Below are 220,590 nucleotides of genomic sequence, written 5' to 3'. Positions count from 1 at the left end.
GCTGCATCTTCTGGGCCTGCTGGAGCAGCTGCTGCATGTTGGGCTGGCCACCACCGGGAATCACAGGGCACTCACTCCATACGTCGTACGTCGAGACCTTCGGAACGCTGGTCAATCCGAGCCTACGTGCTCCCCGGGCGCCGCGCCCTACGCCGTGAGGACCAACTCTTTCGAGTGAGAGACGAGGCGTGCGCGTACCTGATGGAGACCTCCTTGCGGGCGGAAATCCCGGGAATCGTCGCCCATCGCCCGTCATTCGAAGGTAGGAAGAGCATGCGCATCATTGCGCACACGCGCACCACCACACGTCAGCGCAGGCAGAGGGAGTGCCGGGTGAGCCAGCCGGAGATGCAGCCCGAGGGGCCACCCCGGGATCCCCGGGAGGAAGGCGGCGGACCGATGGCGGCGGGCGATCTGACCGGCCGGCCGTTCCCCCTCGGGGACTGGGGCGAGCCCGCCGAGCGGCTCGACGAGCTCTACCGGCGGGTCGAGGCCGATGCGCTGCGCACCGCCGAGTGGTATCTGTCCGACCGGGCGTGGAAGCGGCGCGGTGCGCGCGTGCTGCGCGCCGGGGCGGCCGTGGGCGCCGTCACGGGCGCCTCGATGCCGCTGCTGGAGCTGACGGGCTCGATCCCGGGCGCCTCCACGTACGGCTACCTCGCGCTGCTGCTGGGCGCGGCGGCGCTGGCCTGCGACCGGTTCTTCGGGCTGACGTCCGGGTGGATGCGGGACGTGGCCACGGCCCAGGCCGTGCAGCGCCGGCTCCAGACCCTCCAGTTCGACTGGGCCTCGGAGAACGTGCGCGAGGTGCTCGGCCCCACCGAGGGCACGGCCAGCGAGGCCGCGGAGCGGTGCCTGACCGTGCTGCGCCGCTTCTCGGAGGACATCACCGAGCTGGTGCGCTCGGAGACCGCGGACTGGATGGTGGAGTTCCGGGCCGGGCCCACGCCGCTGGTGATGCAGTCGCTGGGGGCCTCCGGGGGGCGCCCGGACGCCGGCATCCCGCCCGCCCGCTTCCCGCTGCCGCCGGGCACCAGACCGAACATGCCCCGGCAGCGGCCGCCGGAGCAGCCGCGCTGAGGGACGGGCGGGGTTCGCGGGAGACGCGCGGGGCTCGCAGGGATCACGGGAGAGGGGCGGGGCTCGCGGGAGACGGGCGGGGCCGGGGTTCCGCGGAGCGGACCCGTACCCCGCCCACCGGCGCCGCTCAGCTGAAGATGATCATCGATCCCTGGCCGAGGCTGCGCGTCGCGGCCGCGTGCAGCCCCAGCCACACGTGCCGCTCACGCGCGAACAGGCTGTCGTCGTACGGAATCGGCCCCGCCGGCTCCTCCAGCAGCGTCGGCCGCCCCGGCGGCGCCGGTGCGGCGGGCGGGTTCCCCGGGTCTATCCCGATGGCGGGGGCCACGAACAGCAGCTCCCGCAGCAGCCCCTGCACGGACCCCAGCGGCCCGCCCCCGGCCAGCAGCTCCTCGTTCGCCAGCGGAGCCGCGAAGTCCACCGGGACATAGGCCCCGGCGTGGTCGTAGTGCCAGACGAGGTGCGACTGCTGGGCCGTGGGCTCGAACATCTCCAGCAGCTGCTCGTAGTCCCCGCCCAGCTCGTCCACGGGAGTCACGGGCAGCCCGCAGAGCTGGAGCATGTACGCCCGCCGCAGGAAATGCAGGGCGTCGTAGTCGAAGCCGGCGACCGGGGCGACGTCCCCGCTCAGGCCCGGCATGTACGCGAACACGGGCACGGACGGCAGTCCGGCCGCGCCCAGCGCCCTGTCGTACGAGGCGATCTCTTCCGCGAAGGGGTTGTCGGGGCTGTGGCACAGCACGTCGACAAGGGGGACCAGCCACAGGTCACAGGCCACTCGGCCTCCGATCAGTCGTTGTCGCCGATCCGGCCAGCGTAGTGGGCCGGACACCCTCCGCGAAGGGGTGCGCAGAACCTGGGCACCCGCTGAGGCGTCAGAGGCGGGCGGCCCAGGCCAGGGCGTGCTCGTTGTAGCCGCGGACGATGCCGCGCACCGCGTCGGCATCGGCCAGCGTCACCGCGTCCACCAGCTCGCTGTGACCGTCCCAGAGCGCCGCCCGCAGCTGCGGCTCGCGCTGGAGGTGGGGGACGGCGAAGACCCAGCACTGCACTCGGATGCGGTGCAGGAACTCGGAGATGTAGGTGTTGGCGACCAGCCCGCTCAGCTCCCGCCAGAAGCGCAGGTCGTAGCCGATCAGTACTTCGAGCGAACCGCTCTGCGCGGCCCGCCGGGCCTCCTCGCCCCGGCGGCGCACCGAGACCAGCAGCTCGCCGGAGCCGGGGGCGGTGCCGCGCTCGGCGAGGCGGCGGAAGATCCCGTCCACGACGAGCGAGCGGGCCTCGATCATGCCCCGGAAGTCGTCCACGGAGAAGATCCGCACGCGGAAGCCGCGGTGCTGGACCAGTTCGAGCAGCCCCTGGGCCGAGAGGTCCACGAGCGCCTCGCGCACCGGGGTCGCGGAGACCTCGTACTGCTCGGCGATCTGCTTGACGGTGAACTCGGTCCCCGGAGGCAGGCGTCCCGCGAGCACCTCGTCACGCAGCGCGTCCGCGATCTGCTGGCGAAGTGTGTTGCGGGTGACAGCTCCGCTGCCTGGCATAGGGGTCCGTCTCCTGTCGTAGAGCTTCGGACACCATAGGGCCAGACAGAGCGGCTGAAAACCGATCGGTAGCTAACCGATATCCGACATCCGCACCCGGTGTCCGGGTGCGGATGTCGCCGCGGATGCCGACCGGCCCCGTTCCCGCCGCGCGGGCGGGTCTAGCCGGCCGTGGTGTGGGTCAGCCGGCCGTGGTGTGGCGGTCGGCGACCGTCAGCGCCTCGTCCAGCAGGGCCAGGCCCTCCTTGGCCTCCGCCTCCGTAATGTTGCAGGGCGGGACCACGTGGGTGCGGTTCATGTTCACGAAGGGCCACAGACCCGACGCCTTGCAGGCCGCCGCGAACTCGGCCATCGGCGCGTTGTCCGCACCGGCCGCGTTGTACGGCACCAGCGGCTCGCGCGTCTCCTTGTCCCGTACGAGTTCCAGGGCCCAGAAGGCGCCCAGCCCGCGCACCTCGCCGACCGAGGGGTGGCGCTCGGCGATCTCGGCGAGCGCCGGGCCGATCACGTTCTCACCGAGGTGGGCGGCGTGCTCGACGATGCCCTCCTCCTCCATCGTGTTGATCGTCGCGACGGCGGCGGCGCAGGCCAGCGGGTGGCCGGAGTACGTCAGTCCGCCCGGGTAGGGGCGGGTGGCGAAGGTCTCCGCGATGGCGGCCGAGATGGCCACGCCGCCGAGCGGGACGTAGCCGCTGTTCACGCCCTTGGCGAAGGTGATCAGGTCGGGGGTGACGCCCCAGTGGTCGGCGGCGAACCACTTGCCGGTGCGGCCGAAGCCCGACATGACCTCGTCCAGGATGAAGACGATGCCGTGGCGGTCGCAGAGCTCGCGGACGCCCGCGAGGTAGCCGGCGGGCGGGGTCATGATGCCGGCGGTGCCGGGCACGCTCTCCAGGATGATCGCCGCGATGGTCTGCGGCCCCTCGAAGGCGATGGTGTCGGCGAGGTGGGCGAGGGCGCGGGCGCACTCCTCGGCCTCGGTGGTGGCGTGGAAGGCGGAGCGGTAGAGGTAGGGGCCCCAGAAGTGCACGACGCCGGCGGCGGCCGTGTCGGAGGGCCAGCGGCGCGGGTCGCCGGTCAGGTTGATCGCGGCGGCGGTGGCCCCGTGGTAGGAGCGGTAGGTCGAGAGCACCTTGGCGCGGCCCGTGTGCAGACGGGCCATGCGCACGGCGTTCTCGACGGCCTCGGCGCCGCCGTTGGTGAAGAAGATCTTGTCCAGGTCGCCCGGGGTCCGCTCGGCGATGAGGCGTGCGGCCTCGGAGCGGACGTCGACGGCGAAGCCGGGCGCGAGGGTGCAGAGCCGGGCGGCCTGCTCCTGGATCGCGGCGACCACCTTGGGGTGCTGGTGGCCGATGTTGGTGTTGACCAACTGGGAGGAGAAGTCGAGGAACCGCTTGCCTTCGTAGTCCCAGAAGTACGACCCCTCGGCCCCGGCGACGGCGAGGGGGTCGATCAGGGCCTGGGCGGACCAGGAGTGGAAGACGTGCTTCCGATCTGCGTCCTTCACGGTGGCAAGGGTGTGCGAGGCGACATGAGGGGTCATGTCGTCACGCTAGAAGTGCGCAGGTGGGGCGGGATATCGGCGGACTGTATGGGGGTGAGGGGCCGCTCTCGGCAGTCTGTCTGCGAGGGTGCCCGAACCCCTCTCCGAGATTGACAGCATCCTGTCGTTATGACAGCCTATTGTCATAGAGCAGGAACCACGCTGGAGGCGAAAGCACCATGAGCGAGACCCCGCGCAAGCCGGCCCGCAAGCCCGTCCACCTCGCGGTCTACGACACGTACGCGGACTGGGAGACCGGCCACACCACCGCGCACCTCACCCAGCGCGGCCACACCGTGCGCACGGTCGGCATGAGCGCCGCGCAGCCGGTCACCACCATGGGCGGCATCCGCATCCAGCCTGATCTGGCCCTGGCCGACCTGCGACCGGAGGACTCCTCGCTGCTGATCCTCACGGGCGCTTCCCTGTGGGACACGAGCGAGGACCTGACGCCGTTCGCGGCCAAGGCGCGGGAGTTCCTGGCCGCCGGAGTGCCGGTCGCGGCGATCTGCGGAGCCACCGCCGGCCTCGCCCGCGAGGGCCTGCTGGACGGCCGGACCCACACCAGTGCCGCCTCCTTCTACCTGGCCGAGCAGCCCGGCTACGGGGGCGCCGGGAGCTACGTCGAGGCCGACGCGGTGACCGACGGCGACCTGATCACGGCGGGGCCGACGGAGCCGGTGGCCTTCGCCCGCGAGGTCTTCGCCCGCCTGGACGTCTACAAGCCGGAGGTCCTGGACGCCTGGTACGGGCTCTTCCACGACTCGGACGTCAGCGCGTACCCGGTCCTGATGGCTGCATCGGCGGCCGGCGATGCGTGAGGCGACGCACGAGCCGCTGCCAGGCGGAAACGTCGGAGAGGTCGGGGAGGTCGGGGACCTCGTCGAGCTCGGGGACGTCAGGGACGTCGGGGACCTCAAGGACGCCCGCACCCAGCAGGACCTGCTGAGCCGCACCGCGCTCGGGGTGTTCCGGCTGAACGGCCAGTTCCTCGCCATCTCGGAAGAGCTGGCCAAGCCGGCCGGGATGACCGCGGCCTGGTGGCAGGTCCTGGGCGCGGTACTGCGGGAGCCACTGCCCGTCGCGGGCATCGCCCGGAACATGGGCATCACCCGGCAGAGCGTGCAGCGCATCGCGGACCTGCTGGTCGCCAAGGGCCTCGCGGAATACGCCCCGAACCCCGCGCACCGGCGGGCGAAGCTGCTGAGGCCCACCGAGGAGGGGCTCGACGCGGTGGACCGGATCGGCCCGGGCCACGCGGCCCTGGCGGCCCGCCTCACGGCGGAGCTGGGCGGCGCCGCCTTCGCGGAGACGGTCCGCGCCCTGGAACGGCTGGCCACGGCACTGGACGCGCTGGAGTCCGCCGCGCCGTCCGCCGCCATTCCCGCACCCGCGCCGGAGTGAGCCTGGGACGACGGCACCGCCCGCGGCGCCCTGCCCGCGCTCTGCCCCGCGCCCCGAAGGCCCGCCGTAAACGATTGTGTCGAAGTCAATAAGCCTGCAAGCAAAGCTTGTTACGTATAACGGGCTGCCGGACACTGCGGCACATGGAGCCGTTGAAGGTAGTGGCACAACTGTGGGAGCGAATCGAGGCACGCGACTGGGACGGCGTGGCCGGGCTCATCGCCGAGGACGCGAATGGCCCGTGAGCGGTGAGCGCATCGTGGGGCGCGCCAACTTCATCGCCGTGAACAGCGACGACGGCTACGCGGACGAGAGATCCGTGGAACTGCTGCGGATCCTGGCCGACGGAAACCTCGTGGTCACCGAGGTGGAGATACCTCAGGACCACGTCGTCTACCGGGCCGTCTCCCTCTGGACCGTGAGCGACGGGGAGATCGTGGGGGCGAGGGAGTACTGGACCAGCCCCGGCCAGGACCCGGCACCCCGCTGGCGGGCGGGCTACGTCGAACCCCTGGTGGCAGACTGAGCCGCGTGCTCACCGCTCTTCTCGGCGCGACCGGGGTCCTGGCGCTCCTCACCCTCGTCCCCGGCCCGGACATGGCGATCGTCACGAAACGGGCCGTCACCCGGGGGCGCGGCGACGGACTGCGCACGGTCGCCGGGATCGCCGTCGGGCTGCTGATCTGGGGCGCCCTCACTGTGGCGGGGCTCGCGGCGCTGGTCGCCGCCTCGGCCGAGGTGTACCTGGTGGTGAAGCTGGCGGGGGCCGCCTATCTGTGCCGGCTCGGCCTCCAGGCCCTGCTGCGGCCGGGCGCGGAGCCCGCGGAGCCCGCGGAGCCCGCGGAGCCCGCGGAGGGGCGGCTTGAGCCGGGCGTCGGCGGGGCCTGGCGGACCGGCCTGGTCGCCAACGTCCTCAATCCAAAGATCGCCGTCTTCTACACAGGGCTGCTGCCCGCCCTCGTCCCGCCGGGCCCGCGGCCGGCGGTCGGCATGGCGCTGCTGGTCCTGGTCCATGTGCTGCTGACGGTGGTCTGGCTGGGCACGTACGTGTACGTGCTGTCGCGCGCCGGGCGGTTCTTCACGCGGCCGCGGGTCCGGCGGGCACTGGACCGGACGACGGGTGTCGTCCTGATCGGCTTCGGTGTGCGGGTGGCGACGACGTGACGTCGTGACGGTCGTGACGTCGTGACAGTCGTGGGCCTGCCTCGCAGGTATCCCCCGTCATACCTGAGAGCTACGCGCGAACACGGCTCCATGGCGTGACGCCGACCACGGGTCCGGATTTCTAACTTCGGTAGCAGAGAAGAGCGTTCACGGCTCTTCCGGCGACCGGAGGAAGAGGACCATGGCAACGGGGACGGGGACGCAGACCGGGACCACGGAAGAGACCCGCGGGGCGGGCACGGCGCTCGCCACGGGGAGGGCGGGGTCCGGCGGTGGCCGGCTGCGCCGCGGCCTGCTGGCCGCTCTGGTCGCCGCGGCCGTGGTGGTCCCCGTGTCCGCCGCGGCCTCCCCGAACGTCCCGGCCCCCGCGCCCGCCACGTTCTCCGAGGACGCCACGCCCCGTAGCCGGTACGCCGCCAACAGCGCCAACCTCGCCGAGGCGGCCCGTACCGCCGAGGACGCCGACCGCCCGGGCCGCGCAGCCAGGCTGCGCGCCATGGCGGCGGCCGGCGCAGCCCAGTTCCTCACCTTCGACGGCCGCGGCAGGGGCCGCGCCGTCGAGGTGTTCGGCGAGCTGGAGAGCGCCGACCGGGTCGCCGTCCTGGTGCCCGGGTCCGACACCACGCTGGACACCTATGAGCGGTTCCGTGCCGGGGCCGTCTCCCTCCAGCAGCGCCTGCAGACCGAGCATCCGCGCTCCGCCGTGGTCGCCTGGCTCGGGTACGACACCCCCGGCACGGTGAGCACCACCGTGCTGAGCGCCGACCGGGCCGACGCGGCCGCCGGCGAGCTGGCTCCCTTCCTGGAGCAGTTGCACGGCATAGCGGGGCCCGGTGCCAGGATCTCCCTCCTGTGCCACTCCTACGGCTCCGTGGTCTGCGCCCGGACCGCCACCGGGTCCGCGGTCAGCGACGTGGCGCTGTTCGGCAGCCCGGGCACCGGGGCCGGATCCGCCCGTGAGCTGCCGACCGGGGCCCGGGTCTGGGCCGGCCGGGGCAGCGGGGACTGGATAGGCAACGTCCCGCATGTCCGGCTCGGCGGGATCGGTTTCGGCACCGACCCGGTCGATCCCGCCTTCGGAGCCCGGGCCTTCGCCGCCGGCGCCGTCGGGCACAGCGACTACCTCAAGCCGGGCACCGAGTCCCTCGACAGCCTGGCCGCCATCACCCTCGGTACCACCCCCGCATCGGAGGCCGACCATGGTTGAGTTCCGCCACCGCTGGTCCACCCTGGCCGCGGGCATCGACGCCGCCACCCCGGCCGGCCGCGACCGGGCCGTGGACGCGCTGCGGGCTTTCGCGATCCTCGGCGTGGTCCTCGGCCACTGGCTGGTCACCGCGCTGACCGCGCGCGACGGCGGTCTGAGCACCACCAGCCCGCTGGCCCATATGCCGTGGCTGGCGCCGGTGTCCTGGGTGTTCCAGACGCTGTCCGTCTTCTTCCTGGTAGGCGGCCATGTCGCCGCCCGCGGGTACGCGTCGGCGCGCGAGCGCGGCCTCTCGTACGGCTCTTGGGCCGGGCAGCGTCTGGGGCGGCTGTTCCGTCCGGTCGCCGCGGTGCTGGTGCTCTGGGCGGTCGTCGCGGGCGGGATGCTGATCGGCGGGGCGGAGTTCGACACCGTCCGGTCGCTGGTCAAGCTGGTGCTGTCGCCGCTGTGGTTCCTGCTGGTGTTCGCCGCGCTCACCGCCGCGACCCCCCTCGTGGCCCGGCTCAGCCCGCTGTGGCCGCTGGCCGTGGTCGCTGCCGTCGACGTGTGGCGCTTCGGACTTCAGGGCCCCGAGTGGATCGGCTGGGTCAATGTGGCCGCGGGCTGGCTCGTCCCCTTCACCCTGGGCGCCGCCTGGTCCCGCGGGGCGTTCTCCCGGCGCGGCCGGGCGCTGCTCCTGCTCGGCGCGGGCGTCCTGGCCACGGCCGCGCTGATCCTCTGGGGCGGGTACCCGGCCTCGATGGTGGGTGTCCCCGGGGCCGCCGTATCGAACCTGAACCCGCCGACGCTGGCCGCTGCCGCCTTCGGGCTGGCCCAGTGCGGACTGGCCCTCCTGGTGCACGAGCCGCTGGCCCGGGCCATGCGGCGGCCGACGGCCTGGGCGAAGGTGGCCCTGGTGAACCTCTCCGCCATGACCGTCTTCCTGTGGCACCAGACCGCCATGATGGCCGTCACCGCCCTCGGGCTGCTGGTCTCGGCCGACCTGCCCGGGCTGCACACGGTGCCCGACTCGGTGGGCTGGATAGCGGCCCGGCTGCTGTGGCTGCCCGTGTTCGCCGCCGCGCTGTCGCTCTGCTGGGCCGCGTTCCGTATCCACGAGCAGACCGCCCGCCGTCCGAAGCCGTCCCGCACCACCCGTACCGTCGCCGTCCCCCGCCCCAGGACGCACCCCGCCAAGGAGATCACCCATGTCTAGTGCTGTGGCCGGGAAGGTCTGCCGGGTTGCGGCGTCCGGTGCATGGGGTCTCCCCAGGCCCGCAGGGCCTGGGGGAAGCATCGCAAGGCGGAGGGCCGCGGCTCGTACTGGACGTACGTGCGCGGTCCGGCAACGCGGCGAGGTGCCGGGCGTCGTGACCCGGTGAACCTTTCCGGCCACAGCACCAGGGCCCGCCTTAGCCTGGACGGCGTGAACCAGCAGACCGAGCCACCCGCCGCCGAAGTCCGCATCCGCCTGCCGCGCGGCCTGGCCCGGGAGTTGTTCACACTGCGGCGGGACCCCCTGCCGAAGATGTCGCGGCCGCGCTGGCTGGCCTGGCTGCCGCATGTGGTCCTCTGCTACGTCGCCATTCCCTGCGGCGTCCTCACGGGGATGCAGCTGAACGACCATTACGGGGTGTTCGGTTCGGCCGTGCTGGGGCTGTCGCTGCTGACCTCCGCGTCCGTCGTGCTCAGCATGTTCCGGCCGGTCGCGGCCTGGTGGCTCGGGCTCGTCACCTCCGGCCTGGTCGCCTGGACCATCCACGACCACGTCGGCCACGGGCAGTCCTGGCCCTGGACGCCCGCCGGGCCGTTCACGCTCGCGCCCGTGCTCCTGATGGTCGCCCTGCGGGTGCCGCCCCGGGTGACCGCCTCGGTCATCGGCATCACGCTCGCCCTCAACGGACTGGCCGACATCGCCCTCAGGCCGCCGAAGAGCCAGACGATCATCGGCGGCGCGGCCCTCCTCTTCGCGTTCGTGGGGATCCTCGGCTACGCCCTGCGGGCCACCCGCCTCGCCCGCGGCAAACTCGTCGAGCAGGAGACCCTCACCGAGGAGGAGCGGGCCCGGCGCACCCTGCTGGAGGAGCGCAGCCGGATCGCCCGCGAACTGCACGACGTCGTCGCCCACCACATGTCGGTGATCTCCATCCAGGCGCAGGTCGCCCCGCACCTGGTGGAGAACCCGTCCGAGGAGCTCAAGGAGAACCTGGCCGGCATCCGGGAGAACGCCCTGGAGGCGCTGACGGAGCTGCGGCGGGTGCTGGGCGTGCTGCGGTCCGAGCGGCCCGACGATCCCGCGAACCCCCATCATCCGCAGCCCACCCTCGGCGAGCTGGACGGCCTCGTGGACAACGTGCGGGGTGCCGGGCTCGACGTCACGACCGAGATCGCGGGGACACGGCGGCCGCTGACCCCGGGCGTGGAGCTCACCGCGTACCGGATCGTGCAGGAGGCGCTGAGCAACGCTCTGCGCCATGCGCCCGGTTCGCGGGTGGAGGTGGGCATCGCGTACGGGCCGCGTGATCTGCACCTGTGCGTCGCGAACAGCGCGCCGACCCGGCCGGCCCCGCCCTCGCCCGGTGCCGGGCACGGGCTGCTGGGGATGCGGGAGCGGGCAGGCATGCTGGGGGGCGAACTGGCCGCCGGCCCGCGCCCCGACGGGGGGTACGAGGTGAGCGCCGTACTCCCGATGGATCCGCAGGATCTGCCCGCGGTCCCCGACCCCGAGACGAAGAGGGCCTCATGAGCACCCCGATCAAGGTGATGATCGCCGACGACCAGATGATGGTCCGGCAGGGCTTCACCGTGCTTCTCAACGCGCAGCCCGACATAGAGGTCGTGGGGCAGGCGGTGGACGGGGCGGACGCGGTGGCGAAGGTCGCCGAGCTGGCTCCGGACGTGGTGCTGATGGACATCCGGATGCCGGGGATGGGCGGGATCGAGGCCACGTCCGTCATCACCGCGGTTCCGGACGCCGCTGTGAAGGTGCTGGTGCTGACCACCTTCGATCTCGACGAGTACGTGTACGAGGCGCTGCGGGCCGGGGCCTCCGGGTTCCTGCTCAAGGACGCGTCCGCCGACCAGCTCGCCGAGGCGGTGCGGGTGGTGGCGGCCGGCGAGGCGCTGCTCTCGCCGAACATCACGAAGCGGCTGATCACGGAGTTCTCCCGGCTGGGAGCACCGCGCGCGCCGTCGCGGGCCCGGATCGAGGCACTGACCGAGCGGGAGACGGAGGTGCTGTCGCTGATCGCCCAGGGCCTGTCGAACGCCGAGATCTCGGAGCACCTGGTGCTGGCCGAGCAGACGGTGAAGACGCATGTGAGCCGGATCCTGGTGAAGCTGGGTCTGCGGGACCGCACGCAGGCCGCGGTGTTCGCGTACGAGACGGGTCTGATCCGCCCGACGGGCTACTGAGCGGACCCGGGTAGTACTTGAGAGGGACCCCGGGAAATCCCCATCAGCGGCGACGCGGACGAGGGCGGTACAGACCTACGGTGTGTGCATGACCGAGACGACCACCGGGGGGACATCCCGGGCACCTGAGTTCCGACTGGCATCTGAGGTGATCGCGACCCTTCGCCGGGACCTCGTCACCGATGCCTTCGCCTACCGGCCGCTGCCCCTGGCGGAGACCTCCGGGCGCTTCGTGCGCCGGCTTCCCGGGGTGCTGCGCCGGTACGCGCCGTGGCGGCGGTATGCGGCGGTGGGAATGCTGTCCTTCCTCGTCGGGCTGACCGCGCTCAACACGCAGTCGGCCGCCTGGGGCGACCTGGGGCCGATCGCCATGGCGATGCTGTCCGCGGCCCCGGTCCTGATGACGCTGGTGCGGCCGGTCGGCGCGTGGTGGGCGGCCATCGCGATGACGGTGGTGACGGCCGGCATCGGCGGGGGCCACAACTGGCCCTGGACCGAAAGCAGTTTCTTCGCGTACATCGTGGTCATGTTCCTCGTCACGCTGCGGACCGGACCCCGGGTGGCGGCCTGGATGTGGACGCTCACCCTCGTGCTGGGATCGGCGATCTCCATCCTGTTCAACGGCCACTGGGGGTCGAACCTGCCCGAGATGGCGGTGACCTCGGCCTTCGCCCTGGTGATCGCCGGCAGTATCCGGATACGCCGTGATGCCCGGGCCGAGGTGAGCGCCCAGCAGGAGGTCACGGCCGTCGAGCGGGACAAGCGGACGCTGCTGGAGGAGCGGACCACGATCGCGCGGGAGCTGCACGACGTGGTGGCCCACCACATGTCGGTGGTGGCGATCCAGGCGGAGGCCGCGCCGTACCGGGTGAAGAACCCGCCGCCGGAGCTGGAGGCGGCGTTCGTCACCATCCGGGAGAACGCGGTGGCGGCTCTGACGGAGCTGCGGCGGGTGCTGGGTGTGGTGCGCTCCGCGGACTACGAGGCCCCGGACGCCCCGCAGCCGACGCTGGCCTCGCTGGAGGGGCTGCTGGCCAATGTGCGGGATGCCGGCCTGAGCGTGCAGAAGACGATCACGGGCTCGGTGCGGGAAATGCCGCAGGGCGTGGAGCTGTCGGCCTACCGGATCATCCAGGAGGCCCTCAGCAATACGCTCCGGCACGCGCCGGGAGCCTCGGCCGAGGTGGAGGTCTCGTACGTACTGGGCGGCCTGGGCATACGGGTCGTCAACGACCGGGCGACCGGGGACGCGCGGCCCTCGCCGGGGGCCGGGCACGGGATCACCGGCATGCGGGAGCGGGTGGCCATGCTGGAGGGCGAGATGACGGCCGGACGGACGGCGGCGGGCGGGTACGAGGTGGCGGTGTTCATACCGGTGCCCCACCGTGCGGAGCCGGCGCCGGAGCCGCGGGAGGGGACGGTATGACGATCAGGGTCCTGATCGTCGACGACCAGGTGATGGTGCGCGAGGGGTTCTCCGTTCTGCTGAACGCGATGGACGGCATCGAGGTGGTCGGCGAGGCGGTCGACGGCCGGGAGGCCATCGAGCAGGTGGCGGTGCTGCGGCCGGATGTGGTGCTGATGGACATCCGGATGCCGCGGATGAACGGGCTGGAGGCCACGCGGGAGATCGTGGCCGCCGACACGGACGCGAAGGTTCTGGTCCTGACGACCTTCGACCTCGACGAGTACGTGTACCAGGCGCTGCGGGCCGGGGCCTCCGGGTTCCTGCTCAAGGACGCGTCGGCCCGTCAGCTGGCGGACGGGGTAAGGGTGGTGGCGGCCGGGGAGGCCCTGCTGGCGCCCTCGGTGACCAAGCGGCTGATCGTGGAGTTCTCGAAGATCTCCGAGGCCCGCAGGCTGGCCGACCCGGCAGGCGTGGGGGAGCTGACGGAGCGGGAGACGGAGGTGCTGGTACTGATCGCGCAGGGGCTGTCCAATGCGGAGATAGCCGACCGGCTGGTCGTCGCCGAGTCCACCATCAAGACCCATGTGAGCCGGATCCTGGTGAAGCTGGGCCTGCGGGACCGGACCCAGGCGGCCGTGTACGCGTACGAGACCCGCTTGGTGACACCCGCCTGATCGGGCCCGGCTGCCTTTAGGGTGCGGGGATGGGTTTTGATCCGTGGGATGCCGCGTTCGTCGCCGATCCGTACCCGGCGTACCGGGAGTTGCGGGAGCAGGGGCGGGCCGTGTGGTGGGAGGCCACCGGGCAGTGGCTGGTGCCGCACTACGCCGATGTGAGTGCGCTGCTGCGGGACCGGCGGCTGGGACGGACCTATCTCCACCGGTTCTCGCACGAGGAGTTCGGCCGCGAGGCGCCGCCGCCGGAGCACGAGCCCTTCCACGTGCTCAACGGCAACGGCCTGCTGGACCTGGAGGATCCCGCGCACGCGCGGGTGCGCAGGCTGGTGGCGAAGGCCTTCACCCCGCGGACGGTGGAACGGCTCGTGCCCGCGGTGCAGCGGCTGGCCGGGGAGCTGGTGGGGCGGTTGCGGGCGGACGGGGGCGGGGATCTGCTCACCGTCGTCGCCGAACCGCTGCCGGTGGCGGTGATCGCGGAGCTGCTGGGCGTGCCCGAGGCGGACCGGGGGCTGCTGCGGCCCTGGTCGGCGGACATCTGCGGGATGTTCGAGCTCCGGCCGGACGAGGAGACGGCGCGGCGCGCGGTGCGGGCGAGCGTGGAGTTCAGCGCCTACCTCCGGGGGCTGATCGCCGAGCGGCGGAGCCGCCCCGGGGAGGATTTGATCTCCGGGCTGATCGCCGCCCACGATGAGGAGGGGCGGCTCAGCGAGCAGGAGATGATCTCCACCTGTGTGCTGCTGCTGAACGCCGGGCACGAGGCCACCGTCAACACGACCGTCAACGGGTGGTGGGCGCTGTTCCGCAATCCCGCGCAGCTCGCCGCGCTCCGTGCGAGCCACGATCCCGAAAAGTTGTCCACAGCTGTGGATGAACTCATGCGGTACGACACTCCCCTCCAGATGTTCGAACGCTGGGTGCTCGACGACATCCGGATCGGTGACACCGTCGTCCCCCGCGGGGCCGAGGTCGCGCTGCTCTTCGGGTCCGCGAACCGGGATCCCGAGCGCTTCGACAATCCCGACGCGCTGGACCTCGTACGAGCCGACAACCCGCACCTGACCTTCGGGGCCGGGATCCACTACTGCCTCGGGGCGCCGCTGGCCCGGCGGGAGTTGGAGGCCTCGTTCGGGGCGCTGCTGGCGGACGGGGTCCCGCCGCTGCGGCTCGTCGAGGAGCCGCGGTGGCGGGACGGGTACGTCATCCGGGGGCTGGAGCAACTGCTGGTGGAGTTCTAGCGCAGTCTCCGCCGGCCGGCATCTAGGTGATCATGTCGCGGCGGCGCAGGGCGCCGAGGCCCGCCGCCGTCAGGGCCACCGCCAGGGCGGTCAGGGCCAGCAGCGGGGCCGGGTCCAGGGCCTGCGCTCCCGGGAGCCGGGGCAGATGGGCGAAGGGCGAGAGGTTCAGGACGGCCTGCGGGAGGTTCAGCGCCGGGCCGACCCAGCCCAGGGCCAGCGCGCCCCCGGCCACCGCCCAGGCGGCCGCCGCGTACTGCGGGACCGCGCCGTAGAGCAGCGCCGCCAGCGCCCCGATCAGCCACACCGCCGGGAGCTGGGCGAGTGTGGCGCCGATCGCCGCGCCCGGCTCCCGGCCGTGCCCGAGGCCGAGACCGAGGCCCGCCAGCAGCAGGATCAGCGCCGAGCCGCCGAAGGCCACGGCCAGGTGGCCGCCGGCCCAGCGCAGCCGGCCGACCGCGTTCGCGAGCAGGGGCTCCGCGCGGCCGCCCGACTCCTCACCGCCCAGGCGCAGTACCGCCGAGACGGCGTACAGGGCGGCGACCATGCCGAACATGCCGGCCATCGTGGCGAGGAAGGCGTCGGTGAGCGCACCCTGCGCACCCGACCCGCTCTGCCCGCCGCCCATCCGCTCGATGATCTCGCGGGTCCGGTCGTTGTCACCGACCAGGTCCGCGGCGCCGTCCGCCATCCCGCCGAAGACGACACCGGCGATCAGGAAGCCCGCGCTCCAGCCCAGTACGCTGCCGCGCTGCAGCCGCCAGGCCAGCGCACCCGCCGTGCCCAGCCGCCCCTCGGCCGGCCCGGGCCGCGACGGCAGGAAGCTCATGCCCAGGTCACGGCGCCCGGCCAGGGCGTACGCGGCGCCCGCCTGCACCGTGACGGCGGCGGCGGCGAACAAGAGGAGCACCCACCAGCGTTCGGCGGCGAAGGCCCGTACGTTCTCCACCCAGCCGAGCGGCGAGGCCCAGGTCAGGGCCGACCGCCCGCCCTCCGTACCCGCGTCGCCCGCGGCCTTCAGGACGAAGGCGGCGCCGAGCACGGCGCCGGTGATCCCCTTGGCGGCGCGGGCACTCCCGGTCAGCTGGGCGGCGATGGCGGCGGTGCAGGCGAAGAGCATGCCGGTGGCCGCGACGGTCAGGCCGAGAGCGACCGCGCCGGGCGCGCCCTACCCCGCGAGACCGCCTGCCACGAGCAGGGCGACGCAGGCGTCGGCCACGAGGGCGGCGAGCAGGGCGGCGGTCAGCGGGGCCCGCCGCCCCACCATCGCGGCGGAGAGCAGTTCCTGACGGCCCGTCTCCTCCTCTTCACGGGTGTGCCGGACGACGATGATCAGGCTCATGGCGGCCGCGAGGATTGCGGCGTAGACGCCGCCCCGCCAGGCGGTCAGGGCGCCGAGCGAATCACCGAAGACCGGTCCGTACAGGGCGCGCATCGAGCCGTTGGCGTTCATCGAGGCGGCGGCCCGGGCTCGTTCGGCGGCGGTGGCGTACACGCTGCCCAGCGAGCCGGGCATGCTCACCACCATGAGGGTGGTGACCAGGGTCCACACCGGCATCATCACGCGGTCGCGGCGCAGCGCGAGCCGCAGCAGCGCCCCGGTGCCGGCCAGTTGGTTCTTCATCGGGACGCCTCTTCGCCGTAGTGGCGCAGGAAGAGCTCTTCGAGGGTGGGCGGGGTCGAGGTCAGCGACCGCACCCCCGACGCGGTGAGGGAGCGGAGTACCGCGTCCAGCTTGTCGGTGTCGGCCTGGAGGCGGACCTTCAGCCCCTGCACCTGGACGTCGTACACGCCCGGCAGGTGTGCGAGGCCGTTCGGCGGGCCGGCCAGCTCGGCGCTGATCGACGTACGGGTGAGGTGGCGGAGTTCGGCGAGGGTGCCGGTCTCCACGGTGCGGCCCTTGCGGATGATGCTGACCCGGTCGCAGAGGGCCTCGACCTCGCTGAGGATGTGCGAGCTGAGCAGGATGGTGCGTCCGGCGGCACGCGCCTCGGCGACGCAGTCCTGGAAGACCTCCTCCATCAGCGGGTCGAGGCCGGAGGTGGGTTCGTCGAGGACGAGCAGTTCGACGTCGGAGGCGAAGGCGGCGACGAGGGCGACCTTCTGCCGGTTGCCCTTGGAGTACGTGCGCCCCTTCTTGGCGGGGTCCAGCTCGAACCGCTCGACGAGCTCGGCGCGCCGGGTCCGGTCGAGGCCGCCGCGGAGGCGTCCGTAGAGGTCTATGACCTCGCCGCCGGAGAGGTTGCGCCACAGGGTGACGTCTCCGGGGACGTAGGCGACGCGGCGGTGGAGGGCGACCGCGTCGGCCCAGGGGTCGCCGCCGAGGAGCTCGGCGGTGCCGGAGTCGGCGCGCAGCAGGCCCAGCAGGACCCGGATGGTGGTGGACTTGCCGGCGCCGTTGGGGCCGAGGAATCCGTGGACCTCGCCGGTGGTGACCGCGAGATCGAGTCCGTCCAGGGCGCGGGTGCGGCCGAATGCCTTGTGGAGGCCGGCAACGCTGATTGCCTTCGTCATACTTCCGAACGTACGTTACTTTCACAAATTTGTGAAGCTTGAGAATCTCAGGAATCGCGTAAAGTCGGGAAGGTGGCAGATGACATGGTGAATGTGGACGCGGGGACCGAGGCCGGCACCGATACCGGCACCGCGGCCGGTGCCCGGGACGGCGACGCCGTCTCCCGCTTCGTCGAGCGGTTCGCCGCGCAGCTGACCGAGGCCGGGATGCAGCGGATGGCCGCGCGCGTCTTCGCCCAGCTGCTCGCCAGCGACGGCGGCGCGATGACCTCGGCGGAGCTGGGCGAGGCCCTGCAGATCAGCCCGGCCGCGGTGTCGGGCGCCGTGTCCTACCTGACCCAGGTCAACATGGTCAGCCGCGAACGCGAACCGGGCTCACGCCGCGACCGGTACGTCCTGCACAACGAGCTCTGGTACGAGACCTTCACACGCCGCGACCAGGTCCTGACCCTGTGGGAGAAGACCCTGCGCGAGGGCGCGGCCACCCTCGGCACGGACTCTCCCGCCGGGGCGCGCGTCGCGGAGACGGCGGCCTTCTTCGAGTTCATGCAGGGCGAGATGCTGGGCCTGATGGACCGCTGGCGGGTCCACAAGGCGGCGATCGGCCTCGGCTGAGCGGGCCGAAACCGGCCTGATCGGGCCCGAACCGGCCTGAACCGGCCCGAGCGGGTGCGGGCCGGCCGATCACAGGGTGATCGGATCCGGAAGCACCGATACCCGCAGACGGGACACCTCATGCGTGCCATGCTGGAACGCATGAACCTGGAGGACCTGGTACGGCTGCGCCGCGCCCGGGACATGATGGACCGCGAGTACGCGGAGCCGCTGGACGTTCAGGCACTCGCCAACGTCGCCCTCATGTCGCCGGGACACTTCTCCCGCAGCTTCCGCACCGCCTTCGGGGAGACCCCGTACAGCTACCTCATGACCCGCCGCGTGGAACGCGCGAAGGCGCTGCTGCGACGCGGCGACATGAGCGTCACGGACGTCTGCTTCGCCGTCGGATGCACCTCGCTGGGGTCCTTCAGCTCGCGCTTCACCGAGCTCGTCGGCGAGACCCCCAGCGCCTACCGGGCCCGCAGCCACGACGACGGCGCGGCGATCCCGGCGTGCGTCGCCAAGATCCTCACGCGACCGGTCAGGATCGGAGAAGCGAAATCCGCACCCTCCTCGTAGCGTCGACGGCATGGACATCAACCTCTCGCAGTGCTTCATCGCAGTCGACGACCACGACAAGGCGCTCGCCTTCTACCGCGACATCCTCGGCCTGGAGGTCCGCAACGACGTCGGGTTCGAGGGGATGCGCTGGGTGACCGTCGCCTCCCCCACGCAGCCGGACGTGGAGATCGTCCTCGAACCGCCGCTCGCCGACCCGGGCGCCTCGGCGGCCGACAAGCAGGCCATGGCGGAGCTGCTGGCCAAGGGCCTGCTGCGCGGCGTGATCTTCTCCACCGACGACGTCGACGCCACCTTCGAACACATCCGGGCCGCCGGCGGGGAGGTGCTGCAGGAGCCCGTCGACCAGCCGTACGGCGTCCGCGACTGCGCCTTCCGGGACCCGGCGGGCAACATGCTCCGCTTCAACCAGCCCCGCAAGCCCTAGCCGCCGACTGCCCCAGGAGTCCGCGCAGGCGGCCCGCCCGAGAGATGGAGACACGATGAGCAGGGCCACCCAGCCGGACCCCAAGTCGCCCGCACCCCAGACGCCCCAGACACCGCAGACACCCCAGACTCCGCAGACTCCGCACGCCGCCGACAGCCACGGTCTGATCCGCGTGCACGGTGCGCGCGTGAACAACCTCAAGGACGTCAGCATCGAGATCCCCAAGCGCCGGCTGACGGTGTTCACCGGGGTCTCCGGTTCGGGCAAGAGCTCGCTGGTGTTCGACACGATCGCCGCCGAGTCCCAGCGGATGATCAACGAGACCTACAGCACCTTCGTACAGGGCTTCATGCCCACGCTGGCCCGCCCCGAGGTCGACGTACTCGACGGACTCACCACCGCGATCACCGTCGACCAGCAGCGCATGGGCGGCGACCCCCGTTCCACGGTCGGCACCGCCACCGACGCCAACGCGATGCTGCGCATCCTCTTCAGCCGGCTCGGGAAGCCGCACATCGGCCCGCCCAGCGCCTACTCCTTCAACGTCGCCTCCGTCCGGGCGAGCGGCGGCATCACGGTCGAGCGCGGCGCCGCCAAGACCAGGACCGTGAAGGCGACCTTCTCCCGCACCGGCGGCATGTGCGTGCGCTGCGAGGGCCGCGGCTCGGTCTCCGACATCGACCTCACCCAGCTCTACGACGACTCCAAGTCGCTCGCCGAGGGCGCGTTCACCATCCCCGGCTGGAAGTCCGACAGCTTCTGGACCGTGCGGGTCTACGCCGAGTCGGGCTTCCTCGACCCGGACAAGCCGATCCGCAAGTACACCAAGAAGGAGATGCAGGACTTCCTCTACCGGGAGCCCACCAAGGTCAAGGTCGAGGGTGTCAACCTCACCTACGAGGGCCTCATCCCCAAGATCCAGAAGTCCTTCCTGTCCAAGGACAAGGAAGCGATGCAGCCGCACATCCGGGCCTTCGTGGAACGGGCGGTCACCTTCACCGTCTGCCCCGAGTGCGAGGGCACCCGGCTCAGCGAGGGCGCCCGTTCCTCGAAGATCAAGAAGATCAGCATCGCCGACGCCTGCACCATGCAGATCAGCGACCTGGCCGAGTGGGTACGCGGCCTCGCCGAGCCCTCGGTGGCCCCGCTGCTCGCCGCACTGCAGCTCACCCTCGACTCGTTCGTGGAGATCGGCCTCGGCTACCTCTCGCTCGACCGGGCCTCCGGGACCCTGTCCGGCGGCGAGGCGCAGCGCGTCAAGATGATCCGCCACCTCGGCTCCTCGCTCACCGACGTCACCTACGTCTTCGACGAGCCCACCATCGGCCTGCACCCGCACGACATCCAGCGCATGAACGACCTGCTCCTGCGGCTGCGCGACAAGGGCAACACCGTGCTCGTCGTGGAGCACAAGCCGGAGACCATCGCGATCGCCGACCACGTCGTCGACATCGGCCCCGGCGCGGGCACCGCGGGTGGCACCATCTGCTACGAGGGCACCGTCGAGGGGCTGCGCTCCGGCGGCACCATCACCGGCCGCCACCTCGACGACCGGGCCAAGCTCAAGCCGTCGGTACGCACGCCCACCGGCGCGCTGGAGATCCGCGGGGCCACGGCGAACAACCTGCGCGACGTCGACGTGGACATCCCCCTCGGGGTGCTCACGGTCGTCACCGGCGTCGCCGGTTCCGGCAAGAGCTCGCTGCTGCACAAGTCGCTCTCCCCCGACGCGGACGTGGTCTCCATCGACCAGGGCGCGATCCGCGGCTCGCGCCGGAGCAACCCGGCGACCTACACCGGGCTGCTCGACCCGATCCGCAAGGCGTTCGCCAAGGTCAACGGGGTGAAGCCGGCTCTGTTCAGCGCCAACTCCGAGGGTGCCTGCCCCAACTGCAACGGCGCCGGCGTCATCTACACCGACCTGGCGATGATGGCCGGGGTCACGACCACCTGTGAGGAGTGCGAGGGGAAGCGGTTCGAGGCGTCGGTGCTGGAGTACCACCTCGGCGGCCGCGACATCAGCGAGGTGCTCGCGATGTCGGTGACCGAGGCCGAGGAGTTCTTCGGCGCGGGCGAGGCGCACACACCCGCCGCGCACCGCATCCTCACCCGGCTCGCCGATGTCGGGCTCGGCTACCTCAGCCTCGGCCAGCCGCTCACCACACTGTCCGGCGGCGAGCGGCAACGGCTCAAGCTGGCCACCCACATGGCGGAGAAGGGCGGGATCTACGTGCTCGACGAGCCGACCACCGGCCTGCACCTCGCCGACGTGGAGCAACTGCTCGGCCTGCTCGACCGGCTGGTCGACTCCGGGAAGTCGGTCGTCGTCATCGAGCACCACCAGGCGGTCATGGCGCACGCCGACTGGATCATCGACCTCGGTCCCGGCGCCGGTCACGACGGCGGCCGGATCGTCTTCGAGGGCACCCCCACCGACCTCGTGGAAGACCGCTCCACCCTCACCGGCGAGCACCTCGCGGCGTACGTCGGCGCCTGATCCGTCGTCGCCGGACCCCGACCCGGACCCGGACCCGGACCCCGACCCGGACCCCTGGCCGCTGCCGTGGCAGGGGAGCGTCCCGCGCATCCGGTGCGTCCGGCGTACCCCGTGCACCCGGTGTGGTCACCGGGGCACGGTGAGCGTCCATGCCCCGGGACGCAGGGTCCACGTACGGCGGCGGACCGGGCCGGTCAGCGCCGCGTCGGCGCGATAGCGGAAGTCCGCGCCCGACACCGTCACCGTCTTCGCCCGGGCCGTGACCGTCGATTCGGCGGAGCCGCCGCCGCCCGTCCGGACCACGACCTCCGCCGGACCGCCGTCGTCCCGGGTGCGAACCGAGACGTCCTCCACGGGCCGGTCCACGTCCGCCAGCAGCACCCCGTCGGCCTCGACCCGCAGCCGGTGCCGGCCGGTGGCCGCGCCGCCGGCCGCCGCCACCGGCCGGACCAGCGTCCGGACCAGCGAGCGGTACGCGCTCCACACCGACGGCCCGGCGGACCGCGGGACCCCGTGCACCGGCGGGATCCGCAGCGCACCGAGCACCACCCCGTCGCTGTCGTCGACCAGCAGGTCGCAGTTCCGCACCGTCCCGTCGAGGACCGCCCGGGCCGCGGCGACGGCCGAAAGCGGCACGCCGAGGGACCTCGCCAGCCCCAGCGACCCCACCGGGCCCACCGGAACCAGCGCCAGGGGTCCCTCCCCCAGCCCGCGCTCCCGGTGCAGCAGCCCCACGGCGCGCACCAGGGCCCGGTCGTCGCCGACGATCACCAGCCGCCGATGACCACGGCGGGCAAGAGCCCGCGCAAATTCCTCCTGCGAATCCGGGAGGCAGATTTTCGCTGCCGCGCCCGCTGACAACACATCCTTCGCGATCCGCACGGACTCGCCGTCAAGACGGCGGGCGACCGGGTCGACGAGCACGAGCAGGCCGCCTACCGGCGCGCCCGCTTGGCTCATGGTGGGCTCTGGAGCCGACACCTCGGTCCTTCCTCGGGTAGCATCTTTGTGCAAGAGGCCCTTGCGCTATTGCGCCAGGGCCTTCGTCTATTCCGGGGTACCGGTCCGACGGCTCAGCCTGCGGTGTACATCGTCGTACGCCCCCTGACCTTGGACATGCCCCATCCGGAAGAGGTGTACGCCTGTGCCCGCTCTTGTGCTGCTCGGAGCTCAGTGGGGTGACGAGGGCAAGGGAAAGGCCACCGACCTGCTCGGTGGATCCGTTGACTATGTGGTGCGCTATCAGGGCGGCAACAATGCCGGCCACACGGTCGTCGTAGGCGACCAGAAGTACGCACTGCACCTTCTCCCTTCCGGCATCCTCTCCCCCGGATGCACCCCGGTCATCGGTAACGGTGTCGTCGTCGACCCGGCCGTCCTGCTCTCCGAGCTGCGCGGCCTGAACGAGCGCGGCATCGACACCTCCAAGCTGCTCATCAGCGGCAACGCGCACCTGATCACGCCGTACAACGTCACCCTCGACAAGGTCGGCGAGCGTTTCCTCGGCAAGCGCAAGATTGGTACCACCGGTCGCGGCATCGGCCCGACGTACGCGGACAAGATCAACCGCATCGGCATCCGCGTCCAGGACCTCTACGACGAGTCGATCCTCATCCAGAAGGTCGAAGCGGCGCTGGAGGGCAAGAACCAGCTCCTCGCGAAGCTGTACAACCGCCGCGCGATCGACGCCGCCCAGATCGTCGAGGAGATGCTCCAGTACGCGGAGCAGATCAAGCCGTACGTCGCCGACACCACCCTGATCCTCAACAACGCGCTGGACGAGGACAAGGTCGTGCTGTTCGAGGGCGGCCAGGGCACCCTGCTCGACGTCGACCACGGCACCTATCCCTTCGTCACCTCGTCCAACCCGACCGCCGGCGGCGCCTGCACCGGCACCGGCGTGGGCCCGACGAAGATCAGCCGCGTCATCGGCATCCTCAAGGCCTACACGACCCGAGTCGGCGCGGGCCCGTTCCCGACCGAGCTGTTCGACCAGGACGGCGAGGACCTGCGCCGCATCGGCGGCGAGCGCGGCGTGACCACCGGACGTGACCGCCGCTGCGGTTGGTTCGACGCGCCGATCGCACGTTACGCCACCCGCGTGAACGGCCTCACCGACTTCTTCCTCACCAAGCTGGACGTACTGACCGGCTGGGAGCAGATCCCGGTCTGCGTCGCGTACGAGATCGACGGCAAGCGCGTCGAGGAGCTGCCGTACTCGCAGACGGACTTCCACCACGCGAAGCCGATCTACGAATACCTCCCCGGCTGGTCCGAGGACATCACCAAGGCCAAGACCTTCGAGGACCTCCCGGCGAACGCCCAGGCGTACGTCAAGGCCCTGGAGGAGATGTCGGGCGCCCCGATCTCCGCGATCGGCGTCGGCCCCGGCCGTACCGAGACGATCGAGATCAACTCGTTCCTCTAGGAGACCCGGACACCCGGTCCCCCCGGAGGGGCGGCAGGCGCACCCGCGCCCGCCGCCCCTCCGGCGCTTCCGGGAAAAGAATGTCCCGGCCCCTGTCACATCCGTGCGCTCCCTCCGTCAGTGCTGTGCAGACACCGGCCGGATCAGCTTCTTCATCGCCCTGGCCGTCATCGGCAAGCCGCAGCCAGCCGGTCACCTCGCCGGCCGACGAGCAGTGGGGCTGAAGCCCCGGTAAGCCACCGCAGGGCGCCGCAAAGCCCCCGTAGGCCCCCGCAGGGCCACCGCACGCCCCCCGCAGGGCGGGCCCGGTCTCGGGGGGCGGGTTCCGGGTGGGCGGAAATATGATGTCCACGGGCTTTTCGCGCAGCGGAAGCAGGGACGAATGGATGCACCTCGGAGCGTTCCGTGACTCCTCGCCGTGCCCCTCGGGCGGCCAGCGCCGACCTGCTCAGCACGCTCGGGCGGCTCGCCGACCAGGCCCGCCGCGGGGTGGAGCTGCAGCAGGCCCGGGTGGACCTGGCCGAGGCGCTGCAGAGCGAGATGCTGCCCGCCTCGCTGCCCGCGCTGCCGGGCCTGCGGACCGCCGCCCGGTACGCGCCCGCCCGGCACGGCCTGGACATCGGCGGCGACTGGTACGACGGCTTCCGGCTGCCCGAGGGAGCCCTCGCCTTCTGCATCGGTGACGTCCAGGGGCACGATGTGGAGGCGGCGGCCTTCATGGGGCAGGTACGGATCTGCCTGCGCGCCGTGGCGGCCGTCGTCGTCGATCCGGGCGAGGTGCTGAGCCGGGCCAACGAGGTGCTCCTCTCCATGGACCGCGACCTCTTCGCGACCTGCAGTCTGCTCCGCTTCGATCCGGAGACACGGGAGCTGGAGACCGCCCGGGCCGGCCATGTTCCGTCGGTCTGGGCCACCGTCGACGGCGAGTACGGCATAGCCGAAGAGGACGGTGGCCTGCCCCTGAACCTGATGCCCGGGGCGGGGTACGCGGTGACCCGCCGCCGGCTCACGAAGGCGGGGTCGATCGTGCTGCTCACCGACGGTGTGGTCGAGGGTCCGAAGTTCCCGATCGAGGTGGGACTGGAGCGGGTGGCCAAGGTGGTGCGGGAGGCCGCGGGCGCCGATCCGGGTGAGCTGGCCGCCGAGGTGATGAAGGTGGCCGACTCCACCGGCCACGCGGATGACGCCGCCGTGCTCGTGCTCAGCCATGACGCCCGGCCCGATCCGCAAGACACTGCGTAGCGCGTGTCACGGCCCGCGGGGACGCCGGGCTGTTGTCTGATGCTGTGGTGCGCACCGAGGGATGGCGACGTCTGCCCGCAGCTCTGCTGCCGATCCTCGCCGTCGCCGTCGCCTACTACCTGGGCGGACTGATCGGCCTGTACCAGCGTGTGGTCGTCAACGACGCCGAGGTCACACCCCTGTGGCTGCCGACGGGCATCGCGGTGACCTCCCTGCTCTGGCTGGGCCTGCGGGCGTGGCCGGGGATCGCGCTCGGTACGTACCTCACCATCGAGCAGATCGCCGATTTCGATCCGCCCGGCCTGATCATCGTCGCGGGGAACGTCCTCGCCCCCGTGTGCGCGTACCTCATGCTCCGCCGGGCGGGTTTCCGTACCGAGATGGACCGGCTGCGGGACGCCCTGGCGCTGGTCTTCCTGGGCGGCCTGCTGCCCATGCTGATCAGCGCGACGATCGGAACCTGCACGCTGGTGCTGACCGGCGACCTGCCGGCGTCGCAGTTCTGGCCGGTCTGGGCGGCCTGGTGGGCCGGGGACGCGATGGGCGTGCTGGTGCTGACCCCCGTGCTGCTCGTCCTGCGCAGGCTCGTGATGGTCCGGCGGCCCCGGGAGGGCTACCGTGCGGCCGAGGTGACGGCCCTGGCGGTCGCCTCCGTCGCCGTCACGCTCGTGGCCACCCGGAGCCCCCTCTCGCTGCTCTTCCTCGTCTTCCCGCTGATCATCTGGGCGGCCGTACGCTTCCAGCTCGCCGGGAGCGCTCCGATCACCCTGCTGGTGTCGGTCCTGACGATCGCTGCGGCGACCGCCCACGACGGGCCGTTCGCCCACCACACCCTCCTCGAAATCATGATCAACCTCCAGGGCCTCAACGGCGCGGCGGCCCTGACCGGGCTGCTGCTGTCGGCCCTGGTCACGGAGCAGAACAACGTCCGCCTGAAGATCGAGCAGGTCTGCGAGGACCTGGCGGACCTGGTGGAACACCTGGCCCCGGGCAAACCGGATCGCTAGGACCACTCGCCGCTCAGCCCGCCCGTCCGGGCCCGAACCGGTCGCCATGGTCCCGGTGGTCCAGCTGTACGCACGGGACGTGCCCGGCCTCGTCTTCCCCGCCGGGCTTCCCCTGGACGACCGGGACCTCCGCCAGGAGGGGGCCGCGACCCCGTCGTGGCGGGCCGAGGCGGACTCCGCCACCGTGGACGGGTCGGGCACGGCATGTGCCTGGGCGGCCTGGGCGGCATGCACTTCTTCGGCTGCCGCAGCTGCCCGGACACCCCGTGCGCCCACCGCTACGACTGCTGAGCACCGGCCCGGCCGCAGGGGGCGGCGAGGGGCCGGGCTGCCGGGCTCTACCAGGCCAGTTGCGAGATCTCCTCGGCGACCACCGCGCACGCGTCCGCCGCCGGGTCGATCAGCGGGAAGTGACCGACCGCGTCCAGCAGGGTCAGCCCGACCATCTCCCCCGCCTTCGCGGCCGCCGCCACATACACCTCGGCCACCTGCTGCGGGACCACGATGTCGTCCCGGCCCTGGACCACCGCCGTGGCGATCCCCGTCGGCAGCAGCGCCGCCGGATCGGCGTACGGCAGCCGCTCGTCCCAGTGGTCCGCCCCGCCCAGCAGCTGCGCGCTCGCGCCACCGCACACACCCAGTTCCTCCGCCACCGCGAAGTCCGCGATCGGGGCCAGCGCCACCACGCCCCGCAGCATCGGCGGGGAGGGCAGCCGCCACGGGGAGCCGGCCGGGAGCACGTGCCGGGCCGCGGCCCACAGCGCGAGGTGGCCGCCCGCCGAGTGGCCGGTGACGACCGTGCGGCGGACATCGGCCTGCGGGAGCGCGTCGGCCGCCAGCCCCGGCAGGGCGTCCATCGCGGCGGCGACATCGTCGAAGGTCTCCGGCCAGCGCCCGGCGACCGGCCCCTCGGCGTTCTGGTGCGGCAGCGAACTGCCGCGCCGGTACTCGACGTTGGCGACGGCGAAACCGCGGCGGGCCAGGAAGTCCGCGAACGGCGTGACGTGCTGCCGGTCGTACGGGGCCCGCCACGCGCCCCCGTGGAGCAGCACCACGAGCGGGGCCGGCCCCTGGGTCTCGCCGCGCGGGGCGTAGAAGTCGACGACATGGTCGGGGTGCTCCCCGTACGCGGCGGTCACGTCCGGCGCCACGGCCGGGTGGGCGAAGGCCGAGGCGGCCTCCGCGGCGTCCCGTTCCACTGCGGCGGGGTCCGTCATCGGCTCAACCTCTCGGTAACGCGTGGGACAGCGGGGACAGATGTTCCGGTGTTCCGGCAGAGCGGGACCGTATCAGTCTGGAACAGGACGTTCCGTGCGGGGCCCGGAATATGACCGGGCGGACGGAGCCGTAGCCCCGCCCGCCCGGTGATGTGACGTTTCGCTACCGAGTCACCTGAAAATGTGACCCAGTGTCCGCGCGGCACGCTCGGCGTCGGCGAAACCGACATAGAGCGGGGTGAAGCCGAAGCGCAGGACGTCGGGTGCGCGGAAGTCGCCGATGACGCCGCGGGAGATGAGCTCCCCCATGACCTCACGGGCGTTCTCGGTCCGCAGCGAGATCTGGCTCCCGCGGCGGCCGTGCTCGGCCGGGGTGACCGACTCGACCCGGCCCTGCGGGACGTACGCCGCCACGCATGCGAGGAAGAAGTCGGTCAGGGCGAGGGACTTGGCCCGTACGGCTTCGACGGACACCCCGTCCCAGGCGTCGAGCGCCGACTCCAGGGCCAGCATGGACAGGATGTCCGGCGTGCCGACGCGCCCACGGGTCGCGCCCGCGGCCGCCTCGAAGGCCGGGGTCATCGCGAACGGATCCGCGTGACCGTTCCAGCCCGGGAGCGGGGAGTCGAAGCCGGCCTGGTGGCGGGCGGCGATGTACAGGTACGCGGGCGCGCCGGGGCCGCCGTTGAGGTACTTGTACGTGCAGCCCACCGCGAGGTCGACGGCGTGCGCGTCGAGGCCGACGGGGAGGGCCCCCGCGGAGTGGCACAGGTCCCAGACCGTGATCGCCCCGGCGGCGCGGGCCGCCGTGGTGAGCGCGGGGAGGTCGTGGAGCCGTCCGCTGCGGTAGTCGACGTGGTTGAGGAGGACCACGGCGGTGTCCGCGTCCATGGCCTCGGCCGCGTGCGAGGGGTCCACCGGGACGACGGTCAGGCCCGTCATCCGGGCCGCCGACTCCGCGATGTAGCCGTCGGTGGGGAAGGTGGCGGCGTCGACCAGCAGCTTCGTCCGGCCGGGTGCCGCGAGACGGGCGGCGCCGACCAGGGCCTTGAAGAGGTTGACGCTGGTGGAGTCACCGACGACCACCTGTCCGGGGGCCGCGCCGATGAGCGGGGCGATCTTGTCGCCGATCCGCTCGGGCGCGGTCCACCAGCCGCTCTCGTCCCAGGACCGGATGAGGAGCTCGCCCCACTGCCTGGCGACGACGTCGGCGGTGGTGTCCGCGACCCCGGCCGGCAGGGCGCCGAGGGAGTTGCCGTCCAGGTAGACGACCCCGTCGGGGAGGGTGAAGCGCTCGCGGAGCTTCGCGAGCTCGTCGGCGGCGTCCAGCTCGGCCGCGCGGCTGCGGAGGTCCGCCGCTATGTCCGTGGAGTTGTCAGACATAGCTGCGGGCCGTCCAGAGCTCCGGGAAGACGTTCTTCGTCGCGCGCTTCTCCAGCCAGGTCACGCCGGCCGAGCCGCCCGTACCCGTCTTCGCGCCCATCGCGCGGCGGGTGGCGACCAGGTGGTCGTTGCGCCAGCGCCAGACGAGCTCGGCTACATCCGTGAGGACCTCGCCGAGGCGGTGCAGGTCCAGGGTCTCGTTGTCGTCCGGGGCGGCGTACAGGCCCGTCCAGACGGCCTCGACCTCGGCCGAGGGCTCGTAGCGCAGCGACAGGTCGCGGTTCAGGACGGCGTCCGGGACCGGCAGGCCGCGGCGGGCGAGCAGGCGCAGCACCTCGTCGTAGAGGCTGGGCTCGTGCAGGGCCTTCTCCAGCTCCGCGTGGACGCGCGGGGCGCCCCGGTGCGGGACCAGCATGGAGGAGGACTTCTCGCCGAGCAGGAACTCCATCCGGCGGTACATCGCCGACTGGAAACCGGAACCTTCGCCGAGGGCGGCGCGGTAGGCGTTGAACTGTCCCGGGGTGAGCTGGGCGAGCGGGCGCCAGGAGGCGTTGAGGGCCTCCAGTTCGCGGAGGGAACGTTTCAGCGCATCCATCGCGACCGGGATGCGGTCCTCGCGCAGGGCCTTCGCGGCGGTTTCCCACTCATGGACGATGACCGTGAACCACAGCTCCATGACCTGGGTCGTGACCAGGAAGACCATCTCGCCCGGGTCGTCCGAGCGCAGGTGCTGGAGGTGGGTGAGAACGTCCGCCTGGACGTAGTCCTCGTACGGGGTCGTGCCGTCGAAGTCGAGGTTCGGGGTTTCCGACCCGCCGACTCCGGAGGCATCAAGGGTGTTCGACATCGCTGTCTCCTCGACACGTGCTTCCGGGTAGCGGTCCGCCCCTTCCGTGAGGTGAGTGGAGCCCCGGTCCCCTGCCCGCAGCATAGGACACCGGCGCGCCGGCGCTCCAGCGGAGAGTGACGCAGACCACACAACTTCGGTGCGTGTCACTCCCCGCCGTAGGGGCTCAGGCGCTCAGCGTGTCCGCGGCCGTCGGGGACGAGTCGCGCAGGAAGGTCGAGCAGCGCTCGTACTCCTCCTTCTCGCCGATCGCCTCGGCCGCGCGGGCCAGGGCGTGCAGGGCGCGCAGGAAGCCGCGGTTCGGCTCGTGCTCCCACGGGACCGGGCCGTGGCCCTTCCATCCGGCGCGGCGCAGCGCGTCGAGGCCGCGGTGGTAGCCCGTACGGGCATAGGCGTACGACTCGACCGTGCTGCCGGCGGCGAAGGCCCCGTCGGCGAGGATCGCCCAGGCGAGGGACGATGTGGGGTGCGCGGCCGCCACCTCGACGGCGGGGGTGCCGGCGGCGATGGCCTCGCGGCCCGGCTCGTCGGGCAGGTGGGTGGGGGCGGGGCCCCCGAGCAGGTTCTGGTGAATGGACATGCCCCCAGTCTGCCGGGCCGCAGCCGCTGAGCGGGCGGTGGTCCGCCGGAGTCCCCGGAGCGGGTCGCGGCACGCATGGTCGGGCGCGGCGGCGCGGGGGCCGGCGCGGCACCGCCCCGGGCCCGGCCCCGGTCCCCCGGTCCCGGTCCCCGGGCCCCCGCCGCGCGGATCAGCCGGCGGCGGCCGGGATCGGCGTGGCCGGGCTCGGACAGTCGCACCGCGGGGCCTCGTCCGGACCGTGCAGCACCCTCGCGCCGCGGCCCGGCGCGGTATCGAGCCGGGCCGCCACGGCCGGGACCACCATGCTCGGCAGCACGCTCGTGTAGAGCGCCGAGACCTCCCGGTCCAGGTCGAACCCGAGGGTCTGCGACATCACGTTGAGCCCGGCGAAGGCCCCGACCACCAGCCGCGAGGGCCCCGACGGGTCCACGTGCGGGAGCAGTTCGCCGCGCTCCTTCGCCTGCACCAGCAGGGCGGTGTGCAGATCGATCCACCCCTGGTACGGCGCCGCCCGGTCCAGTTCCCGGCCGTTCTGCTCCAGGGTGAGCCGGGCGCTGCCGCGCATCAGCACGTCGTGGCGGAGGCGGTGCGAGAAGACCATGCCGACGTCGACGAACTCCTGCGCCTTGAACTCCTGCGGGGTGACCGGCGCGTGCAGGCTGACCTGGGCGTCGATCACGGCCTGCGCCAGGTCTTCCTTCGAGTCGAAGTGGAAGTAGAGCGCGCCCTTGGTGACGTTGGCGAGCCGGACGATGTCGGTCAGTTTGGCCGCGCCGTAGCCCCGGTCCTCGAACACGACGGCGGCGGCTTCCAGGATCGCCCGGCGGGTTCGCAGGGCGCGGTCCTGCTTCACCTGCGTGCGTTCGGCCCTCATGTGCACCAGCCCTCTCCCCGCCCCGACCGATCGGTCCGTACATGCCCCCAGCACGTACTGCCGGGGGCATTTCACACCATCGTGCGGTCACCGTCCACCGCCGCCGTCACCCCTGCCAGGGGGACGCCGAAGGGCCCGGCCTCCGTCGTGGGACGGGGGCCGGGCCCAACGGTGCGGCTCGCTGTGGGCGACTACTTCAGCTTGGTGCCGGTGGAGCGCAGGTTCGCGCAGGCCTCGGCGACGCGCGCGGCCATGCCCGCCTCGGCGGCCTTGCCCCAGGTGCGGGGGTCGTACTTGGACTTCGTACCGACCTCGCCGTCGACCTTCAGCACACCGGCGTAGTTGCTGAACATGTGGTCCACGACCGGGCGGGTGAAGGCGTACTGGGTGTCGGTGTCGAGGTTCATCTTCACGACGCCGTTCTCCAGCGCGGTGGCGATCTCCTCGGCCGTGGAGCCCGAGCCGCCGTGGAAGACGAAGTCGAACGGCGAGGCCTTGCCGTACTTCGCGGCGACACCGGCCTGGAGGTCCTTGAGGAGCTCGGGGCGCAGGACGACGTTGCCCGGCTTGTAGACGCCGTGGACGTTGCCGAAGGAGGCGGCCAGCAGGTAGCGGCCCTTCTCGCCCAGGCCGAGGGCCTCGGCGGTGCGGATCGTGTCGTCGACGGTGGTGTACAGCTCGTCGTTGATCTCGTGGGTGACGCCGTCCTCCTCGCCGCCGGTCGGGGTGATCTCGACCTCAAGGATGATCTTGGCGGCGACGGCCTTGGCGAGCAGCTCCTGGCCGATGGCCAGGTTGTCGGCCAGGGTCTCGGCGGAGCCGTCCCACATGTGCGACTGGAAGAGCGGGTTGAGACCGCGGGCCACGCGCTCGGCGGAGATGTCGAGCAGCGGACGTACGTAGCCGTCCAGCTTGTCCTTCGGGCAGTGGTCCGTGTGCAGGGCGACCGTGATGTCGTACTTCGCGGCCACGATGTGTGCGAACTCGGCCAGGGCGACCGCGCCGGTGACCATGTCCTTGTTGTGCTGGCCACCCAGGAACTCCGCACCACCGGTGGAGATCTGGATGATGCCGTCGCTCTCGGCCTCCGCGAAGCCGCGCAGGGCAGCGTGCAGGGTCTGGGAGGAGGTCACATTGATGGCCGGGTAGGCGAACTTGCCTGCCTTCGCCCGGTCGAGCATCTCGTTGTAGACCTCGGGGGTTGCGATGGGCATCTGCCGGCTCCTTGGATGTGCGGGGAGTGTGCTTATTGCGGGCCCTGACCTGGGGGCGACGTCATCGTCGCGCCTATCTTTCCAGACTCAGCGCAGGGGTCCAGACTGCCGGTCTCACGTGGTGGGCGAACGGCCCGGGGTGTTTCACGTGAAACACCCCGGGCGCCCGGGAAAGAGCAGGTCAGACCGGTCCGAGGGGCGACCGAGGACCTTCGTCAACAGTTCTCGCGGTGGCCGGACAGAGCCGGACGGAGGCTTGAGCGGGGCTGATCCAGGGCCAGGCTGGGCTGATCCAGGGCCGGACCGGGGCAGACTCCGCGCCCGGACCGGGACAGGATCCGAACCGGGACCGGGACCGGGCCTAGGACAGGCCGAGGTCCTGGAGGAGGTATCCGGTGAGGTAGGGCAGGCCGGCCGCGGCGATCGCGTCGGCCGCACCGCGGTCGACGATCGTGGCGACGGCGACGACCTCGCCGCCGGCCTCGCGGACCGCCTCGACGGCGGTCAGCGGGGACCCGCCGGTGGTCGAGGTGTCCTCGACCACCAGGCAGCGCTTGCCCTTCACGTCGGTGCCCTCGATACGGCGCTGCATGCCGTGGGCCTTCTGCGCCTTGCGGACGACGAAGGCGTCCAGGCGCTCACCGCGCGCCGCGGAGGCGTGCAGCATCGAGGTCGCGACCGGGTCGGCGCCCAGCGTCAGACCGCCGACGCAGTCGAAGTCGAGCTCGGCCGTGAGGTCGAGCATGACCTGGCCGACCAGCGGGGCCGCCTCGCCGTCGAGGGTGATCCGGCGGAGGTCGATGTAGTAGTCGGCCTCACGACCGGAGGAGAGGATCACCTTGCCGTGCACGACGGCCTTGTCCTTGATCTGCTGCAGAAGCGCATCGCGTACGTCACTCATGCCTCTGAGCTTAGAGGGGGCCGAGAAGAGGGCCTAGCCGAGCCGACGCCATGTCCAGGTGGTGGAGACCTCCAGCGGATCCACCGGGGTGACCAGGCGCGGGAGGGTGTTCAGTCCGTTCGGCGGACCCGACTGGGGCTCCACGCAGACGGCCTCGGGCTCCTCGTCGTAGATGACCACCCATTCGGCCCTGCTGGTGACCCGCAGTTCGAGGGCGCCGGGCCAGGTGAGGGTGACGTCGACGCCGTGCGGCATGCCGAAGCAGTCGTCCCAGGGGCGGGGCTTCGGGTCGATGCGGTGGCCGGTGGGGATGTGGTCGGCGCCGCGCTCCTCCTGCCACCCGGGGTCGAAGGAGACCTCCGCGTCCGGCCCGCCGGTGCCGAGGTTGCGCAGGAACCACGGGTGCCAGCCGACCTGGGCCGGGAAGGAGTCCCCGTACGTCTCGACGCCCATGGTGAGGGTCAGCGAGTCCTCGGCGAGCGTGACGACCTGGGTCACCCGGCCGGGGTACGGCCACGGGTCGGTGAGGTCGTAGGCGAAGGCCGCCTCGGTGGCGGTGGCCCCGGCCGGGCGCCAGGGCGCGTCGCGGCCGAAGCCGTGGAGTGCGTGCGGCGGGTGGTTGAGCGGCATCTGATGGACGGTCGCGCCGTCACGGAACTGCCCGTTCGCCGTCCGGCCGCACCAGGGGACCATAGGGAAGGCCCCGAACCTCGGCCCCTGGCGCAGCAGTTCCGTTCCGTCGATGCGCAGGCTGCTGATCCGGCAGCCGTGCTCCTGGTCGACCGTCACCTCGGCGCCGCCGGCGCTCAGTTGCGTACTCATGCGGTCGACCCTAGTGCGGCCGGGCCCGCTGATCAGCGACGGCGCCGCAGGGCACGGCCGATGACGACCGCCGAGGCGAGCGCGAAGGCGGCGGCCGGAGCGATCCAGCGCAGGCTGTCGCCGGCCCCGGCCGAGGCGGGCGCGGGGACCGGGGCGTACCGCCCGCGCGGCGGCGCGTGGTCCACCTCTTCCGCGCTGCGGCCGATCATGGTGCGGCGGGCGTGGGCGGCCTCGGCCGGCGGCCGCGGGGCCCCGTCGGAGCCCTCGAACCGGCCGGCGAGGAAGGGATCCAGGGACGGCGGCGGTACGTCGGTCTCGAAGAGGGAGGCGGTGACCTCGGTGACGTCGTCCTCGATGGACCCGGGACCCGATCCGCCCTCTCCGCCTTCGCCGTCCTCCGCTTCCTCGGCTTCGGCCACCGGGTCGCTCACGGCGTCGGGCGCGGAGCCGAGGGTCAGCTGTCCGGCGGCCCGGTCCAGCAGCCGCCGCACGGCGGTGGCCGCGGCCTCGGGCGGGAAGGCGGCGGCGCGTCCGTCGGCGGTGACCTCGGCGGTGAAGTCGAGCCGGGTCCCGTCCGGGATGGGGGTCAGCCGCAGGTCGAGGGCGAACTTCACGGTCCCGCTGCCCCGGACCTCCGTGCCCTCACCCTCGAAGGTGAAGTGCCCGGGGTCGCGCTCGGTGACGGCCAGGGCACCCCGGTAGGTCACGGTGCTCCCGCCGACCCGGACCTTGAGCCGGCCCGAGACCGGCCCGGCTTCGGTGTCGGCATCCTGCTGGAGTCCCGGCACGCACCGGGCCACCCGGGCGGGGTCGCGCAGCACGGCGCGGAGATCGTCTGCCGGTACCGGGACGAACACCTGATGCTCCATGTGGTCGAGCCTACCGACGAGACCCGCACCGGGTCACGAATACCGCGGGTGCGGCAGCGTCGACGGCGGCAGTCCGGGCACCCGGGTGCGTTCCGCGTCACGTGCGGCGTCCTGCAGGGAGCGGGTCGACAGCGAGCGCAGCGCGGGCGTGTCGCGGTCCACCCGCAGGGGCGGGTCCTGGTCCTTGGCGGCCAGGACGAAGCCCCAGTCCTGCGGCGGTGCGTCGGTCACGCCGTGGGGGGTGCGGTCGGGTCCGGCGGCGAAGCCCGTGAGGCGGCCGCCCGCGCTGTAGGGGGCGGTGCGCAGGCCGGCCGCGCGGAGGGTGGAGTCGACGGTCCAGTACGCCCGCGGGCGCGTGGCCAGCGGTCCGGCGTGCACCGCGATGCGGCCCCCGGGGCGCAGGGCCCGCGCGGCCAGCCCGTAGAACTCCTGCGAGTACAGCTTCGTGCTGGGGGTGATGCCCGGGTCGGGGAGGTCGGAGACGATGACGTCGAAGCGGTCGCCGGCGGCCGGCCCCCGCAGCCAGCGGAAGGCGTCCTGCGTAACGACGGCGAGGCGCGGGTCCTCGTACACCCGGGCGTTGAGCGCGGAGAGCATCGGATCGGTGCGGGCGAGGCGGACCACCCCGGGGTCGAGTTCGACGACGGTGACGGAGGAGACGTCCCGGTAGCGGAGCACCTCGCGCGCGGCCAGCCCGTCGCCGCCGCCGAGGACCAGGACGCGGGCGTGCGGGCCGGTCATCGCGGGGTGGACCAGGGCCTCGTGGTAGCGGTACTCGTCGTAGCCGCTGACCCGCAGCCGCCCGTCCAGGTAGAGGTCGAGGGAGCGCGGGGAGCCGGTCCGCGGCCCGGTGAGCACCAGCTCCTGCACCCCGGTCTGGACGGCGACCCGCACCTCCCCGCCGTAGACGGCGCGCCGGGCGGTCCGCTCGAAGTCGTCGGCGAGGACGGTCGCGGAGGCGAGCACGGCCAGTACGGTCACGTTCGCGCCGATCAGCAGCCAGCGGCAGCGCCTGCTGAGGTCCCGGCGGAACAGCCACAGGACCAGCCCGCCACCGACGATCACGTTGACGGTGCCGGTGACCATGGCGCCGGTGAGCTGGCCCAGCATCGGGAGCAGCAGGAAGGGGAACGCGAGGCCGCCGACGAGGGCGCCCACGTAGTCGGCGGCGAACAGGTCGGCGACGGCCCCGCCCGCGTCCTGTCGGCGGATGCGCTGGATGAGGACCATCAGCAGCGGGATCTCCGCGCCGATGAGCACCCCGATGGCGAAGGAGAAGGCGACGAGCGCGGGGCGGGACTCCCCCAGCCAGGCGAAGCTCGCGTACAGCGCTATGGCCGACAGCCCGCCGAGGAGGGCCAGCCCGGCCTCGATGGCGCCGAAGCCGAAGGCGGGCCGGTGGCGGAAGCGCTTGGCGAGCAGGGAGCCGACGCCCATGGCGAAGACCATGACGGACAGCACGACCGACGCCTGGGTGACGGAGTCGCCGATGAGGTAGGTGCCGAGGGCGAGCAGCTCCAGCTCGTACACGAGCCCGCAGGCGGCGCAGATGAATACGGTGGCCAGGACCAGGAGTCGGCCGGTCCGGGGCCGTACGGGCAGGGCGGCCGGGACGGTCGCGGCGCCCCGAGGCTCCGGAGCCGGGAGCACCCGGCGCGGGACGGAACGGTCGATCATGAAGCGAACCGTACGTCACCGCCCCGCTGCATCCGGTCACCCACATGGGTGTAAGTGGCGTACCGATCCGGCCAGTTGGCGTAACCGTGGCGGGATAATCGCGCCCCCGCGCCCGCTACAGCAGCGCGGACGATTCCAGGGCCGCCGCCGCGGGTGCCCCGATCCGTACGCCCACCCGCGTCCGGGTGGCCACCAGCTGGCCCTCCTGCGGGTACGCGTGCCAGGTCCGCCAGCGCACCTGGCCCTCGTAGCGCTGCGCGAGCATGGCGGTGAAGGCGTGCGGACTTCCGGGAAAGGTCCCCGCTAGTCCGTTCGGGTGATCGGCCACCAGTGCGAGCAACTCCTGGGCCCGCCCGGCGAAGGAGCCGCGGGAGAGGGTTTCGACCCGCGCGGCGAACTCGTACTCCCAGTCGCCCACCCGCTTGGCCACGCCGAGCGGCAGCGGCGTACTGCTGCCGGGCATGCAGGCGACGGTCTCCGAGCAGAGCACCTCCCCCTCCTCCAGAAGCACCTGGTGGGACGCGCCGAGCAGGCGCAACTCCACCTTCGCCCCCGAAAGTTCGAGGTTCAGTACGGCCAGGGCGGGCAACCGGTCCCGACCCAGGGCCCAGGCGAGATCGGCGGCACGCGTGTCGGTGTATGAGGTCTGGAGGGTCGTGAGCATGAGTCGGCTCCGCAAACGCGCGAGGGAGATGGGCCGGGGCCCGCCAGCGGTAGCAAGCACGGGTGGGGGGACACCGGCACGGGTCCACAGGAAGTCCAGGGAGGTCCGAGGACTGGTCTACTCAACCGAGGGAATCATGAAAGGCACGGCACTCACAGCGTTTTTACCCAACTTGAAGTGGTTTACATCCCCCCGGGGGCTCCGCAGTTCACGTGTTCAACAGGTTGCGTCCCGCGCGTCGTCATGCATCGGCGAACAAGAGGGCGCCCCACGGCAGTCGGACCGTCGAACGCCCTCGTCCGCGCGGTGCCGCGCGGGTGTTTCGCGGCCCCGGCCGGCGCCTTGCGGATGCCGCGCCGAGGCCTCGCGATGCCCCGCCGGGGCCTCACGGTGCCCGCTGCCCCGTGTCAGCTGGAACCGCCGCCGCACCCGCCGCCCCCACCGCACGAGGAGGACGATCCCCCGCACGACGAGGACGATCCGCAGCCGCCCCCCGAGGAGCCGCCGTCACCCGTCCACCAGCTGCCGTGGCTGCGCCGGCCACCGCGCCGGGACGAACCCCGGCCCGTGGACGACCGCACCAGCTTGGCGACGAAGTGCGCCGCGACGAAGAAAAGGATCACGACGAAGAGCAGGATCACTACGAAGACGAACCCCATGTCCGCCACCTCTCTCACACCCCGGTCTTCCCGGGGAGCGGGATCCCCGCGTCCCGCGTGAAGGGGGGATGCCCCCGGGCCACGCGGCCCAAAGCACACTTGAGGAAGTCCAGAGGTTGCCCTCAGGATGACGCCCATGAGCATCCCCGTGAGCAGCGACCGCCCCTTCCTGAACCGCCGCCTGGCGGCCTTCGGCACGACGATCTTCGCGGAGATGTCGGCGCTGGCCACGCGCACCGGTTCGATCAACCTCGGCCAGGGTTTCCCCGACACCGACGGCCCGGCGCAGATCGCCGAGGCGGCCTCCCGCGCGGTCCTCACGGGACTCGGCAACCAGTACCCGCCGGGCCCGGGCGTCCCGGAGCTGCGCACCGCGATCGCCGCGCACCAGCAGCGCTTCTACGGGCTCGGCCACGACCCCGACACCGAGGTCCTCGTCACGGCGGGCGCCACGGAGGCCATCGCCGCCGCCCTCCTCGCCCTCCTGGAGCCGGGCGACGAGGTCATCGCCCTGGAGCCCTACTACGACTCGTACGCGGCCTGCATCGCCATGGCCGGCGCGGTACGGGTCCCCGTCACCCTGCGCCCGCACGCCGGTGCCTTCGCCCTCGACCTGGACGAACTGCGCGCCGCCGTCACCCCGCGCACCCGCCTGCTGCTCCTGAACACCCCGCACAACCCGACGGGCACCGTCCTGACCCCGGCCGAGCTCACGGCGATCGCCGAGCTGGCGGTCGAGCGCGACCTGCTGGTCGTCACGGACGAGGTGTACGAGCACCTGGTCTTCGAGGGCGCCCACACCCCCCTGGCGGGCCTCCCGGGCATGCGCGAGCGCACGGTCACCATCAGCTCTGCCGGGAAGACCTTCTCGTTCACGGGCTGGAAGGTCGGCTGGGTCACCGCGCCCCCGGAGCTGATCACGGCGGTCCGCTCGGCGAAGCAGTTCCTCACCTACGTCTCGTCGGGCCCCTTCCAGTACGCGATCGCCGAGGCCCTCGCCCTGCCCGACAGCTACTACGACACCTTCCGCGCCGACCTGGCCGCCAAGCGCGACATCCTCGCCGACGGCCTCGCGGCGGCCGGCTTCGAGGTCTTCCGCCCGCAGGGCACGTACTTCATCACCACCGACATCACCCCCCTCGGCGAGAAGGACGGCCTCGCCTTCTGCCGCGCCCTCCCGGAACGCTGCGGCGTGGTCGCCATCCCGAACCAGGTCTTCTACGACGACAAGGCCGCGGGCAGGACCCAGGTCCGCTGGGCCTTCTGCAAGCGCGAGGACGTCCTGCGCGAGGCCGCCGAGCGGCTGCGCCGGCTCTGAGGGCCCTCCCGGCGATCTCTTCCCGGCGGGCCGTTCCCCTCCCGGCCATCCCGCGTCCTTGCGGGGTTGTAGGGCCGGTGTGAAGCTTTGCGTCGTGCACGTGCCCGAAGCCCTCACCGCCGGGTGAGCGGACCCACCGCGAACTGGAGAGTCGGGATTCATGGCAACGGGCAGAGCGGCCGTGTCCGCGTCACCGCTGGAGATGCGCGCGGTCCGGGCCGTGCGGTCGGCCGCGCCGACCACCGTGATCGCGCTCGGGGTGTTCGCCGCCGTGCGCGGGGCCGGGGTGCTGGTGCTCGGCCTCGGGGCCTGGTGGGCCGGGCGGGATCCGCTGAAGGTGCTCGGCAGGTCCTGGGACTCGGACTGGTACCTCAGGATCGCCGCCCACGGCTACGGGCGGACCCTGATGTGGCCCGAGGCCGTCACCGGGACCGGGCCCGTGCAGAGCGACTACGCCTTCTTCCCGCTCTACCCCACCCTGATACGGCTCGTCTCCGGGATCCTGCCCGGCGGAACGGTTCCCGCCGCGCTCCTCGTCGCGTGGGTCTCCGCCGCCGTGGCCGCCCTCGGGATCTACCGGGTCGGGGAGCGGGTGATCGGCCCGCGCGCCGGGCTGCTGCTCGTGGGGCTTTGGGCGGCGCTGCCGCACGCGGTCGTGCTCACCCTCGCCTATACCGAGGCCCTGCTGGCCGCCTTCGCCGCCTGGGCCCTGTACGCCCTGCTGCGCGACCGCTGGCTGTGGGCCGCCGGCCTCGCCGTACTGGCCGGGCTGACCCGGCCCACCGGGCTGGCCGTCGCGGCCGCCGTCTCGGCCATGGCCCTGTACGCGATCGTCGTACGAAGATCCCGGGCACCCGCGGTGTGGCTGGCCGGACTGGTGGCTCCGGCGGGCTGGACGGCGTACGTCCTGGCCGTCGGGGTGAAGGTGAGCGACCCCTTCGGCGGCTACTTCGCCGTGCAGCGCGGCTGGGGCTCCCGCTTCGATTTCGGCGTCGGGGCGCTGCGCTCCGCCGAGCGGGTGCTGACCGGCGGGCACGTGCCGCTCGCCACCACCGTGACGGTGGTCCTGCTGGCCATGGCCGGGCTGCTGGCGGTGCTGCTGGTCCTGGACCGCACCCCGCTGCCGCTGCTCGCGTACACCGCGGTCCTGCTGGTCATCGGCTTCGGCGGGGCCGGCTTCTTCGAGTCCAAGCCGCGCTTCCTGCTGCCGGCCTTCCCGCTGCTCCTGCCGCTGGCCGCCGTCATGGCGAGAGCCCGGCCGCGCACCGCCGTCATGGTGACCGTGGTGCTGGCCGGGCTCGGTTACGGCTACGGGCTGTATCTGCTGCTGATCGCCCGTGTACCGCTGTAACGGCTAGCTGTTGGTGTCGCCGTTGCTGTCGTCGTTGCTGTCGTCGTCGCTGTCGGTGGAGTCGATGTCCTGCTCCAGGCCGAGCTGCTCGACGAGCCACTTGTCGAACTCGATGGACGCGCGGACCCAGCTGACCGTGGAGGACACGAAGTGCTCCAGGTTGACGCCGGTGCCGATCAGCATCTGCGCCTCACCGATCAGGCGGACCGAGCCGTCGTCGTGGGTGTGGCTGTAGACCTTCGGCCACAGGGTGCGGCGGTTCCAGTCGTCGATCGACTCGAGAAGCTGCGGCTTCTCGTCGATCTTGTGCGGACGGTCGTAGAAGGTCCGCACCGAGAAGACCTGCTGCTCGTCCTCGCCGCGGAACATGAAGTACGTGCGGAACTCCTCCCACGGCGCCGCGAGGTCGCCCTCGTCGTCGACGACGTACTTGAGCTCCATCTGCTCCAGCAGCTGCTTGACCAGATCCTGGTCGGGGGCGACGGGGCCCGCCGGTCCTGTGGCCTGCGGATCGGGCTGCTGCCCTCCGAAGTTCGGAATCGAGGCCGGGTCGATGCTCACCGTGTTTTCCCTTCGTGCGGATACCTGCATCCTCCCCCATCGCGCCCACCTTGTGTCCAGCCCCGCACGCACGATCCGCTCCGGGCAGAACGAGTAAGAACCGAGTAAGAACCAGGTAAGGGGGGCGCATGGCCCGGAGCAGGACGTTCAAACGGGTCCTGGGGGCGGCGCCGGCCGTCGTCGCCGTGTGCGCCGATGTGCTGTGGCAGGCCACGGAGGATCCGGGCCACGAAGGCGGCCCCGGGGGACGGCCGACTGCGCGGAGGTCATGGCGTTCGCCCGGATGGCCCCGCCGCCGGCGGTGTCCCGGGAGGTGGCCCATACTGCGGCCGCCCCGCTCAGAGGGCCTTGCCGACCAGCAGGTCCTCGCCCGCCACGTCGACCCGTACGGTGTCGCCGTCCCGTACCTCGCCGGAGAGGATCTCCTTCGCCAGCCGGTCGCCGATCGCCGTCTGGATCAGGCGGCGCAGCGGCCGGGCGCCGTACGCCGGGTCGTTGCCCTTCTCGGCCAGCCAGGCCAGGGCGTCGGGCGTGACGTCCAGGGTCAGCCTGCGGTCGGCCAGGCGCCGGGCCAGGCGGCCGATCTGGAGCTGCGCGATGTGCCCGAGCTCGTCCTGGGTCAGTGCGGAGAAGACCACCAGGTCGTCCAGGCGGTTGAGGAACTCCGGCTTGAAGGAGGCCCGCACCACGTCCAGGACCTGCTGCTTCTTCTGCTCCGGCAGGGTCAGCGGATCCACCAGGAACTGGCTGCCCAGGTTCGAGGTCAGGATCAGGATGGCGTTGCGGAAGTCCACGGTCCGACCCTGGCCGTCCGTGAGCCGGCCGTCGTCCAGGACCTGGAGCAGGACGTCGAAGACCTCGGGGTGGGCCTTCTCCACCTCGTCCAGGAGCACCACGCTGTACGGGCGGCGGCGCACCGCCTCGGTGAGCTGGCCGCCCTCCTCGTAGCCGACGTAGCCGGGCGGGGCACCGACGAGACGGGCCACGCTGTGCTTCTCGCCGTACTCCGACATGTCGATGCGGACCATGGCCCGCTCGTCGTCGAAGAGGAAGTCCGCGAGCGCCTTGGCCAGCTCCGTCTTGCCCACGCCCGTCGGTCCGAGGAAGAGGAAGGAGCCGGTCGGGCGGTCCGGGTCGGCGATGCCGGCCCGGGTGCGGCGCACGGCGTCGGAGACGGCCCCTACGGCCTCGCCCTGGCCGATCAGGCGGCGGCCCAGTTCGTCCTCCATGCGCAGCAGCTTCTGGGTCTCGCCCTCCAGCAGCCGGCCGGCCGGGATGCCGGTCCAGGCGCCCACCACGTCGGCGATGTCGTCGGGGCCGACCTCGTCCTTGACCATCGAGTCCTTGGAGTGCCCGGTCTTGGAGGCCTCGGCCTCCTCCTCGGTGGCCTCCGCCAGCTCGCGTTCCAGGGCCGGGATCTCCCCGTAGAGGAGCTTGGAGGCGGTGTCGAAGTCGCCGTCGCGCTGGGCGCGCTCGGCCTGCCCGCGCAGGTCGTCCAGGCGTTCCTTGAGCTCACCGACCCGGTTGAGGGACTGCTTCTCCTTCTCCCAGCGGGCGGTCAGCCCGCGCAGCTCCTCCTCCCGGTCGGCGAGGTCCTTGCGGATCTTCTCCAGGCGCTCGATCGAGGCCGGGTCGGACTCGTTCTTCAGGGCCAGCTCCTCCATCCGCAGGCGGTCCACGGAGCGCTGGAGCTCGTCGATCTCCAGCGGGGAGGAGTCGATCTCCATGCGCAGCCGGGACGCGGCCTCGTCGACGAGGTCGATGGCCTTGTCGGGGAGGAAGCGCGAGGTGATGTACCGGTCGGAGAGGGTCGCGGCGGCCACCAGCGCGCTGTCGTTGATGACGACCTTGTGGTGGGCCTCGTAGCGGCCCTTGAGCCCGCGCAGGATCGCGATCGTGTCCTCGACGGACGGCTCGGCGACCAGCACCTGCTGGAAGCGCCGCTCCAGCGCCGGGTCCTTCTCGATCCGCTCGCGGTACTCGTCGAGCGTGGTCGCGCCGACCATCCGCAGCTCGCCGCGGGCCAGCATGGGCTTGAGCATGTTGCCCGCGTCCATGGCGGAGTCGCCGCCGGCACCCGCGCCGACGACCGTGTGCAGCTCGTCGATGAAGGTGATGATCTGGCCGTCGCTCGACTTGATCTCGGCCAGTACGGTCTTCAGCCGCTCCTCGAACTCGCCGCGGTACTTGGCGCCGGCGACCATCGCGCCGAGGTCCAGGGAGACGAGGCGCTTGTTCTTCAGGGACTCTGGGACGTCGCCCTTGACGATGCGCTGGGCCAGGCCCTCGACGACGGCGGTCTTGCCGACGCCGGGCTCGCCGATGAGCACGGGGTTGTTCTTCGTCCGGCGCGAGAGCACCTGGACGACGCGCCGGATCTCCTGGTCACGGCCGATGACCGGGTCGAGCTTGCCCTCACGCGCCGCTGCCGTGAAGTCGGTGCCGAACTTCTCCAGGGCCTTGTACTGGCCCTCGGGATCGGGGGTGGTCACCCGCCGTCCTCCTCGTGCGTTCTCGAAGGCGTCGAGCAGCTTCTTCGCCGTCGCGCCCTGGGTGGAAAGGACCTCGCCGGCCGCGCCGCCCTTGGCGGCGACGGCGATGAGGAGGTGTTCGGTGGAGAGGTAGTCGTCGCCGAGCCTGCCGGCCTCCGCGTCCGCCTCGGCGAGTACGGCGAGCAGGTCGCGGGTGGGCTGCGGGGGCGCGACGGTGGAGCCGGTGACGCTGGGCAGGGCGGCGAGCAGCCGCTCGGCGCCGGTCCGCACGGCGGCCAGGTCGGCGTCGGTGGCGACCAGCAGGTCGATGACGTTCTCGTTGTCCTCTCCTGCGAGGAGGGCCAGCAGCAGGTGCGCGGGGGTCAGGTCCGCATGACCGTCCTTGACGGCCCTGCTGGTGGCCGCGTTCAGCGCGTCGCGGCTCTTGTTGGTCAGTTCGGCGTCCACTGCGACTTCTCCTCTCCCCGAGGGATAGCTCCCCCAACAACACTGACAGAGTCAGCGTATGCAAAGTTGAGTCTATTCCACTCAAGGCAAGTGGGGACACCGTTGCCCCGTACCCTTCGGGCCATGTCCCATGACGTACTCAACCCGACGCCCGAGTACCTCGCCTTCTGGCGGGAGCGGCACGTCTGCACCCTGACCACCCCGCGCCCCGACGGCACGCCGCACGTGGTGCCGGTGGGGGTCACGTACGACCCGGAGGCCGGCCTGGCCCGGGTGATCAGCAACCGGCACAGCAGGAAGGTGCGCAACATCCTGGCGGCGCGGGAGGCGCAGGAGGCGCGGGAGGCGCGGCCGGACGGCGCGCAGGCGGGCGCGCGGGTCGCGGTCTGCCAGATGGAAGGGCGCCGCTGGGCCACGCTGGAGGGCCGCGCGGTGATCCGCACGGACGAGGCCTCGGTCGCCGACGCGGTGGCGCGCTACGCGGAGCGCTACGGGCGCACGCCGTCGCCCAATCCCGACCGGGTCGTCATGGAGATCACCCTGGACCGGGCCATGGGGCGCGCGTAAGCCGTTGATTCTTCATCTTGTCCGGTTCATGCACTGGACGTGGACATCACAACGGCGCCATCGTGGTCAGGTCCACGATGGCGCCGTTGTGTGGGGGTAGCGCCTGAGCGATCTGGAACGACGGGGGAATCGCTTCAGGCACTGCGGGGGGTGGCGGTGGTGATATCGGGTTCGAAGAGCTGGTGGTCACGCTGATCGAGATTGACGAAGACCATTCCGTAGCGCACCTCGCAGCGGACGGGCTGCGGCGCGCCCCGCGGGCGGCGCAGGCACCGGTAGGCACGTACGTCCTCGTCCTCCTCGCGCACGACGACGATCGGTTGGCCGAACAGGGTGACCATCAACGAGTCGCCAGGGTGGGGGATGGCCGTGGCGAGATCGATGAACTGCCAGCCCGAACGGTAGGCGGAGGCCATCTCGCGGCGGAAGCCGCGATCGTCGGGGGTCATGCGGACACCGTCACAGGCGCATCGGTCCAACCCGTATCGCCGTTTCCGCCCAGCAGGCCGCTGGTCCAGCCGGTGTCCGCGTACTTACCCGCGGGCGCCGTGGTCCAGCCGGTGTCGTCCGTGCTCGTCAGGCTCGTGCCCTGACCGTCCCTAGCGCTCCCCGCGTCACTTTCGACGGCGCTGACTGCCCCAAAAACCGCAACGGCGGAGAAAACTATGGCAAGCACCGAGCGAAGCATTCTCTTGTACATGGTCGGCTTCGTCCTCACTTGATGGAATCCTCTCCCCCGCGTGACAGACGATGGCTCATTCAGGCACGTCAATGCCACAGGGACGATGCATCATGTTCTTGCATGTTCAGGACCCTGGGGGGTGGAGATTTGACGCGAAACGAGACAAAGGCGACACATCCCCACCCTGTGACGTCCATGTGTGCCGAGGGGACGCGGCTCTACGCGACCGCGTTGAGCACCGGCCGGATCGCCCGGGGCGAGATCCAGAACGCCCCCTGCCTGCTTGAATTCGCTCTTCTGCAGCCCGACCCGGATGACGCGAACCAGCTCCGCCCGGTTCCCCCGTCCGTAGCTTTGGCCCAACGGCTCCATCCGATTGAACGCGAGATCCAGGACCGCCGGCGCAGCGCTGTAGATCTCACCGACACTTTCGAGCCTTTCCTGGCCATCAGCGCACAGAGCCCGGCCAACACCCACGCCATCACGGTGCTGGAGGGTTTCGAACAGATCAACGCCGCCCTGAACCTGGCGACGGCCGAATGCCATACCGAGGTGCTGACGGTCCAGCCGGGCGGCGCCCGGCCCTCCCTGGCCCTCACCCAGGCCCTGGAGCGCGACCAGCCGCTGATCGACCGCGGGGTCAGCATACGGACCCTGTACCAGCACACCGCACGGCACAGCCAGGGCACGCTCGCCTACGTGGAGCGGATCTCGACGGGCAAGGTGGAGATCCGCACCCTGGAGGAGCTGATCGAACGCCTGATCATCTTCGACCGCACGGTGGCCTTCATCCCGGTGAGCGACGACCGCCGGGTCGCCCTGGAACTGCGCCACCCGGGCCTGGTCGACTACCTCATCAAGGTGTTCGAGCAGCTGTGGCACCGCGCCGTGCCCCTCCAGGAGGAAGTGACGTACCGCAGCACTCCCGGCGGGATCTCGGGCGTGCAGCGGACCATCGCCCAGCTCCTGATCGAGGGCCACGTCGACGAGGCCATCGCGCGCCGCCTCGGCATGAACGTCCGTACCTGCCGGGCGCACATCGCCAAGCTCGCCACCACCCTCGGCAGCGGCAGCCGCGCGCAGCTCGGGTACCTCATCGCCCAGGCCGGCATCCTGGGCCGGCCCTCCTGCCCGGAGCAGGACGCCGACGGGCACCCGGACCACGAGCCGGACCAGGAAGGCCTCTGACGGCTCTGAGGCCCTGACAGCCCTCAGGCCCCGCCCTGGGAGGGGCGGGGCCTGAGGGTGTGCGCAGAACAGGGACCGGGAACCGGGTGCGGGCCCGGGTCAGTCCATCGGCCGCTTGGGGCTGGGCCGCCAGACCACCAGGGCACTGCCCGGCTGCGGAGGCTGGTACGGGACCAGGTCGCGCCGGTACGAGGCGTGCACCTGGGCCTCGCGGGCCTGCAGCGTGGCCGCCGCGCCGTCCACTGCCGCGGAGAGCTCGGCCACGCGCTGCTGGAGCGCGGCGACCTGGTTCTCCAGTTCGATGATCCGCTTGATGCCCGCCAGGTTGATGCCCTCGTCCTGCGACAGCGCCTGCACCGTACGGAGCAGCTCGATGTCACGGGCCGAGTAGCGCCGGCCGCGGCCGGCCGTACGGTCCGGGGAGACCAGGCCGAGACGGTCGTACTGGCGGAGGGTCTGCGGATGCAGACCGGAGAGCTGGGCGGCCACCGAGATCACGTAGACCGGGGTCTCGTCGGTGAGCTGGTAGCCCCCGCCCAAGCGGGAGGACTGTCGTCGGCGGCCGTCCATGTCATGCTCCCTTCGCGGACTCGAACAGCGCGGAGCGCGGGTCCTGCGACTCCGTAGCCTCGCGGTACATCTCCAGGGCCTCGCGGGCCTTGTCGGACAGCTCGGTCGGGACCGCGACCTCCACCGTGACCAGCAGGTCGCCGCGGGTGCCGTCCTTGCGGACCGCGCCCTTGCCGCGGGCCCGCATGGTGCGCCCGTTGGGGGTGCCCGGCGGCAGCTTCAGCGTCACCGAGGGGCCGTTCAGGGTCGGAACCTTGATCTCGGCCCCCAGCGCCGCCTCCGCGAACGTCACGGGCACGGTCACCGTCAGGTTGTCGTCCTTGCGGCCGAACACCGGGTGGGAACCGACGTGCACGACCACGTAGAGGTCACCGCCGGGGCCGCCGCGCTCGCCCGGCGCACCCTTGCCGCGCAGCCGGATCCGCTGGCCGTCGGAGACGCCCGCCGGGATCCGGACCTGCATGGTGCGGGAGCTGCGGGCGCGCCCGCTGCCCTTGCAGACCTCGCAGGGGGTCTCCGCGATCAGACCGCGGCCCTTGCAGTCCGCACAGGGGTCGGTCAGCGAGAAGCCACCGCCGCTGCCCCGCGAGACCTGGCCGGTGCCGACACAGGTCGGGCACACCCTGGGGGTGCCGTTCTTGTCGCCGGTGCCCGAACAGGCCTTGCAGGGGGCCTGGGAGGACATCCGGAGCGGGACCGTGGCCCCGTCCACCGCCTCCGTGAAGGAGAGGGTGACCTCCGACTCGATGTCCTGCCCGCGGCGCGGCTGGGTGCGGGTGCCCGCACCGGGGCCGGCGCCGCGGTTGAAGAGGCCGCCGAAGACGTCGCCCAGGCCGCCGCCGAAGCCGCCGGCCTGGCCGGCGCCCTGCTGCTGGCCCCCGAAGAGGTCGCCGAGGTCGAAGTTGAACGAGCCGCCGCCGCCCGGCCCGGGGCGGAAGCCACCGTTGCCGAACAGGGCGCGCGCCTCGTCGTACTCCTTGCGCTTCTTGGCGTCGCCGAGGATGTCGTTCGCCTCGGAGATCTCCTTGAAGCGCTCCTCGGCGGAGGCGTCGCCCTTGTTGGCGTCCGGGTGGAACTCGCGAGCGAGCTTCCGGTACGCCTTCTTGATCTCGGCCTCGGTGGCGTCCTTCGGGACACCGAGGACCTTGTAGTAGTCCTTCTCGACGAAGTCCTTCGTGCTCATCCCCGGTGTCCCTCCTCCCGTGCTTCTACGTGTGCTGCATCAGCCCTTGTCGGGGGCATCCGCGTCCAAGCCGTCCGGCGCTTCGCCCTCCGCGGACTCGGACTTCGGGGCCGCGCCCGGCTGGGGCTCGGCCACCGCGACCCGTGCGGGACGGATCGTACGCTCGCCGATCCGGTACCCCGGCTGAAGGATCGCCACGCAGGTGTCCTCGGTGATGTCCGGCGCGTACGAGTGCATCAGGGCCTCGTGGATCGTCGGGTCGAAGGGCTCGCCCTCCTTGCCGAACTGCTGCAGGCCCATCTTGGCGGCGACGGTCTCCAGCGATTCGGCCACCGACTTGAAGCCGCCGACCAGCTCGCCATGCTCCCGCGCCCGGCCGATGTCGTCCAGGGTCGGGAGCAGCTCCGTCAGGAGGGACGCGACCGCGATCTCCTTGACGGTGATCCGGTCCCGCTCCACCCGGCGGCGGTAGTTCTGGTACTCGGCCTGGAGCCGCTGGAGGTCCGCGGTGCGCTCGGAGAGCGCGGTACGGGCCTGGTCCAGCTGCGCCAGCAGCGCCACGTCCTGGCTTGCGTCCCCGGCCGGGGCCGCCTCCTCCTTGGCGGAGTCGGCGGCCTTCGGCTCAGCGTCGTTCTGACCGGCGTCGGGGACTTCGGGCTTCTCGTCGAAGCCCGGGGTCTCCTCCGACATCAGACAGCGCCGCCCTTCGGCTTCTCGTCGTCGACGATCTCGGCGTCGACGACGTCGTCGTCGGCCTTGGCCTGGCCCGCGTCGCCGGCGCCGCCGGCGGCCTGGGCGGCCTGCGCGTCGGCGTAGATGGCCTGGCCGAGCTTCTGGCTGACCGCGGCGAGCTTCTCCGTCGCGGTGCGGATCTCGGCCGTGTCCTCGCCCTTGAGCGACTCCTTCAGCTCGGCGACGGCGGACTCGACCTCGGTCTTGACGTCGGCCGGGACCTTGTCCTCGTTGTCCTTGACGAACTTCTCCGTCTGGTAGACGAGCTGCTCGCCCTGATTGCGGGACTCGGCCGCCTCCTTGCGGCGCAGGTCCTCGTCCGCGTACTGCTCCGCCTCCTGGCGCATGCGGTCGACCTCGTCCTTGCCGAGCGAGGAGCCGCCGGTGACGGTCATCTTCTGCTCCTTGCCCGTGCCAAGGTCCTTGGCCGTGACGTGCATGATGCCGTTCGCGTCGATGTCGAAGGAGACCTCGATCTGCGGGACGCCACGCGGGGCCGGGGGCAGGCCCGTCAGCTCGAACATGCCGAGCTTCTTGTTGTACGCCGCGATCTCGCGCTCGCCCTGGTAGACCTGGATCTGCACGGACGGCTGGTTGTCCTCGGCCGTCGTGAAGATCTCGGAGCGCTTCGTCGGGATCGTGGTGTTGCGCTCGATCAGCTTGGTCATGATGCCGCCCTTGGTCTCGATACCGAGGGACAGCGGGGTCACGTCGAGGAGCAGGACGTCCTTGACCTCACCCTTGAGCACACCGGCCTGGAGGGTGGCGCCGATGGCGACGACCTCGTCCGGGTTGACGCCCTTGTTGGCGTCCTGACCGCCGGTGAGCTCCTTGACGAGCTCGGCGACGGCCGGCATACGGGTGGAACCGCCGACCAGGACCACGTGGTCGATCTCGGACAGCGCGATGCCGGCGTCCTTGATGACGTTGTGGAACGGGGTCTTGCAGCGGTCGAGCAGGTCCGCGGTCAGCTGCTGGAACTGCGCGCGCGTGAGCTTCTCGTCCAGGTGCAGCGGGCCCTCGGCGGAAGCCGTGATGTAGGGCAGGTTGATCGTGGTCTCCGTGGAGGAGGACAGCTCGATCTTCGCCTTCTCGGCGGCCTCGCGCAGACGCTGGAGCGCCATCTTGTCCTTGGACAGGTCGACGCCGTGGCCGTTGGCGAACTGCTTCACCAGGTAGTCGACGACGCGCTGGTCCCAGTCGTCGCCACCGAGGTGGTTGTCACCGTTGGTGGCCTTCACCTCGACGACGCCGTCGCCGATCTCCAGGAGCGACACGTCGAAGGTGCCGCCACCGAGGTCGAAGACGAGAATGGTCTGGTCGTCCTTGTCGAGGCCGTAGGCCAGGGCGGCGGCGGTCGGCTCGTTCACGATGCGCAGGACGTTCAGGCCCGCGATCTCGCCGGCCTCCTTCGTCGCCTGACGCTCGGAGTCGTTGAAGTAGGCCGGGACGGTGATGACCGCGTCCGTGACCTTCTCGCCCAGGTACGCCTCGGCGTCGCGCTTCAGCTTCTGCAGGATGAAGGCGCTCATCTGCTGCGGGTTGAAGTCCTTGCCATCCAGGTTGATCTTCCAGTCAGTGCCCATGTGGCGCTTGACGGAGCGGATGGTCCGGTCCACGTTCGTGACCGCCTGGCGCTTGGCCACCTCGCCGACGAGGACCTCGCCGTTCTTGGCGAAGGCGACGACGGACGGCGTGGTCCTGGCGCCCTCGGCGTTGGTGATGACGGTGGGCTCGCCGCCTTCCAGAACGCTGACGACGGAGTTAGTGGTGCCCAGGTCGATGCCGACCGCACGTGCCATTTCAATTCCTCCAGCTGACTTGAGTGGAACAGACTCAACCATGCCGTATCGCTGCGCTTGCGTCAACAGAACTGAGTCGAGTCGACTCAACCTTTAGCCGCCACTTACGCGCAACCCGGGGGCGCGGGGGTCCCGGGAAAGAGCCCCCCCGGCAGCGGCGCTGCAGCCGAACGGGTCACGGCGGCCGCGCGCCACCGCAAGACCGCCGGAGGCATACGGCAGCGTGCTGGCATGCCCCTCACACTCACCGCTCCACGGGTACGGATCCCCGCCACCCCACCGGCAAAGCGGGTGTTCGACCTTGTCGGGGCAGTGATGCTGCTCGCAGTGCTCGGCCTTCCGCTCGCGGCGATCACCGCCCTGCTCTGCGCGACCCAGGGCGGCCGCCCCTTCGTACGGGAGCCGGCGGCGGGGCTGGCCGGGCGGCCCTTCCGGACCTGGCGGCTGCGCACCGACGACGGCGCCGGCCGGATCGGGGCGGCCCTGGACCGCTGCGCCCTCGACGGCCTCCCGCAGCTGCTGAACGTGATCCGCGGCGAGATGTCGCTCGTCGGACCGCGCCCGGAGGCCCGTACGGACCGCCCGGAGCGACTCCTCGTACGCCCCGGAATGACCGGTTTGTGGCAGGTCAGCGCGCGTTCGGACCTCCCCTGGGAGGAGATGGCCCTGCTCGACCGGCATTATGTGGAGAGCCACTGGCTCGGGATGGACCTCGCGATCCTGGCGCAGACCCCGCGCGCGGCGTACCGGCAAAGGGTCGCCTGAGCGACACAGATCACCGCACGCTCGGCTACATTGCGGCGTCGGGAATGGGTAACCTCAAGCCTTGACTTCATAAGTTACCGCTTAGTAAGTGCCGCCCGAGGAGCCCTTCCATGCAACTCGCCGCGATCATCGTGTCGCTGGTCATCACGGTGGTGGCCGTCGCGCTGTTCGGCCGTGCCACCGTGCAGATCTACCGTTTCGTGCGACTCGGCCAGCCAGTGCCCGCGGGCACGCGCACCGGCGATCCCACGCAGCGCACCATCACCCTGGTCAAGGAGTTCCTCGGCCACACCCGTATGAACCGCTGGGGCATCGTCGGCTTCGCGCACTGGTTCGTGGCGGTGGGCTTCTTCTCACTGCTGCTGACGATCGTCAACGCCTTCGGCCAGCTCTTCCAGGCCGACTGGCTGATCCCGATCATCGGTGACTGGCTGCCGTACGAGATCTTCACCGAGTTCCTCGGCCTGATGACCGTGCTCGGCATCGTCACCCTGATCGTCATCCGGCAGCTGAGCCGGCCGAGCGGGGCGGGCCGCAAGTCCCGCTTCACGGGCTCCAAGACGGGCCAGGCGTACTTCGTCGAGGCCGTCATCCTGATCGTCGGCGTCTGCATCATGACGCTGCGCGCGCTCGAGGGCGCTCTGCACGGCGTCGACGGCTGGGAGCCGGGCTTCTTCGCCTCGTACCCGATGATCGCCGCCTTCGACGGGCTGAGCCTGAGCACGCTCCAGCACCTGACGTACTTCTTCGCGGCGCTCAAGATCGTCACGTCCTTCACCTGGATGATCACGGTCTCGCTCAACACCAACATGGGTGTCGCCTGGCACCGCTTCCTCGGCTTCCCGAACATCTGGTTCAAGCGGAACGCGGACGGCTCCACGGCCCTCGGCGCCCTGCAGCCGATGACCTCGGGCGGCAAGGAGATCGACTTCGAGGACCCGGGCGAGGACGACTCCTTCGGTGTCTCGCAGGTCGAGCAGTTCTCCTGGAAGGGCATCCTCGACTTCTCCACGTGCACCGAGTGCGGTCGCTGCCAGTCGCAGTGCCCGGCCTGGAACACGGGCAAGCCGCTCTCCCCGAAGCTGCTCATCATGTCGCTGCGCGACCACGCGCACGCCAAGGCCCCGTACCTGCTCGCCGGCGGCGGCAAGGACATGGAGGGCAACGAGAAGGCCACGGCGGAGCAGCTCGCCGGTGTCCCGGCCGCCGCTCTCGCGGAGGCCGAGCGCCCGCTGATCGGCACCGCCGAGGAGAACGGCGTCATCGACCCGGACGTGCTGTGGTCCTGCACCACCTGCGGTGCGTGCGTGGAGCAGTGCCCGGTCGACATCGAGCACATCGACCACATCGTCGACATGCGCCGCTACCAGGTGATGATCGAGAGCGCGTTCCCGTCGGAGGCGGGCACGATGCTCAAGAACCTGGAGAAGAAGGGCAACCCCTGGGGCCTGGCGAAGAAGCAGCGCGTCGAGTGGACCAAGGAGGTGGACTTCGAGGTCCCGATCATCGGCAAGGACGCGGAGGACCTCTCCGAGTTCGACTACCTCTACTGGGTCGGCTGCGCCGGCGCCCTGGAGGACCGGGCCAAGAAGACCACGAAGGCCTTCGCGGAGCTGCTGAACATCGCGGGCGTCAAGTTCGCGATCATGGGCGGCGACGAGAAGTGCACCGGTGACTCGCCGCGCCGTCTCGGCAACGAGCCGCTGTTCCAGCAGCTGGGCCAGGAGAACGTGGCCATGCTGAACATGGCCTTCGGCGAGGACGACGAGGACCCGTCGACGAAGAAGCCGAAGTCGGCGAAGCGGATCGTCTCGACCTGCCCGCACTGCTTCAACACCATCGCGAACGAGTACCCGCAGCTGGGCGGCGAGTACGAGGTCATCCACCACACGCAGCTGCTCCAGCACCTGATCGACGAGGGCCGCCTCACGCCGGTCACGCCGGTCGACGGCCTGATCACGTACCACGACCCGTGCTACCTGGGCCGGCACAACAAGGTCTACACGCCGCCGCGCGAGATCATGTCGGCCGTGCCGGGCCTGCGGCAGCAGGAGATGCACCGCCACAAGGAGCGGGGCTTCTGCTGCGGCGCCGGTGGCGCGCGGATGTGGATGGAGGAGCGGATCGGCAAGCGCATCAACAACGAGCGCGTCGACGAAGCCCTGTCCCTGAACCCGGACATCGTCTCCACCGCCTGCCCCTTCTGCCTCGTGATGCTCACCGACTCGGTGAACGGCAAGAAGAACGACGGACAGGCCAAGGAGCACGTCCAGGTCGTCGACGTGGCGCAGCTGCTGCTCGACTCCGTGAAGACCCCGGGCCGGACGGAGGCCGAGCTGGCCGCGCTCGCGGCGGAGGCCGAGGCGGCAGCCGCGGCCGAGGCCGCTGCCGCGAAGGCTGCGGCGGAGGCGGAAGCCAAGGCGAAGGCGGAGGCCGAAGCGAAGGCGAAGGCGGAAGCCGAGGCCGCAGCCGAGCCGGAGGCGGAAGCCGAGGCAGAGGCCGAGCCGGCCGAGGCGAAGCCGGAAGCCGAGCCGGAGGCCTCGGAAGAGGTCAAGGCGGAGGCGAAGCCCGAGGCCGAGGCGACCGAGGCGAAGCCCGAGGCCGAGACCAAGTAGGACACAGGACACCCGCAGCACCGGAACGGCCGGTCCCCCGCCCGGGGGACCGGCCGTTCCGTCGTACGGGGACGGGAAGGGCTCAGCCCCGGCCGCTCAGCACGGCGAAGCCCGGCCCGGCCGCACCCGCCACGGCCATGCCGCCGCCCGAGGCGACCAGCCTCGGGGTGCCGGACCCCGCCGGGTCGACCGTGCACTTCTCGATCAGCCTGCCGGTGAAGTCGTACACCCGGCTGTTCCCGCCGCCCTTGCCGTCGATGACGACGAACTTCACGCGCTTGCCGTCCTGGACCAGCTTGTACGTCCAGCCGTCGTGGTGGACGCTCGGACGCCGCAGGTCGATCGTGGCGAGGGCACGGCCCTTCGGCGTGGAGATCTCGACGCGCTTGCCGTTCGGGCCGTCCACGAGCTTGGCGATCCGCTCGTCGGGCATGGTGATCCGCACCGAACTCTCCTTCCTGATCTCCTTCTTCGGCTGCGGCTGCGGCTGCGGCTGCGGCGCGCCGTCCATCCAGGAGGTGACGGTGCCGTTCGGCTGGAGCACGGCGTGCAGACCGTTGTTCTGCCCGTACGACGCGGCACCGCCCTTGCTGACCAGCGTGTCCAGCTTCGTGGAGCCCGCGAAGACGTCCGCCTCGAAGTGGCTGCCGCCGATCCTGTAGACCTTGGCGACGGTCCCGTCCGCCAGCTTCACGGTGGTGACGTACGCGCGGACGCTCGGGGCCGGCTCGACGGACGGCCGTACGAACGCGTCCGCCGACGGCTGGGGCTCCGGTACGGCCGGCGAGTCCGCGAGGGCGGATCCGGCGGGGAGGGCCAGGACGGTGGCCGCGCCGGCGACGACGGCGGCGCTGCGGAGGGTGGTTCGGCGAGTGTTGCGCATGGTGTGAGCTCTTCTCGTGTCTCGTATCTCGTGCTCGTTCGTGCTCGTTCGTCCTGCGTGGCGGCGACGAGTACGAAGCTACGGACCCGATATGTGCGCATTCAGTCGAGAACGTAACGGAAAGCCGCAGAACACAACACAGCCTCGTAAACCGGACAGGCGACAAGATCGGACTCGGGGTGGGGGCAGCCCCTCCGGGATCCCCTAAGGGATGTCACAGGTCAGCCGCAAAGGGTGGCTGTTCCGGCTGCCCGTCCACCGATGCTCGCCGGACCAGGTACGTTCGATCACGTGGCTGGATTCAGGATCGGACGCGGCAGGGACAACAACCGCTCTCCGCAACAACCCCCGCAGCAGCAGCAGTCGTACAGTCAGCAGCAGCAACCGCCGCCGTACGGCCAGCCGCCCTACCCTCCCGTCGGCGGCCCGCCACCGCAGCAGCAGTGGCCGCAGCCGAACGCGGGAGGTCACGGCGAGCCGGAGTACTTCGACCCGTACGGGCAGCAGCAGCCGCACGCGCAGCAGCCCCCGTACGGCCACGGAGGCCACGGGGGCGGGGGCGGGGGCTACAACGACAACCCGGGGCACACCCAGGTCTTCGCCGTCGGCGAGGACCCGTACGGCCAGGGCGCGACCTACCAGGCGGGCGCGGCCTCGGCGGCGCCGTCCGGGCCGCGGCTGCCGTGGAAGGAACTGCTCCGCGGCATCGTGACGCGGCCTGGGCAGACCTTCCTGCAGATGCGCGACTACGCGGTTTGGGGCCCCGCCCTGATCGTGACCTTCCTCTACGGGCTGCTCGCGGTCTTCGGCCTCGACGACGCCCGCGAGGACGTCATCAACGCGACCGTGCCGAAGGCCGTCCCGATCGTCCTGTCCGCCGGCGTGGCCTTCGTCATCTGCGGCCTGATCCTGGGCGCGGTCACGCACACTCTGGCCCGCCAGCTGGGCGGCGACGGCTCGTGGCAGCCGACGGTGGGCCTGTCGATGCTGGTCATGTCCATCACGGACGCACCGCGCCTGCTGTTCGCCGTGTTCCTCGGCGGCGACAACATGGTCGTACAGGTGCTGGGCTGGGCCACGTGGGTGGCGGCCGGAGCCCTGTTCACCTCGCTCATCAGCAAGTCGCACGACCTGCCGTGGCCGAAGGCCCTGGGCGCGTCCGCGATCCAGCTGGTCGCACTGCTGTCGATCATCAAGCTGGGCACGATCTAGCCCCGTCCCACCCCGCCCCCGCACACGAAAGGGCCCGCCGCGCACTGTCCGCGCGGCGGGCCCTCTGCATGCCGACGGCCTAGGCGTCGAGGACCTGGCCCTCACGCTTGACGACGGGCGGCTCGACCGACCAGGGGAAGTTGATCCACTCGTCGGTCTTCTTCCACACGTACTCGCACTTCACGAGGCAGTGGGACTTCTCGTAGACGACGGCGGAGCGCACCTCGGCGACGTGGCCCAGGCAGAAGTCGTGGACGAGCTTCAGCGTCTTGCCGGTGTCGGCCACGTCATCGGCGATGAGGACCTTCTTGTCGGTGAAGTCGATCGCCTCGGGCACGGGGGCCAGCATGACCGGCATCTCCAGCGTGGTGCCGACGCCGGTGTAGAACTCCACGTTCACCAGGTGGATGTTCTTGCAGTCGAGCGCGTACGCCAGGCCGCCGGCGACGAACACCCCGCCGCGGGCGATGCTCAGGATGATGTCGGGCTCGTAGCCGTCGTCGGCGATCGTCTGGGCCAGCTCGCGCACGGCGCGCCCGAAACCTTCGTAGGTCAGGTTCTCGCGTACGTCGCTCATGCCTCGTGCCTCACCTGGGTGCGGTGGAAGTTCTGGAAGGAGCGCGAGGCGGTCGGCCCGCGCTGCCCCTGGTACCTGGACCCGTAGCGCTCACTGCCGTACGGGAACTCGGCGGGCGAGCTGAGCCGGAACATGCACAGCTGCCCGATCTTCATACCCGGCCAGAGCTTGATCGGCAGGGTGGCGAGGTTCGACAGCTCCAGGGTCACGTGACCCGAGAACCCGGGGTCGATGAACCCGGCGGTCGAATGCGTCACCAGGCCGAGGCGGCCCAGGCTGGACTTCCCCTCCAGTCTGGAGGCGATGTCGTCGGGCAGCGAGATGACCTCGTACGTCGAGGCGAGGACGAACTCACCGGGGTGGAGGATGAACGCCTCGTCGCCCTCCGGCTCGACCATCCGGGTCAGGTCCGCCTGCTCGATCGCCGGATCGATGTGGGCGTAGCGGTGGTTCTCGAACACCCGGAAAAACCGGTCGAGACGTACATCGATGCTGGAGGGCTGCACCATCGATTCCTCGAACGGGTCGATGCGAACCCGTCCGCTGTCGATCTCGGCCCGGATGTCTTTATCAGAGAGAAGCACGTCCCGAGGATACGCAGAGCGCGCGGGCCACCCCCAATCGAGAGCGACGACCCGCGCGCCTGCCCCGGCGACTACCGCTTCGCGCCACCCACGGGCACGGCGTGCCGCAACCGCGCACACCGCGGACACCGCAGCAGCCGCCCGGGCCCGATCCGGCCGGCACCGAGGTGCTGCAGCGGGAAGGAGGCGGTACTGAAAACGTGCCCTTCGGCACAACGGACGACGGTGTGCTCCATCGAGTCCCTTTCCCCAACGAGCCGTACTACGACGAATCGCCACATTAGGGGATGATCGGCACCCACTCCAGCCGCCGCTCCGCACCCACACGGTACGCCCCAACTCCCGTGCCCACACGCCCCGGTGTACGCCACACACGACAGCGACCCCGCGGCGGATTCGCCGGGGGTCGATCATGAGGTAGAGTGAGCGAAGCCAGGGATCCAGGCAACTGACCCGCCGTGCGGATGTAGTTTAATGGTAGAACATGAGCTTCCCAAGCTTATAGCGCGGGTTCGATTCCCGTCATCCGCTCTTGAGCGAAGGCCCAGGTCAACGACCTGGGCCTTCGTCGTTGTCTAGACCTCTCACCCCTCGCCGTGCCCTCTGCGTGCCCAACTCGCAAGAACTCCCTGGCCGGAGGGCTCTTCGCGCACCACTTGCACCACACGAGCCCCCGCCGGTCTCGCGTCGCGAGACACGTCCTCGATGAACTGCATCACACCGCTGTCTCCGTCGCGTGAATTCGCTTTCCAAAAGGGGCGGTTGGTCGGAGGGGTTGGCTCAGACCCTCGACGGGTCTGCCTAGTCCTCTCTCCCCGCCAACACGCGATCGGCCGCGTAGTGCGGGCAGGAAGGGAGGTGCCACGTCACCGTCACCCGGCACCGGTCGGCGGCGATGGTACGGGCCTGCCCAGTGGCCGGGCAGGCCGCGCAGTGCGGGCACACGACGGTTTCGAACTTCAGCTCAGCCATCACCTACGCCACCTTCCCCGCCAACGGTGCTCGCGACGAGAGTGCCACGCCTCCCAGCGGGACAGGCTCCACACACCGGTCCCCACTGATGCAAGTCTCGAAGAGAGCGGCGCACCGGGACTCGGGGGGCTTATGGTCCAGCCGCGCCAGCGAGATGGTCCCGGAGATCACCGTTCAGCCGATCATCTCGTCAGGAGGTTCCCGCGGGTGCCGATGGATGAAGGCAGTGACCCTGAGCAGGACACTCCGGCGGAGCGGCCGGGCAGGGATGGTCCTGCCGTTCACGTGTGGGCCACGGCCGGCCCACCATGCCTTCCCGCCGAGGCGGCCGCCACCGTCGAGGCCATCGTGCAGGCTGTGCGCCACGGCGATGAGGTACGTATCCGGATCCTGTTGGCAGCCCTGGTCGACATCGCCGACACCGAGGTTCTCCTCCACCTTCGAGATCGGCTCCGCGAACGACCGCAGTGACGGTCAGGCGCTTCGGAACAGACGTGTAGCGAGCGCGGGGCTGGCCGCGCCGCCTTGCCGTGGTTGCCCCCCGAGACCGCCATGGAGCCCTGCGAGCTGCTGATCCCTTCGGGAGGGCGCCGCGGACCCACCCCGCAGGCTCACGTCCCCTGGACTGCACGTCGCAGCTGGCGGACGCCCTTGCTCGCGAAACGCTGCACTCGGGGGCAATCAATATCTATCCCCGCGGCCAGAGAGTTTAATGGACCCCGCAGGGAGGGTTTTTCTGCACCGCACACGATGGAGATATTTAACGCACACGAACCGCTGCAGCGTGCTACTGTCGGTCTCGGTTGCAGTTTTGGTACCCAAAAACTTCAAGCGCTCCAGTCGGCTCCGCGCCACATTCGAGTGCTTCATATTTCCGGTCATTTTCCGGCGGGGCATCATCGCGGCGACACGGTGTCCGTATGGTGCGGATGCTGGTGTACTGCCCCAAAGGAGATATGACATGGCATCTGGCACAGTGAAGTGGTTCAACGCGGCCAAGGGTTTCGGCTTCATCGAGCAGGACGGTGGCGGCGACGACGTCTTCGCCCACTTCTCGAACATCGCCGCCCAGGGCTTCCGCGAGCTGCTGGAAGGCCAGAAGGTCACCTTCGACATCGCGCAGGGCCAGAAGGGCCCGACGGCCGAGAACATCGTTCCCGCCTGACGCTGACGCGCATTTCGTAGCTGGGGCCCGCATCCCTCGGGGTGCGGGCCCCAGCTGCACGCATTTCCCGCAGTGGTGTCACCTGCGGGATGAAGTATTTCAGGGTTACAGCCTGCTCGACGCTTCACCCGACTCGATTTCTTGGTTTCGCGTCCCCGTGACGCCACCTCATCTCAGCGCATGCGCCCGTACAGAATCTCTGTCGGCCAGAGTCGCTTTCGCATTCCATTCGGCCCGTTCTTGTGATTCCCTGCGCTGCGTTTCGCTGCGGGAATTCCTTGATACGCGCCGCATCAAGGAAAGGTTCTGAATGAACCGCACACGTACGAACGACCGTTCCTCTCGCACCCGCAGCCGCACCGGCGGCCCCGCTTTCGGCGCTGCCGCCGGTTCGGAGCGGGGCAGCCGCTTCGGCTCGTCGGCCCCGAGCCGTTCCGGAGGTCCGCGCCGCTCGGGCGGCTACGGCCGCCGACCCGCAGCGGTACAGGGCGAGTTCGCTCCGCCGAAGACCATCACTCCCGCGCTGCCCGCCGTCGAGGCCTTCGCCGACCTCGACATGCCGGCGGAGCTGCTTGCTGCCCTCGGCGCGCAGGGCCTGAGCGTGCCGTTCCCGATCCAGGGAGCCACCCTGCCCAACACCCTTTCGGGCCGCGACGTCCTCGGCCGCGGCCGTACCGGCTCCGGCAAGACCCTGGCCTTCGGCCTCGCCCTGCTGGCCCGCACCGCCGGACAGCGCGCTGAGCCGCGCCAGCCGCTGGCCCTGGTCCTCGTCCCCACCCGCGAGCTGGCCCAGCAGGTGACCGACGCCCTCACCCCGTACGCCCGCGCCGTGAAGCTGCGCCTGACCACGGTCGTCGGCGGCATGTCGATCGGCAAGCAGGCCGGAGCGCTGCGCGGAGGCGCGGAGGTCGTCGTGGCTACGCCCGGCCGGTTGAAGGACCTCATCGACCGTGGCGAATGCCGGCTGAACCAGGTCGCGATCACCGTCCTCGACGAGGCCGACCAGATGGCCGACATGGGCTTCATGCCGCAGGTCACCGCCCTCCTCGATCAGGTGCGCCCCGAGGGCCAGCGGATGCTCTTCTCCGCCACCCTCGACCGCAACGTCGACCTGCTGGTCCGGCGCTACCTCACCGACCCCGTCGTGCACTCGGTGGACCCCTCGGCCGGTGCGGTGACGACGATGGAGCACCACGTGCTGCACGTCCACGGCGCCGACAAGCACCGGACGACGACGGAGATCGCGGCGCGCGAGGGCCGGGTGATGATGTTCCTGGACACCAAGCACGCCGTGGACCGGCTGACCGAGGACCTGCTGAACAGCGGTGTCCGGGCCGCCGCGCTGCACGGCGGGAAGTCGCAGCCCCAGCGCACCCGCACCCTGACCCAGTTCAAGACCGGTCACGTGACCGTGCTGGTCGCGACGAACGTGGCGGCGCGCGGCATCCACGTCGACCACCTCGACCTCGTCGTGAACGTCGACCCGCCGACCGACCCCAAGGACTACCTCCACCGTGGCGGCCGCACCGCCCGCGCCGGCGAGTCCGGCAGCGTCGTCACCCTGGTCACCCCCAACCAGCGCCGCGACATGACCCGCCTCATGCAGGCCGCGGGCATCACCCCGCAGACCACCCAGGTCCGCTCGGGCGAAGAGGCCCTGAACCGGATCACCGGTGCCCAGGCCCCCTCCGGAATCCCCGTCGTCATCACCGCACCGGTCGTCGAACGCGCCAAGCGCAGCACGGCCTCCCGTGGCAGGCGTCGGCCCGCTTCGACGGTCCGGCGTGTGAGCGTGCGGCAGTCCGCCTTCGATGCGGCGGCCTGAGAACCACGTGATCAGGAAACTGACCCATCTCTGCAGGAGGCACGTTTTGACGCTGGTCCAGATGCAGCCCCGCTCCGCGAACGCCAACCCTGTGCACCGGACGGTGGGCGACACGATGGAGGCGGCCGGTCCACAGGTCTGTGACGACATGACGGTCGAGGTGGCCCTGGCTGTCATGGCCAGTGCCCGCGCGGGTCATCTGCTCGTCTGCGACGAGGACGGCCTGTGCACCGGGCTGGTCACCCAGGCCGGGCTCGCCACCGTCCGCGACAGCGCGGCGTACACGGACCAGGTCCGTCTCCGCGACCTCCTGGGCGACCCCGGGCCGGTCACCTCGCCCCTGACCACGATGGCCGAAGCCGAGCACGCGATGCGCTACCGCCGACTCGCTGCCCTGCCCGTCGTCGACGAGCAGGGCAGCGCTCTGGGCGTCCTCGCCCTGGCCCGCTGAACCGCCTCACGGCAGCACGACCGTCCCCTTCTACTTCCTGTGAGGCAACATGCGCTGTGTCATCGCCCGTTTCCCGTTCGACCTGACCAAGAGCGGTGTCCTGGAGTCGATGAAGGGCATCAAGCCCGAGCAGGTCGTCGGCGAGTCCGTGATCATCGGGCGCCGTACCTACCCCGTCAAGCAGGTCGGTCAGGTCATCACGCGCCAGGACCGCCGCGACTTCAGCGCCGGTGAAGTCCTCCGGGCCATGACCCAGCTCGGGTTCACCTGCCGCGGCCTCCCCCGGGCTGCCGTGCCCACGCGCGTCCTCAGCCCGCTCCAGCAGGCTTCCGCGATGCTCGGCATCCCGGTGACCGTCTGACGGACAGGACCGGCGCGAGCCGACACCCGAACACAGCGAGGAGGGCCCGACCGGCACGCGCCGGTCGGGCCCTCCTGCGTACCCAGGGGTTTCTTACGCGATGTCGGGTCAGTGGTCGGAGTAGCTGAAGTCGCCCATGGTCCATGCACTGACATCCGCGATCGAGACGCGATACATCCCACCCGTCTCCGGGATCCCCACCGTGCCCTGAAGGATGCGGGCCACATGGAAGTGCAGATGAGTGGGCGGTCCCTCGTGGGGTGTCGTGGCGGTGAAGATGGCGGCGAACTCGCCCAGGCGGGCGGAATCCGTCAGGACCTCCGACACCCGCTGCCTCCACACGGCTTCGGGTGCGAGTCGACCGGTGATGACAGCGCCACCGGTGACCACGGTCAGGGACATCTGATTGCTCTGCCCGGACTCCACCAGGGTGGCAACGTCAACGAGCAGCTCGTCAGGCTTCGACATGAGAGCCGATTTTATGCACCAGTCGTCCCGTCCCCTCGACCGGTAGCACTACCGGTCGAGAAGTGCACTCACCGCCTTCCCGCCGGAGGCCCGACGGGTGACGACACCGGTTGCTCGGGCGATGCGGTGACCATGGGCCAGCCGAATCCACCGGTATGGCCGCACAGGACACGGGGCCCGAGCCCCTGACCTGCTGTGCAGGCTGCTCTGCGCATCCAGTCCGACCGCGAACGTCTAGCTCTCCTCGGCGGGCACGAAAATCTATGACGGCCGCAGTAGACATTGAGTGGTGGCGTGGTTATGGTTTCTCTCGTAGCCCAGAGAGACAGCAGGGCCTGGCAGAGACGAACTGCCGGGCAGCAGTACCCGCAGTTGCAGTGCGCAAGACGGTGCGGTGGTGGAGTTCCGAAGCCAGGGTTGTTGCAAGACGGCGACGGGACTGACGACCGGACCGGGTGGCCCGCAGTCATCAGGGGCCGCCATGAGCAGTACCCAGCAGTGAAGTAGTGAGCAGCACCTCGGTGAAGGCGTCGGCTGCGGATGCGCGCACCGGGAAGTTCGGCAGTGGGGTTCTAAGCCAGAGCAGACGCAGGACGGGCAACGGGGCTGGCTGCCGAAAAGTGGCGCTGAAGCAGGCCACCAGCAGTACGCAGTACCGCAATGAGTGCAGTTCCCGCAGTACAGCAGTAAGCGCAGTAACCCGCAGTTGCAGTCTCTCCCGTTTGGTAAGCAGTTGATCACCGAGGGAAGAACGGAGGAGTTGAGGCGCCATCAGGATCGCCCGGGCGGAAGTCTTGAGTCCGGGTACCGCAGGACATCGATAGCGAGGTGGTCTCCGGTCGAGCAACCGCGATCCCCGCACAGCCTGTTCCCGTTCGGACGGGTCGGCGGAGACAGTAGGCCGGCGCAGGACTAGGGCCGGCAGATGGTGTAGCAGTTCCTTCGGGGCCCCGGTGCTGAACGCACCGGGGCCCCTCCCCTCGTTCCGCCCCCCTCTACCTCTCCAGGCCTGTCTGATCACCCGCTCCGCTCGCCGGCGTTCCTCCGCCACTGCTCCCGCTACCCAGCTGCGCACCGCCGCCCGCGTCCGGGAGCTCGTCGACCACGGCACTCTCGTGGAGGCGGCCCGGCTAGTCACGAACCAGGGCGATTACCCTCCGCGTTCCGCATGGAGTGGGAGGCCTCGTCGTGAAGGTTGAACGCGGAGAAGAGCTCGGTTTCATCGCCCAGGACGGCGGCTGCCCGGACTTATTCGCCCACTACTCGCGGCAGCGTGTCCCGCCGGAAGCCAACCGACCATGACGCCGCAGCCATGCCGGATCAGGTGCGCACCTTCGCCGGCGGTAGCGATCTTCTGGAAGCCGGCATCGGAGAGCACTTGCCAAACGCGATCAGGTGCGGAGACGGCTGTTGGGGCCGTCTTGCTCGTCGGCGGTGTCGTCGTTGAACCAGTAGTCGCCGGCGGCCAGGTAGCGGAAGGAATGGTTGCTGCCGGTGGGCAGCTCAACGGTGACCGCGCGGTTGCCGTCCTTGCGGAGGGTAAGAGGGTGCACGCCGGGACACCAGTCGTTGAAGTCGCCGACCACGCTCACCTCGGCCGCAGGCGTGTCGGCGGGCAGAACGAAAGTGACCTTGGCGCGGTTCTTGCGCACGGCGCGTTCCAGCACGAGAGACTCCTGACGGACAGGGGGAGGGACAGTACGGGCCCATGGTCAGGGCAGAGCAGGAGCCGCGCACGCCGACGCCGCCGTACTGCCCACCGGGTCACCCACCCGCTGCACCCAGCAGGACGCGCAACCGGGCACATGTGACAGTGCACGTGGGGTACGACGACGGTTGCCCCACGCAAGCAGGACCCGGCCGGGGCCCCGTAGCCACACCGGCCGGGTCCTGCGCCATGCGAAGCAGACGTTCCGCGAGCACGCCAAACTTCGGACCGGCTGGCGCCGAAGCAGTGTCACCCCCACTCCAGCCCACCTCAGCGAGGGTGGCCCGAGGGTTCGGTCCTGGTCGGCGCCAGGGGGTTGGCCCCGGAAGGCGACCGTCCCCGCCGGTGACCCGGGCGGCGCCCGTACGCGACCTGTGTGCCTAGTGAGGCAGGCCGTCCGGCCATCCCTCCGGAGAGCGGTCGCCGGGCGGCGGGTCGTGGTCCGCGGGGAAGAGGGGCAGGGTGCCGGTCATCTCCAGGAGGCGCAGGAGCTGGTGGTTGGGGGCTGCCAGGCGTACGACGGTTCCGGTCTCCTGTGCTGCGCGCCGGGCGGCGAGGAGTGCGTTGAGCGCGGAGGAGTCGCAGAAGGAGACGCGGCTGCAGTCGACCGTCACGGGCTTGGCCGGTGAGGCGTGGGTGAGGGCTTCGGCAAGGGCGAACCGCAGGGCGGGGGCCGTCTCGATGTCTATCTCGCCCGAGGGCCTGATGGCAACGGCGTGCTCCAGGACTTCCACGGCGATGGCGTTGCCGCCGGCCTGGCCCCCGGAGCCCGTGGTCCGGTCGGCGGTTCGGGGGAGGGGCGGGTCAGGTGCTGCGCTGGTCGTGGGTTTCCTGGCGGAGCCGGTCGGTGTGCCGGGTCAGGGCGTCGATGCGTTCGGCGAGCTCGGTGTCCTCGGGTCGCAGGTGGGCACGGGTGTCGATCAGAGGGCGGACGAGGCGGGCGGCGTCGTCGTCGGCGAGGGCCAGGTTCAGGTCGCCGACGGCGCCCTCGGCACCGTCGGGGAGACCGGTCAGAGCGGTGACCTGGCCGGCGAGACGGCGCAGGTCGGCCGCGTGGTCGCGGGCCCAGGCGGTCACCGTGCGGTCGGCGGCGCGCGTGTCGCGCATGGCCTGGACGCGCTGCTCGCCGGTACTCCCGACCGCTCCCGGGCGCAGCCGCAGGTAGCGCCGTTCTGCGGCCTGGCGGCTGGCGACCCCGAGCGGGCCCGCGAGGTCGGCCCAGCTCGCGCCCCGCCCGCGGGCGGTCTCGATCAGCCCGCTCTCCCAGTCGGCGAGCTGCTCGCGGACCTCGCGCAGCAGCAACAGCGCGGCCAGGGCCGGGTGTGGACCCGGGTCCGGCGCGCGCCCCGTCGGGGCCGTCGTTGGTGCTGCGGAGGGTCGCTGCGCGTCCCGCAGGGCCTGGTCGATGGTCTCCAGCGCCGCCGCGGCGGCGAGGAAGGGGACCTGGGTGGGCGGTGGGGTGGCCTCGCGTTCGGCCTCGTTCATGGGACTCTCCGTTGGCTTGTCATCCTCCAGATGACTGCTTACTTGTCATCGTTTCGATGACATGTTACAACGGAGGCACGTTGAAGCGCATTGGCAGTTTCTGCCTGAACCAACTGGAGGTGTTTCGCGATGTTGATGCGCACCGACCCGTTCCGCGAGATGGACCGGATCGTCCAGCAGCTGTCGGGTGCGTCTGGCACGTGGTCGAAGCCGTCGGTGATGCCGATGGACGCCTACCGTCAGGGCGACGTGTACGTGATCGCCTTCGACCTCCCCGGCGTGAGCACCGAGGCGATCGACATCGACGTCGAGCGGAACATGCTGACGGTGAAGGCCGAGCGTCGGCCCACGGGGAAGTCCGACGGAGTGCAGATGGAGCTCTCCGAGCGGCCCCTGGGCGTCTTCTCCCGCCAGATCATGCTGGCCGACACCCTCGACACCGAGCACATCGAAGCCGACTACGACGCGGGCGTCCTGACCCTGCGGATCCCGATCGCCGAGCGCGCCAAGCCGCGGAAGATCAGCATCGGCGGCGAATCCGGCCGCAAGCAGATCTCCGGCTGATCGGCCCCAAAGCGGCGGAGGACGGGGAACCGATCCCCCTCCGGCACCCCGTCCTCCGCGCCCCTCGCCCCTTCACCCCTCCCCGGAGGTGACGTGATGTCGATACGCAGGGAGGCGTTCCTGGCCCACGTCCAGGAACGCGGCGAGTACACGACCCTGCCGGAAGCCGAACGGGCGGCGCACGTCGTCCTGGCCCTACTGGGCGCGCACCTGGTCGGCACCGTGCGGGCCGAGCTCGCCGCCCGGCTCCCCGAGACGTACGCCCTGATCCTTCTGAATCCCCTGCAGGCCGCCGAACCGCTCTCACCCGAACGCTTCGTCCGCGCGACCGCGGCCTGGATCGAGGGCGCCACCGAGAAGACGGCCCTGTGGGACATCGGCGCGGTCCTCTCCACCGTGGCCGCAGCGGCGGGTGACGTCCTCATGCGCGAGGTCCTGATCCAGCTCCCGCCCGGCTACGACCTCCTCTTCGGGCACCCCCAGCCCATCTGACCGGCGCCGACGGCCGGAACTCGAACCTTCGAAGAGAAAGGCAACCGCAGCACCATGTACGACCAGCCTCGACCGGACCGGCCCACCCCCGCCATGACGTTCGACCAGATGCTGGAACGCGTCCGCTACGAGGGCGCCTACCCCACCCGCGAACGCGCGGAAGAAGCCGTCCGCACCGTGCTTGCCGCGCTCGGCCGGCAGGTCACCGGTGACGAGCGCGTCGACCTCGCCCAGTGCCTGCCCGTCGAAGCCGCCCTCACCCTGACCGCCCAGATCCCCGATACCGAGCAGCTCACCGGCTGGGGCTTCGTCAAGGACCTGGCCGCACGAACCGGCGTGAGCCCGGCCATCGCCCGCTGGGACACCGGCGCCGTACTCGCCACCGTCACCGCGCTCGCCGGACCCGACCTCCTTGCCCGCGTCCTCCAGCGACTCCCCGACGACTACGCACTCCTCTTCGGACAGGCGCAACTGCGCCGGCCTCAGCGCGCCGCCGCCTGACCGGAGCCGGCTGCGCGCGGACATGCAACGGGGCCGGGACCGCTCCTGCGGTCCCGGCCCCGTGCACACGAGGGGTCAGTGCTTGAAGGTGTCCTTGATCTTTTCCTTGGCCTCGCGGGCATCGCCCTTGGCCTGCTCCGCGCGGCCCTCGGCGGTAATCCGCTCATTGCCCGTCAGACGGCCAGCGGTCTCCTTGAGCTTGCCCTTGGCCTGCTCGCCCTTCGCCTCGGCCTTCTGCTCACCAGACACAGCTGATCACTCCCTGTTCGATGGAAAGGTCTTACAGAACCCCGTATGACCGGTGGGATCCCTCCCAAACAGACGGGCCGGCAATAGGGTGACGCTCGGGGCGAAACGTTCGGCCATGGGCCAGCCGGCCTGGATGCCGCAGCGGTCCGCGCGGCGCCTCATGGAGGTGACCGTGCCAGCGAGCCGGAGCGCGGTGGTGACGAGCCGGGATCGTGTCAGGCCGGCTCGGTCAGGACGTGGTCGGCGTCGGGTAGCTCGTGGACGTGAGCGGCCGCACCTTCCAGCGGCAGGAGAGGGCGCAGGGGACAGTCGGCCGGGGTGTGGTCGTGGTCGACTTCCCAGGTGGGCAAGGGTGCGGCGGGGGCGCAGTCGGTGGAGACGGCGTAGAGGTTGCCGAAGCAGCCCCGGCACACCAGTGCAGCGTGGTTCACGGGAGTGCCTCCGGTTGAACCGACTCGGCTGAGCCATCCACGGGGCGGGCCTCCCCCGCCAGGTGGAGCTGGCGCAAGGTGCTTTCCGTCTCGCGCCTGAGGTGTTCGGAAGAGGCCAGACGCTGCCACAGCGGGTCGGGGAGGCCGGGGACGGCGGCGCCGCGGGCAGCCCATTCCTCGGCAAGCTGCGTGTACAGGGGTGTGTCCTGGTCCGGGGGTTCTCCGGGAATCCGGCCACGGGCGTGTGCCGGGCTACGGGAAGGCCTTCGGCGCGCTTGTACCGGAAGACGGCCAACCGCTCTGCGCTTGCCGCTGCCGGCCTGTGCGCCGCGGCTGGAGTCCGTCCAATGATCGTCCGTCACGTTCGTCAAAACGATTCTTCCATCCTCCAGGACACCGTTTCCGGTGTGCCGCGACGCTCTCGACCGTTGCTCTGGCCCTCGATGAGGCACACACCGTTGACCGCCCCCAGCTGCTCCCTGTGCTGCGCATCGACAGGAGCGACCGTGCGTTCGGGGTCGATTACCTCCTCACCCGCCACACGAAAATCTATGGCGACCGAAGTAGACATTGGGCTGTGGCGTGGTTATGGTTTCTCTCGTAGCCCAGAGAGACAGCAGGCCCTGGCAGAGACGAACTGCCGGGCAGCAGTACCCGCAGTTGCAGTTCGCAAGACGGTGCGGTGGTGGAGTTCCGAAGCCAGGGTTGTTGCAAGACGGCGACGGGACTGACGACCGGACCGGGTGGCCCGCAGTCATCAGGGGCCGCCGTGAGCAGTACCAGCAGTTACGCAGTGGCACTACCTGTAAGTGCAGTTCGCAGTACCCAGCAGTGAAGTAGTGAGCAGCACCTCGGTGAAGGCGTCGGCTGCGGACGCGCGCACCGGGAAGTTCGGCAGTGGGGTTCTAAGCCAGAGCAGACGCAGGATGGGCAACGGGGCTGGCTGCCGAAGAGTGGCGCTGGGTCAGGCCACTGAGCAGTACGCAGTACCGCAGTACCAGCAGTAAGTAGTTGATCACCGAGGGAAGAACGGAGGAGCCGAGCACCATCAGGATCGCCCGGGCGGAAGCCTTGAGTCCGGGTACCGCAGGACATCGATAGTGAGGTGGTCTCCGGTCAAGCAACCGCGATCCCCGCACTCCCGGCAGCATGTCGGCCGGGTCGGCGGAAACACAGGGTCGGCGCAGTATCAGGGCCGACAGATGGTGTAGTAGTTCCTTCGGGGCCCTGGTGCCGTACGGCACCAGGGCCCCTCCATGCGTTCCATGAGAGAGGTTCAATGACAGCAGACGATTCGTTCGGCCGTCTCGACGACGACGACTACCCCGCCTACACCATGGGCCGGGCCGCCGCCATGCTCGGCACCACCCAGGGCTTCCTCCGTGCTATCGGCGAAGCCCGCCTGATCACCCCGCTCCGCTCCGAGGGCGGCCACCGCCGCTACTCCCGCTACCAGCTCCGCATCGCCGCCCGCGCCCGGGAACTCGTCGACCAGGGCACCCCCATCGAGGCCGCCTGCCGCATCATCATCCTCGAAGACCAGCTCGAGGAAGCCCAGCGCATCAACGCCGAGTACCGCCGCGCCGCCGAATCATCCGCGCCGCCGTCCTCGGCCTGACCCGAGTGTGCCCGTCGGGATCGACGGGCCTCGGTCGTCGAAGGAGTGCTATTCGGGTGCGGACGCCTCCGCCAGGTCCGCCCCGGCGTCAGCGCTGCGTGTGACCTGGTGGGTACCGTGCCAGTCCAGGCACATGACCGTCGCGTCGTCCTGGAGACGGCCGCCATGCGCGCGCAGAATCTCGGCGACCAGAGCACGGGAGGCCTCGCGGGGGTGGAGATCGCCCGTGCGCACAACCAGGGAGGGCAGATCGACCTCCACAGCGCGGCGCTCGAGCATGCCGTCGGTGAGCATCACGAGGCGGTCACCCGGCTGCAGGTCCAGCCGCTGCACCCGATAGGCGGTACGTGGCTGGATACCGAAGGGGAGATCGACCTCGGGAACCATCTGCTCGACCCTTTCCCGCCTGAGGCGCAGGGGCCAGGGATGCCCGGCGTTGACGAACTGGGTGGTCCCGTCGAGCAGGCTGATGCGCAGCAGCTGCCCGGTGACGAAGCCCCGCCTGCCGTGGTCGATGACGGCCCGGTTGGCCTCCAAGGCCTGTACTTCGAGCTCGGCGCCGGCACGCCTGGCCCTGCGAAGGGCGCCCACTGCGAGGGTGGCGAGTAGCGCGGCTTCCACGTCGTGGCCCATGGCATCGGTGACGGAGAGTTGCATGGTGTCGCGGTCGACGACGTAGTCGAAGGTGTCACCGCCGACGTGCGTGGCCGGTTCCAGCGCTCCGGCGACCGTGAACTGGGCTGCCTCACACGCCAGTGAGGTGGGCAGGAGTCGGTGCTGGATCTCGGCGGCCAGGTTCAGGGGCCGTGTACGGCGACCCCATTGGTAGACGTCGGTGAAGGACCGATTGGCGATCACGATGTAGGCCAGGGCGTGAGCGGTCGCGCCGATCTGCCTCATCGCGAAGTCGTCGGGGTGATCCGGCAGGAAGAGTTCGAGCAGGCCGATGGCGTCGCCGCGGTTGGTGACGGGCGCCACGACCCTGACTCCACCAGCTGCTCTCCGCCGGCGCGTCCCTGATGGGCGCCTGGATCTCGCTCCTCGGTTGGGGGCATGACCGCTCCTCTCCTCCTCCGACACCGTGGGACCGGCCCCTCCACGAGAACTGCTCCCTGACGCTCTTTCCGAGCGCCCGAGGCCTTACGGTCGGCCCCCACTGCCTCGTCGAAGCCATCCATCTGGGGTCGCAGCCTGTGACCACGGCCGGCACAGATCCGAGAAACCCGCGGGGCCGACCGTCCTCAACCCTGCCCGAGGACCCGCACGCCAGGTGGCTGCTGCTGCCCGCGCAGGCCGCGCTGCCTGACTGGTTCACTCGAACAGCAGGCATCGGCCCTACCCGGGGACGCTGCCCGGCCACCGGCATAGCACGCGCGCCCGGAATCCTCTGAGGACCCGGTTGCGAGGCAAGCACCGGGGCATGGGGATGGACGAGTCAGCCGGCGGTGTGGCTGTGGCCGCCGCCTTCGAGCGGAGAGTGAGGAGACGGGGTTGTGAGCGGTGTGTGGATGTACGCGCAGGACAGCGGCTACACGTCCCGGCAGTCACTGGTGGGGTTCACGGTTGAGGCGGCTGACGGAACCATCGGGCACGTGGACCGCCAGCAGGACCAGCCCGGCATGCAACACCTGGTCGTCGACACCGGCGTGTGGGTGTTCGGCAAGAGCATTCTGATCCCGGCCGGCGCCGTCGCCGGCATCGACACCGAAACACGGACGGTAAAGGTTTCAGGGACCCGGGAAGAGATCAAAGCCGCTCCCCAGTTCACCACCGACAGCGAAACGGCTGACCACCGCTACCGGTCCGCCGTCGGCAACTACTACCTCTCCCTCCGCCGCCCCCTCGCACCCTGACCCGAAGCCAGCCGGCAACTCGCCCGCCCCAGGGCGACAGCAGCCCCGGGCAGAACATTGCCGTGCTCAGTAGACGGTGAAGGAGATGGCGATGTGGTGCGCGGTGAAGGCTGCCACGGTCAGGGCGTGGAAGACCTCGTGGAAGCCGAACCAGCGGGGTGAGGGGTCGGGGCGCTGAAGGGCGTAGACAACCGCGCCCGCACTGTAGAGAAGCCCGCCGGTCACGATCAAGGCGAGTACGAGCGCCCCACCCCTGTCCAGGAAGTCGGGCAGGTAACGCACCGGTGCCCAGCCCAGGGCCAGGTAGCAGGGGGTGTACAGCCAGCGGGGAGCTCCGACCCACAGGACACGGAAGGCGATGCCGGCCAGAGCGCCCGTCCACACGATCCACAGCAGGACGGACCGCTGGTCAGGGGGGAGGAGGAGTACGGCGAGCGGGGTGCAGGTGCCGGCGATGATCAGGAAGATGTTGGCGTGGTCGAGGCGACGCAGAACGGCCTCACCGAGTGGTCCCCACGTGCCGAGGTGGTAGACGGCGCTCGTCCCGAACAGCATCCAGGCGGTGACGGAGTACACGGTGCAGGCCAAGACTGCCTGCGGTGTCCCTGCCAGGCAGATGAGGACGATGCCCGCGCCCAGCAATGCGGGGACCATGCCGGCGTGAAGCCAGCCCCGTAGCTTCGGCTTGATCGGTTCGACCAGCTCGGCCGCCCGCTCGACCAGGTCGGCAACCGGGTGGAAGTCCTCGGCGGCCTTGTCACGGTGCGATCCGGAGGGAGGACCACTTGCCTCGCATCCTCCGACCGTCGGTGCGGAAGACACACCGCCGGTTTCGATGTCGTCGCGGGACACTGCTTCCCTTCCTGCCTCGGACTGCTGAGCGTCACTGGCAACCATGTGCTCATGCTAGGAGCCCCCGCAGCAGCAGGGTCCGAGGCCTGCCTCGGACCACCGGGCCGGCACCGCCGAAGGTGGCCTGTTCAGCCGCCCCGTGGTTCCGGTCCTGGGAGCCTGCCACCAACTGGGGCCGTGGAAGCCGTGTAAGTCGGCGGGCCATGGGAACGATCAGGGTCCTCCGAACGGGCCTCTCCGCTCTCCTACGTTCAAGGACCGCCGATGCTTCCCGAGTTCCGCTCCCACGCAGCCGCCCCCCTTTCCCACCAGCTGGAACAGCGACTGGGACTGGACCCGCGCCTCGAAGCGGGCCGAATCGACGTGGAGCGCGTCGCCGACATCGCCGTCGTCGCATCCGCCCACTCCGACGGGTACGCGGCCACCGCGCACCTCCTCGGACTGCTGGCGGCGCTCCCCGCTCCCACCGAGGCCGGAGAACGCTTCTGGTCGGACCTGTGGAGGTCCTCGGGCTCCCTCTACCTGCTGCCCGCCAACATCAAGACATTCGTGCTGAGTTCGCTGGCCGGAGAAGGCACCGGTCTGGCCGGGCAGATCCTCTCGGCTGTCGACGAGATGACCCCGCCCCAGCGCGTCGCAGCCGGAGAGGTCATCGGCCAGGCACTCGCCGAGTCCGACCACCTCCCCGACCTCAAGACGCAGGTCATCGGCGAGCTGTGGCTCCGGGACCTCGAACTCACCGCCTGGCGCGTCCTGCACGCGGACCACAAATCAGCGGATCCGGCTGAACGGAAAGCCTTCCTCGACGCATGGAGGCGTGCCTGAGCGCCAGGTTTCCTCTCGACACAGCACGGCCGTACACGGGCCATCGACGAGCGCCGCCGCTGCTGTTCGGGCCCAACGGCACCCAGCGAGCCGGTGAGGGGAGGAAGGCGTGACGCCTCCCTCCCCTCACCCACCGATCGTCAGGCGCCCCTCGCCGATCTCTTTACCGCTGCCTTGTCGCGGGCAGCGCGCACCCTGGCGTCGATGCCCCCGGCGACCTCCTGCTGACGCTCGTCGTCCGAGTGCTGGTAGATCATCGCGGCCTTCTCCGAGGACTGGCCGGCGCGGACCATCGTGTCCTTGAGGGTCGCGCCGGACTGGGTGGAGAGGGTGTGCCCGGTGTGGCGCAGGTCGTAGAAGCGGAAGTCCTTCGGCAGGCCGACCTTCGCGCGAGCCTTGGCCCACTTCCGGCCGAAGGTCGTGCGCCGGAACGGCGCACCCTTCTCCCCTATGAACAGCAGCCCGTCGGGCTCCTTCTCCGCGAACCAGTCCAGGTGCCGCTTGACCTCCATGTAGAGGTACCTGGCGCTGGACCGGCACAGGCAGATCGCCCGCGCCCTGGCCCGCCGGGTCCGCCCCGAGCACGAGACGCGCCTGCGTGACGGCCTCGCGGTCTGGCAGGGCCCGCTGCCCGCGACCCTGGACAAGGAGCCCGACCTCCTCGCCGACCTCGCCGCCACACACCAGGCCGACACCATCGTGATCGACAGCCTCAAGGACGCGGTGAGCACCCTCGTCGACGACGCACTCGCCAGTGCCTACAACAACGCCCGTCAGCGGGCGATACGCAACGACGCCGAGGTCATCGAGCTGTACCACCAGCGCAAGGCCACCGAGGGCGCCCCACGTGCCCAGAAGCCCTCGCTGGACCGGGTCTACGGCTCCACCTGGTACACCTCCGGCACGGGCAGCGTCCTGTTCGTCGCGGGAGAACCCGGCGACCTCGCCGTCACCCTGCACCACCTCAAGCACCCGACCGGCGAAATCGGCCCGCTCCAGGTCATCCACGACCACGATCGCGGCACCTCGAAGGTCGACCCCACGCTCGACCCCGCCCAGCTGCTGCGCACCCGCCCCGACGGACTGACCGTCCGCGAACTCGCGGTCATCCAGAGCGGCCAGACCAACCCCGACCGTGCCGCCACCGAGAAGGCCAGGCGCACCCTGGACCGCCTCGTCACGACCGGACTCGCGGCCAAGGCCGAAGGCGCGGCAGGAGGCGCCGGAGGTGGCCAGCAAGCCCGCTACCGGGCCTCCGTCCGCCACATCGGCGCCGTCTCCTAACCCCGCCGCCGGAGCGGCCGGACCGTACACGGGGGCGTACACGCGCCCTCAGGGCACGACCCCGCCCACGCTGCCCCGCAGGCGTACACGTCCAGAGCAAAACCGCATGTCAGACGTTCACGCGACCGTACACGCCGTACACGCGCCCAAGCGTTCACGCGCGAGCCCCCCTTTAGAAGGGGGCTCGCGTGTACGCCCCCTCCGTGAACGTCGTGAACGACCCCGTCCCAACCACCCATGGAGCACCCCCGCTTGACCACCCTCACCCTCCCCACCACGATGCACCAGGCGACCGGCTGGGACCGCACCGCGATACTCGCCCTCGGCACGGCCGGATGCGCCCTCTCCTACGACGCCCTCCAGCAGATGGCCGTCGCGATCCACGTGCGCGGGCTGCTGACGTACCTCTTCCCGCTCGTCATCGACGGCTTCATCGCCTACGGCGTCCGCGCGCTGCTCGTCCTCCACGAAGCGCCCTTCCGCGCCCGCCTCTACGTATCATCCCGCCGAGTCGGCCGCCCGGCTTCCGCTGAACTGGACCAGCTGATCGCCATCGGCAGACAGATCGACGGGAAGCAAACGCGCGAAAGCGTCGCCGCAGCCATCCGCGCCGACGGCCACACGGTCAGCGACAAGCGCCTCACCCAGGTCATGGCTGCCCTCAAGGCAGAGAGAGCCACTGCTCGACCCCGCGAATTACGAGATCACTGACTGAGCGGTAATCACCGCAGGTCAGTGCACGACCAGGTAGCCCTACTCGCCTCTTGCCCCAACCGCGACCAGAGCCGGACCGCCTTAAGCCCGAGTTCCGCCTGGTCCCGCACAACTGGCCGTACTCACCCCACAGCCGCGGACAGGCAGCACCGGAAATCCGCGCGCCTACACACCGGCACCGCCCGGCCGCGCCTTGAACACCCGCCAGCACCGCCCCGATCCGCACCGAACACCACGCAGAGGAGCACCACATGCACAACCAGAACGTCCACACCCCCACTGACCAGCAGAGGACCCGTTCCTCAGCCAACAGCGCAGCAAGTTGGAGGTTCGGACACTCCCCCGTCGGGGGTGCGTCCGAACCGGAGCCCGCCCCGGGGGTGGCGGGCTCCGTCCCGCGCCAGGGGGCACGGGACGGGGAGGCTGCGGCCGAGGGCGGACCGCAGCCTTCCAAGCGCCGGGGCAAGCCCCGTACCCGCGCCAAGAAGCGGCGCCCTGCACTGAGCGTCCGCCTCAGTGCCGCCGAGCGCGCGCTCGTCTCCGCCGCCGCCGGTGCCGTCGGCATGAGCAAGGCCGGCTTCCTCGCGCACAGCGCACTCGCCGCTGCCCGCGACCTGAACCGCACCGCTGCCGTCATCGCCAGCGAGCAGGAGGTCCTCACCACCCTGTTCGCCCTGCGCCGCCAGCTTGGCATCGCGAACAACAACCTCAATCAGGCGGCCAAGGCCCTGCACCTGGGCGTCGCCCCGGAAGGGCTCGACGACACCATCGCCGCCGTCCTCTGCGCCGTCGAGGACATCCGCCAGGTGACCATCCGCATGATCAACTCCGAAGGAGACCAGGCCGCTTGATCCCCTCCATCCACAAACAGGGCGGCGACACCGCCGGCCTGATCGCCTACCTCTTCGGCGCCGGCCGGAGCGAAGAGCACGTCGACCCGCACCTGGTCGCCTCCTTCGACGGCCTCGCCCCTGACCCCGGCCGCGACCTCGGCGCCACCGAGGAGGATCTCCAGCAGCTCCTCGACGAACCCCTCCACCTCCTCCCCGCGGACACCCGCCCGGACAAGCACGTCTGGCACGCCTCCGTCCGCGCCGCCCCCGGCGACCGCACCCTCACCGACAACGAGTGGGCCGACATCGCCCAGCGCGTCATCGCCGCCACCGGCATCGACCCCGGTGACGGTGCGGGCTGCCGTTGGGCGGCCATCCGCCACGCCGACGACCACATCCACCTCATCGCCACCCTCGTACGCGAAGACGGCCGCAAGCCCGACCACCACCGCTCCGGCAAACGCGCCCAGACCGAATGCCGCCGCATCGAGGCCGACTACGACCTCCACCGCGTGGCCCCCGGCGATGGCACCGCCGCCAAGCGCCCCACCAGCGCCGAACAGCACAAGGCCAAGCGCCGGGGCCGGGACCGTACCGCCCGCGAGGAACTGCGCGAGACCGTCCTCCACTCCGCCGCGGGTACCGGCTCGGAAGCGGAGTTCTTCGACCGCCTCGCCTCCGCCGGCCTCCTCATCAAGCGCCGGACCGCCCCCTCCGGTGACACCCTCGGCTACACCGTCGCCCTGCCCGAGGACCGCAACAAGGACGGGGCGCCCGTCCACTACTCGGGGTCCAAGCTCGCGCCCGACCTCTCCCTGCCCCGCCTCCGCGAACGATGGACCGGTGCACCGACCCGGCCGACGCCCGCCCAGGCAAGCCGCCCCGCATCCGCTCGTCGCCGCGCCACCGGAGCCATCTGGCAGGCCGTGCTCCTCATCGATCACGGTGACGACGGGACCGTGGCCGCCCAGCTCGCCGCCGCCGGCGAAGTGCTCGACGCCCTCGCCAAGACCTCCGCGGCCCACACCCGCACCCAGCTGCGGCAAGCAGCCACGGCCTTCGAGCGGGCGGCCCGCTCCCACGTGCGTGCCGAGCGCGGCCAGGACCAGGCCCTACGGCAGGCTGCCCGCGATCTCGTGCACAGCGGTCCGGCCCTGGGGCGGGGTGACGACGGTGCAACAGGCGCGATGCTCATCGACATGGCGTTCTTCCTCGCGGTAGCGGCGTCTGCCTGGCACGCCAAGAAGACCCACGCCCAGCAGGCCGTCGCCGCCCTCCAGGCAGCCGACCATCTCCGGGCTGCCTACGAACCCGCCGCGGCCCAGCCCATGGCCCTCCTCCGGCAGCGGGGCCGACACATGTCCCGGCCCCTGCAGCACCAGCAAGCGGCGGCCCTGCGCCACGCCGTCCCAGACCTGGCGGACCAGATCCTGGCCGAGCCCGGCTGGCCGGCCCTGGCAGCCACCCTCGCCGAAGCCCAGGCCTCCGGCCACCGCCCCGTCGACCTGCTCGCCGAAGCATCCAGCGCAGGGAGTTGGGCAGCGCCACCTCCATCAGCGACGTCCTCGTCTGGCGGCTCCGGCACCTTGCGCAGCTACCCGCCGACCCCGGCAGCGCGCCTTCCGGCACGGTGCGCACCGGCAGCGCCGCCGAGGACAGCTCTCTGGAAGGCAACTCGCTGGCCTTCCTCGCCTACCTGGAATGGACCGTGGGCGGCGACTCCGGGATCCGCTTCGCCACGGCCGCGTACGAGGCGCTCGGTTCGGGCACGGCACCCGTCGTACGGGCACTACTGGCCGACCGACTGGCCTGGCAGCACGCGACCTCCGGGAACGCCCGGGACGCGGACTGCGCCCTGGGCCTCGCCGAGGAGGCGATCCACGAGCCCGGCGACGAGCCGGGCCCCGACTGGGCGTACTGGGTGGACCGCGACGAGATCGCGATCATGACGGGCAGGTGCTGGTCGGAGCTGCACCGGCCCCTGCGGGCGATCCCGGCTCTGGAGGACGCCCTGGGCCGGTACGACGACTCCCGGTCCCGCGACAAGGCGCTCTACCTGTCGTGGCTGGCGGCGGCCTACCTGGACGCCGGCGAGATCGAGCACGCGACCGCGATCACGACCCGGGTGTTCGACCTCTCCGAGGGACTCGCGTCGATCCGGCCGATGGTGCGGGCCCGCCTGATGGTCAAGCGACTGGAGCCCCACCGGTCCCTCGCCCCGGTCGGTGCGCTACTGGAACGGGCCAAGGGTTAGCGGGTGGCCCGCGTGATCCAGTCCAGGTACTCGGCTCGGCCGACGTCGATGTTGAAGGCGATGACCTCGGGCGAGTCATAGGGGTGGTTGTCCACCAGATGCTTCTCCAGCGCTTCGCGCCGATCACCGGCCGTACGGAAGGTCACCTGGAACTCGGTGCCCTCGGAGACCTCTCCGAGGTGCTGGTACGTCGTCTCGATGGGTCCGGTCACCTGCCCGGAAGCAGCCAGATTCGCCTCCACTGCCGAGCGCGACAGCTTCCGCGCGGCGTCCTGATTGTCCACGGTCGTGATCACGATCAAGAAGTCAGCCATGTGGGCAACGTACCTGGCCTGGTGTCGCGTTGGCCTGCACAAGTCATTGATTCCGGCGAGATCGACGAGAACCGATCACGCCGGGCGCCCCGCACGACCCCGGCGCCCTTACGCGCTCCTGGCCGAACGGGTGACGCGAGCCTTTGCCGCCCTTGCCGGAACCCTAATTTCGGAGCATGAACCTGAAGAACGGGAAGAACGATCACCGCATGACCAGTGCTGGCATCGACCTCGACGCACTCCCTCCGAACACCCTCGTCACGCAGAACGGCAAGATCACACCGATCGGCGAGTTGGTCATCGAGAAGATGGCTAAGGATCTGGCCGCAGTCTGTCAGCAATCCCGAGACCCGCAGGCCGCACTGAGGGTGCTCCAAGAGATCATCCCCGAGCAGATGAGGAAGGTCGTCATCCAGCCCGCCCACAACGGACCCAGTGCGCTCCGCACAGCCCTGACCGGCCTGGCCGGGTCCCAGTGCCTTGAGCGCCGTCCGGGCCGCGATCCTCTGACTGGCCACAGGGACGACGGTCAGCCCGAGACCGACGCGACGTTCTTCGATCGGCTGGTGTGCACCCAGCAGCATGGCCACAGCGGCGACCACGAAGACGCCCTTGAGCGGACCTGGCAGCAGGCGGAGCTTTCGGTGTGACCTTGCGGTTCTCCAGCACCTTGTTTCGCGCTAGCCGCCTGGGCCCGATGCTCGTCGCGAACCCATCACGATGATCCGGGCGACCGACGCTTCGCAACGCCGTCAGACAGGCCCGTGAACAGAGCACACGGCACCGTGGTCTCCGAGATCGCGTGGACGGTTTGGAGGTCGGCGTAGGGGTTGATGGAGAAGCTCAGGTTCGGCTCGCGACTCAACCTCGTCATGGTCATCGCCGCGAGCGCGACGAACTCGTCCGTCTGCTCCCACATAGGGCCGAACACATCGCCCCAACACCTGAGATCCGGCATATCGGAACCGCTGACATCGACGACCAGGACAGTCGGCATCAGCTTCGACTGCCTTACCTTCCGCTTCTCCCTCAGCACGTTGCGCGCCACTTCCTGTGCCGTCGCAATCATGTGAGGGCTGTTGTACGGCGCTGTCATCGTGCTGCGGCTCTCGTTTGGCGTGACCCGGATGGTCACCCACGCAGCAGGTATCCCGTCCGCAGGTCTGGCCGGCGCGGCCTCCACTCGCATTGATGTGACCCCCGGCCCTCCGTCGGACGGCAGGAATGCCTCGATGATCTCCCTGCGCACATTCTCCCGGATCGCTACGGGAGGAATGGGGTCAGTGGATGTAGTCACTACCGCCGGCATGCCTCTCGCCTGAAGCCCCGCACGCAACTCGCGGGTCAAGCTGTCAAGGCTCTTCGGTCGGCGCGAGCTGACCTCGATACCGAAACGCGTCGCCCCGGCGTCAAGGAGGAGATCGGGCCCCTCGCCTCCGTTGAACCTGAACGGCACACCGCTCGCCGCAAGGTGCGATGCAACCGTGAGTTCGGCCCGGTGCGTAAGGAAGAGCTCCATGCCTTCAGCGCTCTGGTCCCAGAACCCTCGGAAATCCTGGCGCTTCGCTGCGAGCCCGTCAGGCTGGACCCGCTCCAGAATGGCGAGGGTCTCTTCTATCGCCGTCAGGATGGGGCTTCGCCACCACGCATGGACGGCCCCCCGGTAGCGGCTCGGGCGCTCCGCCTCGAAGTACCAACGCAGTGGGTGGGTCGGAACTCCGTCCATCCACTGGCTGAGAACTGGCAGGCCATTTCCGCTCCGGTCAACCATCCATGGATCCTACGAGCCAGCCGGTCCCTCGTGCCATCAGGTTCTGGCGCTAGGTGTATCGCCTCGTTAGGTTGGGGACGCGGCTTGCGGGTGGTTTGCCTGCGAGTGCGGTGTGTCCGCGGTGGTGATTGTAGGAGTGGAGCCAGCCGGGGAACGCTTCGCGGCGTTCGATGTCTGACCGGTAGGGGCGGGCGTAGGCCCTTGACGGCCTCGGTCTCCTGTCCCAGACCCGGGTGCAAAGCAGGCGTCTCAGCTCTCGGCGGGGGCGGCGGGCTGGTCTGCTTGCCGGGAATCGGATCGCCATCAACGGGGTTGGTGGGGGATGAGCCGTTATTGGAGGGCCATGCGAGCGATTCAGGTGTACGAAGTGGGCGGTCCCGAGGTGCTGCAGGAGGCCAAGGTGGACCAGCCGCGGCCGGGTCCGGGCGAGGCGATCGTGGAGGTCGCCGCATCCGGGGTCAACTTCCTCGACGTCTACCACCGCGAAGGCCGGTACAGCCTCCCGCTGCCCTTCACCCCGGGCACTGAGGGCGCCGGCACGGTCGTCGAAGTTGGACCCGGCGTCGCTGACGTCGCAGTCGGGGACCGGGTCGGTTGGGTGGAGATTCCCGGCACTTATGCCGAGCGGGCCGTCGTGGACTCCTCCCGGCTGGTGCCGCTGCCCGACGATATCGGCTTCGAGACCGCCGCCGCCGTGCTCCTCCAAGGCATGACCGCGCACTATCTCGTCAAGGACGCCTACCCGGTTCAGGGGGGCGACACGGTGCTCGTGCATGCGGCTGCTGGTGGCATGGGGCTGCTTTTGACCCAGCTCATCACCCATCTCGGCGGCAGGGTGATCGGCACGACGTCGACCACGGCGAAGGCCGAGCTGGCGAAGCGTGCCGGGGCCGCTGAGGTGATCCTTTCCTCCGCAGTCGACGATCTCGCAGCCGAGGTGAGGCGGCTCAACGGCGGTCAGGGACTGCCGGTTGTCTTCGACGGCGTCGGCGCGCACACCTTCGATGCGAGCCTCGCCAGCCTGCGAACCCGCGGCCATCTCGTGCTCTTCGGCGCGGCAAGTGGTGCCGTGCCGCCGTTTGATCCGATTCGGCTCGCCCACGGCGGTTCGCTGACCCTGATCCGGCCCAGCCTCGGGCACTTCATCGCCGATCGGTCCGAACTGCTCCGACGGGCCGCCGATGTGTTCGAGTGGGTGCGCTCCAAGGCGCTTGAGGTCACCGTAACGGGCCGCTACGCATTGTCCGAGGCCGCCCAGGCCCACAGCGATCTGGAGGCTCGGCGTACCACCGGCAAGCTGCTCGTCGTACCCGATGCGGCCGCTATTGGACGCCGCGAGGAGACGCAGAGCTGATCGCGGGTGACGAGGTCGGGGATCTTGGAGACTGAGATGTCGAGGGCATGGTCGACCGTCATCGCCAAGATCCCCGACACCGTCAGGCACTCAGCAGGCCGAGATCAAGTTCTGGCGGGTTTCTGGCGTATCTGGGTCACACCCCTTCAAGATCCCTAAGCCGAGACCTGGCTCACCCGTCCACAACCTCCCGGGACAGAACAGCTAGGTGCAGGTCGACCGTAAGACGGCAAAACACCACGCTGCATCCCCACGAGAGCAGATCTCAGGCCCAGCCGCAGACGTCCGGCATCGCACCAGCAGCACTAGTTGGAACAGCGATTGCCCCTGCAAGGTCACCTCAAAATCGCCGCTGTCGGACCCCAGAACTGCCGGTCCGATCGAAGCGGTCAAGCACCCGCCTCGGCAAGCGCGGTTCACGTGCCCCAGCCGTGCCCTTAGGGGCGGTAAACAGCGGTCATCACGGGTGCGGGCAAGGCCCTCCAGAGACCTCGGCAGAGGGGCATACTCCCAGGTCAGAGGCTATACCAGCACGCCGAGCACCATTGATTCCCAAGCTTATAGCGCGGGTTCGATTCCCGTCATCCGCTCTTACATGAAGGCCCAGGTCAGCGACCTGGGCCTTCATTGTTGTCTAGACCTCTCAACCTTTGCCGTGCCCTCCGTGTGCCCCAACTCAGCGGAACGCCCTGGCCGGAGGACCTTACGCGCACCACTTGCACCACTTGGGCGCAGAGGCGTCCCGGATCCCGAGCCGCATTCCACCCGACCTGCACCACAAGCTGCCGATCCTGCGCGAATTCGGCTCCGCAAAGCGGGGACCACAACCGCCCACCCGGTCCCGCCGGTTCGGGCCAAGCGAGCCACTCTCTGCACCCAGGGGCATCACCACCGGCGCCAGCCGAACGACAGACCCGCACACCTATAGATGATCACAAGTAGTGACCGAAGGATGACCTGTTGTCAGTGCTTCCCACTGCGACGGCCGCCCCTTCACCAAGGAGGAGCAGGCCACCGCCTTGCACGCCACCCGCGCCGAATGGAGTACAAGCGGACGCTGGAGGAAGTCCCGGAAGCCTTCCAGCGGTTCCTCGCCCCGTTCATGGAGCAGCTCACCGGGAAGACCCTCGGCAATGCCGTCGAGTTCATGACCGAGGACGAGAGGGCCGAACTCGAGCGGCTGCTTGGCCTCATAATCGAGCCCCCTCGTTCCTTCGCCCCGTACACCTTCTGACCGACGCCACCGGGGCCAACGCATTTCAGCGTTGGCCCCGGTGGCATGTCCGCATGGCCGTACGGCTAGAGCTGCGCCCTCCTGGCGTCGCGGCGCCGGGCCACGTAGCGGAGCAGGGCCCAGATCGCCGCGACGTTGACCAGGGCGCTGACCAGGATCACGGCGTAGAAGCCGAGTCCGGCCCACGTCGAGGGGTCGTCGGCCACGGAGGTGTCCGGCGCCACCCAGTCCTCGGGGAGGGGGGCCGACTCCGAGGGGTAGTCCGTGGGCAGCTTTACGGGCGGCTCGGAGCCCTCGTACTGGGGGTCAAAGGGCGTGTCCGAGTCCAGGGCATCCGGCGCGGGTACGAGGAACGTCAGCAGCAAGAGGCTGACCGGCGCCGTGGCCAGGATCGGGAAGACCCCGAACATCCCGCTGTCCCCGTTCCACTGGCCGACCGCGACGTAGACCAGCATCGCGACCACCAGTGCCAGGTACGCACCGGGCACCCACATCTCAGCCTTCGACCAGCGCCGCACCATGACGTTCCCCGTTCCGTACCGCTTCGTTCGACCTGCGCTCAGTCTCGAAGCTGCCGGGTCCCGCCACCTGAGTACGCCTACTCATCCTGATCGGCCCTGCGTACCTGGTCAGAGCCGTGCACGGCAAGCACACCGGGGACACCGCGCACCGTATCTCCCCATGTCTGGCACACGGCGCCGGAGGATTCCGCGACTAGACCACGGCCCCATCCCCGAGCCCGTCAGCGCCGATGGCGCCCCGCAGGACGTGGGCGATCTCCTCGGGCTTGAGGTCGATGCCGTCGAGCCCCTCCACGGTCAGCGGGATTTCCTCCAGCGCGTATTCGCCGCGACCCTCGGCGCTGAACTCGGGGCCGGTGCGGTCTTCGAAGGACCAGATCGCGATGCGGGCGAGGTAGAAGAACTGACGCTCCTTGTCTGATTCCATGGTGTGGAGGAGGCGGATGATGTCGGCTTTCCCCGCGATCTCCTCGTGGATCTCACGGTGGAGGGCGGCCTCCCTGGACTCGTCGCTCTCCTCGACCCCGCCGCCGGGCAGCACCCAGTACTCGGGGACGTCCGGCTTGGTGCGGCGGATGACCAGCATCGTGTCGTCCGCGGTGACGAGGACGGCTCGGACTCGTTCGATCATTCGGCGTTGTCTCCTTGCTTGTTGACGGTCTCAGTGCAGCAGCCAGCCGCCGTCGACGTGTACGGATTGCCCAGTGATGAACGACGCAGAGGGGCCCACGAGGAACGCGACCAAGGCCGCGACGTCTTCGGGGCGTCCGCGTCGCGGGACGCACTGGCGGTTGATCTGGTCTTCCGGGCGGGCGCGGTGATGGGCGGGGATGACGCTCTCGGCTTCGACCTGGATGGCGCCGGGCAGGACCGTGTTCACGCAGATGCCGTACGGGCCCAGCTCGCGGGCCAAGGAACGGGTCAGGCCCAGGAGGCCCGCCTTCGCCGTGCTGTAGGCAACGAGGTTCGTCCGGCCGGCGCGGGCGTTGACGCTGCCGATGTTCACGATCCGGCCCCAGCGGCGTTCGATCATGCCGGGGGTCAGGGCGTGGCAGGTGCGGTAGTGGGCGGTGAGGTTCACGTCGATGGAGTAGTTCCAGGCGGCTTCGTCGGTGTCCTGCCAGGTGACGCGGGGGTAGGAGCCGGCGTTGTTCACGAGGATGTCGACGGGCCCGATCTCGGCCCGGACGAGGTCGGCCATGGTCCGCACGGCGGTGGGGTCGGTCAGGTCGGCGTTCACCGCGATGCCGGGGCTTCCGTCGTGCTCGAAGGCGGCGAGGAGGGCGTGGGCGTCGGGGTCCTGGCCGAGGTGGTTAACGGCGACGGTGGCGCCGGCGGCCGCGAGGGCCCGTCCGATCTCGGCGCCGATGCCGGTGGCGCCGCCGGTGACGAGGGCGGTCCGGCCCCGTAGGGGCCAGGCCTGGAGGGGTGCCTCAAGCAGGGGCAGAGACATTGCGGCTCCGTTCGCGGGGGTCGGAATGAGGGGGGCGTCAGCGTCCGGTCGGCGAAAGGTGCCCGCCGGCGATCCGGGCAGCCACACCTCCTCCGAGGCAGTACCACGAAGGGCGTGCCCCAACCGTGCCCTTAGGAGCGGTCAACAGCGGTCAGAATCGGATCCCGGAGCGCCATCCAGAGGGGGCCGACAGGGCTTGTTTGTGCAGGTCAGCCACGGTGTGAACGCCTTCGCGCAGTAGATTCCCAAGCTTATAGCGCGGGTTCGATTCCCGTCATCCGCTCCATGACAAAGCCCCAGGTCAACGACCTGGGGCTTGTTTATTGCCCGGACCTCTGAAGGGTCCGCGTGCCGTTCGCGTGCCACAACCACCCTCACGGTGCGCCGGATTGCGCCTCGACCCCGCCCGGCTGGGCACCGACGACCAGGCCGTGCTCGCGGACGCCGCCTGGTGGACCGGACGGGTCGAGGAGTCGATCGTCGCCCGGGACCAGTTGCGGGACCAACCCGAATGCGAGGAGCAGTGCCACCTCGTCTCGGTCGAGACCGAGGAGGCCCAGGAACGCGGCGCGTTCGCCGAAGCCGCCCAGAAGGCCTCCGAGATGGCCGAGATCGCGCGCCGCTGCGGCAGCAGCGACCTACTGGCCGTGAGCACGGTCGCGCAGAGCGGCGTCCTGCTCGCCGAGGGCCGGGTGGCCGAGGGGCCCGCCCGGCTGGACGACGCCATGTGTGCCGCGACGGCGGGCGAGCTGAGCGCCTTCTTCACCGGCTGGATCTACCGCCTGGGCCTCCAGGCGTGCATAGCCTGCGCTGACCTGCTGAGGGCCGCCGAATAGACCGACGCCGCGATGGCCTGGTGCACCTCCATGCCCGAGGCGAACAACTTCTCGGGGCTGTGCCGGGTCCACCGCGCGGAGGTCGCCGAGCCGTCCGGGGACTCGGCCCGCGCCGCCGATGAGGCCGCCGTGACCTGCGCGCGGAGCTGCTGCCGTACGAGACCCGCATGGCAGCGGACGCGGTCTACGTGACCGCGGGGATCCAGCGCCGGCGCGGCGACCTGGCGGCTGCCGAGGCCTCGTGCACCCGGGCCCACACACTGGGCCGAGACCCGCAGCCCGGGCTGTCCGGCGCCGGATCAGGAGGCTCCCGGACCAGCCGGCTAGCTGGGGCCGCCCACGGGGACGGGCTCCGGAAGGCCGGCCGACCGGCGGTTCAGGGCCGCGGTGGCCGGGCCGGCCAGCAGGGTGGCCAGGCAGAACAGCACGGCGAGTGCCGCCCAACCGAGCAGCCCGGTGGCGATCACCACCGAGGTGATCAGCGCGGGCCCCACGATCTCCTGCCCGGTGGTGCCGAGGCTGAAGACGGCAAGGTAGATCCCGCGCCGCGGCTCCGGCGCGTACTCGTAGGAAAGCTCCCAGCCTCCGGCCGACTGCCACAGCTCACCGAGCGTCATCAGCACACCGGCCGCGGCGACCAGGGCGAACGCGGCGGGCAGCGCGCGATCCGCGGCGAGGCCGAGGCACAGGCAACACGCGGCGAGCGCCAACCCGCCCAGCCGCAGTGCCCGGAGCGCTCCGCCGGGCCGCTCCACCCCCTTGGCGAACGGCACTTGGAGGAGCACGACGAGCACCGTGTTGGCCAGCACCACGAGCGGAACGTACTCGCCGGGTACGGCGGTCGCCTGCACCACCCAGAGCGGGATACCGATCGACAGGATCGTCATGTGCAGCGTGAGCACGCCATTGACCGCCGTGAGCGCGAGGTACCGCCAGTCCCGGAACCCCCGGATGCCGGCCAACGGGCCCTCCGCCCGCTGCCGGGCAGCCGAGCGCGGCACGTCGATCCGGCCGAGCAGCGCCGCGGAGAACACGAACGCCGCGGCGTTGCCAAGGACGATCATCCGGTAGCACCAGACACCGCCCCCGGCCAGCAGCGGCACCGCGAGCAGCGAGCCCAGCGAGAAGCCGACGTTGCGGACGGTACGGATCACCGCCACCGTCCTGGTCCGGTCCGTGTCGCCCGTGACGGCGGCCACCACCGCCTGGCTCACCGGGGAGGTCGCGGCCTCGGCCATCGCCAGGCAGGAGGCGACCACGGTGAAGGCGACCGGCCCGTCGACGAAGGCCAGCACGACGAACCAGGCGGCCCGCCACAGCTGCAGGCCGATGAGCGTGCGGTGCACGCCGATCCGATCCCCCAGCGCCCCGATCGGCACCGTGGTGAGGAATCCGACGGCCGCCGCGACGGCCAGCCCGACCCCCACCTGCTCGCTGCTCAACCCGACCGACCGGACGAAGAAGACGGCGGACCCGGCCAGGAAGAGCCCCGTGCCCGTCGCGCTGATCAGCGAGGTCAGGGCGAAGGTGCGCCCGGCCGCGGTGGCCGGGACGTAGTCGCGCAGCGAGAGGCCCATCACCGGGCCCCGCCGGCGCCGGTACGGATGGCCACCCGCCCGGCCGCGTGCGCGGCGTTCGCCGCGGCCTCGGCGCCGTCGCGGCCGGTGGCGACGACGAAGCCGGCGCGCTCCCAGGAGCTGGTGGCGGCCCGGGTGGTGGTGCCCGGGACGGCCGAGACGTGCAGCGTGTGCACCCCGGGGGCGGTCCGGGCCTCCTCCTCCCCGTCGACCGAGGTCACGGTGCCGGCCGGGGCGGAGAGGAAGCGGATCGCGGCACCGGCCGTGGCCAGCCGGGGAGCGGGTGCCCCGCGGCCCTCCAGCACGGCCAACAGCCCGCCGAGGATGCTTCCGCCGTACGCCAGGTCGATCAGGGTGTCGATGCTGTCGCCGGGCAGCCGTCCGGCGCACTCGACCAGGTGCGGCCGGCCCTGGTGGAGGATCCACTCCGCGTGCAGCACACCCGAGCGGAAACCCGTGGCCCGTACCAGCGCGGCCATCGCGGATTCGAGCGCCGCGACGGTACCGGCGGGCAGCCCGGCAGGGACGACGTGGCCGGTCTCGACGGGGTGGCGGGAGTCCTGCACGCTCTTCGCGGTGACGTTCACGAACCCGGGCCGCCCGTCCACGACCAGCAGCTCCACGCTCACCTCGGGACCGTGCAGCCGCTCCTCGACCAGGTAGCGGGCGGCGCCCGAGTAGCCGACCCGCAACTTCGGCTCGTCCGCGGCCGTCGTCCCGGCCCACGCTTCGTGGATGTCGTCCGCCGGCCCCAGCAGCTGGACCCCGAGGCTGGCCTGACGGTTGGCCGGCTTCAGCACGCACGAGCCGCCGTGCCGGGCGCGGAAGCGCTGCACGTCGTCCGGCCCCTCGGCCGGCGCCCAGTCCGGCTGGTCGACGCCGCCTGGGCCCGCGGTACCGCGCAGCAGCGCCTTGTCGCGCATGACTCGGGCCGCTGCCGTTCCGGCGCCCGGGACGTCCCAGGCCTCGGCGAGGGCGGCGGCGCCGACGACGCCGTACTCGACCGCCGGGATCACGGCCCGCAGCGCGGGCGGGCGGGGGACGGCCGCGACGAGCCGCTCGGGCCGCTCCTCGTCCTGCGTAGGCGCCGGCCGCAGCTCCGCCACGCAGCCGTAGCGGGCGGCCAGCTCACCGGCGTTGCGTGCGGCGATCACCGCCGGTTCCTCCAGCACCAGCACGGACCGGGCCGGGAGCAGCCGGTCGAGATCGGCCAGCAGTCCGGCGCTGAAGCCGACCAGGACATGGGTCACGGCGGGCGTGGCTTCCGGCACCGCTTGCGGCATGGCGTCCGGCGTCGGTTCCGGTGTTGCTCCTGGCATGGCTTCCTCACGGGTCGGGGGGGGTGCTCGGGACCGGCGGGCGACCCGCCGGAGCGGGCTGCGGCGCGGCGGGCAGTCGCGGCGCGGCCTCCTCCGGCGGCGCCGCGGTGGCCCGGCCGACGCGCAGGAGTTCCCGGCAGAGGGCGTTCGTGGGGCCCATCAGCGCCACCGCGCGGGCATCGCGCAGCAACCGGTTGATCGGACTGCTGCGCCGGTAGCCCGAGCCGCCGAGCAGCCGCTGGACCTCCTGGCAGACGTCCTCGGCGATGCTGGTCGCGGCCAGTTTGCTGTGCAGGGTGGTGGCTCCGGCCGCCCCGCTGTCCCGGCGGCCGGCTCGCTCCACGACCGCGCGGACCGTCTCGACCTGCGTGGCGAGGCCGACCAGGCAGTGGGTGGTGTCGCCGTGTTCCAGCAGTCCGCGGGCCGTGGCGTGGGCCGTCGCCAGCTCCTGGGCGGCCGCGGCGATGCCGGCCGAGACCGCGCCGAGCGTGGCGCCGGACTCGCGGACTCCGGCGATGATCCGCGCGGCGCCGCCGACCGGGCCGAGCACGGCCGTCCCGGGAACGGCGCAGTCGCGCAGCTCCAGGAATCCGGTCGCCGAGCCGCGCATCCCCTCCAGGTCGAGGGCGGGGCCGGGGCGCAGCCCGGGGTTCGCGGCCTCGACCAGGAAGAACGTCTGACCGTCACCGCCGTAGAAGCCCCCGGACCCGTCGGCGCCACCGGACGGACCGGCGCTCCGGGCGAGCACGAGGTAGAGGTCGGCGACGCCCGCACCGGTGACGAAGGCCTTCGTGCCGTCCAGCACCCAGCCGTCGCCGCGGCGGTCCGCGGTGGTGGCGACGTTGCGCTTGTCCGCGCCCGCGCCCTCCTCGCTCCACGCCGAGGCGACCAGCCACTCGCCGCTCGCCAGCCGCGGCAGGACGGCCGCCTGCTGCTCCGGGCTGCCCCACTCGACGATCCTGGCGGTCACGGCGTAGTGCTGGAACAGCACGATCGCGACCGACGGGTCCACCGCGGCCACCCTCTCCACCAGCCGGTTGGTGACCAGTGCGTCACCGCCCCGGCCGCCGTGCGCGACCGGCACGCCCGCCGCCAGAATCCCGGAGGCGCGCAGCTCCGCCAGGGCCTCGGCCACCGGCGCACCGGTGGCGTCGGCCTCGGCCGAGGTGCAGCGCAGGACCTCGCGGAGCCGGTCGAGCCCGTCGTCGGCACCGGTCACAGGGAGGCTGGCAGCCATGCGGGAGACTCCTCTCGTTCACGTCCTCCGCCCAGGCGGAGGGTCAGATCGCCGAGCTGGTAGGCGCGTTTGCGGCCCACACTGACCCAGTGCAGGTTGGCCTTGCCGGCGTCGTCCGCGGTCACCAGGCTGGTCACGCTGGTCGTGCCGCCGGGGGTGTCGACCTCGACCCGGCCCTGGTCGCAGCCGGCCGCCCGGGCGAGGCGGTACGGCACGGACCCCTCGACCGACGCCGCGGCGCCGAGGCAGGTCGTCCCGGTCAGCGCGAGCGTCGGGTGCCAGCTGGGGACGGAGATGGCCCGGACGGCCAGCCGGCCGGGGTGGTAGGCGCCGACCAGTGCGATCTTGGGGAAAGTGCCGTCGACCGGCCACCCCAGCAGTTCGGCAGCGCTGTTGCGGATCGCGGCCATCCGGGCGAACACCTCGTCACCCGCGCCGAACAGCTGCTCCTGGCTGGTGAGCCCGAGGCTGCGCGCGTCGACGAAGACATAGGGGTTGCCCATCGAGACCAGCGAGGACTCGTACGAACGCGGGCCCACCGCCAGGGTGTCGGTGGCGTTCCCGGTGAGCAGGAGCCGGGCCAGCGGGGTCTGCGGGGACTGCACGAAGTGCACGGTGAAGCTGCCGCTCCCCGCCTCGTCCGGCTCGCAGACCACGTGGTCGCCGTTGTTGAGTACCCGCACCCGGACCCGCCCGCCCGGGACGAGCGAGACGGTCCGACCGGCCTCGGCCACCACCGCGGCGAGGATCGAGTGGCCGCAGCTGCCGCGGAACTCGAACCGGTCGTCGCCGCCCGGCAGGCACTGGACGAAGCGGTAGTCCAAGTCGAACATCGGGTGCCGGGACGGTGCGACCAGCGCGAGCTTCAGCACGTGTGCGGCGTCGACGCCGCGCAACTGCCGCCGGATGACGGCTAGTTCGGAGCGAAGCTCGTGCTCGTCCCCGGACAGCCGGGTCCGGTCGAGCACCAGGGTGGGGCAGGGCGCGCCCTCGGCCAGGGCGAACCGGGCGATCATCTCGGCCCCCCAGTACAGGGAGCCGCGGCCTTGCTGTCGCAGAACTGGTCCAGCCAGAGCTCGTGGACGAGCAGCGACCATATGGCCAGCGCCGCGCGGGCCGAGGGGTGCTCGGCCTGACGGTGCAGCAGGTCGTCCACCCGCACCGGGTCGAGCAGGCCGTGGCGGGCGAGCCGGTCCTTGGCGAGCAGGTCCCGGGCGAAGGCCATCAGCGGCTGCCCCGGGGCGAGCATCGCGGTGATCGGCAGCGTAAACGGCTGCTTCGGCCGGTCGAGCACCGACGCCGGCAGCCGGCCCGCCGCCGCGGCGTACAGGACGCGCTTGCCCCGGTCGCCGGCCACCTTGTAGGACCCGGGCAGCGCCCGGGCGAGGTCGACCACGGACGGCTGGCAGAACGGCAGCCGGACCTCGACGGAGGCGGACATGCTCAGGTGGTCCACGCGGCGCAGGTGGTAGGCGGGCATCCGGGACCCCACCTCGAAGGCGGTGATCGCCGCGAGCCGGTCGCCGCCGGCCCCGGAGGCGGCGTCGGCCTCGCGCAGCAGGGCGGCGATGTGATCGGCGTCGGAGCCGCTGCGGCGGATCAGGTCGCGGTAGTCGTCGGAGTAGAGCTCCTCACGCATCGCGCGCGGGACCGCCGCCAGCTCCTCGACGTAGCCGGTGACCCAGTCCCCGCCGGGGGGCACCCGCAGCGCGGCCCTGATCCGGTCGTAGCCGCCGAACAGCTCGTCCGCGGCGTCCCCGGTCAGCGCGACCCGGTAGCCCGCCGCCCGGACCGCGTCAAAGAGCGCGTACGTGCTCAGCGTGATCGGGTCGGCATTGGGCTGGCCGAGGTGCCAGACGACCTCGGGCAGCAGCTCGGGGAAAGTCCGCGGGTCGATCTCCACCTGGTGGTAGGTCGCGCCGCAGCCCTCGACCACCTCGCGGGCGAACGCCCGCTCGTCGGCCGGCCAGGTGCCCCGGTAGGCGATGTTGAAGGCGTGCAGGTCGGCGACCCGCTCGGCCGCGAGCACCGTCACCAGGCTGGAGTCGAGCCCGCCGCTGGTGATCGCGGCCACCGGCACGTCGGCGACGGTGAGCCTCGCCACCTCGCGCCGGAGCAGCTCGCGGGTCCGCTCGGCGGCCTCCGCCTCGGTCAGCCCGGGGTCCGTGACCGGCGCGCTCTCCCGGCGGAACACGCGCAGCCCGCGCGAGCGGGACACCACGGCGGTGGCGGCCGGCGGCAGTACCCGGACGCCCTGGAACATGGTCTGCTCGCCGAACGGCGTCTTGGTGGCCAGGTAGGCGTCCAGCCCGTACTCCCAGGGCACCGCGCCGACCGTGCCGAAAGCGAGCAGCGCCGGGATCTCGGAGGCGAAACAGAGCTGGGCGCGCGCCGCGTCCCAGTGGTAGTAGAGCGGCTTCATGCCGACGCCGTCGGTGGCGAGGACCAGGGTCGGCTCCGCGCGGGTGTCCATCACCGCGATCGCGTACATGCCGTCGAGGTGCTCGGTGAAGTCAAGGCCGTACTCCAGGTACAGCGCCGGGATCACCGCTCCGTCGCAGCGGTCCCGGAAGGCGTGCCCGCGGGCGGCCAGGTCGCGCCGGAGCTCGTCGTGGTTGTAGATCTCGCCGTTGAAGACGACGGTGATCGAGTCGCCCAGGCGGTACGGCTGGTCACCGCCGCCCGGGTCGGTGATCGCGAGCCGGTTGCTGCCGAGCGCCCAGCCCGGTCCGTACGCGTGGGACTGCGCGTCGGGTCCGCCGTGGCGCTGGACCGCCGCGACGGTGCGGAGGTCGTGCGGCGTCATGCCCGCGTTGAAGTGACCGTGGATGCGGCACATCGGCTCACACCACCCCGGGGGCGGGGACGGACTCGACCACGGCCGAGTACGTCGCGGCGATGCCGGCGACGCGCTGCGCGACCTCGTCCTCGCTGCGCACGGCGAGGAACACGATGCCGTTGGCCGCGGAGGAGTACAACCGGTAGCCGACGACGTCGCCGGCCTGGTGCAGCATCCGCACCTTCAGCACGTCGGGCAGCTTCTCCAGCACCTCGGCCGGGGTCTGCTCGACGATCCGGCCCTGCCGGATAGGCAGGTCGACGTTGACCACGATCCGCTCGTCCGGGCTCGGGTCCAGAGTGGGCTCCTGGCCGAGCGCGGTCTCCAGGAAGGCTTGCCAGAGGTCCACGCCGTGGCCGAGCCGGACGGCCTCGACGATCCCTCCGCCGCCGGGCCGGCAGGTGATCTCGCCGACCAGGAAGCCCTCGTCGGTCTTGAACAGCTCCAGGTGGGTCACGCCGGAGCGCATCCCGAGCGCCTTCACCACGCGGCGGTGCAGGTCCTCGACGACGGCCCGGTCCGGGTCGTCGGGCGACAGGAAGTACGAGCCGGTGAACTCGTCGAAGCGGCCGAGCAGCGGCATGAAGTACCGGGACGCGGCGAGGAAGCGGACCTCGCCGTCGTGGACCACACCGTCGCAGTGGTACTCGCCGGACATCCCGACGAACTTCTCGACCAGCAGCGGGCAGCGGGCCTCCCGCAGCCGCTCGGCCTCCTCCCCAGCCGCGAACAGCTCGAACTCCTCCGGGGAGCCGAGCGCGAACACGCTCATGCAGCCCGTGCCGAAGGCCGCCTTGAGGACGACGGGCCAGCCGAGCTCCTCGGCCCGCTCCGGGAGGTCCTCCAGCCGGTACAGCGGGCCGAACGGCGCGGTGGGCAGTCCGGCCGCCGCGAGCCGCTGCTTCATGACGAGCTTGTTGGCGAAGGAGTTGGCGGCCTCGTAGCCCAGGCCCGGCAGGCCGAGGTAGGAGCGGAGGAAACCGGCCGTCGCGATGCCGTGCTCGGCGGGCGAGACCACCGCGTCCACCGGCCCGGCGGCCAGCACGTCGAGGGCCGCGTTCTTCACCGCGAGCAGGTCGTCGATGCTGGGGACGGTGCGCACCTCGACCCGCTCGTCGTACCAGTCGACGAAGGCCGGCTCGGTGATGACGGTGACCCGGCCGAACAGGTCGCTGTGTAGGACCTCGGGAAGGATCGGCTTCCGGGAGTTGACGATCAATACGTTCTTGCGCATGCGGATGCGTTCTGTCTTCCGTCTGGTTGGTCTTCGGTGATGATCCGGACGCCGGCGAGCACCTGCCGGCACCGGGCGAGGGCGCTCTCGGCATCGGGCCCGGAGGCCAGCACGTGGGCGGCCCGGTCGTCCGAACCGGCCACCGGCGTGACGAGGTCGCCCACCGCGACGTCGACCTCGATCTCCACGTCGGGGCCCGGGTCGGCCGGCAATTCGACGGCGCGGACCACTCCGGGGGCCGGGGTGTGGAACACGATCGCGGCTGCGCCGTTCGGCTCGACCGCCTCGGGGGCCGGGGCGAGCCCCAGCGGCACGGCCACGGCGAGCCTGGCCAGGTCGGCCCCGTAGACCCGGTCCACCAGGACCCGGATCTTGTCGCCGCCGAACCGGGGGTGCGACTCGACGATGCGCGGACCGGTCGGCGTCATCTTGATCTCGGTGTGCGAGGGCCCCTCGCACAGGCCTACCAGGTCGAGGAAGGCCGGCACCAAGGCCTTGACCTCGGCCAGCAGGGACTCGGGGAGCCGGCTCGGGACGAGGTGCCCGGTCTCCACGAAGTTGTCCTGAACGGTCTTGTCGGTGACCGCGAGGACGGTGTGCCGACCGTGCCGGCTGAACGCCTCGACGCTGATCTCCGGTCCGGTGAGGAACTCCTCGGCGAGCGCCTGCCGGTGACCGGCCGCCGCCAGCCGTTCCCAGACCGCCGCGGCGGCCCCCGGCTCGTCGACCCGATGGACACCGAGGCTGCCGGTCCCGTCGACGGGCTTCACCACGGCCGGGCCGTACCGGCGGACGAAGGCCGCGATCCCGGCCGCGTCGCGCACCACCCGGGCGGTCACCGGGCTGAGCCCGGCGTCGTCGAGTGCGGCCCGCATCAGGGACTTGTCACCGAGCATCCGGACGCAGGAGACCGGGTTGCCGGGCAGGCCGAGCGCGGCCGCCGCCCCGGCGGCCGGCAGCAGGCCCGGCTCGGTCAGCGACAGCACCAGGGCGAACGGGTCGGCCGCGTGCCGCGGGGTCAGGGCGGCGAGCAGCTCGTCCGGGCGGGCGTAGTCGACGAGGAGCACCTCGTCCGCGTACTGCCGGTGCCGCTCGTCGAACCGGTCCGGGTGCTGCACCAGCAGCACCCGGACACCCAGGTCACGGGCGTGGCGCAGCAGCGGGAACGGGCCGCCGACGACCGCCACGCGCGGGGCCGCCGCGGTGGTCACCGGGGCGCGAGGTCGTAGAAGTAGTAGCCGCGCTCGTGGTGCTGCAGCACGGTGACGTCCCGGACCTCGTGCTCGATCCGGAAGCGGCGGCCGAGCTCCTCCTCCAGGTCCTCCTTGGTCCGCAGCCAGTACGGCTTGTCGAACGGCGCGGTGACCTCCCAGAGGCCCTCCAGCAGGCGGTTGGCACGCGGGTCCGGGTGGACGAAGCCGGTGTCGTCGCGGTACTTCTCCAGCTCCCGGCCGAGGTCGGCCCAGGAGAGGAAGCTGCTCTCCCGATCCCAGTGACGCAGCCCGGCGGCGCAGCGCAGCGAGCAGATGTCGGCCTGGGTGGACTCCTCGATGAGCAGGAACCGGTCGAGCAGCGCGTCCAGGTCCTCGATGCGGCTGTTGGCGTCCACGCAGTCGGTGCGGTTGAGCCAGCGGCCGGTCGGCTTGAGCGCGGTATGCACCCGGTCGACCAGCCCGGCGTGCTTGGCCGGCGGCAGGTTGGACAGTACGAGGTCGCTGATCACCGCGTCGAAGTAGTGCTCCGGCAGCGGCGCGTTCAGCCAGTCGCCCTTGATCCACACCTCGTCGAAGGGGTCGGCGGTGACCATCTCGGTCATGGCCACTGTCATCTGCAGCATGTAGTCCATGAGCGTGACGCGCACGTTCGGGAGCCCGGCCAGCATGTTGCGGGTCTCGGGCGTCGAGCCGAGCACCAGGACCTGGGCCTTGCGCTCCTCGGTCGCGCCGGTCTCGGCGAGCACCCGCTCCAGCCGCTCCCGGATGGTGAGCATGTCCTGCTCCGACGGGCGCACCGGGGGTGTGTACTTGTCCCACTGCGGGCCCATGGACTTCCAGCCGGATACGCCGATTACTCCGAGTTCGGGCATTGATCTTCATTTCCGTGAGGGTGACCGGCCCCGCGGTCCCGCCGTTCGGGCGGCCCGGCCGAGGACGGATATTCGACTGACAGGCGAGATCATCCGCGGCCCCACGGGCACGCCGTTCGGGCGACCCGGCCGAGGACGGATATTCGACTCACAGTCGAGATCATCCGCGGGAAGCCGCGCGCCGGCACAGGGCCGGAACGACTTCGCGTCAGATCTGAGGGCCTGTTCCGCCATCCGCCCTCACTTCTGGGCAATCCTCCGGACAGCGGGAACGATCAGCGCCGCCCGGCACCGCTCAACGCGGGCGGGCGCCCGGCTCGGCGTACCCGAGCTCCGCGGACATCCGTGCGGCGGTCACCACGACCAGGTCCCGCAGCTCCTCGGCGCAGGGGTCGGTCTGCCTCGCGGGAACGGCGAGCGTCACGCTCGTGGTGACCCGGCCGGTGGACATCCGGACCGGTGCGGCCGCGGTCCGGACCCCGCGGTCGAGCTCGTTGTCGCACATGTCGTAGCCCCGGGCCCGCACCAGTTCCAGGTGCTCCAGCGTGGCCTCCACCGAGGGCGGCGTACGGTTGGTGAAGAGGGTCAGCGACCGGCTCTCCAGCACGCGCCGCGCGGTGTACTCGTCCTCGTACGCGAGGAGCACCCGGGCGGCGGCGGCCGCGTGGAACGGGAGCTCCTGCCCGACGTTGACGAACAGCATCAGCGGCCTGGTCCGCTCGATCAGCGCGGTGCACACCGCACGGTCCCCGAACAGCTCGGTGAGGAATACGGTTTCACCGGTTTTCTCGGCGAGTTCGGTCACCGCGGGATGCGGCGCGATGAGCCGCGCCCGCGCGGGCGCGGAATCGCCCGCCAAATGGCACGCCGCCGGGCCGAGGAAATATCGGTGGTTCAGCGGAGATCGGGTGATGAACAGTTCTGATTCCATCGCGGCCAGCAACCGGTTCAGACTGGCGGCCGGAATATCCAGACCGGACTGCAATTCCTGCGGAGTCAGCCCGTCGTCGGCGGCCGCGACGGCCCGCAGGACGCCCATCGCCCTGACTACGAGGCGCACGGCCGGTGCCCCCCGGTGCCGCGGTGGCCCAGCTCCGACCCCAGGGTGTGTGCCGCCTCCAGGACCAGCTGCCGGGCCCGACGGCGAGCCGCCTGGTTCATCCGGTGCTCGCTGCCGGCCGTGGTGACGGTGGCCAGCACGTGGCCCGTCCCGCCGCGCACCGGCGCCGACACCGCCCAGATGCCCTGGTCGTACTCGTCGTACGAGACCCCGTAACCGTTCCTGCGGGCCAGGAACAGGTGGTGGAGGACGTCGTGGACCCCGCGCGGGGTCCGCGGTCGGTAGCGCGCGAAGTCGCTTCCGCACAGCAGGCGCCTGATCCGGTGCTCCTCCATACCGACCAGCAGCGTCCGGGCCGCCGTGGCCGCGTGGAACGGCAGGGTACGGCCCACCCGGGCCGAGAGCGGGGCCTCGCGCTCGGGGCCGAACCGGCCGGTGCAGACGGCGTTCCGGCCGACCAGCTCGGTGAACAGCACCGGCTCGCCCACAGTGTCGGCCAGCTCGGCCAGCACCCCGGAGGAACGTTCCGCCAGATGGCCGGAGCGTCTGGTGCTGCTGCCCACCTCCCAGGCGGCCGGCCCGGCGAAGTAGCGCCGGCTGCCCTCCGCCCGGGTGACGAAGTGTTCCTCCTTCAGTACCGCGAGGAGGCGGTACATGCTCGCCTCCGGTATCTCCAGCCGATCGGCGAGTTGTTGGAGGGTCAGCCCCGCCGACTCCTGCGACAAGGCGGTGACCACCCCGAGCGCACGTTTCACCAACTGCATCCGAACCCCCGTTTTCCCGTGGCGCCCGGATTGACGACACACCCACCCGAATTACGGCGGGGCGACCAGGGCCGGGAAGACCATAACTATCTCGACATGCACATGGCGAAATAGTTCCACGCGATGCCGGGAGTTGTCCGGGTTTGGCCGCGACGGGCACCAAGCAAGACTTATACCGTGCACCGACGACAGACCTTCCGGCCGCCCCGCGAAGGCCGTGGGAAAGCCGTCGGAGCACCCGGCGTCCGGATCCGGTGCGGCCGGGGCAGCCGTCCGCCCGTGTGACATTCCCGACACGGATGCCGGTGTTGATCAACGGTAGGGTCCTCCGTTGCCGGGCTCCACGGCCTCGGCCGTACCGCACACGCGCCGCCCCCCGACAGCACGGGACGCGACCGGCGCAGGACGCGGACGGCCGGCCGTCCGCGCCGCGATCCCCCGCCGCACCGGCCCCGCCCACTGTGAGCACCCGCCGCTGCCGCCTGCGGCCCGCCATTCACCCGACACACCGTCAACCATCAGGAGGAGCATGTCCCGCCGTCTGTTCACCTCGGAGTCCGTGACCGAGGGCCACCCCGACAAGATCGCCGACCAGATCAGCGACACCATCCTCGACGCGCTCCTCCGCGAGGACCCGACCTCCCGGGTCGCGGTGGAGACGCTCATCACCACCGGCCAAGTGCACGTGGCCGGCGAGGTGACCACCAAGGCGTACGCGCCGATCGCCCAGCTCGTCCGGGACAAGATCCTGGAGATCGGCTACGACAGCTCCAAGAAGGGCTTCGACGGCGCGTCCTGCGGCGTCTCGGTCTCGATCGGCGCGCAGTCGCCGGACATCGCGCAGGGCGTCGACAGCGCCTACGACCAGCGTCTGGGCGGCACCGGCGACGCGCTCGACGCGCAGGGCGCCGGCGACCAGGGCCTGATGTTCGGCTACGCCTCGGACGAGACCCCCGAGCTGATGCCGCTGCCGATCACCCTGGCGCATCGCCTCTCGCGCCGCCTCACCGAGGTCCGCAAGAACGGGACCATCCCGTACCTGCGTCCGGACGGGAAGACCCAGGTCACCATCGAGTACGACGGCGACAAGGCCGTCCGCCTGGACACCGTGGTCGTCTCGACCCAGCACGCCTCCGACATCGACCTGGAGTCGCTGCTCACCCCGGAAGTGCGCGAGTTCGTCGTGGAGCCGGAGCTCAAGGCGCTGGCCGAGCAGGGCATCAAGCTGGTGACCGACGGCTACCGGCTGCTGGTGAACCCGACCGGCCGTTTCGAGATCGGCGGCCCGATGGGCGACGCCGGCCTGACCGGCCGCAAGATCATCATCGACACCTACGGCGGTACGGCCCGCCACGGTGGCGGTGCCTTCTCCGGCAAGGACCCGTCCAAGGTGGACCGCTCGGCCGCCTACGCGATGCGCTGGGTCGCCAAGAACATCGTCGCCGCGGGCCTCGCCCGCCGCGCCGAGGTCCAGGTCGCCTACGCCATCGGCAAGGCCGAGCCGGTCGGCCTGTTCGTCGAGACCTTCGGCACCGAGACCGTCCCGGTCCTCACCATCCAGAAGGCCGTCTCCGAGGTCTTCGACCTCCGCCCTGCCGCGATCATCCGCGACCTCGACCTGCTGCGGCCGATCTACTCCCAGACCGCCGCCTACGGTCACTTCGGCCGCGAGCTGCCGGACTTCACCTGGGAGCGCACCGACCGCGCCGAGCAGCTGAAGAAGGCCGTCCAGGGCTGACCCCACCCCGGAGCCTCTGGCCGCTCACGCGCCCGGCACCTCTCCCCGCCGGGCGTCCAGGAACGCCACGATCCGGGCAGCGCCGGTCGGCTCCAGCCAGGTACGGAAGTCCATCGCGGCCGGGTGGATCCGCCGCGTGGCGGCAACGTCGGCGCGGTAGCCGCATTCGTTGAGCCACTCGTGGGCGGACGCGAACCGCTCGTCGACCGCGCGGATCGCTTCCATCGGGACCCGTTCGTACGGAAGCGGACGCCCGATGGCCGTCTCGATGTGCTGGGAGCAGGCCCCCTGTTCGTCACGCCAGGAGTTGCACTTCCTGGTGAGTCCCCGAGTGAGCACGCCCGGCCCGGCACACCGCGCGCTGCCGTCGCCGCTGGTGCGTCACATGTCGTCGTGGGCCGGGGGGGGGCGCGCGTGCCGCAGACCCGGCGGCCGCATTCCGGCTCGTCCGCGCCGACCTGGAGCCGTGAGCGGAAACGATCACCGGACTGAATCGTCGGGCCGCAGCCGGAGAGAGCGACCGGCCGCTCCACCGGAGACCCTTCTCACTGCGGAGGACGAGCATCCGTACCCGTGCCCCGGCCGTGCCCTTCAGGGCGGACAGCAGCGGTCGACAGGGGTGCCCGCGAGCCTGCGGGATGAGCGCCGCCAGAACCTGTTTTCACAGGTCAGGCGGTCCCGAAGGAAGTCAAGCGGAACGACGATGCGCTACCTGCCCCGGACTTGGTGGGACCCTCGACCCGATCGGCCCCCACCCCTCCGCCTCCCCCACGAAGTGAAACGCCAGGGCCATACGCCCTCGGTCGTCGCAGCGCCAAGCGGCGCATGGCCGTGGACGGCGTCACCGTGGCAGAGGAGGTCACCTTCGTCTGGGACGGCATGACCCTGTGCGAGCAGACGCCCAGTGCACCGGACCGGCCGCACGCGGTCACCCTGACCTGGGACCATGACGGCACCCAGCCCCTGGCCCAGACCGAGAAGCTGGCCGACGCCGACGGCAGCGAGATCGACAGCCGTTTCTTCGCGATCGTCACCGACCTGATCGGCACTCCGACGGAGCTCGTCGACGAGGCAGGCGCGATCGCCTGGCGCACGCGCAGCACCCTGTGGGGGACCACAACCTGGAACAAGGACGCGCACGCCTACACACCGCTCCGCTTCCCGGGACAGTACTTCGACCCCGAGTCGGGTCTGCACTACAACTGCTTCCGCTACTACGATCCCGAGACCGCCCGCTACCTGACGGGTCGACCCTCTGGGCCTCCGCCCGGCCCCGAACCCAGCCGCGTACGTCGTCAACCCCCACACCTGGTCCGACCCCCTGGGCCTCACCCCTTGCCCGCCGAAGGGCGAGAAGAGCAACCCGTTCAAGCTGCGCGGTGACGCCGAACGCGCGGCTTTCGACGCTGCGGGAGTTCCCTTCGGGAGTACTCCCGACGCCGAATGGATCGTCATGGGTGACAAGACGATGAAGAACATGCCCGGACACGTCTATTCCAGCGATCCGACCCACTGGGGCAACTTCCGGCAGTTCGAAACACCGAACGGTTCCCGGGTCGTCGTCGAGCACACCGACGATCCCGCCGGACCGCACTTCCACGCAGGCGGACCGAAGGGACAGACACTCGAAGACCAGTCACGATCCGGAGTGAACTTCGGCTGGGACAACACCGCTGACGGCTACAAGACCATGGAACGCTACCGAGCCATCGACAAGCCCGGCGGAGACCACCACTTCTTCTACAAGGGGAAATGAAATGCGCACCAGCGAGGACAACCTCGTCAGACTCATCCGGAGCAGCGGCCTCGAAGTGGACATGGTTCAGGGCAACGAACCCGGACCCTCGGTCGAGACGGCCTGGCGGGCCATGGCGGGATTCGGCGTGGAGCCCAGTGCCTCCTTTCCCTTGAAGGGAGACCTCGGAGGAGTCCACCAGCTGTGGCTCGAACATGCTCGTCGAGCCGATGTCATCGACGAAGACAGGACGTTCCTCCTCACGGCGGTCGTGACCGGGAGTTCCGAGGTCGGATGGGTCCGCGTGCGTCTCACGGACAGTGCCGACGTCGCCCGCCTCGTGGACGACCAAGGACGGATCGAATTCATCGCCCGATCCAGCTCCGGCGACCATATCTGCGGCATCACCGCGGAGGAGTACGACTACTGGGTCGTCAGCCTGACCCTCTGAAGGATGTTACCGAAGGCTGAGTTCTCGGAGACCGAGCCCGGCCGATCCCAGTCGGCCCACCCACGGAGAGCCCCAAGTGACAGAAGCAGACCCCGACGTTGTGGTCACATGGACCCGAGGCGACACCACGGTCCGGTGGAGCGGTCCCGCCGGGAACGTTGAGAAGCAGTACGAGCTGCCACCACGGATCGTTCTGGCGTGGCGGGAGTACGACGAGGCGTTGGTGCTGGTGGTGGAAGCGATCAACGGCGCACCCTTTACCCCGTCGGACAACGACGTGGTCTACCGGGCCGACGGCTCGGAGCGCTTCCGGCTGCACCCGCCGAGGGACCTGCTGAGCAACCCGGACGACGTGCACGGCTTCTACACAGCCTTACCGCAGGACGGGCGGCCGCTTCTGATCACGGTCACGCGCAACGCGGGCGATTTCCAGGGCCGCATCGACCTGGAGACCGGCGAGATCGTGGACACCAACACCTGGCGCTGAGCCAAAGGAAGAATGTTGGCCGGCAAGGCCTGAAGTGGTGTGGCCGTGGGGCGCCAACGGCGCAGTACGCCAGACAGCCGATGGGCGAGGGATGCAGCATGACAGCGTGCATCTGTGAGCAGGAGCCGTAGGGCAGCAGAAGCACGACCACGCCTACCCCGTGCCACTACGTGCCAGTCAGAGCAGTAGACAGCGGTCAACAGAGGTGCGCCGCGAGGCCCCACAAGCAGCCTCCAGCGGCATATATTCGCAGGTCAGGCACTATGTGCACGTCCAAGTGCCGAGTGATTCCCAAGCTTATGGCGCGGGTTCGATTCCCGTCATCCGCTCCATAACGAAGCCTCAGGTCAACGACCTGGGGCTTGTTTGTTGTCCATACCCGGCCTCGGCGAGCGCAAAGACCTGCTCGACCGTGGCCACGGACCGCCCGTCGGCCCACGGTGATGATCATGACCTTCGGTAACGCCTTACCGTGGGCCGCGACCAAGCGCATTACGCGCAAGTAACAACGGCGGCCGTCAGCCGCCGCGGGGAGCGCGGCCCTTGGGGCCGCGTCGTAGGGAACGCATGTTTCAGCACGTCAAACAGAAGATCGTCATACTCCTCACCGTCATGTGCCTGACGGTGGGGGCGGCCGGAACGGCTGCGGCCGCCGATCCGCTCGACCGCCCGCCCACCCTGTTGGAAATCGCCGCCCGGGTATCGCAGTACGCGAAGTGCAAAAACCTGCCGCTGCTGGAGCGGCCCAAGTGCGCCAAGGAGTTCGCGCTCAAGTCCGTGAAGGTCGGGCTCGCCTTGGGGGTGGTCCTCTACACCCTCCAGGACGCGATGGAGGACGAAGAGCGGCCGGCCTTCGCCGAGATCACGAAGGAGGTGGCCGCCCTCCAGAAGCTGCAGCCGGAAATCCTGCTCCACCCCACGCCGGAGACGGACCCGAAGAAGCGGCGGGAGGCGCTGGAGCAGTTCGTCAAGACGTTCAAGGCAGCCAAGCCGGCCGTGGATTCGCTGCGCACCAAGCTGGAGCTGGCCGCGCGCGTCAGCGGGACCGCGAGCGATTCGGTCGAGATGCTCGCCTTCATGACCGCCGTCCAGTTCTTCCCGCCGGGTGAGGAGCGGCCGCCGGTCGTTGCCGACGGGTCGTTCGGCCGGTGGATCGACGACGTCCTCGGCGCCCTGGACCAGATCAACCGTGGTCTCGACGAGACGAACGCGGCCCTCGATGAGATGAACGGCATCATGGTCGATGTCAACAAGAGCATCGACGGCATGAACGAGGGCCTGAAGCAGGCCAACCGGGGGATGGCCCAGCTCAACGAGGGCGTCGGCCAGATGAACCAGGGCATGGGGCAGATGAACACGGCCGTCGCCGGGTTCAACAAGGCCGCGGACAAGATCCTCGCCGTACCGGACATCAAGTTCGACTTCTCCCACGTCGCCGACCGGGTCGGTGCGCACCCCCAGTCGCCCGAGGAGCGCGCCGCCGAGAACCGCAGGACGGGCATGGTGCTCGACCTGCTCCCCGGCATCAGCAGCGGCAAGGGCGTCGTGGAAGCCATCACCGGGAACAACCTGGCGACCGGTGAGCGCCTGGGCACCATCGACCGGGTCGTGGGCGGGCTCGTCGTGCTGAAATGGCTCAAGACCGGCGGCACGCTCACGGCCGAGGCCATCCGGGCCGCCCGCAAGACCGAGAAGGTCGCCGGGTGCTTCAACAGCTTCCCGGCCGGTACGCCGGTGCTGATGGGTGACGGGGCGACCCGTCCCATCGAGCAGATCAAGGTCGGCGACACCGTCCTCGCCGCCGATCCCGAGACGGGTGCCGGCGGCCCCCGCCGGGTCGACGGCACGATCTACACCCCCGACGACCGTGACTTCACCGGCATCACCGTCGGTCAGGGGGCGGGCTCCCTCACCGCCACGGACCACCACCCGATCTGGGTGGAGAACCGCAGGCAGTGGACGGACGCCGCCGACCTCAACTCCGGTGACACCCTCCGCACGCCGGACGGCACCGCCGTCGCAATCGACAAGGTCACGCACTGGAAGGAACTCCAGGGCGCGTACAACCTGACGGTCAATGACCTGCACACCTACTACGTGCTCGCGGGTGTCACGCCGGTTCTGGTCCACAATTCCAATGGACTGTGCAGCAGGCCGGCCGCCATCGCGAAGGAGACCGGCCTTTCGGTGAAGCAGGTGAAGGATGCGATCCACAAGGTGAAGGCTCAGGGAGCGTGGCGCGGAATCGGCGGCAACAAGAACCCGGACATGCTCATCGACCCCAAGACCGGAGAGGTCTACCCCCAGATGCCCGACGGTTCTCCGGGTGACAGCATCGGCAACATCTTCGACCACATCCCGGGCCGGTCGTGATCGAGGACCTCGGCGACCGCTGGCGCATCGGACTGCGGGGCAGCCCGGTGCTGGCCGTCTCCCGTACGAAGGCGGCCCTCTCGGTGACGTTCGCCGACGAGGTGGTGCTCACGGTCGCCGGCCCCGTACTCCTGACGGACGGGCCGGAAACCGCTCCGGGGGCCGTAGCGGTTGCCGGTGAGGAGTGGGGCCGACTCGTCGGTGCCACCGTCCTGTCGGCGATCGTCTTCAAGTACGGCTCCCTGCGCCTGGTGTTCAGTACGGGCCATCACCTGAACGTACGGGGGGCGGAACCCGGAATGGAGGCGTCCCTGCGGCAGCCCGGAGTGTTCCGCTGGTCGAGCCGTCAGGGGGTCAGCGCCATGGAGACTCTCGGGACGGAGGACTAGGAGCGCTACGTCCTGGCGGGTGGGACGAAGCCGACGCCCACAACCGAGGCGCCCGCCGCGCCACCGCTGCAGTCTTCCGCCGGTACGCACTGAAACCGGTAGGAGAGCCGTACGACTCCACCGTCGCCGACATCGAGGCCCACTACCTCGTTGACCGGCAAACGCACGGAGGGCCTGCAACCTCTGACGGTTGCGGGCCCTCATCGCGCCGCTCGCGGGGGCGCACCGTCACTCGGTGATGGTGAACGGCGTGTCCGCGGTCCGCTTGCTGTCCAGTCCCCTGGCCTCGACGGACCTCTGCTGGTTGTCCACGCCCTCCGCAGGAACCTTGATCTCCGCGACGAAGCCGCCATCGGCCGAAGCCGTGACATCCCGCAGCTGCCACTCCTTGCCGTAGCTGCCGTTGAAGATGAGGCGCACCCGCTCGCCCGCCGCGAAGCCCGCGCCGGTGAGGGTGATCACCGTGCCGCTGGAACCGCTGTCCGGGTTCGCCTCGACGCGGGCGTTCTTCGATGCCTTCGGTGCCGGACTCAGGGCCGGCAGGGACTGGACCGGCTTCGAGGCCGACGGGGAGGAGGTGGGCGCGGCGGCGGGCGGCTGGGCGGAAGTGACGGCGGCGGGGCCCGGCTGCGCCGCGGGCTTGCCGTCGTGGCCACCCACCGCGACGGCGGCGATGACCGCGGCCGCGATGGTGGCCCCGGCCGTGATCAGCGCGCCGATCACGGCGCCCCGGTGCGGGCCGGGGCTCGGCGGCTGGGCCGGCGGCGGGGGAAAGGGACGGGGCGCGTGGGCCGGGGGCGGGGGTACAGAGCCGGGCGAGGGCCCCGGGCCGCCGAGTTCGGACACCGCACAACCTCCAGGACAATGATCCGATCAGATGCGATCACCTTATCCGTGGTGACCAGCAGTCAGCTCCGTGTTATTCAGAGGCAGTTGCTGAAGCGCCGGCCCCGCAGGCAGGCCGGCCCCCTTGATCGCTGCCTGCCGCCGAAGCTGAATACCAGCCGGTTCGGCGCCCTCGCGGTGACGGGCACGCCCGCTGCCGGCCGGTCGGTCAGACGCCTGGCCGTATGCGTAGGGAACGCTTGCCCCGGCAAGCGCCGCCACTCGGCCGCCCGCCCGGCTGACCGCACCGCGTCTGCAGCGATGTCGGCTCGATGCCGAGTGGCTGCCGTCAGTCGCCTTTCACGGTGAGGCCGGCGGCGGGGCGAAGAGCGCGCGTCCCTCCTCGGCCCTGACGGGATGGCCGGCCTTCCGACGCTGCCACACCGGGGAAGGGCGTCATCCGTGTGCCTCGCTTCGCAGTCGACATGATGCAGACCGTCGCGGCACGTGTCAGCGTGATCGGAGAGGAATCCGTACCCCACGCATCCAGAGGAGTCGCCGTCATGGACGGTAGGCAGGACAAGCGCCAGGACCCGGGCAAGGGGCGCGAGGCACAGGAACACCGTCGCCCCGGAGACCCTGCGCAGCCCCAGCCCGGCAAGTCGTCCCGCGAGAAGGGGCACAAGCCCGGTCAGAAGGAGACCTCGCGCCGCCGCGAGGACGATCTTCTGCGCGAAGAGGACCTGCACGACGAGGGGCTCTGAGCGGCGCACCACTCGGCCACTCGGCCGCTCGCCACTGAGGATTCGGGGTCAGCCCGCCGCCCCGGCGGCGCCGTCCTCGGGTTCGGGTGTGGTGGCGATGAGGATCTGAGTGGCCTGCGTGATGTTGTCGGCGCGGACGGCGCGGGCCATCGCTTCACGGGCGGCGTCGGCGGTGGTGTCCGGGGGAACCACCAGCAGGGCGAAGTGGTCGTTGTGGCCGCGAGTGACGAGGACCGTGTCGTCGCCGACGGGGTCGGCGTCGAGGTGCACGACCTGGCCGTCGATGACCAGACGGGTCGGGACGTCCTGCCAGGCGGAGGCGTCCAGGCCAACCCGCGTGATGGGCCCGAGGTACGCGGTCAGTGCCGTGATCAGTGCGGGCAGCTCGGTCGTGACGTCCCTGGAGCGCGGCCACCAGGCACCGTCCAGGAGCCCTTGGCGGGACTGCGTGGTCTCCAGCCGGAGCAGGGCGGCGCCCGGCTTGACCGCTTGGTGGATCGCGTCCGGGAGGAGCTTCAAAGGGGCGGGGTTGTCGGATGCGGCCATGGCGGTTCCGCCTGTCTCGCGGTGCGGAGGGGAGACACCCCGTTCGGCGGCCGGCAGCGGCGTCGAAAAGGCTGTTGAGCTCGGGAATGTCTCCGTCGTTTCACGGTACTCCGCCCACCCTCACGGTGCGGCGAGGGGAACCGACTGCGCCGCTCTCGCCGTCTGCGCCGGAAAATACCTGGTCAGAAGTGTCTTCCTGGATCGCGAACCGGAGTACGGTGAAGAGACCGGGAGTATTCCGCACACCCGCTCCCTCGCGGACGTCGTTTCCGGCGATCACTGCACCGGGCCGTTCACGAACGGTCCGGGGACGGGTCCGCGACATGACCACGACCCTTGACCGCGCTGCGCAGTCGGCTGTTGTCCTGCGCCCGGCCCGCCTGTCCCTTACGCCGAAGACCACTCTGGCAGGCCTGCTGGACGGTGCCTGGTGGCCCTACTCCCGTGACCTCGAAGCCGAGCTCCCCGCTCTCGCCGCTGCTCTGGACGAGACCTGGGGGCGCATCACCCGCGTCAGCGTGAACCCCAGCCGCTGGCCGGTCGTCCCGCGCACGGTTGCCGTGGCCGGGCACGTGCTGCACGTGGGCTGGTTCACCGAACAGGACCCCGACAAGCTGATCCTGCTCTCCTACACCGTCGGCCGCTGGGACCTCCTGGTGATCCCGCCCGAGACCGAGCCCGCGGCCGCGGCCCGGCTGATGGCCGCCGCCGCGATCCCGGGCAGCGTCCTGGCCGCAGACGTCCTGATGGCCAACGAAACCGTCATCGGGCGCGGCATCCGCGACGCCGGCCGCCGGGAAGCCACCTGGGAGGGCGAAGGCGGGGCCTGCATGTCCCCCTTCGGGGAGCCGATGGGCCGAACCGCCCTGCCGCTGCCCGGAAACGGCTGGAGGTGAGCTCCGTGGAGACCGTCGTCCTCATCGCGGTGATCATCCTGATGATCGGCGTGGCCATGCGCTGGATCCACGTGCTGAACGCCCGCGACGACGCGCGGATCGAGGCCTACCGCTTCAGTGACCCCCTGCCGAGGCCTCCGGGCCTGCCGGACGACACCGGTCGTCGAGCCCACCACACGGGTGCCGACCGGTGAGGAACAGACCTTCCTCCGACCGGGGGCAGCGGTCGGGGCGCCTCGGCGCCCCGACCCGCCGGCCTCCTCACCCGCCCTGAAGGGAACCACGCCCACGTGAAGTACATCGAGGCCCAGACACTGCCCTCGCTCGGGCACGCCGAGGTCCGGATCATCGCGCACACTCCGGAAGCCGCCCGAGCGGTCGCGGAGGCGCTCCGCCGCTGTTTCGCAGGCGCGGAACAGCGCAGCTACCCCGCCCTCGACGGCAACACCCGCCTCCACCTCACCGTGGACACGGCGACACCCGCCGGCCCCGCCCCCTCGTGGCTGGCCGCCAGCAGGACCCCCGCCGGCACCGGCGCACACTCCGACGAGATCTGAGAAGCCCCGACCGGCCCCGGAGCCCACCACACCCACACACGAAAGGACGCGGTCATGGCCACACTGCGCGAACGCAAGACCTACCGCGATCAGGTGCTCCGGATCCTGTACGAAGCCGTCGAAGGCAACCGCCTCCTCGGCATCACCGGAGCACAGCTGCGGCGCGACCTCCACGTACCGGAACAGGACCTGGCCGCCGCCTGCACCTACCTGGCGGGCGAAGGACTCATCACCGTCGACTGGGAACCCGGCAACACTCCCGCGATGGTCACCCTCACCCACGAGGGAATCCGGCACATGGAGGCAGAAGAGGAAGAGCACGGCCACGGGCCCGCCTGATCCGGGAGAGACGGCCTGCCTATATGCGGGCGAACTTCTCGGTCTGCTGGGCGAACGCCTGGGCCATGGCCGCGCTGACCGTGGGCCTGGTCTCGCCGATCGTGCGCAGGTAGTCCTCGGTGGTCGGGCGGGCCCGGGCTCCGGTGTCGAAGGTGCGCTCGAACTGGACTTGGGAGACGGTGCGCGCCACATGGGCGATGTCGGCAGGGGTGAACCCCTCGCTGGCGGTCGCCAGGACCGCGCTGTCGGCCTCCGCGCCCGCACGGGCCAGGTAGCTCTCCCACAGCGCGGTCCGCGCGCGGTCGTCGGGCGGGCCGATCGGCAGCACGTAGTCGAAACGGCCGTGCCGCAGGAACGCGGAGTCGAGCGTGGTCACGTCGTTCGTGGCGCAGACGAGCAGCCGCCCGTCCTGGCCCCGGAACCGGACGATCGCCTTGAGCAGTTCGTTGACGACGCCGACCGCGGTCGCGTCGGCGCCGCTCCGGGTCCCCGCGATCTCCTCGACCTCGTCGATGAAGACCAGGACGTGATCGAGCCGGGCGATCTCGTCGAAGCGCCGGTTCAGCCCGCTGGCCAGCCCGTATTCGGCGGCCAGCCGGGCGGGGAACAGTTCGAGGAACGGCCATCCCAGGCGGCTGGCGATCGCGTGCGCGAACGTGCTCTTTCCCGTCCCGGGCGGCCCGAAGAGCATCACGGCCCGCGGCAGCTCCACGCCGTGCTGGGAGGCCATTTCGGGATGGGCCAGCGGCAGGACCAGGCGCCGCTCGATGAGCTCCTTCTCCCGGTGCATGCCCGCGACCTTCTGCCACAGTCCCCCGGGCGGCAGCTCCGCTCCCAGCGACGCGAGCATGCTGACCGCCTGAGGGGTCACCCGCCCACGCTTCTCGAAGAAGACCAGGCCCGGACGGGCCTGGAAGCCGCAGTTGTACAGGGCGGCGGCACCGGTCTCGCCGTCGGGCAGGACCGCGTGCACCGTTCGGACGCCACCGGCGAACAGCCGGTGCTCCAAGGCCGTGATCAGGTCGCTGCCCAGACCCTGGTGCCGCCAGGCAGGCGCCATGCTGATGCGCAGGATCCACGCCCGGTCACCGTCCACCCTGCTCACCGCGGCACCGACCACCACGTCGTCCGCCGTGGCCACCACCGCCGGGTGGAGGGCCTGGAGGGCCCCCACGGCGTCCGAGAGCGGGAAAAGAGGCGGCTCTTCCGCCCGGCTGCTCTCCGCATCGACTCGGATCACCGCTTCGAGATCGTCCTGGGCGTAGTCCCTGACACGCCAACCCGTCATGATCAGCTCCGCGTGTTCGGCCGTACCCCCATCATCAGCCGATGTGCGCGGGACGCGCGCGCCAGGGCCCGCGTGCCCCGGCCGTGAGCACGTCCGGGACGCCCCACCGTGGCTCGCGAACCCGGCCCGCCCTGCTCCGCCGCCAGGCTGCCGAGAAGCCGTGGGTACGGCGCCTCTTGCTCACGCCGCGCTCTCCTACGGCCGGGGAACCGGGGTGCGTGGATCGTCGATGTCGACCTCGATCTCGAACCCCGAGGTCGAGCTGAAGCCAGCGACGTTCCGGGACAGCCGAATCCGATCGAACGGATTGGATTCCGTGAAGAACATCGCCCACATCAGCGCGCGGTCAACAGTCAAGCGTGCGATGAACCCGTCCGACCCGTACGAACCCTCGCCGCCCCACAGCAGCCCCTTCTCTCCCAGGTCCACCGCGGCAAGCCCATCGACGGAAGACACCCAGGACGGATCGCCTTCCCGCAGCTCATCGAGGTCGAAGGGGGCGAGCACCGTGAAACCCCTCGGCGCGGCGGCGTCGAGGGCGACATCGTACGAACGCCCTCCGGCGTAGTGGAGCGCGTCCCTGATGGGAAGCTCGAAATCTGCCCAGAGGCGTTCGATCGCGGTCATCCGTTTCCCCGTTTCCCCGTTTCCCGGTTTCCCGGTTTCCCGGTTTCCCCGAGAAGAACCGTCAGTGCGTGGCGAGAAGTGCGCGCTCCAGGGCGTCGAACGCATCGTGCACGCGCGACCGGTGATCGTCCGCCACGTCGGCCGCACGCTCGCCCGCGAGCAGGCGTCTGGCTGTGGCGACGTAGACGGCCCGGTACGCGGCGACGGTCAGTGCTGCCGCGAGGCGGGGGCCGGGGCCGTCACCCCCGGGGGCGGTCTCGGCCATCGCGTCCCCCAGCGCCTTCTCCACCTCCTCCACCCCTTCGCGCGCCCGCGCCCGCAGGGCGGGCGAGTCCAGCACGATACGCCAGAAGTACGGGAAGTTGTCACTCACCGCCGCCAGCGGATGGCGCTGGTCGAGGAGTTGGAGCAGCAGAGCGCGCAGAGCGGCCAGCGGGGACTCGCCGGCCGGGCGGTTTCGTACCGCGGCCGTGAAGAGTTCGACGGCTTCGGGGATCCGGTCCAGGAAGAGGTCTTCCTTGCGGGGGAAGTGGTTGAAGACCGTCATCGTGGAGACATGGGCGGCCTTGGCGACCTCCGCCACGGTCACCTGGTCGAAGCCGCGCGCCGCGAACAGCATCGTCGCCTCGTCGGAGATCCGCTGCCGGGTCTCGCGCTTCTTGCGCTCGCGCAAGGTCAGCGCCCGGTCGGCCACGTGCTCTGCGGAGCCACGCCTCTCAGTTTCCTCGATCACGGATAACACTATAGCGACTCTAAAGTTTTAGTGACTACAGTGAACGTCATGAACTCGGACTTTGACGTAGTGGTGGCCGGAGGCGGCCCGGTCGGACTGCTGCTTGCCTGCGAGCTCCGGCTCGGTGGCGCAAGCGTGGTGGTCGTCGAGCGCCGCACCGAAGTGGACCGGACCATCAAGGCAGGGTCGATCAACACATCGACCGCCGAGGCCTTCTACCGGCGCGGCATGCTGCCCGCGCTGGCCGGCGTTCAGCAGCGCTCCGTCGAGCGGTTCCAGGCGTTCGTACGCGAACAACGGCCGGGGACGACCACCCGGGCGGCCGGCCAGCCTCCTCGCACGCCGGCCACGTTCGCCGGGCACTTCGCCGGGATCATGCTGAGCGGCGGGCTGCTGGACGCGACCGACCCGGACTTCGTGAACGCCGGTCCCGCTCGGGACGTCAGCCTCGTACCGCAGCAGGAGATCGAGCGGCTGCTCGCCGAGCGCGCCCGTGAGCTCGGCGTCGAGGTGCGCAGCGGCACCGAGTTGACGGGGTTCGACGCGGACGACGGAGGAGTGGAGGTCCGCGTGGCCCGGGTGGCCGACGGGCTGGGGGAGGTGGTGCGCGCGGACTGGCTCGTGGGCTGCGACGGCGGCCGCAGCACGGTCCGCAAGCTCGCCGGGTTCGCCTTCCCCGGTACGGATCCGCAGATCACCGGGCACCAGGCGCTCGTCGAGATGGCCGGATCCCAAGCCCTGCGGCCCGGCTGGAACCACACGGACACCGGGATGTACGTGCACGGGCCGATGCCCGGTCGTATCCTCACGGTCGAGTTCGACGGCCCGCCGGCCGACCGGGAAGCGGCGGTCACCGCGGAGGAGTTGCAGGCGAGTCTGCGACACGTCTCCGGGGCCGAGGTCACGATCACCGGGGTGCGCACCGCCACCCGCTTCACCGACAACGCGCGCCAGGCGGCCGGCTACCGCGCGGGCCGGGTCCTCCTGGCGGGCGACGCCGCGCACGTCCACTCCCCGTTCGGCGGCCAGGGCCTGAACCTCGGCATCGGGGATGCGATGAACCTCGGCTGGAAGCTCGCCGCGGTCGTACGCGGCCGGGCACCGGAAGGGCTGCTGGACTCGTACACGGCAGAACGGCACCCGATCGGGGCATGGGTGCTCGACTGGACCCGGGCGCAGATCGCGTTGATGCGGCCGGAACCACAGGCCCGCGCTCTGCGCGACGTCGTCGCCGAGCTCGCCGGGTCCGTCGCCGGCACCACGTATTTCGCCAAGAAGATCTCCGGCGTCTCGCACCGGTACGACCTTCCCGGCAGTCATCCGCTGGTCGGCCGCAGCGCCCCGGATCTCGCATTCACCGACGGGACGCGCCTCGCGGACCTGCTCCACGACGGGCGGGCGCTGCTGCTCGATCTCGCCGACGACGCGCGGCTCAGGGCACACGCGCAGGGGTACGGCGAGCGCGTGCGCGTCGTCACCGCCGCCTGCCCCGGCCGACCGGAGCCGGCCGGGCTGCTCGTACGCCCCGACGGAATCGTCGCCTGGGCAGCAGATGACGGGGACGGGCTCGCCAGCGCACTGTCGCGATGGTTCGGCCGGGACGGCGGATGAGGACCGGGCGAGGCACCGGCCGCACATTCCTGTGAGAAAGGTGTTATCGCCGCGCGGCTCACGGGTCTCCTTCAGTGTCAGGCCAGGTGGGCCGTCACCTTCGAGGAGATGCGATGCGGTATCACGACGATGAGTTCACGTACGGCGCGGACGCGGACGCGGACGTGAACGGTGCCGGTGCCGGTGCCGGTGCCGGGTCGGACCGGCGCGGTCGGTCGCGCGCCGCGCGCCGAGCGGCCGGCGGCCACCGCAGGAGCCGTCGCCGGACTCCCCTGATGGCGGCGGCCGCCGTGGTCCTGCTGGCCGGGGTCGGGAGTGCCTACGCCCTCATATCCGACGAGGCTCCGGAACGCACCGCCGCGGCCGGCTCCCCCTCCGCACTCGCCGGCCGGCCGGACGCGGTGGACGGCCTGCCGGCCGCCACCGCATCTCCGGCCGCCGGCGCCGGCCCGTCGGCGACCGAGGGGACGGCGAGCCCGGGCGCCGCCGCGTCCGCACCGGCATCGGCATCCGCATCCGCGCCCGCCCCGCAGGCGAAGGACGGAGAGCAGCGCTCCGGAGCGCCGGCCACGGAACGCACGGCCAAGCCCACCGCGCCCCCGACCCGCGGTACCTCGGGGAGCGGTCCGACGGGACCGGACCCCAAGGTGCCCGGCCCGCGCACCTCGACGCAGGACGCCGCAACGGCCCAGTCGCTGTCCCTGCAACTGCTCAACAACGAACGAGCCGCCGTCGGCCGGCCTCCGCTCGCGCTCAAGCAGGACCTCAGCGACTTCGCCCGCAAGTGGGCCGAGCACATGAAGAACAACGGATTCGCCCACTCCTCGTCCGCGGACCGTGCCTACCTGAAGACGGGCTCGCGCACCTGGACCGGCGAGAACATCGTCTGGTACAGCGATGCCTCGATGACCGCCCAGGAAGCCGCCGAGAAGTTCCAGTCGATGTGGCGACACAGCTCCGGGCACTACAAGGCGCAGGTCAACCCGGACTTCACCGAGGTCGGCGTGGGCCTGTACCACGACTCCTCGGGCTGGTGGGGCGTGCACAACTTCTCCGACGGAAAGTGACGCGGCTCCTCCGTGGCCCTACCGGATGACCCCGGCCGCGCGGGCGGCCCTGAGCCAGTCCGGGAATTCCTTCATGAGGTGGCCGTAGAGGTCCGCGCCCGAGTGCGCGGCCGGCTGACCAGGCCGTCGTCGCCGCGCACCTTGCCGTCCTTCGCCAGGAGCACGGCGCAGACGCCGGACGCGGCTCCGGGCGCGGTGGCGGTCACGGTGACCGCGCAACGCCCCGTGGGCAGAGGCGCGTTACCGCCTTTGGGGAGCATGGGTGACATGGGCGGCTTCGGCTTCCTTCCGGCGGCCACTCGGACCTCGGCGGACACGTGCGCGGCCCCGTCTTGCCGAGGCACGAGCGATCCCGGGGCCGAACCCCTGAAGCAGTTCCGGGGGGGCCGCCCCCGATCACCGAACCTTCTCGTTGCGAGAAGGACTTTCTCTTGGACTTGTCGCGGAACAGCCCGGACCCTTGTGCACAGGCATGCAGGCGCCGGCGCCCCTCGCAGTCGTCGGCGGACATCCCCCCGCCCGCCCGCGCACCCACCCCCCGCGAGCACCGACGCACAGGAGCCGACGAACATGCGCACACGCCTTCTGCTGGGCCTGGCCCTCCTCTCCACCGGACTCCTCGCCGGAGCGTTCGGTTACGGGGCGGCCAACCTCGTACCCACCTTCAACGCGGTACCACTCGACATACGGCTGTCGTTCCACACCGAACTGATGAAGATGAACGGCATCACCATGCAGACGGCGATGGGCGTGTCGATCATCAGCTCGCTGACCCTCGCCGCCGTGACGCGCGGCCGTACGCGGCTGCTCGCGGGCGGGGCCGGCCTGCTGGCCCTCACGTCCCTCCTGGTCACCCGGTTCGGCAACGTCCCGATCAACAGCCGGATCAAGGACTGGGCGCACACCTCGGCCCCGGCCGATCACACGGAGGTCCTTCGGCACTGGGAGATGTTCAACGACATCCGCACCGCCGCCGCCGTGGTCGCGTTCGCGCTTCTGGTCTTCTCCGCCCTGAGAGCGCCGGCCCGCGACTGACGACGCCGCACCGGGCCCGCGCGCGCCGGCCGCGCCCTACGAGCCGGCCGGCGCCGCGGCGGCACCGGACTGCGCCGCGCGGACGATGGCCGCCGCGGCCCGGGACGCGGCCAGTACCGGACCGGTGCTCCGCGCAGCACGGCCGAGCATGAAGGCGCCCTCCAGCAGGGCGATCACCGAGCTCGCGGTCTCGTGCGCGGCGGGCTCGGCGATACCGCCGGCGAGGTAGAAGGCGGCGAGGCCGTCCGTCCAGCTCGCGAAGACCTCGGCGGTGGCCAGGCGCAGCGGTTCATGGGTGCCGGCCACCTCCAGCGCAACGGTGGCGATGGGGCACGGGTCGGTGAAGTCGAGCTCGCTCAAGGTCTGCGCCGCGGCCGTGAACGCGTCGCGGGTGACGGTGGCCATGTCCGCGGCCTCCGCCGGGGGGAAGAGGCCGGCGATCAGTTCCAGGTAGGCCGCACCCGACGTACGGATCACCTCCTCGCCGAGCTGCGTCTTGCCCCCGGGGAAGAAGTGGTAGGCCGAGCCGTACGGGGCGTCGGCCGCCGCGACGATCTGCTTCATACCGCTGGCGGCGTAGCCCTGACGCCGGAACAGCTCGGTCGCGGCGGTGACGATGCGCGCTCTGGTGTCGCCCGTGGTTCTCACACTCGCTAGTCTCTCACTAGATCGGTCTATCTAGTCGGAGGTAGCACCTTGCCCGAGATCGAACTCAGCGCAGGCGTCATCGACTTCACGGACACGGGCGGGGACGGAGAGGTCGTGGTGCTCGTCCACGGGCTCGGGTTCGACGAGTCGGTCTGGGACGAGGTGGTGCGGGAACTGCGGGCCGATTTCCGGGTGGTGGTGCCCGTACTGCCGATCGGCAGCCATCGCAGGCCCATGCGGCCGGACGCGGACCTTTCGGCGCACGGGGTCGCCGCGCTCCTGGCCGAGTTCCTGGAGCGCCTCGGCCTGCACGGCGTCACCCTGGTCCAGAACGACGCGGGCACGGCCCAGCTCCTGGTGGGCGTGCGCGACGAACGCGTCGGCCGCCTGGTGCTCACCTCGTGCGAGGCGCTGGAGAACTACCCGCCGGGCATCCAGGGCAGGACCCTGCACGCGGCCTCCCGGATCCCGGGCGGCCTGTTCCTGCTGCTGCAGTCCTTCCGCGTCCCCTTCCTCGTACGGATGGGGAGCTCGCTGGGCGGGATGGCGCAGCGGCCGATCCCGTACGCGCTGGTCCGGCGCTGGTACGGGCCCCTGCTCAGCCGGCGCGCGATCCGTCGGGATCTCGCCAAGTTCTGCCGCAGCACCCGGAAGGACACCTACCTCCAGGCCGCGGAGAAGCTCGCGGAATTCGACCGGCCCGCGCTGGTCGCCTGGGGAGCCCAGGACCGCATGATGCCGCCCGCCACGGGCCGGCGGCTCGCCGAACTGCTGCCGCATGGGCGGTATGTGGAGATCCCCGGTGCGGGCACACTCGTCCAGCTGGACAATCCCGGTGCCCTCTGCGCGGAGCTGCGCCGTTTCATCAAGGAGACCGCCTGAGGCCCGGTCCGCGGCCGGCGTCCGTCCGACGGGACGCGGAGCCTGCCGCACGTCCCCTCGCGGTGCGCCGGAGCGGCCGGTACGGCGCGGCCACACGGCAAAGCCCCAGGCCGATGACCTGGGGCTGCTGCCATACCGGGGGGCGACGGCCGGGTGGCCGGGTGGCCGGGTGGCCGGGTGGCCGGGTGGATCAGCCGACGGCCTTCTTGATGAGCTCGGCGATCAGCGTCTCGTCGGCCGGGGTCAGCTTCGTCAGGGCGTACGAGGTGGGCCACATCGTGCCCTCGTCCAGGTGGGCCGGGTCGCTGAAACCGAGGGTGGCGTAGCGGGTCTTGAACTTCTGCGCGCTCTGGAAGAAGCAGAGCACCTTGCCGGCCTTGGCGTACGCGGGCATCCCGTACCAGAGCTTCGGGGCGAGGTCCGGGGCGGCGGCCCTGATGATGGCGTGGAGCCGTTCGGCGAGGACGCGGTCCGCGTCCTCCATCTCGGCGATCTTCGCCAGGACCTCGACCTCCGGATCCGGCTTGGCGGCGCGCGCCCCGCGCCGCCCGGCGGCCCGCAGCTCCTGGGCACGCTCCTTGATCGCATCCCGTTCCGCATCCGTGAAGCCGTCGGCCTTCTCCTCGGCCGCGCCGGTGTTCCTCGTCGGCGTCTGCGTGCCCTTCATCTGCGGGTTCCTCTCTCACGAAGCTCGATCGGGTGGTGCGGGTCAGGGTCGGTGCAGGAATCAGGCCGTGGGGGCCGGGGCCGGCACCGCGGCCTCCCACGCGAAGCCGTCGGGGTCGGTGAAGGGCCCGCCGGCGCCGCCGATCACGAGCCGGTGGGAGCCGGAGCCGTCGATCGGGACGCCGGCGTCCTTGGCGAGGGCGCGGCGCCCGTACAGCGCCACCTTGAAGGGACTCGACGGGGTGGCGAACTCGACGTACTTGCTGCCGAAGCTCTTGGCCACGGCGAGGCCGCGGTCGACGTAGAACTGCTTGCTCGCGGACACGTCGGCGGCCCCCAGCAGGAGCACGATGTCGTCGATCCGCCCGGTGACCGGGCCGGTGTCCCGCTTCGCCGACGTCGCGAGCTTCCAGATCGTCCCGTCCGGGGCCTGTACGACCGCGGCGTAGCCCCAGAACGACTTCGAGGCGGGCTTCAGCACGGTGGCACCGGCTTCGACGGCGGCGCCGGCCAGGGCGTCCACGTCGGCCGGCCGGGGGACGGTGAGCGAGAGCACGAACCCGCGGAAGCCGGTCGTCGGTGCTTCCGAGGCACGCAGGCGGACCTGCACGCCCGGAGCGAAGGCGGTGTAGAAGCGGTGGGCGGCCGTGGTGTCGGCCACCTCAAGGGTGAGGGTTTCGATGGAGGCCATGAACATCACGCTAGTTGGGGCGCCGGGGCGGACGCTTCTCGAATCCTGACCGGTCCGGCCGGTCCGGCCGGTCCGGTCGGCCGTCGGGCGGCGCGCGGATACGCGTCGGGCGCCATGCCGACCAGCTCGGTGAAGCGGGCGCTGAAGATGCCCGGCGTCGGGCAGCCGACGGCGCGGCGGACCTCGGCGAGGCCGAGGTCGCCACCCCGCAGCAGGGCCGTCGCGCGCTGGATGCGGCGCGCCGTCAGGTAGGCGTACGGGGACGCGCCGTAGGCGAGCCGGAACTGGCGGCCGAGGTGCCCGGCCGCCATGTCCGCGGCGCGGGCGAGCTCCTCGACGTCGAGCGGACGGGCGTACTCCCGGTCGATCCGGTCCCGGACGCGGCGCAGCCGTGCCAGGTCCTTCAGGTGCGAAGCCTCGATCAGTGCCTGTCTCCACGCGGGACCACACATGGCGGACCCCCCTTCGTCGGTGTACGGGATCAGCGGAGTTCTTGGATGCGGATCAGGTTGCCCGCGGGGTCGCGGAAGGCGCAGTCGCGGACGCCGTACGGCTGCTCGGTCGGCTCCTGGACGACCTCGGCGTCGCCGGCCTGGATCTTCTCGAAGGTGCTGTCGAGGTTCTTGGTGGCGAGGAGGATCCAGCCGTAGGTGCCCTTCGCCATCATCTCGGCGATGGTGCGGCGCTCCGCCTCGGTGACACCGGGGTCGACGGCCGGCGGGGCGAGGAGGATCGACGTGCCGGGCTGGTCGGCGGGGCCGACCGTGATCCAGCGCATCTTGCCCTGGCCGACGTCGCTGCGGACCTCGAAGCCGAGGACGTCGCGGTAAAAGGCCACGGCGGCGTCCGGGTCGTCCTGCGGGAGGGTGCTCATGTGAATGCTGATGTCCATGTCCGTCACGGTAACTGCGCCTGGACCAAGGGCGCTTCTCGAATCCTGACCGATTCCGGCCCCTCCTGCGGCTCCTCCTGCAGGCTCTCCTCCGGGCCCCTGTCCTGACCCCTGCCGGGGCGGGAATCGTCCGGCCGGGGCCACGGGGAACCTCGCCCGCGCCGCCCCCGACGCGACCCGGTCCGCGGGGGGCCGACCCGGTGTCCGTGATCACCACGGGTTGCGGCCGGGCGGGGGACCGGGGGACGGGCTCTCGGGCCGCCGTCGGCGCAGCTCAGGGCGGTGTCTTCACCCGGGCGGCCCGAAGCCCGGGCGATCTTCCCGGTGTGCGGCGCCCGACGCGTCGGCATAGGTCTGTGTTCGTAGGCGTCGCAGACGCCCTCTGCCCCCGCACGGGCACCCGCCGCTCCAGCCCCCTCTGGTGAGGAGTCACATGTCACGTATCAAGCGTCGATCCGCCCCTCGCGCCGCTCGCCGAGCTGCCCGCAGGGCCGCGATCTCCGTCCTCGCGGCCACCGCCGCCCTGGTCACCGCCGTCCCGGCAGCCGCGCACGACGGTTCGGCCCGCCCCGAGGAGAAGGCGGCCCTCGGCGCCGAACACGCCCAGGAGCATACGAAGGTCCGCGAGCAGCTCCTCAAGCTGGGCGGGTACTCCCAGCTCGCCCGGATCGACAGCCTGAACTCACTGACCCGGTCCCAGGCGGACGTGAACGCGCGCTTCCACCCCAAGGCGTTCGGGCAGTTCGCCGAGTACTTCCAGTCCCCGGACTTCGCCGCCCACATCGCCATGCTCCCGACCGGCAAGGTGCTGCTCTTCTCCTTCGAGCGCATGGAGACCGACCCGACCGAGGAGCCCGCACCGACCAACACCCTCGGCGCGGCCAACGCGGGCCGCGCCTTCCTGTGGGACCCGCGCCGCGGCACCGGAGCGGACGCCTTCAAGAAGGTCACCCCGCCCGAGCTGGTCGTGCCCGACGGCACCGGCGAGAAGCGCCCGGCGCCCTTCTTCTGCGCCGGACACGCCTTCCTGCCCAACGGCATGGTCGGCGTCTTCGGCGGCAACCTCGGCTACGGCGGCGGCGCCGGCGCCAAGCTGTCGCTGGTCTTCGACCCGTGGACCGAGAGCTGGTCCGTGAACAAGGACATGGAGGTCGGCCGCTGGTACCCCTCCGTGGCCACCGCCCCCGACGGCCGCCTGCTGATCATGTCCGGCCACACCGACCAGGGCTGGGGCACCTCCACCTCCGTCATCGAGCGCTTCCCCGCCAAGAGCCACCCCGTCCCCTTCGAGAAGACCCTGATCCCGAGGGACGTCCCGACGGACACCCTGCGCGTGGACGCGCCCTTCGGTACCGACAGCGACTACCCGCACCTGTTCACCCTGCGCGACGGCAAGGTGTACGGCCTGGGCCGGCACGCCGCCAAGCAGTGGGCCTTCGACCCGGTCGCGGAGACCCGTACGGACCTGCCCGCGCGCCCCGACGGCGTGCACCGCGGCTACGGCTCCGCCGTGGCGCTGCCCGCCGGACTGCGCGGCCCGGACTCCGTACTGGTCCTCGGCGGCGACCGGGACGACCCCAACACCTACCGGCTCACGAGCGGCGGCGCCTGGGAGAAGCAGCAGCCCCGCGCCTTCGGCCGGACGCAGGACGACACGCTGCTGCTCCCGGACGCGAGCCTGCTGACCGTCAACGGCGCCTACGGCATCCGGGACTACGGCAACGGCGACTACAACCCCAAGTCCGATCTGAAGTACCGGCAGATCGAGACCCGCAACGCGCTGGGCGAGTGGAAGCTGGGACCGGCGCAGCGGCTGCCGCGCGGCTACCACTCCAACGCCCTCGTGCTCCCGGACGGCCGGGTCATGGTCACCGGTGACGAGCTGCAGCAGCTCGCCAACGACCCGAAGATCGACGACGACATGAACGGCAGCATCGAGATCTTCGAGCCGGCCTACCTCCACCGGGGCAGCCGCCCGGCCCTCGACCGCGCCCCCGAAGGACCGCTGGGGTACAACACCGCCTTCAACGTGGGGACCTCCACGCCCGACCAGGTCAAGAAGGCCGTCCTGCTGGCCCCGACCACGGCGACGCACGCGCTCAACACCAGCCAGCGCCACCTGGAACTGGGCATCGTCAAGCGCCAGGGGAACAGCCTGCGCCTGCAGGCACCGCCCTCGGCCAATGACGTCCCGCCCGGCTACTACATGCTCTTCCTGCTGGACGAGAACGGGGTGCCGAGCGCGGCCAAGTGGGTCTCCTTCCGGTAGCCCGCCGGGTAATCCGCCGGGCCTCCCGCCCCACGACACAGCCCCAGGCGATGCGCCTGGGGCTGTGCGGTGTCGCCGCCCGCGGCCGGCCGGCGGTCGTCAGCGGTGGCGCAGCGCGTTCTGGGAGTCGACGTACTTCAGCATGAGGCGGGCGAAGTCGAGGCGGTCACGCTCGCTCCAGTCGGCCGTCACGTACTCGAAGGCCGCGCGCTGGTGCCGCCGGAAGCGGTCCATCATGTCCCGGCCCTCAGGGCTGAGGTGCAGGATCGTTCGGCGGCCGTCCTGCTGGGAGGCGGCGCGTACGAGGTAGCCGGCCGAGATGCCGTCGGACACCATGCGGCTGGCCACCGAGGGGTCGACGCCCAGGTGCTCGGCCACGCCGCCGACGGTGATCTCACGGCCGTCGCCCTGTTCGGCCTCCAGGACGATGTTGAGGACCAGGGTGCGGCTGAGGTCCTTCGGGGAGATCGGGTTCTCGACCTCCAGGAGCGAGGAGCGCCGCAGTTTCCCGAACGCCGGGCCCACGGCGTCCAGCAGTTCCTCGTCGGTCGCCGGCTCGTGCTTCGTCATGCCCCTCATCGTACATACGTGAGCTCACACAAGCATGTGTTGACGCGAAAACGTGTGCATGCGAGCATGCATATGTCATCACGAACGAATGGAGCTCTCGTGACCATCCTCATCACCGGCGCGCGCGGCAAGGTCGGCCGGGCCGTCGTCGACCGCCTGCACTCCGCCGGTCTCCCCGTCCGGGCCGCCAGCGCCCGCCCCGCCGAACTGTCCGTCCCGGCCGGCGTCGAGACCGCCGAGCTCGTCCTGGACCGGCCCGAGACCTTCGCCGCCGCGCTCCGCGGCGTCCGCCAGGTCTTCCTCTACCCGCAGCCCGCCGGCATCCACGACCTGATCAAGGCCGCCGAGGCCGCCGGGGTCGAGCACGTCGTCCTGCTGTCCTCGTCCTCGGTGCTCGCCCCGGACGCCGAGACCGACCCGCTCGCGAGCCACAGCCTGAGGGTCGAGCGCGCCCTCGCCGACTCCGGTCTGACCTGCACGTTCCTACGTCCCGACGCCTTCGCCAGCAACGCGCTGGGCTGGGCCTGGCCCGTCGGCCGGTCCCTGCCGGTCCAGCTCGCCTACCCGGACGCGCAGATCGCGCCCATCCACCCCGAGGACATCGCGGACATCGCCGCCCTGGCCCTGACCGGGGACTCCCTCACCGGCCGCGCGCTCACCCTGACCGGCTCCGAGCCGCTCTCCTTCCGCGAGCAGCTCGCCGTCCTCTCGGAGACCCTCGGCCGCGCGATCCCGGTCGAACACATCACCCGAGCCGAGGCGGAAGAGCAGATGGGCCGGCACATGCCCGCCCCGATGGTGTCCTCGCTGCTCGACCTGTGGGAGGCCGCCGACCGCGGTCCCGCCGCCATCGGCGAGACCACCGGGTCCCTGCTCGGCGTACCCGCCCGCACCTACCGGCAGTGGGCCCGCGAGAACGCGGACGCCTTCACCGGCCGCTGACCCGCTGACCCACCGGCCCCGGCCCCCCGGCCTTCCGGCCCCCCGGCCTTCCGACCTTCCGAAGGAGCAGGACATGAAGCCCATCGGCTACTGGCTCAACCGCACGGACCAGGCCCTCACCGCCTCCATGGACGCCCTGCTGGCCGACTTCGGCCTCACCCGGCTCGGCTGGCAGGTCCTCAACGTCGTCAAGGACGACCCGCGGGCCACCGACACCGCCGTCCTGACCGCCCTGGCCGCGGGCGCCGACGCCGCGGCGCTGGCCTCGGCCGTCGCATCGGTGCTCACCGGCGGCTGGGCGACCCGCCCGCAGCCGGACCGCCTCGCCCTGACCGACGACGGCCGCGCCCGCCTCGCCGAGGTCGCCCGTCGCGTCGACGCCTTCCGCGAGCTGTCGGCGACGGGGATCACCCGCGAGGAGTACGTCACCGCCGTCACCGTCCTGGAGCGCATGACCCGCAACCTCACCGAGCCGCGAGACGGGTCTGCGGCTCGGCCGTGACCGGCCGCGCGGAGCTCTTCGGGCCCCGCAGGACGTGCCCGCGCCCCTGCAGGAACCGGGCGGCGATCGGAACCCGTGAATCGATCCGTCGCGGATTATCGGCAACCGGACTACCGCTCAGGCCAGGAGCTTGGCCTTGGCCCGGTCGAATTCCTCCTGGGTGATGTCGCCCTTGTCCTTGAGGGCGGAGAGTTTGTGCAGCTCGTCCGCCGAGCCCGATCCGGCCCCGGCCGTCTGCTGCACGTACGTGCGGAAGGCCGCCTGCTGCTCCTCGGCCTGCTTCTGGTCGCGTTCGCGCATGCTGTGCCCGCGCGCGATCAGGTACACGAGGATGCCGAGGAACGGCACCACCAGCACGAAGATGAGCCAGCCCGCCTTCCCCCAGCCGCCCAGGGTGTGGTCACGGAAGATGTCCGTGATGACCTTGAAGAGGAGGAAGAACCACATGACCCACAGGAAGAACCACATCATCGTCCAGAAGACGTTGAGCAGCGGGTAATCGTCCATGCCCGACTCCGATCGTGCACAAGGTCCTTCATTCATACAGGCGACCCCGGCGGTCCGCATGCGGAGCGCCGGCTCCGGTCGCGCGACGGGCTCCCGGCCGTTCTCCTGAAGCCATGGAACGCAACGCAGCCGAACAGCGCCGGCGCGTCCTGGTGGGCCACCTCCTGCGCTCTGTGCTCTCGGCCGCCCTCCTCACGTGGCTCTACTACGTGGTGCCCCTGGAGGGCGGGTTCGGCATCACCACCGTCCTGACGCTGGCGATCGGCCTGGTGGTCTTCGGGCTGCTGACGGCCTGGCAGATCACCGCCGTCTCCCACGCGCAGTTCCCCCGGATGCGCGCCCTGGAGGCGCTGGCCACCGGCGTGCCGCTGTTCCTGGTGCTGTTCTCCGCCACGTACTACCTGCTCGCCACGCAGGACCCCGCTTCGTTCTCGGAGCCGCTGACCCGCACGGACGCCCTCTACTTCACGATCACCGTGTTCGCCACCGTGGGATTCGGGGACATCGTCGCCACCACCGAGGGCGGCCGGGTGCTGGTCACCTTCCAGATGATCGCCGACCTGATCCTCATCGGGGTGATCGCCAAAGCACTGGTCGGGGCGATCAAAATCGGCATACACAGGCGCGGTTCGGAGGCTCCCGGCCTGGAGGACGAACCCTGAGCGGCGAAGTGTGCCCCCGGGGTGGACCATCGAGGAAGCGGAAAGGAAGTGAGCCATGCCGCAGTCGCGCCCTCGATCCGAACCGCACCCCGGCGGAACGCAGCCGCAGGAGGCCGACGTCCTCAGGCAGACCCTCCGCAGCCCCGGATACCTCAAGCTGCTGGTCTTCTGCGCCCTCATCAGCATCCCGGTGTCCCTCGCGTCGTTCTGGTTCCTCGCCGCACTGCACAAGATGGAACACGCGATGTGGGCGGAACTCCCCGCGGCCCTGGGCTGGAACGTCCCGCCCTGGTGGTGGCCACTGCCCCTGCTGCTCGTCGCCGGTGTCGTGGTCGGCCTGGTCGTCCCGCACATGCGCGGCAACGGCGGTCACCTCCCCGCGGCCGGCCTGAACACCGGCGGGGCCTCGGCCGGCGTCCTGCCCGGCGTCGTGATCGCGGCGGTGGCCAGTCTGACGCTCGGCGCGGTCCTGGGTCCCGAGGCCCCGCTGATCGCCCTCGGCGGCGGGCTGGCCCTGCTGTTCCGCAACCTCGCGCAGGTACCGGTGACCCCCCAGGGCACCGCGCTCATCGGCGCGGCGGGAGCCGCGGCGGCCATCTCCACGATCTTCGGGAATCCGCTGATCGCCGCGGTGATGCTGATCGAGGTGGCGGGCGTGGGCGGACCGCAGCTGTTCGCCGTGATGCTGCCGTCCCTGCTGTCCGCCGGGGTCGGGGACCTGGTCTTCACGGGCCTCGGGCGCTGGACCGGACTGCCGATCGGGAGCCTGAAACTCGAACTGGGCGTACCCGTGCCCCACCTGGACGTGCCCGACGTGCTCTGGGCCGTGCTCATCGCCGCGGCCCTGGCCCTCGCCCTGCACCCGGTGCTGACCGGCGCCCGGGTGATCGCCGCGTACGTCCTCGCACGGCCCCTCCTGCGGACCGTCCAGTGCGCGCTGGCCGCCGCGGCCTGCGCCAGCCTCTACGCGCTCATCACCGGCCTCACGCCCGCCGATGTCACCGGGTCGGGCCAGGCGCTGATCGGCAGGCTGGCCGCCGACCCGCACGCCTGGGGCGTGGGCGCGCTGATCGGCGTACTCGTCTTCAAGGGCGCCGGCTTCGCCATCTGCCTCGGCAGCCTGCGCGGCGGCCCCGTCTTCCCGTCGCTCTGCCTCGGCGCCGTGGCGGGCGTCCTGCTCGGGCCGCTGCCCGGTCTCGGCATCGTGCCCGCGATGGGAGCGGGCATGGCGGCGACCACCGCCAGCGCGCTGCGGCTGCCGGTGAGCAGCGTGGTGCTGGTGGTCCTGATGCTCGGCGGCACCGCCATGATCCCGGTGGTGATCATCGCGACCGTGGTCGCCTTCGTGGTCACCGAGTTGCTGCCCGTGGGACCCCCGATCCCCGACCTGCCGGCCGTACCCGCGAAGCCTGCCGCGCCCGCCGAGCCCGCGGCGAAGTAGCGCGAAGCAGACGGAGAGGACCCCGCCCGGGAAGCCGGGCGGGGTCCTCTCCGTGGGGTCGGCCGATCGGGTCAGCAGCGCAGGCCGGTGGCGGCGGCCGTGGCTGCCTGGTCCAGACTCTCGATCTGCGGCTGCAACTGGGTGCGCGCGTCCTTGCCGGTCGTGTCGCCGGGCAGGTCCTGGTAGCTCTTCTTGAGGTCCTCGGCGGCCGACTGGACCGCGGCGCGCTCCGCGTCCTTCAGCTGGGCCGCGTTCTCCTTGACCCCCTCCCAGTCCTTCTGGACGGCCTCGTAGGCGTCCTTGACCTGGTCCTTGGTCGCGTTGGCGGGATTGAGTGCCTTCAGTTTGGCGTTGTCGGCCTTGAGGGCGTTCAGGTCGGTGCAGAGGTCCGCGGCGGCCTGGCTGGCCTCCTCCGCGGGCGAGCTGTCGTCGGAGCACGCGGAGAGACCGAGAATCGCGCCGACGCAGAGCACACCGATCACCGGGAAACGCTTCATGGGGACCTTCCTCGATCTGACAAATCGGGTGTACCGGATCTTCCGGTACACCCGACAAAAATATGCAGATGAAGGGACATTCCGCATCCGCACCGCTACGCCCTGCCAGGGGGTGCCCACACCCCCCTAGGGCCGGATGTTCTGGTTCAGGTGGAACAGGTTCCCCGGGTCGTAGGCGCGCTTGACCGCGACCAGCCGGTCGTAGTTGCCCTTGTAGTTGGCCCGGATCCGGTCCTGGTCGTCGTCGGCCATGAAGTTGATGTAGCCGCCCTCCTCCGAGTGCGGGGCGGTCGCCTCGTAGTAGTCGCGCACCCAGGCGGTCGCGGACTCGTTGATGGCGGGGTCGGGCCACATGCCGGCGATCACCGTGGCGAACGAGGCGTCCCGGTAGGCGAAGGCCGTCGCGTCCGGTGCGACCCGGTGGCAGGCGCCGTTGATCGGGTAGATGTGGACCGTCGAGTTCACGGCGGGCAGGCCCGGCGCGTGCCGCAGGTGCGCGTCGATCGCGTCGTCGCTGAGCTCGGTCACGAAATTGGCCTTCCAGTAGTGCTGGAGGCCGGGCGGTACGAGCGCGTCGAAGGCGCTGTTGAGCGCCGGGTAGGGCATCGGGCCCACATGCTCGGCTACCACCGGCGCGAAGTCGTGGAAGGCCTGGAGGGCACGCTCCCCCTCGTCGAGCGGCCCGGTCCAGCACGCCACGATCAGCGCGAAGGTGTCACCGTGCCGGTCCTCCGGGATGAACGGGAGCGGCGGGGCTATCTGGAAGGCCGGGAAGCCGCCCAGTTCCTCCGGCGCGTCGGCGATGTGGTCGGCGAAGGAGCGCAGCACGGTGGCAGCGTCCGCCAGCTCGAAGAGCATCGGTCCGCCGTAGATGTCCTTGACGGGGCTCAGCCGGAACTCGAACGAGGTCACCGCGCCGAAGTTGCCGCCACCGCCGCGCAGCGCCCAGAAGAGGTCGGCGTTCTCCTCCTCGCTCGCCACGACCAGCCGTCCGTCCGCGGTCACCACGTCGGCCGAGACCAGGTTGTCGCAGCTCAGGCCCAGTCCACGGGCCAGGTAGCCGATGCCGCCGCCGAGGGTGAGGCCGCCGATGCCGGTGGTGGAGATGATCCCGCCGGTCGCGGCCAGCCCGAAGGCGTACGTGGCCGCGTTGAAGTCGCCCCAGGTGGCCCCGCCCTCCGCGCGGGCCGTGCGCCCCGCGGCGTCGACGCGTACGCCGCGCATCCCGGACAGGTCGGCCACCACGCCGCCGTCGCAGGTACCGAAGCCGGGCACGCTGTGTCCGCCGCCCCGCACCGCCAGGTCGAGCCCGTTCTCGCGGGCGAAGTCGACCGCGGCCATGACGTCCCCCGCGTTGGCGCAGCGCACGACGGCCGCCGGCCTCCGGTCGATCATGGCGTTGTGGACCTTGCGCGCCTCGTCGTAGGACTCGTCGTCCGGGGTGACGACCGCCCCGCGTACCCGTTCTCGCAACTGGTCGATCGAGAGCTTGACCATGGCTGTCGCTCCTCGTACGTCACGTCGTTCCACGCTGCGTCGTACTACGGCTGCAGGTGGCTGAAGCCCACCTCGAAGCGTTCGACCGAGACGATCCGCTGGCCCTCCCGCTGCGCGGTCTGCTCGCGGATCCGGGCGGCCTGCTCCTCGCTGTCCATCATGGTCCGTTCGTCGTCCCACAAGGTCAGCGACTTGGCCACGCCCGTGGCCCGGTCGACGAGGTAGTAGACGCCCCGGAATCCGGGAACGTCCTGGACCTGCCTGACAATCGCCTGCGAATTCCCGCTCACGTCTCCCTCCGCGGGGACCGGTGAACCCTGGTAGGTGCTCAGCCTCGCGAACATCTGCGGCAGTCCTTCCTCGCAGGGCCGCCGGTCGGGGAACAGGCGGCTCCACGACCAGGGTGCTCCGGCGCGCCGGAGCCCGCATGCCGGAGCGGCGCGACAATGGTGAGGACGGACGCGTGTGCCGTTGCGCTGCCGTCGCCCTAGCCGTTGCCGAGAGGCGGGACGCCGAGGTGCCGTACATAGCTGTGACCGCCCTGAGTCATGTCGGGCTGGTGCGCGAGCACAACGAGGACAGCCTCGTCATCGGACCGTGGACCCTGTGCGGGACCGTGACCCAGAATCCGCAGACCCTGGTCTTCCCCTTCGGCAGACCGCTCGTCGTCGCCGTCGCCGACGGCCTCGGCGGCCAGCCGGCCGGCGAGGTCGCCAGCGAGCTGGTGGTGCGCCAGCTCTCCTCGCTCGGGCCCACGCTGGACGGCCCGGAAGCCGTCGGTGACGCGCTGAGCCTGTGCAACCGCGCCGTGTACTCGGCGACCGAGGGACGGCCGGAGCTGGCCACCATGGGGACCACGGTCGCGGGCGCCCTCGTCCTGGCGGATTCGCTGCTGATGTTCAACGTCGGCGACAGCAAGGTGTTCCACGCGGCGCAGGACGGGCTGCGCCAGGTCAGCGTGGACGACAGCCCGCCGCCGGTCCCCGGGCACCGCACCACCTCGGCGGTCACCCAGGTCCTCGGCGGCACCCGCGGGTACAACGAGATCACCCCCCACATCGAGGCCTTCCCGGTGACCGAGGGCGATCGCTACCTGGTGTGCAGCGACGGGCTGACCGACCCGGTGCCGCCCGAGGAGATCGAGGGGCTGCTGCGGGTGCACGACGACGGCCGGGCCGCGTTCGAACTGTGGCGGGCCGCCATCGACGCCGGGGGCCCCGACAACATCACCCTCGCGCTGCTGCGCATCGGCGCGTAGACGCGTAGACGCGTAGACGGCATCAGGGCATGCCGGGGCGCATCAGGGGGTCGCCACGCTCTTGGTGTAGGCCTCGCCCAGGTCCCGTACGTCCACGGAGGCGTGGACCTCCAGGCCGGCGGCCTTCGCCGTGTGGCGCTCGACCAGCTCCAGCACGGCACGGGTCAGGCGCGACTTGGTCTGCGCCGTGCGGCCCCGGGCGATGGCCAGCTCGACGTGCACGACCACCGCCCGGGCGTCGGTGCCTTCCCCGACGACGGATTCCTCCAGCCGGTGGAAGCGCGTCTTGCAGTTGCCGATCGCGGTGTCGAGGATCTCGACCACCAGCGCGTGCAGTTCGAGCGCGAACGCCCGCCGGTCGAAGGCACCGGTCAGCGAGTCCGAGTAGTCGACGACTGCGTGGGGCACGGGGTCACTCCCTGCTCAACGGATGCGGGGCGACGGGCCCCGGTCCCGCGCCGGCCGGCGGGTACCTGAGCGACGGTAATCGAGCCCGCCCCGCCAGGGGTGGTGTCCCGGACATCACCTTCCGGGCCCCTCCACCTGGTCGATCAGCCGCCCCAGCGCCCTCGCTCCCAGCGGAGCCATCAGCGGGCGCAGCACCGGTTCGGCCAGCCGGACGCCCGGCAGGCGCAGGCCGCCGAAGAAGGCGAGCCGGGTGCCGTCCCGCTCCGCCACGGCGGCCATGCCGCCGTGTACGAACCGGCTCCGCATGAGGCACCAGCCCGGCCGCAGCACGACGTCGAAGCGCGCCCGCATGCCGAGCGGGCTGCGGGCCCTGGCTTCCAGGCGCTCCCCGACGGCGGACGTCACGGTGAAGGAGCGGATGTCGCCGATCATCAGGGGCATCTGGTTCTCCAGGTCGGAGACGAGCCCCCAGACCCGGTCGAAGGGAGCGTCGACCAGGTGCTCCGCGAAGCTGGTGCCCGGGGCGCTGCGGGCGATCACCCGCAGCCTGCGGACGGCGTCGAGTTCGGCGACGACCGGCCAGGATTCGTTCAACGTTCCCACACCTTCCGGAAGTTTCGGCGGGCCCGGAAGAGCCGGGTCCGCACGGTGGGTTCGGGCACGCCGAGGAGCGCGCTGACGGAGTGTTCGTCCAGGCCTTCGAGGTCGCGCAGGACCAGAACGGCGCGGTGCGCCGGGGAGAACCGCTCCAGTACGTCGCGCACGTCGGCGGCGAGCTGCGGATCGCCCGGCGCGGGCACGTCGTCGAGCGGGTCCGGTACGGACCGGGCCGCCGCGCGGGCGACCCGTACGGCCTCCCGTACGGCGATCACCCGTGCCCAGCCGAACAGGGCGGCCGGTTCCCGGAGCCGGCCGATGCCGCGGAAGATCACGATCAGCGCCTCCTGGGTGGCGTCCGGACCGTCCTGCAGGGCGATCGGGCCGCACAGCCGCCCGACGTACGGGGTCAGCAGGTCCAGCAGCTCCTGGACGGCCAGGCTGTCGCCGCGCTGGGCGGCGCGGACGAGCGGGGCCAGGTCGGCCCGCCCGTCCGTGCCCGCGACGCCGGCCGCGCCCGTGGTCGCGCTCATCGGGCTTCCTCCTTCGTGACAGGCTCTCAGGAGGGAGGAGGGCACGGACCGTCGAAACATTCCGCCGTTCATATGATTTTCCGGCTCGGATTTCTGCTACTCGGGCGCGGAATTAAGAGTGGGGCACGCCGGAATTTTCATGGCCGCCGACACCCGCTGTGCTACGGTGACGTTCGTTGCAGTTGTGGTTCCCAAAAAACTTACAAGTGCTCTCACCGGATTTTCGGTGGGTGCACTTTTTATTTCCGGTGCATGCAGTGAAATCTACTCGTTCCGGTCGGGGCAATCATCACGGCGACACCGGGCCCGCACAGTGCGGATCCGGGCACTGCCCCAAAGGAGAATTCATATGGCATCTGGCACCGTGAAGTGGTTCAACGCGGAAAAGGGCTTCGGCTTCATCGAGCAGGAGGGTGGCGGCGCGGACGTCTTCGCCCACTACTCGAACATCGCCTCTTCCGGCTTCCGTGAGCTTCAGGAAGGCCAGAAGGTGACCTTCGACGTCACGCAGGGCCAGAAGGGCCCGCAGGCCGAGAACATCGTTCCCGCCTGACGCCTGACGGTCCAGGTCCACGCCGGCGCCCGCGTCGGCGCGCAGACGCGGCCGAGGCCCGCACCCTGGGGTGCGGGCCTCGGCCGTCCGCGTTTTCCCGGAGCGCGCCGAACAGGCCACTCCCCGGAAGCCCGGCCGGTACGCGAGCACGCTTGCTAGAGTCCGTGCCCATGTCGATCCCTGACGACCTGCTCCTCGGTCTCGCCGCCATGGTCGAGTCGGAGCAGACCAATCAGATGTCCCTGACCGTCGTGGTCCACGGCGCCGTCATCACAGGCCGCCTCGCCCCCGAGAGCGTCTGGCGTCAGCGGGTGGCCGAGGTCCTGCGGGACTCCGACCAGCTGGCCCCGTTCGCCGAGATCTTCAGCTCTCCCGGACGCGGCGACAGACAGCAGGCCGGGGCACCCTCACACCTTCATTTCCACGTGGCACGCATCCTCCAGGGCACCCTGGGCATCCCCGAGACCGGCGGAATGTACCGGATCGCGGTCAAGGACGTCAGTGCCTGGACCGTCGGTGACTTCAGCTACTCCGACAAATAACCCACCGCCCCGGCACCGCGGAGGACGGCCGACCGCAATTCACCCGCGGGGGCCGTCCTCGACGAACCCGTGCCGGACAACCCAATGGCAGTACCGCCGAACAGCGCCAGACAATGTCGCCATGCGGACCCCTCCCCGGAACTGTCCGCCCTGCACACCGCCGTACTGCGCGGCCAGGCCGAGATCCCCGCGGGGCCGCCGCCCGCGACCGCCGGACGGCCGCCCGGCCCCGACGCGCCGCCGACGCCGCCGTCACCACCGACCAACCTCCGGGCCGCACTGGCCAGTTTCGTGGGCCGGGACGAGGACCCGGCCAAGTGGATTCCCTCATGGGCCGGTTCCGGCTCACGACGCTCATCGGCCCCGGCGGCGCCGGAAAGACCCGGCTGCTGGCCACGGCCCTCGCCGTGCGCGGCGGGCCGGACCACTCGCGCCCCGACGCGGCCCGGGTGGAGGACGCGGCGCGGGACGCGCTCGGCGACGCGTACGGGGAGTGCGCGGCCGGCGGCGGCGTGTCGGGGCCGGCTTCCGTACCGGAGCTCGCACGGGTCACGCTGGCCGGCTGAGCCCCTCCAGGAAGTGCTGTTGATCGGCGAGCAGGCCGGGCGGGAAGAGGGAGCGCGGGGCGAACACGGCCGTCAGGGTCAGCCGCCAGGAGGAGCGCTCGACCTCGGTGCGCAGCAGGGCGTGGGTCGCTCCCGGATACCGGCGGACCGTGAGGGTGCCGGGCGCCGGCACGCTCCGGTGGAGCGCCTCGGTCTCGGCGCCGTCCACGTTCAGGTCGTCGGCGCCGGAGATCAGCAGCACCGGAACGGGCGGCATCGCCCGCAGGTCCGCGGTCACGTCCGCGGTGTGGTTGCGGCTGATGAACGTCCAGCGCTCCGGCGTGAGTTCCCGGTCGGCGCCAGGACTCGCGCGGTACTCCTCGTACGTCGCCCCGCGCCGCAGCAGCGCCAGGGTGGCCTCCCGGGTGCGCAGGGCGGCCGCCGTGCGCTCGGCGCCGGCTCCGGCCGCGCGCAGCTCGGCCCGGGTGTTGTACTCCCCCTGGCGCTCCCAGTTGACCGCGGTGCCGACCGCGATGACGAAGCGCACCCCGGGGGCGGGCGCCCGCGCCACCACCTTGGGCATGACCCAGCCGGCCTGGCTGGCGCCCCACAGGCCGATGCGGGCGGGGTCGACCTCGGGCCGGGTGCGGGCCGCCCAGGTGAGGGCGTCGACGGTCTCGCGGGCCCGGTCGTCCATGGTCTGGCCGAGCCAGTCGGCGGGCTTGTCGAGGGAGAGCGAGGCGTATCCGGCCCGGGCGAAGGCCTCCCAGTAGGGGCGGTAGAAGCCGTCGTGGGTGGCGTCGACCTCGCCGTCGCCGTGCACGAACACGACGAGCGGGAAGGGGCCGGGGCCCTTGCCGGCGGGGGTGGCGAGCACGCCGGGGAGTTCGTGGCCGGCGGCGGGCACGGTGACGCGCTCCTCGTGGAGGCCGTAGTCGTGCTGCCACACGACGACTCCGGCGAGGAGCAGGGCGGCGGCGAGGGCCGGGAGGAAGGCGGTCAGGAGTGCCCGGCGGGCTCTGCGGGCCCTGCCGGGTGCGCGAGCCCTGCCGGGTGTGCGGGGCGGGCCGGATGTGCGGGGCGGGCGGGTCTCGGTCATCTGCGGCTCCTGATTCGTTCACTCGTTCACTCGTTCATACGTTCGCTCACATCTAGAACGATCGTAGCGTTGATGAACGTATTACGCTTGTGCGTATGACGACGGAGAGCGTGGAGGTACGGCGCGGGCTGCCCGAAGGGGCCGCCGCCCGCGTCGCCGAGCTGTACTGGGAGGCCTTCGGGGGAAAGCTGGGCCGCGCGCTCGGCCCCGCGGAGGCCGGGCGGCGGTTCATCGCCGGGCACCTGCACCCGGACCGGGCGGTGACCGCACTGTCCGGCGGTGAGGGCGGTGAGGGCGGCCGGGTGGTCGGCGTGGCGGGCTACCAGCTGGCCGGGCGCGGCCTGGTCGGCGGCGACGCGGCCGCGGTCAGGGCCGAGTACGGGCGGGTCCGGGGCCTGTACCGGGTGCTCCTGCTGGCCCTGCTGGAACGCACCCCGGCCCGCGGCGAGCTGGTCATGGACGGCATCGCCGTGGACCCCGCCGAGCGGAGCCGGGGCATCGGCGGGCTGCTGCTGACGGAGATCGAGGCGATCGCCGTGGAGCAGCGGTGCCGGAGGATCCGGCTGGACGTGGTCGCGGAGAACCCGCGGGCCCGGAAGCTCTACGAAAAGCACGGGTTCCGGGCGGTACGGGTGCAGCGCACGCCCTGGCTCCGGGACGTGCTGGGATTCGGGGGCGTGACGACGATGCACAAGGAGGTGGCGGCGCGATGAGCGGGATCCCCACACGGATGGTGGTGCACGCGCTGGTCCGGGAGGACGGGACGGTCGCGGGCGAGGAGCTGTACGAGGTCGCCGCCCTGCTCGGGATGACCGACCAGCAGGTGCGGCTGTGCGTGAAGCGGCTGGTGACCGAGGGCCGGTTCGCGGTGGAGGGGCGCGGCCGGCGGGCCGTGCTGCGTCTGGCGGGGGCGGAGCCGGGGGCCGGGCTGCCGCTCGTACCGGAGGTGGAGTTCGTCCGGCACGCCTACCGGCAGGACCGGGGGCTGGAGCCGTGGGACGGGCTCTGGCACGCCTTCGCCTTCGCCGTACCGGAATCCGCGCGGGCCGCCCGGGACTCCCTGCGGGACGCGCTGACCGGGCTGGGGGCGGCGCCGGTCCAGGGAGGTCTGTACGTCACGCCGAACGCGATCGGCCCGTACGTGCGGGCGCACGCGGCGGAGCTGGGCCTCTCGGCGGCGCTGACCTGCCTGAGCACCCGGGACCTGGCGGTGGGCGGCACCGACGACCCGCGGGCCCTGGCGGAGCATCTGTGGCCGCTGCCGGAGATCGCGGCGCGGTACGGGGAACTCCGCGCGCTCGCGGAGCAGCCCGCCGGGCCCGGCCGGGCCGACGGGCTGGCGCACGCCGTGACCCTGGCCGCCGCCTTCTCCGCCGCGATGCTCCCCGATCCGCTGCTGCCGCCGGAGCTGCTGCCGCAGCCATGGCCGGGCACGACGGCCCGGGCGGCGGCGACCGACGCCTGGGCCCGGCTGGAGGCCGCCGCTCCGGCCCCGGGGCCCCGGCTGTTCCGCCTGTACGGCGAGGCCCTGGCCTGACCCGGCGGGCGGGGGCCTGTGGACCGGCCCCCGCCCGGTCCACATCCTGGACAACTACGCTCGTTTCATGAACGCAGAAGCCGACGCCCTCGCCGCCGTGAAAGACGCTGACCGGAAGCATGTCTTCCACTCCTGGTCGGCGCAGGAGCTCATCGACCCGCTCGCCGTGGCCGGCGCGGAGGGCTCGTACTTCTGGGACTACCAGGGCAACCGCTTCCTCGACTTCTCCAGCGCCCTCGTCTACACGAACATCGGCTACCAGCACCCGAAGGTCACCGCGGCCATCCAGGAGCAGGCGGCCAAGCTGTGCACCGTCGCGCCCGGCTTCGCCGTCGACGTGCGCTCCGAGGCGGCCCGGCTGATCGCCGAGCGCACCCCCGGCGACCTCGACAAGATCTTCTTCACCAATGCCGGTGCCGAGGCCGTGGAGAACGCCGTCCGCATGGCCCGGCTGCACACCGGCCGGCCCAAGGTGCTGTCCGCGTACCGCTCGTACCACGGCGCCACCTCCACCGCGATCAACCTGACGGGCGACGCCCGCCGCTTCGGCAACGACTCCGCGACCGCCGGTGTCGTGCACTTCTGGGGGCCGTTCGCCTACCGCTCGCCCTTCTACGCGGCCACCGAGGCCGAGGAGTGCGAGCGGGCCCTGCGCCACCTGGAGGACACCATCGTCTTCGAGGGGCCGCAGTCCATCGCCGCGATCATCCTGGAGACCGTCGGCGGCGCGCCGGGTGTGCTCGTGCACCCGGACGGCTACCTGGCCGGCGTACGCGCGCTGTGCGACCGCTTCGGCATCGTCTTCGTCCTGGACGAGATCATGGTCGGCTTCGGGCGCACCGGTCGGTGGTTCGCCTCCGAGCACTGGGACGTGACCCCCGACCTGATCTGCTTCGCCAAGGGCGTGACCAGCGGATACCTCCCGCTCGGCGGGGTCGCCATCTCGGCCGCCATCGCCGAGACCTTCGCCCGTCGGCCCTACCCGGGCGGGCTGACGTACTCCGGGCACGTGCTGGCCTGCGCGGCCGCCGTCGCGACGATCAACGTCATGGAGGAGGAGGGCATCGTCGAGCAGTCCGCCCGTACGGGTGCGGAGCTGCTCGGCCCCGGCCTGCGCGCGCTCGCCGGGCGGCACCCCTCGGTCGGGGAGGTCCGCGGACTCGGCACCTTCTGGGCCCTGGAGCTCGTCCGGAGCAAGGAGACCCGCGAGCCGCTGGTCCCGTACAACGCGGCGGGTGCGGAGAACGCCCCGATGGCCGAGTTCGGGGCCGCGTGCAGGAAGGGCGGGCTCTGGCCGCTCATCGCGGGTAACCGCATCCACATCGCGCCGCCGTGCAACATCTCACCGCAGGACGTGGCCAAGGGGCTGGAGATCCTCGACGAGGCCCTCTCGGTGGCGGATGCGCACACCGCCTGACCTGCGGATCTGTGGGGTCGCCCAAGGCGTGGGTGCTGGTGTTCGGAGGATTTGTACGGGGATCAACCCCCCGTACACATGCTGCAATCCGTGCAGGCCGTAAGACACACAACAGGCCAAGCACCTACGAACCGGGATGCACGTCAGGCCCGGGGCGGTCCCTCGGTGAGGGGCCGAACGGCGGGGAGCGGGACGTCCTTGATCCGGGCGGGCGCTGGACGCCGGGCGTACGGGATCCAGACGACCGGACTCCGTGTTCCCGAGTACCCGAAGGAAGACAGCATGAGCAAGCACGTCCTGGCCCAGAACCAGTACGGCAAGGCCGAGAACCGCATCGTGAAGGTCACCCGCAAGGGCGGCGACGGTTCCTGGCACGAGATCCGCGACCTCAACGTCTCGGTCGCGCTCCGCGGTGAATTCCGCGATGTCCACCTCACCGGCGACAACGCCAACTGCCTGCCGACCGACACCACCAAGAACACGGTGTACGCCTTCGGCAAGGAGCACGGCATCGACTCCCCCGAGGCCTTCGGCATCCTGCTCGCCAAGCACTTCGTCTCCTCGCAGCAGCCCATCCGCGAAGCCCAGATCCGCATCGAGGAGTACGTGTGGGACCGCATCCCGGTCCCCACGCGCAAGGAGCAGCACTCCTTCGTCCGCAAGGGCCAGGAGGTGCGCACCGCTCAGATCACCTACAGCGAGACGACCGGCCTGCAGGTCATCTCGGGTCTGAAGGACCTGACGGTGATGAACTCGACGAACTCCGAGTTCCACGGCTACATCAAGGACAAGTACACGACCCTGCAGGAGGCGTACGACCGCATCCTGGCGACCAAGGTCACCGCGCGCTGGGCGCACTCGGCGCTGGCCGCCGACGACGCCGGGTACGACTGGGACCAGGCGTACAAGAAGGTCCGCAAGAACCTGCTGGAAGCCTTCGCGGAGACGTACTCGTACTCGCTGCAGCAGACCCTGAACCAGATGGCCGAGCGGGTGCTCGACAACTGCGCCAAGGTCAACGAGGTGCGCCTCAACCTCCCCAACAAGCACCACTTCCTCGTCGACCTGGAGCCCTTCGGCCTCAAGAACGACAACGAGGTCTACTTCGCGGCGGACCGGATGTACGGCCTGATCGAGGGCACCATCCACCGCGACGGCGTGCATCCGGTGATCGCGACGTCCGACTGGATCGTCGCGTGACACGCAGGTGAGTGACTGTTCGGCCCGGACCGCGTCGCGGGGTCCGGGCCGAACCGTTTCACCACCCGCTACGGGCTACGGCTCGTCCTGCGGCTGTCCGACCAGGAGGTTCCAGCGCCCCGCCCGCCCGGTGAGGGTGGTCACCGACTCCGGCCGTACGTCGAGCCGCCAGAAGGCCGCCGCGGGCAGCTCCAGGGCGTGCACCACGGCCGCCCGGACGACCGCCTGCTCGACCACCACCCGGTGCGTACCCTCGGCCAGGCCCGCCAGTTCCGCCCCGACGCGGGCGATCAGCGCGTCCACGGACTCCCCGCCCGGTGGCGCGTACGCGGGATCCGACAGCCAGGCGTGCACGGCCGCCGGATCCCGGCCCGCCACCTCGTCCAGGGTGCGCCCGGCCCACTCACCCGTGGCCAGACCGCGCAGCCCCTCGCGGCCCGGGCACGGCCGGGCGTGACCGAAGCGGCCCAGGCGGGCGGCTGCGTCCAGAGGGAAGCTGACCAGTCGAACTCGTACCAACGGGGTCTTCATAAGGGGAGCGTAAGCGCGGTACGGTCGCAAATGGTTCAATTGACTTACGACGGAACGACGGAAGCACCGGTGAGAATCCGGCACGGTCGCGCCACTGTGAAACCTCCCGGAGGGGGAGGGAAGTCAGACCCGCCACCGTCGTAGCGAGCACCACTGACCGGGACGCGTGTTCCCTCTGGAGGTTCTGCCATGGCCCACTCCGCCGTGCCCACGACGAACTCACCCGTGATCGCCCCCATCTCGCTGTCCGCGCTGGCCCCCTGGGCCGTGTTCGCCGGCATCCTCATGCTCGTCCTGCTGTACTTCGTCGGCGCCGAGCAGGGCGCCACCTCGGTCTTCGAAGGGGAGACCATCCACGAGTGGCTGCACGACGGCCGCCACCTGCTCGGGTTCCCCTGCCACTGATTCCCCTGCCACCGACCGACGTCCAGCAAGGGAACAGAACGATGACTTCCACTTCTCCGGGTGGGGTCTCCCCCCGCACCCTGCTCGTCCGCGGCATGCTCGCCGGCCTGCTGGCCGGCGTGGCCGCCTTCCTCGTCGCCTACCTCCTCGGTGAGTCCAAGGTGGACGCGGCGATCGCCATCGAAGAAGCCGCCGCGGCCGGTCACGACCACGGCGAGGACGCGCCGGTCAGCCGGGCCCTCCAGGCCACGGCCGGGCTCGGCACCGGCGTCCTGCTCTACGCGGTGGCGCTCGGCGGCATCGCCGCGCTCGTCTACTGCTTCGCCCTGGGCCGCATCGGCCGCTTCGGCCCGCGGGCCACGGCCGCACTGGTCACCGGGGGTCTGTACGTCACCGTGACACTGGTGCCGTTCTTCAAGTACCCCGCCAATCCCCCCGCCGTGGGCGATCCCGGGACCGCCGCCCGGCGGACCGCCCTCTACCTCCTGATGATCGCCCTGAGCGTGCTGCTGGCGGCCGGCGCGCTGATCCTCGGGCGACGGCTCGCGCCGAAGCTCGGCAACTGGAACGCATCGGTCATCGCCGGCGCGGCCTTCGCCCTGGTCATCGGCCTCTCGTACGCCCTGCTGCCCGGCATCGACGAGGTCCCGGCGGACTTCCCCGCCACGCTGATCTGGGAGTTCCGCCTCGCGTCCCTGGCCATCCAGACGGCACTGTGGACGACTTTCGGCCTGGCTTTCGATTATCTAGCCGAACGAGCCCTTGCGCCCGCCTCCGCACCCAAGGAGGCTGTGCAGCCGACGAGTTGAGCACGAGGGGGCCGGTAGTACATGGCGACGGCGATCAGGCAATGGCGGGGCTGGACGGGCGCGGCCCCGTTCTGGCTGAACTCGTTCCTGCTGCTCCTGGCCCCCTGCTGCGCCGTCACGCTCTTCGGCCAGATCGGGATCATCGCCGCGCTGGCCGCACTGGGCGGCCTGGCCCGCCACCTCTGGTACGGCGACTACGGCCACCCGGCCATGCACCTGGCCGGCGCGCTGATGGGCGCGGGCGCGGCCGCCTTCGTCATGTGGGGCTAGAGGACACCTCTCACCCGTTCGGGCGCATGGGCACCACCCCCGGCATCCGGCGGGTGGACCCTTCGCGAACTGCGAAGACTCCCCGATCGGGCGACGACACGCCCGTGACGCCATGTCAGTCCACCGTGTTGCACGGGGTACCGATGGGCAGAGGAGGTGTCCACTGCTCACATGACCCGGCCGTCCGAGCCGGACAGGAGGGAATCCCATGCCCCGCGCCAAGTGGGCCGTCGCTTCGCTGACGGTGGTTCTGCTGTCCACCGGCATCGCGGTGTTGCAACGGACCGAGGGTGCCCGGCCCGCGGCCGTGGCCACCGACGACGCGCTGCCCTCGCGGGCGTTGGGGCTGTCCGGCCATCGCCGTCTGGTGCGGGAGCTGGAGCAGTCCGGCGAGCACACCCCCGGCACGGGGGCCCGGTCGCCGAGGACCGCCCCCGGACCGCTCCGGGCGGTCACCGGACCCCTTCGGGCCGCGCGACCGCTGCGGTTGCGCATTCCGAGCCTGGGCGTGGACGTACCGCTGACCGGCGGCCGGGAGGCGGTCGCCTGGGACACCGGGGGTCCGGCGCCGGGTGCGGCCGGGACCGCGGTGATGACGGTGGAAGGGCTTCGCCTCGGCGAGTTGCGTCGGGGCCGGATCATCGAGATCCCCCGCGCGGACAGCCGTACGGCCGTGTTCACCGTCGTACGGATCTCACCCGGCAGGGCCTCCGGCCACGAGAGCGCGCCCGGCCGGGCCCAACTGCGGCTGGTCGGCGGCGAGACCGCCGTGCTGGCCCGGCTGACCGGGCAGCGCCGCACCCGCTGAGACGGGCGGGCCGGGCGGCGGCCTGTCAGCCGAGGGGGGTGTCTTCGTCCCCCGGTCGGGGGCTTCTTGGGGTCCGCCCGGGAGTCGTTCGGCGTGGCGGGGCACACCCCTCGCATGAGCGGGAGGCACCACACGCGTTCGGCACTGGCCAGGGCTCTGACCGTGGCCTGTGTCGTGCTGCTGTGCGTCTTCGGCGCCGGTCCGGCCGGCGCCGAAGCCGCCGAGATCCGCCCCGCGTCCACCGCGCCCGCCGTGCCCGCCGGGCCGGGCGCCCCCGCCGAGTCCCCCGAGCCCGGCGAGGGCCAGTCCGATCCGGCCCCTGATCCCGAGGCGCGGGCGGCCGTACGGACGATCACGCGCGGACTGCCCGGCGTACGGCGGTCACCCCTCTCGGTGTTTCACGTGGAACACCCGGCCGCCCCGGCGTGCGGGCCCGCCACGGACACGGCCGAACCGGCCCTGCCCCGGCGGGCGGTGCGGAGTGTGGTGCTGCGCTGCTGAGCGGACCGAGGTCCGAACGCAGCCCCCACACCCCCCTGAGCACCGTGAGGTTCCGCCATGCCCATCGACCCGTACGCCGCACTGAACGCCATGCTCCGCGCCGAGGTCACCCGGTTCTCCCCGCCGGTCCGGCAGACCGAGCCGCCCGCGTCACCGAAGACCACGGCCGCAGCCACGGCCACGGCCGTCGAGGCCGAGAGCGAACCGCAGCCGGCCGCCCCTGCGGATTCGGCCGCGTAGGGACCGCGCGGACGCGCCAGGAGCGCCGGGGGTACCGGCGCTCCTGTCCGTCCCGGCCGCGCGACCGGCTCAGTCCTCGTGCGTGTAGTAGCGGTAGAACGCCGCCGCACCGACGCCCGCGGCGACGGCGAGGCCCACCACCACGGCCTTGAGGATCGACTGACCGGTGAGGCTGTGCAGATAGCCCGCCGCGATGCCGCCGAAGGCTCCGTAGGCGGCGGCGTGGACCTCGCGCATCATCCGGGGACCGACCCTGGCCAGGCCGAACATGATCCCTGCGAAAATCACGCCGCACAGGATCCCGTAGAAGACGTTGGCCGTGGTCACCGGACCCGCCTGGCGCTCGATGAAAGCGGCCCAGAATCCGTAGACGAGTCCGAGGAGCACAGGCCCCACGAACGCGCTCTTGTGCAGGTGGGTCTTGCTCGCCGTCTGCCTGCGCTGCCGCCCGAAGGCGGTGGGTGCCGCATGTGCCATGACGGGCTCCTCTCTCCCATCATCCAGGGCACACCCGCCGCCCCCGGGCGGCAAGTGGATCAGCGGTCAGGGCGTGCGCACGGCCACCGCGTCGATCTCGAAGAGCATGTCGGGCAGGGCCAGCGCGGCGACGCCGATCAGGGTCTGGGCGGGCAGTTCGGTCCCCCAGGTGGCGTGCAGCTGCCCCAGAAGAACCTCCAGCTTCCGCTGGTCGTGTCCGACGATGTAGGTGCCGATGCGGACCACGTCGGAGGGACCGAGGCCGACGGCCGCGAGGGCGGTCCGGAGGTTGGCGAAGGCCCGCTCGACCTGGTCGGCGAAGTCCTCGGAGACGACGTGGCCGTGCTCGTCGGAGCCGTACTGGCCGGCTATGAACACCTGCTCGCCGGGTGCGGAGACGATGTGGCTGTAGCCGTAGCCGGTCGGGGTGTGGAGTCCTGCCGGGTTGATGATGCTGCGCGTCATGCCGAGCTCCCTTTTTCCGTTTCCGTTTCCGTACGTGCGGTGCGGTGCTCCGTGGTGTGGCTACCGCGCGGCGAGCCAGGCGCGGAACCGCCCGGGGGCCTGCGGGGCCTGCCGTTCGGCCTGCTGCCGGATCTCGTCGAGGTTCTGGGCCGCCAGCGCCCTGCGCCAGGCCAGTTCGGCCCGGGTCATGGCGTGCGCGATGGCGCAGTCGGCGGCGTCCCTCTGCGGGGCGGAGTCCGCCGGTTCGCCGGCGCCGGGCCCCTGCTGCCGGATCTCCGCGCACCGGAAGGCCTCCTCGGGCCCCTCGACGGCGGCGACCACGTCCATGAGCGAGATGGCGTCGAGCGGGCGGGCCAGCCGGAAGCCGCCCCGGGGGCCGGGGGTGGACGTGACGATGCCCGCCCGGGCCAGCGCCTGGAGCTGCTTGTTGAGGTAGGCCGCGGGCAGGTCGTGCCACGCGGCCAGACGCGCCGCCGACACGGCCCGGTCCGGACCGCTCCAGGCCAGGTTGACGCAGGTGTGCAGCGCCCACTCGACGCCCTCGCTCATCTTCATATCCTGGATATTAAATGTCCAGGATATGTGCCGCAAGGGTGCCACGCCGCGCGACGGCCCACCACCCACCCGCAGCAACACCGCTCGCGCCCGGCCCCGTGTCCGCTTTCCCTGGTGACGTGCGCACCATCCTGTCGACGGTACTCATCGTGCTCGTGGCCCTTCTGGTGCCCGCGAGTGCCGTCGCGTACTGGGCCGACCGCGAACTGGGCAATGCCGACCGGTACACCGCCGCCATGTCCCCCCTCGCCGAGAACGCGAAGGTGCAGGAGGTCGTCGTCACCCAGGTCACCCGCGCCCTCGCCGGCCAGATCGACGCGGGCCCCTTCCAGATCGGCGTGGACACCCTGCTCGGTGAGGCCCTGCAGTCCTTCGCCGGCACCTCCGCCTACCGGACCGCCTGGGACGCGGCCAACCGCGCCGCCCACGCCGCGTTCCTCGACGCCCTCACCACCGGCCACGGTGACGCCCTCACCATCGACCTCGCACCCGTCATCGCCCAGGTCAGGGGCGACCTCGTCGCCGACGACGTGCCCTTCGCCGACCGCATCCCGGTGACCCACCTGACCGTGAAGGTCATGGAGTACGACAACCTCGGCGCGCTCCGGAAGGGCTTCCACATGCTCGAAGTGGCCGGTGTCTGGCTCCCCGTACTGACCGTGGTCCTGGCCGCGGCGGCCATCGCCGTCGCCGTCCACCGGCGGCGCGCCGTGCTGGCCACCGGAGTGGGGCTGGCGGTCGGGGCCGGGCTGCTGTGGCTCGCGGTGGACGTGTGCCGCCGGCTCACCCTGGACGATCTGCCCGCCGACATCGACCGGCCCGCCGCCGGGGCGGTGTACGACGCCCTCACCGCGTACCTGCGCACCACCGCCTGGGTGGTGCTGGTGATCGGGCTCACCGCCGCACTTGCCGCATGGGTGATGGGCCGACTACGCCGCACCCCATAAGCTCGGAAGGTACCAACACACGCAGAACCACGCAGAAGATCACAGAAGAACCGATTCGCGAGCGGCGGGCACGGAAGCGGGAATGAGCACCGAACGCACCGAACACATAGCGTCGCGGCGAGCCCGGCACCATCCGCTGGCTCCGCCTTCCTGGCTGCTCAACGGGCTGAAGCCCAGTGCCGCACCGATCCCGTGGGCCGCCGTGGCCCGGGCCTCGGTCGCGATGTCCGTCCCGCTCGCCGTCGGCTTCGCACTCGACGAACCCGAATACGGCGCGCTCGCCTCCATGGGCGCCCTCGCCGGAGTCATAGGCGACACCGCCGACGCCTACCGGATGCGCATCCTGAACATCGCCGTCCCCCAGCTCTTCGGCGCCGTCGGAGTGACGCTGGGCACCCTGGTCTACGGGCACGGCTGGCTGGCCGTCGGAGCGCTCACCCTCATCGCCCTCGTCTCCGGGATGATCTCCTCCATCGGCACCGTGGCCTCCGTGTCCGGACTGCTGCTCCTGCTCAACGCCGTGATCGGCGCCGGACTGCCGCTGCCCGAGCCCTGGTGGACGGCCCCGCTGCTGCTGACCGCGGGCGGGCTGTTCGTCCTCGCGCTGACCCTGCTGGGCTGGCCGCTGCGCCGCCGGCAGCCGGAGCGCACCGCCGTGGCCGACACCTACCGGGCCCTGGCCGACGCCCTGGAGGCCGCCGGCGGACCCGGCGCCCTCTACGACGAACGCCGGCAGCAGGTCACCCAGGCCATCAACCACGCCTACGACCTCGTGCTCGGCCGCCGGGCCCGGGTGCACGGGCGCAGCCCCTCGCTGGTGCGGCTGCTGGCCCAGCTCAACGTGGTGATCCCGCTGGTGGAGGCCGCGCCCGCCGCACACCTGCGCGGCCGGCCGCTGCCCCCCGAGATCCCGGCGGCCGTACGGGAACTGGCCGACGCCGTCGAGGAGGGCCGCACCGGAACGCCCGTACTGGAGCTGCCCGCCGCGCACACCCCGGCCGAACGGGCCGTCGACGCGGCCCTGCGCCATGCCGCGAAGATCGTGTACATCGCCCGGCCGGACCTGGACAACGTGGACGACCGGCTCGGCCGGCCCGCCGCCCTGCGGGTGCGGGCCCGGCGGGCGGTACGCGACATGGTGCTGTCCCGGGCCTCCTGGCGGTACGGGCTGCGGCTCGCGCTGTGCATCGGGATCGCACAGTCCCTCGTATCGGTAATCGAGTTCGAGCGGTCCTACTGGGTCGCGCTGACCGTCACCTTCGTCCTCAAGCCCGACTTCGGCTCGGTGTTCTCCCGGGCCGTACTGCGCGCGCTCGGCACCGCGGGCGGGCTGGTCATCGCGGCAGCCGTGCTCTCCGAGGTGCCGCGCGGCTGGTGGGACGTCCCGGTGATGGTGGTGCTGGCCGGGCTGATCCCGGCCTTCTCCGCCAAGGGGTACGCCTTCCAGACCGCCGCGATCACCCCGGTGATCCTGCTCCTCTCGGACCTGCTCAACCACCAGGGCTTCGACCTGATCCGCCCCCGGCTGGTGGACAGCCTGATCGGCTGCGCCATCACCCTCGTCTTCGGGTACCTGCTGTGGCCCGAGAGCTGGCACACCCGGATCGGGGACCGGCTCGCCGACACCGTGGACGACGCCGCCCGCTACGTGGAACGGGCCTTCGCCCCGGTCGCCGACGAGGCAGCGTTCGCCGCGGCACGGACCGCCCGCCTCCAGGCCCGGCGGCGCATCTACCGGGACCTGTCGGGCGTACGCAGCGAGTTCCAGCGGGCGCTGACCGAGCCGCCGCCGACCGGGGCGCGGGCCGCCGCCTGGTGGCCGCTGGTGGTCGCCGTCGAACGGATCGTGGACGCGACCACCGCCGCGCGGGTCCGGGTCAACCACGGCGCGGCCCCGCCCCCCGCCGACGAGGTCGAGTCGATCGCGCGGCAGCTTCGCGAGCTGGCCGTGCGAGTCCGCAGCAGCAGCGTCCCGGTACGGGTCGACGCGGGGCCGCCGGGCGAGGCCACGAGCGTGCTGGCCCCGGTCCACCAGGAGATCGCGGCGGCCCTGGCCATCGCCCGGCCGGAGTCCTGACCCGCCGCCGCCCCGCCCGGGACCGGTGTCCCCCGAATGGGTCGCCTCCCGGGCCGGGCGGGGGCGGACGGGGCAGCATCGGAGCATGCGCCGCGTCGTCCCTGCCGTGATGGTCCTCGCCGTACTTCTGGCGGGGTGCGCCGATGTGGAGGGACTGCAGAGCGAGGGCGACCTCGGCACGGTGCACGCCCCGAAGACCCTGTGGAAGGACATCCGTCCCGACCCGCCCGCCCCGGACCAGAAACCGGGCACGGCCGCCGTGGTCCCCGGACTGCCCAAGGTGGCCCCCCTGAGCATGCGCGGGGTGGACGCCCTGTCCGTCGTACGCGCCGACATCACCTCCGCCGCCGAGCAGGACGGCGGGACCGGCCGGCTCGTCGACCCGCGCGCCGTCCAGCGGCTCGCGCTCTGCACACAGGCTGTGGACGGCGGGCCCGACTGCCCGGTGCGCCCCGCGGTCCTGCACGACCTGACGGGCAACGGCCGGGAGGAGCTCATCACCGCCCTGGACGTCGACGGCCGGGTCAGCGAGCTGCGCGTCTACACCGTCCAGGACGACGGGAACATCGCCCGGATCCTGTCCCGGCGCGCGGTGCTGGAGGGCGTGGAGGTGGCCGCCGAGCACCTGGCGGTCCGCGAGCCCACGACGAACCCCGGCTACGTGGCCGTCTCCGACTACGTGTGGGACCCGAAGGCCGGGATCATGAACCTGTCCCAGCTCACCCTCGACGACTGCCCGGGGCTCACCCGGAACCCGTCGCGCGGGGACGGGTCGCGATGCGCGCGCTGAGCAGCCTGCGCTGGAAGATCGCACTGACCACCACCATGGTGTGCTGCATGGTCGCCGCCGCGCTGGGCATCCTGGTGCACAACGTGGTCGCCCGACAGATGGTCGGGGAGGTCCGCAAGTCCGCCGCCGGCGAGCTGGACCACGCGCTGGGCCACTACGAGTACGGCACCGCGCACGGCGACGTGAACGCCGTGTTCGACCCGCCCGGCCTTCCCAGGCGACTGCGCGAGCTCGTCGCGAGCGGCCAGACCGGCAGCATCGTCGGCGAACAGGGGGGAAAGCCCGTCATGTGGGCGGCCGGACCCGCCGACGGCAAGGCCCTCGCGGTCTGGCTGCCCTTCGGGAGCACCCGCGAACGGCTGCGGCACATCGACACCGCGATCCTCGCCTCCGCGATCCTCGCGGCCGGGCTGGTGGCACTGGCCGGCCTGTTCCTCGCCGGCCGGATCAGCCGGCGGCTCGCGGCCACGGCCGCCGTGGCCCGCCGGATCAGCGCCGGCGACCTGGACGCCCGGGTGAACCTCCATGCCGAGGGGGACGATCCGGGACCGGGCCGCTCCCGCGACGAGGTCCAGGACGTGGCGCACGCGCTGGACTCGATGGCGAGCTCGCTCCAGGGCCGGCTGGAGGCGGAGAAGCGCTTCACGGCGGATGTCGCGCACGAGCTGCGCACCCCGCTCACCGGTTCGCTGGCCGCGGCGGCGCTGCTGCCCGAGGGCCGCCCCAAGGAAATGATCAACAACCGGCTGAAGGCCCTGCACCTGCTGACCGAGGACCTGCTGGAGATCTCCCGGCTGGACTCGGGCGTCGAACGGGCCGACCTCGCCCGGGTGGAGCTCGGCCGGGCGGTGGAGCGGGCGGCCGCCGCGGTCGCCGGCGGGGGCGGGGCCGGGCCGGAGGCCGGGCCGTCCGCTTCGGTACGGGTGGTCCAGGACATGGTGGTGGTCACCGACCGGCGGCGGCTGGACCGGATCCTGGCCAACCTGCTGGTCAACGCCGGCAAGCACGGCAGGCCGCCCGTCGAGGTGACCGTGGAGGGGCCGGTGGTGGTGGTCCGCGACCACGGGCCGGGCTACCCGCCCGAGCTGATCGAGCAGGGCCCGCAGCGGTTCCGCACCGGGGACCCGGGACGCGGGCGCGGTCACGGCCTGGGACTCACGATCGTGATGGGACAGGCGGCCGTGCTGGAGATCGTGGTGGGCTTCGCCAACGCGCCCGACGGGGGCGCGGTGACGACGCTCCGCCTCCCCGTCGGCAGGGTGCCGTAGGGGAATTGACCGGCTTGAGCGGGTTCAGCGGTCCCCTAAGGGCGTGTTTCACGTGAAACACGCCCCTTGGGCCAACTGGTCCGGTCAGACGCCGATGTTGCGGCCGTCCTTGCGCCAGACGGACACGACCGCCGGGCGGACGATCTTGCCGGGGCCGTCGGGCCACACCGACTGCGGCTTCTCGACGGACGCGCCGTCGATCTCGCCCGGGTGCTGGACGGAGACCAGGACGCGCTTGTCCTGGATGAGCGGGCCGCAGGTCTCGGCGCCGCGCGGAACGGTCAGGAACTGCTTCAGCTCACCGCGGCGCTCACCGGCCGTCGCGACACCGAACAGGCCGTCGTGGGAGCCGAGCTGGTTGCCGTCCGTGGAGATCCACAGGTTGCCGTGCGGGTCGAAGGCCACGTTGTCCGGGCAGGAGATCGGGCTGACCTTGTCCTTGGGGAAGCCCGCGAAGTAGGTCGCCGGGTCGTTCGGGTCACCGGCGACCAGGAAGAGCCGCCAGGCGAAACCGTCGCCCGCCGGGTCGTCGAAGTTCTCGGCGAGCTCCAGGATCTGGCCGTGCTTGTTCAGGTTGCGCGGGTTGGCCTCGGTGGCGCCTTCCTTGCCCGGCTTGCCGCGGTCGGTGTTGTTGGTCAGCGCGATGTAGACGCGACCGGTGCGCGGGGAGGGCTCGACGTCCTCGGGGCGGTCCATCTTCGTGGCGCCCACCTTGTCGGCGGCCTGGCGCGTGAAGACGTACACCTCCTCGGCGGTCATGCCCTCGACGTGCGAGACATTGCCGGTGGCCAGCTTGATCCACACGCCGGAGCCGTCGAACTCGCCGTCGGAGGGGAGCTTGCCGGTGCCGTCGAGCTCGGCGGCCGGGGAGTCACCGGTGAGCTTGGCGACGTAGAGGGTGCCCTCGTCGAGCAGCGTGAGGTTGTGCTCCTTCGCGGCGCGCGAATTGCCCTTCTTCATCCGCTTCGACGAGACGAACTTGTAGAAGTAGTCGAAACGCTCGTCGTCGCCCATGTAGACGACCGGACGGCCGTCCTCGGTCAGGCGGGGCTGCGCGGCCTCGTGCTTGAAGCGGCCGAGCGCGGTGCGCTTGCGCGGGACCGAGTTCGGGTCGTACGGGTCCAGCTCGACGACCCAGCCGAAGCGGTGCGACTCGTTGGGCTCCTGCGCCACGTCGAAGCGCTTGTCGAACCGCTCCCACTTGCGCTCGGTGGCACCGGCGGTCACGCCGTAGCGCTTCAGGCGGGCGGCCTGGGTGGGCTCGGTGACCTGGCCGGCGTTGCCGAAGTACTGGTTGAAGTTCTCCTCGCCGTGGAGGGTGGTGCCCCACGGGGTGGTGCCGCCGGCGCAGTTGTTGAGCGTGCCGAACACCTTGGTGCCGGTGGCGTCGACGGAGGTCTTCAGCAGGCTGCTGCCCGCGGCCGGGCCCGTCAGCCTGAACTCGCTGGTGGCGGTCAGCCGGCGGTTGAGCTGGTGGCGGCTGATCGCGGTCAGCTTGCCGCTGCGGTGGTCCTCCTGGACGGCGACCACGGACAGGCCGTGCGCGGCCCAGGCGATCTCGACCTGCTCGCGGGTCGGGTTGGCCGGGTCGTACGCCTTGAACATGAGGTTCTCGTCCGTGTACTCGTGGTTGGCCACGAGCAGCTGCTGGCGCTCGTAGTCGCCGCCGAGCGGGAGGAGGCTCAGGAAGTCGTTGTTGTAGCCGAACTGACCGGCCTGCGCGGCGGCCGTCTGCTTGTCGGGGTTGAAGCCCGGGGCGCCCTTGACGATCGGGTCGCCCCAGCGGATCACCACGTTCTGCTCGTGGCCCTCGGGGATGGTGACCTTGTCGTCGGTGTTCGGCGCGACGGCCTTGAAGCGCAGACCGCGGGCGGCCTCGCCGCCCTTGCCCGCGGCGGCATCGGCGGAAGGGGTGGCGTTGGCGGTCTGCCCGGAGCCGCTGAGCGCCACGGCGGAACCGGCCGCGGTGGCGACCGTCACGACGGCGGCGGAACGCAGCATCGCGCGACGGGAGTAGGCACGGGCTATGACATCGCCGACGTACTCGTTGTCGCTTGTGTTCGGCACCTCGTGGAAGCATGCGTCGCCACAGCGGTAACGACAGGTGAGAGCGGAACGGCCGCTCCCATGCGGGTTGCCGAGGAACGGCAGAAGCTTGCGCACGAGTGTCCTCCGAGTAGCTGCGTGGGCGCCGACAACGCGTCGGTACGATCCAGCCGCGACGCTAGGCCCGGGTTGCGCCGAAGCGGCGGCGCGGGGATGAACGGTCGGTGAACCCGGCACGTCGGAGCGGCAGTTCACGGAGCGTGTGCGGGTGTGTGGGAGCCGGACGCCACGAAAGGCGCCCCTGCCGAAGATCCAGCCGGGCGGCCGATAACCTTACGTGTCCACTCTGGGCAGGGATCATCCGCGCAGCACGGACAAATGACGCACGCACACATGCGAAAGGCCTGGCCCATGGGTATTCGGAGCTTGTTGCGCAAGGTATTCGGACGGTCCGCGGAATCCGTTCCGGAGACTACGGACACCCCTTCGGCCGCTGTCCCGAACCAGGCGGAACGGACCCCTCTGGACGTCGCCGCCGAACTGGTGGCGGCGTCCTTCGACACCCCGACGGTTCCGCCGCAGTCCACCCCGCGCGACCGTGAACCGGGCACGGTCCTCACAGCCCCCGCCCCGGCGGCGGACCCGACGGTCCCGGAAGCCCGCCGTGCGCCTGCGGCGAAGCCCGGCGGAGAAACCCCCGCACCCCCGGCGCAGGAACAGCCCGAGCCGGCTGCCGCCCCCGCTGCGAAGCAGCCCGGGGCCGAGACGGAGACCCCGGCTGCCGCCGAGGCCGAGACCGCGCCGGAGGCGGAACCGGCGACTGCCGAGGCCGAAGCGCCGCAGGCGCAGGAGCCCGCGGCTGAGGCCGAGGCCGAGACTCCGGCTGCCGCCGAGGCCGCCGAGCCGAAGGCGGAGGACGCTTCCGTGGTGGAACCGGTCGCCGCTGCTGCGGAGCCGGCCGAGGCCGAGGCGCCCCAGGCGCAGGACGAGCCCGAGGCCGAGGCACCGGCCGCCGCCGAGGCGAAGCCTGAAACCGCGCCGGAGGCGGAGCCGGCAGCCGCCGAAGCCACCGCGCCGGAGGCGGACACCGCCCCCGCTGCGGAGCAGGCCGAGGCCGAGGTAGTCGAGGCCGCCGCCGAAACCACCGAGCCCGAGGCGGAGCCGACCCAGGTCGAAGCGCCGCAGGCGCAGGACGAGGTCGCCGCGGCCGCCGCCGCCGAAGCCGCCGCGCCGGAGGCGGACGCCACCCCCGCTGCGGAGCAGGCCGAGGCCGAGGCACCGGCTGCCGCCGAGGCCGCCGAGCCGGAGGCGGAGGACGCTTCCGTCGTGGAACCGGTCGCCGCCGCTGCGAAACAGCCCGAGGCCGAGGCACCGGCTGCCGCCGAGGCCGCCGTGCCGGAGGCGGACACCCCCGCCGAGGCGGAGCCCGAGACCGCGCCGGAGCCGGCAGCCGCCGAAGCCACCGCACCGGAGCCGGAGGCGCAGGACGAGCCCGGGGCCGAGGCACCGGCTGCCGCCGAGGCGGAGCCCGAGACCGCGCCCGAGGCGGAGCCGGCTGCCGCCGAAGCCACCGCGCCGGAGGCGGACGGGCAGGACGAGCCCGAGGCCGAGCAGCCCGCGGCCGGGGCGGAGGCTCCCGCGCAGGCGCTGGCCGTCGTCAAGCGGCGGGCTCCTGAGGTCGCCGGGGCCTACAAGGCCGCCGGGCAGGTGCTGCGGGGCAAGGGGAAGGCCGGGGCGCGGGCCAAGGTCTACCTCGTGCTGGACCGCTCCGGGTCGATGCGCGGGTTCTACAAGGACGGCAGCGCCCAGTACCTCGCCGACCACGCCCTCGCCCTCGCCGCGCACCTCGACGACGCGGCGACCGTGCACACCGTGTTCTTCTCCACGGACGTGGACGGCGCCGCCGACCTGACCCTCGACGGCTACGACGCCGCCTGGGTCGAGGCCCGCCACGCCGAGCTCGGCCGGATGGGCCGCACCAGCTACCACGTGGCCGTCGAGGCCGTCGTGGAGCGCTACCAGAAGGACGGCGGCGAGGGCCCGGCCCTGGTCGTCTTCCAGACCGACGGCGCCCCCGACAACCGCCAGCCCGCCCGCCAGGCCTTGGCCGACGCCGCCACCACGGCTCCGGGCATCCACTGGCAGTTCGTGGCCTTCGGCGACCACGACGCCAAGGCCTTCGACTTCCTGCGCAAGCTGGACGCCGAGAACGCCGGCTTCTTCCACGCCGGCCCCGCCCCCACCGAGCTGACCTCCGCCGCCCTCGTCAAGGGCATCCTGGAGCAGTTCTAGTACGTCGGGCGGAACACGAAGGCGGCGCCCCCCTCCGGCAAGGAGGGGGGCGCCGCCTTCGGCGTATCCGGGTCAGCCCCGCGGGGAACCGGCGTCCGGGGTGACCGCGTCGGAGACCGGCCGCTCCGCCGCCTTCGTCTCGACCGGCTTGCGCAGCGCGATGTTCAGCTCGCGCAGACGGGCCTCCTCCAGCACCGTCGGCGCGCCCATCATCAGGTCCTGCGCGTTGCCGTTCAGCGGGAAGGCGATGGTCTCGCGGATGTTCGGCTCGTCGGCCAGCAGCATCACGATGCGGTCCACGCCCGGGGCGATGCCACCGTGCGGCGGGGCGCCCAGGCGGAACGCGCGGAGCATGCCCGCGAACTCGCGCTCGACGGTCTCGGCCTCGTAACCGGCGATCTCGAAGGCCTTCAGCATGACCTCGGGCTCGTGGTTGCGGATGGCGCCGGAGGACAGCTCGATGCCGTTGCAGACGATGTCGTACTGCCAGGCCAGGATGTCCAGCGGGTCCTTCTCCTCCAGGTCCTTCATCCCGCCCTGCGGCATGGAGAAGGGGTTGTGGGAGAAGTCGATCTTGCCGGTCTCCTCGTCCTTCTCGTACATCGGGAAGTCGACGATCCAGCAGAACCGGAAGACGTTCTCCTCGAAGTGGCCGGCGCGCTTGGCCGCCTCGACGCGAACGCCGGACATGATCTTGGAGACCTCGTCGAAGTCGCCCGCGCCGAAGAACACGGCGTGGCCGGGGACCAGGCCCAGGCGCTCGGTGAGGACCTTGACGTTCTCCTCGGTGAGGAACTTGGCGATCGGGCCGGTCAGGGCACCGTCCTCGCCCACGCGCACCCAGGCCAGGCCCTTGGCGCCCAGCGAGATCGCGTACTCGCCGAGGCCGTCGAAGAACTTGCGCGGCTGCGCGGCGGTGTCCGGGACGGCCAGGGCACGCACGTGCTTGCCGGCGAACGCCTTGAACTCCGAGCCCTCGAACACGTCGGTGATGTCGACGAGCTCCAGCTTGGCGCGCAGGTCGGGCTTGTCGTTGCCGTACTTCAGCATCGACTCGCGGAACGGGATCCGCGGGAACGGCGAGGTGACCTCGCGGCCCTTGCCGAACTCGGTGAAGAGCTCGGTCATCAGGCGCTCGATCGGCTGGAAGACGTCCTCCTGCTCGACGAAGGACATCTCCACGTCGAGCTGGTAGAACTCGCCCGGCGAGCGGTCGGCGCGGGCGTCCTCGTCGCGGAAGCAGGGCGCGATCTGGAAGTAGCGGTCGAAACCGGAGATCATCAGCAGCTGCTTGAACTGCTGCGGCGCCTGCGGCAGGGCGTAGAACTTGCCCGGGTTCAGGCGGGACGGCACGACGAAGTCACGGGCGCCCTCGGGGGAGGTCGCGGTAAGGATCGGCGTCGCCATCTCGTTGAAGCCGAGGGCCACCATCTTGGAGCGGATCGACGCGATGACGGCCGAGCGCAGCATGATGTTGCGGTGCATGCGCTCGCGGCGCAGGTCGAGGAAGCGGTACTCCAGGCGCCGCTCCTCGTTCACACCGTCGTCGGTGTTGATCGTGAACGGCAGCGGGGCGGCCGCGCCGAGCACCTCGACCGAGGAGACCTCGATCTCGATCTCGCCGGTCGGCAGCTCCGGGTTGACGTTGTCGGCGCCGCGGGAGACGACCTTGCCGTCGATGCGGACGACCGTCTCCTTGGTGACGCTGCTCAGCGCCTCGTTCGCCGCGGTGCCGGGCCGGGCGACCAGCTGCGTGATGCCGTAGTGGTCGCGCAGATCGATGAAGAGGATGCCGCCCAGGTCTCGACGGTTGTGCAGCCAGCCGCTCAGCCGGACGTCGGCGGCGACGTCAGAAGCGCGGAGCTCGCCGCAGGTGTGGGACCTGTACCGATGCATCAGTCATCCAGTTCTACGCGATACCAGGGTGGATTCAACCGTCCCAAGGTTACCGTCCGGGAAGGTGGCGGGTCGGGCACTCCCTCCAGCCTGCGCAAATGCGTCCGCGGTCCGGGCGAACAGGCACGTAACGGATATGACCTGTAAAGATGGCCGGGTGCGCACCGAGGACGTTCTGGCCGCCATCGCGACCGGCCTGTGGCGATGGGACAACGCCTCCGGGACGGTCACCCTCGACAGTGAGGCCGCCCGGCTGCTCGGGCTGCCCGCCGAACCGGTGGTGCTGCCGGAGGTCGCCGTACGGTCCCGCTTCCACCCGGTGGACTGGAACGAGATCAACGGGATCGTGAACCTGGCCGTCGCAGAGGGCACCCTCGCCGAGGCCCGGCTCCGGATCATGGACGTCGACGGCCGGGTGCTGCGGACCGTGCGCAGCCGCTCCAAACCGCTGGAGAACCGGGCGCCCGACGGGACCACGGACTACGAGCTGATCGGCACCATCCAGGAGATCGCCGAGCCGCAGCCCGGCACCACGGCCGCCCACACCCCCATCACGGGCGACTGGCGGCGCTCCCGCGAGGCCTTCCTGCTGGACGCGGGGCGCGCCCTGGCGGAGGCGCGGTCCACGGCCGAGGTGCTGCGGGTCGCCGCCTCGCTGTCCATGCCCGGTTTCAGCCCGGACGGGCTGGCCGTCTTCGGCGTGGCCGGGGACCGGCTGTCGATCATCGGGCACCACGGGCACGATCCGGGGGACGAGGGCCCGTTCTCCGACATGCCGCTGGAGACGGACTACCCGGCCGCTGAGGTCGTCCGTACCGGCCGGGCGATCTACCTGCCCACCCCCGAGGACTACAAACGGCGCTTCCCGGCCGCCTGGCCGCTCGCCCAGCGCTTCGACCGGTTCTCCTGGGCCTTCCTGCCGCTGATCGTGGCCGGGCGGACCATGGGCGCCTGGATGGCCGCCTTCAAGCACCCGGCGTCCTTCTCCCCCGACGAGCGGTCCGTCCTGACGACCGTGGCCCGGATGCTGGCCCAGGCGCTCCAGCGCGCCGTGGTGGCCGAATCCGAGCGGGAACTCACCACCGGCCTGCAGCGGTCGATGATGCCGCAGCTCGGCCCGGAGATCCCCGGCATGCGGATCGCGGCCCGCTACGTCCCGACGGGCGGCGGGCTCCAGGTCGGCGGCGACTGGTACGACATGATCCCGCTGCCGTCGGGCAGGTTCGCGCTGGTCATCGGCGACGTGCAGGGCCACGACGTGCGGGCGGCCGGGCTGATGGGCCAGCTGCGGATCGCCGTACGGGCGTACGCGTCCGAGGGCCACCGGCCAGACGCGGTGCTCTCGCGCGCCTCCCGCTTCCTGGCCGGGCTGTGCTCCTCGCCGGAGTCCGGCCCGTACGGGGACGACGGCGGCCGGGACTCCGACTCCGACTCCGACTTCCAGAGCCCGCGGTTCGCGACCTGCCTGTACGTGGAGTGCGATCCGAAGACCGGCATGCTGGAGGTGGCCCGCGCCGGCCACCCCGATCCCGCGATCCGGATGGCCGACGGCACCGTCCTGATGCGCCCCACCGCCGGCGGACTGCCCCTCGGGATCGTCCTGGACACTGACTACCCCACCACCCGGTTCACCCTGGAGCCCGGCGAGACGATGATGCTCTGCACCGACGGGCTCATCGAGACCGGCGGGCACGACCTCGACACCGGCTGGGCGCGGCTGCGGGCGGTCCTGGAGTCCGACGTGCACGAGAGCGCGTACGACGAACAGGTCCCGGGAGCGCGCACCGCCGCGGCCGGACACGTCGCGCCCCCGCACCTCGAAAGACTGGCCGACCTGCTGGTCCAGGCCGTGCACGGGCCGTCCTCGCACCACACCACCGGCCCGCTCGCCGACCGCCGCGAGGACGACATAGCCGTCGTGCTGCTGTGCCGCGAGAGCGCGGACCGCGGCGCGGGCACCACGCTGCCGCACCCGGCCCGGCCCGTGCGCCGCACCGTGCTGACCGTGGCCCAGGTGGAGCCCGAACGGATCGCGGGCGTGCGCCAGCAGATCCGCGAGCTGCTGCACGACTGGGCCGACCCCGACCAGGTGGACTCGGCCGTGCTGATGGTCTCCGAGATGGTGACGAACGTACTGACGCACACCGACGGCGACGCCCTGCTGGTCGCGGAGGCGGTCGGCGAGCTCGGCGTGCGCCGGCTGCGCGTCGAGGTCGCGGACGGCAGCGACGAGCTCCCGCACAAGCGGCAGCCGGGGGAGATGTCCTCCAGCGGCCGCGGGGTGCTGCTGATGGAGATGCTGGCCGACGCGTGGGGCGTGGACCCGCGGGGCGAGGGCAAGTCGATCTGGTTCGAGCTGCACGAGCAGTCGAAGACGGACGCCGACCCGGTGTTCTGACCCGCGAGGGGCACGCGGCGGGGCGTGATTGGATGCAGCGGTGTCCGAACCCCTCCTGCCCGTGCCCGTACGGCGGCTCGCCGCCTGGTGCGGCGTCGTCCTGCTCGTCACCGCGGTCCTCGCCGTCGGCGTATGGCTGTGCACCGTCTTCGAGACCGCCGTGACGCCCGTGCTGCTGGCCGTGCTCGGTACGGCCCTGCTCGGGCCGATGCACCGGCGCCTGGTCCGCATGAAGATGAACCGCTCGCTGGCGGCCGCCCTGACCTGCCTCGCCGTGGTCGCCGTCGTCGGCGGGGCCACGTACGTCGTCGTCCTCGCGCTCATCGAGACCGGCGGCGAGATCCTCGAATCGCTGCGTCGGGCCGGCGAGATGGTCGCCGAGCACTTCGGGGCGGTGGGCACCTCGCTGGAGGACATCGCCGCGAACTCCAAGGACCTGCTCGCGAAGTTCGGCGGCACGGCCGCCTCGGGTGTGGTCTCGGGGCTCAGCGTGGTGGGCTCGATGATCGCGATGGTGCTGCTCGCGCTGGTGCTGATCTTCTTCTTCCTGCGCGACTCCGACCGGGCCGTGGTGACGCTGCGCTCGATCGTCCCGAGCCGCTCGGGCGACCTGATGGAGGCCATGGGGCGGCGCGCCTTCGAAGCCGTCGAGGGGTTCATGCGCGGGACCACGTTCGTGGCCCTGGTGGACGCCGTGCTGATCGGCGTGGGTCTGCTGATCCTCGATGTGCCGGGTGCGCTGGGGCTGGCCGCTCTGGTCTTCGTGACGGCCTACATCCCGTACCTCGGGGCGATCCTGTCGGGCGCCGTGGCCGTTCTCGTGGCCTTCGCCGACCGGGGCTGGATCATCGGCCTGTGGGCGCTGGGCCTGGTGCTGCTGGTCCAGATGATCGAGGGCTATGTACTGCAGCCCGTGGTGCAGAGCCGCACCGTGCAGATGCACCCGGCCGTGGTGATGCTGGCCATCACCGCGGGCGCGAGCGTCGCCGGGATCCTGGGGATGCTGCTGGCGGTGCCGATGACCGCCGCCGTCTTCGGGGTGATCTCGGAACTGCGGGCCCGGTACGCCGACGGTGCGGCGCCCGGGTCCTAGCAGGCGGGAGCAGAGCCGGTTCGTGACGCTGCGTCACTCGTGGCGGTCCGCTGCAGCAGCTCGTGGAGTCGGCCGGGCCCTGCGGGCGAACACCGTTGTCAGACCCTCTTGTTACTGTCACGAACCTCGCGAACCCGAAACGATCGAGGGTGGTCTTGATGAGCGGCAACGACGTGCGGCAATTCGGCATCCACGCCTACGACCGGTGGACGGCGATGTGGAACGGTGATCTGGACCTTGCCGCGAAGATCATGGCGCCGGAATTCGTCCTGCGTTATGCCCAGGCAGGCACCGAAGCCTTCGACGATGTCCGCACTCCGCAGCAGCTCGCCGACATCATCGCGGCCTGGCATCGGGAGCGCCGTGGGCTTCGCTTCGTGGCCGAGGGCGCGCCGGTCGTGGACCTCGCACTTGTCGACGGCGCACCGACCGGCCTGGTCGCCCGCCCCTATCTCGCTTCCGTCACGGGCGAAGACGCCCGAACCGTCGCCAGGAGCGGGACCGACACCCTGCGGATCACCAACGGTTTGATCAGCGAGGTGTGGTCCGTCTCCTCCGGCTCCGCCGGCCGGACCTTCTACCGCTAGTGCTGTGACCGCAGGTCCCCGGGTGGAGGGGCGCCCGAGTACTAGACCTACTCGGGCGTTCCGACGGCCCGGCGGAGCTCCGGGTCAGTCCTGGTCGGCCCCACCCGTGCCGCGGTGGCCGAGGCCGGTGCGCGCGGTGGTGGGGATGCGGCCCAGCCGGCCCGCCTGGAAGTCGTCGAAGGCCTGCTGCAGCTCGTGCTTGCTGTTCATCACGAACGGCCCGTAGTGCGCCATCGGCTCCCGGATCGGACGTCCGCCGAGGAGCACGACCTCCAGGTCCGGGGCGTTGGAGTCCTGGGACGCGTCCGCCCGCACCGTGAGCGAGCCGCCCTCGCCGAAGACGGCCGTCTGCCCCGTCTGCACGGGCCGGCGGTCCTCACCGACGGACCCGCGCCCGGCCATGACGTACGCCAGGGCGTTGAAGTCCTCGCGCCACGGCAGGGTGATCTGCGCGCCCGGCGACACGGTCGTGTGGATCATCGTGATCGGGGTGTGGGTGATGCCCGGGCCCTGGTGGCCGTCCAGCTCACCGGCGATGACGCGGAGCAGGGAGCCGCCGTCCGGGGTGGTCAGCAGCTGGACCTGGCCGCCGCCGATGTCCTGGTAGCGCGGGGGCATCATCTTGTCGGAGGCCGGGAGGTTCACCCACAGCTGGAGGCCGTGGAACAGCCCGCCGGACACGACGAGGGACTCCGGCGGGGCCTCGATGTGCAGGAGGCCCGAACCGGCGGTCATCCACTGGGTGTCGCCGCCGTTGATGACGCCGCCGCCGCCGTTGCTGTCCTGGTGGACGAAGGTTCCGTCGATCAGGTACGTGACGGTCTCGAAGCCGCGGTGCGGGTGCCAGGGCGTGCCCTTGGGCTCACCGGGCGCGTACTCCACCTCACCCATCTGGTCCATCATGATGAACGGGTCGAGGTACTGGTAGTTGATCCCGGCGAACGCGCGGCGCACCGGGAATCCCTCACCCTCGAACCCACCGGGAGCGGAGACGACGGCCAGCACCTTGCGCGGGACGGCGGCCTGCGGCTCGGCCACGCGCGGAAGGGTCAACGGGTTCTCAACAGTCACTGCGGGCATGGTCAGGACCTCCTTCTGCGTCGAGTTTAGTTGAAACTCGAACTTTCTGCCACACCCCGCAAACGGAGAAGGCCCCGGAGGAAATTCCCCCGGGGCCTTCGGGTCAGACCACTACCTGCCGAGCTGGTCCGACTAGTACCTGCTGAGCTTGATCGAGTTCATCGGGGAGAGGTTCTCCTGCCAGGTGGTGCCGGGCGGCTGGACGTACGAGTCGCAGTTGCTCCCGTAGGAGTCGTAGCAGAGGCGGTCGACCCAGCCGTCGGTCTGGTTGTTGACGATGAAGTGCGTCCCCTCCTGGTTGTAGAGCCTGTAGACGCCCTCCCAGTACACGTTGGACGGCCGGTCGTTGTTCCAGCCGGCGTCCCGCGGGTAGATGCAGACGGCGCCGGACGGGCAGCCGTGCCAGGTGCCCGCGGCATGCGCGGGCGACGCCGCCAGGACCCCCGTACCCAACGCCATGACCCCGGCCGCCGCCAGAGCGGCGATCTTCGTGCGGACCGTCGTATCCCTCATTGCTGTCTCCTCTTCCGAAGGTGCGGGGCCCCCGTGGTTTCCCCCGCGGCACTGATGTTCCGGCGCGGCGCGGGTGCGCCGCGATGGTTTCGTTCCTGACCGAAAGGACCGGGCGCGGCGACGGCTAACAGACGATGCCGGTGAGCGCCGCGTTCTCGTTGCCCGAGATCTTGTGCCAGCCGGCGCCCCACACCACGGGGTGGTTGTAGACCACGCCGAACACCACTCCGGTCGCCACGCATCCGCCCGGGATGTACACGCCGTCGACGTCGATCCGGCTGGCGTTGCCGCCCAGGGAGGTGCCGGACGGCACCCAGCGCTCCCAGCGCCAGCGCGCTTCGTCGGAGGACCCGTCCCCCCATTCCAGCGTGGCGCTGAGACCGATCGCGGTCGAATTCGTCAGCCTCCCGCAATTCCAGGAGCAGGACTGACCCGTGGCGCCATCGGCGGCCGCTGCGGCGGGCGAAATTCCCGCCATGAAAAGGGCGGCGACGGCGGCGGCCGTGACCGTCAGAGATTTCGCCGGGCGGCGCATACCGAGCAGAGACATGTCTCTCATTCCTCCGTTGTGGCCTTTTGTCCGCGGCGGTTCCCGACCCCCGCTGCGACACAGCCTGCGAGAGTGCCCTGCGGTGCGGCAACGGATTGGACTAATCTGGGATGCGGGGATGGAACATCCACTCTGACCTGCGGAGATTCCGCGCTCTGGGACGGATGTCCCGCGCGGAGGGGGGATCTTTCGTGAGCGTTTCCGTCGAGGGGAAGACGGAGGGCGAGCCATCGGACGGCGATCGCCCCGCACAGCACAGACAGCAATTCGCGGATCTGTTGACCGACCTGAAGGACCGCCGCGGCCACAGCTACGAAACATTGGCCCGAAAGGCCCATATGAGCCGCTCTTCCGTGCACCGCTATTGCCGGGGAATCGTCATTCCCGTGGAGTTCGGAACGGCAGAGAGAATCGCCCGGATATGCGGCGCGACCCCGCGCGAGCTGGCCGCCCTCTACCGCTGCTGGGCGGCGGCCTCCGCACCCGGCCCGGACGCGGAGGACCCGTTACCCCCGTCCGCGGCGGAGCCGGGGACGGGGCAGGCCGTCGAGGCCGCGGAGGCGGGGACGGCGGCGGAAGAGAGGCCGCGGGCAGCGGCAGGGCCCCAGGAGGCGGGCCCGGTCCCGGCCGGCGCGCGTACGGTGTCACGGCCCCGCGGCGGCGCCCGGCTGGCCCTCGCCTCCGTGGCCTTCATCCTGCTGTGCGTGGCCTCGCTGAGCGGCTCCGCGCCCGCCGCGACCCGGTGGGCCCCGACCCGCCCCCTCGCCACCGACGGCGCCGGGCCGGCCTCCGGGGCCGGGTCCGGGGCCGCGGTGCCGTCCTGGGCCCAGGCCCCGACCCCGGTGTCCGACGGCCTGTTCGGCATGACCCTCAACTCCAACACCGGCGCCATGCCCACCTTCCAGGTGGACACCGTCCGGCTCTGGGACACCCGTACGAGATGGGCGAACATCCAGCCGCGGCGCGGCGTCTACGACTGGTCCGTCCTCGACCGGCTCGTCACGGCCGCGAACCAGGCCGGCCTGCCCGTGGTCTTCACCATGGGCGGCACCCCCGACTGGGCGAGCCCGCACGGCCCCCGCGCCGCGTACGACGACGGCTCCCGCACGAGCCCGCCCGACGATCCGGCCGACTGGAAGGCGTTCGTCACCGCCGTGGCCGACCGCTACCGGGGCCGCATCGACGCGTACGAGCTGTGGGTCATGGGCAACGACACGCGCTACTTCAGCGGAAGCCTGGAGACCCTGGCCGAGATGACCCGCACCGCGAAGGCCGTGCTCGACGCCGTGGACCCGGACGCGACCGTCGTCTGCCCGTCCATGGGCCGGCTCTGGGAGCCGGACGCCCTGCGCGCGCTGGAACGGTTCGCCGAGCTCCGCGCCTACGACTCCTGCGACGTCGCAGGAGTCAAGCTGTACCAGCGCAGCGCCTCGGACCCGCCCGAGCAGTTGCACGGCATGATCCAGGAGATCGACCGCGCCTTCCACCGGGGCGGCGCGCACCCCCGGCTGTGGAGCACCGGCGCCTCGTACGAGATCGCCCTGCAGAAGCCGCTGGACGAGGCCACCGCATCGGCCCACGCCGTCCGCTTCTTCCTCGTCGGCCTCTACGCCCGCTACCCGCGCATGTACTACTACAACTGGGGCGGCACCAAGGTCCCGATCGTGATGCAGCCCGAGGGGCAGCCGCCGACCCGGGCCGCCCTGGACGTCGAGGAGCTGCGCCGCTGGGTGCACGGGACGCGGATCCACTCGTGCGGGAACGGGGTGGCGGCCGGGCTGCCGGTCGGCGTCTGGCAGTGCCGCTTCGACCGGGACGGCGCCGAGCAGGTGATCGTCTGGCACGAGACGGGCACCGCCCGCATCCCGGCGCCCCGGAAGACCGGCGCCGTGCGCCGACTCGACGGGACCGTGTCGGCCCTCCCCTCCGACCGGACGGTCGAGGTCACGACGACGCCGGTCCTGCTCACCCCGGCGCCCTGAGCCCGGAAAGTCCGGGCAGCCCGGAAAGTCCGGGCAGCCCGGGAAGCCCGGGAGGCCCCGGCAGCCCCATGGGCCTCAGCCGCCGCTGTGGAGCAGGTCCACGCCCAGGCCCGTCACCGAGTGCAGGACCGCCTTGCCGTCGCGCTCCGTGGTGATCAGGCCGGCCGCGCGCAGGGTGCGGGCGTGTTCGGAGGCCGAGGGGAGGCTGATGTCGAGGTCCCGGGCCAGCTCGCTCGTCGTGCGCTGCTCGATCAGCGACTGGAGCACGGCCGCCCGGGTCCGGCCCAGCAGGGCGTCCAGCGCCCCCTGCGCCGGGCCCGGGCCGACCAGGGGCAGGGGCGTCAGCGCCGGGTAGAGCAGCACGCACCTGCCGTCCGGGCCGTCCGGGCCCTCGGCGAGCAGCGGTCGGCCCGTCCAGAACGGCGAGGGCATCAGCAGCAGGCCGCGCCCACCGAGGCGGACCTCGTAGTGCGGCGGGCCGTCCACCTCCAGCACCGTGCCCGCCCAGGCGGCCAGCGGATGCGTGCCGGCCAGGCACGCCTTGATGCCGTGGGCGGCCAGCAGCCGGCTGCGCCAGGCCACGTCCGCCTGGAACGACTGCCGGATCCGCGGCCAGTGCGGGGCGACGACCACCTCGTGGGCGGACCGCAGCGCGCCGCCGAGCTGGTCCCACGCCTCGCGGTCCTGGGCCCACAGGGCGCGCAGCCAGGACGCGGAGCCGGGGGCCCGGGCGGCGACGCGGTGCAGCTCGCCGGGGGTCAGGAGCGGGCCGGCGTCCCGTACGACGGCCAGCCCCTCCTCCAGGGTGCGCGCGTACGGCTCGACGAACTGGGGGTTGTCGCCGTCGGGGCGCAGGAGGTCGAGCAGCGGGCGGGCGCGGCCGGGCAGCTCCCGGCCGACACGGTTGCGCCAGCGGCCGAAAACCGCCTGTTCGTCGGTGCGCTGCCAGGCGACCATCGCCATGCCCAGCTCCACCAGAGGCAGCGGCTCGCTCGCGAAGGCGACGTTGAGCAGGTCCTCCGCCGTGAAATGCACGCGCAGCACGATCCGCCCCCCGTCAGGCGTCAGCCGGTACGTCTACGGCTAGCCGTACATCCGGCGCATCGCGAAGTCGACCATCTGCTCGACCGCCTTCGCGTCGAAGACCATCCGGTGGTCGCCCTCCATGTCGAGGACGAAGCCGTACCCGGTCGGCAGCAGATCGATCACCTCGGCGCCGGTGATCACGAAGTACTTGGACTCCTTGCCGGCGTACCGGCGCAGCTCCTTGAGCGTGGTGAACATGGGGATGACCGGATGCTGCGTGTTGTGCAGCGCCAGGAATCCGGGGGTGTCGCCGCGCGGGCAGTAGACCTTCGAGGTGGCGAAGATCTGCTGGAAGTCCTCGGCGGAGAGGGACCCCGTGGTGAAGGCCCGCACGGCGTCGGCGAGCGACGGTGGCGAGGGCTCGGGGTAGAGCGGCTGCTCGGCGTAACCGCCGGCCATCTGCTGCGGGGCGGCGTACTGCTGCTGCCCCGCGTGCCCCGCGCTCACGTTCTGGTCGTAGCCGTACATGGGGCGAAGCCTACCGACCGGCCACTCGCCGTCGGACACGTATTTCCCGCCAGGCTTGACGCTGGTCACAGTCGTCAGGGGTTGCGTCTTATTACCGACGGGTAGCATCATTACGTTACCGATTGGTATGTACGAGGAACCCTGTCTCCCCGAGCCTTAACGGAGCCGTCGCCATGGGGCACTACAAGTCGAATCTCCGCGACATCGAGTTCAACCTCTTCGAGGTGCTCGGCCGCGACAAGCAGTACGGCACCGGTCCGTTCGAGGAGATGGACACCGAGACCGCCAAGAGCGTCCTGTCCGAGATCGCGCGTCTCGCCGAGAACGAGCTGGCCGCCTCCTTCGAGGACGCCGACCGCAACCCGCCGGTCTTCGACCCGGCCACCAACACCGCGCCCGTCCCCGCCTCCTTCAAGAAGAGCTACGAAGCCTTCATGGACTCGGAGTACTGGCGCCTGGGCCTGCCCGAGGAGATCGGCGGCACCACCTCGCCCCGCTCCCTGATCTGGGCCTACGCGGAGCTGCTGCTCGGCTCGAACCCGGCCATCTGGATGTACTCCTCCGGCCCGGCGTTCGCCGGCATCCTCTTCGAAGAGGGCAACGAGGCGCAGAAGAAGGTCGCCGAGATAGCCGTCGAGAAGCGCTGGGGCTCCACCATGGTCCTCACCGAGCCGGACGCCGGCTCGGACGTGGGCGCCGGCCGCACCAAGGCGATCCAGCAGGCCGACGGCTCCTGGCACATCGAGGGCGTGAAGCGCTTCATCACGTCCGGTGAGCACGACATGGAGGAGAACATCCTCCACTACGTCCTCGCGCGCCCCGAGGGCCACGGCCCCGGCACCAAGGGCCTGTCCCTCTTCCTCGTCCCGAAGTTCCACTTCGACTGGGAGACCGGCGAGCTGGGCGAGCGCAACGGCGTCTACGCCACCAACGTCGAGCACAAGATGGGCCTCAAGGCCTCCAACACGTGCGAGATGACCTTCGGCGACCAGCACCCCGCCAAGGGCTGGCTGATCGGTGACAAGCACGACGGCATCCGCCAGATGTTCATGATCATCGAGTTCGCCCGGATGATGGTCGGCACGAAGGCCATCGCCACCCTCTCCACCGGCTACCTGAACGCGCTGGAGTACGCCAAGGAGCGCGTGCAGGGCCCGGACCTCGCGAACTTCATGGACAAGACCGCGCCCAAGGTCACCATCACGCACCACCCCGACGTGCGCCGCTCGCTCATGACGCAGAAGGCCTACGCCGAGGGCATGCGCGCCCTGGTCCTCTACACGGCCTCCGTGCAGGACGAGATCCAGATCAAGCAGGCCGCCGGCGAGGACGCCTCCGCCGAGATCGGCCTCAACGACCTGCTCCTGCCGATCGTGAAGGGCTACGGCTCGGAGAAGTCCTACGAGCAGCTCGCCCAGTCCCTGCAGACCTTCGGTGGCTCCGGCTACCTGCAGGAGTACCCGATCGAGCAGTACATCCGCGACGCCAAGATCGACACCCTCTACGAGGGCACCACGGCCATCCAGGGCCAGGACTTCTTCTTCCGGAAGATCGTCCGCGACCAGGGCGCCTCGCTGAACATCCTCAGCGAGACGATGAAGAAGTTCCTGGCCGAGGCCGTCGGCGGCGAGGAGCTGGCCGGCGCCCGCGACGCGCTCGCCAAGGCCGCCGTCGACCTGGAGGCCATCGTCGGCCAGATGATCGTCGACCTCACCGCCACCGGCGAGGACGTCAAGAACATCTACAAGGTCGGCCAGAACACCACCCGCCTGCTGATGGCCTCGGGTGACGTGGTCGTCGGTTACCTGCTGCTCAAGGGCGCCGCCGTGGCCGCCGAGAAGCTGGCGACCGCCGCCCCGAAGGACGTCCCCTTCTACACGGGCAAGATCGCCGCCGCGAAGTTCTTCGCGTCGCAGGTCCTGCCGAACGTCTCGGTCCAGCGCCAGCTGGCCGAGGTCGTCGACAACTCCCTCATGGAGCTCGACGAGGCCGCCTTCTAGGCCGGTCGCGCCACCACCGCGCACACACACCAGCGGCCGGGCCCCCCGCACAGGGGCCCGGCCGCTGCCGCGTACCCGGCCCCAGGCCCCTGTCCTGCGGCTTTCCCCGATGTCAGTCGTTCATGGGACGCTCGTACACATGAGTCCACAGGATCAGCACGGCAGCAGGGGGTACTCCGTCCCCACCGGGCGTCCGTACGCCCTCAAGGAGCTGCAGGCGAGCCTGGGCAGCCTCGGCGACCACCTGCGCGAGCTGTACGACGGCGCCCACCCCGCCGAGTACGACACCATCGCCGACGCGCTGTACGTGGCCTTCCAGACGGCCACCGGACTGGCTCCCGCCAAGAGCTACACCGGCTGCCCCGAGCACCCCAACGGCGCCCTCGACCCCGAGGCACCCGAAGGCTGGGGCCGCTGCCTCATCTGCAACGACCGGCGGCGCCTCGGAGCGCGCCGGCACGGCGGCCCGCCCGCCGCCCCCGCCGGAGAGCAGCGCCGCCTGGGCTACCCCGTACCGGACCCCCCGTACACGCTCCAGCGGCTGCGCACGTACGTGCGCACCGTCGAGGACCAGCGGTTCCACCTGGGCCTGTCCTCGCCCGCGGAGGACTTCGTCCGCATCGCCGACGACCTCCACCGCGCCTTCATCGTCGCCCGCGAACTTTCCCGGCCGCGCAACGCCTCGGGATGCGCCGAACATCCCGGCGCGCCGATCGACCCCGACGCTCCTCCCGGCGAGGCCTGTATCTTCTGCGCCGGACGCAAAAGACGCGCGCAGCGCTCCCCGCAGACCCCGGAGATGCTCCCGCGCATCCGACGGGGCGAGCGCAGGCAACTGCAGCGCCGATTCGAGCGTCCGCCGGGCTGAGAACCGACGGGACCGCAGAGGCAACGGGCGCGGAACCAGCTCTCCCGGCTGTCGCACGGTCCGGCCATGACGAACACGAACCCGACCCTCGTTAAGGTGAACCACTTGGCTTCCTCCCCTCCCCAGCAGGAGGGGATTCCCACACTCACGGGTGGGGATCCTGTTTCGCCACGGACCGCCCCGACCGAGAGGAGGACTCCCGATGAGGTCTCACATCCGCTCCACAGGCAGCTGCCGCCGGCCCGGCGGCCAGAAGACCGACCGCGGCGTTCCCGTCCCGGCCGTGAGCGGTCCCGCAGCTCTCACAGGTCCACTCGCGGACACTCAGGGGCATCGCGTCGGCGATGTTCCGCAGCATGCCGGCGACCGCCGGATCCTCGCTCACGAGCGTGTGGTCCTCGCGCACGAGACGAGTCGTCAGCTGGTGCAGGAGGTCCCGGCGCCGGTCGGCGATCCGGCCATGGATCCGCGCCACACGGGCGTGAGCCCCGCCTCCCGCCTTCCAGGCCTCGGCACGGGCGGCGAGAGCCAGGCTGCAGACCTTCCGCACACACCCGAACGTCCGCGACAGTTCCACGGCCTGCGCGTCCGTCGGATAGAAACGGTACTTGAACGGCCGCTCCACGGAAGGAAACCCCACACCGCGGAGGCCACGGTCGGTCACGATCCGAACACCAGCACAGGTCACAGCCTCACGTTGCGGCACTTCGCCGCAGCGAGGCTCCGAGCCGGAACTGCGTTTCCTCACCCGGCTGAAGCCGGGGGCTTCCACACAAGGGAAATACGATGAGCTCTCCCGCCCGCTTCGACCGCGGCCACACCGACGATCTGATGACCTTCCTGACGGCCAGTCCGTCGCCGTACCACGCCGTGGCCAACGCGGCGGAGCGGCTGGAGAAGGCAGGCTTCAGGCAGTTGTCGGAAACGGACGCCTGGGATGCGGGCACCGGGGGCAAGTTCGTGCTCCGCGGCGGTGCGCTCATCGCCTGGTTCGTCCCCGAAGGCGCGGCCGCACACACCCCGTTCCGGATCGTCGGCGCACACACCGACTCCCCGAACCTGCGGGTCAAGCCGCTGCCGGACACGGGCTCGCAGGGCTGGCGGCAGATCGCCGTCGAGATCTACGGCGGCACCCTGCTCAACACCTGGCTGGACCGCGACCTGGGACTGGCCGGGCGGCTGACCCTGCGCGACGGCACCGAGCGCCTGGTGAACGTCGACCGCGCACTGCTGCGCGTACCCCAACTCGCCGTGCACCTGGACCGGTCGGTGAACAGCGAAGGCCTCAAGCTCGACAAGCAGCGCCACATGCAGCCGATCTGGGGTCTGGGCGACGTCCAGGAGGGCGACCTGATCTCCTTCCTGGAGGAGGAAGAGGGCCTGGACCAGGGGTCGGTGGCCGGCTGGGACCTGATGGTCCACTCCATCGAGCCGCCGTCGTACCTGGGCCGTGACCGCGAGCTGGTGGCCGGCCCGCGCATGGACAACCTGCTGTCGGTGCACGCGGGCGTGGCGGCGCTGGCCGCGGTCTCCGCCACCGGCAAGCTCGACCACATCCCGGTGCTGGCCGCCTTCGACCACGAGGAGAACGGCTCGCAGTCCGACACGGGCGCGGACGGCCCGCTGCTGGGCAACGTGCTGGAACGTTCAGTCTTCGCCCGCGGGGGCTCGTACGAGGACCGCGCGCGGGCCTTCGCGGGCACCATCTGCCTGTCCTCGGACACCGGGCACGCCGTACACCCCAACTACGGTGAGCGGCACGACCCGACGCACCACCCGCGCGCCAACGGCGGACCGATCCTGAAGGTCAACGTCAACCAGCGGTACGCCACCGACGGCAGCGGGCGCGCCGTGTTCGCCGCCGCGTGCGAGCGGGCCGGCGTGCCGTGGCAGACCTTCGTCTCCAACAACTCGATGCCGTGCGGCACCACGATCGGCCCGATCACCGCCGCCCGCCACGGCATCCAGACCGTGGACATCGGCGTCGCGATCCTCTCGATGCACAGCGCCCGCGAACTGTGCGGCGCGGACGACCCGTTCCTGCTGGCGAACGCCCTGGTGGCCTTCCTGGAGGGCTGAGCCCCCCAGGAAGGCCGCTGCCGGCTACCCCTCGGCGTCCATCCCCGCGAGGACGAGGGGCAGCCGGGAGGCGCCGTCGGCCGTGACGCGGACCGGCACGCCCCAGTCCTGCTGGTGGACGTGGCAGGCCGGGTACTCGTTGGCGGGGTCGTCGTCGCAGGACGCCGCCAACGCCGAGACGTGCAGGACGCCCTCGGTGACGTCCGGGTTCAGCCCGAGCTCCCGGAACAGGTCGGTCCCGGCACCCTCGCCGTCCGCCAGCAGCCCGGGCGGGGTCGAGGAGACGAGCAGCCGGGTGGAGGGCCCGTAGCGGGTGTCGAGCTTCTGCCCGCTCGGCGCCTGGAAGACGATGTCGAGGCGGAGCGTGCCGGGCGCCACCTCGGTGGCGGCCCGCTGCGTACGGTGGGCGACCGCGTCCACCCGGACCGCCTCCTCCGGGAGGCGCAGACGGGTCAGCCGGTGCCGGGCCGACTCGACGACCACGATGTCCTCGCCCACCAGCACGGCGTCGCTGGGCTCGCGCAGATCGGTCGCCAGGGTCGAGACCTGGCCGGTGGCCGGGTCGTAGCGGCGCAGCGCGTGGTTGTACGTGTCGCACACCGCGACCGAGCCGTCGGGCAGGGCGGTCACGCCGAGCGGGTGCTGGAGCAGGGCCTGGGCGGCGTCGCCGTCCCGGTGCCCGAAGTCGAACAGCCCGGTGCCGACCGCGGACTTGACCACGTACCCGCCGTCACCGGCTTCCGCGTACCGCAGGGCGCTGGTCTCGGAGTCGGCGATCCACAGCCGGTCCCCGGCGGCCGCGAGCCCCGAGGGCTGGGCGAACCAGGCCTCGGCGGCCGGCCCGTCGAGCAGCCCCTCGTTGGTCGTACCGGCCGCGACCTCGACCGTCCCGGCCTCCGGGTCCCAGGTCCACAGCTGGTGCACACCGGCCATGGCGATCCAGACCCGGCCCTGCCACCAGGCCACGTCCCACGGCGAGGACAGGTCCACCTCCAGCGCCGGCCCGGAGGTCGGCGACCCCTGCCACCACTGCCGGCCGGTCCCGGCGACGGTCTCCACGTGGCCGGTGGCCGGGTCGTAGGTGCGCAGCGCGTGGTTGACGGTGTCGGCGACGACGACCTTGCCGTCGGGCAGCAGTGCCAGCCCCTGCGGCTCGCTGAAGCTGTCCCCGGCGAAGCCGCGCTCGCCGGTGCCGATGCGGCGTACGACGCTCTCGCCGTCGGCGGCCAGCTCCACGAGCTGGTGCCGGGTGGAGTCGGAGACCAGCAGGTTCCCGGACGGCAGCAGCAGCGCCTTCCCGGGGAACCGCAGGGCGCCGGCCACCGGCTCGGGCGCCACGTACGGCCCGTCGCCGCGCCGCAGCGTGCCCTTGGCCTCGTGCTCGGCCTCCAGCTCCTCGACCAGGCGGGCGAGGGCGTGCGCGTGCCCCTCACCGGCGTGCTGGGCGACGATGTACCCCTCGGGGTCGATCACGACGAGCGTGGGCCAGGCGCGTACGGCGTACTGCTTCCAGGTCGCGAGCTCGGGATCGTCCAGCACTGGGTGGTGCACCTGATACCGCTCGACGGCATCGACGACGGCGGCGTGCTCGGCCTCGTGCACGAACTTCGGGGAGTGCACACCGATGATCACGACGGTGTCGCGGTGCTTCTCCTCCAGCTCGCGCAGCTCGTCGAGGACGTGCAGGCAGTTGATGCAGCAGAAGGTCCAGAAATCTACAACAACGCACTTACCTCGCAGGTCGGCGAGGGTGAGCTCTTTACCACCGGTGTTCAGCCAGCCGCCCTTGCCGATCAGCTCGGGGGCACGGACACGGGCACGTCGGCGGGGCGCGGGCGCAGGGGTGGGCGCCGGGGCAGCATCGTTCATCCTTCAAGCTTGCCATCAGGGTATGAACATCGGATCACGCGTATGCGGCAAGGTCCACGACAGGGGAGCGACGGATGACCGAGGACGCCAGGACAGCAGGGTTCATGGCACTGCCGGGGAACACGGAGGACCGGCGGGAGGTGTTCGCCCGGTCCCTGGCGGACGTCGTACGGGTCCTCGGGCTCGACGTACCCGCCGAGCCGGAGTCCGCCGGCGGACTCACCTGGGAACACCGCGCCCGGGCGGCGTTACGCAGGGCCTGGCAGCACGGTGCGGTCCTTTCCGACGAGGCATTCGACGCACTGCTCAGGGCGGCGGTCCACGACCCCAACCCGAGTTTCAACCGTCAGTTCGTCGAGCCGGCCCTGAACGCCTTCGGCCACCGGCGCGTCCAGGCCGCGCTGCTCGCGTACCTGCTCACCGGCACGAATCCCGAGCGGGCGGGCGCCGCGCGGGCCTGGTACTGGTCGGCCCTGGGCCTGCGGATGCCGCTCGTACGGGCGGAGCACCCGGCTCCGGCCGACGACGGCAGATCCGTGGTGAAGGAGTGGTACGAGGCCGCGCTGCGCGAGTTCGTGCACAACGAGCACCTGGACGTCCGGCGCTGCGTCCTCCCGCTGCTGCCGCTGCGGAAGTCCTCGTACCCGCCGGAGCTGCACGACTTGGTGGACGAGGCGGTCGCGATCGCCCGCTCCCACCCGGACGAGTACATCCGCCACCGGGTGGAGCACCAGGTCGGCGACTGAGGTCCGCTGCGCGAAGTGCACTCGCAGGGGTGACGACGGGCGGCGGGACCCCGTGGGAGCCTGGTCCCAGGAAGCAAGGGAGGCGTCCGGAATGACCACCGCGCACGACTACAGCGAAGGCGTCGATCCCGAGCGCGCGCTGAAGTACGCCATCCAGCACTTCAGCGGGGACCGCACCGAGATCGTCGAAGGGGTCATCAGCAACGTGACACCTAGCTGGGACCACGAGAACGCGGCCGAAGAGATCCGCGATCAGATCCGACCTCGGGTCAAGGAGCTGGACTGCGTCACCGGCTCGGGCAACCTGGACCTCCCAGGCTCGCCGAACTGGTACGTACCCGACCTTGCCGTCGTTCCCAAGGCGCTGGCGAAGGGGGGCAGCGCTCTCCTGCCGGACCAGGTACTGCTCGTCGTCGAGATCACGTCCGAGTCCAACGCCGAGTCCGACCGTGTCGTCAAGCGCAAGCGGTACGCCGAGTACGGGGCACCGCTGTACCTGCTGGTCGACCGGGTGGAGGCGACCGTCACGCTGTTCGCGCTGCCCGGGCGGCTCGGGTACACCAAGGTGGACGGGCCGCACCCCTTCGGGACGCCGGTGCGGCTGCCCGAGCCGTTCGGGATCGAGCTAGACACCAGCGGGCTCTAGCCGGCGCCGGGTAGCGTGCGGGACGTGACAGTCAGCACGCCGCCGAGCGGGCGGATATTCGATGCCGTGAGCGCCACCGCCGTCCGGAGCACCGACGGGTTGCGCGAGCTCTACGAACACCCAGGCGACATGGCCCGGCGCAAGGCCGTGGACCGGATCCACGAGGCCGCGCGGGCGGTCATCGGGCGGTCGTCGTTGGTGTTCGTCGCCAGTGCCGGGGCCGACGGGAGCTGCGATGTGACGCCCCGGGGCGGGCCGCCCGGATTCGTGGCCGTGCTGGACGAGTTCACCCTCGCGCTGCCCGACGCCACCGGCAACAAGCGGCTCGACACCGCCCACAACATCGTGGAGACGGGCCGGGCCGGGCTGATCTTCGTCATCCCCGGGCGGACCACCACCCTGCGGGTGAACGGGCGGGCCTGCGTGTCCGCCGATCCGCGGTTGCTGGAACAGCTGACCGCCGTCGGCAAGCCGCCGCGGAGCGCGATCGTGGTGGAGGTCGAGGAGGCCTACCAGCACTGCCCGAAGGCGTTCCTGCGCAGCCACGCGTGGCAGCCCGAGCAGTGGCTCGCCGAGGACGCCGTCCCGAGCTCCGCCGAGATCACCCTCTCCCACCTGGATCTCCCCGGTCTGACGATCGAGGAGATCCGGCAGCAGGAGCGCGAGTCCCTCCTCTACCGCTACGAGTAGTCGAAGAGGGCGCTCAGCCGGGGCAGTCGGGCCGATATCTCGTCGGTGTCGTCGAAGTCGAAGTCCCAGGACGGGTCCAGGGCCGGGTAGCTGATCGTGAAGGAGTCCGCGGGCAGTTCGCGGCCGGTGCCGGCCTCGTAGGCGGTCCAGGCGATCGAGAGGGCGGACTCGTCCCACAGTTCCAGGCCCTGCTCCGCGGCCTCGCGGACCGCGGGGTGCGCGGCCAGGGAGTCGGGGTCGGCGAGGGCCGTCTCGAAGGCCTCCCGGCCCTGGGTGAGGAGCCAGCCGCGGAAGTAGTCGAAGCCGTCGTCCGAGCAGCCTCCGTTGATCACGTAGGCCGCGGCCCAGAGCGGCGCCCGGTAGGACTCCGCCAGCAGGTCCCACAGCACCTGCTGGGACGCGGCTATCTCCACCGCCTCCCTGTCCGCGAGGAGCTGCGCCGCGCGCGAGGCCACCTCCTGCGGTTCCGCATCGGCGCGGGCCGTCTCGATCAGCTTCCAGAACGTCTGCTTGTCCATGGGGAAAGCCTGGCAGCCGGGTCTGACATCAGGCGGTGGTGCTGAGGAAGGTGTGGAGGGATCTTGTGAGAGCGCCGACGAAGGCGTCCTGTACCGGTGCCGGGACGAGGTCCAGGGAGAGGTACGGGTTCAGGTCCTCCAGCTCGACGAGGAGCAGTTCGCCGGACGGCGCCCGGCAGGCGTCGACGCGCTGGATGCCGTGGTCGAGGGTGTTCCAGTCGACGAAGGAGCGGGCGAAGGCCAGGTCCGCCTCGGTCGGGGAGTAGCGCTCCAGCTCCCAGCGGCGGTCCGGATCGGGGGCGTACAGCGCGTACTGGAAGGCGTCGTCGACGAAGTAGAAGGACACCTCGTACGTGAAGTCGATGCGCGGCTGGATCAGCACGGCCCCGGCCGGGCCGTCCGGTGCCGCGGTGAAGGTGAGGCCGATGGAGTCGGCGCCCTGCTTCGGCTTGACCGCGTACTGCGGCACCTGCGGCAGTTCCGCCAGCCGGGCGGGGTCGTCGATCGTCGGGATGACCGGGTAGCCGGCGGCCGTCAGGTCGAGGAGGTACTGCTTGCCCGCCATGTCGGCGCGGCCGGTGAGCGGGTTGTAGACGCGGGCCCCGGCGGCGAGGGCGGCCGCGCGGAAGGAGTCGTAGGCCTCCTGGTAGTGCAGGACCGGGCCGCTGTTGCGGACGATCACCGCGTCGAAGCCGAGCGGCAGCATGGCCTCCGCCTCCGCGGGATGGCACAGCGCCAGGCCGAATTCGGCACGCAGCCGGGACGTGAGGAATATGTCCTCGTCGCAGTAGCGGCGGCCGCGTGCGGGGTACGCCAGGTCGGTCACGTAGAGCAGGGGCATGGGGGCAACCTATCGCGGGCACGGATCAGCGCATGAAATACCTCGTTCGGGACAAATTGCTGGCCATCGGGGACGACTACTGGATCGAGGACGAGGACGGCCGGCACGCCTTCCTCGTCGACGGGAAGGCGCTGCGCTTCCGGGACACACTGGAGCTGAAGGATCCGGACGGGCTGATCCTGATCACCCTGCGGGAGAAACTGTTCACCCTGCGGGACGCGATGACCCTGGAGCGGGACGAGCGGCGGCTCGCGGTGATCCGCCGCAAACGGCTCTCGCTGGTGCGGGGCCACTTCCGCGTGACCCTGGCCGAGGGCACCGAGCTCGATGTCAGCGGGCGGATCCTGGACCGCGAGTTCAAGGTCGAGTACGACGGGGAACTGCTCGCGCTGGTCTCGCGGCAGTGGTACCGGCTCCGCGAGACGTACGCGGTGGACGTGGTCCGGGAGGACGCGGACGCAGCGCTGCTGATCGCGGTCGCGGTGTGCGTGATCCGGATGGCGGAGAAGGAGCGGGAGGGCGGGGTCAGCCCCGATGGTGTTCCCGGGCCGTGAGCTGCCCCTGGACGTAGGCGTCGGTCTCCGGCTCGTACGGGCCTCCGTGGTCGAACAGGAGGTCGGTGATGCGCTGCCACTCGGCGGCTTCGGCGCGGACGGCCGCGCCGGCACGCTCCAGGTCGCCGGCGTCCGCCAGCACCGCCTCCAGGACGGCCTGTGCCTCGTGGTGGGTCATGCCGGTGGCCCGGTCCCGTACGCGCCGACGGGCTGCGATCTCCGCGGCGGCGGGCTCGTGCGGCTCCAGGGCGGCCTCCAGCGCGGCCTCTGCGTCACCCGTCACGGCGTTCCCGCCCCCTCCTCGTGGACCCGGCGGCCGGCGCCGCCCGTCCCCTTCGCCTGCCCGGGAACCCCGGCGCCAACCAGGGTTCCGGGCCGGCGTCAGCGGCCCAGCCGGCGGTCCTTCAGGGCCGGGAACTGGGAGCGGGTGTCGGCGACCTTGGCCGGGTCCAGGTCCACGGTGAGGACCTCCTCGCCGGGGCCGGCCTCCGCCAGGACCTCGCCCCAGGGGTCCACCACCAGGCTGTGCCCGGCCTGCTCCACGCCCGCGTGGGTGCCGGCCGTCCCGCAGGCCAGGACGTAGGACTGGTCCTCCACGGCGCGCGCCCGGCTGAGCAGGGTCCAGTGCGAGCGGCGGCGGGCGGGCCAGCCCGCGGCGACGACCATCGTGGTGGCCCCGGCGTCGACCAGGCCGCGGAACAGCTCCGGGAAGCGCAGGTCGTAGCAGGTGGCGATACCGAGGGTCTGCTCCGGCAGGGTCACCGTGGTCAGGGAGTCCCCGGCCGACATCAGCACCGCCTCGCCCTGGTCGAAGCCGAAGCGGTGGATCTTCCGGTAGGTGGCGGCGAGCTCGCCCGCCGGGGAGAGGACGAGGGCGGTGTTGTAGAGGGAGCCGTCGCCCGCGCGCTCCACGACCGACCCCGCGTGCAGCCAGACGCCGGCGTCGCGGGCCGCCTTGGACATGGCCTCGTAGGTCGGGCCGTCCAGCGGTTCGGCCTCGGTCTCGAACTGCTCGTAGGCGAACGCGCCGACCGGCCACAGCTCCGGCAGGACGACGAGATCGGAGCCCGCCTGCTCCCGTACGAGTTCGGCCACGCGGACACGTCGGGAAGACACCGACTCGCCCTCGTTCACTGCGATTTGGATCAGCGAGGCGCGCACACTACCACCGTCCTGGCGTTCAAGCCGTCAACTCGGGCCTACGATCGTCACACGAAAGCACTGCCGGGGTGCTCACCGGCAGCGTAGTTTTGGAAACTGAGTCCACCGCTTCCGAAACGCGCCATTGAACAGCACCGCGAGGGGTCCCGTTGACCGTCCAGCCGCATCCCGCCCTCCAGCCCTATGCCGACGCCTGGACACACTCCATCGAGGCGATATCCGAGTTGGTCCTCCCGCTGACGGAGGGCGAGTGGAACCGGGCGACGCCGTGTCCCGGCTGGTCGGTCCGTGATGTCGTGTCACACATCATCGGCATTGAGTGCGAGCAGCTCGGGGACCCGCGGCCGATCCACACCGTGGCGCGGGACCTGCGGCACGTGGTGGACGAGTTCAGCCGGTACATGGAGGTGCAGGTCGACGTGCGGCGTCACCACACCGCGCCGGAGATGACCTCGGAGCTGGAGTACACGGTGATCCGGCGCTCCCGGCAGCTGCGGAACGAGAAGCGGGATCCGGCCACGATGGTCCGCGGGCCGCTCGGCGACCAGGTGACGCTGGAGCAGGCGCTGCGGCTGCGGGCCTTCGACGTGTGGATCCACGAGCAGGACCTGCGGGCGGCGCTGGGGGTACCGGGGAACTGGGACTCGCCGGGCGCGTACGTGGCGCGGGACCTCCTGCTGGCCGGGCTGCCGAAGGTGGTGGCCAAGCGGGCGGGCGCGCCGGCGAACTCGGCCGTGGTGATCGACGTGCACGGTCAACTGGAGTTCATGCGGACGGTACGGGTGGACGCGGACGGCCGCGGCACGGTGGACAAGTCGCCGTCGCTGGGCCCGGCGGTGACCCTGACGCTGGACTGGGAGACCTACGTCCGCCTCGCGGCGGGCCGGGTACGGGCGCACACCGTCGCGGACCGGGTGAAGGTGGAGGGCGACGTGGAGCTGGCGGACGCCATCCTCACGCAGTTCTCCGTGACCCCGTAGGGCCGACGGGGCCGCACGGCCCAGCCGTGCGGCCCGGGCGGCCGTGCGGCGGAACTCGGTGGGGCTGATCGCGTACGCCTCCCGGAAGGCGCGGCTGAAGGCCGCGGCATGGGTGAAGCACCAGCGGGCGCCGATCTCGTGGACGGGCCGTCCGGCCGGCTCGGGGCGGGCCAGGTCCAGGACGGCCGCCTCCGCCTGGAAGCCGGCGGAGCGTTCGCTCCTGAGCGCGGTGGGCACCGGCGAGCCGGAGACGGCGTCCGTGAACCAGTCGAACCGCTCCACGGTCGGCACGGCACCCGCGGACAGTTTCGTCCACGTCTCCGGCGGATCACCCCTCCCGACACCGCTCCCCCGGGGGACGGCGGACCTACGGCGCCTCGCGCCCTGCTGTTTCCGGGAGGGGACCCGCACGGGACACCGGCTCCGGTTCCTGCGCGGGGACGGTGACGCGGCCCCGGGCTGCCTCGCGGGCCAGGGCGAGGGGACGCAGGCGCAGGATGCTGATCACGCCCAGCGCTTCGAGGACGAAGACCGTGGAGAAGGCGATGCGGTAGCTGTCGCCGGTGGCGTCCAGCAGGATGCCGACCGTCAGCAGGGTGGTCATGGACGCGATGAAGCCGCCCATGTTCGTGATGCCGGAGGCGGTGCCCTGGCGCTCCGCCGGGTTGGCCGGGCGGGCGAAGTCGAAGCCGATCATCGACGCCGGTCCGCAGCTGCCGAGCACCAGGCACAGGGTGACCAGCAGCCACATCGGGGCCCGGTCGCCCGGGTAGACGAGGACGGCCGCCCACAGCAGGGCGGTGAGGCCGACGGTGCCCAGGGCGAGCGGGATCCGGGCGGACTGGCGGCGGCCGACGATCTGGCCGTAGACCAGCCCGAGCGCCATGTTCGAGGCGACGACCAGCGTCAGCAGCCCGCCCGCGGTGGTCCGCGACAGCCCCTGCGCCTCGACCAGGAAGGGCATGCCCCACAACAGCAGGAAGACCATCGCGGGGAACTGCGTGGTGAAGTGCACCCACAGGCCGAGCCGGGTGCCGGGTTCGGCCCAGGACTCCCGGATCTGGCGGCGTACGAAGCCCCCCGGAGCACCCGGAGCACCCGGAGCACCCGAGGCCCCGGCGGCGCGCGGCGCGGGTCCGTACCCGTCCGGGTGGTCCCGCAGGAACAGCGTCAGCGGCACCAGGACCACCAGCCCGGCCACCGCGCTGCCCGCGAAGGCGGCGGTCCAGCCGATCTCGTGCAGGACCGGGGCGAGGACGAGGGTGGAGACGAGGTTGCCCGCCATGCCGACCAGCCCGGCCAGCTGTGCCATCAGCGGCCCGCGCCGGGCCGGGAACCACCGGGTGCCGAGCCGCAGCACCGATATGAAGGTCATCGCGTCGCCGCAGCCCAGCAGCGCCCGCGCGGCGAGCGCCATCCCGTACGAGGGCGACAGCGCGAAGCCGAGCTGGCCGGCGGTGAAGAGCACCGCGCCCAGGGTCAGCACCTTCTTGGTGCCGAGCCGGTCGACCATCAGGCCCACCGGTATCTGCATGCCCGCGTAGACCAGCAGCTGGAGGAGGGAGAAGGCGGCCAGCGCCGAGGCGTTGACGTGGAAGCGGTCGGCGGCGTCCAGGCCGGCCACGCCCAGGCTGGTACGGAAGATCACCGCAACGAAGTAGACGGCGACGCCGATGCCCCACACGGCGACGGCCGTCCGGCCGCCCGGCGGGTCGGCGGGTATGCCGTCCCGGGCGGGGGAGGAGTTCACCGGCCCGTTCACCGGCCCGCTCAGCGACCCGCTCACCGGCCCGGCCCCCGCACCAGGGCCTCGACCCGGCCGATATGGCCGCGGACCGCCGCGGCCGCCGTGTCCGCGTCCCCGGCGCGCAGCGCGTCCAGGATCTCCGCGTGCTCGGCGAGCGTCCGGTCCAGCCGCTCCGGGTGGGCGTGCAGCAGGGCCACGCCCATCCGCAGCTGCCGGTCGCGGAGCTGGTCGTAGAGGCGGCACAGGATCTGGTTCCCGGCGCTGCGCACGATCTCGGCGTGGAAGCCGCGGTCGGCGGCCATCATCGCGGCGAGGTCGCCCGCGCCGGCGTGCCGGCGCTGTTCGTCGAGCAGGGCGGCGAGCCGGTCCAGCAGGCCCGGTGGGGCCGGCACGGCCCTGCGTACGGTGAACTCCTCGACCAGCAGCCGGGTTTCGAGGACGTCGGTGATCTCCTGCACGGAGACCTGCAGGACCAGCGCGCCCTTCTTCGGGTACAGCTTCAGCAGCCCCTCGGTCTCCAGCCGCAGCAGTGCCTCGCGGACCGGCGTACGGGACACCCCGACGGCCGCGGCCAGTTCGCCCTCGGTCAGGAGGGTGCCGCCTTCGTAGCGGCGGTCGAGCACCCCTTGCTTGACGTGCTGGTAGACGCGGTCGGCGGCGGTCACGGCAGTGGTGGGGGCGGGCATGCGCACAGGATAGATACAACAGGGGTGCAAGCCCTGCCGGGTCCAGGATGTGGACCCGGCCCCGGACGGGGGTCCCGGGTGTGGTCCGCGGGTCTCCCGCTGCACCGAAGGATGTACCGCGTCTTCGTCCGCCCGCAGGACGTACGGGGCCCCGCTCGCCGGGACGCTGAAGTCATGGCCGACACCCTGCTCGCCCCGGCGGCACACAAGACCGCCCGGCTCCCGCTCCTGGACGTCCTGCGCGGCGCCGCGATCCTCGGCACGCTCATGACCAACGTCTGGATCTTCACCTCTCCCGGCTCGGAGTGGGGAGTGCTAGAGGGCGGTCTGAAGCTGCCCGACCCGATCGCCGACCCCTCCGCCGCCCACCTCGCCGAGAGCGTCTTCCGCTTCCTCGCCGACGGCAAGTTCCTGGCCCTGCTGACGGTCCTGTTCGGGGTGGGCCTGGCCATCCAGTTCGACTCCGCCGCCCGCCGCGGCGACCCCTGGCCCGGCCGCTACCCGCGCCGCGCCGCCTTCCTCTTCGTCGAGGGCACCGTCCACTTCGTGCTCGTCTTCGCCTGGGACGTGCTCATGGGGTACGCCGTCACCGCCCTCCTCGTCGCCTGGCTGCTGGCCCGCTCCGAGAAGGTGCGCAAGGGGGCGATGTGGACGGCCGGAGCGCTGCACCTGGCGCTGGTGTCCCTGGTGACCCTCGACGCGCTGAGCCGGCCCCCCGGCGCCCCGAAGAGCCCGGACCCGGACGCCGTCGAGCTGTACGCCCACGGCGGCCATCCGGCCCAGATCGCCTTCCGCCTGGAACACTTCCTCGCGCTGCGCATCGAGCCGGTCTTCTCCTTCGGGCTGCTCGCGTTCCTCTTCCTCCTCGGAGTGCGGCTGCACCGCGCGGGCGCCTTCACGGCCACGGCCGAAGGCCGCCGGATCCGGACCCGGCTGGCCGCCTGGGGGCTGGGCCTCGGGCTGCCGCTGAACGCCGCGACCACCCTCGGCGGCTCCGACTTCTACCTCCTGGGCCGCTACGGCGCCGCGCCGCTGCTCGCCCTCGGCTACATCGGCCTGATCGGCATCGCCCTCGACCGGCGGTGGATCCCGGCCCCGGTGAGCCGCGCCTTCGGCTCCGTCGGCCGCACCGCCCTGTCCTGCTACGTCGCCCAGAACCTGCTCTGCATGCTGCTCTGCTACGGCATCGGGCTGGGCCTCGCCGAGCGGCTCGGCGGCAGCGGCCCCTGGTGGGTGATGGGCCTGTGGGCCGGTGTGAGCCTGACCCTGGCCGCCGGATCGCGGCTGTGGCTGCGCCGCTTCGACCACGGCCCCCTGGAGGCCGTACAGCGCACGGTCCTCAGGTCCCGCCGCTGACCGCCGCCACCTCCACGTCCAGGACGAACTCGTCGTAGGGGGCCTCGTCCGGGTAGGGCGGCCGGACCTGCGCGAAGCGGATCCGGGCCCGGCCCCCGCCCGGGGGCCGCGCCCGGACCACGTAGGTCCGCTCCACCGGGGCCCCCGGCGGCGGGGCCGCCCCGCCGGCGGCCGGGGCCTCGGGGGCCTCCGCCACCGTCACCGCGTCCGCGTCCCCGGTGACCTGCCAGGTCCACACGTACCCGCGCGCGCCGCGCCCGGTGAGCCGCAGCTCGTACGACGCGTCCGGGCCCAGCACGATGCTCCGTACCTCCACGCCCGCCCGGTCCTCTCAGACGGGGCCGATCACCGACCCCTCGTGCCAGCCCGCGCCGTCGCGCCAGTAGTGCTGGAGGCTGCGGTCGGTGCGCAGGACGATGACTTCCAGGTTGAACCCGAAACTGCCCTGGAGCATCCCGGTGACGGAGGCGACGTCGTGCCCGAAGACCGCGCTGCGCCGCCAGGGCGAGCCGCCCGCGTTGCCGCGCCACCAGTGCTCGACCTGTCCGCCGGCGACGGCCACGCACAGCTCGTAGTTCCCGGCGGTGTCCTCGTCCGCGGCCCCGAACTGCCCCTCGATCAGGCAGGGCGCGGAGACGGCCGCCGTACCGCTGCCGAAGATCTCCCCGGCCCGCCAGGTGAAGCCGTTCGGATCGTCGCGCCACCACAGCTGCATGCGGCCGTCGGTGAGGGCGGCGACGAGGTCGAGGTGGCGGCCGCGGGTCTGGACGAGGGCGGGCCCGTAGTGGGCGATGCCGGAGGCGAACCGGCCGCCGTCGTTCCAGGTCCAGGGGGCGCCGTTGATCCGCCACCAGTGGCCCAGCCGTCCGTCGGCGGTCCGGACGACCACCTCGAAGTTGCCCGGCTTGCCGTAGTCGCTCTGGATGAACGCCGGGGTCGAACCGACGGCCGCGTCGCCCGGCCCGAAGAGGCCGCCGTCGCGCCAGGCCCCGCCGGACTGCTCGTAGTACCAGTGGCGCAGCCGGCCGCCGGTGGTCACGTGCAGGGACTCCATGTTGCGGTTGTAGGTGGTGCCGGTGAAGGCGGGCTGCCCGGAGGCGTCGGTGGCGAAGGTGCCCGCGCGGGCCCAGGCGAACGGGGAGTCGCCCTCGCGCCACCAGTGCCGGAGGCGGCCGCCGGGGGCGGTGGCGAGCAGCTCGAAGTTGCGGTGGGCGCGGCCGTTGCCGCTCTCGTAGACGTTGCCGGTGTGCAGGCGGCGCTTGGTCCACGGGTCGATGTTGGTGCCGCGCAGGCCGCACTTGGCCCAGTGGTCGATGTTGACCTCGCCGTAGGCGATCCGGCCGTAACCGCCGACGTGGTAGCCCGTCCCCCAGGAGTTCTTGAACAGCCAGCAGCCGGCCGCGTCGTCGTAGCCGACGATCAACACGCAGTGGCCGCCCGCGAGATGGTCGCTCGTACGGTGGTACACGCCGGAGCCGAGACCGAAGAAGTCGTCGTAGACGTCGAAGCAGGCGGTCAGCGGGCCGACCGTGTCCAGCCAGACCTTCTGCTGCTCCACGTCGCCGAGCCGGACGTAGTCGGTGATCCGGACGGTCCGGCCGGACCGGTCCCAGCTGGGCGTGTACTCGGCGCGCCAGGCGTCGCGGCGGGCGGCCGGCAGACCGGCGGGCGGGGTGCTGTACGGCCAGCAGTCCGGGTCGGCGAGCCCGCCGTTCGCCTTGATCCAGTCGAGGGCGGTCTCGGGATTGCTGCCCTGGCCGCAGGTGAAGCGCAGGCCGTCGTGGACGTCCCCCTCGGAACGCTCCGCCCATACGTCGTGCTCGATCCGCGCCATGGACTCCACCAGTCCGGCGGCGCCGAAGGCCCAGCAGGAACCGCACGGGTTCTGGTCCTTCACCTTGGTGATCCACGGCCATCCCCAGCGGCTGCGCCAGTCCACGGCGGCGGGCCGGGCCGGGGCCGCGGTCCCCCGGACCCCGGGCAGCAGCCCGTGGGCGGCGCGGCGCCGGGTCAGATGCGGATTGCCGCTCGCGTGGCCGATGATCCCCGGGAGATCGATCACCCCTGCGTCCTCGGCGGTGGTCAGATTCGCCCCGGGCTCCAGACCGAGCGAGGGCCGCGGCACGGGCTCCTCGTCGGCGAGGTGCTCCAGGACCGACCAGCGCGCCCCCTGCGCGACGAGCTGCGCGCGCAGCTCCCCCACCGACTGGACAGATTCCTCCGGCATGGCGGCCCCCCAGCTGCAACCGTTCGGATCCAAGACCCGGGAGCGTCTCCCCGGCGCCCGGGGGCGTCAAGGGGGGCCGCACGGTCGCGCGGGGGCACGAGGGGGCGTGCCGTGGCGCGGGGCCGCCGGAACCGGCCGGGAACGACGCGATCGTCAGCCGTCCAGCGAGATCGCGTTCTTGGCGCGGGCCACCGATTCCTCGGACGCGGGTCCGCCCGGATTCTCCGTCGCCAGCGCCTGGTTGAGGTCGGCGAAGGGCCGCATCCGCTCCTCGTAGCGGGCGTACGCGGCGAGGTGGTCGCCGCCGGCCCGGGCGAGGGAGTCGGCCAGCACGTGGGCGCCCACCAGGGCCAGGCTGGTGCCCTGCCCCGAGAGGGGGGAGGGGCAGTAGCCGGCGTCCCCGAGCAGGGCGACCCGGCCCCGCGACCACTGGTCCATGCGGATCTGGGCCATGGCGTCGCAGTAGAAGTCGGGCGCCTTCCGGGCGGCCTCCGCGAGGCGGGCCCCTTCCCACCGCACGGACTCCAGCCTGTCGACGACGGTCCGCCGCAGGGCCTCGGCGGTGCGCAGTTCCGGGGCGAGGGGGGCGGACGCGAAGCCGAAGGCGATGCGCAGTTCGGTGTTGTCGCGTACGGGCATGATGCCGAAGCCCATGTCCCCGTCCCGCAGCCACATCTGCCAGTCCTCCAGGCCGAGGAAGTTGTCCGCGCCGAACACCGAGAGGTAGCTGCCCAGGTGGTGGGCGTAGCCCTCCTCGGGGCCGAAGGCCAGGCGCCGCACGGTGGAGTGCAGGCCGTCCGCCCCGACGACGAGGTCGAACGTGCGGGGCGCCGCGTGCGCGAACTCCACCCGCACTCCGCTCCCGTCCTCCTCCAGCCCGGTGACGGTGTCGCCGAAGAGGTACTCGACGTCCGCGCGGGTGTGCTCGTGGACCATGCGCACCAGGTCCTCGCGCAGCACCTCGATGTCCTCGCCGTCGAGCCGGCCGCTGCTGAAGGTCGCCTCGGTGGAGCGGCCGACCTCGCTGCCGTCGGGGCCGAGGACCGACATGCCGCGCATCCGGGTGCGTACGCGGCTCGCCCGCTCCAGCAGCCCCATGCGCTGCACCACGTCGAGCGCGACGCCGCGGATGTCCACGGCCTGCCCGCCGCCGCGCACGCCCGGGGCGCGTTCGACGACGGTGGACTCGAAGCCGTGGCGGTGCAGGAGGTGGGCGAGGACGGGACCCGCGATGCCGCCGCCGGAGATGAGTACGGTCCGCATGAGAAGCTCCTTCGATGATTTGTACGCTGTACGCAATCTGAATGTACGACGTACATTCATGCCTCTCAACTGGCATAACGGCGCGCCTGTACTAGCTCAGACCAGCCCCTGGGGAGATCTCCGCTGCTACCCTCTGCACTAGTACAGGACAGAAAGGCGGGAGAACGTGACGCAGACCACAGGCGCGACAGGCGCAGCCGGTGATCCGCCCTACCTGCGCATCGTCGCCGCGATCCGGCGGCGCATCGCGGACGGCGAACTCGCCCCCGGGGACCGCGTCCCCTCCACCCGGCAGATCGCCGCGCAATGGGGCGTCGCGCTCGCCACCGCCACCAAGGCGCTGACCACCCTGCGCCTGGAGGGCCTGGTCGAGGCCCGCCCCCGGATCGGCACGGTCGTCGCCGGGAGCGCCCCCGCCGCACCGGCGGCCCGCAGGCGCCCCTCGCCCGCCCCGGACACCGAGCCGGAGCTGAGCGTCGAGCGGATCGTCCGCGCCGCCGTCGAGATCGCCGACGCCGAAGGACTCGCGGCGCTCTCCATGCGCGGTGTCGCGGCCCGGCTCGGCGTCGCGGCGATGTCGACCTACCGGTACGTGCCGAGCAAGGAGGACCTGGTCCTGCTCATGGCCGACGCCGCGTTCGGCGAGGCCTACCCCGCCGACGCCTACGCCGACGCCCCCGAGGACTGGCGGGCGCGCGTCGAGGCGGGCGCCCGGACCCTGTGGCGGCTGTACCGCAAGCACCCGTGGCTGGCCCGGATCGGCTCGCTCACCCGCCCGTTGCTGGTGCCCAACCTGCTGGTCCACGGCGAGTGGATGCTGGACGCCCTCGACGGCCACGGACTCGACCCGACCACCCTCTTCGACATCCACGTCCTGCTCTACAGCCATGTGCACGGCCTGGCGGTCCATCTGGAGCTGGAGGCCGACGCCGAAGCCGCCACGGGTCAGTCGGAGGACCAGTGGATGGACAGCCGCGCCCCCGTCCTCCGGGAACTGGTGGAGTCCGGCCGCTTCCCGACCTTCGCCAAAGTGGTCGGATCCTTCGAGGACGGCTACGACCTGCGGCTCGACGCGCTCTTCGACATCGGCCTGGGGGCCCTCCTGGACGGCCTGACCCCCGTCGTCGAAGGCCGGGGACACTCCCTCGGGCACCGGCCGGGGCCCGTATAGGCTCGGGCCGTATGGGGACGTGGATCGCGCCGAGCGCCATCGAGAGAGAGCTGTACGAGGCCAAGACCGCCGACGACTGGGCCGCGTACTTCGACGTACTGGCCCGTACGCCGTTGTACGTGGCGCAGTCCCGAGCGCGGTCCGACACGCATCCCGACTCGGTGTTCTTCCACGCCACCCCGGACCGGATGCTCGTCGTCCACACCGCCGGCATGCTGCCCGCCCCCACCCCCGAGACGGTCTACGAGTCGCGGAGCCTGCGCTGGTTCGCCAAGGTCTGGAACGCCGACGACCCCGCCTTCCTCGCCGTGAACCCGGGCTCCCCCTCCGAGGCCTACCTCACCACCGCCCCCGCCGACCTGGCCCGCTGGCACGCCCACGCGGAGGCCGCCCCCCATTACGGCCTGCCCGAGGGCAAGGTCCATGCCCTGTTCACCGGCGGCCCGCTGCACGGACCCGTCGCCCACGGCCTCGCCGTCGGCAGCCATCTCGCCGTGACGAACGGCGAGTTCTGGAACTCCCTCGCCTACCACGGCAGCGGCTACCAGTACGAGCGCCGCCGCGTCGCGAAGAGCTGGAGCATCACCGACCGGCCCGACTGGCTCTCCACCCTGGAGACGCTGCTGGACCGCGGGATGGTCAGCCCGGTCTGGGAGTACGCGCTCCGCGTCCGCCGCGCCCTCGCCTCCGACTTCGCCGGGCCGGTGGACATCGAGCACTGGCGGCACACCGCCGAGGCGAGTCTGCGCCGCAGCGCCGAACGCGCCGCCGAACCGCAGCTCACCCCCGACGGGGTCACCGTCGCCCGGCCGCGGCCGGTCGCCGAGGTCGAGGGGGAGATAGCCGGCGTCAAACGCCTCATCGGCCGGATCACCCGCTACGAGCAGCGCTTCCGGGCCGACGGACTGCTCCCCGAGGACGGCTGGGTCCGCTCCGTGGAGGGCTGGGACATCGGCCGGGCCTCGCAGATGGCCCGCTGGGGCGTCGGCTGCCGCTACGGGACCGTCGCCGAGGCCGAGCAGGCCGTACTGCGCGCCGGGGAGGCCGCACGCGACACGTACCGCTCGTGGGCGGAGTTCTCCGCCGGGTACGTCCTCGGCCGGTGCCTGCACTTCGACGAGGAGGAGTTCGGCACCTGGTACACGACCGCCCTCGCCGCGCACCTCGCGCTGACGACCGACCCGGCGAGCCCCTGGCTCAACATCCCCTGGAACTAGGCAAGTCCGCACGGTGTCCGACCTCGGGTAGTCGGTGGCCGCGGCCGGAAACCGGCGGCGGGCCACCGGGTCCCCCGACTAGCCTCGCCGGCATGACTGTTGAGCTGAACGAGACCGTGCGGGGGCTGCTCGACGCACCGCACCCCGCCGTCCTGTCGACCATCAACCCCGACGGAAGCCCGCAGAGTTCGGTGATCTGGGTGACCCGCGACGGCGGCGACCTGCTGGTCTCCACCGAGCAGGGCCGCCGCAAGGAGCGCAACATCGTCCGGGACGGACGGGTCGGCATCACCGTCTTCGACCTGGCCAACCCCTTCCTCTACGCCGAGATCCGCGGCACGGCCACCGTCACCGAGGACATCGGCCGGGCGGTGGCCGTCCGTATCGCCGAGGAGTACATGGGCCCGGGCGCCGGCAAGGAGTACGCGCAGGCCCCGGCCGAGGACGTCCGGGTGGTCGTCCGCATCACCCCGACCAAGGTCCTCGGCAACGCGGCCCGGTAGGCCCGCCGGCAGACAACCTAGGGGAGCTCGGGCCGGACCGCCGCCCAGGCGTCGACCGCCTGCGCCGAAGGGTCGGCGTCCGCGAGGTGGGGCCGCACGACCACCAGCCACGGGATCAGGCTCTTGATCCGGCGCAGGTGCCGGATCCGGTGGTACGGGAGGTCCCGCCAGACCCGGCCCTGCGCCGCGGCCTGCTCCGGGGTCAGGTCCATCAGCGCCAGCAGCCCGCGGCACAGGACGGCCGGATCACCGCCCTCGCCCGGACCGAACCGCTGGATCAGGTAGACCTGTACGGAGGCCAGTTCGGGCGCCCGGAGCAGGTCGGGCCCGCCCTCGGCCCGCGCGCAGCGGTGGGTGGCGGTCAGCGCGATCCGGCCCCAGCGCAGCCGGATCCCGTCCGGCAGCCGCTCGTCCCGCATCCGCACCCCGGCCAGGACGCGCAGGGTCCGCGGGTGCGGTTCGTCCCGCAGCGGCGGGTCGGTGGCCAGCCAGGCCTCCAGTTCCTCCAGCGCGTGCCCGTCGGGCGGCACCGAGGTCAGCACCTGTCCCCGGGTGAGCAGCGCGACCATGGCGCCCGCGAGGTGGACCTTCGCGATGTGCCCGGCGGTGAAGGAGCCGACGGCCCGCCCGTGGCGCTCGATGCGGCGCAGGCCGATCCTGGATTCCCCGACGGCGTAGACCTGTCCGGCCCGTGCCACCCCGCCGACGCACCGGACCACGCACACGCCGCCCGTGACGTCGGCCTCCTCGACGGAGTACACCTGCAATTCGGCGATGGACACCCGCGCCCCCTTCCCCGGGCGGGAGATTACCTCCCGGGGCCGTCCCCCTGCCCTTCCAGGGCGTGCGCGTAGGCCCTGAATCCGCGCCGGATCCCCTCCGGGGAGCCGGAGGAGGGCAGCAGGACGCCGGTCAGCTCTGGCACCTCGTCGTCGTACGGCCCGAAGGGCTTGTCGTTCACGACGAAGTCGGCCCAGGTCACGAAGCTGCCCCCGGACCCTGCTCGATGCGGTCCAGCAGGGGCGCCGCCCACTCCGGGAGGGCGGACGCCGCCGGGCGGGGCGGGCGGGGGTCGGAGGTGATGCCGATGCCTCCCGCCGGGTCGCCGTACACGAACCGCTGGGACCACCCCAGCCAGGAGCGGACGAACAGGTTCGCGCTCCACGCCAGGGCCAGCGCGCCGCGCAGCCCGGGGACCTCGTACCAGTAGCTGGTGAGCACCACGGCGCGGGAGACCGCCTCGTCCGGGTCCCCCGGCCGGGAATCGGCGGTGAGCCCGGCGGCCAGCACCGATGCCGCGAACCGATTGTCGGCGAGCAGTCCGCCGCTGTCGCAGACGACCGTGTCCAGCAGGTCCGCCGGGAGGCCGGCGGCGGCCTTCTCCAGCCTCGCCAGCAGCTCGGGCAGGCCCGGATCGCCGGCCGCCTCCGGGTCGGGAACCACCCTCAGGTCGACCGGCAGCCGCTCGTCCCCCGTGCGGGCGGCCAGCAGGTGCACGTACGCCAGCGCGCGCAGGGTCTGCCAGCGGCAGAGCGTGTCGAGCAGCGCGGTCCGGGAGCTGCGGAAGGCGAGCCGCACCGGCCAGTCGGCCGCCCGGACGTCGTTGCCGAGCGCCCGCAGCTCCGCCGGCACCGGGGCCGGGAAGACCCGGCTCGGGGTCGCAGGACGGCTCGGCGCGGTAGCCCGGCCAGCCGGGTGCGGGATTGCGGGGGGTACCGCTGCGGCTACTCATTCACTTCTTCGTCCTTCGGGGTCCGCCACTTCGCCACGTCCTTGCCGATCCGCGCCCCCGTCTCGCTGTCGACGTAGTTGGCCGGCGATTGCAGATGGCCCCGCAGGTACCTCTCCGGTTTCACCTCGTCTTCCGCCCGCGCCCCCTCCCGTGCGAGCGGTGGCCCGAAGGGAGAAACGTCCCTCAGACCCCGGCCGGTTCCTCCAACACCAGCCGGATCTCGGTGACCTCGTAGCCCGCGCGGTCGAAGGCGGCGGCCATCGGGGTGTTGACGGTGTCGGTGGTCGCGGTGATGCGCTCGGCACCTTCGGCGGCGTGGAAGCGGGTGATCTCGCCCAGGATCTCGTCGATCAGGCCCTGGCCACGCTGTTCCGGTACGACACCCAGGTAGCCGACGTTGCGGTGGTACGGGGTCGCCGACGGGATGGCCATGCCGGCGAGCGTGCCGTCCGGGAGGTGGGCGAGGCGCCACCAGGAGCGCTCGCCGGGGCAGTCGAGGTAGAACTCGACGTCCTCGCGGGCCAGTTGTTCCGCGTCCATCGACTGGAGCTCGGTCTGCGTGTGCAGGTCGAGGCTGCCGGCGGACAGCCGGGTGAAGGCGTCCAGGAACTCCTCGTCGGTGCCGTCGCGGAAGACGAGCCGGCCGGTGGGCTCGGCCGTCCCTGCGACGGGGGTCCACTCGTAGCGCAGCCGCTCGATCTCGCGCGTCAGGCCCGACTTGTACGCGGCCTCCTGGCGCCAGGCGACCGCCGCGGCCAGCTCCGGGTCGGCCCGCCAGTCGCGGGGCAGGGAGATGTTGTAGCCCGGCCGCTTGCCGAAGGCGGCGTGCCCGGCCTCCAGCAGCCCGGCGGCGACCCCGGCCGGGTCGGCCACGTCCCTGCGCACCTGAAGGCAGTCGAGCGCGACGGGCCGCTCGCTGTCGGCGCGCCCCCACCACAGGGCGCGGGCGAGGATCCGCCCGTCCTCGTCCTCGGCGAGCCAGATCCATTCGGGCCGGATCTGGTTCTCCGCGAGCTCCTCACGGATCCGCTCGGCGGTCAGGGCGGGCACGGGGCCGTCGGCGGGGTGGGCGACGGCACGGTCGAGGTCCACGGGGTCCGCGGTGGCGGCACGAAAGATCATTAAGGGATGATCACACGGGGTCGCCGCTCCGACCAGGGGTTTCGCCCCGCAGCCCGGTCACTCCCCCTGTCCCACGATCCCTTCCAGCGCGTGGGCGTACTCCCGCAGGCGCCGCTTGAAGGGCTCCGCCGAGCCCGACGAGGGCATCAGGAGCCCGGGAAGGAACGCGACCCGCCACATCAGGAACACCTCGTGGAGCGACCGCCCACGGCCGGCCCCGCCCCACGTGCACGCCGTGCCGATCACCTCCGCGATCTCCCGGGCCCGGGACTCCACGTCGTCGCCTCCGCGCAGGGCCGCCACCCCCACCAGCGCCTGGAGGAGGTGCGCCAGCTGGAGGTCGGCGCCCATCCGGGCCATGCGGCGCACCGTTTCCGGCGCGCCGAGGTCCGGGGTGTACTCCTCGATGCATCCCGACCACATCAGCAGGGTGACCGGCGGGACGTCGTGCTCCCGCAGGTAGCCGAGCCCGTCCATGATCTCCATCGATTCGGCGTGGAAGTCACCCAGCCGCCGCACCACGTCCAGCACCCGGTCCAGCTCGCCGCGGTGACGCGCGACGAACGCGCCCACCGACACCGATCCCAGCGCCGCGCCGCACTCGACGAGCGCGCCGAGCGGACCGAAGACCTCGCGTACGAGCGTCGTCTCCGATGCCACCGGTACCGCAGCCCCTTGGTCCGCCATCTCGCCACTCCTTCAGAATGTTCCCATCACATTTTCCACGAACGCCTTTGCCTGTGGGAGCGCCCGCAGGTGCTTGTTGAGCAGTTCGATTCCCTCCGCTGTGTTCACGAAGTACTCCGGCAGGTTGCCGCCGGGGCCGGAGTGCAGCCGGTACACGGACTCCGCGAAATCGGCGGGCACTTCCACCCGGACCACGGTTCCGCCAGGACCCGCGTACTGCTGCGCCGCCCGCTGGAAGTCGTCCGTGAGGTAGACGCCCGCGTCGGGCGTGTACTCGCGTTTGACGTTGACGTCGGGATCGAGCGAGAAATGGGTTCCCTTCCACTCCTGCGTGCCGTGGTACAGGACCTTGTACGGGGTCAGACCGAGCGGGTCGAGTTCCCGGTACGGGTTGACCACGTACGCGACCGGGTTGGGCGCCGCCTTCAGCCCCAGCGGGTCCGGGCTGGCGTAGCGGGCCGTCTCCGGGTCGTAGTGCCGATGGACGTTGTAGTGGAGGCCCGACTCCGGGTCGTGGTACTGGCCCGGGAAGCGCAGCGGGGTCGCGGCGGTGCTGGCCGCGGGCCACGCCGTGGCGCCCCACACGGTGCTGCGGCTCTGCCAGGCCAGGGCGCCCGACTCGTCGACGAGCTCCGTCGGCGTGCCCACCATGTCGGTCACCATGGAGAAGAACCGCTCGTCGACCGCTTCCTGCGGCGCGTCGGCCGCCAGGATTCGCTCGGTCTGCGTGAGGGGCCGCAGACCGTTGTGCTCCCAGGTCAGGACCATCAGGTGCCGGGAGCCGGCGGTGCGCGAGATCTGCTCGCACAGCGTGGTGCCGTCCCAGACGAAGTCCACCTGCTCGGCCACCGTCTCGCCGTCTGTCCCGAGCCGCTGCTTGGCGCTGCGCCGGCCCAAGGCGTCGTACCGGTAGCGCCAGACCGTCCCGTCCGGCGTGGTGACCCCGGTGAGCCGGTCCTCGGTGTCCCAGGCGTAGTGCCATGTGTCGGGCTTCCGGGAAGGACGGGCCTTCTGCCGCAGGACCATGCGGCCAAGCGCGTCGTACTCGTAGCGCATCGCCCCCGCGCGCGTGACGCGCGTGCCGTCGTAGACGCGTTCCCCGCGGGCCGCGGCCCCGGGATGGTCCTCGGGCCAGGAGGCCGTGCTCTGGTTGCCCGTCTCGTCGTAGGCGTAGCGCTCGCTCCAGCCCGCCGCGTCGACACCGGTGATGCGGCCGACGGCGTCCAGGGCGAAGGTCCGGCTGCCGGTGTGCGAGTCCTCGATCCCGGTCAGCAGGCCGTCCGCCCGGTAGGAGAAGGCACGCCTGCGCGCAGTGCCCCCGTCCGGGCCCGCCAGGTGCTGTCCGGTGAGGCGACCCGCCTCGTCATAGACCTGGGAGAGGGTCAGGCCGCCGACACGCCGGGTCAACTCGCGGCCCACCGCGTCCCGTTCGAAGGTGAGCGTGCGCCCCGAGGCGGTGAGTGCGCTGCGCCGGCCCGTCTCGTCGTACGTCCACGCGGACCGGGCCCCCGTGGGGGTGGTGCGGTGGGTCCGGCGGCCGAGTACGTCGTACTCGAAGCCGACGGTGCGGCCGTCGACCGTCTCGGAGCGGACCAGCCCGGAACGGTCACGACGCCAGGTGATGGTGGAATCCTGGCAGGTCGCCGCCACCAGGTGGTCGGACACGTCGTACTCGAAGGTCGTGACCGCGCCGGCCGCGTCCTTGCGGACCACCTGCCCGAGCACGTTGCGCTCGAAGGCGACGGTCGTGCCCAGTGCGCCGGTGCGGGAGATCAGCCGGCCCGCCGCGTCGTAGCGGTAGCTGATGGACCGGGAGTCGAAGTCGTTCTCCTCGACCAGCCGGCCCGCGCCGTCGTAGGTGTAGTTCCAGCTCCTGCCGCGGGGATCGGTGACCTCGGTGAGCCGTAGTTCCGCGTCGTAGGCGAAGGCGTAGCGGATCCCGTCCGGCCGGGTCCGGGCGGTCAGCAGGTCGAAGTCGCCGTACTCGCTGACGGTCACCCCGCCCGCGGCGTCCCGGTGGGTCAGGCAGTTCCCCTCCCCGTCGTACGTCCACGACTCCTCGCTGCCGTCCGGGTTCGCCCGGTGCAGGATCAGGCCCTCCACGCTCCACGTGAAGCGGGTCGTGTGGCCCAGCGCGTCGGTGACCGAGGCCGGACGGCCGAAGGCGTCCCGTTGCCACGAGGTGGTCGCGCCCAGCGGCTCCGTGGCCGACACGACCCGGCCGGCCGCGTCGAAGCGGATGCGCGAGGTGCGGCCGAGCGGATCGGTCACCGAGGACAGCTGGCCGCGGCTGTTGTGCGTGAAGAGCGTGGTCGCACCCGAAGGGCCCGTCACCGAGGTGCGGTTACCGCGTTCGTCATACGTCTGGCGGACGACCGTGCCGTCCGGATTCACCACCTTCACCGGCAGCCCGAGCTCGTTGTACTCGGCACTCCAGGCGCGGCCGTCCTGGCGGACGACCGAGAGGAGCCTTCCGGCGTCGTCGTAGGTGCGGTGCGTGGACAGGCCCAGCGGGTCGGTCTCGGTCAGCAGGCGCCCGTACCGGTCGTACGTGAGACTCGTGAGCGCGCCCAGCTCGTCGGTGCAGGCGACGATCCGGTACCGGTCGTCGACCAGGTAGCGGCGTGTGTGCCCGGCGGCCGTGGTCACGGTGGTGATCCGGTTGCCGCTGCCGGGGTCCACGTCGTTGTAGGTGAGGGTGAGCGCCAGATGGCCGCCGGAGCCCCCCTCGGCGATGCAGCGGTCCTGATCGTCGTAGGCGTACTCGTACCGGCGGTCGTTGGTGTCCGTCCACGAGGTGACCCGGTCGCGCTCGTCGTAGGCGAAACGCAAGGGCAGGCCCGAGGAGTTGACGACCTCCGTCAGGTTGCCGCCGGTGTATCCGTACGCCAGGACGCGCGGGCCACCGGCCAGATGGAGGGCGGTGATCCGCCCGTCGGCGGTCTCGAAGCGCAGCCCGTGGCCGGCGCTGTGGGAGATGCCGAGCGGGGTGCCGGCCGCGTCGTACTCGAAGGTGATGACATTGCCGTTGCGGTCCTCCAGCTGCGCGAGCGGGGCCGTCGCGGACCCGGAGTCGTCGGGCGGACCGGTGAAGCGGCGGACGATGCCGGTGTCCGGGTCGGTGATGGTGTAGTCGCCGTCCGGGGCCCGCTCCAGGGGTATCCGGGCACCGGAGACCGGAACGACGGGGACGCCGGGAGCGGGGTGCGGGAACGGCAGGAGGAGCCCGTCCTCCGTCACCAGGATCACGCCCTCGGCGTCGATCTCCAGCCGCTGGTCGATCGTGCTCGACCACGAGGGGCCGAACCAGCGCCCCGAGCGGTATCCCGAGTCCACCCTGCGGGTGAAGACCAGCGGAAGGGCGCCGGGCAGCTCCACATCCGTCTGCGGGAGGTACATCCGGCCGGTCGCCAGGTCGATGGGGTCGGTGCCCTCGCTCGTCTTGTGCACGTCCGGCCTGTCGCTCGCACCCGGACCGTCCTTGTTCAGGGAGACGCGGGGCTTGCTCGCGGGGATGTCGTCCGCCAGCTTGGCGACGCTCGCGCCCTTCTTCAGGGCGCCGAGGCCCTTCGTGCCGACGAGTTCCGGGAGGAGTTTGCCGATGCCTTCGCTGGGGTCCTTCATGAACTCGTCGAGCATCTGCTTGCCCGCGCCCATGGGGTCGTTGACCGCCACGGCCAGTCCGGCGACCGTCGAGTTGAGGCTGGTCAGGTACTCGGCGGGATGGGTCAGGTTGTACGGGTCCATCGGGTTGACCGAGCGGACGAAGTTGACGAGGCCCGCCGTGCCCTTGACCACACCGCCCGCGAGGTGGGTCTGGGCGAGGTCGAGATAGTCCATCCCGTCTTTCAGCTGCTCGGCGTACGAGGGCTTGGGCGGGGCCGCGTCACGGGCCGCGCGGACCGCCGTACGGGCCGTCTCGGCCACCTCGTTGCGCTGGGTGCGCGCGGTCTGGAGCTTGTCGTCGGCCGCCTTGAACAGCGGATCGGCGGGGTCGGTGAAGTCGTCGGCCGGCCGCGGCGGCAGCGTGTCCTTCTCCGCCTTGACCGCGGCCTTGTAGTCGGTGATCGACTTGTTGTAGGCGGTGCGCGCGTCCTGCGAGACCTTCTTGGCCTTGTTGTAGTCCTCCAGGGCCTCCTTGGCCTTGCTCTGCGCCCACTCGACGGTCTCCGCGAAGCGGCCCATCGCGTCGGCGGCCTTGCCGAAGGCCTCCGCCGCCTCGAACCAGCGCGGCGGCTCCTTGGCTATCGCCTCCCGGAACGCGTTCGCCGACGCACCCTTCAGACCATCACCCTCCAGACCCTTCAGACCATTGCCGACCATGGTGAAGGAGGACTTGAAGTCGTTCAGGTGCGAGACCTGCGCGCGGATCTTCGACACACTTCCGTACACCAGCTTGTTCGGGTCCTCGGTCTGCCCGAGCTCCAGCTCGGAGACATCCGCGCCCAGCTGGTTGGCGGCGGAGCGGCTCTTGTCGCGGACCCAGTCGCCCGCCTCGTCGAGACCGACCTCCTCCGCGACATCGGCGACCTTGTCGCCCGTCCACTCGATCGCGTCGCCGACGTCCTTGGCCCGGTCCTCGACCCAGTCTTCCGCCGAGTCCGGTACGAAGTCCTTCCAGCCCATCAGTTACCGCCCCCGCCGGCCTGGTCCAGCAGATCCTTGATCGAGCCGATCTTCCCGCTGGAGGTCAGCTTGTCGCCCGTGTCCGACCAGGTCTGCTTCATGTCCTGGCGGCTCTTCTCGAAGGACTCCGCGCTGTAGTCCGGCTTGTAGACGTCCGCCCGCCAGATGTCGTCCCAGCTCTTCTGCTCGATCTCGTCCTCACTCGCGTGCGGATTGCCGTACGCGGCGTTCGCGACGACCTTGAACGCGCCCTGCATGTACTGCTCTTCCTCCCACACCGTGCCCGCCGCGATACCGAGGTTCCCGGCCAGCGCACTGGCGTTCTGCACGAGGCTGCGCACACCCCACTCCCAGCGCTCGCAGAAATCCTCGAAGTCGGTGGCCAGTCCCATGTGTCCGGCCTCCATCCCCGTCATCGACAGGTCGCTGAACCCAGCCCCCTGGGAGGCGCCGGCCGCATCCCCGGACTCACGCAACTCGGCGATGGCCTTGCGCAGACCGTCCTGGATGTTCTTGACTGCAGCCGGCGAAACCTCAAGATCCCCGTCACCCGCCATCAGACGGCATCCACACGGTCGGCATCGGCATCCACCGCGCACGCGTCCGCAACGATGCCCACGACCGGCGGGAAGAGCATCGAGCCGTCCTCGTCCGCCACATCGACGGCCACACCCGTCGGACCGTCGACCGTGGGAATCACCGCGTCGACGAGACGGGCACCCAGGATCGAGAGGTACTCCCACTCGCGGGCCCCGGCCCCCGCGCCGCGCGCCTGCGCGAAACGGGCCAGCGCCCCCTCGTCCGTGAACGCGTAGATCCAGCGAACACCGCCCTGCCACCCCGACATCAGACCGCCGTCATCACCCTCCGCCAGCGGCACGAGCAGCGGAGTACGGCGGAATTCGCCCAGCAAACGACCCGAATGCCCGGAGCCGCCCCGTACGGCGGCTATCTCTTCGGTCAGTCCCATGTGTTACCCGTCCCCGTGGTCGGTGAGCAGCCAACAATTCGCATACGTTACTAAGAGATGCTCGGGGGTCCGGGTGGTTCCACCCATGCCGATGGCCGGCCTCCGCGGGGGAGACCGGCCATCGGGTGGGGCGTCGTACGTGCCGCTACGACCAGGTGATCAGGCGGCGGGGGTGTTCCAGGACCGCCGCGATGTCGGCCAGGAAGCGGGAGCCGAGCTCGCCGTCGATGAGACGGTGGTCGAACGACAGCGCCAGGGTCGTGACCTGGCGCGGCTTCACCTTGCCCTTGTGGACCCACGGCTGGAGCTTGATCGCGCCGACCGCGAGGATCGCGGACTCGCCGGGGTTCAGGATCGGCGTACCGGTGTCGACGCCGAAGACGCCGACGTTGGTGATGGTGATCGTGCCGTTCTGCATGTCCGCCGGGGACGTCTTGCCGTCACGGGCCGTGGCGACCAGCGAGGACAGGGACTCCGACAGCTCGCCGAGGGTCTTGGCGTGCGCGTCCTTGATGTTCGGGACGATCAGCCCGCGCGGGGTGGCCGCCGCGATGCCCAGGTTGACGTAGTGCTTGAGCACGATCTCCTGGGCCGCCTCGTCCCAGGACGCGTTGACGTCCGGGTTGCGGCGGATGGCCACCAGCACGGCCTTGGCGATGAGCAGCAGCGGGTTGATCCGCAGCCCCGCGAGGTCCGGGTCGGCCTTGAGCTCCTGGACCAGCTTCATCGTGCGCGTCACGTCGAAGGTGATGAACTCGGTGACGTGCGGCGCGGTGAAGGCCGAACCGACCATGGCCTGCGCGGTGACCTTGCGGACGCCCTTGACCGGGATACGGGTCTCCCGCGCCGAGGCGTCGGCCGCGGGGGCCGCGGCCACCGCGACGGGCGCGGCCACAGCCGCCGGGGCGGCGGCCGGAGCCGCCGCGGGCGCGGCGGCCTGCGGGGTGATCGCCGCGGCGGCCGCGGCGTGCACGTCCTCCCGGGTCACGACCCCGCCGTCGCCGGTGGGGACCACCGCGGCCAGGTCGATGCCGAGGTCCTTGGCGAGCTTGCGCACCGGCGGCTTGGCCAGCGGCCGCTCGCCGCTCGGCTGCGCCGGGACGGCGGGCAGCGGCGCCGGTGCGGCCGGAGCCGCCGGTGCGGCCGGAGCCGCCACCGGGGCGGCCGAGCCGTTCTGCGCGGCCGCGGCGGCCACGGCCTTGCGCGGGCGGCGCTTGGTGGAGGCGGTGGAGACCCCGTAGCCGACGAGGACGGGCTGGCGCGCCTCGGGGGCGGGCTCGGCCGCGGCCTCGGCGGCGGCCGGAGCGGCCACCTCCTGGACGGGGGCCGGAGCCTCCGCCTCGCCGGTCTGCACCGAGATGATGACCTGGCCGACGTCGACCGTGGTGCCCTCCTCGAAGAGGAGCGCGTGCACGACACCGTCGAACGGGATCGGCAGTTCCACGGCGGCCTTCGCCGTCTCGACCTCGCAGACGACCTGACCGTCGGTGACCGTGTCACCGGGCTGGACGTACCACTTGAGGATCTCGGCCTCGGTGAGGCCCTCGCCCACATCGGGCATCTTGAATTCGCGGATGGTCATGACGCGGGTCTCCTAGTACGCCAGCGAGCGGTCGACGGCGTCGAGCACCCTGTCCAGGCCGGGCAGGTACTCGTCCTCCAGGCGGGCCGGCGGGTACGGGGCGTGGAAACCGCCCACGCGCAGGACCGGCGCCTCCAGGTGGTAGAAGCACCGCTCCGTGATGCGAGCGGCGACCTCCGCGCCCACGCCGAGGAACACCGGCGCCTCGTGGACGACCACGAGCCGGCGGGTCTTCTCGACCGAGGCCTGGATCCCGTCGAAGTCGACCGGGGACATCGAGCGCAGGTCGAGGACCTCCACCGACTTGCCCTCCTCGGCGGCCGCGGCCGCGGCCTCCAGGCAGACCTTCACCATCGGGCCGTAGGCGGCCAGGGTGACGTCCGAGCCCTCGCGGCTCACGCGTGCCTTGTGCAGCTCACCGGGGATGGCGTCGAAGTCGACCTCGCCCTTGTCCCAGTAGCGGCGCTTCGGCTCGAAGAAGATCACCGGGTCGTCGCTGAGGATCGCCTGCTGGAGCATCCAGTAGGCGTCGCTCGCGTTCGAGGGGGAGACCACCTTGAGGCCCGGCACGTGCGCGAAGAGCGCCTCGGGGGACTCGCTGTGGTGCTCGACCGCGCCGATGCCGCCCGCGTACGGGATGCGCACGACCACGGGCATCTTGACCTTGCCCAGGGCGCGCGCGTGCATCTTCGCGAGCTGCGTGACGATCTGGTCGTACGCGGGGAAGACGAAACCGTCGAACTGGATCTCCACGACCGGCCGGTACCCGCGCAGGGCCAGGCCGATGGCGGTGCCGACGATGCCCGACTCGGCGAGCGGGGTGTCGATGACCCGCTCCTCGCCGAAGTCCTTCTGCAGGCCGTCGGTGATCCGGAAGACACCGCCCAGCTTGCCGACGTCCTCACCCATGATCAGGACCTTGGGGTCCTGCTCCAGGGCCTTGCGCAGCGACTCGTTGAGCGCCTTAGCGATCGACATCTTCTCGACAGCCATCAGTGACCCTCCTCGAAGGACGCGAGGTAGGCGGCGAACTGGGCGCGCTCCTCGTCGACGAGCGCGTGCCCGTCCGCGTAGACGTTCTCGAAGATCGCCATGGTGTCCGGGTCGGGCATGGCGCGCACGGCCTCGCGCACGCGCTTGCCCATGGCCTCGCTCTCGGCCTCCAGCTCCGTGAAGAACGCCTCGTCGGCGCCCCCGGTGGCCAGCAGGTGGGCCTTCAGGCGCAGGATCGGGTCCTTGGCCTCCCAGGCCGCCGTCTCCTCGTCCCGACGGTACTTCGTCGGGTCGTCGGAGGTGGTGTGCGCGCCCATGCGGTACGTGAACGCCTCGACCAGGGTCGGGCCCTCGCCGCGGCGGGCCCGGTCCAGGGCCCAGCGGGTCACGGCCAGGCAGGCCAGCACGTCGTTGCCGTCGACGCGGACGCCCGGGAAGCCGAAGCCCTGCGCGCGCTGGTAGAGCGGCACGCGCATCTGGCGCTCGGTCGGCTCGGAGATCGCCCACTGGTTGTTCTGGCAGAAGAACACCACGGGGGAGTTGTAGACGGCGGAGAAGGTGAACGCCTCCGCGACGTCGCCCTGGCTGGACGCGCCGTCGCCGAAGTAGGCGATGACCGCGGAGTCCGCGCCGTCCTTGGCCACACCCATCGCGTAACCGGTCGCGTGGAGCGTCTGCGAGCCGATGACGATCGTGTAGAGGTGGAAGTTGTTGGTGTTCGGGTCCCAGCCGCCGTGGTTCACACCGCGGAACATGCCGAGCAGGTTGGTCGGGTCGACCCCGCGGCACCAGGCCACGCCGTGCTCGCGGTAGGTCGGGAAGACGTAGTCCTCGTCGTTCAGCGCCCGGCCGGAGCCGATCTGGGCGGCCTCCTGCCCGAGGAGTGAGGCCCACAGGCCCAGCTCGCCCTGACGCTGCAGGGCGGTCGCCTCACCGTCGAAGCGGCGGGTCATGACCATGTCGCGGTACAGACCGCGCAGGTCCTCGGTGGTGATGTCGGCGACGAAGGGGGCGAACTCGGCGTTCTCCGCGTTGTCGACGCGGTCCCCTTCGGGCGTCAGCAGCTGTACGAGCTGAGGTACGACATCCTGCGTCTGCGCGGTGGCAGCGGCGGGCTTGGCGGCGCTTGCCGCGCCTGCCGCCCGCTTGGTGCCGCTGCTGCGTCGCGGCTTGCGCGCGGCAGTGCTCTCCACGGTCACGTGTGCTCCTCCGTCGGTCCGGCACCCGGGTTCTCCGGGGTCCAGTGCGGCTCACCTGTATCCGTAACGAGCGCACGGGGTGGGTGCGCTTCGCGTACGGGGATTCAGGCGTGACAGGTGTCCCGGCGAGTGCCCTGCGCAATGCACGTTACCCAGTGCGCCGCATAACTGCGAAACCCCGTTTGACCTGCGTTTTTGCTTGGATTTCCTAGTAAAAACGCAGCGACGGGAACAACCACTGGTCACAGCCTTGCAGGGGCCGGGAACAACGGCACGTTATCCCGGGTAACTCCGGCAGGGAAGGGGTGAGTGTGTGAAACTGACTTCGTGCGCGAAGACGGAAAAATCAAGGTATTCCTCCTGGACGACCACGAAGTGGTACGCCGGGGGGTCCACGAGCTCCTGTCGGTCGAAGACGACATCGAGATCGTCGGCGAGGCCGGTACCGCCGCCGATGCCTTGGTCCGCATCCCCGCCACCCGTCCCGACGTGGCCGTCCTCGACGTCCGGCTCCCGGACGGCAGCGGTGTGGAGGTCTGCCGCGAGGTGCGCTCGCAGGACGAGGAGGTCAAATGCCTGATGCTGACCTCCTTCGCCGACGACGAGGCGCTGTTCGACGCGATCATGGCCGGTGCCTCCGGTTACGTGCTCAAGGCGATCCGCGGCAATGAGCTGCTGAGCGCCGTACGCGATGTCGCCGCCGGCAAGTCGCTGCTGGACCCGGTCGCCACCGCCCGCGTGCTGGAGCGGCTGCGCGACGGCGGCAGGAGCGGCCGGGGCGACGACCGCCTCGCCCACCTCACCGAGCAGGAGCGGAAGATCCTCGACCTGATCGGCGAGGGCCTGACCAACCGCGTCATCGGCGAGCGGCTGCACCTGGCCGAGAAGACGATCAAGAACTACGTCTCCAGCCTGCTCTCCAAGCTGGGCATGGAGCGCCGCTCCCAGGCCGCCGCCTACGTGGCCCGCCTGCAGGCCGAGCGGCGCTGACCCCCGCAGCCCGCGCCGCTCCCGCCGCCCGATGCTCCGCCGCCCGCCAATCGCGCCAATCGCGCCGGTCACGTGCGGTGACACGCGGGTGACGGTACGGGTACCGCGGAGCTCGGCGTTCCCTTCGGGACCAACGTCCCCGGCCCTCGGGGCGGGCTGCTCTTCCCCGGCGGGGTGTCGGTGGCCGAGAGTGGACGGCATGTCCCCCGAGGAACTCCACGCCGTCGAACTGCTGCGCCGGGTGCCGTACGGCCGCGTGGCCACCAGCATGCGCGCGCTGCCCTTCCTCGCGCTCGCCCGCCATATCGTGGCGGACGGCAGAGTGATCTTGAGAATGCATTCCGGTTTCGGCTACCACCAGGCCTGCAACGGCAGCGTGGTGGCCTACGGGGCCGACAATTCCCATGCGCCGGACCCCGAGCTCTGGTCGGTGCAGTTCACCGGAACGGCGCAGGTCACCGAACCCACCAACGCTGAACTGGAGCTTTTTGGTCCGGTTCCTCATTTCATCGACGGCCAGGTCTTCGACCCCGTCTACATGCGGATAGAACCCCAGTTCGTCACCGTGCACTCACTCGCCCGGAATCCGGACCGGCAGTACCAGTACGCGCTCTGACCCGCGCTCACGCGGATACGGGAACGGGCCCGGCGGAATTGATTCCGCCGGGCCCGTCCGCGTATCCGTCTTACTCCTCCGAGTTGGTGCCGCCACCGCCGGGGCCGCCGGCGCCGCCGGTGGTCTCCGTGGGCTTCGTCGACGGCGTCGTCGAAGGCTTCGTCGGCGGGGCCGTCGGGGACTTCGTCACCGCCGAGCTGCTCGGCGAGGCCGTACCGGTCGGCGAGTGCGTCGCGGTGGCCGTCGGCGTCGGGCTGAAGCTCTGCGTCCGGCTGCGGGTCGGCTGGGGCGAATTGTCGCTGGTGGGCGGGGTGTTGTCCTGGGTCTGCGGCGGCGGAGTGAGGTTCGGGGACGCCGACTTGCTCGGCTGCTCGCCCGGGGTGCTCTGGGTGGTCTCCGGCTTCTTCTTGTCGCTCTTGCCCACGCTGTTGACGGCGTAGGCCACACCGCCCAGGACCGCGACGATCGCGAGGACCGCGAACAGCCACGCCTTCCAGCGGCTGCCGCTGCCGCCGCGGTCGTCGTAGCCGTCGTAACCGCCGTTGCCGGCCTGGCCGTGGCCGCCGGGGAAGGCCGAGCCGTCGTCCGGGTTCAGCGACGGCACCATCGGCTGCTGGAACTGCGAGGTCGAGGCGTGCGCACCGTACTGCTGGCCGCCGGTCCCGCTCACGGGCATGGCCGTGGTGGCGGCGGCACCGCCCCGCCCGTGCGGCAGGGACATGGTGACCGGGCCGGTGCCCCAGGTGCCGGTGTTCGGCCCCTGGTCGTGCAGCATCTGGAGCGCGTACTGGACCAGCCCGCGCATCTCCTCGGCGCTCTGGAACCGGTCGTCCGGATCCTTGGCGAGGGAGCGCATGACCAGGCCGTCGAGCTCCTGCGGGAGGTGACGCCCCTCCGGCAGCTGCGAGGGCGGCACCGGCGCGTCCTGGACGTGCTGGTAGACCACCGACAGCGGGGTCTCGCCGGTGAACGGGGGACGCAGCGCGAGCAGTTCGTAGAGCAGACAGCCGGTCGCGTACAGGTCGGAGCGGTGGTCGACGGCCTTGCCGAGGGCCTGCTCGGGCGACAGGTACTGCGGGGTGCCCATGACCATGCCGGTCTGGGTCATCGTCGACTGGGCGCCGTGCAGGGCGCGGGCGATGCCGAAGTCCATCACCTTGACCGCGCCGGTCTCGGTGATGATGACGTTCGCGGGCTTGATGTCGCGGTGCACGATGCCGTGCTGGTGCGAGTACGCGAGGGCTTCGAGCACGCCCGAGGTGATGATGAGCGCCTGTTCGGGGCCCGGGGCCTCGGCACTGAGCAGGAGCTCGCGGATGGTGCGGCCCTCGACGAGCTCCATCACGATGTACGGGACGGTGTTCGGGCCGACCCGGTCCTCGCCCGAGTCGTACACGGCGACGACGGCGTGGTGGTTGAGTCCGGCGACGGACTGCGCCTCGCGCGTGAAGCGGGCCTTGGACACCGGGTCCTCGGCGAGGTCCGCGCGCAGCAGCTTCACGGCGACGGTGCGGCCCAGCCGCACGTCCTCGGCCGCGAACACCTCGGCCATGCCGCCGCGGCCCAGCCGGTGCGTCATCCGGTAACGGCCGTCTCCCACCAGGCCGCCGGCGCCCCAGTGCTCAGGACCATCGGTCATCCCGGCGCCGTTTCCATCGGGTTCGGGTGCCATCAGTCCTCGCCGTCGTATCTCTCGGCCGCCGCGCTGCGGTCGTCCTCTTCGTCGGTGCTCCGGTGAACGCTACAGCCTCGGAACCGGTCACCGTTCGGACAAGGCGGCCTGTGCCCGTGTGGTCACGGAACGGGCACCTGGCTTGACGTGTGCTTGCCCTCGGGCAGACTGGGCGCCATATGCGCCCGGCCAGCGGCGTGGGGACACATCCCGAGGGGAAGCAACAGTCATGAGCCAGGACGGCACTCAGGGCCAGTACGCGGGCGGCTCTCTGGCCGGTGGCCGTTACCAGCTAAGGGACTTGCTCGGTGCGGGCGGCATGGCGTCGGTGTACCTGGCGTACGACTCGGCCCTCGACCGGCAGGTCGCCATCAAGACGCTGCACAGCGACCTCGGCCGCGAGCAGTCCTTCCGCGAACGGTTCCGCCGCGAGGCCCAGGCTGTAGCGAAACTGTCGCACACGAACATCGTCTCGGTGTTCGACACGGGCGAAGGCGAAGTGACGTTCGGCGGCGCCGCCGCGGGCGACGGCGCGGTGATGCCGTACATCGTCATGGAGTACGTGGAGGGCCGGCCGCTGGGCTCGGTGCTGGAGGAGGACATCCGCCAGTACGGGGCCATGCCCGCGGACAAGGCGCTGAAGGTGACGGCCGACGTGCTGGCCGCCCTGGAGACCAGCCACGAGATGGGGCTCGTCCACCGCGACATCAAGCCCGGCAACGTCATGGTGAACAAGCGCGGCGTGGTCAAGGTGATGGACTTCGGCATCGCCCGCGCCATGCAGTCGGGGGTCACCTCGATGACGCAGACCGGCATGGTCGTCGGCACCCCCCAGTACCTCTCGCCCGAGCAGGCGCTGGGGCGCGGGGTCGACGCCCGTTCCGACCTCTACTCGGTCGGCATCATGCTGTTCCAGCTGCTGACCGGGCGGATCCCGTTCGACGCGGACTCGCCGCTGGCCATCGCGTACGCCCACGTGCAGGAGGAGCCGGTCGCCCCGTCCTCCGTCAACCGGTCGCTGACCCCGGCGATGGACGCTCTGGTGGCACGGGCCCTGAAGAAGAACCCGAACGAGCGTTTCCCCACGGCCGCGGCCATGGGGGACGAGGTCGCGCGGGTGCTGGGCGCCGGGCAGGCCGGGGCGCCGGTCATCGTCCAGGGCCAGGGGCCCCTGAGCAGCGGCGCGGGCGTGGCCTCGGCCGTGTTCCCGCCGGTGGAGTCCGGGTACCAGGCGCCGCCGCAGTCGGTGCAGCAGCCGTACCAGGCGCCGCAGACCCCGCCGCCGGCCCCGTACGCGCCGACGCCGGCCCCGCAGCAGCACGCGCAGGGCGGCTACGCCTACCCGCACACGCCCCCGCCGCAGCAGCAGTACGCCCCGCAGACCCCGCCGCCGTACACGATCTCCCCGACGGGCTCGCCGTCCGCGGCGGGCTCGTCCGCGGCGTCCGGTGACGGCAAGCGGAACATGCCGGTGGTCGTGGGCGCGATCGCGGTGGCGCTGCTGGCCGTGGGCGGTCTGATCGCGGCGATCGCGATGAACGGCGACGAGGAGAAGGGCAAGGGGGGCACCACGGCGGACCCGGGGAGCTCCGCGTCCGCGTCGGCCTCCGCGAAGCCCGGGTTCAAGGGACCCGACCTCACGCGCACGATCGACCCGAAGAAGTGCACGGAGCCGGTGAGGCACTACAGCGAGGCCGGCAAGTACTCGGCGCCGGACCTCAAGTACAAGAACCTGCTCTCCGTGAAGGAGTGCATCCAGGCCTCGGGCGGCAGGTACAACATCGTGCCGAAGGACGAGGCCGTGTACGGCAAGGACACGGTGCTGTTCCAGTCCCCGGCCGCCGGCGAGAAGATCGACAAGGAAAACACGGAGTACACGCTGACCGTGTCGACCGGCAACCCCGAATAGCGGGACGGGCTCCGCCGCGCGGCGGAGCCCCGGCGGAGCCCCGGCGGAGCCCCGGCGGAGCCCCGGCGGAGCCCCGGCGGAGCCCCGGCGGAGCGCAGTCCGACACACCGGCATCCCGGACACCCCGATGGAGCGTCCGGGATGCCGCTTTTGCCCCACTATGTAAATCTGGGCGCATATCTCTGACGCGCAGCGAGCAGCTCGTGGCTCGGGACGGGAGGGGCTCCCCGTGATCCAAGGCTTCCGCCCGCCGCACTGGCTGGCCTGCGCGGCCCTGGCCGCCGCCGCGCTCGCACCCACCGCTTCCGCGTCCGCCGGGCCCTTCCTCACCCCGGCCAGGCAGGCCGCCGCGCCCGCCGCACCCGCCTCGCCCGACGACCCCTACGAGGAGCTGGCCGGAAGCGTCGCCGGAGTCGGGCGTGAGCGCCCCGGGCGGCCGGTCGGCGAGCCCGCCAACCCGGAGCTGATGGTGGCCTCCCGGCCGCTGCCTGCGCGCCCGCGCACCGGACTCGCCGATCCCACCGAGCCCACCGCCACCACCCCGCGTCCGCCGACGGCCGCCGTCGCCGCCCCGAGCCCGCCGTCGGCGGTGGTCGACGCCCTCGGCACCGGGACCAACGACCGGGCCGCCGACCTGGCCGCGCACATACTGCCGCTCGGCACCGGATTCGCCCTGATGGGCCTCGGTCTCGGCTACCTCGGGATGCGTCTGCGCCGGGGGATGTGAGCGGCCCGGACCTTCCCCCCTCCGGGCGGCGTCCCCCCTGCGACGTACACCTCAGGACGGTTGCCGCGCGTGAACATACTCGGTATATATACCGAGTATGTCGATCCGTCACGGGCTACTCGCCCTGCTGGAACGGGGTCCTCGGTACGGCTCCCAGCTGCGCACCGAGTTCGAATCCCGCACCGGCTCCACCTGGCCGCTCAACGTCGGGCAGGTGTACACGACCCTCGCCCGTCTCGAACGGGACGGCCTCGTCGCCCCCGGCGGCGAGGACGCCGCCGGCCACACCCTCTACGCCATCACCGACGCCGGGCGCACCGAGCTGCTCCAGTGGTACGAGCGGCCCGTCGACCGGGCCAACCCGCCCCGCGACGAGCTGTCCATCAAACTCGCCATGGCCGTGGGCGCCCCCGGCGTGGACATCCGCGCCGTCATCCAGTCCCAGCGGCATGCCACGATCAAGGCGATGCAGGACTACACCCGGCTCAAGGCCACGGCGCTCGCCGCGGTCGAGAGCGGCCGGTCCCGCGAACGCGACGACGTGGCCTGGCTGCTCGTCCTGGAACAGCTGATCTTCCAGACCGAGGCCGAGGCCCGCTGGCTCGACCACTGCGAAGCCCGGCTCGTCCGGCTCTCCCTGCCGGCCGACCGGAGAGCCGCGGAACCCGAACGACCCCAGGCCGCCGCAGCCGGGACCCCGGCCCCGACCACCACCACCCCGCCCCGTACCGCTCGTACGCGCCGTGGCTGAACCACCGTTCCAGGGGGGACACTCCATGCCTGACCAGCCCCAGCCCCAGCAGCCCGTACTGCAGTTGGACCGACTCGTCCGCACGCACGGCAGCGGCGCCACCGAGGTGCACGCCCTGCGCGGGATCGACCTCTCCGTCTTCCCCGGCGAACTCGTCGCCGTCATGGGCCCTTCCGGCTCCGGCAAGTCCACGCTGCTCACCCTCGCGGGCGGCCTCGACACCCCGAGCAGCGGCCGGGTGATCGTCGAGGGCACCGACATCACCGCGGCGAGCCGCAAGCAGCTGGCCGCCCTGCGCCGCCGCAGCATCGGGTACGTCTTCCAGGACTACAACCTGATACCGGCCCTCACCGCCGCCGAGAACGTGGCGCTGCCCCGGGAACTCGACGGGACCTCCGCCCGCAAGGCCCGCGCCTCCGCGCTCGCCGCGCTGGAGGAGATGGGCCTCGGCCAGCTCGCCGACCGCTTCCCCGACGAGATGTCCGGCGGCCAGCAGCAGCGCGTGGCCATCGCCCGCGCCCTCGTGGGCGACCGCCGCCTGGTCCTCGCCGACGAGCCGACCGGCGCCCTCGACTCCGAGACCGGCGAGTCCGTCCTCGCCCTGCTGCGTGCCCGCTGCGACGCGGGCGCCGCCGGAATCCTCGTCACCCACGAGCCGCGCTTCGCCGCCTGGGCCGACCGCGTGGTCTTCCTGCGCGACGGCAGCGTGGTCGACGAGACCCTGCGCAGCCACGCCGACTCCCTCCTCTCCGGGCAGGCGGCCGGCCAGTGACCTCTCCGCTCCAAGGCTGGTACCACTCCTGGGTCGCGGCCCTGCGCATAGCCCGCCGCGACGCCTGGCGCGCCAAGGGCCGCAGCTCCCTCGTCCTCGCGATGCTCGCCCTGCCGATCGTCGGGGTGAGCGCCGCCGACCTCACGCTGCGCAGCGCCGAACTCTCCCCCGAGCAGACCGTCACCCGGATGATCGGCGCCGCCGACGCCCGGGTGAGCCACTCGCACATGTCCGGGCCCATCAACCAGACCCCCGACGGCACGAGATCCGTGCCCGTCGGCGGCTACAAGGACTACGACCCCTCGAAGGCCTCGCGGGAGAAGCCGGAACCGGTGGAGTCCCTGCTCCCGGCCGGTTCCCAGGTCCTCAAGGACAGCAACGGCTACGCCAAGGTCCGCACCACGCACGGGCTGCTCGACACCCAGCTGCGCGAACTCGACACGCACAGCCCGCTGGTGAAGGGCATGATCACGCTCGGCCGCGGCCGGCTGCCCGAGGCCCCGGGCGAGGTCATCGCCACCCAGGCCTTCCTGAAGGACTCCGGCCTCTTCGTCGGCTCCTCGGTCACCCCGCGCGGCGCCACCTCCCCGTACAAGATCGTCGGCGCCTACGAGCTGCCGGACGAGCTCGGGCGCCCCGAGATCACCGCCCCGCCCGGGACGCTGATCGCCCCGCTGAACAAGGCGCTGGTGGCGTCCGGCGGGCGCACCGTGAGCGCCGAGGACAACTACCTGGTCAAGGTCGGCGGCGCGGGTGTCACCTGGGACGCGGTCAAGGCGGCCAACGCCAAGGGCCTGGTCGTCGTCTCCCGCGCCGTCATCCTCGACCCGCCCGCCGACTCCGAGGTCCCGCTCTACCGGGACGAGCCGAAGGCGATGTTCGAGAACAACGGCAACAAGGCCGTCGAGATGGCCATCCTGGCCACCGTCGTGGGCCTGGCCATGCTGGAGATCTGCCTGCTCGCCGGACCGGCCTTCGCGGTCGGCGCCCGCCGCTCGCGCCGCCAGCTGGGCCTGGTCGGCGCCAACGGCGGCGACCGGCGCCACATCCGCTCGATCGTGCTCTCCGGCGGCCTGGTCATCGGCGCCGTCGCCGCCGTCATCGGCACCGTCGTCGGCGTCCTGCTCACCGTCGTGCTGCGGCCGGTGCTGGAGGAAACGCTCGGCAACCGCTTCGGCGGCCTCGACTTCCGTCCGCTGGAACTGGCCGGCATCGCCCTGCTCGCCGTGATCACCGGCCTGCTGGCCGCGATCGTCCCGGCCGTCACCGCCTCGCGGCAGACCGTGCTGGCCTCGCTGACCGGCCGCCGCGGCATCCGCCGCGCCAACCGGGTGCTGCCCGTCGTCGGCCTGATCGCCGTCGCCGCCGGCGCCGCGATCGCCCTCTACGGCACCACCTCGGAGCTGGGCAGCACCGTCGTCGCGGGCGGCAGCGCCCTCGCCGAACTCGGCATCGTCGCCCTCACCCCGGTCCTGGTCGGCCTGTTCGGCCGGCTCGGGCGGTGGCTGCCGCTGTCGCCGCGGCTCGCGCTGCGCGACGCCGTGCGCAACCGCGGGCGTACGGCCCCCGCCGTGGCTGCCGTGCTGGCCGCCGTGGCCGGAACCGTCGCCGTGGCGACGTACCAGCAGAGCTACGACGCCCAGATGCGCCACGAGTACCGGGCCGAGCTGCCGCACGGCACCGGGCTGCTGGAGACCAGCGAGAACGGCGCCTACAAGGAGGTGCCCGCGCTGCGCGAGGCCCTCTCAAGGGAACTGCCGCTGGCACAGCGGGCGGACATCGACCGGCTGGTCGTCGGCAAGCCGGGCTGCGAGTCGTTCTCCGGGGATCCCGGCTGCGGCCGGGCCGAGGTCATCACGCCCAAGGAGCAGCGCTGCCCGCTCTACGAGGACGCCAAGGGCAGCGCGGCCTTCCCCGAGGCGCAGCGCAAGGAACTGCGCCAGGACTGGCGCTGCCAGGATTCCCGGTTCGGCACGCAGCATTCCGTCCTCGTCGGCGACGAGAAGGTGCTGAGCGTGCTCGCGGTGACCGACCCGGGCTCCGTGGCCGCCCTCAAGGCCGGCCAGGCCGTCTCCTTCGACAAGCGCCAGGTCAGGCACGGCCAGATCACCCTGCGGATCATCACCGAGCAGGGCGAGGACGACATCAGGCAAGGGCGCTACGACGATACGCCCGGTGAGGACAAGGTCCTCCCCGTCCACGTGGCGCCCGACTCGGCCCAGAGCTGGGGCGTCGAGCTGATCCTGCCGCCCTCGGCGGCCAAGGCCGCCGGACTGGTCACCGCGCCCGTGGGCTCGTACTTCAGCCTCGACGGGGCGGCGTCCAGCGAGCAGCGCCAGAGGATGGACGGGGAGATCGACCGGATGGGCGTGGAGGCCTCCCTGCGCATCGAGGCGGGCTACGAGGGCGACAACAGCCTCGTCATGCTGGCCCTCGCCGTCTTCGCGGGACTCGTCACCATCGGCGCGGCCGGCATCGCCACCGGGCTGGCCCAGGCCGACGCCGAGGCCGACCTGAAGACGCTGGCCGCGGTGGGCGCGGCACCGCGGGTGCGGCGGACGCTGAGCGGCTTCCAGTGCGGGGTGGTCGCCCTGATGGGCGTCGTCCTGGGCTCGGCGGCCGGGATCCTGCCCGCCGTCGGCCTGCGCCTGACGGAGCAGCGGGAAGCGGAGGCGCTCTACCGGGAGTCGATCGAGCAGGGCTTCGCGTCGGTGTCGGAGGCGCTGCCGTTCGTACCGATCTCCCTGCCCTGGGAGACCCTCGGCGGGCTGGTCGTCGTGGTTCCGCTGGGCGCGGCCCTGCTGGCGGCCCTGGTCACCCGCTCCAGCGGCGCGCTGGCCCGCCGGGCCGCGGGGTAGGGCCGGAGGCTGGGACCGGTGCCACGCTTGGTGCCCCCGTACAGGGTGGATCACGACTGTACGGGGGCACACCGTGTGAGTACGGAGGTGTGCGAGAGAATGACGGCATGGAGATGCCGAGGAGTGAACGGTCGCAGGACAGCCCCCCGCACGTCCTGATCGTGGGACAGGACGGGACGGCGGTCGGCGACGCCGATGACGAGTCGCGCGAGGTCCCGGTGACGGAAATGGTCGAACAGCCCGCCAAGGTCATGCGGATCGGCAGCATGATCAAGCAACTCCTGGAAGAGGTACGTGCCGCGCCTCTCGACGAGGCGAGCCGGGTCCGGCTCAAGGACATCCATGCCGCCTCGGTCAAGGAGCTGGAGGACGGCCTGGCCCCGGAGCTCGTGGAGGAACTGGAGCGCCTGTCGCTCCCGTTCACCGAGGAGGCCATTCCCTCCGAGGCCGAACTCCGGATCGCCCAGGCCCAGTTGGTGGGCTGGCTGGAGGGCCTCTTCCACGGCATCCAGACGGCCCTGTTCGCGCAGCAGATGGCGGCGCGGGCCCAGTTGGAGCAGATGCGCCGCGCCCTCCCGCCGGGCGGGCCGCACGACGACGAGGACGGCGGCCACGGCGCGATCCGCTCGGGCCCCTACCTCTAGTCCCCGGCGGACAGCAGAAAAAGCGGGTCCGGCCCACGCCCCACCGGCGCGGCCCGGCCCGCTTCCGCCGTCATCAGCCGCCTTCAGCCCCGCCGGCGTTTGAGGCGCCGCCTTCAGCCCCGCCGGCGTTTGAGGCGCCGCCTTCAGCCCCGCCGGCGTTTGAGGCGCGGGGGTCAGGGGGCAGCGCCCCCGGCAACGGCGCCGCACCCGGCACCCGGCGGCAGAGGCCCCCGAGAAGTGCGGCTCCCCGCCGGGGACATGGCCGCCGCATACTCAAGGGCATGAGCTACGACGCGATCGTGCTGGCCGGAGGCGCCGCGCGCCGACTCGGCGGGGCCGACAAGCCCGCGCTGAGCGTCGGCGGCCGCGCACTCCTCGACCGCGTCCTCGACGCCTGCCCGGACGCCCGGACCACCGTCGTGGTCGGCGGTCGCCGCGCCACCGCGCGCCCGGTCCGGTGGACCCGCGAGGACCCGCCCGGCGGCGGCCCCGTGGCCGCGCTGGACGCCGGGCTGCGCCGGACCACCGCCGAGCTGGTCCTCGTACTCTCCGCCGACCTGCCGTTCCTCGACCGGGAGACCGTACGGGCCCTGCTGGAAGCCCCCGGCGCGGACGGGGCGATGCTGCGCGACCCCGACGGCCGTGACCAGCCGCTGGTAGCCGCCTACCGGGCCGAGCCGCTGCGCCGCGAGATCGCCCTGCTCGCCGCCGAGCACGGCACCCTCACCGGGCTCCCGCTCCGTGCCCTCACCGCCGAACTGGATCTCGCCCGCGTCACGTCCCGGCCACTCGCCTCCTTCGACTGCGACACCTGGGACGATCTCGCCGCCGCCCGCGCCAGGATCAGGGAGCATGGAAGCGTGCTGGACCAATGGATCACCGCCGTCAAGAGCGAACTGGGCATCGACCTCCCCGTCGACACCAAGACCCTGCTCGACCTCGCCCGGGACGCCGCCCACGGCGTCGCCCGGCCCGCCGCCCCGCTGACCACCTTCCTGGTCGGCTACGCGGCCGCCCACGCCGCCGCCACCGGCGCCGACCCCGCCCAGGCCGTCGCCGAGGCCTCCCGCAAGGCGGCCGACCTGGCGCTGCGGTGGGCCGACGAGGCAGCGGCCGACACCGCCGAACAGAACGGCTCCGGATGACCCCCACGAACTCCGCCGAGCAGGCCCTCGACGAGGCCCTGGCGCTCGTCAGCCGCGCCCCCGAGGGCGGCGGCACGGGCGGCGCGGGCGGCGGCGCGGGCGGCCACCGCGCGTCCGGCTGGCAGCGGGCCCGGGACACCGCCGCCCACGCCGGGAGCAGGGTGCGGCCCCGTACCCACCGCTTGCCCCTCGCGGACGCCCTCGGCGAGGTCCTGGCCACCCCCCTGGACGCGCTGACCGACCTGCCGTCCTTCGACACCTCCGCCATGGACGGCTGGGCCGTCGCGGGCCCCGGCCCCTGGAGCGTGCGCGCCGGCGGCGGCGTCCTGGCCGGCTCCGAGCGGCCGGAGCCCCTCACCGACGGCGAGGCCGTCCGGATCGCCACCGGCGCCCGGATCCCGACCGACGCCACCGCCGTCATCCGCAGCGAGCACTGCCGCGAGGCCGGCACCCAGCTCTTCGCCGACCGGACCGTCCTCACCGGCCAGGACATCCGCCCGCGGGGCCAGGAGTGCCGCTCCGGCGACCTGCTGCTGCCCGCCGGTTCCCTGGTCACCCCGGCCGTGCTGGGGCTCGCCGCGGCCGCCGGGTACGACGAGCTGACCACCCGGCCCCGCCCCCGCGTGGAGATCCTGGTGCTCGGCGACGAGCTGCTCACCGAGGGCCTCCCGCACGAGGGGCTGGTCCGCGACGCCCTGAGCCCCATGCTCGGGCCCTGGATGGAGCGCCTCGGCGCCGAGGTCATCGGCACGCGGCTGCTCGGCGACGACCCGGCGGGGGCCGCGGCCCTGCTGGAGGCCGTCACCACGAGCACCGCCGATGTGCTGGTCACCACGGGCGGTACCGCCTCCGGACCCGTCGACCACGTTCACCCGGTGCTGCGCGAGGCCGGCGCCGAACTTCTGGTCGACGGGGTGGCGGTGCGCCCCGGGCACCCGATGCTGCTGGCCCGCATCGGGTCCGGGACCCCCGACGGGGACACGGTGCGCCATGTGGTCGGGCTGCCCGGCAACCCGCTGGCCGCCGTCTCCGGGCTGCTGACCCTCGCCGAACCCCTGCTGCGCGCCCTCGCCGGCCGCCGCAGGCGCCCCCGCTACACGGCGCCGGTGCAGGGCGACGTGCCCGGCCACCCGTACGACACCCGGCTGGTCCCGGTCGTGCTGAGCGACGAGCACGCGGTGCCGCTGCGCTACCACGGACCTGCGATGCTGCGCGGTGTGGCCGCCGCCGACGCGCTGGCCGTCGTACCGCCCAAAGGCGCGCGGTCCGGGCAGGAACTGGAGATTCTCGATCTGCCCTGGGCTTCTGGAGGATGTTTCACGTGAAACTGCACGGCCAGGACTCCATGGCCCGCGGCGCCGACGAGAAACTCGTCTCCCGGCGCATCAAGCTGCCCAAACGCATCGTCGAGAACCCGCTGAGGCAGGTCACCAAGCGCCTGCTGATGGCGTTGTTCGTGCTCTTCCTGACGGTCCTCATCGTGTGGCTGGACCGCGACGGCTACCACGACAACGCCAACGAGCAGGTCGATCTCCTCGACTGCTTCTACTACGCCACGGTGACGCTGTCCACGACGGGCTACGGCGACATCGTGCCGTACAGCGACAGCGCACGCCTGATCAACATCCTGCTGATCACCCCGCTGCGCGTGCTGTTCCTGATCATCCTGGTCGGTACCACCCTGGAAGTCCTGACGGAACGGACGAGGGAAGAGTGGCGGCTGAAGAACTGGAGGAAGAACTTGCGTGAGCACACGGTCGTCGTCGGCTTCGGCACGAAGGGCCGCTCCGCCCTTCAGACGCTGCTGGCCACCGGCCTCTCCAAGGAACAGGTCGTCATCGTCGACCCGAGCGCCAAGGTGATCGACACGGCCAACGCGGAGGGGTTCACGGGCGTGGTCGGCGACGCCACCCGCTCCGACGTCCTGCTCCGCGCCGAGCTGCAGAAGGCCCGTCAGATCGTCATCGCCACCCAGCGGGACGACACGGCGGTCCTGGTCACCCTGACCGCCCGGCAGCTCAACCGCGGGGCGAAGATCGTCGCGGCGGTGCGCGAGGAGGAGAACGCCCCGCTGCTGCGCCAGTCCGGCGCGGACGCGGTCATCACGAGCGCGAGCGCGGCCGGCCGGCTGCTGGGCCTCTCGGTGCTCAGCCCGAGCGCGGGCACCGTGATGGAGGACCTGATCCAGCAGGGCAGCGGCCTCGACCTCGTCGAACGCCCCGCCCGCAAGTCCGAGGCCGGCAAGTCGGTACGGGACACCGAGGACCTGGTCGTGAGCGTGCTGCGCGGCCACCGGCTGCTCCCCTACGACGATCCGCACGCGAGCCCGATCCAGCTGACGGACCGTCTCATCACCATCGTGCGGGCGACGCCGCCGGCTTCGCCGCAGGTGAGGTTCGGAGCTGCCGAGTAGCCGCGCCGTGGCGTAGCCTCCGGGCCATGCATGCGATCACCATCGAGCAGCCCGGCGGCCCCGAGGCCCTGGTCTGGGCCGACGCACCCGATCCGGTGCCGGGCGAGGGCGAGGTCCTCGTCGAGGTCGCGGCGAGCGCCGTGAACCGCGCCGACGTACTCCAGCGACAGGGGTTCTACGATCCGCCGCCCGGCGCCTCGCGCCATCCGGGACTGGAGTGCTCCGGGCGGATCGCCGCGATGGGGCCGGGGGTGTCCGGCTGGTCCGTGGGCGACGAGGTGTGCGCCCTGCTGGCGGGCGGCGGGTACGCGGAGCGGGTGGCCGTGCCGGCGGGGCAGCTGCTGCCGGTTCCGGCGGGCATGGACCTGGTGACGGCGGCCGCGCTGCCCGAGGTCGTCACGACCGTGTGGTCCAACGTGTTCATGGTGGCGGGGCTCCGCCCCGGCGAGACCCTGCTGGTGCACGGCGGGTCCAGCGGGATCGGGACCATGGCGATCCAGCTGGCGAAGGCGGTGGGCGCGACGGTCGCCGTGACGGCGGGCGGCCCGGAGAAGCTGGCGCGCTGCAAGGAACTGGGCGCGGACATCCTGATCGACTACCGCGAACAGGACTTCGTGGCCGCGCTGCGCGAGGCGACGGGCGGGGCCGGGGCGGACGTGATCCTGGACATCATGGGCGCGAAGTACCTCGCCCGGAACGTGGACGCCCTGGCCGTGAACGGGCGGCTCGCGGTGATCGGGCTCCAGGGCGGGGTGAAGGCCGAGCTGAACCTCGGCGCGCTGCTGGCCAAGCGGGCGGCCATCACCGCCACCTCGCTGCGCGCCCGCCCGCTGGAGGAGAAGGCGGCCATCGTCGCCGCCGTACGCGAGCACGTGTGGCCGCTGCTGGCCGCGGGACGGATCCGCCCGGTGGTCCACGCGACGTTCCCCATGGCCCAGGCCGCCGAGGCCCACCGCGTCCTGGAGTCGAGCTCCCACGTGGGCAAGCTCCTGCTCACGGTGTGAAGCCGGGCCGCCTCAAACGCCGGCGGGGCTGAATTTTCAGCCCCGCCGGCGTTTGCGGACCGGGGTCCGGGGCGGAGCCCCGGGAAACGGCGGAAGGGCGGGGCGGGGAGAAACTCCGCGCAGCGGTTTCCGCCCCGCCGGGCCCGCGCTGGGCTACAGGCTGCGCAGCAGGACCGCCGGGGATTCGACGCAGTCCGCGACGTAGCGGAGGAAGCCGCCCGCCGTGCCCCCGTCGCACACCCGGTGGTCGAAGGTCAGCGACAGCTGGACGACCTTGCGGACCGCCAGCTGACCCTCGTGGACCCACGGCTTGTCGATGATCCGGCCCACGCCCAGCATCGCCGCCTCGGGGTGGTTGATGATCGGCGTGGAGCCGTCGACCCCGAACACCCCGTAGTTGTTCAGGGTGAAGGTGCCGCCGGTCAGATCGGCCGGGGCCAGCTTCCCGGCCCGGGCCAGCTCGGTCAGCCGGGCGAACTCCGCCGACAGGGACTCCGGATTGCGGTGCTGCGCGTCCCGGACCACCGGGACCACCAGGCCCCGCTCGGTCTGCGCGGCGAAGCCCAGGTGCACCGACGGGAGCCGGACGATCTCCTTGGCCGCGAGGTCCACGGTGGAGTTGAGCTCCGGGTACCGGGCCAGGGCGGCCGTGCAGATCCGGGCCAGCAGCGCGAGCACCGAGATCTTGGGCCCGCCCACGGCGTTCATCGCGGCCCGGGCGGCCATCAGCTCGGTGGCGTCCGCGTCGACCCAGCAGGTGGCCTCCGGGATCTCCCGGCGGCTGCGCGACAGCTTCTCGGCGACCGCCCCGCGCACCCCCTTGAGAGGGATCCGCTCGCCCTGTGCCGACACCGCCGCCGGCGGCGCCACCGCGGCGGCCGGGGCCGGTTCGGGCGCCCGGAGCGCGGCCAGCGCCGCCTCGACGTCGGCCCGCAGGATCAGCCCCTCGGGTCCCGACCCCTGCAGCGCGCGCAGGTCGACCCCGCCGTCCTTGGCCAGCTTGCGCACCAGCGGCGAGATCACGGGAACCGGCCCGGCAGGAGTCACCGGGACCGCCGGGGCCGGAGCCGCGACGGGCGCCGAGACCGCGGCGGTGACGGGTCGCACCCGTCGCCGACGCGCCGGACGCGAGTGGTCCTCGCCGTAGCCGATCAGGGGCCGGGGCACGTTGCCGGAGCCCTCGGCCTCGGGCGCCTGCGCGGCCGGGGCCTCCGGGAGCGACACCGCCCCCACCGCCACGGTGATCAGCGGTGCTCCGACGGGCAGTTCCGTGCCCTCCTCCCCGAAACGGGCGGTGACCACACCGCCGTAGGGGCACGGAACCTCCACCATCGCCTTGGCCGTCTCGACCTCGACCACCGGCTGGTCGATGGCGACGACATCGCCCACCGCGACCAGCCAGCGGACGATCTCGGCCTCGGTCAGGCCCTCCCCGAGATCGGGAAGCTTGAATTCCATTACCTGCGGCATCAGTTCTCCCACTGCAGGCGGGCCACGGTGTCCAGGATCCGGTCGACACCCGGCAGGTGGTGCTTCTCCAGCATCGGCGGCGGGTAGGGGATGTCGAAGCCCGTCACCCGCAGCACCGGCGCCTCCAGGTGGTGGAAGCACCGCTCGGTGACGCGGGCGGCGATCTCCGCGCCCGGTCCGCCGAAGCCGCCGGCCTCGTGGACCACCACCGCGCGCCCGGTGCGGCGTACGGACTCCACGACCGTGTCCTCGTCGAAGGGGACCAGCGAGCGCAGGTCCACGACCTCCAGGTCCCAGCCCTCCTCGCGCGCCGCCTCGGCCGCCTCCAGGCACACCGGCAGCGAGGGCCCGTAGGTGATCAGGGTCGCGCTCGTGCCGGTCCGCCGGACCAGTGCCTTGCCGATGCCCGGCACGGCCGCCGGGGCCTCGGGCCGCCAGTCGGCCTTCGACCAGTAGAGCCGCTTCGGCTCCAGGAAGACCACCGGGTCGTCGCTCGCGATCGACGCGCGCAGCAGCCCGTAGGCGTCCTCGACCGTCGCCGGGGTCACCACGTGCAGGCCGGGCGTGGCCACGTAGTACGCCTCGGAGGAGTCGCAGTGGTGCTCCACACCGCCGATCCCGCCGCCGTAGGGCACCCGGATGGTGATCGGCAGCGGCATCGCTCCGCGGGTGCGGTTGCGCATCTTCGCCACGTGCGAGATCAGCTGCTCGAACGCCGGGTAGGCGAAGGCGTCGAACTGCATCTCCACCACCGGCCGCAGCCCGTACATGGCCATGCCGACCGCCGCGCCCAGGATTCCCGCCTCCGCGAGGGGGGTGTCCGTGCAGCGCTCCTCGCCGAACTCCTTCGCGAGCCCGTCCGTGATCCGGAAGACCCCGCCCAGCGTCCCGACGTCCTCGCCCATCACGTGGACCGTCGGGTCCTCGGCCATCGCATCGCGCATCGCCCGGGTCAGGGCCTGCGCCATCGTCGCGGGCTTGGCCCCCGACTTCGCGGACTTCGCCGCCACCGTCGTCACGCCTGGTCCTCGGCTTCCAGCTCTGCGCGCAGCATGGCCGCCTGCTCCCGCAGCCGGTCCGTCTGCTCCGCGTACACGTGCGCGAACAGGTCCATCGGGTCCACCACCGGGTCCGCGTTCATCCCCTCGCGGAGCGCCGCGGCCATCACCTCGGCATCGTCGCGCACGGCCTGGATCGCCGCCTCGTCGATGATCCCGCGGGCGGTCAGCTCACGCTCCAGCAGCTCGACCGGGTCGTGCGCCTTCCAGGCCTCGACCTCGGCGTCACCGCGGTAGCGGGTCGCGTCGTCGGCGTTCGTGTGGGCCTCCATGCGGTACGTGACGGCCTCGATCAACGTCGGACCACCACCCGCCCGGGCCCGCCGGACCGCCTCGGTCAGCACCTCGTGCATGGCGGCGATGTCGTTGCCGTCGACCAGCCGGCCGGGCATCCCGTAGCCCACGGCCTTGTGGGCGAGCGTCGGGGCGGCGGTCTGCTTGGCGAGGGGGACGGATATCGCGAAGCCGTTGTTCTGCACGAGGAAGACCACGGGCGCCTGCCAGACGGCGGCGAAGTTCAGTGCCTCGTGGAAGTCGCCCTCGCTGGTGCCGCCGTCGCCGACCATGGCGAGGGCGATGACGTCGTCGCCGCGCAGCCGGGCCGCGTGCGCCAGGCCCACCGCGTGCGGCAGCTGGGTGGCGAGCGGGGTCGAGAGCGGGGCTATGCGGTGCTCGCGCGGGTCGTATCCCGTGTGCCAGTCGCCGCGCAGCAGGGTCAGGGCCTGTACGGGGTCCAGTCCGCGCGCCACGGCCGCCAGGGTGTCCCGGTAGCTCGGGAACAGCCAGTCCTGGTCCTCCAGGACCAGTGCGGCCGCGATCTCGCAGGCCTCCTGGCCGACGGTGGAGGGGTACACGGCGAGCCGGCCCTGCTTGGTGAGCGCCGTGGCCTGGGCGTTGTAGCGCCGGCCGCGCACCAGCTCGGCATAGCAGCGGCGCATCAGCTCCGGGTCGAGCCGGTCCGCCGCCTCGGTGCCCAGCACCCGGTAGGGCTCGGGGTCCGGAAGCAGCGGCGCGGCATCCGTGCGGGGGCTCCAGGCGGGCGGCTGGGTGGAACGGTGGGACGCACCGGCACCGGGCAGCTCTTGGACCGTCATGGCGGCGTACACCTCCTCGTGGGAAGCGGGCAGGGGGTGCCCCGGGTGTGAGGCCCCTCACCTACCGATTGTTCGGTTGTCTGCGCAATTTGGCTACAGGCGGCTCCAGGCTGTGGACAAACGGGCGCCGGGGCCCTGGGATGGATGCAGGACGTCCAGGAGAGGGAGGCATCGGGCAATGCCGGATGAACAAATGGCCGGAACGGGTCCCGCACCGGCTGCGCCGGGAGGCGCCCCGGGAGCCACTTCAGGCCCTCCCGTCGCACCCCGTCCCCTGGATCCGATCGACCGGTCGATCATGCGGCTGCTCCAGGCGGACGGCCGTGCGTCGATACGGTCGGTGGCGGAGCAGGTGCACGTCTCGCGGGCGAACGCCTACGCCCGCATCAACCGGCTCATCGACGACGGGGTGATCCGCGGGTTCACGGCCCGCGTCAACCACGAACGCGCGGGGCAGGGCGCCTCGGCCTACATCACCCTGAAGATCGTCCAGAACTCCTGGCGCACGGTCCGCGAACAGCTGCGCGGGCTCCCTGGCGCGGCGCACATCGCGCTGGTCAGCGGCGATTTCGACGTCCTGCTGCTGGTGCACACCCCGGACAACCGGACCCTGCGCGAGCTGGTCCTGACCCGGCTCCAGGCCATCCCGGAGGTCCTGTCGACCCGCACCCTGCTGGTCTTCGAGGAAACGGATCTCCTGGACACCGGCCCGGGCCCCGGCGGCGGCGCGCCGACGATCGCCGAGGACACGCCTTAGGGGGTCCTCGGCCGTCCGGGTGTGACAGCGCCCCCGGTGCGGCCTGTACGGCCGTTCCGGGGGCGGTCGGGTGCCCAGGGGTTCAGCGGGGTCAGCTGGCGGTGCGCAGGCCGTCGAAGGCGAGGTGGACCACCGCGTCGGCGAGCTGGGCGTGGCCGTCGCCCGGGTGCGGGCGGTACCACTCGACCAGGGAGTTGACCATGCCGAAGAGGAGCCGGGTGGCGAGGCGTATGTCCACGTCGGCCCGCAGGTCGCCCTCCGCCGCGGCGGCCTTGAGCAGGTCCGCGACCTGGTGGTCGAACTCGCGGCGGCGTTCCAGCGCCCAGCGCTCGGTGCGGGTGTTGCCGCGTACGCGCAGCAGCAGCGTCACGTAGGGCAGCTCGCCGACCAGCACCTCGACCGTGCGGCGCGTGACGTACTCGACGCGCTCGACCGCCCGGCCGCGTACCGCGCCCGGCTCCTCCAGGATCCCGAAGAGCCCGTCGAGGGCACGGCTCACGGCCCGCCGCAGCAGTTCCTCCTTGCCCGCGACGTGGTGGTAGATCGAGGACTTCGAGATGCCCGCCGCCTTGGAGAGGTGCTCCATGGAGGTGCCGTCGTAGCCGCGCTCGTTGAAGACCTGGACGGCGACCGACAGCAGTGTCTCGGGGGTGTAGGTGTCCCGCTTGGCCGTCGTCATTCGTTCTCCCCCGTGTCGTCCTGGTCGCCCTCGTCGTCGCCGGCCTCGTCGCCTTCCTCGTAGCCTTCCTCGTAGCCTTCCTCGTAGCCCAGTTTGAACAGGGCGAGGGAGGGCGCGTAGCGGCCGCCGGGGACGCGTTCGTCGAGGTTGTGCAGCAGGTCGTAGGCCCAGTCGCGGCCGAGCCGGTCGTGCCATTCGGCCGGCCCCAGCGGGTAGTTGACGCCCAGCCGCATCGCCGTGTCGACGTCCTCCGCGGAGGCGGCCCCCCGGGCGACCGCGTCGGCCGTCAGGTCGATCAGCATCGCGACGGTCCGCGCGACGATCATGCCGGGGACGTCGCCGATCACGGAGACCTGCTTGCCCAGCTT

221 protein-coding genes, 1 tRNA gene and 8 pseudogenes (2 of these 230 only partly in view) are annotated in these 220,590 nt (G+C 71.5%); 115 read left to right on the top strand and 115 right to left on the bottom strand.

The genetic code is table 11. The features are described from left to right. Positions 1-64: the 5' end (the start) of a YbaB/EbfC family nucleoid-associated protein gene (locus ACFY04_RS06695; RefSeq protein WP_094744798.1), read on the bottom strand. Its footprint begins 281 nt before the window's first position; 64 of the gene's 345 nt are visible here — the first part of the coding sequence; its start codon is at positions 62-64; its stop codon lies off the left edge, out of view. Between the two features lie 269 nt (positions 65-333). Here ACFY04_RS06695 and ACFY04_RS06690 point away from each other — a divergent pair, with 269 nt between their 5' ends. Further along, positions 334-1,080: an SLATT domain-containing protein gene (locus tag ACFY04_RS06690; RefSeq protein WP_389114556.1), complete on the top strand. Its 747-nt coding sequence runs from the start codon at positions 334-336 to the stop codon at positions 1,078-1,080. A 127-nt stretch (positions 1,081-1,207) separates the two neighbouring features. Here the strand turns inward: ACFY04_RS06690 and ACFY04_RS06685 are convergent, their stop codons facing one another. From ACFY04_RS06685 to ACFY04_RS06675, 3 genes are all read right to left on the bottom strand, one after another. Then, a complete protein-coding gene (locus tag ACFY04_RS06685) occupies positions 1,208-1,858 on the bottom strand; it encodes a hypothetical protein (RefSeq protein ID WP_389114555.1) in 651 nt (216 codons plus the stop codon). Between the two features lie 97 nt (positions 1,859-1,955). After that, positions 1,956-2,621: a GntR family transcriptional regulator gene (locus tag ACFY04_RS06680; RefSeq protein ID WP_266382529.1), complete on the bottom strand. Its 666-nt coding sequence runs from the start codon at positions 2,619-2,621 to the stop codon at positions 1,956-1,958. Between the two features lie 181 nt (positions 2,622-2,802). Next, on the bottom strand, positions 2,803-4,164 hold the full coding sequence (locus ACFY04_RS06675) for an aspartate aminotransferase family protein (RefSeq protein ID WP_389114554.1): 1,362 nt from the start codon (positions 4,162-4,164) through the stop codon (positions 2,803-2,805). Positions 4,165-4,343: 179 nt separating this feature from the next. On the opposite strand from ACFY04_RS06675, the gene ACFY04_RS06670 reads away from it, so the two are divergent. The 11 genes from ACFY04_RS06670 to ACFY04_RS06620 all read left to right on the top strand — a co-directional run bounded on the left by ACFY04_RS06670 (position 4,344) and on the right by ACFY04_RS06620 (position 14,652). Continuing rightward, the gene (locus ACFY04_RS06670) at positions 4,344-4,985 is read left to right on the top strand and encodes a DJ-1/PfpI family protein (RefSeq protein WP_389114552.1); all 642 of its coding nucleotides are present in this window, start codon (positions 4,344-4,346) and stop codon (positions 4,983-4,985) included. Next, complete coding sequence (locus tag ACFY04_RS06665) at positions 4,978-5,568, top strand: MarR family winged helix-turn-helix transcriptional regulator (RefSeq protein WP_389114551.1); 591 nt, start codon at positions 4,978-4,980, stop codon at positions 5,566-5,568. The genes ACFY04_RS06670 and ACFY04_RS06665 overlap by 8 nt, the downstream gene beginning before the upstream one ends. A gap of 241 nt (positions 5,569-5,809) precedes the next feature. Then, positions 5,810-6,094, top strand: a complete 285-nt coding sequence (locus ACFY04_RS06660) for a nuclear transport factor 2 family protein (protein WP_389114550.1) — start codon at positions 5,810-5,812, stop codon at positions 6,092-6,094. 5 nt (positions 6,095-6,099) lie between these two features. Next, positions 6,100-6,732, top strand: a complete 633-nt coding sequence (locus ACFY04_RS06655) for a LysE family translocator (RefSeq protein WP_389114548.1) — start codon at positions 6,100-6,102, stop codon at positions 6,730-6,732. Positions 6,733-6,913: 181 nt separating this feature from the next. Next, positions 6,914-7,939: an alpha/beta hydrolase gene (locus ACFY04_RS06650; RefSeq protein WP_389114547.1), complete on the top strand. Its 1,026-nt coding sequence runs from the start codon at positions 6,914-6,916 to the stop codon at positions 7,937-7,939. After that, positions 7,932-9,134 carry an acyltransferase gene (locus ACFY04_RS06645; RefSeq protein WP_389114545.1) on the top strand — a complete coding sequence of 401 codons (1,203 nt, stop codon included), beginning with the start codon at positions 7,932-7,934 and terminating at the stop codon, positions 9,132-9,134. The genes ACFY04_RS06650 and ACFY04_RS06645 overlap by 8 nt, the downstream gene beginning before the upstream one ends. 210 nt (positions 9,135-9,344) lie before the next feature. Continuing rightward, positions 9,345-10,664, top strand: a complete 1,320-nt coding sequence (locus ACFY04_RS06640) for a sensor histidine kinase (RefSeq protein ID WP_389114544.1) — start codon at positions 9,345-9,347, stop codon at positions 10,662-10,664. Then, on the top strand, positions 10,661-11,332 hold the full coding sequence (locus ACFY04_RS06635) for a response regulator transcription factor (protein ID WP_030383691.1): 672 nt from the start codon (positions 10,661-10,663) through the stop codon (positions 11,330-11,332). Before ACFY04_RS06640 ends, ACFY04_RS06635 begins: the two co-directional genes overlap by 4 nt. Positions 11,333-11,420: 88 nt before the next feature. Continuing rightward, positions 11,421-12,758, top strand: a complete 1,338-nt coding sequence (locus ACFY04_RS06630; protein WP_389114542.1) for a sensor histidine kinase — start codon at positions 11,421-11,423, stop codon at positions 12,756-12,758. Then, positions 12,755-13,414 (top strand): response regulator, encoded by a 660-nt coding sequence (locus ACFY04_RS06625; RefSeq protein WP_373038009.1) that lies wholly within the window; start codon positions 12,755-12,757, stop codon positions 13,412-13,414. Before ACFY04_RS06630 ends, ACFY04_RS06625 begins: the two co-directional genes overlap by 4 nt. Before the next feature lie 29 nt (positions 13,415-13,443). Next, positions 13,444-14,652 (top strand): cytochrome P450, encoded by a 1,209-nt coding sequence (locus ACFY04_RS06620; RefSeq protein ID WP_389114541.1) that lies wholly within the window; start codon positions 13,444-13,446, stop codon positions 14,650-14,652. A 22-nt stretch (positions 14,653-14,674) separates the two neighbouring features. On the opposite strand, the pseudogene ACFY04_RS06615 reads toward ACFY04_RS06620, so the two are convergent. Together ACFY04_RS06615 and ACFY04_RS06610 are read right to left on the bottom strand one after the other, a co-directional pair. After that, positions 14,675-16,273, bottom strand: a pseudogene (locus ACFY04_RS06615) (ABC transporter permease). Further along, a complete protein-coding gene (locus tag ACFY04_RS06610) occupies positions 16,270-17,163 on the bottom strand; it encodes an ATP-binding cassette domain-containing protein (protein WP_389114539.1) in 894 nt (297 codons plus the stop codon). Before ACFY04_RS06610 ends, ACFY04_RS06615 begins: the two are co-directional and overlap by 4 nt. An 84-nt stretch (positions 17,164-17,247) precedes the next feature. On the opposite strand from ACFY04_RS06610, the gene ACFY04_RS06605 reads away from it, so the two are divergent. From ACFY04_RS06605 to ACFY04_RS06590, 4 genes are all read left to right on the top strand, one after another. Beyond that, positions 17,248-17,778: a GbsR/MarR family transcriptional regulator gene (locus ACFY04_RS06605; RefSeq protein ID WP_389114836.1), complete on the top strand. Its 531-nt coding sequence runs from the start codon at positions 17,248-17,250 to the stop codon at positions 17,776-17,778. 141 nt (positions 17,779-17,919) lie between these two features. Then, the gene (locus ACFY04_RS06600) at positions 17,920-18,339 is read left to right on the top strand and encodes a helix-turn-helix domain-containing protein (RefSeq protein ID WP_030755782.1); all 420 of its coding nucleotides are present in this window, start codon (positions 17,920-17,922) and stop codon (positions 18,337-18,339) included. A gap of 10 nt (positions 18,340-18,349) precedes the next feature. Next, entirely contained in the window at positions 18,350-18,766 is a 417-nt protein-coding gene (locus tag ACFY04_RS06595) for a VOC family protein (RefSeq protein ID WP_314242755.1), read from the top strand. Positions 18,767-18,821: 55 nt separating this feature from the next. Then, positions 18,822-21,263 carry an ATP-binding cassette domain-containing protein gene (locus tag ACFY04_RS06590; protein WP_389114538.1) on the top strand — a complete coding sequence of 814 codons (2,442 nt, stop codon included), beginning with the start codon at positions 18,822-18,824 and terminating at the stop codon, positions 21,261-21,263. Positions 21,264-21,389: 126 nt separating this feature from the next. On the opposite strand, the gene ACFY04_RS06585 is transcribed toward ACFY04_RS06590, so the two are convergent. Next, positions 21,390-22,223 (bottom strand): diacylglycerol kinase, encoded by an 834-nt coding sequence (locus tag ACFY04_RS06585; protein WP_389114537.1) that lies wholly within the window; start codon positions 22,221-22,223, stop codon positions 21,390-21,392. Positions 22,224-22,407: 184 nt separating this feature from the next. On the opposite strand from ACFY04_RS06585, the gene ACFY04_RS06580 reads away from it, so the two are divergent. The 3 genes from ACFY04_RS06580 to ACFY04_RS06570 all read left to right on the top strand — a co-directional run bounded on the left by ACFY04_RS06580 (position 22,408) and on the right by ACFY04_RS06570 (position 25,940). After that, a complete protein-coding gene (locus tag ACFY04_RS06580; protein WP_189971896.1) occupies positions 22,408-23,691 on the top strand; it encodes an adenylosuccinate synthase in 1,284 nt (427 codons plus the stop codon). A 405-nt stretch (positions 23,692-24,096) separates the two neighbouring features. Continuing rightward, entirely contained in the window at positions 24,097-24,933 is an 837-nt protein-coding gene (locus ACFY04_RS06575) for a PP2C family protein-serine/threonine phosphatase (protein WP_389114536.1), read from the top strand. A gap of 44 nt (positions 24,934-24,977) precedes the next feature. Next, positions 24,978-25,940, top strand: a complete 963-nt coding sequence (locus ACFY04_RS06570; protein WP_389114534.1) for an MASE1 domain-containing protein — start codon at positions 24,978-24,980, stop codon at positions 25,938-25,940. A gap of 338 nt (positions 25,941-26,278) precedes the next feature. Here the strand turns inward: ACFY04_RS06570 and ACFY04_RS06565 are convergent, their stop codons facing one another. The 12 genes from ACFY04_RS06565 to ACFY04_RS06510 all read right to left on the bottom strand — a co-directional run bounded on the left by ACFY04_RS06565 (position 26,279) and on the right by ACFY04_RS06510 (position 37,647). Beyond that, the gene (locus ACFY04_RS06565; RefSeq protein WP_389114533.1) at positions 26,279-27,157 is read right to left on the bottom strand and encodes an alpha/beta hydrolase; all 879 of its coding nucleotides are present in this window, start codon (positions 27,155-27,157) and stop codon (positions 26,279-26,281) included. Positions 27,158-27,328: 171 nt separating this feature from the next. Next, on the bottom strand, positions 27,329-28,540 hold the full coding sequence (kynU, locus tag ACFY04_RS06560; RefSeq protein WP_389114531.1) for a kynureninase: 1,212 nt from the start codon (positions 28,538-28,540) through the stop codon (positions 27,329-27,331). Continuing rightward, positions 28,533-29,387 carry a tryptophan 2,3-dioxygenase family protein gene (locus ACFY04_RS06555; RefSeq protein WP_389114529.1) on the bottom strand — a complete coding sequence of 285 codons (855 nt, stop codon included), beginning with the start codon at positions 29,385-29,387 and terminating at the stop codon, positions 28,533-28,535. Before ACFY04_RS06555 ends, kynU begins: the two co-directional genes overlap by 8 nt. A gap of 166 nt (positions 29,388-29,553) precedes the next feature. Then, a complete protein-coding gene (locus tag ACFY04_RS06550) occupies positions 29,554-29,967 on the bottom strand; it encodes a DUF3151 domain-containing protein (RefSeq protein ID WP_389114527.1) in 414 nt (137 codons plus the stop codon). A gap of 169 nt (positions 29,968-30,136) precedes the next feature. Beyond that, the gene (locus ACFY04_RS06545; protein ID WP_389114526.1) at positions 30,137-30,841 is read right to left on the bottom strand and encodes a ScbR family autoregulator-binding transcription factor; all 705 of its coding nucleotides are present in this window, start codon (positions 30,839-30,841) and stop codon (positions 30,137-30,139) included. A 191-nt stretch (positions 30,842-31,032) separates the two neighbouring features. Next, positions 31,033-32,055: a class II fructose-bisphosphate aldolase gene (gene fbaA / locus ACFY04_RS06540; protein ID WP_389114524.1), complete on the bottom strand. Its 1,023-nt coding sequence runs from the start codon at positions 32,053-32,055 to the stop codon at positions 31,033-31,035. 361 nt (positions 32,056-32,416) lie between these two features. Then, complete coding sequence (pyrE, locus tag ACFY04_RS06535; protein WP_314242774.1) at positions 32,417-32,956, bottom strand: orotate phosphoribosyltransferase; 540 nt, start codon at positions 32,954-32,956, stop codon at positions 32,417-32,419. 33 nt (positions 32,957-32,989) lie between these two features. Next, positions 32,990-33,778: an aldose 1-epimerase gene (locus ACFY04_RS06530; RefSeq protein WP_389114522.1), complete on the bottom strand. Its 789-nt coding sequence runs from the start codon at positions 33,776-33,778 to the stop codon at positions 32,990-32,992. Positions 33,779-33,810: 32 nt separating this feature from the next. After that, on the bottom strand, positions 33,811-34,647 hold the full coding sequence (locus ACFY04_RS06525; protein WP_389114520.1) for a CoxG family protein: 837 nt from the start codon (positions 34,645-34,647) through the stop codon (positions 33,811-33,813). A 33-nt stretch (positions 34,648-34,680) separates the two neighbouring features. Next, a complete protein-coding gene (locus ACFY04_RS06520; RefSeq protein ID WP_389114518.1) occupies positions 34,681-36,324 on the bottom strand; it encodes a polyamine aminopropyltransferase in 1,644 nt (547 codons plus the stop codon). Positions 36,325-36,439: 115 nt separating this feature from the next. Beyond that, entirely contained in the window at positions 36,440-36,988 is a 549-nt protein-coding gene (locus tag ACFY04_RS06515) for a DUF2617 family protein (RefSeq protein WP_389114516.1), read from the bottom strand. 407 nt (positions 36,989-37,395) lie between these two features. After that, complete coding sequence (locus tag ACFY04_RS06510) at positions 37,396-37,647, bottom strand: hypothetical protein (RefSeq protein ID WP_389114514.1); 252 nt, start codon at positions 37,645-37,647, stop codon at positions 37,396-37,398. Between the two features lie 127 nt (positions 37,648-37,774). On the opposite strand from ACFY04_RS06510, the gene ACFY04_RS06505 reads away from it, so the two are divergent. Together ACFY04_RS06505 and ACFY04_RS06500 are read left to right on the top strand one after the other, a co-directional pair. Further along, positions 37,775-38,965 carry a pyridoxal phosphate-dependent aminotransferase gene (locus ACFY04_RS06505; RefSeq protein WP_389114512.1) on the top strand — a complete coding sequence of 397 codons (1,191 nt, stop codon included), beginning with the start codon at positions 37,775-37,777 and terminating at the stop codon, positions 38,963-38,965. Between the two features lie 160 nt (positions 38,966-39,125). Then, positions 39,126-40,316 (top strand): glycosyltransferase family 39 protein, encoded by a 1,191-nt coding sequence (locus ACFY04_RS06500; RefSeq protein WP_389114510.1) that lies wholly within the window; start codon positions 39,126-39,128, stop codon positions 40,314-40,316. Positions 40,317-40,319: 3 nt separating this feature from the next. Here the strand turns inward: ACFY04_RS06500 and ACFY04_RS06495 are convergent, their stop codons facing one another. Further along, on the bottom strand, positions 40,320-40,877 hold the full coding sequence (locus ACFY04_RS06495) for a YbjN domain-containing protein (RefSeq protein WP_389114508.1): 558 nt from the start codon (positions 40,875-40,877) through the stop codon (positions 40,320-40,322). 338 nt (positions 40,878-41,215) lie between these two features. Then, positions 41,216-43,816 carry an ATP-dependent chaperone ClpB gene (clpB, locus tag ACFY04_RS06490; RefSeq protein ID WP_389114506.1) on the bottom strand — a complete coding sequence of 867 codons (2,601 nt, stop codon included), beginning with the start codon at positions 43,814-43,816 and terminating at the stop codon, positions 41,216-41,218. Positions 43,817-43,939: 123 nt separating this feature from the next. Here clpB and ACFY04_RS06485 point away from each other — a divergent pair, with 123 nt between their 5' ends. After that, entirely contained in the window at positions 43,940-44,383 is a 444-nt protein-coding gene (locus ACFY04_RS06485; RefSeq protein ID WP_389114504.1) for a pyridoxamine 5'-phosphate oxidase family protein, read from the top strand. A gap of 134 nt (positions 44,384-44,517) precedes the next feature. On the opposite strand, the gene ACFY04_RS06480 is transcribed toward ACFY04_RS06485, so the two are convergent. Then, positions 44,518-44,832: a hypothetical protein gene (locus ACFY04_RS06480; protein WP_030383724.1), complete on the bottom strand. Its 315-nt coding sequence runs from the start codon at positions 44,830-44,832 to the stop codon at positions 44,518-44,520. A gap of 353 nt (positions 44,833-45,185) precedes the next feature. On the opposite strand from ACFY04_RS06480, the gene ACFY04_RS06475 reads away from it, so the two are divergent. Continuing rightward, positions 45,186-46,253, top strand: a complete 1,068-nt coding sequence (locus ACFY04_RS06475) for a helix-turn-helix transcriptional regulator (RefSeq protein ID WP_389114502.1) — start codon at positions 45,186-45,188, stop codon at positions 46,251-46,253. Between the two features lie 99 nt (positions 46,254-46,352). Here the strand turns inward: ACFY04_RS06475 and ACFY04_RS06470 are convergent, their stop codons facing one another. From ACFY04_RS06470 to dnaK, 4 genes are read right to left on the bottom strand one after another with little or no spacing between them, the layout of a single operon-like run. Then, positions 46,353-46,823 (bottom strand): heat shock protein transcriptional repressor HspR, encoded by a 471-nt coding sequence (locus tag ACFY04_RS06470; RefSeq protein WP_189972116.1) that lies wholly within the window; start codon positions 46,821-46,823, stop codon positions 46,353-46,355. Between the two features lies 1 nt (position 46,824). Continuing rightward, positions 46,825-48,006 (bottom strand): molecular chaperone DnaJ, encoded by a 1,182-nt coding sequence (gene dnaJ, locus ACFY04_RS06465; protein ID WP_301368618.1) that lies wholly within the window; start codon positions 48,004-48,006, stop codon positions 46,825-46,827. Positions 48,007-48,045: 39 nt separating this feature from the next. Then, a complete protein-coding gene (gene grpE / locus ACFY04_RS06460) occupies positions 48,046-48,696 on the bottom strand; it encodes a nucleotide exchange factor GrpE (protein WP_389114499.1) in 651 nt (216 codons plus the stop codon). Then, complete coding sequence (dnaK, locus tag ACFY04_RS06455) at positions 48,696-50,540, bottom strand: molecular chaperone DnaK (protein WP_389114497.1); 1,845 nt, start codon at positions 50,538-50,540, stop codon at positions 48,696-48,698. The genes grpE and dnaK overlap by 1 nt, the downstream gene beginning before the upstream one ends. Before the next feature lie 231 nt (positions 50,541-50,771). On the opposite strand from dnaK, the gene ACFY04_RS06450 reads away from it, so the two are divergent. Beyond that, positions 50,772-51,305, top strand: a complete 534-nt coding sequence (locus ACFY04_RS06450; RefSeq protein WP_389114495.1) for a sugar transferase — start codon at positions 50,772-50,774, stop codon at positions 51,303-51,305. A 110-nt stretch (positions 51,306-51,415) separates the two neighbouring features. Then, entirely contained in the window at positions 51,416-53,920 is a 2,505-nt protein-coding gene (locus ACFY04_RS06445; RefSeq protein ID WP_389114493.1) for a (Fe-S)-binding protein, read from the top strand. An 82-nt stretch (positions 53,921-54,002) separates the two neighbouring features. On the opposite strand, the gene ACFY04_RS06440 is transcribed toward ACFY04_RS06445, so the two are convergent. After that, positions 54,003-54,803, bottom strand: a complete 801-nt coding sequence (locus tag ACFY04_RS06440) for a hypothetical protein (RefSeq protein ID WP_389114491.1) — start codon at positions 54,801-54,803, stop codon at positions 54,003-54,005. 291 nt (positions 54,804-55,094) lie between these two features. On the opposite strand from ACFY04_RS06440, the gene ACFY04_RS06435 reads away from it, so the two are divergent. Then, the gene (locus tag ACFY04_RS06435) at positions 55,095-56,015 is read left to right on the top strand and encodes a Yip1 family protein (protein ID WP_389114489.1); all 921 of its coding nucleotides are present in this window, start codon (positions 55,095-55,097) and stop codon (positions 56,013-56,015) included. Between the two features lie 79 nt (positions 56,016-56,094). Here the strand turns inward: ACFY04_RS06435 and ACFY04_RS06430 are convergent, their stop codons facing one another. Together ACFY04_RS06430 and dcd are read right to left on the bottom strand one after the other, a co-directional pair. Next, positions 56,095-56,592: a phosphoribosyltransferase gene (locus ACFY04_RS06430; RefSeq protein WP_389114487.1), complete on the bottom strand. Its 498-nt coding sequence runs from the start codon at positions 56,590-56,592 to the stop codon at positions 56,095-56,097. Further along, on the bottom strand, positions 56,589-57,176 hold the full coding sequence (dcd, locus tag ACFY04_RS06425) for a dCTP deaminase (protein ID WP_030009868.1): 588 nt from the start codon (positions 57,174-57,176) through the stop codon (positions 56,589-56,591). Before dcd ends, ACFY04_RS06430 begins: the two co-directional genes overlap by 4 nt. Positions 57,177-57,636: 460 nt before the next feature. Between dcd and ACFY04_RS06420 the strand changes: the two genes are divergently transcribed. The 6 genes from ACFY04_RS06420 (at position 57,637) to ACFY04_RS06395 (ending at position 61,950) form a co-directional block, all read left to right on the top strand. After that, positions 57,637-57,707: transfer RNA gene (locus ACFY04_RS06420), tRNA-Gly, on the top strand. A gap of 648 nt (positions 57,708-58,355) precedes the next feature. Next, complete coding sequence (locus ACFY04_RS06415; protein WP_389114485.1) at positions 58,356-58,619, top strand: hypothetical protein; 264 nt, start codon at positions 58,356-58,358, stop codon at positions 58,617-58,619. A gap of 490 nt (positions 58,620-59,109) precedes the next feature. Next, positions 59,110-59,313, top strand: coding sequence for a cold-shock protein (locus ACFY04_RS06410; protein WP_030647895.1), 204 nt, complete (start codon positions 59,110-59,112; stop codon positions 59,311-59,313). A gap of 310 nt (positions 59,314-59,623) precedes the next feature. Continuing rightward, positions 59,624-61,138 (top strand): DEAD/DEAH box helicase, encoded by a 1,515-nt coding sequence (locus ACFY04_RS06405; protein WP_389114483.1) that lies wholly within the window; start codon positions 59,624-59,626, stop codon positions 61,136-61,138. Positions 61,139-61,184: 46 nt separating this feature from the next. Continuing rightward, entirely contained in the window at positions 61,185-61,589 is a 405-nt protein-coding gene (locus ACFY04_RS06400) for a CBS domain-containing protein (protein WP_389114481.1), read from the top strand. A 49-nt stretch (positions 61,590-61,638) separates the two neighbouring features. Then, the gene (locus tag ACFY04_RS06395) at positions 61,639-61,950 is read left to right on the top strand and encodes an SCO5918 family protein (protein WP_030755671.1); all 312 of its coding nucleotides are present in this window, start codon (positions 61,639-61,641) and stop codon (positions 61,948-61,950) included. 108 nt (positions 61,951-62,058) lie between these two features. On the opposite strand, the gene ACFY04_RS06390 is transcribed toward ACFY04_RS06395, so the two are convergent. From ACFY04_RS06390 to ACFY04_RS06375, 4 genes are all read right to left on the bottom strand, one after another. Continuing rightward, the gene (locus tag ACFY04_RS06390) at positions 62,059-62,418 is read right to left on the bottom strand and encodes a hypothetical protein (protein ID WP_030755669.1); all 360 of its coding nucleotides are present in this window, start codon (positions 62,416-62,418) and stop codon (positions 62,059-62,061) included. A 1,391-nt stretch (positions 62,419-63,809) separates the two neighbouring features. After that, positions 63,810-64,085 carry an isoamylase early set domain-containing protein gene (locus ACFY04_RS06385; protein WP_266594579.1) on the bottom strand — a complete coding sequence of 92 codons (276 nt, stop codon included), beginning with the start codon at positions 64,083-64,085 and terminating at the stop codon, positions 63,810-63,812. Between the two features lie 421 nt (positions 64,086-64,506). After that, positions 64,507-64,860 (bottom strand): STAS domain-containing protein, encoded by a 354-nt coding sequence (locus ACFY04_RS06380; RefSeq protein ID WP_389114479.1) that lies wholly within the window; start codon positions 64,858-64,860, stop codon positions 64,507-64,509. A 70-nt stretch (positions 64,861-64,930) separates the two neighbouring features. Beyond that, positions 64,931-65,611, bottom strand: a complete 681-nt coding sequence (locus tag ACFY04_RS06375; RefSeq protein ID WP_389114478.1) for an HSP18 transcriptional regulator — start codon at positions 65,609-65,611, stop codon at positions 64,931-64,933. 129 nt (positions 65,612-65,740) lie between these two features. On the opposite strand from ACFY04_RS06375, the gene ACFY04_RS06370 reads away from it, so the two are divergent. The 3 genes from ACFY04_RS06370 (at position 65,741) to ACFY04_RS06360 (ending at position 67,168) form a co-directional block, all read left to right on the top strand. Continuing rightward, positions 65,741-66,175 carry an Hsp20/alpha crystallin family protein gene (locus tag ACFY04_RS06370; RefSeq protein ID WP_351147638.1) on the top strand — a complete coding sequence of 145 codons (435 nt, stop codon included), beginning with the start codon at positions 65,741-65,743 and terminating at the stop codon, positions 66,173-66,175. Positions 66,176-66,271: 96 nt separating this feature from the next. Beyond that, on the top strand, positions 66,272-66,667 hold the full coding sequence (locus ACFY04_RS06365) for a DUF2267 domain-containing protein (protein ID WP_389114477.1): 396 nt from the start codon (positions 66,272-66,274) through the stop codon (positions 66,665-66,667). Positions 66,668-66,721: 54 nt separating this feature from the next. Next, complete coding sequence (locus tag ACFY04_RS06360) at positions 66,722-67,168, top strand: DUF2267 domain-containing protein (protein WP_389114476.1); 447 nt, start codon at positions 66,722-66,724, stop codon at positions 67,166-67,168. A 75-nt stretch (positions 67,169-67,243) separates the two neighbouring features. Here the strand turns inward: ACFY04_RS06360 and ACFY04_RS06355 are convergent, their stop codons facing one another. Beyond that, a complete protein-coding gene (locus tag ACFY04_RS06355) occupies positions 67,244-67,417 on the bottom strand; it encodes a CsbD family protein (protein WP_389114475.1) in 174 nt (57 codons plus the stop codon). 215 nt (positions 67,418-67,632) lie between these two features. After that, positions 67,633-67,848: a hypothetical protein gene (locus ACFY04_RS06350; protein WP_389114473.1), complete on the bottom strand. Its 216-nt coding sequence runs from the start codon at positions 67,846-67,848 to the stop codon at positions 67,633-67,635. Between the two features lie 1,279 nt (positions 67,849-69,127). On the opposite strand from ACFY04_RS06350, the gene ACFY04_RS06345 reads away from it, so the two are divergent. After that, complete coding sequence (locus tag ACFY04_RS06345) at positions 69,128-69,466, top strand: MerR family transcriptional regulator (RefSeq protein ID WP_030755667.1); 339 nt, start codon at positions 69,128-69,130, stop codon at positions 69,464-69,466. 48 nt (positions 69,467-69,514) lie between these two features. Here ACFY04_RS06345 and ACFY04_RS06340 read toward each other — a convergent pair. Beyond that, a pseudogene (locus tag ACFY04_RS06340) lies at positions 69,515-70,579 on the bottom strand (PP2C family protein-serine/threonine phosphatase); the annotation flags it as partial. A gap of 395 nt (positions 70,580-70,974) precedes the next feature. Between ACFY04_RS06340 and ACFY04_RS06335 the strand changes: the two are divergent. Continuing rightward, complete coding sequence (locus tag ACFY04_RS06335) at positions 70,975-71,319, top strand: PRC-barrel domain containing protein (RefSeq protein ID WP_389114471.1); 345 nt, start codon at positions 70,975-70,977, stop codon at positions 71,317-71,319. 66 nt (positions 71,320-71,385) lie between these two features. Here ACFY04_RS06335 and ACFY04_RS06330 read toward each other — a convergent pair whose 3' ends face one another. Continuing rightward, the gene (locus ACFY04_RS06330; protein WP_389114835.1) at positions 71,386-72,171 is read right to left on the bottom strand and encodes a hemolysin III family protein; all 786 of its coding nucleotides are present in this window, start codon (positions 72,169-72,171) and stop codon (positions 71,386-71,388) included. Between the two features lie 264 nt (positions 72,172-72,435). Here ACFY04_RS06330 and ACFY04_RS06325 point away from each other — a divergent pair, with 264 nt between their 5' ends. Then, positions 72,436-72,996, top strand: coding sequence for a hypothetical protein (locus tag ACFY04_RS06325; RefSeq protein ID WP_389114469.1), 561 nt, complete (start codon positions 72,436-72,438; stop codon positions 72,994-72,996). A gap of 140 nt (positions 72,997-73,136) precedes the next feature. On the opposite strand, the pseudogene ACFY04_RS06320 reads toward ACFY04_RS06325, so the two are convergent. Further along, positions 73,137-73,592 (bottom strand): annotated as a pseudogene (locus tag ACFY04_RS06320) (tyrosine-type recombinase/integrase); the annotation flags it as partial. On the opposite strand from ACFY04_RS06320, the pseudogene ACFY04_RS06315 reads away from it, so the two are divergent. The 5 genes and pseudogenes from ACFY04_RS06315 to ACFY04_RS06295 all read left to right on the top strand — a co-directional run. Next, positions 73,516-74,280, top strand: a pseudogene (locus tag ACFY04_RS06315) (helicase DnaB); the annotation flags it as partial. The pseudogenes ACFY04_RS06320 and ACFY04_RS06315 overlap by 77 nt on opposite strands. 279 nt (positions 74,281-74,559) lie before the next feature. Then, positions 74,560-74,778: pseudogene (locus ACFY04_RS06310) on the top strand (DUF2637 domain-containing protein); the annotation flags it as partial. A gap of 467 nt (positions 74,779-75,245) precedes the next feature. Continuing rightward, a complete protein-coding gene (locus ACFY04_RS06305; protein WP_389114468.1) occupies positions 75,246-75,845 on the top strand; it encodes a plasmid mobilization protein in 600 nt (199 codons plus the stop codon). Then, positions 75,842-77,472: pseudogene (locus tag ACFY04_RS06300) on the top strand (relaxase/mobilization nuclease domain-containing protein); the annotation flags it as partial. The gene ACFY04_RS06305 and the pseudogene ACFY04_RS06300, both read left to right, overlap by 4 nt. A 276-nt stretch (positions 77,473-77,748) precedes the next feature. Beyond that, a complete protein-coding gene (locus tag ACFY04_RS06295) occupies positions 77,749-78,081 on the top strand; it encodes a hypothetical protein (RefSeq protein WP_389114847.1) in 333 nt (110 codons plus the stop codon). Here ACFY04_RS06295 and cutA read toward each other — a convergent pair. After that, on the bottom strand, positions 78,078-78,395 hold the full coding sequence (gene cutA / locus ACFY04_RS06290) for a divalent-cation tolerance protein CutA (protein ID WP_389114467.1): 318 nt from the start codon (positions 78,393-78,395) through the stop codon (positions 78,078-78,080). The genes ACFY04_RS06295 and cutA overlap by 4 nt on opposite strands. Positions 78,396-78,571: 176 nt before the next feature. On the opposite strand from cutA, the gene ACFY04_RS06285 reads away from it, so the two are divergent. Continuing rightward, the gene (locus ACFY04_RS06285; protein WP_389114466.1) at positions 78,572-79,045 is read left to right on the top strand and encodes a hypothetical protein; all 474 of its coding nucleotides are present in this window, start codon (positions 78,572-78,574) and stop codon (positions 79,043-79,045) included. A 65-nt stretch (positions 79,046-79,110) separates the two neighbouring features. Here the strand turns inward: ACFY04_RS06285 and ACFY04_RS06280 are convergent, their stop codons facing one another. Next, the gene (locus tag ACFY04_RS06280; protein ID WP_389114465.1) at positions 79,111-80,166 is read right to left on the bottom strand and encodes a hypothetical protein; all 1,056 of its coding nucleotides are present in this window, start codon (positions 80,164-80,166) and stop codon (positions 79,111-79,113) included. A 49-nt stretch (positions 80,167-80,215) separates the two neighbouring features. After that, positions 80,216-80,365, bottom strand: a pseudogene (locus ACFY04_RS06275) (IS481 family transposase); the annotation flags it as partial. 144 nt (positions 80,366-80,509) lie between these two features. Here ACFY04_RS06275 and ACFY04_RS06270 point away from each other — a divergent pair. Both ACFY04_RS06270 and ACFY04_RS06265 read left to right on the top strand, forming a co-directional pair. Next, positions 80,510-81,520, top strand: a complete 1,011-nt coding sequence (locus ACFY04_RS06270) for a quinone oxidoreductase family protein (protein ID WP_389114463.1) — start codon at positions 80,510-80,512, stop codon at positions 81,518-81,520. A 1,039-nt stretch (positions 81,521-82,559) separates the two neighbouring features. Then, on the top strand, positions 82,560-82,754 hold the full coding sequence (locus tag ACFY04_RS06265) for a hypothetical protein (protein WP_389114461.1): 195 nt from the start codon (positions 82,560-82,562) through the stop codon (positions 82,752-82,754). A gap of 65 nt (positions 82,755-82,819) precedes the next feature. On the opposite strand, the gene ACFY04_RS06260 is transcribed toward ACFY04_RS06265, so the two are convergent. The 3 genes from ACFY04_RS06260 to ACFY04_RS06250 form a co-directional block, all read right to left on the bottom strand. Beyond that, positions 82,820-83,275, bottom strand: coding sequence for an SCO4225 family membrane protein (locus ACFY04_RS06260; protein ID WP_389114459.1), 456 nt, complete (start codon positions 83,273-83,275; stop codon positions 82,820-82,822). Between the two features lie 193 nt (positions 83,276-83,468). Next, positions 83,469-83,906 (bottom strand): NUDIX domain-containing protein, encoded by a 438-nt coding sequence (locus tag ACFY04_RS06255; protein ID WP_389114457.1) that lies wholly within the window; start codon positions 83,904-83,906, stop codon positions 83,469-83,471. Between the two features lie 30 nt (positions 83,907-83,936). Then, a complete protein-coding gene (locus tag ACFY04_RS06250; RefSeq protein ID WP_389114456.1) occupies positions 83,937-84,728 on the bottom strand; it encodes an SDR family NAD(P)-dependent oxidoreductase in 792 nt (263 codons plus the stop codon). Between the two features lie 389 nt (positions 84,729-85,117). Here ACFY04_RS06250 and ACFY04_RS06245 point away from each other — a divergent pair, with 389 nt between their 5' ends. After that, positions 85,118-85,564: a hypothetical protein gene (locus ACFY04_RS06245; protein ID WP_389114454.1), complete on the top strand. Its 447-nt coding sequence runs from the start codon at positions 85,118-85,120 to the stop codon at positions 85,562-85,564. A gap of 323 nt (positions 85,565-85,887) precedes the next feature. On the opposite strand, the gene ACFY04_RS06240 is transcribed toward ACFY04_RS06245, so the two are convergent. From ACFY04_RS06240 to ACFY04_RS06195, 10 genes are all read right to left on the bottom strand, one after another. Beyond that, the gene (locus ACFY04_RS06240; RefSeq protein WP_389114452.1) at positions 85,888-87,141 is read right to left on the bottom strand and encodes an MFS transporter; all 1,254 of its coding nucleotides are present in this window, start codon (positions 87,139-87,141) and stop codon (positions 85,888-85,890) included. Further along, on the bottom strand, positions 87,141-88,460 hold the full coding sequence (locus ACFY04_RS06235; protein WP_389114450.1) for an ATP-grasp domain-containing protein: 1,320 nt from the start codon (positions 88,458-88,460) through the stop codon (positions 87,141-87,143). The genes ACFY04_RS06240 and ACFY04_RS06235 overlap by 1 nt, the downstream gene beginning before the upstream one ends. A 7-nt stretch (positions 88,461-88,467) precedes the next feature. Then, on the bottom strand, positions 88,468-89,697 hold the full coding sequence (locus tag ACFY04_RS06230) for an acyl-CoA dehydrogenase family protein (RefSeq protein ID WP_389114448.1): 1,230 nt from the start codon (positions 89,695-89,697) through the stop codon (positions 88,468-88,470). Further along, positions 89,676-90,713: a PrpF domain-containing protein gene (locus ACFY04_RS06225; RefSeq protein WP_389114446.1), complete on the bottom strand. Its 1,038-nt coding sequence runs from the start codon at positions 90,711-90,713 to the stop codon at positions 89,676-89,678. The genes ACFY04_RS06230 and ACFY04_RS06225 overlap by 22 nt, the downstream gene beginning before the upstream one ends. Then, the gene (gene asnB, locus ACFY04_RS06220; protein WP_389114444.1) at positions 90,710-92,536 is read right to left on the bottom strand and encodes an asparagine synthase (glutamine-hydrolyzing); all 1,827 of its coding nucleotides are present in this window, start codon (positions 92,534-92,536) and stop codon (positions 90,710-90,712) included. The genes ACFY04_RS06225 and asnB overlap by 4 nt, the downstream gene beginning before the upstream one ends. Before the next feature lie 4 nt (positions 92,537-92,540). Next, positions 92,541-93,770 carry an acetyl-CoA carboxylase biotin carboxylase subunit family protein gene (locus ACFY04_RS06215; RefSeq protein WP_389114443.1) on the bottom strand — a complete coding sequence of 410 codons (1,230 nt, stop codon included), beginning with the start codon at positions 93,768-93,770 and terminating at the stop codon, positions 92,541-92,543. Next, positions 93,752-94,981, bottom strand: a complete 1,230-nt coding sequence (locus ACFY04_RS06210; protein WP_389114441.1) for an ATP-grasp domain-containing protein — start codon at positions 94,979-94,981, stop codon at positions 93,752-93,754. The genes ACFY04_RS06215 and ACFY04_RS06210 overlap by 19 nt, the downstream gene beginning before the upstream one ends. Further along, a complete protein-coding gene (locus tag ACFY04_RS06205) occupies positions 94,978-95,856 on the bottom strand; it encodes a class I SAM-dependent methyltransferase (protein ID WP_389114439.1) in 879 nt (292 codons plus the stop codon). The genes ACFY04_RS06210 and ACFY04_RS06205 overlap by 4 nt, the downstream gene beginning before the upstream one ends. 295 nt (positions 95,857-96,151) lie before the next feature. Further along, complete coding sequence (locus tag ACFY04_RS06200) at positions 96,152-96,916, bottom strand: IclR family transcriptional regulator (protein WP_389114437.1); 765 nt, start codon at positions 96,914-96,916, stop codon at positions 96,152-96,154. Further along, on the bottom strand, positions 96,904-97,680 hold the full coding sequence (locus tag ACFY04_RS06195; RefSeq protein WP_389114436.1) for an IclR family transcriptional regulator: 777 nt from the start codon (positions 97,678-97,680) through the stop codon (positions 96,904-96,906). Before ACFY04_RS06195 ends, ACFY04_RS06200 begins: the two co-directional genes overlap by 13 nt. A 529-nt stretch (positions 97,681-98,209) precedes the next feature. Between ACFY04_RS06195 and metK the strand changes: the two genes are divergently transcribed. Further along, a complete protein-coding gene (metK, locus tag ACFY04_RS06190) occupies positions 98,210-99,418 on the top strand; it encodes a methionine adenosyltransferase (protein ID WP_389114434.1) in 1,209 nt (402 codons plus the stop codon). A 24-nt stretch (positions 99,419-99,442) separates the two neighbouring features. Here the strand turns inward: metK and ACFY04_RS06185 are convergent, their stop codons facing one another. Beyond that, positions 99,443-99,757: a hypothetical protein gene (locus tag ACFY04_RS06185; RefSeq protein ID WP_389114433.1), complete on the bottom strand. Its 315-nt coding sequence runs from the start codon at positions 99,755-99,757 to the stop codon at positions 99,443-99,445. 459 nt (positions 99,758-100,216) lie between these two features. Between ACFY04_RS06185 and ACFY04_RS06180 the strand changes: the two are divergent. The 5 genes and pseudogenes from ACFY04_RS06180 to ACFY04_RS06160 form a co-directional block, all read left to right on the top strand. Further along, positions 100,217-101,174, top strand: a pseudogene (locus tag ACFY04_RS06180) (RHS repeat-associated core domain-containing protein); the annotation flags it as partial. A gap of 1 nt (position 101,175) precedes the next feature. After that, positions 101,176-101,604, top strand: coding sequence for a hypothetical protein (locus tag ACFY04_RS06175; protein WP_389114432.1), 429 nt, complete (start codon positions 101,176-101,178; stop codon positions 101,602-101,604). A gap of 76 nt (positions 101,605-101,680) precedes the next feature. Then, a complete protein-coding gene (locus tag ACFY04_RS06170; protein WP_389114431.1) occupies positions 101,681-102,091 on the top strand; it encodes a hypothetical protein in 411 nt (136 codons plus the stop codon). Positions 102,092-102,658: 567 nt separating this feature from the next. Next, positions 102,659-104,464, top strand: a complete 1,806-nt coding sequence (locus ACFY04_RS06165; protein ID WP_389114430.1) for a polymorphic toxin-type HINT domain-containing protein — start codon at positions 102,659-102,661, stop codon at positions 104,462-104,464. After that, on the top strand, positions 104,461-104,853 hold the full coding sequence (locus tag ACFY04_RS06160) for a DUF6188 family protein (protein ID WP_389114429.1): 393 nt from the start codon (positions 104,461-104,463) through the stop codon (positions 104,851-104,853). The genes ACFY04_RS06165 and ACFY04_RS06160 overlap by 4 nt, the downstream gene beginning before the upstream one ends. Positions 104,854-105,081: 228 nt before the next feature. Here ACFY04_RS06160 and ACFY04_RS06155 read toward each other — a convergent pair whose 3' ends face one another. Continuing rightward, positions 105,082-105,576 carry a hypothetical protein gene (locus tag ACFY04_RS06155; protein WP_389114428.1) on the bottom strand — a complete coding sequence of 165 codons (495 nt, stop codon included), beginning with the start codon at positions 105,574-105,576 and terminating at the stop codon, positions 105,082-105,084. A gap of 665 nt (positions 105,577-106,241) precedes the next feature. On the opposite strand from ACFY04_RS06155, the gene ACFY04_RS06150 reads away from it, so the two are divergent. Next, the gene (locus ACFY04_RS06150; RefSeq protein WP_389114427.1) at positions 106,242-106,442 is read left to right on the top strand and encodes a hypothetical protein; all 201 of its coding nucleotides are present in this window, start codon (positions 106,242-106,244) and stop codon (positions 106,440-106,442) included. A gap of 48 nt (positions 106,443-106,490) precedes the next feature. On the opposite strand, the gene ACFY04_RS06145 is transcribed toward ACFY04_RS06150, so the two are convergent. Next, positions 106,491-106,988, bottom strand: a complete 498-nt coding sequence (locus tag ACFY04_RS06145) for a DUF5994 family protein (RefSeq protein ID WP_389114426.1) — start codon at positions 106,986-106,988, stop codon at positions 106,491-106,493. 323 nt (positions 106,989-107,311) lie between these two features. On the opposite strand from ACFY04_RS06145, the gene ACFY04_RS06140 reads away from it, so the two are divergent. From ACFY04_RS06140 to ACFY04_RS06125, 4 genes are all read left to right on the top strand, one after another. Beyond that, complete coding sequence (locus ACFY04_RS06140; protein WP_389114425.1) at positions 107,312-107,884, top strand: DUF5994 family protein; 573 nt, start codon at positions 107,312-107,314, stop codon at positions 107,882-107,884. 5 nt (positions 107,885-107,889) lie between these two features. Then, positions 107,890-108,078: a hypothetical protein gene (locus ACFY04_RS06135; protein WP_389114424.1), complete on the top strand. Its 189-nt coding sequence runs from the start codon at positions 107,890-107,892 to the stop codon at positions 108,076-108,078. Positions 108,079-108,174: 96 nt separating this feature from the next. Beyond that, complete coding sequence (locus ACFY04_RS06130; RefSeq protein WP_389114423.1) at positions 108,175-108,441, top strand: hypothetical protein; 267 nt, start codon at positions 108,175-108,177, stop codon at positions 108,439-108,441. A 54-nt stretch (positions 108,442-108,495) separates the two neighbouring features. After that, entirely contained in the window at positions 108,496-108,780 is a 285-nt protein-coding gene (locus tag ACFY04_RS06125) for a hypothetical protein (protein ID WP_389114422.1), read from the top strand. Between the two features lie 19 nt (positions 108,781-108,799). Here the strand turns inward: ACFY04_RS06125 and ACFY04_RS06120 are convergent, their stop codons facing one another. The 3 genes from ACFY04_RS06120 to ACFY04_RS06110 all read right to left on the bottom strand — a co-directional run bounded on the left by ACFY04_RS06120 (position 108,800) and on the right by ACFY04_RS06110 (position 111,425). Then, positions 108,800-110,068 (bottom strand): ATP-binding protein, encoded by a 1,269-nt coding sequence (locus ACFY04_RS06120; protein ID WP_389114421.1) that lies wholly within the window; start codon positions 110,066-110,068, stop codon positions 108,800-108,802. Positions 110,069-110,263: 195 nt separating this feature from the next. Then, the gene (locus ACFY04_RS06115) at positions 110,264-110,695 is read right to left on the bottom strand and encodes a hypothetical protein (protein WP_389114420.1); all 432 of its coding nucleotides are present in this window, start codon (positions 110,693-110,695) and stop codon (positions 110,264-110,266) included. A gap of 61 nt (positions 110,696-110,756) precedes the next feature. Then, on the bottom strand, positions 110,757-111,425 hold the full coding sequence (locus tag ACFY04_RS06110) for a TetR/AcrR family transcriptional regulator (RefSeq protein ID WP_389114833.1): 669 nt from the start codon (positions 111,423-111,425) through the stop codon (positions 110,757-110,759). 51 nt (positions 111,426-111,476) lie between these two features. Between ACFY04_RS06110 and ACFY04_RS06105 the strand changes: the two genes are divergently transcribed. Both ACFY04_RS06105 and ACFY04_RS06100 read left to right on the top strand, forming a co-directional pair. Next, complete coding sequence (locus ACFY04_RS06105; protein ID WP_389114419.1) at positions 111,477-113,039, top strand: FAD-dependent oxidoreductase; 1,563 nt, start codon at positions 111,477-111,479, stop codon at positions 113,037-113,039. 113 nt (positions 113,040-113,152) lie between these two features. Beyond that, on the top strand, positions 113,153-114,106 hold the full coding sequence (locus ACFY04_RS06100; protein ID WP_389114418.1) for a CAP domain-containing protein: 954 nt from the start codon (positions 113,153-113,155) through the stop codon (positions 114,104-114,106). A 71-nt stretch (positions 114,107-114,177) separates the two neighbouring features. On the opposite strand, the gene ACFY04_RS06095 is transcribed toward ACFY04_RS06100, so the two are convergent. After that, complete coding sequence (locus tag ACFY04_RS06095; RefSeq protein ID WP_389114417.1) at positions 114,178-114,312, bottom strand: hypothetical protein; 135 nt, start codon at positions 114,310-114,312, stop codon at positions 114,178-114,180. Positions 114,313-114,676: 364 nt separating this feature from the next. Between ACFY04_RS06095 and ACFY04_RS06090 the strand changes: the two genes are divergently transcribed. After that, entirely contained in the window at positions 114,677-115,141 is a 465-nt protein-coding gene (locus tag ACFY04_RS06090; protein WP_389114416.1) for an anthrone oxygenase family protein, read from the top strand. Positions 115,142-115,177: 36 nt separating this feature from the next. Here the strand turns inward: ACFY04_RS06090 and ACFY04_RS06085 are convergent, their stop codons facing one another. After that, positions 115,178-115,789 (bottom strand): TetR/AcrR family transcriptional regulator, encoded by a 612-nt coding sequence (locus ACFY04_RS06085; protein ID WP_389114415.1) that lies wholly within the window; start codon positions 115,787-115,789, stop codon positions 115,178-115,180. A 48-nt stretch (positions 115,790-115,837) separates the two neighbouring features. On the opposite strand from ACFY04_RS06085, the gene ACFY04_RS06080 reads away from it, so the two are divergent. Then, complete coding sequence (locus ACFY04_RS06080) at positions 115,838-116,671, top strand: alpha/beta fold hydrolase (RefSeq protein ID WP_389114414.1); 834 nt, start codon at positions 115,838-115,840, stop codon at positions 116,669-116,671. Positions 116,672-116,861: 190 nt separating this feature from the next. Here the strand turns inward: ACFY04_RS06080 and ACFY04_RS06075 are convergent, their stop codons facing one another. From ACFY04_RS06075 to ACFY04_RS06060, 4 genes are read right to left on the bottom strand one after another with little or no spacing between them, the layout of a single operon-like run. Beyond that, on the bottom strand, positions 116,862-117,338 hold the full coding sequence (locus ACFY04_RS06075; protein WP_389114413.1) for an iron chaperone: 477 nt from the start codon (positions 117,336-117,338) through the stop codon (positions 116,862-116,864). A 60-nt stretch (positions 117,339-117,398) separates the two neighbouring features. Continuing rightward, positions 117,399-118,028, bottom strand: coding sequence for a glyoxalase (locus ACFY04_RS06070; protein WP_389114412.1), 630 nt, complete (start codon positions 118,026-118,028; stop codon positions 117,399-117,401). A 5-nt stretch (positions 118,029-118,033) separates the two neighbouring features. After that, a complete protein-coding gene (locus ACFY04_RS06065) occupies positions 118,034-118,480 on the bottom strand; it encodes a helix-turn-helix transcriptional regulator (protein WP_389114411.1) in 447 nt (148 codons plus the stop codon). Positions 118,481-118,509: 29 nt separating this feature from the next. Then, positions 118,510-118,920 carry a VOC family protein gene (locus ACFY04_RS06060; protein ID WP_030011646.1) on the bottom strand — a complete coding sequence of 137 codons (411 nt, stop codon included), beginning with the start codon at positions 118,918-118,920 and terminating at the stop codon, positions 118,510-118,512. A 433-nt stretch (positions 118,921-119,353) separates the two neighbouring features. On the opposite strand from ACFY04_RS06060, the gene ACFY04_RS06055 reads away from it, so the two are divergent. Further along, a complete protein-coding gene (locus ACFY04_RS06055; protein WP_389114410.1) occupies positions 119,354-121,189 on the top strand; it encodes a galactose oxidase-like domain-containing protein in 1,836 nt (611 codons plus the stop codon). Positions 121,190-121,288: 99 nt separating this feature from the next. Here ACFY04_RS06055 and ACFY04_RS06050 read toward each other — a convergent pair whose 3' ends face one another. Continuing rightward, on the bottom strand, positions 121,289-121,759 hold the full coding sequence (locus ACFY04_RS06050; RefSeq protein WP_389114409.1) for a MarR family winged helix-turn-helix transcriptional regulator: 471 nt from the start codon (positions 121,757-121,759) through the stop codon (positions 121,289-121,291). A 99-nt stretch (positions 121,760-121,858) separates the two neighbouring features. Between ACFY04_RS06050 and ACFY04_RS06045 the strand changes: the two genes are divergently transcribed. Together ACFY04_RS06045 and ACFY04_RS06040 are read left to right on the top strand one after the other, a co-directional pair. Beyond that, complete coding sequence (locus tag ACFY04_RS06045; protein WP_389114408.1) at positions 121,859-122,701, top strand: SDR family oxidoreductase; 843 nt, start codon at positions 121,859-121,861, stop codon at positions 122,699-122,701. Positions 122,702-122,774: 73 nt separating this feature from the next. Next, positions 122,775-123,203: a MarR family transcriptional regulator gene (locus tag ACFY04_RS06040; protein WP_389114407.1), complete on the top strand. Its 429-nt coding sequence runs from the start codon at positions 122,775-122,777 to the stop codon at positions 123,201-123,203. 117 nt (positions 123,204-123,320) lie between these two features. On the opposite strand, the gene ACFY04_RS06035 is transcribed toward ACFY04_RS06040, so the two are convergent. Continuing rightward, positions 123,321-123,710 carry an SHOCT domain-containing protein gene (locus tag ACFY04_RS06035; protein WP_389114406.1) on the bottom strand — a complete coding sequence of 130 codons (390 nt, stop codon included), beginning with the start codon at positions 123,708-123,710 and terminating at the stop codon, positions 123,321-123,323. A 113-nt stretch (positions 123,711-123,823) separates the two neighbouring features. Between ACFY04_RS06035 and ACFY04_RS06030 the strand changes: the two genes are divergently transcribed. Both ACFY04_RS06030 and ACFY04_RS06025 read left to right on the top strand, forming a co-directional pair. Beyond that, positions 123,824-124,372, top strand: coding sequence for a potassium channel family protein (locus tag ACFY04_RS06030; protein WP_389114405.1), 549 nt, complete (start codon positions 123,824-123,826; stop codon positions 124,370-124,372). Between the two features lie 55 nt (positions 124,373-124,427). Then, the gene (locus ACFY04_RS06025) at positions 124,428-125,813 is read left to right on the top strand and encodes a chloride channel protein (protein ID WP_389114404.1); all 1,386 of its coding nucleotides are present in this window, start codon (positions 124,428-124,430) and stop codon (positions 125,811-125,813) included. 71 nt (positions 125,814-125,884) lie between these two features. On the opposite strand, the gene ACFY04_RS06020 is transcribed toward ACFY04_RS06025, so the two are convergent. The 3 genes from ACFY04_RS06020 to ACFY04_RS06010 form a co-directional block, all read right to left on the bottom strand. After that, on the bottom strand, positions 125,885-126,310 hold the full coding sequence (locus ACFY04_RS06020) for a hypothetical protein (RefSeq protein WP_389114403.1): 426 nt from the start codon (positions 126,308-126,310) through the stop codon (positions 125,885-125,887). Between the two features lie 126 nt (positions 126,311-126,436). Further along, positions 126,437-127,807 (bottom strand): FAD-binding oxidoreductase, encoded by a 1,371-nt coding sequence (locus ACFY04_RS06015; RefSeq protein WP_389114402.1) that lies wholly within the window; start codon positions 127,805-127,807, stop codon positions 126,437-126,439. Between the two features lie 44 nt (positions 127,808-127,851). After that, positions 127,852-128,097 (bottom strand): hypothetical protein, encoded by a 246-nt coding sequence (locus ACFY04_RS06010; protein WP_389114401.1) that lies wholly within the window; start codon positions 128,095-128,097, stop codon positions 127,852-127,854. Between the two features lie 227 nt (positions 128,098-128,324). On the opposite strand from ACFY04_RS06010, the gene ACFY04_RS06005 reads away from it, so the two are divergent. After that, the gene (locus ACFY04_RS06005; RefSeq protein WP_314242903.1) at positions 128,325-129,065 is read left to right on the top strand and encodes a protein phosphatase 2C domain-containing protein; all 741 of its coding nucleotides are present in this window, start codon (positions 128,325-128,327) and stop codon (positions 129,063-129,065) included. Between the two features lie 42 nt (positions 129,066-129,107). Here the strand turns inward: ACFY04_RS06005 and ACFY04_RS06000 are convergent, their stop codons facing one another. From ACFY04_RS06000 to ACFY04_RS05990, 3 genes are all read right to left on the bottom strand, one after another. Then, entirely contained in the window at positions 129,108-129,473 is a 366-nt protein-coding gene (locus ACFY04_RS06000; RefSeq protein WP_327736495.1) for an isomerase, read from the bottom strand. Positions 129,474-129,587: 114 nt separating this feature from the next. After that, on the bottom strand, positions 129,588-130,067 hold the full coding sequence (locus ACFY04_RS05995) for a hypothetical protein (RefSeq protein WP_389114400.1): 480 nt from the start codon (positions 130,065-130,067) through the stop codon (positions 129,588-129,590). Continuing rightward, a complete protein-coding gene (locus ACFY04_RS05990) occupies positions 130,064-130,603 on the bottom strand; it encodes an RNA polymerase sigma factor (RefSeq protein WP_389114399.1) in 540 nt (179 codons plus the stop codon). Before ACFY04_RS05990 ends, ACFY04_RS05995 begins: the two co-directional genes overlap by 4 nt. A gap of 349 nt (positions 130,604-130,952) precedes the next feature. Here ACFY04_RS05990 and ACFY04_RS05985 point away from each other — a divergent pair, with 349 nt between their 5' ends. The 3 genes from ACFY04_RS05985 (at position 130,953) to ACFY04_RS05975 (ending at position 132,264) form a co-directional block, all read left to right on the top strand. After that, positions 130,953-131,156, top strand: coding sequence for a cold-shock protein (locus ACFY04_RS05985; RefSeq protein ID WP_030011983.1), 204 nt, complete (start codon positions 130,953-130,955; stop codon positions 131,154-131,156). 170 nt (positions 131,157-131,326) lie between these two features. Beyond that, positions 131,327-131,698 carry a hypothetical protein gene (locus ACFY04_RS05980; protein ID WP_382549613.1) on the top strand — a complete coding sequence of 124 codons (372 nt, stop codon included), beginning with the start codon at positions 131,327-131,329 and terminating at the stop codon, positions 131,696-131,698. A gap of 317 nt (positions 131,699-132,015) precedes the next feature. Next, positions 132,016-132,264 (top strand): hypothetical protein, encoded by a 249-nt coding sequence (locus ACFY04_RS05975; protein WP_389114398.1) that lies wholly within the window; start codon positions 132,016-132,018, stop codon positions 132,262-132,264. Here the strand turns inward: ACFY04_RS05975 and ACFY04_RS05970 are convergent. Further along, entirely contained in the window at positions 132,248-133,342 is a 1,095-nt protein-coding gene (locus ACFY04_RS05970) for an alpha/beta hydrolase family protein (protein WP_389114397.1), read from the bottom strand. The genes ACFY04_RS05975 and ACFY04_RS05970 overlap by 17 nt on opposite strands. 95 nt (positions 133,343-133,437) lie before the next feature. On the opposite strand from ACFY04_RS05970, the gene ACFY04_RS05965 reads away from it, so the two are divergent. From ACFY04_RS05965 to pucL, 4 genes are all read left to right on the top strand, one after another. Next, entirely contained in the window at positions 133,438-134,055 is a 618-nt protein-coding gene (locus tag ACFY04_RS05965; protein WP_389114396.1) for a GNAT family N-acetyltransferase, read from the top strand. Further along, positions 134,052-134,879 (top strand): PaaX family transcriptional regulator C-terminal domain-containing protein, encoded by an 828-nt coding sequence (locus tag ACFY04_RS05960; protein WP_389114395.1) that lies wholly within the window; start codon positions 134,052-134,054, stop codon positions 134,877-134,879. Before ACFY04_RS05965 ends, ACFY04_RS05960 begins: the two co-directional genes overlap by 4 nt. A gap of 67 nt (positions 134,880-134,946) precedes the next feature. Then, positions 134,947-136,296, top strand: a complete 1,350-nt coding sequence (locus ACFY04_RS05955; protein WP_389114394.1) for an aspartate aminotransferase family protein — start codon at positions 134,947-134,949, stop codon at positions 136,294-136,296. A 282-nt stretch (positions 136,297-136,578) separates the two neighbouring features. Beyond that, positions 136,579-137,496: a factor-independent urate hydroxylase gene (gene pucL, locus ACFY04_RS05950; protein WP_389114393.1), complete on the top strand. Its 918-nt coding sequence runs from the start codon at positions 136,579-136,581 to the stop codon at positions 137,494-137,496. A gap of 75 nt (positions 137,497-137,571) precedes the next feature. Here the strand turns inward: pucL and ACFY04_RS05945 are convergent, their stop codons facing one another. Further along, complete coding sequence (locus ACFY04_RS05945) at positions 137,572-138,027, bottom strand: histidine phosphatase family protein (protein ID WP_389114392.1); 456 nt, start codon at positions 138,025-138,027, stop codon at positions 137,572-137,574. A gap of 189 nt (positions 138,028-138,216) precedes the next feature. Here ACFY04_RS05945 and ACFY04_RS05940 point away from each other — a divergent pair, with 189 nt between their 5' ends. From ACFY04_RS05940 to ACFY04_RS05915, 6 genes are all read left to right on the top strand, one after another. Next, positions 138,217-138,432: a CbtB domain-containing protein gene (locus tag ACFY04_RS05940; protein ID WP_389114391.1), complete on the top strand. Its 216-nt coding sequence runs from the start codon at positions 138,217-138,219 to the stop codon at positions 138,430-138,432. Positions 138,433-138,473: 41 nt separating this feature from the next. Next, entirely contained in the window at positions 138,474-139,241 is a 768-nt protein-coding gene (locus ACFY04_RS05935) for a CbtA family protein (protein ID WP_389114390.1), read from the top strand. A 21-nt stretch (positions 139,242-139,262) separates the two neighbouring features. Next, positions 139,263-139,511, top strand: coding sequence for a hypothetical protein (locus ACFY04_RS05930; RefSeq protein ID WP_314242927.1), 249 nt, complete (start codon positions 139,263-139,265; stop codon positions 139,509-139,511). 208 nt (positions 139,512-139,719) lie between these two features. Continuing rightward, positions 139,720-140,319: a hypothetical protein gene (locus ACFY04_RS05925; protein WP_389114389.1), complete on the top strand. Its 600-nt coding sequence runs from the start codon at positions 139,720-139,722 to the stop codon at positions 140,317-140,319. Positions 140,320-140,433: 114 nt separating this feature from the next. Beyond that, positions 140,434-140,820 (top strand): hypothetical protein, encoded by a 387-nt coding sequence (locus ACFY04_RS05920; RefSeq protein WP_389114388.1) that lies wholly within the window; start codon positions 140,434-140,436, stop codon positions 140,818-140,820. A gap of 57 nt (positions 140,821-140,877) precedes the next feature. Further along, positions 140,878-141,060, top strand: coding sequence for a hypothetical protein (locus ACFY04_RS05915; protein ID WP_389114387.1), 183 nt, complete (start codon positions 140,878-140,880; stop codon positions 141,058-141,060). A gap of 69 nt (positions 141,061-141,129) precedes the next feature. On the opposite strand, the gene ACFY04_RS05910 is transcribed toward ACFY04_RS05915, so the two are convergent. The 3 genes from ACFY04_RS05910 to ACFY04_RS05900 form a co-directional block, all read right to left on the bottom strand. Next, positions 141,130-141,537 carry a hypothetical protein gene (locus ACFY04_RS05910; RefSeq protein WP_389114386.1) on the bottom strand — a complete coding sequence of 136 codons (408 nt, stop codon included), beginning with the start codon at positions 141,535-141,537 and terminating at the stop codon, positions 141,130-141,132. Between the two features lie 66 nt (positions 141,538-141,603). Continuing rightward, positions 141,604-142,002, bottom strand: coding sequence for a RidA family protein (locus ACFY04_RS05905; protein WP_389114385.1), 399 nt, complete (start codon positions 142,000-142,002; stop codon positions 141,604-141,606). 60 nt (positions 142,003-142,062) lie between these two features. Beyond that, complete coding sequence (locus ACFY04_RS05900) at positions 142,063-142,551, bottom strand: RrF2 family transcriptional regulator (protein WP_389114831.1); 489 nt, start codon at positions 142,549-142,551, stop codon at positions 142,063-142,065. Between the two features lie 125 nt (positions 142,552-142,676). Here ACFY04_RS05900 and ACFY04_RS05895 point away from each other — a divergent pair, with 125 nt between their 5' ends. From ACFY04_RS05895 to ACFY04_RS05880, 4 genes are all read left to right on the top strand, one after another. Continuing rightward, positions 142,677-143,504, top strand: coding sequence for a hypothetical protein (locus ACFY04_RS05895; RefSeq protein ID WP_389114384.1), 828 nt, complete (start codon positions 142,677-142,679; stop codon positions 143,502-143,504). Between the two features lie 82 nt (positions 143,505-143,586). After that, positions 143,587-145,581, top strand: a complete 1,995-nt coding sequence (locus ACFY04_RS05890; RefSeq protein ID WP_389114383.1) for an FUSC family protein — start codon at positions 143,587-143,589, stop codon at positions 145,579-145,581. Positions 145,582-145,666: 85 nt separating this feature from the next. Beyond that, the gene (locus ACFY04_RS05885; protein WP_389114382.1) at positions 145,667-146,371 is read left to right on the top strand and encodes a hypothetical protein; all 705 of its coding nucleotides are present in this window, start codon (positions 145,667-145,669) and stop codon (positions 146,369-146,371) included. Beyond that, a complete protein-coding gene (locus ACFY04_RS05880; protein ID WP_389114381.1) occupies positions 146,359-147,639 on the top strand; it encodes an ATP-binding protein in 1,281 nt (426 codons plus the stop codon). Before ACFY04_RS05885 ends, ACFY04_RS05880 begins: the two co-directional genes overlap by 13 nt. Before the next feature lie 84 nt (positions 147,640-147,723). On the opposite strand, the gene ACFY04_RS05875 is transcribed toward ACFY04_RS05880, so the two are convergent. Beyond that, positions 147,724-149,802, bottom strand: a complete 2,079-nt coding sequence (locus ACFY04_RS05875) for a PhoX family protein (protein WP_389114380.1) — start codon at positions 149,800-149,802, stop codon at positions 147,724-147,726. 309 nt (positions 149,803-150,111) lie between these two features. On the opposite strand from ACFY04_RS05875, the gene ACFY04_RS05870 reads away from it, so the two are divergent. After that, on the top strand, positions 150,112-151,977 hold the full coding sequence (locus ACFY04_RS05870) for a VWA domain-containing protein (RefSeq protein WP_389114379.1): 1,866 nt from the start codon (positions 150,112-150,114) through the stop codon (positions 151,975-151,977). A gap of 72 nt (positions 151,978-152,049) precedes the next feature. Here ACFY04_RS05870 and aspS read toward each other — a convergent pair whose 3' ends face one another. After that, on the bottom strand, positions 152,050-153,873 hold the full coding sequence (gene aspS / locus ACFY04_RS05865) for an aspartate--tRNA ligase (RefSeq protein ID WP_373037285.1): 1,824 nt from the start codon (positions 153,871-153,873) through the stop codon (positions 152,050-152,052). A gap of 157 nt (positions 153,874-154,030) precedes the next feature. On the opposite strand from aspS, the gene ACFY04_RS05860 reads away from it, so the two are divergent. From ACFY04_RS05860 to ACFY04_RS05850, 3 genes are all read left to right on the top strand, one after another. Next, positions 154,031-156,271 carry a SpoIIE family protein phosphatase gene (locus ACFY04_RS05860; RefSeq protein ID WP_389114378.1) on the top strand — a complete coding sequence of 747 codons (2,241 nt, stop codon included), beginning with the start codon at positions 154,031-154,033 and terminating at the stop codon, positions 156,269-156,271. 40 nt (positions 156,272-156,311) lie between these two features. Further along, positions 156,312-157,364 (top strand): AI-2E family transporter, encoded by a 1,053-nt coding sequence (locus ACFY04_RS05855; protein WP_389114377.1) that lies wholly within the window; start codon positions 156,312-156,314, stop codon positions 157,362-157,364. Positions 157,365-157,522: 158 nt separating this feature from the next. After that, complete coding sequence (locus tag ACFY04_RS05850) at positions 157,523-157,951, top strand: hypothetical protein (protein ID WP_389114376.1); 429 nt, start codon at positions 157,523-157,525, stop codon at positions 157,949-157,951. A gap of 84 nt (positions 157,952-158,035) precedes the next feature. On the opposite strand, the gene ACFY04_RS05845 is transcribed toward ACFY04_RS05850, so the two are convergent. From ACFY04_RS05845 to ACFY04_RS05835, 3 genes are all read right to left on the bottom strand, one after another. Further along, entirely contained in the window at positions 158,036-159,031 is a 996-nt protein-coding gene (locus ACFY04_RS05845; protein WP_389114375.1) for a pirin family protein, read from the bottom strand. Between the two features lie 132 nt (positions 159,032-159,163). Continuing rightward, positions 159,164-159,544, bottom strand: coding sequence for a hypothetical protein (locus tag ACFY04_RS05840; RefSeq protein WP_389114374.1), 381 nt, complete (start codon positions 159,542-159,544; stop codon positions 159,164-159,166). A gap of 124 nt (positions 159,545-159,668) precedes the next feature. Next, positions 159,669-160,094: a hypothetical protein gene (locus tag ACFY04_RS05835; protein WP_389114373.1), complete on the bottom strand. Its 426-nt coding sequence runs from the start codon at positions 160,092-160,094 to the stop codon at positions 159,669-159,671. Between the two features lie 191 nt (positions 160,095-160,285). On the opposite strand from ACFY04_RS05835, the gene ACFY04_RS05830 reads away from it, so the two are divergent. After that, entirely contained in the window at positions 160,286-162,076 is a 1,791-nt protein-coding gene (locus ACFY04_RS05830; protein WP_389114372.1) for a helix-turn-helix domain-containing protein, read from the top strand. A 75-nt stretch (positions 162,077-162,151) separates the two neighbouring features. Here the strand turns inward: ACFY04_RS05830 and ACFY04_RS05825 are convergent, their stop codons facing one another. Beyond that, on the bottom strand, positions 162,152-163,111 hold the full coding sequence (locus ACFY04_RS05825) for a helix-turn-helix domain-containing protein (protein ID WP_389114371.1): 960 nt from the start codon (positions 163,109-163,111) through the stop codon (positions 162,152-162,154). 48 nt (positions 163,112-163,159) lie between these two features. Beyond that, entirely contained in the window at positions 163,160-163,630 is a 471-nt protein-coding gene (locus tag ACFY04_RS05820) for an SseB family protein (protein ID WP_030714326.1), read from the bottom strand. Positions 163,631-163,803: 173 nt separating this feature from the next. On the opposite strand from ACFY04_RS05820, the gene ACFY04_RS05815 reads away from it, so the two are divergent. Continuing rightward, positions 163,804-165,630 (top strand): acyl-CoA dehydrogenase, encoded by a 1,827-nt coding sequence (locus ACFY04_RS05815; RefSeq protein WP_389114370.1) that lies wholly within the window; start codon positions 163,804-163,806, stop codon positions 165,628-165,630. Positions 165,631-165,769: 139 nt separating this feature from the next. Beyond that, positions 165,770-166,498: a hypothetical protein gene (locus ACFY04_RS05810; protein ID WP_301368749.1), complete on the top strand. Its 729-nt coding sequence runs from the start codon at positions 165,770-165,772 to the stop codon at positions 166,496-166,498. 145 nt (positions 166,499-166,643) lie between these two features. Here the strand turns inward: ACFY04_RS05810 and ACFY04_RS05805 are convergent, their stop codons facing one another. Continuing rightward, the gene (locus ACFY04_RS05805; RefSeq protein ID WP_389114830.1) at positions 166,644-167,075 is read right to left on the bottom strand and encodes a helix-turn-helix domain-containing protein; all 432 of its coding nucleotides are present in this window, start codon (positions 167,073-167,075) and stop codon (positions 166,644-166,646) included. Between the two features lie 209 nt (positions 167,076-167,284). Between ACFY04_RS05805 and ACFY04_RS05800 the strand changes: the two genes are divergently transcribed. Then, positions 167,285-168,577 carry a M18 family aminopeptidase gene (locus ACFY04_RS05800; protein ID WP_389114369.1) on the top strand — a complete coding sequence of 431 codons (1,293 nt, stop codon included), beginning with the start codon at positions 167,285-167,287 and terminating at the stop codon, positions 168,575-168,577. Positions 168,578-168,601: 24 nt separating this feature from the next. Here the strand turns inward: ACFY04_RS05800 and ACFY04_RS05795 are convergent, their stop codons facing one another. After that, the gene (locus ACFY04_RS05795; RefSeq protein ID WP_389114368.1) at positions 168,602-170,446 is read right to left on the bottom strand and encodes an NHL domain-containing thioredoxin family protein; all 1,845 of its coding nucleotides are present in this window, start codon (positions 170,444-170,446) and stop codon (positions 168,602-168,604) included. Between the two features lie 74 nt (positions 170,447-170,520). Here ACFY04_RS05795 and ACFY04_RS05790 point away from each other — a divergent pair, with 74 nt between their 5' ends. The 3 genes from ACFY04_RS05790 to ACFY04_RS05780 all read left to right on the top strand — a co-directional run bounded on the left by ACFY04_RS05790 (position 170,521) and on the right by ACFY04_RS05780 (position 172,528). Continuing rightward, positions 170,521-171,192 carry a hypothetical protein gene (locus ACFY04_RS05790; RefSeq protein WP_389114367.1) on the top strand — a complete coding sequence of 224 codons (672 nt, stop codon included), beginning with the start codon at positions 170,521-170,523 and terminating at the stop codon, positions 171,190-171,192. Between the two features lie 91 nt (positions 171,193-171,283). After that, positions 171,284-171,838, top strand: a complete 555-nt coding sequence (locus ACFY04_RS05785; RefSeq protein WP_389114366.1) for a Uma2 family endonuclease — start codon at positions 171,284-171,286, stop codon at positions 171,836-171,838. 24 nt (positions 171,839-171,862) lie between these two features. Next, positions 171,863-172,528, top strand: coding sequence for an MSMEG_1061 family FMN-dependent PPOX-type flavoprotein (locus tag ACFY04_RS05780; RefSeq protein WP_389114365.1), 666 nt, complete (start codon positions 171,863-171,865; stop codon positions 172,526-172,528). Here ACFY04_RS05780 and ACFY04_RS05775 read toward each other — a convergent pair. Further along, the gene (locus ACFY04_RS05775; RefSeq protein ID WP_389114364.1) at positions 172,519-173,046 is read right to left on the bottom strand and encodes a DUF4240 domain-containing protein; all 528 of its coding nucleotides are present in this window, start codon (positions 173,044-173,046) and stop codon (positions 172,519-172,521) included. The two genes, ACFY04_RS05780 and ACFY04_RS05775, sit on opposite strands and share 10 nt — an antisense overlap. A 28-nt stretch (positions 173,047-173,074) precedes the next feature. Next, a complete protein-coding gene (locus ACFY04_RS05770; RefSeq protein ID WP_389114363.1) occupies positions 173,075-173,887 on the bottom strand; it encodes a hypothetical protein in 813 nt (270 codons plus the stop codon). 32 nt (positions 173,888-173,919) lie between these two features. On the opposite strand from ACFY04_RS05770, the gene ACFY04_RS05765 reads away from it, so the two are divergent. Then, positions 173,920-174,441, top strand: coding sequence for an LURP-one-related/scramblase family protein (locus ACFY04_RS05765; RefSeq protein WP_389114362.1), 522 nt, complete (start codon positions 173,920-173,922; stop codon positions 174,439-174,441). Here the strand turns inward: ACFY04_RS05765 and ACFY04_RS05760 are convergent. Both ACFY04_RS05760 and ACFY04_RS05755 read right to left on the bottom strand, forming a co-directional pair. Continuing rightward, a complete protein-coding gene (locus tag ACFY04_RS05760; protein WP_389114361.1) occupies positions 174,413-174,724 on the bottom strand; it encodes a hypothetical protein in 312 nt (103 codons plus the stop codon). The two genes, ACFY04_RS05765 and ACFY04_RS05760, sit on opposite strands and share 29 nt — an antisense overlap. A gap of 98 nt (positions 174,725-174,822) precedes the next feature. Then, positions 174,823-175,602 (bottom strand): carbon-nitrogen family hydrolase, encoded by a 780-nt coding sequence (locus tag ACFY04_RS05755; RefSeq protein WP_389114360.1) that lies wholly within the window; start codon positions 175,600-175,602, stop codon positions 174,823-174,825. A 149-nt stretch (positions 175,603-175,751) separates the two neighbouring features. On the opposite strand from ACFY04_RS05755, the gene ACFY04_RS05750 reads away from it, so the two are divergent. After that, positions 175,752-176,582 (top strand): maleylpyruvate isomerase family mycothiol-dependent enzyme, encoded by an 831-nt coding sequence (locus ACFY04_RS05750; RefSeq protein WP_389114359.1) that lies wholly within the window; start codon positions 175,752-175,754, stop codon positions 176,580-176,582. A gap of 367 nt (positions 176,583-176,949) precedes the next feature. Here the strand turns inward: ACFY04_RS05750 and ACFY04_RS05745 are convergent, their stop codons facing one another. After that, positions 176,950-178,305, bottom strand: coding sequence for a nitrate/nitrite transporter (locus tag ACFY04_RS05745; protein WP_389114828.1), 1,356 nt, complete (start codon positions 178,303-178,305; stop codon positions 176,950-176,952). A 59-nt stretch (positions 178,306-178,364) separates the two neighbouring features. Continuing rightward, the gene (locus ACFY04_RS05740) at positions 178,365-179,015 is read right to left on the bottom strand and encodes a GntR family transcriptional regulator (RefSeq protein ID WP_389114358.1); all 651 of its coding nucleotides are present in this window, start codon (positions 179,013-179,015) and stop codon (positions 178,365-178,367) included. Between the two features lie 174 nt (positions 179,016-179,189). Between ACFY04_RS05740 and ACFY04_RS05735 the strand changes: the two genes are divergently transcribed. Next, positions 179,190-180,371 (top strand): DUF418 domain-containing protein, encoded by a 1,182-nt coding sequence (locus ACFY04_RS05735; RefSeq protein ID WP_389114357.1) that lies wholly within the window; start codon positions 179,190-179,192, stop codon positions 180,369-180,371. Here the strand turns inward: ACFY04_RS05735 and ACFY04_RS05730 are convergent. From ACFY04_RS05730 to ACFY04_RS05720, 3 genes are all read right to left on the bottom strand, one after another. Further along, entirely contained in the window at positions 180,355-180,687 is a 333-nt protein-coding gene (locus ACFY04_RS05730; protein ID WP_389114356.1) for a protease inhibitor I42 family protein, read from the bottom strand. The two genes, ACFY04_RS05735 and ACFY04_RS05730, sit on opposite strands and share 17 nt — an antisense overlap. Before the next feature lie 15 nt (positions 180,688-180,702). Then, entirely contained in the window at positions 180,703-182,598 is a 1,896-nt protein-coding gene (locus ACFY04_RS05725) for a C1 family peptidase (protein WP_389114355.1), read from the bottom strand. Between the two features lie 153 nt (positions 182,599-182,751). Next, complete coding sequence (locus ACFY04_RS05720) at positions 182,752-183,861, bottom strand: FAD-dependent monooxygenase (protein ID WP_389114354.1); 1,110 nt, start codon at positions 183,859-183,861, stop codon at positions 182,752-182,754. 166 nt (positions 183,862-184,027) lie between these two features. Here ACFY04_RS05720 and ACFY04_RS05715 point away from each other — a divergent pair, with 166 nt between their 5' ends. The 3 genes from ACFY04_RS05715 (at position 184,028) to ACFY04_RS05705 (ending at position 186,752) form a co-directional block, all read left to right on the top strand. After that, entirely contained in the window at positions 184,028-185,032 is a 1,005-nt protein-coding gene (locus ACFY04_RS05715; RefSeq protein WP_389114353.1) for a TetR/AcrR family transcriptional regulator C-terminal domain-containing protein, read from the top strand. A gap of 11 nt (positions 185,033-185,043) precedes the next feature. After that, positions 185,044-186,249 carry a DUF1266 domain-containing protein gene (locus tag ACFY04_RS05710; protein ID WP_389114352.1) on the top strand — a complete coding sequence of 402 codons (1,206 nt, stop codon included), beginning with the start codon at positions 185,044-185,046 and terminating at the stop codon, positions 186,247-186,249. Positions 186,250-186,341: 92 nt separating this feature from the next. Next, positions 186,342-186,752, top strand: coding sequence for a PPOX class F420-dependent oxidoreductase (locus tag ACFY04_RS05705; RefSeq protein ID WP_314243005.1), 411 nt, complete (start codon positions 186,342-186,344; stop codon positions 186,750-186,752). Between the two features lie 17 nt (positions 186,753-186,769). Here ACFY04_RS05705 and ACFY04_RS05700 read toward each other — a convergent pair whose 3' ends face one another. The 12 genes from ACFY04_RS05700 to pdhA (ACFY04_RS05645) all read right to left on the bottom strand — a co-directional run bounded on the left by ACFY04_RS05700 (position 186,770) and on the right by pdhA (ACFY04_RS05645) (position 199,663). Continuing rightward, positions 186,770-187,534: a hypothetical protein gene (locus ACFY04_RS05700; RefSeq protein WP_389114351.1), complete on the bottom strand. Its 765-nt coding sequence runs from the start codon at positions 187,532-187,534 to the stop codon at positions 186,770-186,772. A gap of 26 nt (positions 187,535-187,560) precedes the next feature. Next, positions 187,561-187,734 (bottom strand): hypothetical protein, encoded by a 174-nt coding sequence (locus ACFY04_RS05695; protein ID WP_389114350.1) that lies wholly within the window; start codon positions 187,732-187,734, stop codon positions 187,561-187,563. Next, positions 187,731-188,384: a hypothetical protein gene (locus ACFY04_RS05690; RefSeq protein WP_389114349.1), complete on the bottom strand. Its 654-nt coding sequence runs from the start codon at positions 188,382-188,384 to the stop codon at positions 187,731-187,733. Before ACFY04_RS05690 ends, ACFY04_RS05695 begins: the two co-directional genes overlap by 4 nt. A gap of 92 nt (positions 188,385-188,476) precedes the next feature. Then, a complete protein-coding gene (locus ACFY04_RS05685; RefSeq protein WP_389114348.1) occupies positions 188,477-188,608 on the bottom strand; it encodes a hypothetical protein in 132 nt (43 codons plus the stop codon). 59 nt (positions 188,609-188,667) lie between these two features. Continuing rightward, complete coding sequence (locus ACFY04_RS05680; protein WP_389114347.1) at positions 188,668-189,606, bottom strand: GNAT family N-acetyltransferase; 939 nt, start codon at positions 189,604-189,606, stop codon at positions 188,668-188,670. Between the two features lie 57 nt (positions 189,607-189,663). Next, positions 189,664-190,293: a hypothetical protein gene (locus tag ACFY04_RS05675; RefSeq protein WP_389114346.1), complete on the bottom strand. Its 630-nt coding sequence runs from the start codon at positions 190,291-190,293 to the stop codon at positions 189,664-189,666. A 12-nt stretch (positions 190,294-190,305) separates the two neighbouring features. Then, positions 190,306-194,919: a putative T7SS-secreted protein gene (locus ACFY04_RS05670; RefSeq protein ID WP_389114345.1), complete on the bottom strand. Its 4,614-nt coding sequence runs from the start codon at positions 194,917-194,919 to the stop codon at positions 190,306-190,308. Then, positions 194,919-195,476, bottom strand: coding sequence for a hypothetical protein (locus ACFY04_RS05665; RefSeq protein ID WP_389114344.1), 558 nt, complete (start codon positions 195,474-195,476; stop codon positions 194,919-194,921). The genes ACFY04_RS05670 and ACFY04_RS05665 overlap by 1 nt, the downstream gene beginning before the upstream one ends. Continuing rightward, the gene (locus ACFY04_RS05660; protein ID WP_389114343.1) at positions 195,476-195,889 is read right to left on the bottom strand and encodes a hypothetical protein; all 414 of its coding nucleotides are present in this window, start codon (positions 195,887-195,889) and stop codon (positions 195,476-195,478) included. The genes ACFY04_RS05665 and ACFY04_RS05660 overlap by 1 nt, the downstream gene beginning before the upstream one ends. 145 nt (positions 195,890-196,034) lie before the next feature. Then, positions 196,035-197,471, bottom strand: a complete 1,437-nt coding sequence (locus ACFY04_RS05655; protein ID WP_389114342.1) for a dihydrolipoamide acetyltransferase family protein — start codon at positions 197,469-197,471, stop codon at positions 196,035-196,037. A 12-nt stretch (positions 197,472-197,483) separates the two neighbouring features. Next, positions 197,484-198,464, bottom strand: a complete 981-nt coding sequence (locus ACFY04_RS05650) for an alpha-ketoacid dehydrogenase subunit beta (protein WP_030010542.1) — start codon at positions 198,462-198,464, stop codon at positions 197,484-197,486. Further along, the gene (pdhA, locus tag ACFY04_RS05645) at positions 198,464-199,663 is read right to left on the bottom strand and encodes a pyruvate dehydrogenase (acetyl-transferring) E1 component subunit alpha (protein ID WP_030383837.1); all 1,200 of its coding nucleotides are present in this window, start codon (positions 199,661-199,663) and stop codon (positions 198,464-198,466) included. Before pdhA (ACFY04_RS05645) ends, ACFY04_RS05650 begins: the two co-directional genes overlap by 1 nt. Positions 199,664-199,990: 327 nt before the next feature. Here pdhA (ACFY04_RS05645) and ACFY04_RS05640 point away from each other — a divergent pair, with 327 nt between their 5' ends. Continuing rightward, positions 199,991-200,653, top strand: a complete 663-nt coding sequence (locus tag ACFY04_RS05640) for a response regulator (RefSeq protein ID WP_373037355.1) — start codon at positions 199,991-199,993, stop codon at positions 200,651-200,653. A 199-nt stretch (positions 200,654-200,852) separates the two neighbouring features. Further along, positions 200,853-201,269, top strand: a complete 417-nt coding sequence (locus ACFY04_RS05635; protein ID WP_389114341.1) for a pyridoxamine 5'-phosphate oxidase family protein — start codon at positions 200,853-200,855, stop codon at positions 201,267-201,269. Positions 201,270-201,339: 70 nt separating this feature from the next. On the opposite strand, the gene ACFY04_RS05630 is transcribed toward ACFY04_RS05635, so the two are convergent. Next, positions 201,340-202,941 (bottom strand): protein kinase, encoded by a 1,602-nt coding sequence (locus ACFY04_RS05630; RefSeq protein ID WP_389114340.1) that lies wholly within the window; start codon positions 202,939-202,941, stop codon positions 201,340-201,342. Between the two features lie 229 nt (positions 202,942-203,170). On the opposite strand from ACFY04_RS05630, the gene ACFY04_RS05625 reads away from it, so the two are divergent. From ACFY04_RS05625 to ACFY04_RS05580, 10 genes are all read left to right on the top strand, one after another. Then, complete coding sequence (locus tag ACFY04_RS05625; RefSeq protein ID WP_389114339.1) at positions 203,171-204,850, top strand: protein kinase; 1,680 nt, start codon at positions 203,171-203,173, stop codon at positions 204,848-204,850. 229 nt (positions 204,851-205,079) lie between these two features. Next, positions 205,080-205,577 carry a hypothetical protein gene (locus ACFY04_RS05620; protein WP_389114338.1) on the top strand — a complete coding sequence of 166 codons (498 nt, stop codon included), beginning with the start codon at positions 205,080-205,082 and terminating at the stop codon, positions 205,575-205,577. A gap of 97 nt (positions 205,578-205,674) precedes the next feature. After that, entirely contained in the window at positions 205,675-206,328 is a 654-nt protein-coding gene (locus tag ACFY04_RS05615; RefSeq protein WP_373037360.1) for a PadR family transcriptional regulator, read from the top strand. A gap of 25 nt (positions 206,329-206,353) precedes the next feature. Continuing rightward, positions 206,354-207,100, top strand: a complete 747-nt coding sequence (locus ACFY04_RS05610; protein ID WP_389114337.1) for an ABC transporter ATP-binding protein — start codon at positions 206,354-206,356, stop codon at positions 207,098-207,100. A gap of 101 nt (positions 207,101-207,201) precedes the next feature. Continuing rightward, positions 207,202-209,958 (top strand): FtsX-like permease family protein, encoded by a 2,757-nt coding sequence (locus ACFY04_RS05605; protein WP_389114825.1) that lies wholly within the window; start codon positions 207,202-207,204, stop codon positions 209,956-209,958. Between the two features lie 107 nt (positions 209,959-210,065). Next, positions 210,066-210,602, top strand: coding sequence for a bacterial proteasome activator family protein (locus ACFY04_RS05600; RefSeq protein WP_314243029.1), 537 nt, complete (start codon positions 210,066-210,068; stop codon positions 210,600-210,602). Positions 210,603-210,883: 281 nt separating this feature from the next. Next, positions 210,884-211,747, top strand: a complete 864-nt coding sequence (locus tag ACFY04_RS05595) for an NTP transferase domain-containing protein (protein ID WP_389114336.1) — start codon at positions 210,884-210,886, stop codon at positions 211,745-211,747. Further along, positions 211,744-213,072 carry a molybdopterin molybdotransferase MoeA gene (locus ACFY04_RS05590; RefSeq protein WP_389114335.1) on the top strand — a complete coding sequence of 443 codons (1,329 nt, stop codon included), beginning with the start codon at positions 211,744-211,746 and terminating at the stop codon, positions 213,070-213,072. Before ACFY04_RS05595 ends, ACFY04_RS05590 begins: the two co-directional genes overlap by 4 nt. Then, positions 213,060-214,160, top strand: coding sequence for a potassium channel family protein (locus tag ACFY04_RS05585; RefSeq protein ID WP_389114334.1), 1,101 nt, complete (start codon positions 213,060-213,062; stop codon positions 214,158-214,160). The genes ACFY04_RS05590 and ACFY04_RS05585 overlap by 13 nt, the downstream gene beginning before the upstream one ends. Before the next feature lie 26 nt (positions 214,161-214,186). Next, positions 214,187-215,164, top strand: coding sequence for an NAD(P)H-quinone oxidoreductase (locus ACFY04_RS05580; protein ID WP_389114333.1), 978 nt, complete (start codon positions 214,187-214,189; stop codon positions 215,162-215,164). Between the two features lie 153 nt (positions 215,165-215,317). Here the strand turns inward: ACFY04_RS05580 and ACFY04_RS05575 are convergent, their stop codons facing one another. The 3 genes from ACFY04_RS05575 to pdhA (ACFY04_RS05565) are packed head-to-tail and all read right to left on the bottom strand — an operon-like array spanning position 215,318 to position 218,786. Continuing rightward, positions 215,318-216,634 carry a dihydrolipoamide acetyltransferase family protein gene (locus ACFY04_RS05575; protein ID WP_389114332.1) on the bottom strand — a complete coding sequence of 439 codons (1,317 nt, stop codon included), beginning with the start codon at positions 216,632-216,634 and terminating at the stop codon, positions 215,318-215,320. Next, positions 216,634-217,602 carry an alpha-ketoacid dehydrogenase subunit beta gene (locus ACFY04_RS05570; RefSeq protein ID WP_189738634.1) on the bottom strand — a complete coding sequence of 323 codons (969 nt, stop codon included), beginning with the start codon at positions 217,600-217,602 and terminating at the stop codon, positions 216,634-216,636. The genes ACFY04_RS05575 and ACFY04_RS05570 overlap by 1 nt, the downstream gene beginning before the upstream one ends. Before the next feature lie 47 nt (positions 217,603-217,649). Then, positions 217,650-218,786, bottom strand: a complete 1,137-nt coding sequence (gene pdhA, locus ACFY04_RS05565) for a pyruvate dehydrogenase (acetyl-transferring) E1 component subunit alpha (RefSeq protein WP_351152265.1) — start codon at positions 218,784-218,786, stop codon at positions 217,650-217,652. 178 nt (positions 218,787-218,964) lie between these two features. On the opposite strand from pdhA (ACFY04_RS05565), the gene ACFY04_RS05560 reads away from it, so the two are divergent. Next, on the top strand, positions 218,965-219,543 hold the full coding sequence (locus ACFY04_RS05560) for an Lrp/AsnC family transcriptional regulator (RefSeq protein ID WP_389114331.1): 579 nt from the start codon (positions 218,965-218,967) through the stop codon (positions 219,541-219,543). A gap of 91 nt (positions 219,544-219,634) precedes the next feature. Here the strand turns inward: ACFY04_RS05560 and ACFY04_RS05555 are convergent, their stop codons facing one another. Beyond that, positions 219,635-220,222 (bottom strand): TetR/AcrR family transcriptional regulator, encoded by a 588-nt coding sequence (locus ACFY04_RS05555; protein WP_389114330.1) that lies wholly within the window; start codon positions 220,220-220,222, stop codon positions 219,635-219,637. After that, positions 220,219-220,590 carry the 3' portion of a 3-hydroxyacyl-CoA dehydrogenase gene (locus tag ACFY04_RS05550; protein ID WP_389114329.1) on the bottom strand. 1,197 nt of this gene lie beyond the right edge of the window, so only the last 372 of its 1,569 coding nucleotides appear in the window; its start codon lies beyond the right edge, outside the window; the stop codon is at positions 220,219-220,221. The genes ACFY04_RS05555 and ACFY04_RS05550 overlap by 4 nt, the downstream gene beginning before the upstream one ends.

Origin of the sequence: Streptomyces sp. NPDC001549, from assembly GCF_042894025.1 — a bacterium.
Lineage (GTDB): Bacteria > Actinomycetota > Actinomycetes > Streptomycetales > Streptomycetaceae > Streptomyces > Streptomyces kutzneri.
This window is presented reverse-complemented; position numbering and strand designations above follow the sequence as displayed.

What these genes read in the sequence shown, in the direction of transcription:
- ACFY04_RS06680 (WP_266382529.1), bottom strand. Translation starts at nt 2,621, where the DNA reads ATGCCAGGCAGCGGAGCTGTCACCCGCAACACACTTCGCCAGCAGATC.
- ACFY04_RS06675 (WP_389114554.1), bottom strand. Translation starts at nt 4,164, where the DNA reads ATGACCCCTCATGTCGCCTCGCACACCCTTGCCACCGTGAAGGACGCA.
- ACFY04_RS06670 (WP_389114552.1), top strand. Translation starts at nt 4,344, where the DNA reads ATGAGCGAGACCCCGCGCAAGCCGGCCCGCAAGCCCGTCCACCTCGCG.
- ACFY04_RS06665 (WP_389114551.1), top strand. Translation starts at nt 4,978, where the DNA reads ATGCGTGAGGCGACGCACGAGCCGCTGCCAGGCGGAAACGTCGGAGAG.
- ACFY04_RS06650 (WP_389114547.1), top strand. Translation starts at nt 6,914, where the DNA reads ATGGCAACGGGGACGGGGACGCAGACCGGGACCACGGAAGAGACCCGC.
- ACFY04_RS06645 (WP_389114545.1), top strand. Translation starts at nt 7,932, where the DNA reads ATGGTTGAGTTCCGCCACCGCTGGTCCACCCTGGCCGCGGGCATCGAC.
- ACFY04_RS06635 (WP_030383691.1), top strand. Translation starts at nt 10,661, where the DNA reads ATGAGCACCCCGATCAAGGTGATGATCGCCGACGACCAGATGATGGTC.
- ACFY04_RS06630 (WP_389114542.1), top strand. Translation starts at nt 11,421, where the DNA reads ATGACCGAGACGACCACCGGGGGGACATCCCGGGCACCTGAGTTCCGA.
- ACFY04_RS06625 (WP_373038009.1), top strand. Translation starts at nt 12,755, where the DNA reads ATGACGATCAGGGTCCTGATCGTCGACGACCAGGTGATGGTGCGCGAG.
- ACFY04_RS06620 (WP_389114541.1), top strand. Translation starts at nt 13,444, where the DNA reads ATGGGTTTTGATCCGTGGGATGCCGCGTTCGTCGCCGATCCGTACCCG.
- ACFY04_RS06610 (WP_389114539.1), bottom strand. Translation starts at nt 17,163, where the DNA reads ATGACGAAGGCAATCAGCGTTGCCGGCCTCCACAAGGCATTCGGCCGC.
- ACFY04_RS06605 (WP_389114836.1), top strand. Translation starts at nt 17,248, where the DNA reads ATGGTGAATGTGGACGCGGGGACCGAGGCCGGCACCGATACCGGCACC.
- ACFY04_RS06600 (WP_030755782.1), top strand. Translation starts at nt 17,920, where the DNA reads ATGAACCTGGAGGACCTGGTACGGCTGCGCCGCGCCCGGGACATGATG.
- ACFY04_RS06595 (WP_314242755.1), top strand. Translation starts at nt 18,350, where the DNA reads ATGGACATCAACCTCTCGCAGTGCTTCATCGCAGTCGACGACCACGAC.
- ACFY04_RS06590 (WP_389114538.1), top strand. Translation starts at nt 18,822, where the DNA reads ATGAGCAGGGCCACCCAGCCGGACCCCAAGTCGCCCGCACCCCAGACG.
- ACFY04_RS06585 (WP_389114537.1), bottom strand. Translation starts at nt 22,223, where the DNA reads ATGAGCCAAGCGGGCGCGCCGGTAGGCGGCCTGCTCGTGCTCGTCGAC.
- ACFY04_RS06565 (WP_389114533.1), bottom strand. Translation starts at nt 27,157, where the DNA reads ATGACGGACCCCGCCGCAGTGGAACGGGACGCCGCGGAGGCCGCCTCG.
- kynU (WP_389114531.1), bottom strand. Translation starts at nt 28,540, where the DNA reads ATGTCTGACAACTCCACGGACATAGCGGCGGACCTCCGCAGCCGCGCG.
- ACFY04_RS06555 (WP_389114529.1), bottom strand. Translation starts at nt 29,387, where the DNA reads ATGTCGAACACCCTTGATGCCTCCGGAGTCGGCGGGTCGGAAACCCCG.
- ACFY04_RS06550 (WP_389114527.1), bottom strand. Translation starts at nt 29,967, where the DNA reads ATGTCCATTCACCAGAACCTGCTCGGGGGCCCCGCCCCCACCCACCTG.
- ACFY04_RS06545 (WP_389114526.1), bottom strand. Translation starts at nt 30,841, where the DNA reads ATGAGGGCCGAACGCACGCAGGTGAAGCAGGACCGCGCCCTGCGAACC.
- fbaA (WP_389114524.1), bottom strand. Translation starts at nt 32,055, where the DNA reads ATGCCCATCGCAACCCCCGAGGTCTACAACGAGATGCTCGACCGGGCG.
- pyrE (WP_314242774.1), bottom strand. Translation starts at nt 32,956, where the DNA reads ATGAGTGACGTACGCGATGCGCTTCTGCAGCAGATCAAGGACAAGGCC.
- ACFY04_RS06530 (WP_389114522.1), bottom strand. Translation starts at nt 33,778, where the DNA reads ATGAGTACGCAACTGAGCGCCGGCGGCGCCGAGGTGACGGTCGACCAG.
- ACFY04_RS06525 (WP_389114520.1), bottom strand. Translation starts at nt 34,647, where the DNA reads ATGGAGCATCAGGTGTTCGTCCCGGTACCGGCAGACGATCTCCGCGCC.
- ACFY04_RS06520 (WP_389114518.1), bottom strand. Translation starts at nt 36,324, where the DNA reads ATGATCGACCGTTCCGTCCCGCGCCGGGTGCTCCCGGCTCCGGAGCCT.
- ACFY04_RS06515 (WP_389114516.1), bottom strand. Translation starts at nt 36,988, where the DNA reads ATGCTCACGACCCTCCAGACCTCATACACCGACACGCGTGCCGCCGAT.
- ACFY04_RS06510 (WP_389114514.1), bottom strand. Translation starts at nt 37,647, where the DNA reads ATGGGGTTCGTCTTCGTAGTGATCCTGCTCTTCGTCGTGATCCTTTTC.
- ACFY04_RS06505 (WP_389114512.1), top strand. Translation starts at nt 37,775, where the DNA reads ATGACGCCCATGAGCATCCCCGTGAGCAGCGACCGCCCCTTCCTGAAC.
- ACFY04_RS06500 (WP_389114510.1), top strand. Translation starts at nt 39,126, where the DNA reads ATGGCAACGGGCAGAGCGGCCGTGTCCGCGTCACCGCTGGAGATGCGC.
- ACFY04_RS06485 (WP_389114504.1), top strand. Translation starts at nt 43,940, where the DNA reads ATGTCCCATGACGTACTCAACCCGACGCCCGAGTACCTCGCCTTCTGG.
- ACFY04_RS06480 (WP_030383724.1), bottom strand. Translation starts at nt 44,832, where the DNA reads ATGACCCCCGACGATCGCGGCTTCCGCCGCGAGATGGCCTCCGCCTAC.
- ACFY04_RS06475 (WP_389114502.1), top strand. Translation starts at nt 45,186, where the DNA reads ATGTTCAGGACCCTGGGGGGTGGAGATTTGACGCGAAACGAGACAAAG.
- ACFY04_RS06470 (WP_189972116.1), bottom strand. Translation starts at nt 46,823, where the DNA reads ATGGACGGCCGCCGACGACAGTCCTCCCGCTTGGGCGGGGGCTACCAG.
- dnaJ (WP_301368618.1), bottom strand. Translation starts at nt 48,006, where the DNA reads ATGAGCACGAAGGACTTCGTCGAGAAGGACTACTACAAGGTCCTCGGT.
- grpE (WP_389114499.1), bottom strand. Translation starts at nt 48,696, where the DNA reads ATGTCGGAGGAGACCCCGGGCTTCGACGAGAAGCCCGAAGTCCCCGAC.
- dnaK (WP_389114497.1), bottom strand. Translation starts at nt 50,540, where the DNA reads ATGGCACGTGCGGTCGGCATCGACCTGGGCACCACTAACTCCGTCGTC.
- ACFY04_RS06450 (WP_389114495.1), top strand. Translation starts at nt 50,772, where the DNA reads ATGCCCCTCACACTCACCGCTCCACGGGTACGGATCCCCGCCACCCCA.
- ACFY04_RS06445 (WP_389114493.1), top strand. Translation starts at nt 51,416, where the DNA reads ATGCAACTCGCCGCGATCATCGTGTCGCTGGTCATCACGGTGGTGGCC.
- ACFY04_RS06440 (WP_389114491.1), bottom strand. Translation starts at nt 54,803, where the DNA reads ATGCGCAACACTCGCCGAACCACCCTCCGCAGCGCCGCCGTCGTCGCC.
- ACFY04_RS06430 (WP_389114487.1), bottom strand. Translation starts at nt 56,592, where the DNA reads ATGAGCGACGTACGCGAGAACCTGACCTACGAAGGTTTCGGGCGCGCC.
- ACFY04_RS06410 (WP_030647895.1), top strand. Translation starts at nt 59,110, where the DNA reads ATGGCATCTGGCACAGTGAAGTGGTTCAACGCGGCCAAGGGTTTCGGC.
- ACFY04_RS06405 (WP_389114483.1), top strand. Translation starts at nt 59,624, where the DNA reads ATGAACCGCACACGTACGAACGACCGTTCCTCTCGCACCCGCAGCCGC.
- ACFY04_RS06395 (WP_030755671.1), top strand. Translation starts at nt 61,639, where the DNA reads ATGCGCTGTGTCATCGCCCGTTTCCCGTTCGACCTGACCAAGAGCGGT.
- ACFY04_RS06390 (WP_030755669.1), bottom strand. Translation starts at nt 62,418, where the DNA reads ATGTCGAAGCCTGACGAGCTGCTCGTTGACGTTGCCACCCTGGTGGAG.
- ACFY04_RS06375 (WP_389114478.1), bottom strand. Translation starts at nt 65,611, where the DNA reads ATGAACGAGGCCGAACGCGAGGCCACCCCACCGCCCACCCAGGTCCCC.
- ACFY04_RS06370 (WP_351147638.1), top strand. Translation starts at nt 65,741, where the DNA reads ATGTTGATGCGCACCGACCCGTTCCGCGAGATGGACCGGATCGTCCAG.
- ACFY04_RS06365 (WP_389114477.1), top strand. Translation starts at nt 66,272, where the DNA reads ATGTCGATACGCAGGGAGGCGTTCCTGGCCCACGTCCAGGAACGCGGC.
- ACFY04_RS06360 (WP_389114476.1), top strand. Translation starts at nt 66,722, where the DNA reads ATGTACGACCAGCCTCGACCGGACCGGCCCACCCCCGCCATGACGTTC.
- ACFY04_RS06345 (WP_030755667.1), top strand. Translation starts at nt 69,128, where the DNA reads ATGACAGCAGACGATTCGTTCGGCCGTCTCGACGACGACGACTACCCC.
- ACFY04_RS06335 (WP_389114471.1), top strand. Translation starts at nt 70,975, where the DNA reads ATGTACGCGCAGGACAGCGGCTACACGTCCCGGCAGTCACTGGTGGGG.
- ACFY04_RS06325 (WP_389114469.1), top strand. Translation starts at nt 72,436, where the DNA reads ATGCTTCCCGAGTTCCGCTCCCACGCAGCCGCCCCCCTTTCCCACCAG.
- ACFY04_RS06305 (WP_389114468.1), top strand. Translation starts at nt 75,246, where the DNA reads ATGCACAACCAGAACGTCCACACCCCCACTGACCAGCAGAGGACCCGT.
- cutA (WP_389114467.1), bottom strand. Translation starts at nt 78,395, where the DNA reads ATGGCTGACTTCTTGATCGTGATCACGACCGTGGACAATCAGGACGCC.
- ACFY04_RS06285 (WP_389114466.1), top strand. Translation starts at nt 78,572, where the DNA reads ATGAACCTGAAGAACGGGAAGAACGATCACCGCATGACCAGTGCTGGC.
- ACFY04_RS06280 (WP_389114465.1), bottom strand. Translation starts at nt 80,166, where the DNA reads ATGGTTGACCGGAGCGGAAATGGCCTGCCAGTTCTCAGCCAGTGGATG.
- ACFY04_RS06270 (WP_389114463.1), top strand. Translation starts at nt 80,510, where the DNA reads ATGCGAGCGATTCAGGTGTACGAAGTGGGCGGTCCCGAGGTGCTGCAG.
- ACFY04_RS06265 (WP_389114461.1), top strand. Translation starts at nt 82,560, where the DNA reads ATGGAGTACAAGCGGACGCTGGAGGAAGTCCCGGAAGCCTTCCAGCGG.
- ACFY04_RS06260 (WP_389114459.1), bottom strand. Translation starts at nt 83,275, where the DNA reads ATGGTGCGGCGCTGGTCGAAGGCTGAGATGTGGGTGCCCGGTGCGTAC.
- ACFY04_RS06255 (WP_389114457.1), bottom strand. Translation starts at nt 83,906, where the DNA reads ATGATCGAACGAGTCCGAGCCGTCCTCGTCACCGCGGACGACACGATG.
- ACFY04_RS06250 (WP_389114456.1), bottom strand. Translation starts at nt 84,728, where the DNA reads ATGTCTCTGCCCCTGCTTGAGGCACCCCTCCAGGCCTGGCCCCTACGG.
- ACFY04_RS06240 (WP_389114452.1), bottom strand. Translation starts at nt 87,141, where the DNA reads ATGGGCCTCTCGCTGCGCGACTACGTCCCGGCCACCGCGGCCGGGCGC.
- ACFY04_RS06235 (WP_389114450.1), bottom strand. Translation starts at nt 88,460, where the DNA reads ATGCCAGGAGCAACACCGGAACCGACGCCGGACGCCATGCCGCAAGCG.
- ACFY04_RS06230 (WP_389114448.1), bottom strand. Translation starts at nt 89,697, where the DNA reads ATGGCTGCCAGCCTCCCTGTGACCGGTGCCGACGACGGGCTCGACCGG.
- ACFY04_RS06225 (WP_389114446.1), bottom strand. Translation starts at nt 90,713, where the DNA reads ATGATCGCCCGGTTCGCCCTGGCCGAGGGCGCGCCCTGCCCCACCCTG.
- asnB (WP_389114444.1), bottom strand. Translation starts at nt 92,536, where the DNA reads ATGTGCCGCATCCACGGTCACTTCAACGCGGGCATGACGCCGCACGAC.
- ACFY04_RS06215 (WP_389114443.1), bottom strand. Translation starts at nt 93,770, where the DNA reads ATGCGCAAGAACGTATTGATCGTCAACTCCCGGAAGCCGATCCTTCCC.
- ACFY04_RS06205 (WP_389114439.1), bottom strand. Translation starts at nt 95,856, where the DNA reads ATGCCCGAACTCGGAGTAATCGGCGTATCCGGCTGGAAGTCCATGGGC.
- ACFY04_RS06195 (WP_389114436.1), bottom strand. Translation starts at nt 97,680, where the DNA reads ATGCAGTTGGTGAAACGTGCGCTCGGGGTGGTCACCGCCTTGTCGCAG.
- metK (WP_389114434.1), top strand. Translation starts at nt 98,210, where the DNA reads ATGTCCCGCCGTCTGTTCACCTCGGAGTCCGTGACCGAGGGCCACCCC.
- ACFY04_RS06175 (WP_389114432.1), top strand. Translation starts at nt 101,176, where the DNA reads ATGCGCACCAGCGAGGACAACCTCGTCAGACTCATCCGGAGCAGCGGC.
- ACFY04_RS06165 (WP_389114430.1), top strand. Translation starts at nt 102,659, where the DNA reads ATGTTTCAGCACGTCAAACAGAAGATCGTCATACTCCTCACCGTCATG.
- ACFY04_RS06150 (WP_389114427.1), top strand. Translation starts at nt 106,242, where the DNA reads ATGGACGGTAGGCAGGACAAGCGCCAGGACCCGGGCAAGGGGCGCGAG.
- ACFY04_RS06145 (WP_389114426.1), bottom strand. Translation starts at nt 106,988, where the DNA reads ATGGCCGCATCCGACAACCCCGCCCCTTTGAAGCTCCTCCCGGACGCG.
- ACFY04_RS06140 (WP_389114425.1), top strand. Translation starts at nt 107,312, where the DNA reads ATGACCACGACCCTTGACCGCGCTGCGCAGTCGGCTGTTGTCCTGCGC.
- ACFY04_RS06125 (WP_389114422.1), top strand. Translation starts at nt 108,496, where the DNA reads ATGGCCACACTGCGCGAACGCAAGACCTACCGCGATCAGGTGCTCCGG.
- ACFY04_RS06120 (WP_389114421.1), bottom strand. Translation starts at nt 110,068, where the DNA reads ATGACGGGTTGGCGTGTCAGGGACTACGCCCAGGACGATCTCGAAGCG.
- ACFY04_RS06115 (WP_389114420.1), bottom strand. Translation starts at nt 110,695, where the DNA reads ATGACCGCGATCGAACGCCTCTGGGCAGATTTCGAGCTTCCCATCAGG.
- ACFY04_RS06105 (WP_389114419.1), top strand. Translation starts at nt 111,477, where the DNA reads ATGAACTCGGACTTTGACGTAGTGGTGGCCGGAGGCGGCCCGGTCGGA.
- ACFY04_RS06100 (WP_389114418.1), top strand. Translation starts at nt 113,153, where the DNA reads ATGCGGTATCACGACGATGAGTTCACGTACGGCGCGGACGCGGACGCG.
- ACFY04_RS06090 (WP_389114416.1), top strand. Translation starts at nt 114,677, where the DNA reads ATGCGCACACGCCTTCTGCTGGGCCTGGCCCTCCTCTCCACCGGACTC.
- ACFY04_RS06075 (WP_389114413.1), bottom strand. Translation starts at nt 117,338, where the DNA reads ATGAAGGGCACGCAGACGCCGACGAGGAACACCGGCGCGGCCGAGGAG.
- ACFY04_RS06070 (WP_389114412.1), bottom strand. Translation starts at nt 118,028, where the DNA reads ATGGCCTCCATCGAAACCCTCACCCTTGAGGTGGCCGACACCACGGCC.
- ACFY04_RS06065 (WP_389114411.1), bottom strand. Translation starts at nt 118,480, where the DNA reads ATGTGTGGTCCCGCGTGGAGACAGGCACTGATCGAGGCTTCGCACCTG.
- ACFY04_RS06060 (WP_030011646.1), bottom strand. Translation starts at nt 118,920, where the DNA reads ATGGACATCAGCATTCACATGAGCACCCTCCCGCAGGACGACCCGGAC.
- ACFY04_RS06055 (WP_389114410.1), top strand. Translation starts at nt 119,354, where the DNA reads ATGTCACGTATCAAGCGTCGATCCGCCCCTCGCGCCGCTCGCCGAGCT.
- ACFY04_RS06050 (WP_389114409.1), bottom strand. Translation starts at nt 121,759, where the DNA reads ATGACGAAGCACGAGCCGGCGACCGACGAGGAACTGCTGGACGCCGTG.
- ACFY04_RS06040 (WP_389114407.1), top strand. Translation starts at nt 122,775, where the DNA reads ATGAAGCCCATCGGCTACTGGCTCAACCGCACGGACCAGGCCCTCACC.
- ACFY04_RS06035 (WP_389114406.1), bottom strand. Translation starts at nt 123,710, where the DNA reads ATGGACGATTACCCGCTGCTCAACGTCTTCTGGACGATGATGTGGTTC.
- ACFY04_RS06030 (WP_389114405.1), top strand. Translation starts at nt 123,824, where the DNA reads ATGGAACGCAACGCAGCCGAACAGCGCCGGCGCGTCCTGGTGGGCCAC.
- ACFY04_RS06025 (WP_389114404.1), top strand. Translation starts at nt 124,428, where the DNA reads ATGCCGCAGTCGCGCCCTCGATCCGAACCGCACCCCGGCGGAACGCAG.
- ACFY04_RS06020 (WP_389114403.1), bottom strand. Translation starts at nt 126,310, where the DNA reads ATGAAGCGTTTCCCGGTGATCGGTGTGCTCTGCGTCGGCGCGATTCTC.
- ACFY04_RS06015 (WP_389114402.1), bottom strand. Translation starts at nt 127,807, where the DNA reads ATGGTCAAGCTCTCGATCGACCAGTTGCGAGAACGGGTACGCGGGGCG.
- ACFY04_RS05990 (WP_389114399.1), bottom strand. Translation starts at nt 130,603, where the DNA reads ATGAGCGCGACCACGGGCGCGGCCGGCGTCGCGGGCACGGACGGGCGG.
- ACFY04_RS05985 (WP_030011983.1), top strand. Translation starts at nt 130,953, where the DNA reads ATGGCATCTGGCACCGTGAAGTGGTTCAACGCGGAAAAGGGCTTCGGC.
- ACFY04_RS05980 (WP_382549613.1), top strand. Translation starts at nt 131,327, where the DNA reads ATGTCGATCCCTGACGACCTGCTCCTCGGTCTCGCCGCCATGGTCGAG.
- ACFY04_RS05970 (WP_389114397.1), bottom strand. Translation starts at nt 133,342, where the DNA reads ATGACCGAGACCCGCCCGCCCCGCACATCCGGCCCGCCCCGCACACCC.
- ACFY04_RS05965 (WP_389114396.1), top strand. Translation starts at nt 133,438, where the DNA reads ATGACGACGGAGAGCGTGGAGGTACGGCGCGGGCTGCCCGAAGGGGCC.
- ACFY04_RS05960 (WP_389114395.1), top strand. Translation starts at nt 134,052, where the DNA reads ATGAGCGGGATCCCCACACGGATGGTGGTGCACGCGCTGGTCCGGGAG.
- ACFY04_RS05955 (WP_389114394.1), top strand. Translation starts at nt 134,947, where the DNA reads ATGAACGCAGAAGCCGACGCCCTCGCCGCCGTGAAAGACGCTGACCGG.
- pucL (WP_389114393.1), top strand. Translation starts at nt 136,579, where the DNA reads ATGAGCAAGCACGTCCTGGCCCAGAACCAGTACGGCAAGGCCGAGAAC.
- ACFY04_RS05945 (WP_389114392.1), bottom strand. Translation starts at nt 138,027, where the DNA reads ATGAAGACCCCGTTGGTACGAGTTCGACTGGTCAGCTTCCCTCTGGAC.
- ACFY04_RS05940 (WP_389114391.1), top strand. Translation starts at nt 138,217, where the DNA reads ATGGCCCACTCCGCCGTGCCCACGACGAACTCACCCGTGATCGCCCCC.
- ACFY04_RS05935 (WP_389114390.1), top strand. Translation starts at nt 138,474, where the DNA reads ATGACTTCCACTTCTCCGGGTGGGGTCTCCCCCCGCACCCTGCTCGTC.
- ACFY04_RS05930 (WP_314242927.1), top strand. Translation starts at nt 139,263, where the DNA reads ATGGCGACGGCGATCAGGCAATGGCGGGGCTGGACGGGCGCGGCCCCG.
- ACFY04_RS05925 (WP_389114389.1), top strand. Translation starts at nt 139,720, where the DNA reads ATGCCCCGCGCCAAGTGGGCCGTCGCTTCGCTGACGGTGGTTCTGCTG.
- ACFY04_RS05920 (WP_389114388.1), top strand. Translation starts at nt 140,434, where the DNA reads ATGAGCGGGAGGCACCACACGCGTTCGGCACTGGCCAGGGCTCTGACC.
- ACFY04_RS05915 (WP_389114387.1), top strand. Translation starts at nt 140,878, where the DNA reads ATGCCCATCGACCCGTACGCCGCACTGAACGCCATGCTCCGCGCCGAG.
- ACFY04_RS05910 (WP_389114386.1), bottom strand. Translation starts at nt 141,537, where the DNA reads ATGGCACATGCGGCACCCACCGCCTTCGGGCGGCAGCGCAGGCAGACG.
- ACFY04_RS05905 (WP_389114385.1), bottom strand. Translation starts at nt 142,002, where the DNA reads ATGACGCGCAGCATCATCAACCCGGCAGGACTCCACACCCCGACCGGC.
- ACFY04_RS05900 (WP_389114831.1), bottom strand. Translation starts at nt 142,551, where the DNA reads ATGAGCGAGGGCGTCGAGTGGGCGCTGCACACCTGCGTCAACCTGGCC.
- ACFY04_RS05890 (WP_389114383.1), top strand. Translation starts at nt 143,587, where the DNA reads ATGAGCACCGAACGCACCGAACACATAGCGTCGCGGCGAGCCCGGCAC.
- ACFY04_RS05885 (WP_389114382.1), top strand. Translation starts at nt 145,667, where the DNA reads ATGCGCCGCGTCGTCCCTGCCGTGATGGTCCTCGCCGTACTTCTGGCG.
- ACFY04_RS05880 (WP_389114381.1), top strand. Translation starts at nt 146,359, where the DNA reads ATGCGCGCGCTGAGCAGCCTGCGCTGGAAGATCGCACTGACCACCACC.
- aspS (WP_373037285.1), bottom strand. Translation starts at nt 153,873, where the DNA reads ATGCATCGGTACAGGTCCCACACCTGCGGCGAGCTCCGCGCTTCTGAC.
- ACFY04_RS05850 (WP_389114376.1), top strand. Translation starts at nt 157,523, where the DNA reads ATGAGCGGCAACGACGTGCGGCAATTCGGCATCCACGCCTACGACCGG.
- ACFY04_RS05845 (WP_389114375.1), bottom strand. Translation starts at nt 159,031, where the DNA reads ATGCCCGCAGTGACTGTTGAGAACCCGTTGACCCTTCCGCGCGTGGCC.
- ACFY04_RS05840 (WP_389114374.1), bottom strand. Translation starts at nt 159,544, where the DNA reads ATGAGGGATACGACGGTCCGCACGAAGATCGCCGCTCTGGCGGCGGCC.
- ACFY04_RS05835 (WP_389114373.1), bottom strand. Translation starts at nt 160,094, where the DNA reads ATGTCTCTGCTCGGTATGCGCCGCCCGGCGAAATCTCTGACGGTCACG.
- ACFY04_RS05820 (WP_030714326.1), bottom strand. Translation starts at nt 163,630, where the DNA reads ATGTACGGCTACGACCAGAACGTGAGCGCGGGGCACGCGGGGCAGCAG.
- ACFY04_RS05815 (WP_389114370.1), top strand. Translation starts at nt 163,804, where the DNA reads ATGGGGCACTACAAGTCGAATCTCCGCGACATCGAGTTCAACCTCTTC.
- ACFY04_RS05810 (WP_301368749.1), top strand. Translation starts at nt 165,770, where the DNA reads ATGAGTCCACAGGATCAGCACGGCAGCAGGGGGTACTCCGTCCCCACC.
- ACFY04_RS05800 (WP_389114369.1), top strand. Translation starts at nt 167,285, where the DNA reads ATGAGCTCTCCCGCCCGCTTCGACCGCGGCCACACCGACGATCTGATG.
- ACFY04_RS05795 (WP_389114368.1), bottom strand. Translation starts at nt 170,446, where the DNA reads ATGAACGATGCTGCCCCGGCGCCCACCCCTGCGCCCGCGCCCCGCCGA.
- ACFY04_RS05790 (WP_389114367.1), top strand. Translation starts at nt 170,521, where the DNA reads ATGACCGAGGACGCCAGGACAGCAGGGTTCATGGCACTGCCGGGGAAC.
- ACFY04_RS05785 (WP_389114366.1), top strand. Translation starts at nt 171,284, where the DNA reads ATGACCACCGCGCACGACTACAGCGAAGGCGTCGATCCCGAGCGCGCG.
- ACFY04_RS05775 (WP_389114364.1), bottom strand. Translation starts at nt 173,046, where the DNA reads ATGGACAAGCAGACGTTCTGGAAGCTGATCGAGACGGCCCGCGCCGAT.
- ACFY04_RS05770 (WP_389114363.1), bottom strand. Translation starts at nt 173,887, where the DNA reads ATGCCCCTGCTCTACGTGACCGACCTGGCGTACCCCGCACGCGGCCGC.
- ACFY04_RS05765 (WP_389114362.1), top strand. Translation starts at nt 173,920, where the DNA reads ATGAAATACCTCGTTCGGGACAAATTGCTGGCCATCGGGGACGACTAC.
- ACFY04_RS05740 (WP_389114358.1), bottom strand. Translation starts at nt 179,015, where the DNA reads ATGCCCGCCCCCACCACTGCCGTGACCGCCGCCGACCGCGTCTACCAG.
- ACFY04_RS05735 (WP_389114357.1), top strand. Translation starts at nt 179,190, where the DNA reads ATGGCCGACACCCTGCTCGCCCCGGCGGCACACAAGACCGCCCGGCTC.
- ACFY04_RS05725 (WP_389114355.1), bottom strand. Translation starts at nt 182,598, where the DNA reads ATGCCGGAGGAATCTGTCCAGTCGGTGGGGGAGCTGCGCGCGCAGCTC.
- ACFY04_RS05720 (WP_389114354.1), bottom strand. Translation starts at nt 183,861, where the DNA reads ATGCGGACCGTACTCATCTCCGGCGGCGGCATCGCGGGTCCCGTCCTC.
- ACFY04_RS05710 (WP_389114352.1), top strand. Translation starts at nt 185,044, where the DNA reads ATGGGGACGTGGATCGCGCCGAGCGCCATCGAGAGAGAGCTGTACGAG.
- ACFY04_RS05705 (WP_314243005.1), top strand. Translation starts at nt 186,342, where the DNA reads ATGACTGTTGAGCTGAACGAGACCGTGCGGGGGCTGCTCGACGCACCG.
- ACFY04_RS05680 (WP_389114347.1), bottom strand. Translation starts at nt 189,606, where the DNA reads ATGATCTTTCGTGCCGCCACCGCGGACCCCGTGGACCTCGACCGTGCC.
- ACFY04_RS05675 (WP_389114346.1), bottom strand. Translation starts at nt 190,293, where the DNA reads ATGGCGGACCAAGGGGCTGCGGTACCGGTGGCATCGGAGACGACGCTC.
- ACFY04_RS05670 (WP_389114345.1), bottom strand. Translation starts at nt 194,919, where the DNA reads ATGGGCTGGAAGGACTTCGTACCGGACTCGGCGGAAGACTGGGTCGAG.
- ACFY04_RS05665 (WP_389114344.1), bottom strand. Translation starts at nt 195,476, where the DNA reads ATGGCGGGTGACGGGGATCTTGAGGTTTCGCCGGCTGCAGTCAAGAAC.
- ACFY04_RS05660 (WP_389114343.1), bottom strand. Translation starts at nt 195,889, where the DNA reads ATGGGACTGACCGAAGAGATAGCCGCCGTACGGGGCGGCTCCGGGCAT.
- ACFY04_RS05655 (WP_389114342.1), bottom strand. Translation starts at nt 197,471, where the DNA reads ATGACCATCCGCGAATTCAAGATGCCCGATGTGGGCGAGGGCCTCACC.
- ACFY04_RS05650 (WP_030010542.1), bottom strand. Translation starts at nt 198,464, where the DNA reads ATGGCTGTCGAGAAGATGTCGATCGCTAAGGCGCTCAACGAGTCGCTG.
- ACFY04_RS05635 (WP_389114341.1), top strand. Translation starts at nt 200,853, where the DNA reads ATGTCCCCCGAGGAACTCCACGCCGTCGAACTGCTGCGCCGGGTGCCG.
- ACFY04_RS05630 (WP_389114340.1), bottom strand. Translation starts at nt 202,941, where the DNA reads ATGGCACCCGAACCCGATGGAAACGGCGCCGGGATGACCGATGGTCCT.
- ACFY04_RS05625 (WP_389114339.1), top strand. Translation starts at nt 203,171, where the DNA reads ATGAGCCAGGACGGCACTCAGGGCCAGTACGCGGGCGGCTCTCTGGCC.
- ACFY04_RS05615 (WP_373037360.1), top strand. Translation starts at nt 205,675, where the DNA reads ATGTCGATCCGTCACGGGCTACTCGCCCTGCTGGAACGGGGTCCTCGG.
- ACFY04_RS05610 (WP_389114337.1), top strand. Translation starts at nt 206,354, where the DNA reads ATGCCTGACCAGCCCCAGCCCCAGCAGCCCGTACTGCAGTTGGACCGA.
- ACFY04_RS05605 (WP_389114825.1), top strand. Translation starts at nt 207,202, where the DNA reads ATGCTCGCCCTGCCGATCGTCGGGGTGAGCGCCGCCGACCTCACGCTG.
- ACFY04_RS05600 (WP_314243029.1), top strand. Translation starts at nt 210,066, where the DNA reads ATGGAGATGCCGAGGAGTGAACGGTCGCAGGACAGCCCCCCGCACGTC.
- ACFY04_RS05595 (WP_389114336.1), top strand. Translation starts at nt 210,884, where the DNA reads ATGAGCTACGACGCGATCGTGCTGGCCGGAGGCGCCGCGCGCCGACTC.
- ACFY04_RS05590 (WP_389114335.1), top strand. Translation starts at nt 211,744, where the DNA reads ATGACCCCCACGAACTCCGCCGAGCAGGCCCTCGACGAGGCCCTGGCG.
- ACFY04_RS05585 (WP_389114334.1), top strand. Translation starts at nt 213,060, where the DNA reads ATGTTTCACGTGAAACTGCACGGCCAGGACTCCATGGCCCGCGGCGCC.
- ACFY04_RS05580 (WP_389114333.1), top strand. Translation starts at nt 214,187, where the DNA reads ATGCATGCGATCACCATCGAGCAGCCCGGCGGCCCCGAGGCCCTGGTC.
- ACFY04_RS05575 (WP_389114332.1), bottom strand. Translation starts at nt 216,634, where the DNA reads ATGCCGCAGGTAATGGAATTCAAGCTTCCCGATCTCGGGGAGGGCCTG.
- ACFY04_RS05570 (WP_189738634.1), bottom strand. Translation starts at nt 217,602, where the DNA reads ATGGCGCAGGCCCTGACCCGGGCGATGCGCGATGCGATGGCCGAGGAC.
- pdhA (WP_351152265.1), bottom strand. Translation starts at nt 218,786, where the DNA reads ATGACGGTCCAAGAGCTGCCCGGTGCCGGTGCGTCCCACCGTTCCACC.
- ACFY04_RS05560 (WP_389114331.1), top strand. Translation starts at nt 218,965, where the DNA reads ATGCCGGATGAACAAATGGCCGGAACGGGTCCCGCACCGGCTGCGCCG.
- ACFY04_RS05555 (WP_389114330.1), bottom strand. Translation starts at nt 220,222, where the DNA reads ATGACGACGGCCAAGCGGGACACCTACACCCCCGAGACACTGCTGTCG.